This window comes from Fictibacillus sp. BK138, from assembly GCF_004216955.1.
Lineage (GTDB): Bacteria > Bacillota > Bacilli > Bacillales > Fictibacillaceae > Fictibacillus.
The window spans coordinates 1,106,705-1,337,390 of sequence record NZ_SGXL01000001.1 but is presented as its reverse complement, the minus strand read 5'-3'; the positions used below and the strand labels follow the sequence as shown (position 1 = coordinate 1,337,390).

215 protein-coding genes, 2 tRNA genes, 1 other RNA gene, 1 pseudogene, 1 riboswitch and 6 other annotated features (1 of these 226 only partly in view) are annotated in these 230,686 nt (G+C 39.5%); of the genes and pseudogenes, 23 read left to right on the top strand and 196 right to left on the bottom strand.

Annotated features, from left to right (window positions below):
* The 26 genes from EV282_RS06485 to EV282_RS06360 all read right to left on the bottom strand — a co-directional run.
* Nucleotides 1-951, bottom strand: partial view of a bifunctional cystathionine gamma-lyase/homocysteine desulfhydrase gene (locus tag EV282_RS06485; protein ID WP_130294760.1) — the 5' portion only. Its footprint begins 186 nt before the window's first position; only the first 951 of its 1,137 coding nucleotides appear in the window; it begins with the start codon at nt 949-951; the stop codon falls past the left edge of the window.
* Nucleotide 952: 1 nt separating this feature from the next.
* On the bottom strand, nt 953-1,876 hold the full coding sequence (locus tag EV282_RS06480) for a PLP-dependent cysteine synthase family protein (RefSeq protein ID WP_130294758.1): 924 nt from the start codon (nt 1,874-1,876) through the stop codon (nt 953-955).
* A 12-nt stretch (nt 1,877-1,888) separates the two neighbouring features.
* The gene (locus EV282_RS06475) at nt 1,889-2,356 is read right to left on the bottom strand and encodes an S-ribosylhomocysteine lyase (protein WP_130294756.1); all 468 of its coding nucleotides are present in this window, start codon (nt 2,354-2,356) and stop codon (nt 1,889-1,891) included.
* Complete coding sequence (mtnN, locus tag EV282_RS06470; RefSeq protein ID WP_130294754.1) at nt 2,356-3,057, bottom strand: 5'-methylthioadenosine/S-adenosylhomocysteine nucleosidase; 702 nt, start codon at nt 3,055-3,057, stop codon at nt 2,356-2,358. Before mtnN ends, EV282_RS06475 begins: the two co-directional genes overlap by 1 nt.
* A gap of 16 nt (nt 3,058-3,073) precedes the next feature.
* On the bottom strand, nt 3,074-3,712 hold the full coding sequence (locus EV282_RS06465) for a class I SAM-dependent DNA methyltransferase (protein WP_130294752.1): 639 nt from the start codon (nt 3,710-3,712) through the stop codon (nt 3,074-3,076).
* A 262-nt stretch (nt 3,713-3,974) separates the two neighbouring features.
* Nucleotides 3,975-4,607, bottom strand: a complete 633-nt coding sequence (modB, locus tag EV282_RS06460) for a molybdate ABC transporter permease subunit (RefSeq protein ID WP_130294750.1) — start codon at nt 4,605-4,607, stop codon at nt 3,975-3,977.
* Nucleotides 4,604-5,356 carry a molybdate ABC transporter substrate-binding protein gene (gene modA / locus EV282_RS06455; RefSeq protein WP_165389382.1) on the bottom strand — a complete coding sequence of 251 codons (753 nt, stop codon included), beginning with the start codon at nt 5,354-5,356 and terminating at the stop codon, nt 4,604-4,606. Before modA ends, modB begins: the two co-directional genes overlap by 4 nt.
* Before the next feature lie 99 nt (nt 5,357-5,455).
* Entirely contained in the window at nt 5,456-6,064 is a 609-nt protein-coding gene (locus EV282_RS06450; RefSeq protein ID WP_165389381.1) for a YrrS family protein, read from the bottom strand.
* An 82-nt stretch (nt 6,065-6,146) separates the two neighbouring features.
* On the bottom strand, nt 6,147-7,904 hold the full coding sequence (locus tag EV282_RS06445; protein WP_130294745.1) for a peptidoglycan D,D-transpeptidase FtsI family protein: 1,758 nt from the start codon (nt 7,902-7,904) through the stop codon (nt 6,147-6,149).
* Between the two features lie 97 nt (nt 7,905-8,001).
* Nucleotides 8,002-8,478 carry a transcription elongation factor GreA gene (gene greA / locus EV282_RS06440; protein WP_130294743.1) on the bottom strand — a complete coding sequence of 159 codons (477 nt, stop codon included), beginning with the start codon at nt 8,476-8,478 and terminating at the stop codon, nt 8,002-8,004.
* A gap of 148 nt (nt 8,479-8,626) precedes the next feature.
* A complete protein-coding gene (gene udk, locus EV282_RS06435; protein WP_130294741.1) occupies nt 8,627-9,268 on the bottom strand; it encodes a uridine kinase in 642 nt (213 codons plus the stop codon).
* Nucleotides 9,269-9,297: 29 nt separating this feature from the next.
* Nucleotides 9,298-9,942 carry an O-methyltransferase gene (locus EV282_RS06430; protein ID WP_242611839.1) on the bottom strand — a complete coding sequence of 215 codons (645 nt, stop codon included), beginning with the start codon at nt 9,940-9,942 and terminating at the stop codon, nt 9,298-9,300.
* A 133-nt stretch (nt 9,943-10,075) separates the two neighbouring features.
* A complete protein-coding gene (gene mltG, locus EV282_RS06425) occupies nt 10,076-11,203 on the bottom strand; it encodes an endolytic transglycosylase MltG (RefSeq protein WP_165389380.1) in 1,128 nt (375 codons plus the stop codon).
* 357 nt (nt 11,204-11,560) lie between these two features.
* A complete protein-coding gene (locus tag EV282_RS06420) occupies nt 11,561-11,860 on the bottom strand; it encodes a DUF1292 domain-containing protein (RefSeq protein ID WP_130294737.1) in 300 nt (99 codons plus the stop codon).
* A gap of 12 nt (nt 11,861-11,872) precedes the next feature.
* The gene (ruvX, locus tag EV282_RS06415) at nt 11,873-12,301 is read right to left on the bottom strand and encodes a Holliday junction resolvase RuvX (RefSeq protein WP_130294735.1); all 429 of its coding nucleotides are present in this window, start codon (nt 12,299-12,301) and stop codon (nt 11,873-11,875) included.
* Nucleotides 12,301-12,576: an IreB family regulatory phosphoprotein gene (locus tag EV282_RS06410; protein WP_130294733.1), complete on the bottom strand. Its 276-nt coding sequence runs from the start codon at nt 12,574-12,576 to the stop codon at nt 12,301-12,303. Before EV282_RS06410 ends, ruvX begins: the two co-directional genes overlap by 1 nt.
* Nucleotides 12,577-12,654: 78 nt before the next feature.
* Nucleotides 12,655-15,291, bottom strand: a complete 2,637-nt coding sequence (gene alaS, locus EV282_RS06405) for an alanine--tRNA ligase (RefSeq protein WP_130294731.1) — start codon at nt 15,289-15,291, stop codon at nt 12,655-12,657.
* Nucleotides 15,292-15,646: 355 nt separating this feature from the next.
* Nucleotides 15,647-15,861: a binding site (T-box leader), on the bottom strand.
* A 26-nt stretch (nt 15,862-15,887) separates the two neighbouring features.
* The gene (locus EV282_RS06400) at nt 15,888-16,970 is read right to left on the bottom strand and encodes an AI-2E family transporter (RefSeq protein ID WP_130294729.1); all 1,083 of its coding nucleotides are present in this window, start codon (nt 16,968-16,970) and stop codon (nt 15,888-15,890) included.
* Nucleotides 16,971-17,022: 52 nt separating this feature from the next.
* Complete coding sequence (locus EV282_RS06395; RefSeq protein WP_066291262.1) at nt 17,023-17,202, bottom strand: YrzQ family protein; 180 nt, start codon at nt 17,200-17,202, stop codon at nt 17,023-17,025.
* 33 nt (nt 17,203-17,235) lie between these two features.
* On the bottom strand, nt 17,236-17,433 hold the full coding sequence (locus EV282_RS06390; RefSeq protein WP_130294728.1) for a hypothetical protein: 198 nt from the start codon (nt 17,431-17,433) through the stop codon (nt 17,236-17,238).
* 150 nt (nt 17,434-17,583) lie between these two features.
* Nucleotides 17,584-19,914 carry an SF1B family DNA helicase RecD2 gene (gene recD2 / locus EV282_RS06385; RefSeq protein WP_130294726.1) on the bottom strand — a complete coding sequence of 777 codons (2,331 nt, stop codon included), beginning with the start codon at nt 19,912-19,914 and terminating at the stop codon, nt 17,584-17,586.
* A gap of 13 nt (nt 19,915-19,927) precedes the next feature.
* Nucleotides 19,928-20,587, bottom strand: coding sequence for a tetratricopeptide repeat protein (locus tag EV282_RS06380; protein ID WP_130294724.1), 660 nt, complete (start codon nt 20,585-20,587; stop codon nt 19,928-19,930).
* Between the two features lie 277 nt (nt 20,588-20,864).
* Entirely contained in the window at nt 20,865-21,992 is a 1,128-nt protein-coding gene (gene mnmA / locus EV282_RS06375; RefSeq protein WP_130294722.1) for a tRNA 2-thiouridine(34) synthase MnmA, read from the bottom strand.
* 40 nt (nt 21,993-22,032) lie between these two features.
* Entirely contained in the window at nt 22,033-23,172 is a 1,140-nt protein-coding gene (locus EV282_RS06370; RefSeq protein ID WP_130294720.1) for a cysteine desulfurase family protein, read from the bottom strand.
* A 14-nt stretch (nt 23,173-23,186) separates the two neighbouring features.
* Nucleotides 23,187-23,606, bottom strand: coding sequence for a cysteine metabolism transcriptional regulator CymR (cymR, locus tag EV282_RS06365; RefSeq protein ID WP_130294718.1), 420 nt, complete (start codon nt 23,604-23,606; stop codon nt 23,187-23,189).
* Nucleotides 23,539-24,249, bottom strand: a complete 711-nt coding sequence (locus tag EV282_RS06360; RefSeq protein WP_130294717.1) for a YczE/YyaS/YitT family protein — start codon at nt 24,247-24,249, stop codon at nt 23,539-23,541. Before EV282_RS06360 ends, cymR begins: the two co-directional genes overlap by 68 nt.
* A 155-nt stretch (nt 24,250-24,404) precedes the next feature.
* On the opposite strand from EV282_RS06360, the gene EV282_RS06355 reads away from it, so the two are divergent.
* A complete protein-coding gene (locus EV282_RS06355) occupies nt 24,405-25,739 on the top strand; it encodes an AAA family ATPase (RefSeq protein ID WP_130294715.1) in 1,335 nt (444 codons plus the stop codon).
* Nucleotides 25,740-25,867: 128 nt separating this feature from the next.
* Nucleotides 25,868-26,674 carry an RsfA family transcriptional regulator gene (locus EV282_RS20555; protein ID WP_130294713.1) on the top strand — a complete coding sequence of 269 codons (807 nt, stop codon included), beginning with the start codon at nt 25,868-25,870 and terminating at the stop codon, nt 26,672-26,674.
* Nucleotides 26,675-26,818: 144 nt separating this feature from the next.
* Here the strand turns inward: EV282_RS20555 and EV282_RS06345 are convergent, their stop codons facing one another.
* The 11 genes and pseudogenes from EV282_RS06345 to EV282_RS06300 all read right to left on the bottom strand — a co-directional run bounded on the left by EV282_RS06345 (nt 26,819) and on the right by EV282_RS06300 (nt 40,338).
* Entirely contained in the window at nt 26,819-27,586 is a 768-nt protein-coding gene (locus tag EV282_RS06345) for a tRNA threonylcarbamoyladenosine dehydratase (RefSeq protein WP_130294711.1), read from the bottom strand.
* A 118-nt stretch (nt 27,587-27,704) separates the two neighbouring features.
* A non-coding RNA gene (gene ssrS, locus EV282_RS06340) (6S RNA) lies at nt 27,705-27,885 on the bottom strand.
* 90 nt (nt 27,886-27,975) lie between these two features.
* Nucleotides 27,976-29,754, bottom strand: coding sequence for an aspartate--tRNA ligase (gene aspS, locus EV282_RS06335; protein ID WP_130294709.1), 1,779 nt, complete (start codon nt 29,752-29,754; stop codon nt 27,976-27,978).
* Between the two features lie 14 nt (nt 29,755-29,768).
* A complete protein-coding gene (gene hisS, locus EV282_RS06330; RefSeq protein ID WP_130294707.1) occupies nt 29,769-31,037 on the bottom strand; it encodes a histidine--tRNA ligase in 1,269 nt (422 codons plus the stop codon).
* A 387-nt stretch (nt 31,038-31,424) separates the two neighbouring features.
* Nucleotides 31,425-31,655, bottom strand: a binding site (T-box leader).
* 45 nt (nt 31,656-31,700) lie between these two features.
* Nucleotides 31,701-31,874 (bottom strand): hypothetical protein, encoded by a 174-nt coding sequence (locus EV282_RS20170; RefSeq protein ID WP_165389379.1) that lies wholly within the window; start codon nt 31,872-31,874, stop codon nt 31,701-31,703.
* 69 nt (nt 31,875-31,943) lie between these two features.
* Nucleotides 31,944-32,387 carry a D-aminoacyl-tRNA deacylase gene (dtd, locus tag EV282_RS06325; RefSeq protein ID WP_130294706.1) on the bottom strand — a complete coding sequence of 148 codons (444 nt, stop codon included), beginning with the start codon at nt 32,385-32,387 and terminating at the stop codon, nt 31,944-31,946.
* Nucleotides 32,388-32,410: 23 nt separating this feature from the next.
* A complete protein-coding gene (locus EV282_RS06320; protein ID WP_130294704.1) occupies nt 32,411-34,594 on the bottom strand; it encodes a RelA/SpoT family protein in 2,184 nt (727 codons plus the stop codon).
* A 154-nt stretch (nt 34,595-34,748) separates the two neighbouring features.
* Nucleotides 34,749-35,261, bottom strand: a complete 513-nt coding sequence (locus tag EV282_RS06315) for an adenine phosphoribosyltransferase (RefSeq protein WP_130294702.1) — start codon at nt 35,259-35,261, stop codon at nt 34,749-34,751.
* A 20-nt stretch (nt 35,262-35,281) separates the two neighbouring features.
* The gene (gene recJ, locus EV282_RS06310; RefSeq protein ID WP_130294700.1) at nt 35,282-37,633 is read right to left on the bottom strand and encodes a single-stranded-DNA-specific exonuclease RecJ; all 2,352 of its coding nucleotides are present in this window, start codon (nt 37,631-37,633) and stop codon (nt 35,282-35,284) included.
* Between the two features lie 71 nt (nt 37,634-37,704).
* Nucleotides 37,705-39,919: pseudogene (gene secDF / locus EV282_RS06305) on the bottom strand (protein translocase subunit SecDF).
* Between the two features lie 164 nt (nt 39,920-40,083).
* A complete protein-coding gene (locus EV282_RS06300) occupies nt 40,084-40,338 on the bottom strand; it encodes a post-transcriptional regulator (protein WP_242611838.1) in 255 nt (84 codons plus the stop codon).
* Between the two features lie 97 nt (nt 40,339-40,435).
* On the opposite strand from EV282_RS06300, the gene spoVB reads away from it, so the two are divergent.
* A complete protein-coding gene (spoVB, locus tag EV282_RS06295; protein ID WP_130294697.1) occupies nt 40,436-41,986 on the top strand; it encodes a stage V sporulation protein B in 1,551 nt (516 codons plus the stop codon).
* Between the two features lie 91 nt (nt 41,987-42,077).
* Here the strand turns inward: spoVB and EV282_RS06290 are convergent, their stop codons facing one another.
* Nucleotides 42,078-42,737, bottom strand: a complete 660-nt coding sequence (locus EV282_RS06290; RefSeq protein ID WP_130294695.1) for a DUF421 domain-containing protein — start codon at nt 42,735-42,737, stop codon at nt 42,078-42,080.
* 182 nt (nt 42,738-42,919) lie between these two features.
* On the opposite strand from EV282_RS06290, the gene EV282_RS06285 reads away from it, so the two are divergent.
* On the top strand, nt 42,920-43,309 hold the full coding sequence (locus tag EV282_RS06285; protein ID WP_347400181.1) for a TIGR04086 family membrane protein: 390 nt from the start codon (nt 42,920-42,922) through the stop codon (nt 43,307-43,309).
* A gap of 31 nt (nt 43,310-43,340) precedes the next feature.
* Here EV282_RS06285 and yajC read toward each other — a convergent pair whose 3' ends face one another.
* The 12 genes from yajC to nadB all read right to left on the bottom strand — a co-directional run bounded on the left by yajC (nt 43,341) and on the right by nadB (nt 54,816).
* The gene (yajC, locus tag EV282_RS06280) at nt 43,341-43,610 is read right to left on the bottom strand and encodes a preprotein translocase subunit YajC (protein WP_077359181.1); all 270 of its coding nucleotides are present in this window, start codon (nt 43,608-43,610) and stop codon (nt 43,341-43,343) included.
* Between the two features lie 24 nt (nt 43,611-43,634).
* Nucleotides 43,635-44,777: a tRNA guanosine(34) transglycosylase Tgt gene (gene tgt / locus EV282_RS06275; RefSeq protein ID WP_130294693.1), complete on the bottom strand. Its 1,143-nt coding sequence runs from the start codon at nt 44,775-44,777 to the stop codon at nt 43,635-43,637.
* A 17-nt stretch (nt 44,778-44,794) separates the two neighbouring features.
* Complete coding sequence (gene queA / locus EV282_RS06270; protein ID WP_130294692.1) at nt 44,795-45,823, bottom strand: tRNA preQ1(34) S-adenosylmethionine ribosyltransferase-isomerase QueA; 1,029 nt, start codon at nt 45,821-45,823, stop codon at nt 44,795-44,797.
* An 18-nt stretch (nt 45,824-45,841) separates the two neighbouring features.
* The gene (locus EV282_RS06265; protein WP_077359184.1) at nt 45,842-46,033 is read right to left on the bottom strand and encodes a DUF2905 domain-containing protein; all 192 of its coding nucleotides are present in this window, start codon (nt 46,031-46,033) and stop codon (nt 45,842-45,844) included.
* The gene (ruvB, locus tag EV282_RS06260) at nt 46,030-47,031 is read right to left on the bottom strand and encodes a Holliday junction branch migration DNA helicase RuvB (RefSeq protein ID WP_130294690.1); all 1,002 of its coding nucleotides are present in this window, start codon (nt 47,029-47,031) and stop codon (nt 46,030-46,032) included. Before ruvB ends, EV282_RS06265 begins: the two co-directional genes overlap by 4 nt.
* A gap of 14 nt (nt 47,032-47,045) precedes the next feature.
* A complete protein-coding gene (ruvA, locus tag EV282_RS06255; protein ID WP_130294689.1) occupies nt 47,046-47,639 on the bottom strand; it encodes a Holliday junction branch migration protein RuvA in 594 nt (197 codons plus the stop codon).
* Nucleotides 47,640-47,934: 295 nt separating this feature from the next.
* The gene (locus EV282_RS06250; protein WP_130294688.1) at nt 47,935-48,522 is read right to left on the bottom strand and encodes a YhcN/YlaJ family sporulation lipoprotein; all 588 of its coding nucleotides are present in this window, start codon (nt 48,520-48,522) and stop codon (nt 47,935-47,937) included.
* A 72-nt stretch (nt 48,523-48,594) separates the two neighbouring features.
* Nucleotides 48,595-49,527 carry a phosphotransferase gene (locus EV282_RS06245; protein ID WP_242611903.1) on the bottom strand — a complete coding sequence of 311 codons (933 nt, stop codon included), beginning with the start codon at nt 49,525-49,527 and terminating at the stop codon, nt 48,595-48,597.
* 46 nt (nt 49,528-49,573) lie between these two features.
* Entirely contained in the window at nt 49,574-51,202 is a 1,629-nt protein-coding gene (locus EV282_RS06240; RefSeq protein ID WP_165389377.1) for a LysM peptidoglycan-binding domain-containing protein, read from the bottom strand.
* Between the two features lie 140 nt (nt 51,203-51,342).
* The gene (nadA, locus tag EV282_RS06235) at nt 51,343-52,443 is read right to left on the bottom strand and encodes a quinolinate synthase NadA (protein ID WP_130294683.1); all 1,101 of its coding nucleotides are present in this window, start codon (nt 52,441-52,443) and stop codon (nt 51,343-51,345) included.
* Nucleotides 52,440-53,279 carry a carboxylating nicotinate-nucleotide diphosphorylase gene (gene nadC, locus EV282_RS06230; protein ID WP_130294682.1) on the bottom strand — a complete coding sequence of 280 codons (840 nt, stop codon included), beginning with the start codon at nt 53,277-53,279 and terminating at the stop codon, nt 52,440-52,442. Before nadC ends, nadA begins: the two co-directional genes overlap by 4 nt.
* On the bottom strand, nt 53,233-54,816 hold the full coding sequence (gene nadB, locus EV282_RS06225; RefSeq protein WP_130294680.1) for an L-aspartate oxidase: 1,584 nt from the start codon (nt 54,814-54,816) through the stop codon (nt 53,233-53,235). Before nadB ends, nadC begins: the two co-directional genes overlap by 47 nt.
* Before the next feature lie 95 nt (nt 54,817-54,911).
* On the opposite strand from nadB, the gene EV282_RS06220 reads away from it, so the two are divergent.
* Together EV282_RS06220 and EV282_RS06215 are read left to right on the top strand one after the other, a co-directional pair.
* Complete coding sequence (locus EV282_RS06220) at nt 54,912-56,057, top strand: IscS subfamily cysteine desulfurase (protein ID WP_130294679.1); 1,146 nt, start codon at nt 54,912-54,914, stop codon at nt 56,055-56,057.
* Nucleotides 56,048-56,584 (top strand): transcription repressor NadR, encoded by a 537-nt coding sequence (locus EV282_RS06215; RefSeq protein WP_207224316.1) that lies wholly within the window; start codon nt 56,048-56,050, stop codon nt 56,582-56,584. Before EV282_RS06220 ends, EV282_RS06215 begins: the two co-directional genes overlap by 10 nt.
* 49 nt (nt 56,585-56,633) lie before the next feature.
* On the opposite strand, the gene EV282_RS06210 is transcribed toward EV282_RS06215, so the two are convergent.
* The 29 genes from EV282_RS06210 to hemA all read right to left on the bottom strand — a co-directional run bounded on the left by EV282_RS06210 (nt 56,634) and on the right by hemA (nt 87,573).
* Nucleotides 56,634-57,080: an ACT domain-containing protein gene (locus EV282_RS06210; RefSeq protein WP_066291335.1), complete on the bottom strand. Its 447-nt coding sequence runs from the start codon at nt 57,078-57,080 to the stop codon at nt 56,634-56,636.
* A gap of 180 nt (nt 57,081-57,260) precedes the next feature.
* Nucleotides 57,261-58,547 (bottom strand): GTPase ObgE, encoded by a 1,287-nt coding sequence (gene obgE / locus EV282_RS06205; RefSeq protein WP_130294676.1) that lies wholly within the window; start codon nt 58,545-58,547, stop codon nt 57,261-57,263.
* Between the two features lie 18 nt (nt 58,548-58,565).
* Nucleotides 58,566-59,105, bottom strand: coding sequence for a Spo0B domain-containing protein (locus tag EV282_RS06200; protein ID WP_130294674.1), 540 nt, complete (start codon nt 59,103-59,105; stop codon nt 58,566-58,568).
* 159 nt (nt 59,106-59,264) lie between these two features.
* Nucleotides 59,265-59,555, bottom strand: a complete 291-nt coding sequence (gene rpmA, locus EV282_RS06195) for a 50S ribosomal protein L27 (RefSeq protein WP_066291343.1) — start codon at nt 59,553-59,555, stop codon at nt 59,265-59,267.
* On the bottom strand, nt 59,548-59,901 hold the full coding sequence (locus EV282_RS06190) for a ribosomal-processing cysteine protease Prp (protein ID WP_130294672.1): 354 nt from the start codon (nt 59,899-59,901) through the stop codon (nt 59,548-59,550). Before EV282_RS06190 ends, rpmA begins: the two co-directional genes overlap by 8 nt.
* A gap of 5 nt (nt 59,902-59,906) precedes the next feature.
* Complete coding sequence (gene rplU / locus EV282_RS06185; RefSeq protein ID WP_066291353.1) at nt 59,907-60,215, bottom strand: 50S ribosomal protein L21; 309 nt, start codon at nt 60,213-60,215, stop codon at nt 59,907-59,909.
* 14 nt (nt 60,216-60,229) lie between these two features.
* Nucleotides 60,230-60,302 (bottom strand) — a sequence feature (ribosomal protein L21 leader region).
* A 46-nt stretch (nt 60,303-60,348) separates the two neighbouring features.
* A complete protein-coding gene (locus tag EV282_RS06180; protein ID WP_130294671.1) occupies nt 60,349-61,815 on the bottom strand; it encodes an Rne/Rng family ribonuclease in 1,467 nt (488 codons plus the stop codon).
* Between the two features lie 41 nt (nt 61,816-61,856).
* On the bottom strand, nt 61,857-62,708 hold the full coding sequence (locus EV282_RS06175; protein ID WP_130294669.1) for a site-2 protease family protein: 852 nt from the start codon (nt 62,706-62,708) through the stop codon (nt 61,857-61,859).
* Nucleotides 62,701-63,426 (bottom strand): M23 family metallopeptidase, encoded by a 726-nt coding sequence (locus tag EV282_RS06170; RefSeq protein WP_165389376.1) that lies wholly within the window; start codon nt 63,424-63,426, stop codon nt 62,701-62,703. The genes EV282_RS06175 and EV282_RS06170 overlap by 8 nt, the downstream gene beginning before the upstream one ends.
* Nucleotides 63,427-63,547: 121 nt before the next feature.
* A complete protein-coding gene (gene minD, locus EV282_RS06165; RefSeq protein ID WP_077359202.1) occupies nt 63,548-64,342 on the bottom strand; it encodes a septum site-determining protein MinD in 795 nt (264 codons plus the stop codon).
* A gap of 15 nt (nt 64,343-64,357) precedes the next feature.
* A complete protein-coding gene (minC, locus tag EV282_RS06160; protein WP_130294666.1) occupies nt 64,358-65,035 on the bottom strand; it encodes a septum site-determining protein MinC in 678 nt (225 codons plus the stop codon).
* A gap of 63 nt (nt 65,036-65,098) precedes the next feature.
* Entirely contained in the window at nt 65,099-65,617 is a 519-nt protein-coding gene (gene mreD / locus EV282_RS06155) for a rod shape-determining protein MreD (RefSeq protein WP_165389375.1), read from the bottom strand.
* Entirely contained in the window at nt 65,617-66,489 is an 873-nt protein-coding gene (mreC, locus tag EV282_RS06150) for a rod shape-determining protein MreC (RefSeq protein WP_130294663.1), read from the bottom strand. Before mreC ends, mreD begins: the two co-directional genes overlap by 1 nt.
* 15 nt (nt 66,490-66,504) lie before the next feature.
* Nucleotides 66,505-67,542 carry a rod shape-determining protein gene (locus EV282_RS06145; protein ID WP_066291366.1) on the bottom strand — a complete coding sequence of 346 codons (1,038 nt, stop codon included), beginning with the start codon at nt 67,540-67,542 and terminating at the stop codon, nt 66,505-66,507.
* 72 nt (nt 67,543-67,614) lie between these two features.
* Nucleotides 67,615-68,286, bottom strand: a complete 672-nt coding sequence (gene radC / locus EV282_RS06140; RefSeq protein WP_130296914.1) for a RadC family protein — start codon at nt 68,284-68,286, stop codon at nt 67,615-67,617.
* 44 nt (nt 68,287-68,330) lie between these two features.
* Nucleotides 68,331-68,912 (bottom strand): Maf family protein, encoded by a 582-nt coding sequence (locus EV282_RS06135; RefSeq protein ID WP_130294662.1) that lies wholly within the window; start codon nt 68,910-68,912, stop codon nt 68,331-68,333.
* Between the two features lie 263 nt (nt 68,913-69,175).
* The gene (locus tag EV282_RS06130; RefSeq protein WP_130294660.1) at nt 69,176-70,174 is read right to left on the bottom strand and encodes an SPOR domain-containing protein; all 999 of its coding nucleotides are present in this window, start codon (nt 70,172-70,174) and stop codon (nt 69,176-69,178) included.
* 401 nt (nt 70,175-70,575) lie between these two features.
* On the bottom strand, nt 70,576-72,297 hold the full coding sequence (locus EV282_RS06125; RefSeq protein ID WP_165389374.1) for a sensor domain-containing diguanylate cyclase: 1,722 nt from the start codon (nt 72,295-72,297) through the stop codon (nt 70,576-70,578).
* Between the two features lie 102 nt (nt 72,298-72,399).
* Nucleotides 72,400-73,695: a bifunctional folylpolyglutamate synthase/dihydrofolate synthase gene (locus EV282_RS06120; protein WP_130294658.1), complete on the bottom strand. Its 1,296-nt coding sequence runs from the start codon at nt 73,693-73,695 to the stop codon at nt 72,400-72,402.
* 78 nt (nt 73,696-73,773) lie between these two features.
* The gene (locus tag EV282_RS06115) at nt 73,774-76,422 is read right to left on the bottom strand and encodes a valine--tRNA ligase (protein WP_130294656.1); all 2,649 of its coding nucleotides are present in this window, start codon (nt 76,420-76,422) and stop codon (nt 73,774-73,776) included.
* 261 nt (nt 76,423-76,683) lie between these two features.
* Nucleotides 76,684-76,912: a binding site (T-box leader), on the bottom strand.
* Nucleotides 76,913-77,513: 601 nt separating this feature from the next.
* Nucleotides 77,514-78,578: a spore coat protein YsxE gene (gene ysxE / locus EV282_RS06110; protein WP_130294654.1), complete on the bottom strand. Its 1,065-nt coding sequence runs from the start codon at nt 78,576-78,578 to the stop codon at nt 77,514-77,516.
* Nucleotides 78,575-79,486 (bottom strand): hypothetical protein, encoded by a 912-nt coding sequence (locus tag EV282_RS06105; protein ID WP_130294652.1) that lies wholly within the window; start codon nt 79,484-79,486, stop codon nt 78,575-78,577. Before EV282_RS06105 ends, ysxE begins: the two co-directional genes overlap by 4 nt.
* A gap of 15 nt (nt 79,487-79,501) precedes the next feature.
* Complete coding sequence (locus tag EV282_RS06100; protein WP_130294650.1) at nt 79,502-80,986, bottom strand: LysM peptidoglycan-binding domain-containing protein; 1,485 nt, start codon at nt 80,984-80,986, stop codon at nt 79,502-79,504.
* Between the two features lie 370 nt (nt 80,987-81,356).
* Nucleotides 81,357-82,643: a glutamate-1-semialdehyde 2,1-aminomutase gene (gene hemL, locus EV282_RS06095; protein ID WP_130294648.1), complete on the bottom strand. Its 1,287-nt coding sequence runs from the start codon at nt 82,641-82,643 to the stop codon at nt 81,357-81,359.
* Between the two features lie 18 nt (nt 82,644-82,661).
* On the bottom strand, nt 82,662-83,636 hold the full coding sequence (hemB, locus tag EV282_RS06090; RefSeq protein WP_130294647.1) for a porphobilinogen synthase: 975 nt from the start codon (nt 83,634-83,636) through the stop codon (nt 82,662-82,664).
* A gap of 1 nt (nt 83,637) precedes the next feature.
* Nucleotides 83,638-84,399 (bottom strand): uroporphyrinogen-III synthase, encoded by a 762-nt coding sequence (locus EV282_RS06085; protein WP_130294645.1) that lies wholly within the window; start codon nt 84,397-84,399, stop codon nt 83,638-83,640.
* Nucleotides 84,399-85,328 (bottom strand): hydroxymethylbilane synthase, encoded by a 930-nt coding sequence (gene hemC, locus EV282_RS06080; RefSeq protein ID WP_130294643.1) that lies wholly within the window; start codon nt 85,326-85,328, stop codon nt 84,399-84,401. Before hemC ends, EV282_RS06085 begins: the two co-directional genes overlap by 1 nt.
* 20 nt (nt 85,329-85,348) lie before the next feature.
* A complete protein-coding gene (locus EV282_RS06075; protein WP_130294641.1) occupies nt 85,349-86,167 on the bottom strand; it encodes a cytochrome C assembly family protein in 819 nt (272 codons plus the stop codon).
* A 38-nt stretch (nt 86,168-86,205) separates the two neighbouring features.
* Complete coding sequence (gene hemA, locus EV282_RS06070; protein ID WP_130294639.1) at nt 86,206-87,573, bottom strand: glutamyl-tRNA reductase; 1,368 nt, start codon at nt 87,571-87,573, stop codon at nt 86,206-86,208.
* Between the two features lie 231 nt (nt 87,574-87,804).
* Between hemA and EV282_RS06065 the strand changes: the two genes are divergently transcribed.
* A complete protein-coding gene (locus EV282_RS06065; protein WP_130294638.1) occupies nt 87,805-88,281 on the top strand; it encodes a LiaI-LiaF-like domain-containing protein in 477 nt (158 codons plus the stop codon).
* 255 nt (nt 88,282-88,536) lie between these two features.
* Here the strand turns inward: EV282_RS06065 and yihA are convergent, their stop codons facing one another.
* The 32 genes from yihA to EV282_RS05900 form a co-directional block, all read right to left on the bottom strand.
* Nucleotides 88,537-89,124: a ribosome biogenesis GTP-binding protein YihA/YsxC gene (gene yihA / locus EV282_RS06060; RefSeq protein WP_130294636.1), complete on the bottom strand. Its 588-nt coding sequence runs from the start codon at nt 89,122-89,124 to the stop codon at nt 88,537-88,539.
* Nucleotides 89,121-91,439 (bottom strand): endopeptidase La, encoded by a 2,319-nt coding sequence (lon, locus tag EV282_RS06055; protein WP_130294635.1) that lies wholly within the window; start codon nt 91,437-91,439, stop codon nt 89,121-89,123. Before lon ends, yihA begins: the two co-directional genes overlap by 4 nt.
* Nucleotides 91,440-91,580: 141 nt before the next feature.
* A complete protein-coding gene (gene lonB / locus EV282_RS06050) occupies nt 91,581-93,248 on the bottom strand; it encodes an ATP-dependent protease LonB (RefSeq protein ID WP_130294632.1) in 1,668 nt (555 codons plus the stop codon).
* 191 nt (nt 93,249-93,439) lie between these two features.
* Nucleotides 93,440-94,714 carry an ATP-dependent protease ATP-binding subunit ClpX gene (gene clpX, locus EV282_RS06045; protein WP_066291429.1) on the bottom strand — a complete coding sequence of 425 codons (1,275 nt, stop codon included), beginning with the start codon at nt 94,712-94,714 and terminating at the stop codon, nt 93,440-93,442.
* A gap of 322 nt (nt 94,715-95,036) precedes the next feature.
* Nucleotides 95,037-96,329, bottom strand: coding sequence for a trigger factor (tig, locus tag EV282_RS06040; RefSeq protein ID WP_130294630.1), 1,293 nt, complete (start codon nt 96,327-96,329; stop codon nt 95,037-95,039).
* Between the two features lie 107 nt (nt 96,330-96,436).
* Complete coding sequence (locus EV282_RS06035) at nt 96,437-97,453, bottom strand: tetratricopeptide repeat protein (protein WP_130294628.1); 1,017 nt, start codon at nt 97,451-97,453, stop codon at nt 96,437-96,439.
* Nucleotides 97,454-97,791: 338 nt separating this feature from the next.
* The gene (gene ilvA, locus EV282_RS06030) at nt 97,792-98,742 is read right to left on the bottom strand and encodes a threonine ammonia-lyase (RefSeq protein WP_130294626.1); all 951 of its coding nucleotides are present in this window, start codon (nt 98,740-98,742) and stop codon (nt 97,792-97,794) included.
* A gap of 42 nt (nt 98,743-98,784) precedes the next feature.
* A complete protein-coding gene (leuD, locus tag EV282_RS06025) occupies nt 98,785-99,378 on the bottom strand; it encodes a 3-isopropylmalate dehydratase small subunit (protein WP_130294624.1) in 594 nt (197 codons plus the stop codon).
* Nucleotides 99,365-100,801, bottom strand: a complete 1,437-nt coding sequence (gene leuC / locus EV282_RS06020) for a 3-isopropylmalate dehydratase large subunit (RefSeq protein ID WP_130294622.1) — start codon at nt 100,799-100,801, stop codon at nt 99,365-99,367. The genes leuD and leuC overlap by 14 nt, the downstream gene beginning before the upstream one ends.
* Nucleotides 100,802-100,819: 18 nt before the next feature.
* A complete protein-coding gene (gene leuB, locus EV282_RS06015; RefSeq protein WP_130294621.1) occupies nt 100,820-101,914 on the bottom strand; it encodes a 3-isopropylmalate dehydrogenase in 1,095 nt (364 codons plus the stop codon).
* Nucleotides 101,915-101,932: 18 nt separating this feature from the next.
* A complete protein-coding gene (locus tag EV282_RS06010; protein ID WP_130294619.1) occupies nt 101,933-103,474 on the bottom strand; it encodes a 2-isopropylmalate synthase in 1,542 nt (513 codons plus the stop codon).
* Nucleotides 103,461-104,486, bottom strand: a complete 1,026-nt coding sequence (gene ilvC / locus EV282_RS06005; RefSeq protein WP_130294617.1) for a ketol-acid reductoisomerase — start codon at nt 104,484-104,486, stop codon at nt 103,461-103,463. Before ilvC ends, EV282_RS06010 begins: the two co-directional genes overlap by 14 nt.
* A 15-nt stretch (nt 104,487-104,501) precedes the next feature.
* Nucleotides 104,502-105,020 (bottom strand): acetolactate synthase small subunit, encoded by a 519-nt coding sequence (gene ilvN, locus EV282_RS06000; protein ID WP_130294615.1) that lies wholly within the window; start codon nt 105,018-105,020, stop codon nt 104,502-104,504.
* Nucleotides 105,017-106,735 carry an acetolactate synthase large subunit gene (gene ilvB / locus EV282_RS05995; protein ID WP_130294613.1) on the bottom strand — a complete coding sequence of 573 codons (1,719 nt, stop codon included), beginning with the start codon at nt 106,733-106,735 and terminating at the stop codon, nt 105,017-105,019. The genes ilvN and ilvB overlap by 4 nt, the downstream gene beginning before the upstream one ends.
* A 538-nt stretch (nt 106,736-107,273) precedes the next feature.
* Nucleotides 107,274-108,941, bottom strand: coding sequence for a dihydroxy-acid dehydratase (ilvD, locus tag EV282_RS05990; protein WP_130294612.1), 1,668 nt, complete (start codon nt 108,939-108,941; stop codon nt 107,274-107,276).
* 24 nt (nt 108,942-108,965) lie between these two features.
* On the bottom strand, nt 108,966-109,868 hold the full coding sequence (gene ilvE, locus EV282_RS05985) for a branched-chain-amino-acid transaminase (protein ID WP_130294610.1): 903 nt from the start codon (nt 109,866-109,868) through the stop codon (nt 108,966-108,968).
* Between the two features lie 326 nt (nt 109,869-110,194).
* Nucleotides 110,195-110,271 (bottom strand) — tRNA-Arg (locus tag EV282_RS05980).
* Nucleotides 110,272-110,460: 189 nt separating this feature from the next.
* Nucleotides 110,461-110,534 (bottom strand) — tRNA-Gly (locus tag EV282_RS05975).
* Nucleotides 110,535-110,629: 95 nt separating this feature from the next.
* Nucleotides 110,630-111,148, bottom strand: a complete 519-nt coding sequence (locus EV282_RS05970; RefSeq protein ID WP_130294608.1) for a YfcE family phosphodiesterase — start codon at nt 111,146-111,148, stop codon at nt 110,630-110,632.
* The gene (locus tag EV282_RS05965) at nt 111,133-111,741 is read right to left on the bottom strand and encodes an XTP/dITP diphosphatase (protein ID WP_130294606.1); all 609 of its coding nucleotides are present in this window, start codon (nt 111,739-111,741) and stop codon (nt 111,133-111,135) included. Before EV282_RS05965 ends, EV282_RS05970 begins: the two co-directional genes overlap by 16 nt.
* A gap of 98 nt (nt 111,742-111,839) precedes the next feature.
* A complete protein-coding gene (locus EV282_RS05960) occupies nt 111,840-112,886 on the bottom strand; it encodes a GerMN domain-containing protein (protein ID WP_130294604.1) in 1,047 nt (348 codons plus the stop codon).
* Nucleotides 112,887-112,914: 28 nt separating this feature from the next.
* Nucleotides 112,915-113,067: a hypothetical protein gene (locus EV282_RS05955; RefSeq protein ID WP_165389373.1), complete on the bottom strand. Its 153-nt coding sequence runs from the start codon at nt 113,065-113,067 to the stop codon at nt 112,915-112,917.
* 174 nt (nt 113,068-113,241) lie between these two features.
* On the bottom strand, nt 113,242-114,036 hold the full coding sequence (gene racE, locus EV282_RS05950) for a glutamate racemase (protein WP_130294600.1): 795 nt from the start codon (nt 114,034-114,036) through the stop codon (nt 113,242-113,244).
* A gap of 422 nt (nt 114,037-114,458) precedes the next feature.
* Nucleotides 114,459-116,174 (bottom strand): phosphoenolpyruvate--protein phosphotransferase, encoded by a 1,716-nt coding sequence (gene ptsP / locus EV282_RS05945; protein ID WP_130294598.1) that lies wholly within the window; start codon nt 116,172-116,174, stop codon nt 114,459-114,461.
* A complete protein-coding gene (locus tag EV282_RS05940; protein ID WP_066294869.1) occupies nt 116,174-116,440 on the bottom strand; it encodes a phosphocarrier protein HPr in 267 nt (88 codons plus the stop codon). Before EV282_RS05940 ends, ptsP begins: the two co-directional genes overlap by 1 nt.
* A gap of 13 nt (nt 116,441-116,453) precedes the next feature.
* Nucleotides 116,454-118,526, bottom strand: a complete 2,073-nt coding sequence (ptsG, locus tag EV282_RS05935) for a glucose-specific PTS transporter subunit IIBC (RefSeq protein ID WP_130294596.1) — start codon at nt 118,524-118,526, stop codon at nt 116,454-116,456.
* 437 nt (nt 118,527-118,963) lie between these two features.
* The gene (gene glcT / locus EV282_RS05925; RefSeq protein WP_130294592.1) at nt 118,964-119,809 is read right to left on the bottom strand and encodes a glucose PTS transporter transcription antiterminator GlcT; all 846 of its coding nucleotides are present in this window, start codon (nt 119,807-119,809) and stop codon (nt 118,964-118,966) included.
* Between the two features lie 180 nt (nt 119,810-119,989).
* Complete coding sequence (locus EV282_RS05920) at nt 119,990-120,214, bottom strand: helix-turn-helix domain-containing protein (RefSeq protein WP_066243534.1); 225 nt, start codon at nt 120,212-120,214, stop codon at nt 119,990-119,992.
* A 156-nt stretch (nt 120,215-120,370) separates the two neighbouring features.
* Nucleotides 120,371-120,838, bottom strand: a complete 468-nt coding sequence (locus tag EV282_RS05915) for an acyl-CoA thioesterase (RefSeq protein WP_130294591.1) — start codon at nt 120,836-120,838, stop codon at nt 120,371-120,373.
* Between the two features lie 117 nt (nt 120,839-120,955).
* Nucleotides 120,956-121,711, bottom strand: a complete 756-nt coding sequence (gene sdhB / locus EV282_RS05910) for a succinate dehydrogenase iron-sulfur subunit (RefSeq protein WP_066291494.1) — start codon at nt 121,709-121,711, stop codon at nt 120,956-120,958.
* A gap of 2 nt (nt 121,712-121,713) precedes the next feature.
* Entirely contained in the window at nt 121,714-123,474 is a 1,761-nt protein-coding gene (gene sdhA / locus EV282_RS05905) for a succinate dehydrogenase flavoprotein subunit (protein WP_077359244.1), read from the bottom strand.
* 15 nt (nt 123,475-123,489) lie between these two features.
* Nucleotides 123,490-124,098: a succinate dehydrogenase cytochrome b558 subunit gene (locus tag EV282_RS05900; RefSeq protein ID WP_130294589.1), complete on the bottom strand. Its 609-nt coding sequence runs from the start codon at nt 124,096-124,098 to the stop codon at nt 123,490-123,492.
* A 305-nt stretch (nt 124,099-124,403) separates the two neighbouring features.
* Here EV282_RS05900 and EV282_RS05895 point away from each other — a divergent pair, with 305 nt between their 5' ends.
* Complete coding sequence (locus tag EV282_RS05895; RefSeq protein WP_130294587.1) at nt 124,404-124,850, top strand: YslB family protein; 447 nt, start codon at nt 124,404-124,406, stop codon at nt 124,848-124,850.
* Between the two features lie 39 nt (nt 124,851-124,889).
* On the opposite strand, the gene EV282_RS05890 is transcribed toward EV282_RS05895, so the two are convergent.
* From EV282_RS05890 to zapA, 18 genes are all read right to left on the bottom strand, one after another.
* Entirely contained in the window at nt 124,890-126,128 is a 1,239-nt protein-coding gene (locus EV282_RS05890) for an aspartate kinase (RefSeq protein ID WP_130294585.1), read from the bottom strand.
* A gap of 114 nt (nt 126,129-126,242) precedes the next feature.
* Nucleotides 126,243-126,431: riboswitch (Lysine riboswitch) on the bottom strand.
* A gap of 65 nt (nt 126,432-126,496) precedes the next feature.
* The gene (uvrC, locus tag EV282_RS05885) at nt 126,497-128,248 is read right to left on the bottom strand and encodes an excinuclease ABC subunit UvrC (protein WP_425590201.1); all 1,752 of its coding nucleotides are present in this window, start codon (nt 128,246-128,248) and stop codon (nt 126,497-126,499) included.
* A 423-nt stretch (nt 128,249-128,671) separates the two neighbouring features.
* On the bottom strand, nt 128,672-129,412 hold the full coding sequence (locus tag EV282_RS05880; protein ID WP_130294581.1) for a glycosyltransferase family 2 protein: 741 nt from the start codon (nt 129,410-129,412) through the stop codon (nt 128,672-128,674).
* Between the two features lie 3 nt (nt 129,413-129,415).
* A complete protein-coding gene (locus EV282_RS05875) occupies nt 129,416-130,873 on the bottom strand; it encodes an alkaline phosphatase family protein (protein WP_130294579.1) in 1,458 nt (485 codons plus the stop codon).
* The gene (locus tag EV282_RS05870) at nt 130,870-131,808 is read right to left on the bottom strand and encodes a lysylphosphatidylglycerol synthase transmembrane domain-containing protein (protein ID WP_165389372.1); all 939 of its coding nucleotides are present in this window, start codon (nt 131,806-131,808) and stop codon (nt 130,870-130,872) included. Before EV282_RS05870 ends, EV282_RS05875 begins: the two co-directional genes overlap by 4 nt.
* Nucleotides 131,795-132,739, bottom strand: coding sequence for an NAD-dependent epimerase/dehydratase family protein (locus EV282_RS05865; RefSeq protein WP_130294575.1), 945 nt, complete (start codon nt 132,737-132,739; stop codon nt 131,795-131,797). Before EV282_RS05865 ends, EV282_RS05870 begins: the two co-directional genes overlap by 14 nt.
* Before the next feature lie 130 nt (nt 132,740-132,869).
* Nucleotides 132,870-133,181, bottom strand: coding sequence for a thioredoxin (gene trxA / locus EV282_RS05860; RefSeq protein WP_077359253.1), 312 nt, complete (start codon nt 133,179-133,181; stop codon nt 132,870-132,872).
* 113 nt (nt 133,182-133,294) lie between these two features.
* Nucleotides 133,295-133,885, bottom strand: a complete 591-nt coding sequence (locus tag EV282_RS05855; protein ID WP_130294574.1) for a histidine phosphatase family protein — start codon at nt 133,883-133,885, stop codon at nt 133,295-133,297.
* Between the two features lie 271 nt (nt 133,886-134,156).
* Nucleotides 134,157-135,128 carry an electron transfer flavoprotein subunit alpha/FixB family protein gene (locus EV282_RS05850; RefSeq protein WP_130294572.1) on the bottom strand — a complete coding sequence of 324 codons (972 nt, stop codon included), beginning with the start codon at nt 135,126-135,128 and terminating at the stop codon, nt 134,157-134,159.
* A 12-nt stretch (nt 135,129-135,140) separates the two neighbouring features.
* Nucleotides 135,141-135,911 (bottom strand): electron transfer flavoprotein subunit beta/FixA family protein, encoded by a 771-nt coding sequence (locus EV282_RS05845; protein WP_130294571.1) that lies wholly within the window; start codon nt 135,909-135,911, stop codon nt 135,141-135,143.
* Nucleotides 135,912-135,926: 15 nt separating this feature from the next.
* Entirely contained in the window at nt 135,927-136,700 is a 774-nt protein-coding gene (locus EV282_RS05840) for an enoyl-CoA hydratase (RefSeq protein WP_130294569.1), read from the bottom strand.
* A 14-nt stretch (nt 136,701-136,714) separates the two neighbouring features.
* Nucleotides 136,715-137,323 carry a TetR/AcrR family transcriptional regulator gene (locus EV282_RS05835; protein ID WP_130294567.1) on the bottom strand — a complete coding sequence of 203 codons (609 nt, stop codon included), beginning with the start codon at nt 137,321-137,323 and terminating at the stop codon, nt 136,715-136,717.
* A 318-nt stretch (nt 137,324-137,641) separates the two neighbouring features.
* Nucleotides 137,642-139,333 carry a long-chain-fatty-acid--CoA ligase gene (locus EV282_RS05830; RefSeq protein ID WP_130294565.1) on the bottom strand — a complete coding sequence of 564 codons (1,692 nt, stop codon included), beginning with the start codon at nt 139,331-139,333 and terminating at the stop codon, nt 137,642-137,644.
* 260 nt (nt 139,334-139,593) lie between these two features.
* The gene (locus EV282_RS05825) at nt 139,594-139,998 is read right to left on the bottom strand and encodes a DUF350 domain-containing protein (protein WP_130294563.1); all 405 of its coding nucleotides are present in this window, start codon (nt 139,996-139,998) and stop codon (nt 139,594-139,596) included.
* Between the two features lie 117 nt (nt 139,999-140,115).
* Nucleotides 140,116-142,473: an endonuclease MutS2 gene (locus EV282_RS05820; RefSeq protein ID WP_130294561.1), complete on the bottom strand. Its 2,358-nt coding sequence runs from the start codon at nt 142,471-142,473 to the stop codon at nt 140,116-140,118.
* 32 nt (nt 142,474-142,505) lie between these two features.
* Entirely contained in the window at nt 142,506-144,224 is a 1,719-nt protein-coding gene (gene polX, locus EV282_RS05815; RefSeq protein ID WP_130296913.1) for a DNA polymerase/3'-5' exonuclease PolX, read from the bottom strand.
* Nucleotides 144,225-144,517: 293 nt separating this feature from the next.
* Nucleotides 144,518-145,054 (bottom strand): CvpA family protein, encoded by a 537-nt coding sequence (locus EV282_RS05805; RefSeq protein WP_130294557.1) that lies wholly within the window; start codon nt 145,052-145,054, stop codon nt 144,518-144,520.
* Nucleotide 145,055: 1 nt separating this feature from the next.
* Nucleotides 145,056-145,319, bottom strand: a complete 264-nt coding sequence (gene zapA, locus EV282_RS05800; protein WP_066291524.1) for a cell division protein ZapA — start codon at nt 145,317-145,319, stop codon at nt 145,056-145,058.
* Nucleotides 145,320-145,473: 154 nt separating this feature from the next.
* Here zapA and rnhC point away from each other — a divergent pair, with 154 nt between their 5' ends.
* Nucleotides 145,474-146,418, top strand: a complete 945-nt coding sequence (gene rnhC / locus EV282_RS05795; protein WP_130294555.1) for a ribonuclease HIII — start codon at nt 145,474-145,476, stop codon at nt 146,416-146,418.
* A gap of 210 nt (nt 146,419-146,628) precedes the next feature.
* On the opposite strand, the gene pheT is transcribed toward rnhC, so the two are convergent.
* The 3 genes from pheT to EV282_RS05780 all read right to left on the bottom strand — a co-directional run bounded on the left by pheT (nt 146,629) and on the right by EV282_RS05780 (nt 151,214).
* Nucleotides 146,629-149,052 (bottom strand): phenylalanine--tRNA ligase subunit beta, encoded by a 2,424-nt coding sequence (pheT, locus tag EV282_RS05790; protein WP_130294553.1) that lies wholly within the window; start codon nt 149,050-149,052, stop codon nt 146,629-146,631.
* A gap of 18 nt (nt 149,053-149,070) precedes the next feature.
* A complete protein-coding gene (gene pheS, locus EV282_RS05785) occupies nt 149,071-150,105 on the bottom strand; it encodes a phenylalanine--tRNA ligase subunit alpha (RefSeq protein ID WP_130294551.1) in 1,035 nt (344 codons plus the stop codon).
* A gap of 39 nt (nt 150,106-150,144) precedes the next feature.
* Nucleotides 150,145-150,367 (bottom strand) — a binding site (T-box leader).
* 82 nt (nt 150,368-150,449) lie between these two features.
* The gene (locus EV282_RS05780) at nt 150,450-151,214 is read right to left on the bottom strand and encodes a TrmH family RNA methyltransferase (protein ID WP_130294549.1); all 765 of its coding nucleotides are present in this window, start codon (nt 151,212-151,214) and stop codon (nt 150,450-150,452) included.
* Between the two features lie 103 nt (nt 151,215-151,317).
* On the opposite strand from EV282_RS05780, the gene sspI reads away from it, so the two are divergent.
* Complete coding sequence (sspI, locus tag EV282_RS05775; RefSeq protein ID WP_066291537.1) at nt 151,318-151,524, top strand: small acid-soluble spore protein SspI; 207 nt, start codon at nt 151,318-151,320, stop codon at nt 151,522-151,524.
* A 51-nt stretch (nt 151,525-151,575) separates the two neighbouring features.
* On the opposite strand, the gene EV282_RS05770 is transcribed toward sspI, so the two are convergent.
* Nucleotides 151,576-152,070, bottom strand: a complete 495-nt coding sequence (locus tag EV282_RS05770; RefSeq protein ID WP_130294547.1) for a dUTP diphosphatase — start codon at nt 152,068-152,070, stop codon at nt 151,576-151,578.
* A gap of 171 nt (nt 152,071-152,241) precedes the next feature.
* Nucleotides 152,242-152,844 (bottom strand): TVP38/TMEM64 family protein, encoded by a 603-nt coding sequence (locus EV282_RS05765; protein ID WP_226535370.1) that lies wholly within the window; start codon nt 152,842-152,844, stop codon nt 152,242-152,244.
* Between the two features lie 143 nt (nt 152,845-152,987).
* Between EV282_RS05765 and EV282_RS05760 the strand changes: the two genes are divergently transcribed.
* Nucleotides 152,988-154,328: a cytochrome ubiquinol oxidase subunit I gene (locus EV282_RS05760; protein WP_130294545.1), complete on the top strand. Its 1,341-nt coding sequence runs from the start codon at nt 152,988-152,990 to the stop codon at nt 154,326-154,328.
* Between the two features lie 17 nt (nt 154,329-154,345).
* On the top strand, nt 154,346-155,371 hold the full coding sequence (locus EV282_RS05755) for a cytochrome d ubiquinol oxidase subunit II (RefSeq protein ID WP_130294543.1): 1,026 nt from the start codon (nt 154,346-154,348) through the stop codon (nt 155,369-155,371).
* Nucleotides 155,372-155,374: 3 nt separating this feature from the next.
* Here EV282_RS05755 and EV282_RS05750 read toward each other — a convergent pair whose 3' ends face one another.
* The 9 genes from EV282_RS05750 to EV282_RS05710 all read right to left on the bottom strand — a co-directional run bounded on the left by EV282_RS05750 (nt 155,375) and on the right by EV282_RS05710 (nt 162,999).
* The gene (locus tag EV282_RS05750; RefSeq protein ID WP_413466120.1) at nt 155,375-155,626 is read right to left on the bottom strand and encodes a DUF1294 domain-containing protein; all 252 of its coding nucleotides are present in this window, start codon (nt 155,624-155,626) and stop codon (nt 155,375-155,377) included.
* 77 nt (nt 155,627-155,703) lie between these two features.
* Nucleotides 155,704-156,063 (bottom strand): 50S ribosomal protein L20, encoded by a 360-nt coding sequence (rplT, locus tag EV282_RS05745; RefSeq protein WP_066291543.1) that lies wholly within the window; start codon nt 156,061-156,063, stop codon nt 155,704-155,706.
* 39 nt (nt 156,064-156,102) lie between these two features.
* Entirely contained in the window at nt 156,103-156,306 is a 204-nt protein-coding gene (gene rpmI, locus EV282_RS05740; protein WP_130294541.1) for a 50S ribosomal protein L35, read from the bottom strand.
* Nucleotides 156,307-156,329: 23 nt separating this feature from the next.
* Nucleotides 156,330-156,833, bottom strand: a complete 504-nt coding sequence (infC, locus tag EV282_RS05735; protein ID WP_130294539.1) for a translation initiation factor IF-3 — start codon at nt 156,831-156,833, stop codon at nt 156,330-156,332.
* Nucleotides 156,834-157,287: 454 nt separating this feature from the next.
* A complete protein-coding gene (gene thrS / locus EV282_RS05730) occupies nt 157,288-159,198 on the bottom strand; it encodes a threonine--tRNA ligase (protein ID WP_130294538.1) in 1,911 nt (636 codons plus the stop codon).
* A gap of 223 nt (nt 159,199-159,421) precedes the next feature.
* Nucleotides 159,422-159,650, bottom strand: a binding site (T-box leader).
* A gap of 64 nt (nt 159,651-159,714) precedes the next feature.
* Nucleotides 159,715-160,584 carry a sporulation protein YtxC gene (gene ytxC / locus EV282_RS05725; RefSeq protein WP_165389371.1) on the bottom strand — a complete coding sequence of 290 codons (870 nt, stop codon included), beginning with the start codon at nt 160,582-160,584 and terminating at the stop codon, nt 159,715-159,717.
* A gap of 101 nt (nt 160,585-160,685) precedes the next feature.
* Entirely contained in the window at nt 160,686-161,342 is a 657-nt protein-coding gene (locus EV282_RS05720) for an amino acid ABC transporter permease (protein ID WP_130294535.1), read from the bottom strand.
* A gap of 17 nt (nt 161,343-161,359) precedes the next feature.
* Nucleotides 161,360-162,148 (bottom strand): basic amino acid ABC transporter substrate-binding protein, encoded by a 789-nt coding sequence (locus tag EV282_RS05715; protein WP_130294533.1) that lies wholly within the window; start codon nt 162,146-162,148, stop codon nt 161,360-161,362.
* Nucleotides 162,149-162,273: 125 nt separating this feature from the next.
* Nucleotides 162,274-162,999: a Crp/Fnr family transcriptional regulator gene (locus tag EV282_RS05710; protein WP_130294531.1), complete on the bottom strand. Its 726-nt coding sequence runs from the start codon at nt 162,997-162,999 to the stop codon at nt 162,274-162,276.
* A gap of 465 nt (nt 163,000-163,464) precedes the next feature.
* On the opposite strand from EV282_RS05710, the gene EV282_RS05705 reads away from it, so the two are divergent.
* Nucleotides 163,465-163,974, top strand: a complete 510-nt coding sequence (locus EV282_RS05705) for a nucleotidyltransferase family protein (RefSeq protein WP_130294529.1) — start codon at nt 163,465-163,467, stop codon at nt 163,972-163,974.
* Between the two features lie 20 nt (nt 163,975-163,994).
* On the opposite strand, the gene EV282_RS05700 is transcribed toward EV282_RS05705, so the two are convergent.
* From EV282_RS05700 to EV282_RS05600, 21 genes are all read right to left on the bottom strand, one after another.
* Nucleotides 163,995-165,626, bottom strand: a complete 1,632-nt coding sequence (locus tag EV282_RS05700) for a b(o/a)3-type cytochrome-c oxidase subunit 1 (protein WP_130294527.1) — start codon at nt 165,624-165,626, stop codon at nt 163,995-163,997.
* Complete coding sequence (locus EV282_RS05695; RefSeq protein WP_130294525.1) at nt 165,623-166,093, bottom strand: cytochrome c oxidase subunit II; 471 nt, start codon at nt 166,091-166,093, stop codon at nt 165,623-165,625. The genes EV282_RS05700 and EV282_RS05695 overlap by 4 nt, the downstream gene beginning before the upstream one ends.
* A gap of 13 nt (nt 166,094-166,106) precedes the next feature.
* On the bottom strand, nt 166,107-166,253 hold the full coding sequence (locus EV282_RS05690) for a cytochrome c oxidase subunit 2A (RefSeq protein ID WP_226535381.1): 147 nt from the start codon (nt 166,251-166,253) through the stop codon (nt 166,107-166,109).
* Between the two features lie 468 nt (nt 166,254-166,721).
* Nucleotides 166,722-167,828 carry a cyclic dehypoxanthinyl futalosine synthase gene (mqnC, locus tag EV282_RS05685; RefSeq protein ID WP_130294521.1) on the bottom strand — a complete coding sequence of 369 codons (1,107 nt, stop codon included), beginning with the start codon at nt 167,826-167,828 and terminating at the stop codon, nt 166,722-166,724.
* Between the two features lie 134 nt (nt 167,829-167,962).
* Nucleotides 167,963-168,907, bottom strand: coding sequence for a primosomal protein DnaI (gene dnaI / locus EV282_RS05680; protein WP_130294519.1), 945 nt, complete (start codon nt 168,905-168,907; stop codon nt 167,963-167,965).
* 12 nt (nt 168,908-168,919) lie between these two features.
* Complete coding sequence (locus EV282_RS05675; RefSeq protein ID WP_130294518.1) at nt 168,920-170,302, bottom strand: replication initiation and membrane attachment family protein; 1,383 nt, start codon at nt 170,300-170,302, stop codon at nt 168,920-168,922.
* A gap of 123 nt (nt 170,303-170,425) precedes the next feature.
* Nucleotides 170,426-170,887 carry a transcriptional regulator NrdR gene (gene nrdR, locus EV282_RS05670; RefSeq protein ID WP_130294516.1) on the bottom strand — a complete coding sequence of 154 codons (462 nt, stop codon included), beginning with the start codon at nt 170,885-170,887 and terminating at the stop codon, nt 170,426-170,428.
* 72 nt (nt 170,888-170,959) lie between these two features.
* Nucleotides 170,960-171,355, bottom strand: coding sequence for a cytosolic protein (locus EV282_RS05665; protein ID WP_130294514.1), 396 nt, complete (start codon nt 171,353-171,355; stop codon nt 170,960-170,962).
* Nucleotides 171,356-171,618: 263 nt separating this feature from the next.
* A complete protein-coding gene (gene speD / locus EV282_RS05660) occupies nt 171,619-172,002 on the bottom strand; it encodes an adenosylmethionine decarboxylase (protein WP_066291566.1) in 384 nt (127 codons plus the stop codon).
* A 288-nt stretch (nt 172,003-172,290) separates the two neighbouring features.
* Nucleotides 172,291-173,334 carry a glyceraldehyde-3-phosphate dehydrogenase gene (locus EV282_RS05655; protein WP_130294512.1) on the bottom strand — a complete coding sequence of 348 codons (1,044 nt, stop codon included), beginning with the start codon at nt 173,332-173,334 and terminating at the stop codon, nt 172,291-172,293.
* Nucleotides 173,335-173,674: 340 nt separating this feature from the next.
* Entirely contained in the window at nt 173,675-174,280 is a 606-nt protein-coding gene (coaE, locus tag EV282_RS05650) for a dephospho-CoA kinase (protein WP_130294510.1), read from the bottom strand.
* Between the two features lie 15 nt (nt 174,281-174,295).
* A complete protein-coding gene (gene ytaF / locus EV282_RS05645) occupies nt 174,296-174,928 on the bottom strand; it encodes a sporulation membrane protein YtaF (protein WP_130294508.1) in 633 nt (210 codons plus the stop codon).
* A 60-nt stretch (nt 174,929-174,988) separates the two neighbouring features.
* Nucleotides 174,989-175,810, bottom strand: a complete 822-nt coding sequence (mutM, locus tag EV282_RS05640; RefSeq protein WP_130294506.1) for a DNA-formamidopyrimidine glycosylase — start codon at nt 175,808-175,810, stop codon at nt 174,989-174,991.
* 65 nt (nt 175,811-175,875) lie between these two features.
* Nucleotides 175,876-178,512 carry a DNA polymerase I gene (polA, locus tag EV282_RS05635; RefSeq protein WP_130294504.1) on the bottom strand — a complete coding sequence of 879 codons (2,637 nt, stop codon included), beginning with the start codon at nt 178,510-178,512 and terminating at the stop codon, nt 175,876-175,878.
* Nucleotides 178,513-178,756: 244 nt separating this feature from the next.
* Nucleotides 178,757-180,490 (bottom strand): two-component system histidine kinase PnpS, encoded by a 1,734-nt coding sequence (gene pnpS / locus EV282_RS05630; RefSeq protein WP_130294502.1) that lies wholly within the window; start codon nt 180,488-180,490, stop codon nt 178,757-178,759.
* Nucleotides 180,490-181,203, bottom strand: a complete 714-nt coding sequence (locus EV282_RS05625) for a response regulator transcription factor (RefSeq protein ID WP_130294500.1) — start codon at nt 181,201-181,203, stop codon at nt 180,490-180,492. Before EV282_RS05625 ends, pnpS begins: the two co-directional genes overlap by 1 nt.
* A gap of 458 nt (nt 181,204-181,661) precedes the next feature.
* Nucleotides 181,662-182,138, bottom strand: a complete 477-nt coding sequence (locus EV282_RS05620; protein ID WP_130294498.1) for a MaoC family dehydratase — start codon at nt 182,136-182,138, stop codon at nt 181,662-181,664.
* Between the two features lie 80 nt (nt 182,139-182,218).
* Nucleotides 182,219-183,157, bottom strand: coding sequence for a malate dehydrogenase (gene mdh / locus EV282_RS05615; protein ID WP_077359293.1), 939 nt, complete (start codon nt 183,155-183,157; stop codon nt 182,219-182,221).
* Nucleotides 183,158-183,235: 78 nt separating this feature from the next.
* Nucleotides 183,236-184,504, bottom strand: coding sequence for an NADP-dependent isocitrate dehydrogenase (gene icd / locus EV282_RS05610; protein ID WP_130294496.1), 1,269 nt, complete (start codon nt 184,502-184,504; stop codon nt 183,236-183,238).
* Between the two features lie 113 nt (nt 184,505-184,617).
* Complete coding sequence (gene citZ, locus EV282_RS05605) at nt 184,618-185,733, bottom strand: citrate synthase (protein WP_130294494.1); 1,116 nt, start codon at nt 185,731-185,733, stop codon at nt 184,618-184,620.
* A gap of 206 nt (nt 185,734-185,939) precedes the next feature.
* Nucleotides 185,940-186,398: a DUF441 domain-containing protein gene (locus tag EV282_RS05600; protein WP_130294492.1), complete on the bottom strand. Its 459-nt coding sequence runs from the start codon at nt 186,396-186,398 to the stop codon at nt 185,940-185,942.
* A gap of 59 nt (nt 186,399-186,457) precedes the next feature.
* On the opposite strand from EV282_RS05600, the gene ytvI reads away from it, so the two are divergent.
* Entirely contained in the window at nt 186,458-187,561 is a 1,104-nt protein-coding gene (gene ytvI / locus EV282_RS05595; protein ID WP_130294490.1) for a sporulation integral membrane protein YtvI, read from the top strand.
* Nucleotides 187,562-187,613: 52 nt separating this feature from the next.
* On the opposite strand, the gene EV282_RS05590 is transcribed toward ytvI, so the two are convergent.
* The 8 genes from EV282_RS05590 to dnaE form a co-directional block, all read right to left on the bottom strand.
* The gene (locus EV282_RS05590; RefSeq protein ID WP_130294488.1) at nt 187,614-188,009 is read right to left on the bottom strand and encodes an FxsA family protein; all 396 of its coding nucleotides are present in this window, start codon (nt 188,007-188,009) and stop codon (nt 187,614-187,616) included.
* Between the two features lie 405 nt (nt 188,010-188,414).
* Nucleotides 188,415-190,169 carry a pyruvate kinase gene (pyk, locus tag EV282_RS05585; RefSeq protein ID WP_130296910.1) on the bottom strand — a complete coding sequence of 585 codons (1,755 nt, stop codon included), beginning with the start codon at nt 190,167-190,169 and terminating at the stop codon, nt 188,415-188,417.
* A gap of 89 nt (nt 190,170-190,258) precedes the next feature.
* On the bottom strand, nt 190,259-191,218 hold the full coding sequence (pfkA, locus tag EV282_RS05580; RefSeq protein WP_130294486.1) for a 6-phosphofructokinase: 960 nt from the start codon (nt 191,216-191,218) through the stop codon (nt 190,259-190,261).
* A 118-nt stretch (nt 191,219-191,336) separates the two neighbouring features.
* A complete protein-coding gene (gene accA, locus EV282_RS05575) occupies nt 191,337-192,314 on the bottom strand; it encodes an acetyl-CoA carboxylase carboxyl transferase subunit alpha (protein WP_130294485.1) in 978 nt (325 codons plus the stop codon).
* 2 nt (nt 192,315-192,316) lie between these two features.
* Nucleotides 192,317-193,171 carry an acetyl-CoA carboxylase, carboxyltransferase subunit beta gene (gene accD / locus EV282_RS05570; RefSeq protein WP_130294483.1) on the bottom strand — a complete coding sequence of 285 codons (855 nt, stop codon included), beginning with the start codon at nt 193,169-193,171 and terminating at the stop codon, nt 192,317-192,319.
* Between the two features lie 16 nt (nt 193,172-193,187).
* Nucleotides 193,188-193,835, bottom strand: a complete 648-nt coding sequence (locus tag EV282_RS05565) for a FadR/GntR family transcriptional regulator (protein WP_130294482.1) — start codon at nt 193,833-193,835, stop codon at nt 193,188-193,190.
* A 20-nt stretch (nt 193,836-193,855) separates the two neighbouring features.
* Nucleotides 193,856-195,097, bottom strand: coding sequence for an NAD(P)-dependent malic enzyme (locus tag EV282_RS05560; protein WP_130294480.1), 1,242 nt, complete (start codon nt 195,095-195,097; stop codon nt 193,856-193,858).
* A gap of 114 nt (nt 195,098-195,211) precedes the next feature.
* Nucleotides 195,212-198,595 carry a DNA polymerase III subunit alpha gene (dnaE, locus tag EV282_RS05555; RefSeq protein ID WP_130294479.1) on the bottom strand — a complete coding sequence of 1,128 codons (3,384 nt, stop codon included), beginning with the start codon at nt 198,593-198,595 and terminating at the stop codon, nt 195,212-195,214.
* 161 nt (nt 198,596-198,756) lie between these two features.
* On the opposite strand from dnaE, the gene EV282_RS05550 reads away from it, so the two are divergent.
* From EV282_RS05550 to EV282_RS05540, 3 genes are all read left to right on the top strand, one after another.
* On the top strand, nt 198,757-199,089 hold the full coding sequence (locus EV282_RS05550; RefSeq protein ID WP_130294477.1) for a YtrH family sporulation protein: 333 nt from the start codon (nt 198,757-198,759) through the stop codon (nt 199,087-199,089).
* Nucleotides 199,089-199,598 carry a sporulation membrane protein YtrI gene (ytrI, locus tag EV282_RS05545; RefSeq protein ID WP_130294476.1) on the top strand — a complete coding sequence of 170 codons (510 nt, stop codon included), beginning with the start codon at nt 199,089-199,091 and terminating at the stop codon, nt 199,596-199,598. The genes EV282_RS05550 and ytrI overlap by 1 nt, the downstream gene beginning before the upstream one ends.
* A gap of 121 nt (nt 199,599-199,719) precedes the next feature.
* Entirely contained in the window at nt 199,720-199,902 is a 183-nt protein-coding gene (locus EV282_RS05540; RefSeq protein ID WP_130294474.1) for a hypothetical protein, read from the top strand.
* Nucleotides 199,903-199,965: 63 nt separating this feature from the next.
* Here the strand turns inward: EV282_RS05540 and EV282_RS05535 are convergent, their stop codons facing one another.
* Entirely contained in the window at nt 199,966-200,913 is a 948-nt protein-coding gene (locus tag EV282_RS05535; RefSeq protein ID WP_130294473.1) for a DHH family phosphoesterase, read from the bottom strand.
* An 86-nt stretch (nt 200,914-200,999) separates the two neighbouring features.
* Here EV282_RS05535 and EV282_RS05530 point away from each other — a divergent pair, with 86 nt between their 5' ends.
* Entirely contained in the window at nt 201,000-201,299 is a 300-nt protein-coding gene (locus tag EV282_RS05530; protein WP_066291637.1) for a YtpI family protein, read from the top strand.
* Between the two features lie 611 nt (nt 201,300-201,910).
* On the opposite strand, the gene EV282_RS05525 is transcribed toward EV282_RS05530, so the two are convergent.
* The 7 genes from EV282_RS05525 to EV282_RS05500 all read right to left on the bottom strand — a co-directional run bounded on the left by EV282_RS05525 (nt 201,911) and on the right by EV282_RS05500 (nt 208,691).
* On the bottom strand, nt 201,911-203,227 hold the full coding sequence (locus tag EV282_RS05525; protein ID WP_130296909.1) for a DRTGG domain-containing protein: 1,317 nt from the start codon (nt 203,225-203,227) through the stop codon (nt 201,911-201,913).
* Between the two features lie 82 nt (nt 203,228-203,309).
* Nucleotides 203,310-203,549 (bottom strand): hypothetical protein, encoded by a 240-nt coding sequence (locus EV282_RS05520; RefSeq protein WP_130294472.1) that lies wholly within the window; start codon nt 203,547-203,549, stop codon nt 203,310-203,312.
* A gap of 54 nt (nt 203,550-203,603) precedes the next feature.
* Nucleotides 203,604-204,284, bottom strand: a complete 681-nt coding sequence (locus EV282_RS05515) for a metal-dependent hydrolase (protein WP_130294470.1) — start codon at nt 204,282-204,284, stop codon at nt 203,604-203,606.
* Nucleotides 204,285-204,425: 141 nt separating this feature from the next.
* Entirely contained in the window at nt 204,426-205,550 is a 1,125-nt protein-coding gene (gene ald, locus EV282_RS05510) for an alanine dehydrogenase (protein ID WP_130294468.1), read from the bottom strand.
* A 327-nt stretch (nt 205,551-205,877) separates the two neighbouring features.
* On the bottom strand, nt 205,878-206,039 hold the full coding sequence (locus EV282_RS20165; protein ID WP_165389370.1) for a hypothetical protein: 162 nt from the start codon (nt 206,037-206,039) through the stop codon (nt 205,878-205,880).
* 67 nt (nt 206,040-206,106) lie between these two features.
* A complete protein-coding gene (gene argH / locus EV282_RS05505; RefSeq protein WP_130294467.1) occupies nt 206,107-207,492 on the bottom strand; it encodes an argininosuccinate lyase in 1,386 nt (461 codons plus the stop codon).
* Nucleotides 207,489-208,691, bottom strand: a complete 1,203-nt coding sequence (locus tag EV282_RS05500; protein WP_077359314.1) for an argininosuccinate synthase — start codon at nt 208,689-208,691, stop codon at nt 207,489-207,491. The genes argH and EV282_RS05500 overlap by 4 nt, the downstream gene beginning before the upstream one ends.
* Before the next feature lie 215 nt (nt 208,692-208,906).
* Between EV282_RS05500 and EV282_RS05495 the strand changes: the two genes are divergently transcribed.
* Nucleotides 208,907-209,221 carry a hypothetical protein gene (locus EV282_RS05495; RefSeq protein WP_130294465.1) on the top strand — a complete coding sequence of 105 codons (315 nt, stop codon included), beginning with the start codon at nt 208,907-208,909 and terminating at the stop codon, nt 209,219-209,221.
* 33 nt (nt 209,222-209,254) lie between these two features.
* Here EV282_RS05495 and EV282_RS05490 read toward each other — a convergent pair whose 3' ends face one another.
* The 8 genes from EV282_RS05490 to EV282_RS05455 form a co-directional block, all read right to left on the bottom strand.
* On the bottom strand, nt 209,255-209,761 hold the full coding sequence (locus EV282_RS05490; protein WP_130294464.1) for a MogA/MoaB family molybdenum cofactor biosynthesis protein: 507 nt from the start codon (nt 209,759-209,761) through the stop codon (nt 209,255-209,257).
* 11 nt (nt 209,762-209,772) lie between these two features.
* Nucleotides 209,773-210,609 carry an EcsC family protein gene (locus EV282_RS05485; protein WP_130294462.1) on the bottom strand — a complete coding sequence of 279 codons (837 nt, stop codon included), beginning with the start codon at nt 210,607-210,609 and terminating at the stop codon, nt 209,773-209,775.
* Between the two features lie 78 nt (nt 210,610-210,687).
* On the bottom strand, nt 210,688-211,356 hold the full coding sequence (locus EV282_RS05480; RefSeq protein ID WP_130294461.1) for a GNAT family N-acetyltransferase: 669 nt from the start codon (nt 211,354-211,356) through the stop codon (nt 210,688-210,690).
* Nucleotides 211,357-211,738: 382 nt separating this feature from the next.
* Nucleotides 211,739-212,926 carry an acetate kinase gene (locus tag EV282_RS05475; RefSeq protein WP_130294460.1) on the bottom strand — a complete coding sequence of 396 codons (1,188 nt, stop codon included), beginning with the start codon at nt 212,924-212,926 and terminating at the stop codon, nt 211,739-211,741.
* A gap of 205 nt (nt 212,927-213,131) precedes the next feature.
* Complete coding sequence (locus tag EV282_RS05470; RefSeq protein ID WP_130294458.1) at nt 213,132-214,130, bottom strand: class I SAM-dependent methyltransferase; 999 nt, start codon at nt 214,128-214,130, stop codon at nt 213,132-213,134.
* A 556-nt stretch (nt 214,131-214,686) separates the two neighbouring features.
* The gene (tpx, locus tag EV282_RS05465) at nt 214,687-215,187 is read right to left on the bottom strand and encodes a thiol peroxidase (protein WP_130294456.1); all 501 of its coding nucleotides are present in this window, start codon (nt 215,185-215,187) and stop codon (nt 214,687-214,689) included.
* 85 nt (nt 215,188-215,272) lie between these two features.
* Nucleotides 215,273-215,728: a GerW family sporulation protein gene (ytfJ, locus tag EV282_RS05460; RefSeq protein ID WP_130294454.1), complete on the bottom strand. Its 456-nt coding sequence runs from the start codon at nt 215,726-215,728 to the stop codon at nt 215,273-215,275.
* 2 nt (nt 215,729-215,730) lie between these two features.
* Nucleotides 215,731-216,402, bottom strand: a complete 672-nt coding sequence (locus tag EV282_RS05455; protein WP_165389369.1) for a DUF2953 domain-containing protein — start codon at nt 216,400-216,402, stop codon at nt 215,731-215,733.
* 144 nt (nt 216,403-216,546) lie between these two features.
* Here EV282_RS05455 and EV282_RS05450 point away from each other — a divergent pair, with 144 nt between their 5' ends.
* Nucleotides 216,547-217,344: an NAD kinase gene (locus EV282_RS05450; RefSeq protein ID WP_130294450.1), complete on the top strand. Its 798-nt coding sequence runs from the start codon at nt 216,547-216,549 to the stop codon at nt 217,342-217,344.
* A gap of 266 nt (nt 217,345-217,610) precedes the next feature.
* Here the strand turns inward: EV282_RS05450 and EV282_RS05445 are convergent, their stop codons facing one another.
* The 6 genes from EV282_RS05445 to ezrA all read right to left on the bottom strand — a co-directional run bounded on the left by EV282_RS05445 (nt 217,611) and on the right by ezrA (nt 225,566).
* Nucleotides 217,611-219,218 carry an amidohydrolase gene (locus EV282_RS05445; protein WP_130294448.1) on the bottom strand — a complete coding sequence of 536 codons (1,608 nt, stop codon included), beginning with the start codon at nt 219,216-219,218 and terminating at the stop codon, nt 217,611-217,613.
* An 85-nt stretch (nt 219,219-219,303) separates the two neighbouring features.
* Nucleotides 219,304-220,878 carry an acyl-CoA synthetase MbcS gene (gene mbcS / locus EV282_RS05440; RefSeq protein ID WP_130294446.1) on the bottom strand — a complete coding sequence of 525 codons (1,575 nt, stop codon included), beginning with the start codon at nt 220,876-220,878 and terminating at the stop codon, nt 219,304-219,306.
* A 142-nt stretch (nt 220,879-221,020) separates the two neighbouring features.
* Nucleotides 221,021-221,209: an alpha/beta-type small acid-soluble spore protein gene (locus EV282_RS05435; RefSeq protein WP_130294444.1), complete on the bottom strand. Its 189-nt coding sequence runs from the start codon at nt 221,207-221,209 to the stop codon at nt 221,021-221,023.
* Nucleotides 221,210-221,343: 134 nt separating this feature from the next.
* Complete coding sequence (thiI, locus tag EV282_RS05430) at nt 221,344-222,555, bottom strand: tRNA uracil 4-sulfurtransferase ThiI (protein ID WP_130294442.1); 1,212 nt, start codon at nt 222,553-222,555, stop codon at nt 221,344-221,346.
* Nucleotides 222,556-222,560: 5 nt separating this feature from the next.
* The gene (locus tag EV282_RS05425) at nt 222,561-223,703 is read right to left on the bottom strand and encodes a cysteine desulfurase family protein (protein WP_130294440.1); all 1,143 of its coding nucleotides are present in this window, start codon (nt 223,701-223,703) and stop codon (nt 222,561-222,563) included.
* A 171-nt stretch (nt 223,704-223,874) separates the two neighbouring features.
* A complete protein-coding gene (gene ezrA, locus EV282_RS05420) occupies nt 223,875-225,566 on the bottom strand; it encodes a septation ring formation regulator EzrA (protein WP_130294438.1) in 1,692 nt (563 codons plus the stop codon).
* A 213-nt stretch (nt 225,567-225,779) separates the two neighbouring features.
* On the opposite strand from ezrA, the gene hisJ reads away from it, so the two are divergent.
* Nucleotides 225,780-226,613, top strand: coding sequence for a histidinol-phosphatase HisJ (gene hisJ / locus EV282_RS05415; RefSeq protein ID WP_242611837.1), 834 nt, complete (start codon nt 225,780-225,782; stop codon nt 226,611-226,613).
* On the opposite strand, the gene refZ is transcribed toward hisJ, so the two are convergent.
* The gene (gene refZ, locus EV282_RS05410; RefSeq protein ID WP_130294434.1) at nt 226,578-227,264 is read right to left on the bottom strand and encodes a forespore capture DNA-binding protein RefZ; all 687 of its coding nucleotides are present in this window, start codon (nt 227,262-227,264) and stop codon (nt 226,578-226,580) included. The genes hisJ and refZ overlap by 36 nt on opposite strands.
* A gap of 151 nt (nt 227,265-227,415) precedes the next feature.
* Between refZ and EV282_RS05405 the strand changes: the two genes are divergently transcribed.
* Complete coding sequence (locus tag EV282_RS05405) at nt 227,416-227,901, top strand: GAF domain-containing protein (protein ID WP_130294432.1); 486 nt, start codon at nt 227,416-227,418, stop codon at nt 227,899-227,901.
* 240 nt (nt 227,902-228,141) lie between these two features.
* Here the strand turns inward: EV282_RS05405 and megL are convergent, their stop codons facing one another.
* Nucleotides 228,142-229,320, bottom strand: coding sequence for a methionine gamma-lyase (gene megL / locus EV282_RS05400; protein ID WP_130294430.1), 1,179 nt, complete (start codon nt 229,318-229,320; stop codon nt 228,142-228,144).
* 346 nt (nt 229,321-229,666) lie between these two features.
* Between megL and rpsD the strand changes: the two genes are divergently transcribed.
* Nucleotides 229,667-230,269 carry a 30S ribosomal protein S4 gene (gene rpsD, locus EV282_RS05395; protein ID WP_130294428.1) on the top strand — a complete coding sequence of 201 codons (603 nt, stop codon included), beginning with the start codon at nt 229,667-229,669 and terminating at the stop codon, nt 230,267-230,269.
* Nucleotides 230,270-230,686 lie beyond the last annotated feature (417 nt).

The window sequence follows — 230,686 nt, the reverse complement described above, 5'->3', positions numbered from 1 at the left end:
GAAATACTTCACTTTTTTCAGGAGTGCGTCTGCATTTTTTTCGCTACCGACATCAAACGATACCATACCGCCAAAGCCGCCAGATTGTTTTTTTGCGATATCATGCTGAGGATGGTCTTCAAGACCTGGGTAGTATATTTTTTCAACGGAAGGGTGCTCTTTTAAGAACTCAACAATTTTCTTCGTGTTGCTTTCATGAGCTTCCATTCTTAGACCTAATGTTTTGATTCCTCTGATTAATAGCCAAGAATCTTGAGGTCCTAAAACCCCTCCAGTAGAGTTCTGCACAAAATGCAAGTCTTCGCCCAGCTTATCATCGTTTACAACGACAAGTCCTGCGACAACGTCACTATGGCCACCGATATACTTTGTAGCCGAATGCAATACGATGTCTGCACCAAGTTCGATTGGATTTTGCCAGTAAGGTGTATTAAACGTATTGTCTACCATAAAGAGAAGGTTTTTAGATTTAGCCCATTTAGCTGCTGCTTCAATGTCTGTAACTTTTAATAATGGGTTTGTTGGCGTTTCAACATAAAGAGCTTTTGTATTCGGTTTTAGAGCGGATTCGATCTGATTGATATCTGTTGTATCTACAAAAGTTGATTCGATTCCAAGACGGTTTAAAACTTTTGACATGACACGGTAAGTTCCACCGTATACATCATCTGTTAAAATCACGTGGTCTCCTGAATCAAAAAGCATCATGACTGCCGTAATAGCTGCCATACCTGACCCAAAAGCAAATCCGCGCTTTCCGCCCTCAAGATCTTTAATTAATTCTTCAAGTGCATGGCGTGTAGGGTTTCCTGTTCTGGAATATTCGAATCCTTTATGAACGCCAACATCATCTTGCTTATATGTGCTTACCTGATAGATCGGATAGACAACCGCTCCTGTATTTTTATCAGAAGGAATGCCTCCGTGGATTAATTGTGTTTTTCTTTTCATATCAGATGCCTCCTTCATAAATTTTCTTGCTTAAATATCTCTCAGAACTGTCTGCAAAAATGGTTACGATGATATCACCGTTTTTGGCTGACTGTGCTTCTACTAAAGATGCATGCAGAGCAGCACCTGAAGAGCTGCCGACTAACAGTCCTTCTTTTTTTGCAAGCTCCGCAACGCGTCTAAAAGCATCTTCATCTGTTACCGTGTGTATGCTGTTAAAATAAGAAGAATCCATATATTCGGGAAGAAACTCCATACCGATTCCTTCCGTTTTATGAGGACCGGATTCTCCTCCATTTAAAATAGACCCCTCTGGTTCAACTATAACCGTTTTAACAGCAGGATTTTTCTCTTTCAAATAGCGGGCCGTTCCCATAAACGTACCGCCTGTGCCTGCTCCAGCAACAAAAACATCCACTTTTCCCTCAAGGTCCCTCCAAATTTCTGGACCAAGCGTCTTGTAGTACGTGTTAGGATTATCTGGATTTGAGAATTGAGCAGGCGAAAAAGAGTTCGGCACCTCATTTAAGAGTTCCTTTGTTTTCTTTATGGCACCTTTTATTCCTTCAGAAGTTGGAGTATGAACAATTTTTGCACCAAGAGCTTTCATGAGCTCCTGTTTTTCAATACTGAACTTTTCAGGGATAACAAAACAAACATTGATGCCTTTGTTGATCGCAGCAAGCGCAAGGCCGATCCCTGTGTTGCCTGCAGTTGGTTCTATAACGGTTCCACCAGGTTTAAGCTTTCCGGAAGAGAGGGCACTTTCTAAAAGTTCCATTCCTAATCTGTCCTTTACACTGCCACCTGGATTCATGAACTCTAGTTTTGCAAAAAGGCGTACTCCCTCTGGAAGAGAAAACTGCGTAATCTCCATGAGAGGAGTATTGCCGATCAAATCATGCACATTTTTATAATAGTTCATTCTTTCAGCCCTCTATTCAGCGAAAACAACGTGCCACTCATCTTTTTTAGAAAGCATCTTGCGTGCGATCTCTTTAGCGCCTTCAAGGCTGTGATTTGCTGCCCATCCGCACTGTACTTCATTACATGCAGGTACTTCAGTGGCTTCTAATACATCGTTAAGTGTTTTTTCTAAAACTTCCAGTATCTCATCATAGTTATCATGGTTGATAACAGATAGATAGAAACCAGTTTGACAACCCATCGGGCTGATATCTACAACAGTAGAATGGTGATTGCGGATATTTTCTGCCATCAAGTGCTCGATTGAGTGAAGACCTTCCATTGGCATGTGATCTTTGTTAGGCTGGCAGAAGCGGATGTCGTATTTATGAATTACGTCACCGTTGGCTCCAGTAGTCGTACCTGCTAAACGGATATATGGTGCAACAACTTTTGTATGATCAAGATTAAAGCTTTCAACATTCATTTTTTTTGTCATTATGATTTCAGCTCCTCTACGATTTTTTGAACAAGTTCTGCGGAATTCTTAGATGCTGTTTTCAAAAACTGGTCATAAGATACACGGGCATCTTTCCCGGCAATGTCTGACAATGAACGGATAATAACAAAAGGAACATTAAACTGATAGCATGTTTGTGCAATTGCTGCCGCTTCCATCTCAGCTGCATACAATGCTGGAAATTTCTTGCGTATGTCTTCTACCCTCTCATGATCACTCATAAACGAATCACCGGATGCGATTAAACCTTTTGCGACTTGAATGTTTTCAACACGAGCACCCGCTTTAACAGCTGCTTCGATTAATGTTTGGTCAGGCTTATAATTCGCAGGCATTTGAGGCACTTGCCCATATTCGTATCCGAAAATAGTTGCATCTACATCATGATGTCGTACTTCAGTGGATATTACAACATCGCCTACATTCAGATCAGTATGAAAACCTCCTGCAGATCCCGTATTCAATATTACATCAGGTTCATACATCTGAATCATGAGAGTAGTACCAATCGCTGCGTTTACTTTTCCTATTCCTGATTTCAAAAGAACGACTTCCTGACCGTTTAAATATCCTTGATAGAATTCACAGCCTGCAAGCTTATTTTCCTGAAGGTCTGATAGTTGCTCTCTTAACAGAACAACCTCTTCTTCCATTGCACCAATAATTCCAATTCTCTTCATGTTAAATCTCCAATATCTATTTTTTTACCGCTTCCATAAGCCAGACATACTCATTTAGCTTTTCAAATGTGATATCAAAATCGTGTTTTTTGAAAATTTCATCGAGTACATCCAGAGTTGTATAATATTCCGTCTGCAAGTCTTTTAAAAGATTAAAATATCCTTGTTCTTTGACTCTTTCATGGCGTTCTTTTTTTTCTGTTTCATGAAGGAATGCGGTATCTGCAAAAACAATTTTACCATCTTTTTTAAGCAGCTGGCTATAGTGTCCGATAGCCTCGTCTTTTTCATCATCTGTAAGGTGATGAAACGCATACGTGCTGACAATCGTATCGATCTCTCTGTCTAATTTGGGAAAAGATAAAAAGTCTCCATCATGCAGCACTAGTTCTGGATTTCGTTTTAAAGCTTTTTCTCGCATTCCTTTAGAAGGTTCGATTCCAATAACCGTTTTACCTTTTGAAAGCAGCTTTTCACTTAAATTTCCTGTTCCCACGCCGAATTCTAAAACTGCATGACCTGATTTATTTACCACAGTTTCAAGAATATAGTCATAGTTATGAAAAACTTCCTTGTATTCTTGTGTCTCCCCAGCCACAGTTTCATCATAAGAAGAAGACCATTCATCAAAAAGTTCAATAAACTCTCGTCCCATTTTTGTCACTCCAAATTATAAAATATATTATTCCTATCAATATACTATGAATTAAATGTTTACAGGTTCCAAAATAACACAATTTCTTGTGTTTTTCAAATGGATGAACCTGTTAACCATTCAAAGATTTGTTGCTTAGGGTTCATTTATTCTTCTCTTTATTGACAAGGTGATTGGAGTACAAGGTTCGAGACTCCTGCGGATCCCAGAAAATCCGTAAATAAATCAAATAAAAAACTCTGAAAAACATTCAGAGTCATGGTCAAATTGATTTTTTTGCAAAAATTGAACTAATCGCCAACATAACAAATGAAAACAGTGTGAGGAACAACGATAAAACCAGAGCGGTTTGTTCATCTCCTAAAAGAACATGGTCATATATAGCAAGCGGTGCTGTTTGGGTGACACCTGGTATATTCCCCGCAATCATAAGAGTTGCACCGAACTCTCCGATCGCTCTTAAAAAAGAAAGCATTATAGCAGCTATCACTCCATGTTTCGCTAACGGAATGCTTACCCTATAAAAGATATTCCAACTCGATCCATCCAGCCGTGCAGCATCAATGATGTTGTCATCCAAATTTTCAAATGAAGCTTTTGCTGTACGAAAAAACAGTGGGAAAGCGACGATTGCCGCCGCTAGAACAGCAGCTTTCCAAGTGAACACCCATTGTATGCCTAAGCTGCCTAAACCATCTTTTCCTAACAGCAGCAATAATATATATCCAACAACGGAAGGAGGCAGAATTAATGGAAGGCTAAAGATTGTTTCAATGATTATTTTTCCTCTAAAAGACAAACGAGCAAACAAATAGGATAGTGGCAAGCCTGCTGCCACTACAAAAGCCGTAGCAATAAACGCAGTTTCTAAAGATAGTACTAATGGATGAATCAATGTTTAACACTCTCTCTAAAATTATATTTCTTTAAAATTTTCTGCCCTTCTTTTGAACTAGTGTAATTTAAGAATGTCTTAGCAGCTTTCTTTTCGGTAAACGAATATACAGGATAATGAATGGCTGGATACCAGTCAATCGGTATATTTTTAATAATGTTAATCCTTTTATTTTCAAGTGCATCGGTTCGATACATGATGGCATATTCTACAGCTCCTGTTTCAACCAATCCCTTTAGATGTACTGCATTTTGGCTGTATATAACATTATATTGTTTATGTTTTACATTTTGCAGTGCTTTTTCGGCATAAAACCCTGCAGGCACCAAATCAGGGTCACCGATTCCGAGTTTGGCATTCGAAGGTATATCTTCTATCGAGTCAACCGGTGTTCTGACCTTCGTTCCTGAGACAAAGACCAGCTCGTTTGATGCAATAATTCCTTCTTTTTTTATATCAATTTTTTTATCGTCAGACATAAACCTCTGAAGGGATTGTGCTGAAAACATTAAATCAGCTGGTGCGCCGTTTTTTATTTGATTGATTAAAACCCCTGATGCACCAAAGTTCGCTTTAATCTCAATATCCTCATGTGTTTTTTCAAACCGTTCTTTCCACTCGGTCACAGGTTCTTTCAGACTAGAGGCAGCAGATATGTAAAGGACTTTCTTTTGCTGGCTAGTTTCGCTGCAAGATGTCAGTAAGACTGCAATGAATAGGATTCCAATGATATAGTTTGTTTTTTTCATAATTACTCCTAGCTGTTTCATACCCTTATTGAAGCATTAACCATAAAAAATGAAAAGAAAAAAGACAACCAGCCTATGAGCAGATTGTCTAGTTCGTCCTTATTGTACTTGTGTAACACTTATCGGCTGCCATCCTTTTTCAGTAATCCACTGCAGAACGACGTCGTACTTAATCTTTTCAGTTTTGGATTGTACGGTACCTTTAGATAAATCAGGACCACCGCCATTACCGAGCCAGAAGATTGTCATTTGATCTTCTGGAATGTTTGTCGCGTACGAAAGTGCCTGAATCATCTCTTTCCAGTCTTGAGACTGGTCGTCGTATGATTTCTGATGAGGCTCTGCTTGGGAAGTTCCGATTGGTTCCCAAGGGCCTTCAGGACCTCCGCCTTCAGGACTTTCAGATTGTGTTTCATCGTCTGTATTTGTTTCCGTATCATCTGACTCATTCTCGGATTCGGCAGATGAAGAATCTTCATTTGTGTCTTCCTTATCTGATTCCATTTCTATAGAAGAATCGTCTTTCGTTACATTATTGCTCTCAGTTTGTTCATTTTCTGATGTTGATGCCGTATCGTTTTCATCTCCAGAGAAAAGATTGAACGCAACCACAACAATTAGCAAAAATACCAGGCCGATTGCTATGTTTAAAAAACGATTTTGTTTTCGCTTTTCTAATCTCGTTTCATAACGTTGATTTCGTTTCATGTTATCCTCCCCAGTAAATAAGCTCATTTTATTTTACCACGAGCATAGTGTTTGAGGACACTTTTTCATTCTTATTATCCCATTATTGCTCTTGACGGTCTGATATCTCCATAACTGCTTTTGCGATATCGGCATAAACAGGAATTGTTCTGTTTAGTGAATCGTGTTTCATATCAACTACTACTAATGCGAATTTGGGGTTGTCCGCGGGAAAATAACCTGCGAACCATTTATTATAAACATTCGATCCTTCTCCTTTTTGAGCTGTACCTGTCTTGCCCGCTACCTGAAAAGGAAGTGATCGCAAAGAATGTCCTGTCCCATTTTCATCCTTTACAGTGTTAACCAGTAAGGATTGCAGCCTCATCATCGTATATGGAGATAATGATTTATTTTTGCCAGTATGATTCTTAAATTCTACCAATTCGGTTCCATTGGCAAAATTCACTGATTTAGCAGCTTTTACTTCTGACCAAATGCCGCCCCTTGCAATGGTTGCCATCATATTGGCGGCTGCCAGCGGAGTAATTTTTACATCGAGCTGTCCGATCGCGGTCTGTGAGATGGCGAGGCGTGATTGATAGTCCTGAATCTTTTTATGAGGATTTCTTATTTGTCCTCGTTCTTCTTGATAGAAATGTGAAAATTTATCATAATGATATACTTGTCCTCTCCATCCGTTTAACTCGAGAAGACCTAGTTTGGAAGCATATTCTTCTATAAAATGATTATCCTCTGCTGCCATTTCATTTGCGAGGTCTCCAAACGTCTTATTGCAGCTTTGAGAGAAACTCTCCTCAAAATTAAGCATTCCTAATTTTCTCTCATCTTCTTTTCCATAAATATTTAGATTACAGTCGTAAAGTTTATCATTCTGTATCTTGTTTTTCTCAATGGCAGCAGCAGCTGTTACAATCTTAAAGGTCGAACCAGGAATTTGAAGGGTGGTCATCTTGTTTTCATGTTCATAGATCGTCTTACTATTAAATACAGGACGGCTAGCCATTGCAAGAAGTTCATTTGATTCTACGTCAAGCAGGACTGCGCCTCCCGCTTCTACCTGGTGATAGCTTAAATATTTCTCCACAGCTTCCTGCATTTTTTTATCAATAGTAGTCATAACATGCAAAGGATACAGCGGATTCGCCTGGGCACGATATTTTACATCCAGCCCGAATAAAGGGTTTCCTTGTCTGTCCACATGATAAATAAACTGTGTTTTCCCTTCAGATATTAAAAAAGGGTCAAACGTATATTGCATTCCATTTTTTCCGGTTTTCGTTGATGTGCTTACAGTTCCCTTTTCCAATTTGTCTTTATACTTTTGCTTTATTAACTCCGGGTCTTCTCCAACTGCCCCGATTATATGATTTGCAAATGGCAGAGGTTTTCTTTTGGTCACAAGCTGTGCATACAGACCTGGGATTTCCAATTCATTGATTTGATTCATCTGCTGGAGCGTCAGCTCTTTAGACAATAAAAGTGCAGCAGGTTTTTCCAACCTATTGATCATTTTTTCTATTTTTTTTGATGGAAGCTGAAGGATCTCTGAAATGGATTCTAAGGGCCAATCCCTGGCATAGAGACTCGGAAACACAACAATTTGAGGTTTTACATCTGTAGAAAGCAGCTCACCGTTGCGGTCTAGAAAATAACCTCTCCCGTCATTAATTGTAAAACGGTGAGTTCGCTGGTTTACACTCTCTTCGATTAAATTAACGTTGTTTTTTGAAAAAGATTTCGTTGAAATAAGCTGTATATCTGCTAACCGGTACATCAGACCGAATATAAATAATAATATGATAACCCCTACAGTTATTGTTCTTTTCCGAGATAACAATGCGGTCACCTCCCTAACCACATTTTCGCCTCATCGCAATATTCTTAAACAAAAAAGACTTGCCACGAGGGGCAAGCCTTCTTTCTGATGATCTTGATTATTTTACTTCTAAAATGACTACGTTAATTTCTCCGCCTGGTGTTTGTACAGAAACCTTGTCTCCTGGTTTCTTGCCTAATAAACTTTTAGCCATCGGAGAATCATTGGAAATTTTACCTTCGAATGGATCTGCTTCGGCACTTCCGACGATCACATATGTTTCTTCATCTCCATCAGGAAGCTCCTGGAATTTAACCGTTTTCCCAATGGAAACGTTATCAGATTGGTCTTTATTGTCTTCAATGATCACTGAATCACGAATCATCTTTTCTAATTGAACGATACGCGCCTCTACAAAAGCCTGCTCGTCCTTTGCAGCATCATACTCAGAGTTCTCTGAAAGATCTCCGAAGCTTCTTGCTACTTTAATTCTTTCAACTACTTCTTTTCTGCGTTCTGTTTTTAAAAATTCTAATTCGTTTTCTAACTTTTGCTTACCCTCTAGGGTCATATAGTGTTTTTTCTCGTCTGCCATGTTTATTCACTCCTTCAATAATCAGTACCCTTGTTACGTTATATGATAATTCCGGCAGGGTATGTATAAAAAATAGGACAATAGTTGAATGCCATGCCGTTTTAAAGAAAAGATTACCCAATTATACCGAAAAAATGAGGAGAGTTCCTCATTTTTTCAATAATGCTTTGTCTTCTAAAATAGTCTTAATTTTAGTTACCATTAAATCAATAGCAACACGGTTTTGACCGCCTTCTGGGATAATAATATCCGCGTACCTTTTTGTAGGTTCGATAAACTGATTATGCATAGGACGCACCACTGAAGTATATTGATCGATTACAGATTCTAAAGTTCTGCCGCGGTCACGTATATCACGAACCATTCTTCTGATGATTCTCACATCAGCATCTGTGTCGACAAATAACTTAATATCCATTAAATCACGTAAACGTTCATCTTCGAGTATAAGAATACCTTCCAATATAATGACATCTTTAGCATCAACTGGGATAATTTTATCACTTCTTGTATGCGCTGTATAGTCGTACACAGGTTTTTCAACGGATTCATATGCTTGAAGTGATATGATATGCTGGATCAACAGATCATTATCGAAAGCTAATGGATGATCATAGTTTGTTTTTAAACGTTCTTCCATTGATTTTTCAGATTGATCTTTATAATAAGCGTCCTGCTCAATAATAAGAATCGACTGATTTGCAAACTGCCTGTAAATCTCTTTGGCTACCGTCGTTTTACCCGATCCAGATCCGCCTGCAACCCCAATTACGATAGGTTTTTGTGCCATTTCTATTACTCCTCCAAACTGCTGAACCTTTAGGTTTTTCGAATGCTCACCATCATACCATCTCCTACCGGCAAGATTGAAGAATAATAATCTGGATGCTGCATGATATATTGATTAAAGCTTCTAATTTTTTTAACAAGAGAACGCAGCCTTCTGCTCTCTAAGCCGCTTTCATCTGCGACATACCCTCTGAAGAGTACATTATCAGTAATGATCATACCATCATGTGACAGCATTGCTGAATAATGATCAAAGAAGTTTTGATACTGCCCTTTAGCTGCATCAATAAAAATAAAGTCGTATGGGGCATATTGTTCTACTTGACTCTGTAATTCATTCGCATCGCCGAGCAATAGTGTTATTCTATCGTTGAGTCGTAATGCAGTAACGTTTTCTTTTGCTATATTGTACCGTTCTTCATCTCTTTCAATACTTACAATTTCGGTTGTCTCATTAGCAAGAGCCATTCTTACTGCAGAGTAACCGATGGCTGTACCCACTTCCAGAATTCGTTTAGGGCTTTTTAATCTGACATATGTCAAAAGGGTCTCCATACCCGATAATTCCATGATCGGTACATCATGCTGCTTAGCATACTGCTCCATTTTTAAAATATGTTCAGAGCGTGCAGGGATTAACTTTTCAATATATTGGTTTACTTCATTTGAGACCAAAGTAACACGCCTCCTTCACACTAACCGGTATATTGTAACATAATCTTTTTATGAAGGCGAGAGTCCAGGATATTTCAACCTATTATGAACATTTTAAAAAAAGGATACTATAAGTTAGTATCCTCACAAAATATTATTGTTGCTCTTGCCATACTTTCCATTCATCTCTGTATTTCTTGTATACGGCATTATGTTCTTGCAATGTTTTCGTATAGATTACTTCTCCGTTCGGCCTTGCATAGAAGAATAGTTCTTCCATCTTTACCGGTTTCAATGCAGCTTCAATCGATTTTTCCCCAGGAGATGCGATAGGACCGATCGGGATTCCTTTGTAGCGATACGTATTATATGGAGAATCAACTTCTAGATGCTCATATAAAACTTGTACATCAAAATCTTTTCTAGCATATTTAACCGTTGGGTCTGAATCCAATTTCATGTTTTGTTCTAGTCTATTATGAAAAACACCAGAGATTTTTTTTCGATCGTCTTCACGTTGAGACTCTTCTTCAATAAGAGAGGCTAACGTAATCATCTCGAACAATGAATATCCGCTCTTTTTTATGTCATTCTCAAATTTGGCAATAACAGTCGAGGACTGCTCTACCATTTTATCCACAATCTCTTTCAGCTCAGGCTTCTTTTTATCAAATTCATATGTCGCCGGAAATAAAAATCCTTCCAATGGATAATAAAGACCCTCTTTGTAAATATCATCTGGTATGTTCTTATATTTTTCTTGAAGTTCTTTTAGAAATGCCTTATCTGTCATCACTTTTAATATTTCTTCTTTTTCATAACCAGTTCTCGCGCTTATCTCTCCAGCAATTTGAGGAACATTAAACCCTTCTGGAATGGTTAAAGTGAGTTCAGGTTTTTTAAATAATTTTCCCTCTTTAAGAGCAGCGATAATTTCAGTAAGGTTCATGGATGGAGACAATTGATAAACTCCTGCTTGAAAATCTCCTTCTCCCTTAACACGCGTATAAATTTTAAAGAATTGACCGCTATTAATGATCCCTTTATCTTCAAGCTCTTTTCCAATATTTGCCGTTGAGGAACCGATCGGAATCTCAACAGTGAATTTTTCTTGATTAGCTGAATCAAATGCCCCGATATTCTTATTATAATAAAAATATAGAATGCCAGCAGCAAGAACAATCACTGCTAAAAACAAAGCAATTATCGTTAATATGATGGATTTTGTGCGTTTCTTTTTCTTATTTTCTATGTAATTCCCAGACGACTGGAGTTGTATCATCCTTTTTCCCCCTTCCATCTGTTTAATTATACTTTTGCTAGCAGAAATTGTCGAGATTAGCAGTAATAACAAAAATAGGATAACTCGTAATGGAGACATTCTTTCGAAACAGCACTTAAGAGAGGTTTGTGGCTCAGTGAAAGCGGTTTTCGAAAGTGCTGCGAGTCCCAATCAAAAAGTTTTTGGTGTGAATCCTCAAAAAAGGGGATTGAATCCAAAAGTTTTGTACCCCAATCCAAAAGTTACAACCTTATATCCACGAGTTTACATTCTTAGACATTTTTCGACATCACTGTTTTACATGTGAAAACAAAAAATTAGGGCTGCCAAAAGTAACTTTTAGCAGCCCCATTAAAATTATTCTGTTTCGTACTCATCATCTTGGAAAGTATTTAACATTTCCTCGATCATATCCCACTCTTCATCTGTTTCAAGAGGGAACAAAGCAAGATCATCATCTGCATCTCCCTTTTCTTCATAACGGAAAGGGAATACTTCTACTTCATCCGTATCGTCATCTTCTGAATCTGCTACAGGTATTGTAACCATGTATGATTTCCCAGTCTGATCAACATCGAATTTGAATAAAACTTCAAATAGGTTTTCGTCACCGTTCTCATCTGGAATAATAATGCGTTCGCGTTCTTCTTTTGCCATAATAGGCTCACCTCAATTTTTATTTTTTTGGCTGTCCATATACCCTTGCAGAATAATTACAGCAGCGAGTTTATCAATAACCTGCTTGCGTTTTTTTCTGCTTACATCGGCGGATATAAGTGTACGTTCAGCTGCCATTGTAGTCAGCCTCTCATCCCATAGGATAACCGAAAGACCAGTAAGACTTTCAAGTTCTTTCGCAAAGTTTTGACAAGCCTCACCGCTAGGACCGATCGACCCGTTCATATTCTTTGGCAGGCCGACAACAACCTCGCCGATTTCATATTGGGAAATCAGCTCTTTAATTCTGTTTAAATCTTCTTCAGGATGGTTAGGACGCCGTCTAATTGTTTCTACGCCTTGTGCTGTCCAGCCTAGTAAATCTGATACGGCAACACCAATCGTTTTAGTACCGACGTCCAATCCGAGTATTCTTGTCATTAACGGCTTCCTTCTTTTTGATTTGAAAGGTATGATTTTACGAGCTCTTCGATAAGCTCGTCCCGCTCAAGTTTACGAATCATACTTCTCGCATCATTATGGCGCGGAATATATGCCGGGTCACCTGAGAGCAAATAACCAACAATCTGGTTGATCGGATTGTAGCCTTTATCCTGCAGGGCGTCATAAACAGAAAACAGGACAGTTTCAACATTCGTCTTATAAGCATCATCCTCGTTGAAATTAAACTTCATCGTCTTGTCCATTGAACTCACTTGCGAACACCTCTTTCTGAAGATCTCCCTTAAGGGACAAATTAGTTATTTTCTCTATTGTACATGATAGATGAACGCTTAGGAAACCGTTTTAATCATTTCAACTGCAGAATCTATGCCTTCTTCTAACTTTTCAGGGTCTTTCCCGCCTGCTTGAGCCATGTCCGGACGTCCTCCGCCGCCTCCGCCGCAGCGAACTGCAACTTCTTTAACAAGGTTGCCTGCATGGTATCCTTTTGACACTAAATCCTTTGTAACCCCAGCAACAATATTTACTTTTCCTTGGCTTTCAGCACCTAAAATAACAATCCCGCTCTGAAGTTTGTTCTTTAAGTCGTCAACGATCGAACGCAGCCCGTTCATATCAGAAGCATTTACCTTTTTAGCGATAACAGATACTCCATTAATCGTTTGTACTTCGTCCACAAGGCTTCCTGCTTCCAGGTTTCCGAGTTTTGAAGCTAATGATTCTTTTTCTTTTTGCAGCTCACGAATTTGATCGTTCATAGCATCAATACGCTGAGGAACATCCTTTAGGTTTGTTTTTAACTTTGCAGCCGTATCTTTTAACAGCTGAACTTGACCATTCATCAAGCGATAAGCTGCTTCACCAGTAACCGCTTCAATACGTCTTGTACCAGCACCAATTCCAGATTCTGATACGATTTTAAACAATCCGATCTCAGCTGTATTGTTCACATGACACCCACCACACAATTCCAGGCTGTAATCTCCAACTTTAACTACACGAACTGTCTCACCATATTTTTCGCCAAAAAGAGCCATAGCTCCCATAGCTTTTGCTTCAGCAATATTTTTTACCATTTTTTCAACAGGGATGTTCGACCAAACTTTTTCATTTACGATCTCTTCAATTTTCTCAAGCTCTTCAGGAGAGATGCTTCCAAAATGCGTAAAATCAAACCGCAGTCTGCCTTCTTGAACAAGTGAACCTGCCTGATTAACATGTGTGCCTAATACATCTTTTAATGCCTGATGAAGCAAATGTGTAGCAGTATGGTTTTTTACAACTTTTGCACGCGTTTCTCTGTCAACTAACACCGAGACTTGCATGTTGTTTTCTAGAACACCTTTTTCAACGACTACTGTATGCAGATTTTGCCCATTTGGAGCTTTTTGCACATCTTTAACTCGCAGTTGAAGGTTATTTCCTGTAATTGTACCTTGGTCAGCAATCTGACCTCCGCTCTCAGCATAGAATGGCGTTTCATCAAGAATAATCTGTGCCTCTTCACCTTCTGAAACCATGGAAACACGCTCTCCGTTTTGCAGTACTTCCAGGATTCTTGCTTCTCCGCTCAAGGACTCATAACCTGAGAACTCACTTTTCACTGTAATGTCTGATAGAACACCGCCTTGAACCTGCATGCTATCGACTTCTTGTCTCGCAGCACGTGCACGTTCACGCTGAGCTTTCATTTCAGATTCAAAGCCTTCCTGGTCAACTTCCATTCCATTTTCTGCTGCATACTCTTGTGTTAGTTCAAATGGGAAACCGAATGTATCATAAAGTTTAAATGCGTCTTTACCAGAAATAATCTTATTGTTTTCTGATTTTTCTTTTGTGATGACATCTTCCAGGATAGCTAATCCTTCGTTAATGGTTTCATGGAATCTTTCTTCTTCAGTCTTTACAACTTTTTGGATAAAAGGTACTTTTTCTTTCACTTCTGGATAGAAATCTACCATGATATCAGCTACAGTCGGCACTAATTCATACATGAAAGGCTTATTGATGTTCATCTTTTTAGCAAATCGGATCGCTCTTCTAATCAAGCGTCTTAAGATGTAGCCTCTCCCCTCATTTGAAGGAAGTGCGTTATCGCCAATCGCAAAGCTTACCGTACGGATATGGTCTGCAATAACTTTAAAAGCAGTATCACTTTCAGGACTATGTCCATAAGACGTATTTGAAAGTTTCTCCGTTTCTTTTATGATTGGAAGAAAAAGATCAGTTTCAAAATTTGTCTTCGTATCTTGAATGACAGATACCATTCTTTCAAGCCCCATGCCTGTATCGATATTCTTCTTTGGCAATGGAGTGTACGTGCCATCTGGATTATGGTTAAACTGAGAAAATACTAGATTCCATACTTCAAGGTATCTTTCATTCTCACCGCCAGGATACAATTCTGGATCTGCCGGATCGCTTCCGTAAGACTCTCCACGATCATAGAAAATCTCAGTATTTGGTCCGCTTGGGCCTTCCCCAATATCCCAGAAGTTACCCTCTAAACGAATGATTCTTTCTTCAGGAAGTCCTACTTGCTTCGTCCAAATATCAAAAGCTTCATCATCTTCGGGGTGGATCGTAACAGAAAGTTTTTCTGGATCAAATCCGATCCATTCTTCACTCGTTAAAAACTCCCAAGCCCAGAGAATTGCTTCCACTTTAAAATAATCACCAATCGAGAAGTTGCCTAACATTTCAAAGAAAGTGTGGTGTCTTGCAGTAATCCCAACATTCTCAATATCATTCGTACGGATAGATTTTTGTGCATTCGTAATACGAGGATTCTCTGGAATCACACGGCCGTCAAAATACTTTTTAAGCGTAGCTACCCCACTGTTGATCCAAAGTAAAGTTGGGTCTTCGTGCGGCACAAGCGAAGCACTAGGCTCTACACGATGGCCTTTCTCTTGGAAAAAATCGAGGAACATTTGTCTGACTTGAGCTGAAGTCAAAGTTTTCATTGTTTTCATTCTCCTTTTAAATAATTTTGTTAAAAATAAGGCTGTTCTTATAGCTTTTTTGTCCTTGGAAGTGGTTGATCTCCGTTTCAGGTGCTCGCTTTCCGCGGGGCGGGCGGTGAGCCTCCTTGACACGATGTGTCATTAGGAGTCTCACCTGTCCGCTTCAGGGAAGTATCCTTGCTCCTGCGTCTACAAGTCAATGCTACAGATGTGATCTTCCTCGTCGCATGCCTAACAAGAAGCATCTCAGGTGGTAGGCACGCACCTTACACTCCAATCAACTTATCAATGAAGATTATCCAAAAATAATTACCTCTTATAAAAAAAGCTAAAATAAAAAACTCCCATCCCAAAAAACAGGGACGAGAGTTTAAATTCACGCGGTACCACCCTGGTTACATGTAATGACATGTCACCTTGATTACAGCCTTAACGCGGCTTAACGGCAGATTTTCCTTCTGCACTCCAGAGTAGCTTTCCGTTTCCTTCTTTCTGAAACACCTTTCAGCCGGTGGATGTTTCTCTCTATAGAAAGGACTAAAACGTACTTATCTCTTTCAACGATTTTTGTTCTTCTAGCGTTAGTATACGTTTATTTATTCTGACTTGTCAATCGGTTGTCGTAATCGATGTTCCCGAATGTGTATGACGATAACTTTTATTACGCTAAATACAGGAACTGCCAAAATCATACCAGGTACTCCAGCGAGTTCACTTCCTAAAAGGAGTGAGAAGATGATAAAGACTGGGTGGATGTGCAAGTTTCTGCCGACAATAAATGGTCCGAGAATATTCCCTTCAATAAATTGAAGAACAAGCATGATACCAATGGTGATCCAGACCATCTTCCAAGAGATTGTCAGTGCAATCAAAATAACAGGAATAGCACCTAAGATGGGGCCAAAATAAGGAATGATGTCTGTAATAGCAATGACGATCCCTAGAAGAATCGGATAGGGCATTCCAACAATCCAGAGTGCTACCATAGCTGCAGCTCCAAGGATAGCTCCAACAAAAAGCTGTCCTCTAATATATCCCCCGAGCGATTTATCTACATCTTCGATAAGATGTTTGCCTTCATGTCGGAACCTGCGTGGTGTAATATACCAGGCAGCTTTTTTAATCTTTTCAAAATCGTTCAGAAAATAAAAAACCAAAAAAGGTACTACGATAATGACGAAAAAATAATCGACAATTTTTCTTAGAGAAAAAATGGCGTTCGTTAAAATGTTCTGTGCACTAACCTCCATTTTAACAATATATTGTTCGATTTTGGAATGAACGGAATAAGGAAGAGCTGAAGTTCCTTTGTCGACCTTAGACAAGAGCTCTTTATAATCTTTTGCAAGAGCTGGGACATTCTCTAGGAGCTGTTTCAATTGAACGACAAAATAAGGAAACCCCTTAGCTATGGTATAGCCTAACCCTCCAAAAAACAGAAGGTATATCGTTAAAATTGCTACAAACCGAGGAACGCCTTTCTCATGCACATATTCTACAAGAGGGTGAAGCAGGTATGTAATGAGAGCGGCTAGGAAGAAAGGTAAAAACACCCCTTTGAGCGCCTTTAATAATGGTTGATACAAAGGATTTAACTTCATGAGAAGGAATAAACATAAAAACAGCAATAACAGAAGTGCAAGCCGGTAGATCCACTTCATTCGATTTTCCTTTGTCATTCTTCCTCACCCTTTTTTTAAAAAACCCCGTCTTAATAGACGGGGAATACATTTAATAAATGGCTTTTGCGATTCTTTTTCGGATTTTTTTTGCGCGTCTCGATGTCCAAAGGTCACCGATATCCGAAAAATTCATATTCATTCTGGACATTCTAGACATCCTTCTGTTTCTCATCGCATATGTCGCCGCTCCAATACCAAGTGCGAAAAGAGAACTCATGGTCCTATTCATGCTTTATCACCTCGACATCAGAGTAATAAAAACTTATGAAGTACTCTCTCTATAAGTCAGGTCATGATCCTCAAATAAATCGTCGAGTGAAGTTAATGAGCCGTCTTCTTCCACTTGATGAAGGGACAGTCTTCCTCTAACAATGGAAAGCTCAATAAAACAGTTCCAGCAATAATACTGGTTCACTCCGATTTTCCCAATATCTTTTCGGCTGCAGTTCGGACATTCCACTTGCTCTCTCTCCTTTAAATATACTTTTACAAGGGTGTCCTGAAACTTTCCAAAATATACGCCAGAAGTGGAGTTTGAAGTATCAACCTGCTTATAGATATGAAAAAAGAAATGTCCGACAAGATGCTTTTTATCATCCTCCGAACATTTCTAGTTTGTTTCGTTAAAGAGCGTATCATTCATAAAATCTTTTTCCAGTAAGGTTTCTTGCAGCCGAAGTTTAAGACCAGAATATCTTTCTGATTCATCAGAGCGCTGTACTGCCCAAGAGAACGCTTCTTGTTCTCCACATAAGATCAGATATTCCTTGCTTCTCGTGATTGCTGTATAAATGAGGTTGCGTTTAAGCATTCTATAATAGCTTTTCACAATAGGAAGAATGACAATCGGATACTCACTGCCTTGAGACTTATGGATGGAGCAGCAAAAAGCGTGTGTAAAATGGTTAAACTCACTTCTTTTATATGTAACTTCAATCTCATCAAAGCTAATGACAATCTGATCTTCTTTGTCTGTGTTCTCCCTTGCATATATAACCGCTACGATCTCTCCTATATCTCCGTTAAAAACGTTATCTTCAGGCTGATTGACAAGCTGAAGTACTTTATCCCCTTTTCTGTAAAAAACATCTGCAACTTGTAGCTGACGTTGTTTTTGTTTTTCGGGATTAAACAGACGCTGTAGTTCCGTATTCAACCGGTCGATGCCTACTGGGCCTTTATACATTGGGGCTAGCACTTGAATATCTCTTGATGTATAGCCTTTTTTGATGGCATTTTCACATACTTGGAGGATAGCTTGAAAGACCTGCTCTCCAGAACAAGCAAAAAAACGCCTGTCTTTTTGAGGAATCATCAAGTCTTGAGGCAGATTCCCTTTTTTCATCTCATGTGCTAAACGAATAATGGAAGAACCTTCAGATTGTCTGTAGATATCAATCAATCGGGTTTGCGGAATATGCTCTGATTCAAGCAGATCTTTTAACACTTGACCTGGACCTACGGAAGGAAGCTGATCCTCATCTCCCACGAAAATTAATTGAATATGCTCTGGAAGCGCCTTTGAAAGTGAATATGCAAGCCAAATATCGACCATCGACATTTCATCGACGATTAAAAGCTTTCCTTCGACCGGCTGATCTTCGTTTTTTTCGAAGTGACCTGCGCCTCTCCATCCCAATAGACGGTGAATGGTATGAGCGGGAATACCAGTAGATTCCGTCATGCGCTTTGCAGCACGTCCTGTAGGCGCAACAAGCAAAACAGGAAATGGTTCCTTCTTTCCGCGATAATCATCGATGTTCAGACCTACCCCATGTATCTCACTATAAAGTTCTACGATTCCTTTAATAACGGTTGTTTTACCAGTACCTGGACCGCCTGTGAGCACCATTACCGGAGATGTTAACGCTTTTTTAATCGCTTCCTTTTGACTGTTAGCGTATTTGATATTAAGACGTTTTTCTAATTTTTCAAGTTCAGTTTCAATCTGCTCAACAGGAATATCATAATCCGTTTTTTGACTCTGCAAAAGATGATTAATTTTTTGAGCGAATCCTCGTTCAGCAAAATAGAGAGACGGCAAATACACTACATTTTCTTTTAATATCAACTTTTTTTCAGCTTCCATACCTTGAATTTCCCTGAAAATACTCATCTCGTCTACAGTATCTTTTCCATCAGCCAAAAGTTTTCTGACTCCTGATAGAAGTTCCTCGACCGGCAGATATGAATGTCCCAGATCAGTCCCTTGATCTCTTAAAAGAAATTGGCATGCAGCCTGAATACGTTCAGGATGGTTCACTTGCATGCCATTGCCTTTTGCTATTTCATCTGCCCTGTGAAACCCAATACCTGGTATATCCTCAATAAGCAGATACGGTTCATTCTTTACAACAGAGACCGCTTTATCCTGGTACGTTTGAAAGATTTTCATAGCTAACTGAGGACCGATCCCATATGGCTGTACGGCCATCATAACCTGATCCAATCCTCTGTTCTGCAACAGTGCTTCATGTAAATTTTGTGCCTGTTCTTCTGTTAATTTTGGAATTTGGCTTATGTATTCTGGAGATTCTAAGAGCTTCGTGATCGCATCATCACCCATAACCTCTACGATATGTTCAGCCGTTTTCTTGCCTATGCCCTTAAACAAGTCACTTGAAAGATATTGAACCATCGCTTCTCTCGATTGAGGCATCTCTTTTTTAAAATATTCAACTTCATACTGTTTCCCATATTTGGGGTGATCTTTAAATCTGCCATAGAACAGATAGAGTTCATCCTCCCTTAATGGCGGGAGGACGCCGGTAATCATGACTTCTTTTTCATCATAATTTTCGTTTGTCTCTTTGATTCTCACCCGTGCTACCGTATAAAGACTTTCAGATTGATGATATACGGTGGAAATCAATGTTCCTTTAATATAACGGGTTGTTTGAGACGTTCCATCCTCTAAGTTAAAGGAAGGCTGCTGTGCCATAAAGCATCCCCTTTTATTGTTTTGTATTCTTACTTTCGATATTCCTTTTCCCATTCCCAGCCAAATAATGATTTGGCTGAACTTTTAAAGCTTTTTCAAATGCAGCAAGAGCTTCCTCATTACGATCAAAAAAACTCAAAGAAACACCAAAGTTATACCAGGCATCTGCATGCTTTTCATCCTTTTTTGTTACTTTTTCGAATGAGTTCAAAGCAGATTTAACATCCCCTATTCTTCCCTGACAAAGTCCAAACTGGAAAAGTGCCTCATTGTCATCTTCGTTCAATTCAGTCGCTCTCATCAAGTATGGAAACGCTAATTTGTTTTCACCGAGTGATACGAACGACATGCCTGTCATAAAATATGTGTCCGAGTCCTGAAGTCCGCCTTTTATTGCTTCTTGGAAGAGCTTTGCTGCTTTTGTAAACTGTTCAAGATGATAGCATGCAATTCCAGCTCCATATAGAGCAGCCGAAGCATTCTGATCGAGTGATAAGGCCTTGTCAAAAAATTGTATCGCTTTTTCATGTTCATGTACCGCGGATAGCAGATTTCCAAAATTAATATAGTGAACCGGGTTTTGAGGATCGGCTTCGATCATTGCTTCGAGGCTTTTTGCCGCTTCTTCAAATTTTCCTTTTTTTAAGTATTCAAGTCCTTTTGAAGGCTCCATTTCTATACCCCCATCCTTATTTCCTACCAAAGTATATCAAACCAGGCCGAAAATCGCACAGAGTTTCTGGCGTATTTATCATAAATCTCGGATGGCGATCATAAATCTCGGATGGCGATCATAAATCTCGGATGGCGATCATAAATCTCGGATGGCGATCATAAATCTCGGATGGCGATCATCCAGCGAGCATAAATGCCGCTTGATGATCTATTTATAGCAAAAAAAGCTGGCGTTCGGTTTATTCCAACCGATTTTGCCAGCTTTTAAGCATTTTTTATAGATATTTGATCGCTTCACTATTTTTATAGACGGTATCAATCGTTGCTCCGCCTAAGCAAACATCGCCATCATAAAATACAACAGCTTGTCCCGGAGTGATCGCTCTTTGTGGTTCATCAAAGACAACGTTAAGTGTTTCGTCTTCCATCACATGAACCGTTACCCCCATGTCAGGCTGGCGGTATCTAAACTTTGCTGTACATTTGAATTCAGAAGATACAGGTTTATCCGAAACAAAACTCGGTTTTACTGCTTTCAAGCTGTCTGAGTAAAGTTTATCGTTATGGAATCCTTGTTCAACATACAGTACGTTTTCTTTCAAATTCTTCCCGACAACAAACCAAGGATCTCCGCTACCGCCGATTCCTAAACCATGACGCTGACCGATCGTATGATACATTAATCCGTCATGCTTACCTTTTACTTCCCCGTCCAGTGTTTGCATCTCGCCAGGCTTTGCAGGCAAGTACTGGCTTAAGAACTCTTTAAAGTCTTTTTCACCAATAAAACAGATGCCGGTGGAATCCTTTTTCTTTGCTGTTGCAAGTCCTGCATCTTCAGCAATCGTGCGGATTTCAGGCTTCTTTAACTCGCCGATCGGGAACAGAACTCTTTTAAGCTGTTCTTGTGAAAGCTGGTTAAGAAAATAGGTTTGATCCTTATTTTCATCAACACCGCGAAGCATTTTAACTTCGCCATCTATTTCAGCCACTCGTGCATAATGGCCTGTAGCAACGTAATCTGCACCTAAATTCATGGCATGCTCCAAGAATGCTTTAAATTTGATCTCCTTGTTGCACATCACATCAGGATTAGGTGTTCTTCCTGCTTTATATTCTTCCAAAAAGTACGTGAATACTTTATCCCAGTATTCTTTTTCAAAATTCACAGCGTAATATGGAATGCCGATCTGGTTGCAGACCGCTATCACATCGTTGTAATCTTCTGTAGCTGTGCAGACGCCATTCTCATCGGTATCATCCCAGTTTTTCATAAAGATTCCGATAACGTCATAGCCTTGCTCTTTTAGTAAAAGTGCGGCAACTGAAGAATCCACACCGCCACTCATTCCAATAACTACTCGTGTATCTTGAGGTGCCTTTTTGTTTGATTCAGTTTGCATGCTGTCCACCTCATTTCTTTCATATGACAAACATTGTAACTTATTTTGCTAAACGTTTCACGATTTTTGCTGTCTCACGGGCAGCATATTCAATATCTTCCAATTCATTGCCTAACCCAAAGCTAAAACGAACGGATGATTTTGTACGTTCATCTTCTCCAAACATGGCAGCCAGTACGTGCGAAGGCTCGTGTGAACCAGCTGTACAAGCCGAGCCGCTTGAAGCCGCTATACCTGCGATATCAAGGTTAACTAAAAGCACTTCAGTTTTCACGCCAGGAAAACTGACATTTAAGATATGCGGCAAAAAGTGTTCATTGCTGCCGTTCTCTACATAATGAATGTTCTCTTCAGTCCATATTTTTTTCATCGTATCTCTATAAATCATATATTGATCGAAGCGTTCATCCCGCTCTATCATTGATAACGCTGCGGCTTTATTCAATGCCGCGATCCCAGCTACATTCTCTGTACCGGCACGGCGTTTACGCTCTTGCTCACCGCCGAAGCCTTGAGGAAGAAATGGTACCGATTCTTTTACATAAAGAAAGCCTGTCCCTTTTGGACTGTTGATCTTATGTCCGGACGCACTCATTAAATCAATGTTAAGTTCTTTAACATCCAATGGTATCAGACCATATGCCTGAACCGCGTCTGTATGAAAGATAATATTATTTTCTTCTAATAAGCTGCCGATCTCTTTAATGTCTTGGGTTGTTCCTGTTTCATTGTTGCAATACATGATAGAAACAAGAATCGTTTCTTCTTTCAGAGATGCTTTTAGATCATCAAGGGAAATTCGTCCGTTCTTATCGACTGATAGATAAGTAACCTCAAAGCCTCTCCTTTCAAGTTCATGAAAGGTATGCAGAACAGCATGATGCTCCACTTTTGTAGTAATAACATGTTTTCCTTTTTCCATTAAAGCTGAAGCTGTTCCCAGTATTGCAAGGTTATCACTTTCTGTTCCCCCGCTAGTAAATATAATTTCGTTTCTGGTAGCATTAATAGAAGAGGCTATTGCAATACGGGCATCATCAAGAACTTTGCGTGCACGTCTGCCAAATTGATGTATGCTAGAAGGATTTCCAAAATGCTCCGTTAAATATGGGATCATCTCTTCAATCACTTCAGGATGAACAGGTGATGTTGCAGCGTGATCCAAATAAACGTTTTTCATCATCAGATTCCTTCCTAAATATAAAACATATAGGCGTCCTGTGCGCCTTCGTCTTCATAGTTCGCTAAATCTTCTAATGTTGTAGAATCGAGCACATCTTTTACAGCGTCACGAATCTTTATCCAAAGATTACGTTTTGCCGGTTCTTCATCATCCATTACTTCTACCGGTGAAATGGGTCCTTCCAGTACACGAATAATGTCTCCAGCAGTTATAGTAGAAGCTTCTTTAGCTAAAATATAACCTCCATACGCACCTCTTATACTTTTTACCAAACCTGCGTTTCTTAGCGGCGCGATCAGCTGCTCAAGATAATGTTCTGATAAGCTGTGCTCTTTAGCAATCAATTTTAAAGCAATAGGACCTTCACCTGATCTCTTTGCTAATGCCATCATGATGGTTAATCCGTATCTGCCCTTTGTTGATATTTTCATATTGTTCACTCCGTTCTAAAACAAACTTTACTGCTTTTTGACATAAAGGCAATGTTCTGCCTACGATTGCACCAATCGTGACACAAAATAGAATTGTCCCATAAGAAATAGGACCATGCAGAACCCAGCCGAAAAATAGCACAAACAACTCCATAAATAATCGGATTCTCGAAACTTTCATTCCTGATTTTTCTGTTAAAGCAAGCATCAGACTATCTCGCGGTCCTGCACCTCGATTAGAAGCGATATACAGACCGATCCCAAACCCTAGGATTAGTATTCCGATTAAGAGATACCACAATTTACCTGCTATGGTTATCGGGTTATGAAAAAAAGGAAGCCATAGATAAAAATCGATAAACAGTCCGACAAATATCATATTTAAAAATGCTCCTGTTTGAGGAAACTTCTTTGTCAGTATCGCAGTTGCTAGTATAACGAAAAAGCCCATGATGATCGACCAAGTTCCAATTGTTAATCCAAACTGTGAAAACAGACCAATGTGAAGAACATCCCACGGGGCACTGCCCAGTTCAGCTTTAATCATGAGTGCAATTCCAAAGGCCATTATAAATAAGCCCACAAAAAAAACAGACCATTCAAACAAAAATTTGCCCGGTCTTGATTGCTTTTGGTCTTTCATTCTGCAAAATCCTTCCTGGCTGAAGCTTTTTAAGCAACCGAAAATGAAAATCTAAAGCTTATTATAGCACGAAATAGTTTCACCTTGCATGAAGGACTGATGTATAGTATGTTCATATGACATTTAAGAACAAGTGTACGGAAGGATGAACATATATGGACTTGTTTTCCTATAAAGATGAAAATTCTCATTCATTAAAACGACCGCTTGCCAATAGAATGCGCCCGCGGAAGATCAATGAGTTTATTGGTCAGGAGCACATAGCAGGAGAAGGCAAACTCTTAAGAAGAGCGATTGAAGCAGACCAGCTGACTCCGATGATATTTTTTGGTCCTCCTGGAACAGGTAAGACTACTTTAGCCAGAATCATTGCAAATTCAACATCTGCATGGTTCGAACAATTGAATGCTGTAACTTCTGGAGTGGCTGACTTAAAAGTTGTAATGAACGCAGCAAAAGAACGGCTTTTATTGGAAGATAAGAAAACAGTACTCTTTATAGACGAGATTCATCGGTTTAACAAGAATCAGCAAGATGCCCTACTTCCGTATGTAGAGGATGGGACAGTGATTTTAATAGGCGCAACAACGGAAAGCCCGATGTTTGAAATCAATCCAGCACTTTTGTCGAGATCAAGACTATTCCGTTTTGAACCATTAACAGACCATCATATCGCTAAAATTATCGAACAAGCATTGAAAGATGATGAAAGAGGATATGGAAAGCACCCCGTTAAGATGAAAAAAGAAGCATTGGATCACATCGTTTCTATAGCAAACGGTGATGCCCGTACTGCACTCAATGCTGTGGAACTCGCAGTGCTTACCACTAAACCGGATAAGAACGGCGATATCAACATCACACTCGAAATTGCAGAAGAATCCATCCAGCAAAGAGTACTACAATATGATAAAAAAGGAGACAATCATTATGATACTGTCTCTGCATTTATTAAAAGCATACGCGGCTCCGATCCCGACGCTGCCCTCTACTGGCTTGCCAAAATGATTTATGCAGGCGAAGATCCACGTTTTATTGCACGTCGTCTCATGGTTCATGCAGCAGAGGATATTGGCCTGGCTGATCCTAACGCTTTACTTGTTGCACAGGCTGCCAGTTATGCAGCTGACTTTATAGGAATGCCAGAAGCAAGAATACCACTTGCAGAAGCAACGCTCTATTTGGCAACCGCTCCAAAGAGCAATAAAGTTATATTAGGTATTGATAAAGCATTGGAAGCGGTAAAAAAAGAAAAAACAGGTCTTGTACCTATCCATCTTCGTGATGCTCATTATAAAGGAGCCAAAGAATTGAACCATGGTGCAGATTATAAATACCCTCATAACTTTGAGGATGGCTATGTACCACAAAATTATTTACCGCAGCACATGCTTGGGAAATCATTTTATGAACCGACAGAACGAGGCTATGAAAAAAACATAAAAAAGAGATTGGACTATTTTAATGACCGAAAGAAAAAAGGTGAGTAAATCTATCATTCTTTTAACTGTCTTATCAAACTAGCAAAATTTTTGTTCGTAAGTGTATAGGAATTTCTCTCTTTGGTAAACATGAAAATATTAAACGATATTTTTGAAAAGCTAAGGAGAGGATTTACGTGTCAAAAATCAGACAGGACGCTTGGTCAGAAGAAGACGATCTGCTCTTGGCCGAAACGGTTTTGCGCCATGTCCGTGAAGGTAGTACACAGCTTCATGCCTTTGAAGAGGTTGGAGATAAATTAGAACGGACGAGTGCTGCAGTTGGTTTCAGATGGAATGCAATCGTCAGAAAGAAATATGAACAAGCTTTAAAGATTGCGAAAAAGCAAAGAAAAGAACGACAGCGCGCTCTAGCTAAGTCACAGCAGCAGCCACAGTCCAAATCTGTAACGAAACCTGCTATTCAGCCGGTTAAAACACCGCAGATGCATGATGATGAAACCTATCATCCTGAGGAATTCTTTAAAACTCCTTATACGTATGATAGAGGAGCAGCTTCACCTTCAAATGCATATGAAACACAGCCTGCTGCAAAGCCTGCCTCACCAGCAGTAAACCATATACCGGCTGCAGCTGCCAACTCTACTTATCAAGCGCCGCAACCTAGTAAACAAGAAGAATTAACATTGGATGAAGTAATAGACTTCCTGAGTGGCTTAAAAAGAAACGGAATATCGAGTGGAAAGCTTGTACAGGAAAACATGGAGCTCCGTTTGCAGATGAACGAATTGCTTCAGCAGAACAAGGTAATGAAAGAACAGCTCGCTGTCCTTGAGAAAGAACATCAGACAGTTCAAGAAGATTATCAAGCTCTTATTCAGATTATGGACCGAGCAAGAAAGATGGTTCTGTTTCAGGATGAAGAAACAAATCAAAGCTTCCGAATGGATAAAAACGGGAACTTGGAGAAAATGGCAAAATAAAAAAGCAAAGGCTAAACTCAGATGCTGTTTGAGTTTAGCCTTTTTTTATTTGAACGATTCTAGATTATTAAAATCCATAGAAAGCAAAAAAGCTGCTCTGCAAAAGTACATTCAGACATGTACTTTACAGTCAGCTTTCCAATTTTATCGAATTCTTTCAACTGTAATGTTATTCTTCTCAATAATTTTATTGATTACATATCCAGCCATGTACAATCCTGAAACGGATGGAACAAATGCGTTGGATGATGGAGGCATTTTCGCTTTACGTATCCCTGGTGCGTTCTCAGGAACGATCTCTTTTCTGATCTCCTCGCGAATTTGAATGGGTTTTTCATCTGAGAATACAACTGGAATACCTTTTGTAATTCCTTCTTTTCTTAAGCGCTGGCGTATAACCTTGGCGATCGGATCATAGCTTGTCTTAGAAATATCCGCGATCTGAAGTTTCGTTGGATCCAGCTTATTTGCTACACCCATGCTTGAGATAATTGGAATCTTACGTTTAAGACATTCTTTCATAAGATGAATTTTATAGGAAATCGTATCAGATGCGTCAACTACAAAATCTAATCCGTATTCAAAGATTTGTTCATACGTTTCTTCTGTATAGAACATCTTTAAGGCGATAACTTCGCACTCTGGATTAATCAAAGCGATTCTTTCTTTCATTAAATCTACTTTTGGCTGTCCTACTGTAGTAACTAGAGCATGTATTTGGCGATTGACATTGGTGATGTCTACATCGTCTTTATCTATAAGGATTAAACGTCCTACACCTGAACGGGCAAGAGCTTCTGCTGAAAAAGAGCCCACTCCGCCGATTCCGAGTACTGCTACAGTTGTGTTTTTTAGAACGTCAATTCCATCTTTTCCTATTGCAAGTTCATTTCTTGAAAATTGATAAAGCATAACGTTTGAAATCTCCTTTCAAAGTGCACATGAATAAAGAAAATGCATCTTTATCAGCATATCCACTTTTTAAAACAAAATCAATATGCTTACTAGGTTTAATTTAGACACACAAAAAATGAGCCCCAAAAATGCCGTCTTCCCTTAGTTTTGAACCTGCTCTCGCAGGTGGGTGCCCTGTTTCGCATTTTGTCCGTCCCCTATCTTTCAGGGCGTGGACGCTGTGAGAAAACACAAGCTCCCTCGTAAATAATGTTGGCTCAAAACTTTCGGGTTGTTAACGGTCATCATAGGACCCATCGTTTAAATAAATACTATCATAGGAAATCGTAACTTACAAGACAAAATGTGTCTTTGTAAAAAACAATTCTTATTTTTCTAAATTTTCGTTAATTTGACTCTTGCTTTAATTTTAAACCTAAATGAAGCTCATCCAATTGCTTTTCATTAACAGGTGATGGAGCATTAGTCAGAAGACATGATGCGGATGCTGTTTTAGGGAAAGCAATCGTGTCTCTTAAGTTAGTTCTTCCAGCAAGCAGCATCACCATTCGGTCTAACCCAAGTGCTATACCGCCATGTGGAGGAGTACCGTATTCAAAAGCATCAAGAAGGAAACCAAATTCTTCGCGAGCCCCTTCCTCACTAAATCCTAATGTTTTAAACATTTTTTCTTGCACATCACGTTCATAAATACGCTGTGATCCTCCGCCTAGCTCATAACCGTTAAGAACGAGGTCATATGCTTGTGCTCTAACTTCTGATGGATTTGAATCCATTAAGTGAAGATCTTCTGTCTTTGGCATTGTAAAAGGATGGTGCAATGCCACATAGCGCTCTGCATCCTCATCATACTCTACGAGCGGGAAGTCAACGACCCATAAGAAGTTGAATTTTGACTGATCGATTAATCCTAGGTCTTTTCCTAATTTTTGACGAAGAGCTCCGAGGCTATCTGCTACAACAGAGGACTTATCCGCTACAAACAGAAGCAGATCTCCTTCTTCAGCATTTAAGGTATTTGTAAGATTAGCCGCATCTTCTTCGTTAAAAAACTTGGAGATCGGACCTTTCAAACCTTCTGCTTCTACTTTCATCCATGCAAGACCTTTAGCTCCGTAACGAGCAGTAAACTCAGTAAGACCATCAATGTCTTTTCTAGAATAATCAGCCGCTTTTCCTTTTACATTAATCGCTTTAACTTCTCCACCGTTTTCAACAGCAGCAGCAAATACTTTAAAACCAGACTGTTTTACAACATCAGAAACATTGATGAGTTCAAGTCCAAAACGAGTATCAGGCTTATCTGAACCATAACGGTCCATCGCTTCTTTATAAGTCATTCTAGGGAAAGGTTTTGGAATATCCGCACCCTTCACTTTTTTAACTAATCCTGTCATCATTTCTTCCATCATGGAAAGAAGAGCTTCCTGCCCCATGAATGATGTTTCAATATCGACTTGAGTAAATTCAGGCTGACGGTCTGCACGCAGATCCTCATCTCTAAAACAGCGTACGATCTGATAATATTTTTCAAACCCTGAAACCATTAAAAGCTGCTTAAACAACTGAGGTGATTGCGGTAAAGCATAAAATTCTCCGGGATGCACGCGGCTCGGCACAAGATAGTCACGTGCTCCTTCAGGCGTGCTTTTCGTAAGCATCGGAGTTTCCATTTCCATGAATTCTTCTGTTTCTAAAAAGTTACGGATATAACGGGTAACTTCGTGTCTCATTTTCAAAGTTTCCTGCATTACTGGACGACGAAGGTCCAAATAGCGGTATTTCAAACGGATATCTTCGTTTATTTCAATATCTTCACTAATGGAAAAAGGAGGCGTCTTCGCACTGTTTAGGATTTTAATTTCTTCTCCAGAAATTTCGATCTTACCTGTATTCATTGCAGGGTTAATGGTACTTTGATCTCTTTCAAGAACCGTCCCTGTAACGGTAAGCACATATTCACTTCTTACTTTCTCAGCTGTCTCCAGAGCTTCAGCTGAAACTTCAGGTGAAAATACGATTTGCACGATTCCTGATCGGTCACGCAGGTCGATAAAGATCAGTCCTCCGAGATCACGTCTTTTTTGGACCCAGCCCGTTATTGTTACTTTTTCACCTATATATTGTTCAGTAATTTTTCCGCATTGATGTGTGCGATATTCCATAAGATGTATCCTCCTTAATTTCCTTGCTTTACAAATGTACTCAATTCTTCTATACGAACCTCTTTTTGTTCGCCAGATTCCATATTCTTCACGTTAATAATCCCTTTAGAGAGTTCTTCTTCCCCTAAAATGGCAACAAATCTTGCTTTTAAGCGATCTGCCGCTTTAAACTGCGCTTTCATTTTTTTATCTAAATAATCTTTATCACTTTTTATTCCAGCATTCCGAAGGTCATTCAAGATAGAGACTGACTTTTTCTTTGCTTCGTCTCCTAGTGCAACAACGTAACAATCAAGATCTTCTTCCGTATTCAATGTGATCCCTTCTGCCTCAAGTGCTAAGAGAAGACGTTCAAGACTCATCGCAAAACCGATGCTTGGCGTTGCAGGACCGCCTAAATCTTCAACAAGACCATTGTATCTTCCGCCGCCGCTTAAAGTTGTAATGGCACCAAACCCCTCAGCATCACTCATAATTTCAAATGCTGTGTGGTTATAGTAATCTAGCCCTCTCACTAGTGTAGGATCGATTACATATTGAATGTTCATGTCATCTAATGATGTTTTTACTTGATCAAAGTAGTCTTTCGATTCTTCATTTAAATACTCTAAAATAGAAGGTGCTGTCTTCATAAGATCGTGATCGCGGTCTTTTTTACAGTCAAGAATACGAAGCGGGTTCTTTGTTAAACGATTTTGGCAATCAGAACAAAACTCTTCAATTCTTGGTTCGAAGTGAGCAATTAACGCATCTTTATGAGCCTTTCTGCTATCTGCATCACCAAGTGTATTTAACACTAATCGAAGTTTCTTCAATCCGAGTTCTTGATAAACCGTCATAGCGAGTGAAATAACCTCTGCGTCAATCGCTGGGTCGGCTGACCCCATGGCCTCAATTCCAAATTGAACGAATTGACGGTAGCGTCCAGCCTGTGGTCTTTCATAACGGAACATCGGCTGGATGTAGTAAAGCTTTACAGGCTGCCCTGGAAGTCCGAACATTTTATTTTCAACGTAAGAACGTGTGACTGGTGCTGTTCCTTCTGGACGAAGAGTTAAGCTTCTGTCTCCTCTGTCCGTGAAGGTATACATTTCTTTTTGCACGATATCTGTTGAATCCCCTACTCCTCTTTGAAACAGATCAGTGTGCTCAAAAACAGGTGTGCGGATTTCTTTATAATTAAACCTTGCAGAAACTTCTTTTGCTTTTTCTTCTATTATCTGCCACTTTTCTACTTCTCCTGGGAGAATATCTTTCGTTCCCCTTGGAATATTAATACTCATTTCGTTTCATCCTCCCGAATGTTAATTAAAATTAATTAAAAATAAAAGGCTGTTTTCGCAAACTTTGTTGCTTTTGGAAGTGGTTGACTTCCGTTCCAGGATGCTCGCTTTCCGCGGGGCGGGCGGTGAGCCTCCTTGCGCTTTGCGCCATTAGGAGTCTCACCTGTCCCACTTCGTGACGTATCCTTGCTCCTGCGTCTAAAAGTAAATGCTAAGATGTGAGCTTCCTCGTCGCATGCCTAACGGGAAGCATCTCAGGTGGTAGGCACGCACCTTGCACTCCAGTCAACTTGTCAATGAAGATATAAAAAATATCCAAAAAAAAACAATCTTTTAGATAAGAACCAAATAAAAAAAACTCCCATCCCTCATGAAATCAACGATTTCATAAGGGACGGGAGTTCCCGCGGTGCCACCCTGCTTCGAAGCCAAAAAAAGCTTCCTCTTTATGCAAGTAACGATTGCCCACGTGTAACTCTACTGAGGTTTAAACTAACCGTTCGAATTAAAACCTATGAAGTGTCTTTCACTTTATCATCAGGGAGAAATGCTTTCAGCCGTGGCATTTCCTCTCTAACCCTGTGGGGTAAAGGTACTTTTCTTCGTCATCAGTTTTATCATTTTGGAATTGTAGATTATCATACTTTTCAAAGGGGCTTCATGTCAATAGTTTTCTCGTTTTATTTTTTTCTTCAGCTGACTGACCTGATAAAGATCCAACCCGAATTCTTCAGCGAGCTCCATGTTGTTTGCCGATTTTTCTAAAGAAATAAAATCATGAAAACTAACCTGTTTCCATTGTGATACACCTTCAATGCCCTTGCGATTCTGTCTCATAAAAAAACTCCTCCGCCTTTTTTGGTTAGTCTGTCCATCAAGGCGAAGGTTTCATTCATTTTCTTTTACTTAAACTCTTGAATCCATAATTAAAGTCACAGGTCCATCATTTGTGAATTCAACATCCATCATTGCACCAAAAACACCAGTTTGGACATGAATCCCTAATGTCTTCATCTTCTCATTGAAATAATCATAAATTTGTTTAGCATGATCCGGCTTAGCAGCGTCCATAAAATTCGGTCGTCTGCCCTTTTTAGTATCCCCATATAACGTAAATTGTGAAATTGAAAGGATACTTCCCTCTGTATCTTTTAACGAAAAATTCATCTTGCCGTTTTCATCTTCAAAGATACGTAAATTAATAATTTTTTCTGCTAAATAATCAGCGTCTCTTTCTGTATCTTCATGTGTGACACCTACCAAAAGCATCAAACCTCTGTCTATTTGTCCTTTTACTTCAGAATCTACAGAAACAGCTGCATTTTTGGCTCGTTGAAGCACTATTTTCATATCGAAGTCACTTCCTATAGCTACTATTGCATAATACGTCTTACAGCATAAATGTCTGGGATCCGCTTGATGCGTTCAACCACTTTTTGCAGATGACTTACATTGTGAATGGAAATAGACATGCTGATCGTGGCCATCTTATTTCGATCTGACTTCCCGCTTACAGCCGTAATGTTTGTCTTTGTTTCCGCAACGGCATGAAGGACTTCATTAAGCAGACCGCGTCTGTCAAATCCGTTAATCTCAATATCAACATTATAATTCTTCGGCTGTTCAAGGTTGCCTTCCCATTCAACCGGAAGCAATCGCACTTGAGCATCTTCATTGTGGACGTTGACACAGTCTTCTCGATGGACAGAAACTCCACGTCCTTTTGTGATATATCCGACAATTTCATCACCAGGTACAGGATTACAGCATTTAGATAAACGAATCAACATGTTATCGATGCCTTTAACCACGATGCCTGAGTCTGTTCTTCGTTTTACTTCAGGCTTATCTCCCGAATCTCTGATTGCATCCAGCAGTTCTGAATTATCAGGATCCTGCTCTTTTTTACGACGGACTTTATCGGTTAAGCGAGTTGCGATCTGTGCTGCAGTAATGCCATTATAGCCAACTGCCGCATACATATCTTCCTCGCCTGCAAAGTTATATTTTTGAGCGACATATTGCAGGTTTTCAGTTGTGAAAATTTCCTTTAAATCGTAACCGCGGTTCTTGATTTCTTTTTCAACAAGCTCTTTCCCTTTTGCAACGTTCTCTTCTCTTTTCTCACGTTTAAACCATTGGCGGATCTTATTCTTTGCATGAGAACTCTGGGTAATCTTAAGCCAATCCTGGCTGGGACCATAGGAGTGTTTACTCGTAAGAATCTCAATAATATCCCCAGTTTTCAAGCGGTAATCGAGTGTAACCATCTTGCCGTTGACTTTGGCACCAATACACCTGTTGCCGATTTCAGTATGAATGCGGTAAGCAAAATCAATCGGTACAGACCCAGATGGCAGTTCGTAAACATCCCCTTTAGGGGTGAAAACAAAGACCATGTCTGAGAAAAGGTCCACTTTTAACGATTCCATAAACTCTTCCGCATCAACAACATCGTTCTGCCATTCTAATATTTCACGGAACCAAGTCAGTTTATTTTCAAAAGAGCTGACAGGAGCTTTTGTTGCTCCCTCTTTATAAGCCCAGTGTGCCGCAATCCCGTATTCTGCTACACGGTGCATATCAGAAGTCCGGATCTGGACTTCCAATGGATCGCCTTTAGGGCCGATTACGGTAGTGTGCAGTGACTGATACATATTTGCTTTAGGCATAGCTATATAGTCTTTGAAACGGCCAGGCATCGGCTTATAGCATGTATGAATAATACCAAGAGCCGCATAGCAATCTTTAATATTCTGAACGATAATCCGAACAGCGAGAAGATCATAGATCTCATTAAACTGTTTACCTTGCTTTGCCATCTTCCGATAAATGCTGTAAATATGCTTCGGTCTTCCAGAGATATCAACAGTGATCTGGACTTCTTTCAGCTTGGATTTCATCTCGTCCATAACTTGCTGAACATATTCTTCACGCTCAGCACGTTTCTGCTGCATCAAATTTACAATCCTATAATATTGCTGAGGATTAAGGTATCTCAAAGAAACATCTTCTAGCTCCCACTTAATCGTCGAAATACCTAGACGATGAGCGAGCGGAGCGAAGATTTCCAAAGTTTCGTTCGCTTTTTGTATCTGTTTTTCTTTTGGCATATGTTTTAGCGTACGCATGTTATGAAGTCGGTCAGCGAGTTTGATTAAAATGCAGCGTATATCCTGTGCCATCGCAACAAACATTTTTCTATGGTTCTCTGCTTGCTGCTCTTCTTTAGACTTAAACTTAATCTTCTTAAGTTTTGTAACACCATCAACCAGCATTGCCACTTCTTCATTAAATTGATTAGAAATGTCCTTTAATGTGATGGACGTGTCCTCAACAACATCATGAAGAAACCCTGCTGCTACTGTTACAGGGTCCATTTGCAGGTTTACCAGAATACCCGCTACTTCAACAGGATGATGGATATATGGCTCACCGGATTTACGGAACTGTCCTTCATGCGCACTTTTTGCGTATTCATAAGCCTTTGTTATAAAAGCGATATCGTCTTTTGACAGATAGCTTTCCGCTTTTTGCAACACTTGCTCAATCGTCATGGAATCACCTTACGTTGTCATTGTATATTGCTTCTATTATCGTTAAATTGAACCCTCATGTAAAGCAAAAAACGAAATTTGTCGAATGAATGGGCAGTTTTTGTGACAGGAATGTAAAAAAGAGCACAGTATCAGTGCTCTTTCTCTTTAAATCTTAGTATTGGGTTAATGTGAAAATATCATAACCATTAAGCTTGCTGCGGCCATCTAAATATGTCAACTCAATCATAAATGCAATTCCTGCAACAATTCCGCCAAGCTCCTCAACAAGCTTGATCGTCGCTTCGATCGTTCCGCCAGTTGCCAGCAAGTCGTCTGTAATTAAAACTTTTTGTCCTGGCTTGATAGCGTCTTTATGCATAGTAAGTACATCCTTGCCATACTCAAGACCATAATCGACTTTGATCACTTCCCGCGGAAGTTTGCCTTCTTTACGGACTGGAACGAATCCTAATCCAAGCGTGTATGCAACAGGACATCCTACAATAAAACCTCGTGCTTCAGGTCCGACAATTACGTCAACATCTTTTTCTTTTGCATACTCTGCAATATCGTCCATCGCTTTTTTATATACAGCCCCATCTGACATAAGAGAGGTAATATCTTTGAAGCGAATACCTTCGATCGGAAAATCATTTACTACTGAAATATACGGCTTATAATCCATGAATCTTTGCCTCCTGAAAATTACAAACTCGCTTTTGGCCGAGCTTGCTCTGCAAACCAGCTTTTTAATGAATGATAGGAAGAATAAACGAGCTGATTTTCGATATCTGCCTGTTCAAACTTTTTCTGATACGTTTCAGAGCTATCAAGTTCTTTTTTACCTGGTTCACTATTTATTGTAATTACACCATCGTCTATTGTAACAAAATCCAGCTCAAAAAACACCTGTGACATAAAATCAATTGTTTCTTTAGACCAGCCTTTCCATCTCGCCAGCTCTGTACCATCCTTCTTAACATCGAACTTTTTTCTTTTAGCCAAGAAACCGTAATACCATTTAAAATGCTCTCTTGTCGGCAATGTTGTAAAAAAGTGGTCTGTGTTTTGATGAAAAACAGCATAGATTCTAGCTGGTCCACCTTTTGTTTCCAGTATTTCAGCAAACTTTGCAAGTGAGACAGGAACATCTAGGAAGACAATATACTTATTAATAAAAAAGTCATTTGGAAGTCCTACTAACTCTACTCCATTTATTGTTTGCGGAGCCAAGCTGTCCAATCCAAGATCTGTTAATGTGTTATCGTTAAATGTGATATAGTGTGTTTTTGTTTTTGGCAGATCTTTCAGCCTTTTTCCTGCATCCTTTAAACCCCGATAATCAAACAGCTGAAAATGTGAAACTGAAAGGTCCTCCAGCAGCATCTGAGGTTTTCTATATCCGTTCCATTCGTTCAGCTGTATTTGGCCAACAAGTGAAAGCATAGAATAAGGCGTCATCTCATCAAGTAAATGGCCTTTTTGAAATCCGATACAATCCAGGACAGACATCTCTCCATTTCCGACTTGTAATTTCAGATGGTTAGACTGACTTCCTATTTTTTTCATCTCCCGGATCGGGACTTGTTCGATGAGCACCCTTGGTGAAGGGTTTCCGATACCAAAAGGAGCAAGTGAACTAAGCATCTCCACCGTGTCTAAAGAAATCTCATCCAAAGAAGCTGTTAGATCGATCATCGTCACTGGCAAGAAATCTTCTGGCTTAAGAATTTCTTTCGCCTGCTTTACTAACCGACCTCTGAGAATCCCAACATCATCTAGAGCAAGAGTCATTCCTGCTGCCATGGGATGCCCTCCGAAGTGAGGAAGAATGTCGCGGGATTCAGATAGATTTTCAAACATATCAAAGCCTTGTATGCTTCGTGCTGATCCTTTCGCCGTTCCTTTTTCAGGGTCTAGACACAACACGATGGTAGGACGATAGAATTTCTCAACAAGTCTTGATGCAACGATTCCGATTACACCTGGATTCCAGCCTTCTTTCGCAAGAACAAGCACCTCATTCTCTTCAGGTGGAAAACTCTCTTCTACCATCGCAATTGCTTCTTTCGTTATTTCATTTACGATCGCCTGGCGTTCTTTATTAACAGAATCAATTTCTTCGGCAAGCATGGCTGATTGGTCACGATCATCTGAAGTAAACAATTCAACTACAGGCATCGCTGAGCCGAGTCTTCCTGCAGCATTTACTCGAGGACCTACAGCAAATCCAACATCTTCTGCTGTTAAATCTTTTTCATAAAGCCCTGCAACTTTTAAAAGCTCCTGCAAGCCTATCTTATCTGTTTTGGATAAAGCTTCAATTCCAAGCTTAGCTATGATTCTATTTTCATCTACCAAAGGAACAAGATCTGCAATAGTTCCAATACATGCATAATCTAACAAGTGCATCGGTGGATTTCCATGTAAAGCATGAGCTACTTTAAACGCAACGCCGACACCAGCAAGACCAGAAAAAGGATAGGTACATCCGGGCTTTTTAGGGTTTATGATGCTATAGGCGTCTGGGAGTACAGGCGGAGCCTCGTGATGATCGGTAATAATGAAATCTAGCCCGATCTCTTTTGCGACTGCTGCTTCATGAACAGCCGATATTCCTGTATCTACTGTAACAACAAGTGTATATCCTTCATCCTTTGCTTTTCTTAATGCAGGCTCATTAGGGCCATAGCCTTCTGTAAACCGATTTGGAATATAATAATCGAAGTCTGCACCTAATTCTTTCAGTGCATAATACATAACCGTTGTACTGCTCACACCGTCTGCATCATAGTCACCAAAAATAAGGATTTTTTCATTTGATTCAACCGCTTTATGTATCCGATCAACACTCTCTTTCATGCCATCTAATAAAAATGGGTCATGAAATTGATTTGTATCTATCTTTAAAAAAGCTTGAGCTTTCTCAATAGAATCTATTCCACGTATCGCTAATAGATTTGCAATCAAAAGCGGAATATCCAGTTCTTGCGACAACCATTTTGCCTTTTCTTCCGAAGTTTCTTGAATCTTCCACCTCGTTCTAGGCTCTAGCATAAAAATCACCTCTTAACCTATTCATTATACAAAACAGGATAAGAGGTGACAATTTATGAATAATATTTAGTTTAGATTTCTGGTTCTGCTTCTACAGGACGTGACTTTTTACTCTTCATCTGCCTTGACTTAAGTACGTACCAAAGCTGTGATGCGATAAAGATTGAAGAATAAGCACCAAACGCTAATCCGATCAAAAGTGCAATTGAGAAGTTACGGATTGAGTCAGCACCGAATATTAACAACGCTACCGCTGCAATGATAACAGTAAGAACAGTATTTATTGAACGGGTAAGTGTTTCTCGAATACTTCTGTTAACGATTTCAGCTAGTTTTTCTTGTGTTTTAACTTTTTCCAATTTCATGTTCTCACGTATTCGGTCAAACGTTACGATCGTATCATTAATGGAATAACCAACGATTGTTAATACAGCTGCAATAAACGGCAGATCTACCTCAAGGCGGAGGATGCTGAATACCGCGATTATCATGAATGCATCATGAAGCAATGCAATTACAGCTGAAATTGCCATCGACCACTCAAATCTGAAGGCAACATAAATGATGATACCAACTGATGCAATCAACACAGCGATTAGCGCATTTTGAGCAAGTTCACGGCCGACTGTCGGCGTAACAGTACTCACACTTGGTGGTTCTCCGTATTTGTCTTCAAAATGTGTATTCAGCTTTGCAATTTCTTCTTTTGATAGTACACCTTTAAAAGCGACATTGGCTTGATCGTTCTTACCTGCAAGTACTACGGATTCAGGTTCAAGCCCTAATGATTTAAACTCTTCCTCTACTCTTTCGTTTGTAAGTGTCTCATTTGCTTGAATGTTTACACGTGATCCGCTTTCAAAATCAATACCAAGTTTTAGACCAATTGTTAACAATAAGATGATTCCTGCAGCTGTCAGGAGAGCAGAGATAATAAAGTAAAGGTTTCTGTTTTTTACGAAGTCATAATTAAAGCTCACGGATGTCACTCTCCTTTACACCGAACAAACCTGGCTTTTTATCCATTATTCGGGACTGTACCCATAAACCTAGGAATAGTCTTGTTCCAAACACGGCAGTGATAAAACTCGCCAGAACAGATATGATTAATACTAAAGCAAACCCTTTTACTGAACTTGTCCCATAGGCAAATAGTACTGCTGCAGCAAGTATTGTTGTGATATTAGCATCAAATATGGTCGTGAACGAACGGCGGTTACCAGCTTTAAAGGCACTCAAAACTGATTTTCCGCTTTTTAACTCTTCCTTGATTCGCTCATAAGTGATGATGTTTGCATCAACTGCCATCCCTACACCTAAGATGAGAGCAGCGATACCAGGCAACGTTAATACCCCATTCATCAAATAGAATATCGCTAAGATTAAATAGATATAAATGGATAAGGTTAATACTGCAATAATTCCCGGTACACGATAGAAAATCAACATGAACAAGAAGATCGCAGCAATACCGATAAAGCCTGCAAGGATAGTTTCATCCAAGGCTTTTTCACCAAATTTAGCACCCACTGAAGTGGAATAAATCTCATCAAGTTTAACAGGAAGTGCCCCTGCATTTAAAATCTTTGCCAGACTCTGTGCTTCTTCAACTGAGAATTGTCCTGTTATTGTTACATCTTCTTGAGTCAATACTTCATTAACATAAGGAGCAGAAATATATTTTGGCTCTTTTCCAGCCATCTCTTTTTTAACTTCTTCTTTAAATGAGTCCCCTTTTTCATAATCCAGCCAGATAACTAAACGGTTTTCTCCCTGTGCCTGGCGCTTTAGGATCTCTTCAGTTACTTTAGCAAATTTACCAGCATCTTTAAGTTTTAAAGACACGATTGGTTTATTGCTGTTGGGTTCGAATGTTTGCTTTGCACCGTTCCCCTTCAGGTCGGAACCATCAAGGAGTACTTTGTCATCTACATCACGGAATGTTAGTTCAGCTTGTGTGGAAAGTAGTTCACGTGCTTTGTTCTGATCTGATACCCCAGCTAGCTGTACACGGATACGGTTATCTCCTTCGATTTGGATCTCAGGTTCTGATACTCCAAGAACATTGATACGGCTGTTCAATGCTTCGACAGTACTCTTTAGCGTATCTTCTGTAATCTTTTGACCTTTTTTGACTGGTTTTACTTCATACAACACTTCAAACCCGCCTTGAAGGTCAAGTCCAAGCTTTGTACCTTTTACAATCTTTTCTGTTGTTAGCCCTATAAGTGCGGCAAACATAAGAAGCACCACAAAAAAGATAACAATCTTACCTCGTTTTACCACTTCAAGAAACCTCCTTCATGCTGCATCAAAAAACAACACTATGTATAAGTACGAATACTAATCCTTCCCATTATAGCGATTGTTGTTTTTTTCTGTCAATTTGTCCTAGAAATATTCATAAATAAAACACAAAAAAAATAAAAGTGAGGCTGAAAACATCACTTTTATTTCTTAACGTCCGCTGTATAGGACTGGATCGTAAGCCAAGTCATAAAATCATTAAGTGAAAGAGACAGAATGTAATCTACTAATGTATGCAGACGAGGATCTTCTTTCTTTTTCTTTAACCTCGCCAAAACACAATTCCAAATCTCTTCCTCAGTAACACTTTCATACCCCATGTAATGAAATTCTTCTTTTTTACTTTGAACTGCAGGCTGAACTTCATCTTTCCATTCTGTAAAATGTATGTTTTCCACATTCACACTCCCTTTCAAAATGAAACAAGCTGTCATGACGGTTCACTCATCATGCATATAGTTAATTATGAGATTGTCCCAGAAAGGACAGGTTAACATGACTAAACAAACACTCGTACAAGGAACTTTATTGCTTATTTTAGCGGGGCTGATCACACGAATTCTTGGCTTCGTGAATCGCATTGTTATGGCCAGGGTAATGGGACATGAAGGTGTCGGACTATACATGATGGCAGTTCCGACTTTTTTGCTTGCTGTAACTCTAACCCGGCTAGGACTTCCTGTCGCTATATCAAAACTTGTCGCAGAGGCTGATGCAACAGGGGATCGAACAAAGGTTAAGAAAATTTTAATCGTATCTTTAGCGATTACGGGAGTTTTAAGCCTCATCATAACGATAGGTTTGTTTATTGCTGCTCCATTGTTGGCTAAGCATTTTTTTACTGATGATCGCACGTTATGGCCTTTACTTGCAATTGCACCTGTAGTTCCTGTTGTTGCCGTTTCATCCGTTTTACGGGGTTATTTTCAAGGCCTTCAAAATATGCGGCCATCCGCATATTCACAAGTCATTGAACAAGTTGTTAGGATCGCCCTGGTTGCACTCCTTACAGGATTGTTCCTTCCATACGGTGTACATTTCGCTGCAGCCGGAGCCATGATATCTGTCATCATCGGAGAATTGGCATCTTTACTATACATGTTTTCCATGTTCAAAGTTAAAAAGAAGATGCGCATCCGAAAAGGTTTTTTCAAACAATTGAAACAAGGTCATCAAACACTTAGGGATTTGTTGAATATCGCACTTCCTACGACAGGAAGTCAACTGATCGGATCGGTGTCATACTTTTTTGAACCGATCGTTGTTGCTAACAGTTTAGCGATTGCAGGTGTTACAACTGCTGTTGCAACTGCGCAATACGGGGAACTAGCAGGCTATGTAATCCCTTTGTTATTTTTGCCAACGTTCATTACCTATTCGCTTTCCGTTTCTCTAGTCCCTGCTATAAGTGAAGCGAACGCACAAAAAAAATACCATCTCATTGAGCATAGACTTAATCAGGCATTAAAACTGTCAATGCTTTCTGGTGGTATAGCCGTAGTTATCTTATATGTTTTCGCGGTGCCGATCATGGATTTAATGTACAATTCACCAGCATCAGCTTCCTATGTAAAAATCATGACACCATTTTTCTTTTTTCTTTATTTTCAAGGTCCTCTACAAGCTGTTCTTCAGGCACTCGATCTTGCAAGATCCGCTATGATCAACAGCCTGATTGGTGCTTTAGTAAAGCTTGCAGCAATCTTTGCACTTGCTACTCGTCCTGAATTCGGCATTATGGGTGCCGCGCTTGCTATAGTCATCAGCATTGTAGTCGTAACATTGCTTCACTTTGCCACCGTTATTAAAGCCATCAGCTATACGATTGTGATTAAGGATTTTGCATATTCTCTGTTTTCAATCTTTATTACAGGTGCTGGTGCAGTCTATCTATACCGCTTCATGATGCCGAAGTTCCCTCCTGTTCAAGGCCTCGTAATATGCATAACAGCTACTTGCGGAATTTATTTATTCACGCTCATCTTCTTCAGGCTTTTAGGAAAAGATGATCTAAAGCATATACCTATTATTAAAAGATGGATTTAAAACAGCCAATAAAGGCTGTTTTATTTTTTGATTGTTCCCTTCAGGTCATCTCATATACCATCTTCATTGACAAGTTGATGGGAGTGTACAGTTATTTTTTTTCATTCTTTTCGTCCACGTATAAGGATCCATCCTCATTTAACGTACAAAAAGAAATGCTTTTTACATCTTTAAATCCAACTTTTTTTAATTCCTGCCTTAGCCAAAACGCAGTTTTATCTACTTTTTCTAAATTGTCTTCTAAAACTTTTCCGTCCAGCACAAGAGGAAGGATCATTTGCAGAGGACTTCTTTCAGTGTCCTCGTTCTTTTTGATAACTGACAACTTACCAGTTGTTTCTAATACGCCAAATTCGACCTCATTCAGGCTTCTAATATTATTTTCCCTTAACTGTGTTAGCAGGTCATCAAAATTATATCTCTGTTTTCGCATTTCTTGTTCGTCTACTTTTCCTTTTTTAATGATGACTGAAGGCTTACCGTCAACAAGCTCTCTCATCTTTCGGCTTTTTAAGGAGATGATTGCCAAGATAAGCTGTATACCGAGCAAGACAAAGATAGAAACAAGGGAATTTACCATTGGAATTTTTGGGTCTTCAATTGAAATAACGGCTAACTCAGCGATCATGATGGATACGACAAAGTCGATCACTGATAACTTACCGATTTCCCTTTTACCCATCATACGAAAAACCACAACAATTAAAAAATATATAAAAAGCGTTCTGAAGATAATCGTATATAACTCCATAAATTCCCCTCCTTCCATGTTATTTCTTTGTTAGTGTGGCACAGATATCAAAAATCATGATACGAAGGTTTTGCCAAGTATTGAAATTATGGAAAGTAGAGGGAAAATCGATTGCTTGTACTTCTAATTCTATTTAAAGATGAATAAGGTATAAAGAAAGCTTGTGGATAAGGAGGATCAAGATGGGGATGAAACATATGTTTTCTTCAATGGGACGCGGTTTGGCAGCAATTCTTCTTATGATTATGGTTTGCAGTTTAGTTCTTTCACTTTTATTGCGATTTACCGGCCTGACAGAGTCGTCATTAAAATGGGTAACAATTGGATTATCTTTTTTATCTTTATTTATCGGAGGATTTATTTCAGGGAAAAAAGGACAAAGCAAAGGCTGGCTGCTCGGTGGTGGAACAAGTCTTCTGTTTTCATTTCTTGTTTTTCTCATACAGTATTTAGGGTATCAAAGTACATTTAACTCATCGCAATATATGTACCATGCTCTGTTCTTTGTATTAGCGATGATCGGAGGAATAATGGGTGTTAATTTGAGCAGTCATAAACAATCATATAAATAAGACCCGTCGATCGACGGGTCTTATTTTTTCTTTATAATGCAGCTTCTTCTTTCACTTCACGGATAGCATTACGATCAAATGTTAATTTAGCACCATCATTTGAACGAATAACTGCGATCGTATCATCAATACTCTCTAATGTTCCGTGTAAACCGCCAATTGTTACAACTTTGTCGCCTTTTTTCAGGTTAGACTGCATATCTCTAACAGCTTTTTGTCTCTTTTGCTGTGGACGGATTAGCAGGAAATAAAAAATTGCAAACATAAAAATAATCGGCAATAAACTCTTAATTGCATCCATTCTTTCTTCACCCCTTTCTATTAGTTAAAAATTACGGGCATTCGGTTTGTTAAAGCCATACATTTCAAAAAATTCGTTTCTAAAGTCAAGAAGTCTGTCTTCCATAATTGCTTGTCTGACTTGCTTCATTAAGTTTACCAAAAAATAAAGATTATGGTAACTTGTTAATCTAAAACCGAAAGTTTCGTTCGCTTTTACTAGGTGACGGATATAAGCTCTGGAATAAGTACGGCATACGTGACAGTCACAATTTTCATCGATCGGACGGAAATCACGGGCATATTTGGCATTTCGTACGACAAGCCTTCCTTCACTTGTCATACATGTTCCATTTCTCGCAATACGTGTCGGCAATACACAATCAAACATGTCTATTCCTCGAATAGCTCCATCGATTAATGAGTCTGGAGAGCCCACACCCATGAGGTAACGCGGTTTGTTCTCTGGCAAATGCGGCGTTGTGAAATCCAGAACACGATTCATCACTTCTTTTGGTTCTCCAACAGACAAACCTCCGACCGCATATCCAGGAAAATCTAAAGAAACGAGGTCACGAGCGCTTTGCTTTCGAAGTTCTTCATATTCCCCGCCTTGAACGATGCCGAATAATGCTTGATCTTGTGGTCGAGCATGCCCTTTTAAACAACGTTCAGCCCATCTGCTTGTACGTTCTACCGAAGACTTCATATATTCATATTCAGCCGGATAAGGAGGACATTCATCGAAAGCCATCATTATATCAGACCCTAAAGCATTTTGAATTTCCATAGCACCTTCAGGACTCAGGAAAAGCTTCTCACCGCTAAGATGGTTTCTAAAATGAACGCCTTCTTCTTTTATTTCTCTTAGATCACTTAAAGAAAAGACTTGAAAGCCTCCAGAATCAGTAAGGATCGGACGGTCCCAGTTCATAAATTTATGCAGTCCGCCAGCTTCTTTAACGATATCATGACCTGGTCTCAGCCATAAATGATACGTGTTGCTCAAGATGATTTCAGCACCCAGTTCTTTCAGCTCTTCAGGACTCATCGTTTTAACAGTAGCTAACGTGCCTACAGGCATAAAGATCGGAGTTTCAAATGAACCGTGCGGTGTATGTACTTTACCAAGCCTTGCACCGGACTGTTTACATGTTTTTATTAATTCATAAGTTACAGCTGGTTTCATTATAAAGATTATCCCCCTTAAAGTATAAGCATCGCATCACCGAAACTGAAAAAACGATACTTTTCTTCAACGGCTTCTTTGTATGCTTCCATAACAAACTCTTTAGTTGCAAATGCACTTACCAGCATAATTAAAGTCGATTTGGGTAAGTGAAAATTCGTAATCAATCCATCAATAGCTTTAAATTCATACCCTGGATAAATAAATATATCTGTCCATCCAGAATCTTCTTCAAACTTTCCATCAAATTTATTTGCAACAGTCTCTAACGTACGTGTGCTTGTAGTCCCAACCGTAATAATTCTTCCGCCTGATTCACGTACATGATTTAACAGCTCAGCTGTTCCTTTTGTAATTTGGTAAAACTCTGCATGCATGTCGTGTTCAAGAATATCCTCGACACTTACAGGTCTGAACGTTCCAAGACCTACATGCAGCGTAATAAAAGTTACGTGAACACCAGACGCTTTGATTTCTTCTATCATTTCTTCAGTAAAATGCAAACCTGCGGTAGGAGCTGCTGCTGATCCTTGATGAACTGCATACACGGTTTGATAACGATCTTTTTCTTCAAGCTGTTCCTTAATATAAGGAGGGAGCGGCATCTGGCCGAGATCATCTAATAGTTCATAAAAGATTCCCGAATAGATAAATTTAAGATGTCTTCCCCCATGATCGCTCTCACCTACACAAACCGCCTTCAGCTTTCCATCACCAAACGTGATTTCGGTTCCCGTTTTCACTCTTTTTGCTGGCTTAACAAGCGTTTCCCAAGTATCCTGACCTTCTTCTTTTAAGAGCAGAATCTCTACTTTAGCTCCAGTATCCGTCTTTTGGCCAAATAATCTGGCAGGAAGGACTCGTGTATCATTTAATACGAGGCAGTCTCCCTTTTTTAAATGGCTCTTCAAATCGTAAAAATGTTCATGTTCTATACGTCTGTTTTCTTTATCAAGCACCATCAGCCTTGATGAAGTTCTGTTCTCTAGTGGTGTTTGAGCAATCAGTTCCTCTGGCAGATGAAAATCAAAATCATTTACTTTCATTGATATAATTCCTGCTTTCTATTTAAATCGTCCAATAATCATAAAGATAAGGGAAAGTACAACGCTGATGATAATAGAGGTCATTATAGGAAAATAGACTGTCGTGTTTCCTTTTTTCCACACCATGTCTCCTGGGAGTTTCCCAATGAACGTACCTATTAATCCTATAATAATCAGAACAATCCCTGCAATAATAAAAAGCCGGTTCATTCAGTGGACGCCTCCAGTCCAAAATATTGATAGGCCTGTTCAGTTACCATTCTCCCTCTAGGAGTCCGCTGCAAGAAACCAATCTGCAGAAGATATGGTTCATATACATCTTCAATCGTCATGGATTCTTCACCGATCGTTGCAGATATGGTTTCAAGACCTACAGGACCACCTTTGTATGTATGAATGATCCCTAGTAATAATTTATGGTCAATATGATCTAAACCTAAACGGTCAACCTGAAGCAGCTCCAGTGCTTTTTGGCAAATCGGCAGTGAAATCATATCTTTGCCCTCGACTTGGACAAAATCCCGTACTCTTCTTAAAAGTCTATTTGCGATCCTTGGTGTTCCTCTTGATCTTCTAGCGATTTCTTCAGCCGAAAGATCATCCACTTTAATTCCAAACACATCGCCGGTACGTCTCACGATTTCAGAAAGTTCATCTGGCTTATAGTACTCCAGTCTTGCCATCACTCCAAAACGGTCTCTAAGCGGCGCAGACAAAGATCCAGCTCTTGTTGTAGCACCGATAAGTGTAAATGGCGGCAGATCCAAACGCACAGATCTGGCGACTTCACCTTTGCCAATAACAATGTCTAAACAAAAGTCTTCCATCGCAGAATACAATATCTCTTCTATTGCACGTGATAGCCTGTGAATTTCATCAATAAAGAGCACATCGCCCGGTTCAAGAGATGTCAGTATGGCAGCAAGGTCTCCAGGCCGTTCGATTGCAGGACCGCTTGTCGTACGAAGGTTAACTTCCATCTCATTCGCGATAATTGAAGCAAGCGTCGTCTTTCCAAGACCAGGAGGACCATAAAGAAGCACATGGTCCAACGGCTCATTTCTTAGTCTTGCAGCTTTAATAAATACCTTAAGGTTATCCTTAACTGATGATTGACCGATGTATTCATCCAAGGCCTCGGGACGCAGACTTAGTTCCATGACCGCTTCATCCTTGCGTTCTTCTGAAGAAACTATTCTCTCTTCCATCCATCCTCACGTCCTTATGCATTCATTAACTTTTTTAAAGCTGCTTTTACATACTCATTCGCAGACATTTTTTCTTTCTTTAACTCAGGTAAAACTTTTTGTATTTCTTTTCTTCCATATCCTAGAACCGTTAGAGCTTCTATCGCCTCATCGAGTTCGTCACCTGTAGTCTCAACTTCTGCAAAAAGACCTTCCGTTATATCGGCATCAGCGAAAATTGACACTTTCCCTTTCAAATCTAATATCATTTGGCGGGCCGTCTTTTTGCCAACACCCGGAAACTTAGTTAAAAACTTTTCATCTTCATGTTCAATCGCATTTACAACTTGTTCCGGCTGTCCGAATGCAACAATTGCTAAAGCGCCTTTTGGACCAATTCCAGAAACATTTAAAAGTTTTAAAAACAGATCCCGTTCTTTTCTATTAATAAATCCATATAAAGCCAGTACATCTTCTCTGACATAATGATACGTGTAAACACTTCTTTGTTCGTTCATTTTATATATGAATGGGTTCGGACAAATTATTTTATACCCGATACCATTATTATTGATAACAATGTATTCCGCCGTTATGTAATCTACATTTCCTGTAATGCTTTCTATCAATTTTTTCTCCCCTTAACTCATTACCCGAGCGTATGTTTCTATTTCTTATTGTAACATAGCGCACCCCTTAATTCCTTACAAAAAGAGAATTTGAACAGGCGCATATTATCACTTCAGAGAGATTCACCGCTCTAATAATGAATTGGCAAGTTGCAGAAACGGGAAAAATTAAATTTCTAATGCTTCCGCTGCGGTATGCACTAAAAAATCAAACACCACTTATCCTCATCGAACAGCATTTTCATTTCTTTTCAAAAGATAAAAAAAAGAGAACAGCGAACTGTTCTCTTACAATCTAACGATTATTCTCGAAAGGACGTTTTATCGCATTCCCAAGGTTGCTGCCTGCATTTACAATGTCTTTCATGATTCCACGGACATCGGTATCTACTTCCGTGTAGGCACGGCCATCACGCAGATCATTATCGACAGTTTCAATACGGTCAACAATCTTTTGATCTGAAACAACTTTTACATCACGATCTTGTGCCATCTTAGCTGTGGTTTCCCTGACTTTTTTCGTCAGTTCTTCCTTTTTGTTCTCCTTCGTGTCTACTCCTACAATGACGTTGTTATCCTCAAGAATAACGTGAGCATCGTCTACACCACGAATGTCATTTACCTTATTGGCGATACGTTCAGCAAGTGCACCATCATAATCCTCGTGATAGGTTGAGGTATGATCTTTTGTATCTCGATCTGCCATATCGGAAATGAATCCACTGCCTCGGTCAAGGTCACCGCGATTATCACCCTCATTTGAATAATATCCAATTGGGCGAACATCGTTGTCATTCCTGTCCTGAGATTCATTTACACCGTTACAGCCCACAAGTCCTCCAGCGAGTATTGTAAAGGCGAGCGTTTTCGCTATTGTTTTCAATGGAAAAACCTCCTTTCACCTATTAGGGTGGCAAGAGGAGGCTTGAAATAATCTGTTAAATGTAGGATGAAATCAATATATCTTATTTAAGATTCTATCCACGAATTTTTTTCTGTGCGAAAAATCACGTAGCGTAAACTTTTCTACACCTTCAATCATCTCTTGGTCTCCAGATTTCAGTGCACGGTTCCACTCTCTATATAAATCAGTTGGGAAGACCAAGCAAATAACGAACCACTTTTTATTAAACCATTTCAAATAATCCTGATTGCCCATTTCTTCCATTTTCGAATAAGACCAATACCAAAAAGGAAGTATCCGATTGGCATATTGAAGCCAGTCATAAGCTTGCGGCACAGCTGCAAAAAGGTCAAAATCAATAAGATATGCTTCCTTAGACTTTTCTCTATTCAGTACAAAATTGTGAGGCGCAACATCACCATGTGTGATTTCTCTTCTTTTATGTGCTTTTTGTTCAAGGGATTCAACAGCAGAGTGATCAAAATGATCCAAGCACCATTTCCCCCACATAAGAATCTCTGGTATCAAAGGCTGCATCTCTTTACTCCATCTGGCTTTTTTGGCATGATATTTGAATGCATCATATCTTTCACTCCATTTCTTATAGAGTGAATAAGATGAAAGACTGTTATATACATCAGACGGCAGATTTTTTGAAAAGCTGTGAAATCTACTTATAGCATCCATTCCGGCAATAACGTCTTTCTGATTGCCGAAATGAAGACCATCTCCTTTGTAAAATGGCATGATAGCCCAAAAGTATTCCCCAAATTGGATATAACGTTTATTGTTCGGAAACACGGTATACGTCCCCATAATTCTCGGTTTCTGACCTTTATACATTTTCGAGACCTTCAATTGTTTCCTGCATGTTTCTTCACGCCGAAATCCTTTTAAAACATACTTTCCTTCTAATGTTTTTATCCAAATTACATTATCACGAAAAAAGCCAAAATCAACAATGTCGAAACCGACCTCTTTCATCTTTTTTAAAAAAAGACGATCTCCATGGAAACCGTCTCTATTACCCCTATTCATTTTCGTCCAAGTCCTCTGCATCACCTTGTTCAGATTCACGAGATTGAGCTTGAGAATAAGGATTTGGCATATTACCCATACCTTGGCCTTGTGGCATCATTTGGCCGAACTGTGGCATCCCACCGTTTTGAGGAATTCCCATCTGACCTATTTGAGGCATTCCTGGCATCATACCCATCTGACCCATTTGCGGCATTCCTGGCATCGTGCCCATCTGACCCATCTGTGGCATTCCTGGCATCATGCCCATCTGGCCCATCTGTGGCATTCCTGGCATCGTGCCCATCTGACCCATCTGCGGCATTGCTTGCATCGTGCCCATCTGACCCATCTGTGGCATCCCTGGCATCATGCCCATCTGGCCCATCTGCGGCATTCCTGGCATCGTGCCCATCTGACCCATTTGCGGCATTGCTTGCATCGTGCCCATCTGACCCATCTGTGGCATTCCTGGCATCATGCCCATCTGATCCATTTGTGACATCCCTGGCATCATAGCCATTGGCTGCATTCCCATTTGTGACATATCACCGGTTGGCATACCCATTGGCTGCATGCCCATCGGCATACCTTGCTGAGATTGCGGTCCACCTGGGGAATATTCACCAGCTGGCATTAAATCCATATCAGAGTCTGGAAATTCACCAAAAGGCATTCCGCCCTGTTGCATTCCTGTACCTTGCTGCCCGCTCTGAGGGTATCCGCCGCCATATAGCTGCGGCATTCCACTGAACCCTTGCGGAGGCATCATCCCATAGCCTTGCGGAATAGGTGAATAGGTTTGCGGTTTAGGGAACATCGGCGGCATTGAACCATACATATTTTGCATCATTCCTGAAGATTCTTCCATTAAAAATGGATGTTTATTCGGTTGATAGCTGTCTTTCCCGGAAGGATATAAACCATGTTTGCCTGAAACATTCGGTTGATTTGCTATGTTTGGCTGATTTGCTATGTTTGGTTGATTTGCAATATTCGGTTGATTCGCTATGTTGGGTTGATTTGCTATGTTCGGCTGATTAGCCATATTAGGCAAGTTTGCTGCATTAGGATAACCCATCGGAACATAATGACCAAGGTTTGAGGATTCCATCATTCCTGCAAAATCTTTGTCATGCAAAGGCGCCATTGGTGCTTTCATTGGAGCAGTATAGGTATCCTTTTTCATTGGAACATCTTTGTGTTCCATCTTTGGTGATGGTTTCATCGGTGCTGGCTTCATTTCCTTTTTCGCAGGTGCTGGTTTCATCGGCGCCGGCTTCATTGGTGCCGGCTTCATTTCTTTCTTTAGTGGTGCAGGTTTCATCGGCGCTGGCTTCATTGGTGCAGGTTTCATTTCTTTCTTCGGTGGTGCAGGTTTCATTGGTGCCGGCTTTGGTTTTTCCTGAATAGGTGCAACTGGTGCTTCTTGAACAGGAGCCATAGGTTTAGGCTGTTCCTTTATGGGTGCTTCTTTCTTAACTCCCGGCATTTTTATAGGGATCTTAATCTTTTCCCCCCGCTCGATTACATCCGTTCTTGAAAAACCAGGATTTGCTTTTCTTAGTTCATTCACAGGAACATCATATTTTTCAGCTATTTTGTCAAGTGTGTCCCCTTTTTGCACAATGTGAATTCTCACGCTGCAAAACTCCCTCCTGCCAAATTTCCTTACAGTATATGAACATTTGGGCATATTGCTACATCTTATTGAAGTGTCATTAATTATTCCTTTATCACTTTATGCCTGTTAAAAGGAGGATATGACAGGAGGTGAATTCATTACATCATGCGGTTTAAAGCGATTATTGCATATTTTTTTGTTTCCTCATCTACAGAGATAATATTTTGAGGTTTTCCTTCAATGATGTTTTCCAATGACCATAGCAGATGAGCCAAATCAATACGATTCATCGTTAAACACGGACAAAGATTTGGATTTAGCGATACTATTTCCTTATCAGTAAACTGTGCTGCCAGACGATTAACGAGATTCATCTCAGTTCCCACCGCCCATTTTGTTCCAGGGTTTGCATTTTTAATCGTTTCAATAATGTAATGAGTGGAACCATTATAGTCACTTGCCCTTACAACTTCGTGAGTACATTCTGGATGTACAATGATTTGAAAATCTGAATGATTTTGTCTGAATTCTTGGATTTGTTTGACTGTAAACTTTTCATGAACAGAACAATGCCCTTTCCATAAAATCACCTTGATATCTTCCAGATCAGAACCTTCATAGATTAATTTGTTTTGGATGGGATCCCAAACAGCCATGTCTTGAAGTTTAATACCAAGATCAAATGCTGTATTTCGTCCTAAGTGCTGATCTGGTAAGAAGAGAAGTCTTTCTTTTTGTTGAAATGCCCATCTAACCATAGATTTAGCATTTGAAGAAGTAACTGTAGCCCCTCCATTTTTACCGCAAAACGCTTTGATATCAGCTGTTGAATTGACATAAGTTAAGGGAAGAATGGTATCGCCAAATAATTTAGTTAGTTCTATCCATGCTCTTTCTGTTTGATGTATATCAGCCATATCAGCCATTGAACACCCTGCTTTCAAATCAGGAAGGATGACTGTTTGATTGGGATGGCTTAACATATCCGCCGTTTCTGCCATAAAATGAACACCGCAAAAAACAATATAATCAGCTTTACTATTTTGTGCAGAAATTCTGGCCAGTTGCAGTGAATCACCTGTAACATCAGCAAATTGAACCACTTCATCTTTTTGATAGTGATGGGCTGGCAAAAATAATTTATCTCTCAACTGATCCTTTATTTCTTTAATCCTCATCTCCATTTCGGAAGTAGTCATTTTAGAGTAATGATCTGGTATGGCTGCAGCAGTCTTAATAAATGTTTCTAAAATACTCATGCTTTTACGGCTCCTTTAACGTTTAAGCTAATATCAAGCGCTTTGTTTGAGTGTGTGAGAAAACCTAAAGATATATATTGAACGCCTGTTCTGGAGTATGCATCTATCGCATCAAGTTCAATGCCACCAGAAGCTTCTGTTACAATTCCTTGTGGTACATGTTTTAGTCTTTGAATAATTTCTTCAGGTGTACAATTATCAAACATGATGATGTCAGCACCTGCTGATACAGCTTCAATCACCTGCTCTTCTGTTTCTGTTTCCACTTCAATTTTTATTGTGTGGCCTAATTTTTCACGAGCTGTCTCTAATGCTTCTTGGATAGATGAAAATCCTGCAAGATGATTATCCTTAAACATAACCGTGTCATACAATCCAAATCGATGATTATAGCCACCGCCACAGCGCACAGCATATTTTTCAAGCATTCTTAATCCTGGTGTTGTCTTTCGTGTATCACATATGCGTGTTCTTCCATTCGCAAGGGAAACAGCTTGTGCCGTGACAGTTGCAATTCCAGAAAGCCTCTGCAATAGATTTAATAATACTCTCTCACCAGTCAAGATACTTTTTCTTCTGCCCTTGATTCCTGCCAAAATCATTCCGGGTTCGATATAATCACCATCTTTTATATAGAGATTTGTCTGAATACTTGGATCAATTAATTCATATCCAAGAGTCAGAACTTCATATCCAGCAAATATTCCACTCTCTTTTGCTATTATGGAAGCTGTAATCTCTGTTTCATCATGAAAAAGATCTGCTGATAAGTCGCCAGTCCCAATGTCTTCAATTAAGAATTCCTGCAGTTGCTTCTTTAGTAGTAAATGATTCATCACGCAGTACACTCCTTATTATCTTTTTTTGTTCCCACTCTTTTAGTGCGAAGGGAAAGTCTTTTCGATAATGACTCCCTCTGCTTTCCTTTCGTTTTAGACAGCTGGTTACCGTTAACCAAGCCATTGTCTGCATATTTAATCTTTTGATTGCCGCTATAGGCTGTTCAAGAAGAGCAGGATTGAAATTCTCTAACTGCAATTTATATTCAGCTTTTTTCAGACCCTCTTCCTCTCTGCAAATCCCAGCATATTTATCCATTATTTCTTGGATATCGGTTATTTCAAGAAGAGCATCATTTGAAGAGCTGCCTGCAGAATAGGATTCTTGCATGAATGAAAAGGAGAATGGAGGTATCCTTTCATGCTTTACAGAAAGAATATATTGAGCTGTTTGTTTAGCAAATACTGCACCTTCCAGCAAAGAATTGCTCGCAAGTCTGTTCGCTCCATGAACACCTGTGTTTGCACATTCACCAACAGCATACAAACCTCCTAGAGATGTTCTACCAAATAGGTCAGTCTTAATTCCTCCCATCGTAAAATGGGCACCTGGAGTTACAGGGATGAAACCAGCGTCTAGAGATATTCCAGCATTTTCACACAATGCAGTTACTCCCGGAAACTTTTTTTTGAAATTAGAGATCCCTTTTATATCTAAAAATACAGAAGTTCTTTGATAATGAATCTTCTCAAATATTCTTCTGGAAACAATGTCTCTTGGTGCAAGGTCTTTCAATGGGTGTACCTCTTCCATAATAGGAGATCCGTTTGAGTCTACTAGAACTCCACCCTCACCTCTTACAGCTTCAGTAATCAAACCGCTTATTTTTTCACTTTTTAATAATGTAGGATGGAATTGAACAAATTCTAAGTCTGCAAGTTCAGCCCCAGCACGGTAAGCCATACATACTGCACTTCCGTCAGATCCATATGCATTTGATGTTGCAGAAAAGATTCCTGCATAGCCACCTCCGGCTAAAATGGTATGAGTGGATTTGTATAAAGTGATCCTGCCATCATCATCCTTACAATAAACGCCATAACAATTACCGTTTGCAGCCAGCAAATCAACAGCATATTGACCCGTTTCGACTCTCACTTTGCCACTAACACGACCAATTAAGGTCTCCATGATCTTCTTTCCTGTCTGATCACCGCCAGCGTGTACAATTCGATTGCGAAGGTGGCCGCCTTCTTTTCCTAACAAAAATTGTCCCTTACAGTTACGGTCAAACGGAACTCCCCAAGAGGAAAGAGAATCAATAACCTTATTTCCTTCTTTCACAAGAAACTCGGTCATTTCCGGATCGTTATGAAACTGTCCGGCTTGAAGGGTATCCATATAATGTTCTTGCCATTTATCATTCAGGTCAATAACAGCTGAGATTCCGCCTTGTGCTAAATATGAATTTGAATGCTCAATCTCAGACTTTGTGATAACTATCACATTCTTGCTCATACTTAAGTATTCAGCAGCTATTAAACCGGCAATGCCACCTCCGATAATTATTACTTCTGCTTCAACTATGTCCAATCATAAACACCTCGACTTTACATGTGTCTTGACACCTATATTTACATAGAATTAAACTTGTTACAAGAATTTTATTATTTAATGAGGTGAACGCCTTGGTATATCTGGATTATGCAGCTACAACACCTATGTCAGAAAATGCTATTGAAGCATTTATCCATACTTCAAGAAATTACTTTGAAAATACAGAGAGTCTGCACGATGGCGGGATGCACGCGAAAGAGCTATTAGAACATGCTCGAAAAGCTCTTGCAAAAGCGATTGGGAAAGAGTCAAACGGAATTTATTTTACGGGGGGAGGATCCGATGGGAACTTTTTAGCTATCACATCTTTAGCGTTTGGTGCAAAACAAAAAGGAAGACATATCATTACATCTAATGTTGAGCATCCATCTGTTGAGTACGCTCTAGAGTTTTTAAAAGAACAAGGGTTTGTGGTTACTCGGGTTCCTGTAGATCCATCAGGAACGATAAGCATTGATCGTATAAAGAAAAATGTAAGACCTGATACTATATTAGCTACTATACAGCATGTAAATAGTGAAACAGGGATTAAACAAGATCTGAAGTCTATAAGTTATTTTCTTAAAAGAAACAATATCTTGTTTCACAGTGACTGTGTTCAATCTTTTTCAAAAGTAGACAACTTTAATTTCATAAACATAGATTCATTTACTGTTTCAGCACACAAAATTCATGGTCCTAAAGGAACAGGAGCTGTATATATATCACCGTCTATCCACATATCACCACTTCTTGCAGGGGTCACACATGAACGCGGATTTAGGCCTGGAACAGTTGATCTCCCGTCTATCGTTTCTTTTGTGACGGCTGCTGAAGAATCTTTAAACAACCAATCCTCTCATTATGATCATGTAGCAAAAATGCGAAAACTGTTTATTTCACTTATACTAAATAACAAGGATGTTATTTTAGAAGGAAGTAAGGATGGTTCACCATTTATTATTCCATTAAGAGTTAGAGGAATAGAGGGACAAATTGTTATGCAGGAACTCAGCAGAAGAAAGATTGCTGTTTCCACAGGATCTGCCTGCAAGAATGGACAACAATCCCCTTCTAAAACCTTACTTGCTCTTGGACGGACTGATAGTGAGGCACATGGTCTCGTACGAGTTTCGTTGAGTCACCTCACTACTGCAAAAGATATTCACACAATCTACAAAGCGCTAAATGAGATAACGGATCAATTTTTATCAATTAGAGAGGTTGCATTAAAATGAATAAGACAGAAAAATTAAAAGGCGATGATAGAAGAACACAGCTTGTAAGCTGGCTAAAGGAATCTTCAGAACCATTAAGCGGTTCATCACTCGCAGCAAAGACAAATGTCAGCAGACAAGTAATTGTACAAGATATGTCGCTTTTAAAGGCAAGCGGTGAACCCATTATGGCAACTGCTCAAGGTTATATTTATATAAAACCCGATAAAGGAAATTCATTCTCTTGCGTTGTCGCATCTGTTCATTCACCTGAAGAAACAATCGAAGAATTATATACAATTGTAGATCATGGCGTAACGGTTGAAGATGTAACTGTTGATCATCCTGTTTATGGTGATATTAAAGCATCGCTTAAACTTTCAAATCGTAATGATGTAGAGGATTTAATGAAGCGACTAAAGGAAACCAATGCTCCTCTTCTAAGTGAGCTTACAGAAGGGATACACATGCACACCCTATCTGCCGATTCTAAAGAGAAATTAGATAAAGCATGCTCTTCATTGCGCAAAAAGGGTTACTTATTATAAGCGAAAACGAACAAAAACCAGCAGGTTACTATCCGCTGGTTTCTTACAATTAAGCTCCTGTTCCTACTACCTCAACTCTTTCAACCGTTTCCATTCGATTTAATGTTGCTAGTAAGTCTTTAATATCTCCTTGCAGCATATTCGTTTCAATCGTGAGTGTAATATGCGCCCGTCCTTGGAGAGGAATTGTTTGATTGATGGTCAAAACATTGCACCCTTGTGAAGCAACAACCGTAAGAAGACTTGAGAGAGCACCGGATCTGTCTTCAAGATGGAGGGACAGGGTAATAATCTTTTCCTTCACCATCGTGTGGAACGGAAAAATCCCATCACGATATTTATAAAAGGCACTGCGGCTCAAACCTACTTTTTCAGCAGCTTCAGCAACAGTTTTTACTTTACCGCGATCTAACAAAGATTTAGCTTCTAAAGCTTTTTGCATAGATTCTGATAAGACATCTTCTCTTACCATATAGTACTGTTTATCATTTTTCATAAGAATTTCCTCCGGTGTAAATCTTACACTCATTATAATAAATACAAAAGTAAATGTCTATTCCACATGGACATTTAAACAGAAACGCACGCCACGCGGAAAGAAAGCATCCTGGATCAGAACTCAACCCTTCTAGAGAACAACCTAAAAGAAAACAGCCCTGTATAAGGGCTGCTCAATTTAATCAATAAATTCAAATTCATATTTAAGGATTCGTACAACATCACCATGTTCTGCACCACGATCGCGGAGTGCTTGGTCGACACCGAGCGTACGCATTTGACGTGCAAAACGCTTAGTTGCTTCTTCTCTTGAAAAATCTGTCATCTTAAACAATTTCTCAATCTTCGGTCCATTGATAACAAATGTACCAGCAGGATCTCGAGTAATATAGAAACCTGCATCTTCTTTTTCGTGCTTATAGAGAACACGCTGCTGTTCAACCCCATCATCATGGATAAGAGGGAATTCAGGTGTAACTTCAAGAATATCTGCAGTTGTAAATAATACTTCACGAATTCCCTGGCGAGTAATAGCTGAAACAGGGAAAACTTTGACGGAATCTCCTGCTTTTTCCTTAAACGCTTCTAGGTTTTCTTCCGCTCCAGGAATGTCCATCTTATTGGCAATCACAATCTGAGGACGTTCCATCAATCTCATATTGTATTGATTAAGCTCTTCATTGATCTTCACAAAATCCTCATATGGGTCTCGACCTTCCATTCCGGACATATCCACAACGTGAAGAATGACACGTGTTCTTTCAATATGACGCAGGAATTGATGTCCTAGCCCTACACCTTCATGAGCTCCTTCAATTAATCCAGGCAGATCAGCCATAACAAAACTTCTGCCGTCCTCAACTGGTACAACTCCTAAATTTGGTGTGATTGTTGTAAAATGATAAGCCGCAATTTTAGGTTTTGCTGCAGAAACGATAGATAAGAAAGTTGATTTCCCTACGCTCGGGAACCCAACAAGTCCAACGTCAGCTAAAACTTTTAATTCTAATGTTACTTCACGCTCTTCTCCCGGTTCTCCATTTTCGGCAATTTCAGGTGCTGGGTTTGCAGGAGTCGCAAAACGCGTGTTGCCTCGGCCGCCTCGGCCTCCTTTTGCGACAATTGCTTGCTGCTTGTGATGTACCAAGTCAGCAATTGTTTCTCCAGTATTCGCATCGGTTACAACTGTTCCCGGAGGAACCTTTACGATCATATCGTTAGCTTTCTTTCCATGCATGCCTTTAGACATTCCATGTTCGCCACGTGGTGCTTTAAAATGGCGATTATAACGAAAATCCATCAGAGTACGAAGTCCTTCTTCCACTTCAAAGATAACGTTTGCACCTTTTCCCCCATCACCACCGGCAGGGCCTCCGTCCGGGACATATTTTTCGCGGCGGAATGCAACCATCCCGTTACCGCCGTCACCAGCTTTTAAATAAATTTTGACCTGATCGACAAACATTTAATTCTCCTCCTTTCATTAGGAAGTTAACTGAAATTCAAAATAACACTTATTCTCCTGAATATAGCTTTCGATGAGTGCCATGCTTTTATGTGTTGAAAAAATATTGTTCATTTTTTCGAGTGTATTCTCCTGATCGGAGAGATTACCCACAAATGTATAACTAACACGAAGATCTTCAGGTTCAAATGTAACAGTAAGTGAGTATTCCTCATATCCCGAAATCGAATTGTTCAACACATCGCATAACTCATCCGTTGTATGTAACAATTCATCTTCGAACAAACTAAAATCTCCGCTTTCACCTTTAACTTTTCCATACAATTTCACCGGATGCTTCAGCCAATTATAGGTTAGTAAGTACTCTGATAAATTCGGGGTCTTCAGGTTAGAGATTCTGGATTCTTCCCGGGATAATTCAATAACTTCATTCATTATCTCTTTCGCCCGCTCAGTGCGGTCAAGAGACAGATTTGCTTTTATAAGCTGAAGCTGGTTTAGCCAGTCATGCCTGGCATGGCGCAAAAGATCGACAGTCGTCCATTTTTTTGACTTCATCGCACTTTCCAGCCTTTCCTTTTAATATGGCTATACCTTACACCAACAAATTTAGCGCAGTACTCAAACTCTTGTAAATGGTAAAGAAAAACTTGGCTTACTTTGCTATAGTGCAAAGAAAAAACCCTAACCAATCTGGTTAGAGTTTTTATCTCCCTCTTACGCTTCTTGCGCGATTGGGTAAACACTTACCTTTTTGCGGTCACGGCCATAACGCTCGAAACGAACGATTCCGTCAACCTTAGCAAATAGAGTGTCATCTCCGCCTTTACCAACGTTTGTACCAGGATAGATCTTAGTACCGCGTTGACGGTAAAGAATTGAACCACCAGAAACGAATTGTCCATCAGCACGCTTAGCGCCTAAACGCTTAGACTGTGAATCACGACCATTCTTTGTGCTACCTACCCCTTTTTTAGAGGCAAAGTATTGAAGGTTTAATTTAAGCATTCGTTGCACCTCCTTCATGTTCAGTCAATTTTATATACTCACCGTATCCTTCTTCAATCGAAGCAAGAGATACAATCATGCCTTCCAAAAGCAATTGCGTTTTTTGATAGGTCGAATCATCTAGATTATTCGGTACTTTGCACTTTAGAAAACCACCATCTTCATGAGTGGTCACTTCAGGCTCAAAGCCGCAAAGTTTTTCAATAGCATTAATTGTACCGAACGACACAGCTGTTGCGGCTGCACAAACCAAATCTTGGCCATGTGGAGCAAAATCAGCGTGTCCATCCATCGTAAACGAAAGTATGTTTTGATCACTGTTTCTGAAAATAGAAACTGAAATCATGAGAATTACCCGTTAATCTTGTCAATCACAACTTTTGTGTATGGTTGACGGTGTCCTTGCTTACGGCGATAGTTCTTCTTCGCCTTAAACTTGTAGACAACGACTTTCTCGCCACGGCCATGTTTTTCAACTTTTGCCGTAACTGTAGCACCTTCAACTAAAGGAGCTCCTACTTTCAAGCTGTCTCCACCGACCATCAATACATCTTCGAAAGTTACTGTTTCACCAGCTTCAACATCTAGTTTCTCAACATAGATTGCTTGACCTTCTTCAACTCGAACTTGTTTACCACCAGTTTGAATAATTGCGTACATCAACGTGCACCTCCTCTTATACTCAGACTCGCCATCCTAGGTGTATATAAAATACTTAAAACCTAGTCTGTGCGGTTGGAGCGGGTGCTCCAAACACTAACGAAAAAAGTTTACCATGTTTGGGACTGCTGTGTCAATGTGAAAATCGCTTTTTTAAATCATTCACAGTGCCTGTCTGCCTAACAATAATTTCACGATTTATTGACCCTGGAGTGATAAATAACGAACTTCCATACCTTTTCTCAATATAAGAGAGCTTGTCCGGTTGATTTTGAAGCCATTCAGCAAAATATGACGGAACTTCTAGCCAAATTGCTTCATCATCTTGATACTCATATTCCATAGCTATTCTTTCAAGCTCATAATAAAAAGTTTCCGGCCGCAGCTGGTGACTGTCCATAATTTCACTTCTTGGTTTTTCGGTAAGCGTTTCTAATAACGATGGCCGCTCCTTTTTTCTGGTAAGTTCAAAAAGTCCCATTTTTGTAAAGCCGTACAAATTTATTGTTGACGAATCTTCTTTGATTTCTTCTTTTAACACTGAAGAGATCATATCTTTGTCTGAATTTGATTGCATTGTAATAAAGTCAATCACAATCATTCCAGCTAAATTGCGCAACCGCAGCTGCTTCATAATTTCTCTGGCAGCTAAAGCATTTGTCTCTGCTACAGTTTTTGATCGGTCTTTTTTTCCGGTGAATTTCCCAGTGTTCACATCAATAACTGTTAAAGCTTCCGTAGCATTAATAAACAGTGAAGCGCCATTTTTCAGCCAAACATGAGGCAGTAAACTTTTTTGAATTTCTACATCAATACCATACTTTTTAAAAATCGGTTCTTTTTCGGTATAAAGCTTAACTTGAAAAGGCGTAGAATAAGTAGATACGTACTCTTTAATGCGGGAATAAGTATCATGATCATCTACAACGATTTCTTCCACATTTGAATTAAGCCATCTTTCTAAGAAAGTATAATAAAATGGCGGACGGATAATTAAACTTGGCGCTTTTATCCCCTCAGCCATTTTAACGGCTTCTGAAAATTGTTTCTTTAAGCTTTTTAATTCCAGGTTCATTTCTTTTTCAGGAAAGGTATCGCAGCCAGTACGTATAACCATTCCTTCTGTTTCATTTGTTTGTTCTGATCCCCACTTTAATAGGACCGCTCGATCAGATTCTTTTATTTTTTTTGAAACTCCGATATGCGGAGTATACGGGAAATATACGAGGAGGTGTCCTGTAAAAGATAAGAGGGCAGTAAGTTTTGCTCCTTTATTGCCGCTTTCTTCTTTTGCAATCTGAACGAGGACAGATTCTCCTTCTTTAATCAGGCTGGAAATGGATATTTTCTTCTTTTCTTCATTAGATAACATCTGGAATGCAGGCAGGTCATCTCTATGCAGAAATCCGTTTTTTTCCGTTCCGATATCTACAAAGACAGCCTGCATGCCTGGAAGCACTTTTTGGACTCTTCCTTTATAGATACTCCCTGTTGAAGGCTTTTCATCTGGTCTCTGATACCCGCATTCTATAAGTTTTCCGTTTTGAAGCAGCGCCGTTCTTTTTTCAAGACCAGCCGCATTGATTACTACCTGTTGCATATTTATTACCCATCTCCCTGTCCATGGTTCGTTTCTCTATTTTAACGAAAAACCTGGCCAATTGCACATTCAGGAGAATGTTTATGAAAATACGCTTCTAATAGATCTTTTTCTTCTACTGTTATCGGGTTGTGATCTTTGACAACTATGGAGTGTGAAATTCCTTTAATTAAGCGGCTAGCGACTTTGGATATTGGCATTGTTGGGGGAACGATTAGTGTACGAGTTTGTTTTGAGGGATTCTGCTGCAATTTGCTTAATAAAAACCGTATAAACACATAATGGCTTCTTTTCCACTCTAAGTAATGAGCGACTAATAAAAAGGCACAAATCACCCAAAGGTTTAAATGGTTTGGCTGCAGATAAAGCTGCCAAGCTCCCCCAGCAATTAAAAGGGATGCTGACCAGAGGAGGAATTGCCTCTGTGCAAACTTAAATGGCATCCACCTTGTAAATAGCGCAAAAGCGATCTTCCCCCCATCTAATGGCCAGATAGGCAATAAGTTAAATGTGAATAAAGTAAGATTCAAAAGCAGGAACCAAGTAAAATCGTCTGAAGATAAAATGCCCATACTGTTCAGAAGTAAAGCCAATCCTGTCATCCATACATGCTGCAGCGGCCCGAGTACAGCTACCCAAACCTCTTCATGAAAGGGCCGTGTGCCGTGTTCTTCTACAACGGCAGCACCACCAAAAGGAAGCAGATCAATTCTGGATATTCTCCATTTAAAAAGATGGGCACCGGCAAAATGACCCATCTCATGTATCAGTACAACGAAAAACCATACGATTATCTCCCTAAAATGCCCTGTAAAAACAGCTCCGAAAATAACAATCCAAAATGCTGGATTAACCTTTATTTTTCGGATAAATTGTCCCATCAAGTTAATCAATATCAATCACCTTACTTGGATCAATGAAGCTTTTGTCTTTTTTTATTGCGAAATAAAACTTTCCTGTTTTGCCACCCTCATTTTCTGATACTTTCCCTAGCCGTGTTCCGCTCTCCACATAGTTATAAAGTTTAATGGATTTATCGATTTCCTTCAGATCACCATACCAGGATTCTTGTTCATCAGAGTGCTGGATAATAACGGTATATCCGAGATCCTCTTTTTTGCCAGCAAATACGATGTACCCGTCTTTAGCAGTCTCTACAGACTCTTCTTTGCTTCCTGTCTCTATCCATATTCCTTTGCCATTTGAACTGAATGATTCATATACTTTTCCATCAGCGGGAACAGCGTAAACCTCACTTGCTTGTTCTGGTTCACTTTTGATCAATTTATCTTTTGGAAGCAGTGCAAGCGGTTTTCCAAATTGATTTTCATACCAGTCTTTTGCTGCAGCAAAATGGAATTCGTCTTCATACACATGCTTTATGAAATTTTTAGCTTTAGCCGTCTGTTCTCCATTATTTTTAAAGATAATACCTACGATTAAGAATAAAATTATAGAAAACATCACTTGCATGAGTAAGGCATGACGGTTAAATAGAGGGTGATTTTTCTCGGGCTCTTCTCTGTTTATAGACACATTCTTTTCTTTGGATGTTCCATTTTTGGATAGATTCCCATACTTTTTTCGGATTTCATCTGCTCTATTTTTCATAACCGTTCCTCCATTTTTCTCATATATGTCCATCTTATGACTTGTCCGCTGAAGTTATGAGTAATGAGTGATTAAAATGAATTCCTGACCAAACAAAAAAGCACTGGCCTAAGCCAATGCTTTATTTCATTCCTAATAGAGTTTTAATCTTGCCAAAGAATCCTTTTTCTTCTTCTAAAGACAGAAGAGGCACTGATTCTCCTAATATCCTTCTAGCAATATTCCTATAGGCGATTGATGCTTTGGAATCCGGCTGCATTGCTACCGGTTCGCCTTTATTTGCAGCCTTAATCACGTTTTCGTCATCAATAACTACTCCTAAAAGCTCAATAGAAAGTACGGATACGATCTCGTCAACATCGAGCATATCACCGCTCTTTGCCAGGTGATTACGCAGTCTGTTTACGATGAGTTTTGGCGCTTCCACTTCTTCTTGTTCTAGCAAACCGATAATACGGTCAGCATCACGAACAGATGAAATTTCTGGATTTGTTACAACAATGGATTTATCTGCACCTGCTACAGCATTTTTAAAACCTTGTTCAATGCCTGCTGGACAATCAATAATAACATAATCATAATCTTGTTTTAATTCCTGTACAATTTTCTTAACTTGTTCAGGCTGAATAGAAGACTTATCTTTTGTTTGTGCTGCAGGCAGCAGATACAAACATTCAAAGCGTTTATCTTTAATCAAGGCTTGATTAAGTTTACAGCGTTCTTCTGCAACATCTACCAGATCATAAATAATCCTGTTCTCAAGTCCCATTAAAACATCAAGGTTACGCAATCCAATATCGGTATCAACGAGACATACTTTTTTCCCAGAAAGAGCTAGAGCAGTCCCTATATTGGCAGAAGTCGTCGTTTTCCCGACTCCACCTTTCCCAGACGTAATGACAATCGCTTCTCCCATGCTTCATTCCCCTTTCTATACCAAGCTGTTCAACGTCGGTCTAAGTCGGTGAACAGCACTGATCCGATCAATCCGAATCTGTTGTTCTTCTTTGGATATGTAAGCAAACTCCATCTCATTCCCCAAATCTGGATAAGAGTCTGGTGCTCTATTAATATGATGTGCAATCCTTAGCTGAGAAGGTTTCATAACAGAAGCAGCGATGATCGCTTCTTCATTCCCTTTGCTTCCGCTATGAGCGATTCCTTTCAAGGCACCGAGAATATAAATGTTACCAGTAGCGATAACAGTTCCACCCGGGTTCACATCGCCTACCAAGAGCAGGTCGCCCTGAATATCTAAAACCTGTCCAGATCTAACAATCTTTGAAACAGTAACAACCTGTGCATCTTTTCTTAATTCCTCAGCTTCTGTCTTGGTGATAACGTCTGATTCAATATGTTCTAAGATCAGATTCTCTTTTTGTTTTAAAACTTCCCGCAATTTCTCTTCTTGTTCAGCAGTAACATATCTCTTTCCTGCCTTTACCTTAACAGAAATAACTGGACCATTAAGCAGCTGTCCACTGTTTGCAGTTAATTTATCATAGAGTTCCTCAATAATTTTTTCGAAGGAACATGTATCATCCAACAACAAAATGAGGCCGTCTTTTGTACCTTTAATTGTTACGTTGTGCTGCAGTTTTTGTACCATTGGCATTGTTCACCTCAACGTACTAACATTCGACAGCTAGGTCTAAATTCCTCTTTGCTGCTGTTAGTTTTCTTTTAGGGTATCCTTCAGCAGGTTTAGCTGCTTTACATATGGATAATAAATGAGTATCGCAAAGAAACCGTTTAAGATGAGGGTAGGCAACAATCTTTTATAAAGGAACATATCTATCATTTGATTGCTGATCCCGATAAGACTGTTCAAGCCATAGACAAAAAACTCCAGGATAGAAACACCTACAATGGAAAGAAGCAGTGTAACAATAAGATTTCCGAAAAGATATCTTGAAAAGACAGATGTGATATAGGCAGTGGCAGCCATCGAAAATAAGTACACACCGATAATATCCGTATAAAGCAGATCAGTAAGAAGTCCAAACCCTAATCCATAGACCAGTCCATATGTTGAATTTAAATACATAGCAATAAATAAAATCATTACCATTGAAAAGCGAGGTATAAATTGCCATTCCATGTTGTTCTCCTGAGGCAATAGAGCTTGCATCAATGAACTCTCGCTAATAAATGCTAAATAGATAAGAAAAGGAAGAAGGATTTTTTTCATCATTCTTCCTCCTTTTCTTTTAAACTTTCATCTACTGCTGGCATCTCTCTTTCGAGAACCATCACATGATCTAAATCATACAAGTCGGCAGAGGGCTTCAAATAAGCAGTTTGAGTCAAACCGACTTCATCTGGTTCAATATCAATTACTTCCCCAATCAAAAGATTAGGAGGAAAAACATCCCCAAGTCCTGAAGTAATAACTTTTTGACCCTTTTTAATCTTTGCATCTACCGGAATTTTTTTAAACAGCAAAGCCTGACGTTTTGGATCGTATCCTTCTATCGTACCAAAAATATTTCTTTCACCTTGAACAATAGCAGAAAAACGATTTGTCCGATCGTTATCGCTTATAAGCTGAACAGTGGATTGGAACAAAGAAACATTCGTCACTTTACCTATAAAACCTTGGGGTGAAATAACGGCCATCTTTGGCTTTATTCCGTCTTTTTCACCTTTATTGATATAGATAAATTGATTCCATTGATCAGGAGATCTGCCGATTACTGTTGCTTCCCGCACCTTGAAGTCTGTTAGATCTTCTTCTTTATCAAGCTGCGCTTTTAACGTTTCGTTTGTTTTCTTAACTTCCTCGTACTGTACATACAATTTCGCGTACTCATCTAACCTTGCTTTTAACATTTGATTCTCTTTGTAAAGCTGTTTCATTTCAGCTAAATTCTCAAAGAAACCCGCTATTGTATTAGCGGGTTTATAGAAAATCGTTTGTGTTAGTCCTGCAGAGTCTTTTAAAAACTGCTCAGGTAAGGTTAGGCTTTCCCTTTTTTTCATCGAAAAACCAATCAAAGCTACTAGAATAATAATACTGACTAGCAGAATGATAAGCCGTTTATTCGAAAAAAAATGTGGCATGAAAAATACACCTACTTACTTGGATTTAGATCTAGAAGTAATACCAGCTTTGGATTTGAAAAGGTGCAGATTTTCAAGCGCACGGCCAGTTCCTACTGCTACACAATCCAATGCGTTTTCCGCCACGATAACAGGCATTTTTGTCTCTTCGCTTATCACTTTATCCAAGTTTCTCAATAAAGCTCCTCCACCAGTAAGGACGATACCGCGATCCATAATGTCAGCAGCAAGCTCTGGTGGTGTTTTTTCAAGAGTTACTTTTACAGCATCCATAATGCTATTTACCGTATCACGCAACGCGCTGGAAACTTCTTCCGCCGTAATCGTAATCGTTTTCGGAAGACCTGTCAATAAATCTCGTCCACGGATATCCATGTCTTCGATACCTTCAGGTGTTCCTGCAGATCCGATTTCAAGTTTAAGAGTTTCTGCAGTTCTTTCACCAATCATTAAGTTATACGTTTTTTTAATGTAAGCGATGATTGCATCATCCATCTCATCACCAGCGATGCGAATCGACTGACTCGTTACGATTCCCCCAAGGGAGATAATAGCAACTTCTGTTGTACCTCCGCCGATATCAACAACCATGCTTCCAGTTGGTTCCCATACAGGAAGATCAGCTCCGATAGCTGCCGCAAACGGCTCTTCAATCGTATAAGCTTCACGAGCACCAGCTTGTTTTGTAGCATCTTCAACAGCACGTTTTTCAACCGCTGTAATACCAGATGGTACACAAACCATTACATAAGGTTTGCGTGCAAATACAGAACGGTTCTTTTGTGCTTGCTGAATAAAATACTTCATCATTGTAGCAGTAGTTTCAAAGTCCGCAATAACACCGTCCTTCATTGGTCTTACAGCAACAATATTCCCCGGTGTACGGCCGATCATATTTTTAGCAGCATTACCTACCGCCTCAATTGAACCTGTGTCAGTACGCAAAGCAACAACGGAAGGTTCACGCACAACAACACCCTTGCCCTTCACGTAAACAAGTGTGTTTGCAGTTCCTAAATCAATTCCTAAATCTCTTGAAAATCCACCAAACATTTATGTAAACTCCTTTCATCAAGCAAAACTCATACGTTTGATTATACGCTATAAAAGAATCAAAAGACAATGTTAAACATATCCTTTTTCTTTTAAACTTACGTATTTTTGATCACCTATAATAATGTGATCCAACACTTCAATTCCCAGCATTTTTCCACACTCTACTAACCTTTTAGTAACTTCTATATCTTCACGGCTCGGAGCAGGATCGCCACTCGGATGGTTGTGAAAACAAATAATAGAAGCACAGGATCGCTTCAAGCCTTCTTTGAACACTTCACGCGGATGTACGATTGAAGTGTTTAGGCTGCCGATAAAGACTGTTTTTTTGTTCAGAACTTGATTCTTAGTATTCAAGTATAAACAGACAAAGTGTTCTTGGTGCAAAAAGCGCAGTTCATCCATTAAGTACCTTGCCCCATCTTCTGGGGACCGGATCGTGTATCTCTCTTCAAATTGAAGACGGCTGATCCTTTTTCCTATTTCAATAGCGGCGATTAGTTCTACTGCTTTGGCAGGTCCAATGCCGTTTATTTCTTTCAGTTCGCCAATCGAAGCATCTTTCAGATGTCTTAATCCTTCAAAATGCTGAATAATATGGTGCGATAGCTGTATGGCTGACATCTGTTTTGTTCCCGTACGTAAAAGAATAGCTAATAATTCATAGTTGGACAAAGTATCAGGACCGTCTTGCAGCAGCCTTTCCCTTGGTCTTTCCTGTAATGGATAATCTTTAATCATAAGCGGTTTTGTTGCCACTTACGTTCCTCCCTCGTTTATTCAGCCTATATGACTGACCCGGTGAAAGAAAATCCGAAATCATTAAGTGTTCTTACCACTCTCGATACCGGCAAACCTACAACACTAAAATAATCGCCATGAATCTTTTCTACGAGTAAAGAACCTGAACCTTGGATCCCATAGCTTCCTGCTTTGTCAAAAGGTTCACCGGTCTTGATGTACCACTGAATCGTTTCTTCGCTTAGTGGATAAAACGTCACACTTGTCTTTACTGAAAATAAACGTTTCTTTTCTTGATCCATAATACAAACACCTGTGTAAACATCATGCGTCTGACCTGACAGCATTCTTAGCGTTTCAGCAGCTTCTTGTTCATTTCGCGGCTTCCCAAGCCGGTTGTTGCCATAAGCAACAATTGTATCCGCACCTAAAATAACATCATTTGGTTTATATGTAAGTACTTCTGATGCTTTTTGTTCTGCAAGTGATTCTACTAATTGACTTGGACTAAGAGTTGGATCCATTTTTTCTTCAAGTGTACTAGGATAAGTTTCAAATGGAAGAAGCGTTAATGACAGAAGTTCATATCTCCGAGGTGAAGAAGAGGCTAAAATGAGGTGTTTCATGTAATCACCTTTCAATTCGTTCGTTGATGTTAAATTTGTACAGTTTTACAATAACAAACTTGTAAAAAATAGACAAACAGCGCCAAAAACTTACTTCTATTAGTTTTTCGGTATTTTTGGCTTTTTTATGTGGGCAAATGGTAATATTCTTAGACGATTTTTGACAAATTTCTCGAAAGTGCTAAAAAAGCAGACAAGGCAGTTGTATTTATAGCAGAAAAAAAGCAGAGAAAGGGGAGTATCTCTGCTTTTTTAAAACATTTCTATTTTAAAGTCTGAAGCAACTGTTTATATGATTGAAGACTATCCATGACCTTTTGCTGAAATGCCCAGTTAAGCTCGCCTTTCTTTGTATCTTTCAATGCTAGAAAAGCACCTTCAAGCTGTTTTTCAAAATCTGAAGCAGCTTTAGCTGTTTCTTCCTTCCAGTTTTTCTTTTGGTTCTGTCCGTACTGTTTCCATTTATTAAAATCACTTAAAGTTTGATCTAGTCCAGATTCTTTTGTGCCAGGCATCTGAGAGAGAGTTAATACGTTCTGCAGAAGAATCTTTCCATTAGTGAAATATGTCTCGTCTAAGTTGCTTGGTGTTTTTAAATTATCAAATGAGAATGACAGTTTTTTCACGATTGGTTTCTCCATCTTATTTTGATAGGTTTCACCATAGCTTTCTAATTGATGTTTTTCATTTGCTATCCCTACAATGACGGCAGATTTCTCATCACCAGCTGGGATGATCACTGCAGAAAAACCTTTATCTTCAATGGATTTCACAACGTCGTCCGCTCTTTCTTTTGTTGAAAATACACCAGCCTGCAGGGCTGAGAATTCTAAGTTGATAGGAGGCAATGTGACCAGTTTTTTTCCTGAAGGAGACTCTTCTTTTTGAACGTGAGCTGTTTCAGGTTTAAGATTTCCTGCTTCTGTTATATCTGTTGAAAATACCATCAAAACCATAATGCCTAAAACAGTTCCAGTCACTACTGCAGCCATGACTGCTGCTAAGATCTGTTTTGGTATGGATTTACCTTTTTGTGGTAGGTAAAAGCCTGTCCTTTTTTGAGAAAATAAATTCATTTTCTTTCTTTTAAAAGCTATATCATTTTTCCTTAACGGTTCTGCAAGCACCATGTATTTATCTTTGTCTAATACTTCAATAGCCGCTGCTATCTCATTACTTGAATGATCTTGTTCTTTGCGGGATTTACTTTCACTATATCGCTTTTCTTTTCCATTTATTAATATTGAAATCTCCTGTTTCAAGCCCATCCGCTCCTCTCTAGCATCTACTAAATCATATGCAAAATGAAATTTAATAGAACTGAAAAAGCAGATTCTAATTCAAAAAAAGGCTGTTTTCGTAAAGTAGGTTGTTTTTGAATGAGGTTAATTTCCGTTGCAGGGCTCGCTTTCCGCAGGGTGTGCGGTGAGCCCATTCGTCGCCTTGCGACTTTGAATGGTCTCACCTGTCCCACTCATCCTGCAGGACAAGGAAGGCTCCGGCAGCTTAACATCGCACGAAGAAAATGTGAAGTTCATTTTCGAGGAGTCTCGCCCTTACACTTCAATTAACTTTTCAATGAAGGACGGATAAAAAACCTTTCTATAGCAACAATCTTAAAAATAATAAAAGACCCCAGATGACTTCCTGAGATCTTTCACAGTTATCCAATATAAGCTGCCACCTTGTTGCGGCCTTGCTGTTTTGCACCAGTATACATGGCTCGATCTGCATTTCTTATCAATGTTAAAGGATCTTCACCTTGATGAGGAGCGGTAGCTACCCCAATACTCGCAGTTATGTATATCTTATGTTTACACTGATCGGTTAAATCGTTATGGATTTCGAATCCATTGTCCGAAATTACAGAACGAAGCTGTTCAGCTATTTCTAAACATTCGTTACCGCCAGATTCCGGCAGAAGAATAATAAATTCTTCCCCGCCATATCGCGCTACTGTTCCTCGTTCACCAATAAAATCCTCGAGCCTTCGAGCAAGCATGATGAGTACATCATTGCCGCTTTGATGACCGTACGAATCATTAACTGCTTTAAAATGATCGATATCTAGCAAAATAACAGAGAATTGTTTTCTGAAATATTCGTAATTGTTATACATATTAGCCAGCAAATCCTCAAAGTATCTATAATTATAGAGACCTGTTAATGGACACTGCTCACTTTTTAGTTTTGTAGATTCATAGTTTCTTGCGTTATCAATGGCAACCGCTAAATAGTTTGCTAAAATCTCTAAAATAATCAAGTGATGTTTTTGATAGGCATGTTTTTTCTTAGAAGCAAAAGTAATAATGCCAACGATTCTTTGATTTCGAATCATAGGTACGGCTACTACAGATTCTGCTTTGCTCTGAAAGAATGTTTCAGATATTTCTCTCCAGGCATTGATCTTACAGTACCTTATACTTTTACCGGTAGACCAGACTTTTCCGCTGATCGCTTCATGCTTTTTAATAGGGACTGAAGCTAATATACCTTCTTCACTTTCATACTTTCTTATAATTTTTAAATGTTCACCAGCATCTGCGTCATAAATAAAGGCAAAATCAACAGACATGAATGCAATAAGTTTTTCTATAAAAACATCTAAAATATGATTTACTTTTAAATGTTCCGAAAGCTGCTGACCAATCTCGCTCGCTTTTTGCAAAGAAACATTGATCTGTTCACTCGAATGATAGAGTTTAATAATGAATGAAAGTGATATAAAAGGAAGCCCTACATAAAAAATAGCAGGCTGTCCCAATTGGGAGTATAGAACGTAAAGCATCAGTCCAACTGGTATAGCTAGAACTTCTGAAACAAGATCCCATAATGCATCCCGTTCAATAAAACGACTGGATTGCTCATAAAGCACCGTAATAATGAAATATAATCCGACATGATTGAGTATTAATCCTGTCAAAACATATCCAAAAACAGGTATTAGATTAATCGATTGATTTAAGTTGAACGCCCCTGTTTCCCCGCCAAGAAAGTAAAAAACACTCGCTTCACAAATGATAATCCATGAAAACATAAGCGTATTGGCCATATATCTGTAATACTCTTTTATAATATGAGCTTTAAGTGAAATAAACATGGCAATTACAGAAATAAGTGTCATTGTTAAAGCAACTGTTAGACCAAAATATAAAAAGACAGCTAGATTTATACCAGACATAAAAGATATATTTGTATTAAGAACCTTAATAGGAAACATAGAAACAATAATCGCTAAAACTGCAATAATGCCCAAGTCGATCAAATTTAAATCCGGCTGGTTATTGGTCATTTGAACGGCAGTCCACCAAGCTAAAGGGAATAAAATCAGCCATGCAGCTATTACATATTTGCGTTTTCTCATATTATTCATCTGAGATTCCATGGCTGTCCCCTCCCTTTTAATGTTCAATATACACATCTATTTTACTAGTACATTTCTCTTATCTTTTTATTTTATCAAAAGTTCAAAAAATTACAATAAATGTTATTCCAAATTTTGAAAACTTTTTCTGATCTCTGAAATAAAGTAAAGAGATCCCGTAATAATAAGGACATCCTCACTGTTAAGTTTTTTCTTTATCTCTTCTAAAGCTTCATTCCAATTAGAGTTTGAACATGACCTTTGAAACGGACTTTCAGCCTGCAACTGTTCTGCAGACGCTGCTCTCGGAAAGTTAAATGTCGTGAAATAAGCCTCATATATAATGTTATCAAGCTCTTTCATCATGTTTTTATAAGCTTTATCATGCAGTGCCGCGAATAATAAATAGATCTTTCTGTCCTTATAATGGTTTTCTATTGTTTGTCTGAGTGCTTGTATTCCTTGATGGTTGTGAGCACCGTCTATAATTATATCGGGTGAAGAAGAAACTTTTTCAAACCTTCCCGCCCAATTTGCTCGAAATAATCCGGTTTTTATTTTTCCCGCATCAATTCTGTAGTAACCCTTTTCTGTTAAATATTCGACAGCAGCCAGCGCAAGGCCGGCATTTTTCACTTGATGAATTCCTTTCATTGATATTTCCGCTGAGAAATTTGATTTCTCAAGCCCTGTGTATACAAACTCCTCTCCCCAGTCAGAACTTTTCATGTGATGAATCGAAAAATCTCTGCCAAGGAAAAAAGATTCAGAATTCATTGTATCAGCCTTTTTCTCTATCACTTTTAAAGCTTCGATCTGTTCAACGGATGTAATGACCGGAACTCCTTTTTTAATGATCCCTGCTTTTTGAAATGCAATTTCCTCCATGGTATCCCCTAAGATCCCCATATGATCATATCCAATATTTGAAATCAGACTCAATATCGGAGTAATCACATTTGTAGAATCATATAAACCGCCTAATCCTGTTTCATAAATAACGATATCAGGCTGCTTATCTGCAAAATACAGCATTGATATAACTGTAATCACTTCAAACTCTGTCGGACTTCCCAGTGAGGTTTCAGATAGTTCTTCTACGAATGGTTTAACCAATTTTGCGTATTCCAACAGCTCTTGATTTTTAATAGGTACTTTATTTATGGAAACTCTCTCGTTAAAGGTGATGAGGTATGGTGAAGTAAAGGTGCCCACATTGTAGCCAGCTTCATTAAAAATGCTCCGCAAATACTCTACAGTAGATCCTTTTCCGTTTGTTCCGGCAATATGTACACATTTAATTTTTTCCTCTGGATTTCCTGTTCTTTGCAGCAGCCATTCCACTCTCTTTAATCCTGGCTTTATGCCAAATTTCAACAAACCATGTATCCATGTTAATGCATCATTATAAGTATTCAAATTTAAGCCCGCCTTTCATAACGTAAAAAGAAGGCGAATCCTGCATAAAAAGGATCCGCCTCATAATCGTCAATGCTGTTAGCTTTGAAGCTCTTTAATACGTGCCTGAACGTTATCATATTTCTCCTGATAATCACTCTCTTTTGCACGCTCTTCAGCAATAACCTTTTCAGGTGCTTTTTTCATAAAGCCTTCGTTGCTTAATTTTTTCTGTACACGCTCTACTTCTTTCGCATATTTTTCTGCTTCTTTTTCGAGACGCTTGATCTCTTCTTCAATATCCAGCAATCCTTCAAGAGGAAGATACATTTCAAGCCCTGTTAAAACGGTACTCATACTTTTTTCTGGTGCAGAGATTTCATCAGAGATCAAAAGCTCGCTAGGGTTGCAAAAACGTACTAGGTAGCTGCGATTTGTATCCAGAGCTTTTAAGATCTCTTTATTTTTCGGCTTAATCTGAAGTTCGATCGGCTTGCTCGGCGCAACGTTCATTTCTGAGCGGATATTACGAACAGAACGGATCACTTCAGTAACAAGCGCAAATTCTTTTGCTGCTTCCGGGAAATGAAGGTCATCTCGCTTTACCGGCCAAGAAGCTACAGTGATTGATTCACCTTCATGAGGCAGATGCTGCCAGATCTCTTCTGTAATAAACGGCATGAACGGGTGAAGCAAGCGAAGTGTCTGATCAAGCACATAAGCCAAAACTGAACGAGTAGTTTTCTTAGCTTCTTCATCTTCTCCATACAGAGGAAGTTTCGCCATCTCGATATACCAGTCACAAAAATCATCCCAGATGAAGTTATAAAGAAGACGTCCAACTTCCCCAAACTCATAAGCATCAATGAGTCTTGTAATGTCTTCTGACGTTTCATTCAATCGAGTTAAGATCCATTGGTCAGCAAGTGACTTTTTGCCCGATAAATCAATTTCATCATATTGCATGCCATCCATATTCATGAGAGCAAAACGGGACGCGTTCCAAATTTTATTAGCAAAGTTCCATGTAGACTCAACTTTTTCCCAATAGAATCGAAGGTCGTTTCCTGGGGAACTTCCGGTTGTTAAGAAGAAGCGTAACGCATCTGCACCATACTTCTCGATAACATCCATCGGATCAACACCGTTTCCGAGAGACTTACTCATCTTGCGCCCTTCTGAATCACGAACAAGTCCATGGATTAAAACATCATTAAATGGCCTTTGATCAGTGAACTCAAGTGATTGGAAGATCATTCTTGATACCCAGAATGAAATAATATCGTATCCTGTAACAAGTACATTGCCAGGGAAGTAGCGTTTAAGATCAGCCGATTCTTCATCCGGCCAGCCCATTGTTGAAAATGGCCAAAGAGCTGAAGAGAACCATGTATCAAGTACATCTGTATCCTGTTCCCAATTTTCAGGGTCACTAGGTTCTGTTTTTCCAACGTAGATTTCACCTGTTTCTTTATGGAACCATGCTGGAATACGGTGTCCCCACCACAGCTGACGGGAAATACACCAGTCACGGATGTTTTCGATCCAGCGCATATACGTGTTTTCAAAACGATCTGGTACGAAATTAACTTTATTCTCGCTATTTTGAAGCTTGATCGCTTCTTCTGCTAAAGGCTGCATCTTTACGAACCATTGAGTAGACAAGTACGGTTCTACAACTGCACCGCTTCTCTCAGAGTGTCCAACTGAATGCAAATGCTCTTCAATTTTGAATAGAACCCCTTGATCCTGGAGGTCTTTTACAATCTGCTTTCGACACTCAAAACGGTCAAGACCTTGATATTTCCCGGCGTTTTCGTTCATCTTTCCGCCTTCGTCCATTACCAAGATACGTTCTAGGTTATGCCTGTTTCCGATCTCAAAGTCGTTCGGGTCATGTGCAGGTGTAATTTTTACTGCACCTGAACCAAACTCCATATCTACATAATCATCGCCTACGATTTCAATCTCACGTCCTACGATTGGCAAGATTGCTTTCTTGCCGATCAGATGCTGATAGCGCTCATCTTTCGGATGTACTGCAATAGCTGTATCTCCGAGCATGGTTTCAGGACGAGTCGTAGCTACTTCAATATGTCCAGTACCATCTGCAAGAGGATATTTCATATGATAGAAAGCACCTTGAACGTCCTGATGAATTACTTCTATATCAGAAAGTGCTGTTTTTGTTTGTGGATCCCAGTTGATGATGTATTCGCCACGATAGATCAAACCTTTTTCATAGAGCGTTACAAATACTTCTTTTACCGCTTCTGAAAGGCCTTCGTCTAATGTAAAACGTTCACGGGAGTAATCTAATCCAAGACCAAGTTTTGCCCATTGCTGACGGATAAATTCAGCATATTCCTCTTTCCATTCCCATGACTTCTCAAGGAACTTTTCACGGCCAAGATCATAGCGGGAAATTCCTTCTTCACGAAGCTTTCCTTCAACCTTAGCTTGAGTTGCAATACCGGCGTGATCCATACCAGGCAGCCATAAAACATCATAGCCTTGCATGCGTTTTGTGCGTGTAAGAATGTCTTGCAATGCCGTATCCCAAGCATGACCAAGGTGAAGTTTTCCTGTAACATTCGGCGGCGGAATTACAATTGTGTATGGTTCTTTCTCTTTGTCGCCTTTCGCTTCAAAAAATTTACCTTTCAGCCAGAATTCATAACGGTTTTCTTCTGTTGCCTTCGGATCGTACTTTGTCGGCATCGTCAGTTCTTTCTGTTCGTTCGTCATCATTTCTCCTCCTTTTATTTCTAAAGGTTTCCTTAAAAGATTTTTGTTTTTAGCGTTTTTGTTTTTCTCTTCATTGACAGGTTGATTGGAGTGCAAGGTGTGAGACTCCTGCGGGATCAGCGGGACAGGTGAGACTCCTAATGGTGCGAAGTGCCAAGGAGGCTCACCGCACGCCCCGCGGAAAGCGAGCAACCTGGAGCGGAAATCAACCACATTCAAGAGCAACAAAATTTGCGAAAAAACAAAAAAAGCCCTATCGTCTTAAAGGACGAAAGGACTGTTCCGCGGTACCACCTTAATTTACGGCAAGTTTAAATAAACATGCTGTACTCTTAATCGATAACGGATTTTACCGTCTTCTTCTACTTTATTGTTCAAAGAAGATGCTCAAGGGCGACTTCCAACGAACTGGCCTTAAGGATTCTTTCAGCAGATGAATCCTCTCTCTAAAAGGTGTTGCATTTGTACTATTCCCTGTTTACGCACAATATAGAATCTGATTATATTTTATACAAGAGTGCTATTTTTAGTCAATAGGATAACCTTAACTTGTAAAAGTTATTCTATGCACAAATTTTTTTTTGGTGAAGCCCGTCTTTCACGTCTGTATAGGTGCTGCATAAGTTATTAAAAAGGGGCGAATGGGGGGCTTCTTCTTGGCTCGGAGATATTTTAGGAAAGCCCGCTTTCCTGGCTGGCTTCTAACCGTAAAGAACGCAATTGGACAATTAACTGTGCCGCTTATTATCTTTCAGTTGATCCGGACGTTATTGTTTCCTTCCGCTGTAGATTTTTTCATAATCTTAATTCTGTTAGTGTTGCATTTTGGGATTGGTAATGAATTTTTTTAATTGCATAACTTGTTTTACAAGGTAGGGTATACGGTATATTGTAACTGTCAAAAGGTGTCGACTCGTGGTTATATTTCTTATTACGTGGGAATAATTCGATTTCCCCTGTAATATTTTCATTTTACGTGGGATTTTTATCGATTAACCTGGAATTGTTAACTTTAATACCCATTAACGTATCATTCAAAAAATTCGGCTAACAAAAAAGCTTAAACAAACAAGAAGATCACATATAAGGTGCTATATGTGATCTTCTTCATTATTTATATGAATCTTATTTGGTACAGTTTCTTCAAAAGCAGGCGGAGGAGCTATCATAATAGCATCACAAAAATCACGTATCTTTTTCATCGCTCTTATTCTGCTTTCAAGCCTGTGCACCAACTCGATTTGAGAATATTGTGTTCTTTTGCTGCAGTACAGATCTACTGCATTAAATACCGGTTCTGGATATGATAAATAACTAATTAATAATCCTCGTTCTTCATTTAAAAGCGGTACATGCTTCTCGTATAAATCTAATAATAACTTTCCTTCTTCAATCGTCCAGTCTCTCTGATGTGCAGCTCTCCTAAAATATACAGCTAAATCTCTTACTGGTGTGTCAAGTACCGCTTTTTCAAAGTTCAGCAGATGGCCGTCCCCGGTCGGATTGAATATCAGATGATTACGGGAAACTTTGCCATGGCACAGGACACTTCTATATCGCTTTTCACGCTGACAAGTATCATACCAATCTTTCAATCTTCTTTTCGCTTCTTCAGTCATTCTCATTATGTTATGAAAATGACTTAAATACGTTAATTCAAAAGGAGACATATACGTTTTCTGTTCAGCTTCTTCCGTAAATCTTTCCATTTCAAACTGTCTGTTTTCCCATCTGTTCATTAAATACTGATAAGAGTGCTCAACGACTTCGTTGGAAAAGTCCTGTTCTTTGAGTGTCAGAGCATGCACTTTACCAAGATGGTCAAGCAGCACCTCATCCTTTGCTCTTTCATTCCTCTCATCAGATGCGAACCATGGCATGAGGTAATAGGTTTTTGGTCCCAGCTGAACCGTATAGTCACCAAATTTGGTTGGATACAAGGGTACTACCTGATGGAACCCAATCTCTGAAAGCCTTTGAATAACATGTGTGAACCAGCTTCGTTCTTCCTCGTTCATCTCTGCTTCTTTAAGTGCAAAAGTTCCTCTTTTCGTTATGACCTTCTTAACTTTCCCGTGGCGTTCAAGCTTTTCAGGAAAAAGATCATAATGAAAAAGGACGGGCCCGTAATTTAGTGTCTCCTTTTCCGTTGTCATAGGGCCACCTTCCTTCTGTTTTCATCAAACCATTCCGTAACTGTTTTTAGAAAAGTCCGGTTTGCATCCCAAATGGCTTCGTACCTATTCATTCCTTCAACCATCTTTTCTAAACTGGTGTTGTCTAATTGCTTCAGACAATCATTCAATTCCCATGGTGTTGTAATTTCGGCTAACAAGAGCAGCCCGTGATCACCACTTAACGGGAATGTGCGATCAATCTCTGTCAGAAGCATTTTTAATGACAAGGGTGAATTGTGTTCCAGCCATTCGAATAAGAAATTACGTATCGGCAGGTAGCTTTGTACCGGTTTGGAATCACCACCTTGGTAAAATAAAAAGTGAAAGATTCGTTTTCCATTGGCTATACATATTTCTTTTTCAAAAATTGGAACATCGGTGTTTTGAACTTTTTTATTAAGCGCTTCTGCGAATAGAACCCTCTTTTTTGCTTCTGCTAAACTTGTATTTAAAATTTGGAAAGTTCCATCTGTATATTTTTGAGCTAATTCCAAGCAATCGTAATAATTAAATGCAGGCTGTTCAATAGATAGATCTTTTTTATAGTTTCCTTGTACAGAAGCCGTTAACAGCTGACCAATAAACTGTCCCCACCGTTCTACTTCTTCACAGCCAAAAAGTATCTCTGCATAGTCATGAAGGGTAATCCAGTGCTTGCCGTCAAAAACCGCGGCTTCTTTGTCTCTTGTTCGAATCATTCTGTCAGGAACGGCGCCAGAGCCTCTTGAAGACTCATCGCGCCATCTGACATGCCACTTTAACATTTCTTCATCTTTCCAATACCTAATTCGTTTCTCTCCAAAATCTGTCATGATAATATGAGGCTCCTGCTTCCATCTCACCCCATATAATTCATATTCATTTTCTAAGAGGTTAATGAGCCCCATGGCAGCACCTCATTTTTAGCGTGAACTTACAGGAATATATATAATTTGTCCTTCAGATACTTCACCCTGCTGTAATTGATTCATGCGCATCAATGTATTTAGGGAGATATCATATCTTTCGCATATGTGTTCTAAAGAATCTCCGCGCTGAAGAATATACATTCTCATTTTTGAGAAACGGTCTTCTTTTCCAGACAGCATCTTCGTTAAATACAAGGCATTTTCATCCTTAGGTTCCTCTTCCCGTTCAACATGCTGTTCTTCTTGTTCTTCTTGTTCTTCTTGTTCTTCATAGCTGCTAGCTTCTGCTTCATAATCATAGGAGTGATCTTGTTCTTCTGTATGCTGATAGTTTTGTTCATCGTATTCTTGTTCATGTTCATCATGATACGCTTGTTCCCCGTACTCTGCTGCATCATATGGACGGTCACCGTAATTTTGTGCCTCGTACTCCTGATAATTGTTTTCTTGCGCCGGGTAAGATTGCTGCTGATACGGATTGTATTCATATGGTCTTTCTGGCTGTTGATAGGATTGGTTCTGATAAGGGATCTGCTGATAATTATAAGCATCTTGAGCCTGATAATTCTGCTCTCCATACGGCTGATCATAACTTACGTATTCTTCTTCATCTGTGTGGCTCTCATTAAATTTGAGCTCTTCTTGAGTTTCTTCATATTCCGGCAGGTAGTGTTCTTCAGTTTCTGGTTCTTCTGTTTCTTCCTCATTGTGCGAATTCCTCATATCCTCATTAGAGAAAGCAATCGACTTTAATGAATCAAATGTTGCATCCATCGTTGTATCATCGATTTCTTCAAAATGCGGTTTGAATTCGAAAGATGTCTTCTTCTCAGATCTAACTTCTGAAGCTTCCTCTCTAAAACTTGCCTGAAGTTCATTTTGTTGTGGCTGAGAAGGTACTCCTCCACTCTGGCGTGCTTCAAACTGAAACGGAGTAAAGATCTCGGACTTTTCTCCATTCTGATCAGAACGTTCCTCAACAGCTGACCGTACTGTTTCTTTAGGCAGTTCAAATGCTTGACTTTCCTGGCGCTGTTTTTCATCTTTTATTCCATAAATACAGATAGATGCTGAAAGTTCAAAGCAAGTCGAGTTAGGAAGTTCATATTCAAAAGACTCTACTTCCACTTTTACCTGATTTGAATCTTCAACACGATAGGACGGGATCGTAATGTCAACAGGGAAGCGATGGACCAATTCTGCAACCCCATCATCCGCAACGTTCAGCTGAGTAAGAGAACGATAAGAGACGCCTTCAGATAAAGGATTTCCTTCTAAATTTGATCCATCGTTTTCATCCTGTTTTTCTGCACGGTATTTTCCGTTTAAAATAAGGGCTCCTTTGATATAAACCTGTCCGGCTTCCTCACTGATGTTTATTTCAGGATTAAGTGACATAGACAAAACTTCAGCTACTTCCTGTCCTTTCTTAAGCCAAACAGACTCCTCAATGGAGAAACGCAGCTTCGATTGACTCATGCCCTTCTCCTCCTTTCAATTGCATATAGTTATACAATATAGGTGTATGAGAGAACAGGACGAAATATGATTCAGAGTTCAATCGGCAAAAATAAAAAATAGCGTCCGTTTTGTTAAACGGACGCTATTAGCTGCTCTTACTTTAAGGCTCTCATCACTCTCATCTTAAAGATTGTTGCTGTAGAATATTTTTATCTTCAATGACAATTTGACTGGAGTGTAAGGTGGGAGACTCCAGCGGGACGAGTGGGACAGGTGAGACTCCTATTGGCGCAAAGCAGCAGGAGGCTCACCGCCCGCCCCGCGGAAAGCGACCATCCTGGAACGGAAGTCAACAACTTCCAATAGCTACAAAACTTGCGAAAACAGACTACTTTAATAACGAAAAAGCTTTTCTGAATGCATTGACTGTCTTGATAATATCTTCTTCAGTATGTGCAGTTGATAAGAATAATCCTTCAAATTGCGAAGGAGGAAGAGAAACCCCTTCATGCAGCATCGTGCGGAAACAAGAATTAAAATGATCCAAGTTTGATAACTTAGCGGTTTCGTAATTGATTACATCTTGATTAGTAAAGAAGAAACCAATCATGCTTCCTGCCCGGTTGATCGTATGATCGATCCCGTAATGTTCTGCTGCCTCAGATATTCCTGAAGCCAGCTGATCACCAAGCTTTTTAAAATAATCATAGCTTTCTTTTGTTAGCTGAGAAAGAGTTGCATATCCTGCAGCCATGGCTAGTGGATTTCCAGACAATGTTCCGGCCTGATAAATAGGTCCGCTCGGTGCAATCTGCTGCATGATTTCACGCTTACCGCCGTAGGCACCTACAGGCAACCCTCCGCCTATTACTTTTCCTAAACATGTCAGGTCTGGTGTTACGCCAAAATAACCTTGTGCACATTCATAATCCACACGGAATCCTGTCATAACCTCATCAAAGATTAATAGAGATCCATGTTGCTCCGTCATTTTGCGGATACCCTCAAGGAATCCCTTTTGAGGAGGAACGACTCCCATGTTTCCAGCTACAGGCTCGACGATTACGCAAGCAATGTCCTCTCCGAATTGATCGAATGCAACCTGCAGACTTTCAAGATCGTTATACGGAACCGTGATCGTATTTTGGGCAATCCCTTCAGGTACACCTGGAGAGTCAGGCAGTCCAAGTGTAGCGACACCTGAACCAGCTTTAATCAGCAATGAGTCGCCATGACCATGGTAGCAGCCCTCGAACTTTACTATCTTGCTTCTTCCTGTATATCCCCGAGCAAGACGAAGTGCGCTCATCGTTGCCTCTGTGCCGGAGTTGACCATTCGAACCACTTCTATAGAGGGAACACGGTCAATAACAAGTTTCGCCAGTTCTGTCTCCATCTCGTTAGGAGCTCCAAAGCTAGTTCCTCGTTCAGCAGTCTCTTTAAGAGCTTTTACTACTGCTTCATCTGCATGGCCTAAAATTAATGGACCCCATGAAAGAACATAATCAATATATTCATTTCCATCGATATCATAAATTTTAGACCCTTTGCCCCGTTCCATAAATACAGGGTCCATATTTACTGATTTAAAAGCACGTACCGGACTGTTTACGCCGCCAGGCATATATTCCTTTGCTTCTTTGAACGCCGCAATTGATTTTTCAAAGTTTCTCATACTGACACCCTCTCTTTTTTATCGGTTATCCTTCAGCCATCTTGCCGCATCTTTAGCAAAATATGTGATGATGAGATCAGCTCCAGCTCTTTTCATAGAAATTAATTTTTCTAGGACGATACTTTTTTCATCTACCCATCCATTTATGGCCGCTGCTTTAATCATCGAGTATTCCCCGCTCACGTTATAAGCAACAAGCGGAAGTGGATATCTATCCTTTAATTCACGAAGAATGTCCAAATACGAAAGAGCTGGTTTTACCATCAAGAAGTCTGCACCTTCAGCAATGTCAGACTCTGCCTCACGAAGAGCTTCCAGACGGTTTGCCGGATCCATCTGATAGGTTTTTCTGTCACCAAACTGCGGTGTGCTGTGTGCAGCATCACGAAATGGACCGTAAAATGATGAAGCATACTTTACTGCATAAGACATAATCGGAATTTCCGAAAAACCGGCTTCGTCCAATCCTTGTCTGATCGCTGCTACAAAACCGTCCATCATATTAGAAGGGGCTATAATATCAGCTCCTGCTTCAGCTTGAGAAACTGCAGTTTTTGCCAATAGTTTAAGTGTTTCGTCGTTAAGTACATAACCGTTCTCAATAACACCGCAATGACCATGATCTGTAAACTGACAAAGACAAGTATCGGCGATTACTGTTAGAGAGGGGGCGATCTCTTTAATCTGACGAATGGCTTTTTGTACGATTCCGTTATGGTCATAAGCAGAACTACCGCATTCATCCTTCTCACCAGGTACACCGAAAACAATAATGGATTGAATACCCAGGTTTTCTACTTCTTTAATTTCTTCTTCTAATAAATCGAGTGAAAGATGATAAACGCCTGGCATAGAAGGGACTTCTTTCTTAACATTCTCACCTTCGACAAAAAATAATGGATAAATAAAATCAGATACATGCAAATGTGTTTCACGTACTAGTGAACGCATTGAAGCAGTTCTTCTTAAACGGCGATGACGCTGGAAATTCATATTAGCTTCCTCCTTGGAAATAATTTGCAGCAAGTTTCACCATGTCCTCAGCTGTATATCTTTCAGGCATTAAAACATGTTGGAACCCTTTCTCGAGAGCTGCTTGTTTTGTGGTCGGCCCAATACAAAAAGCAGGGGTTTTCAAAATCCTGCTTTTTTGTTTCTTTTCAAAATACGCAGTCATAAATGAGACTGCAGAAGGACTTAAGAAAAAGAAGCAATCTGCTTTTAGGACAATATCCCAGTCAAGGTCCTCAGCGGGTTTTGTTTCGTATACAACTAGTTCTTCCACTTCTGCTTTATCTTTTAATTGTCCTTTAATGTAAGAAGGAGCAAGACTTCCTTTTGGAAAAAGCACCTTTTCTCCAACATTTATTTCTTTTTTTAGAAGTTCAACAAGCGCTTCAGCATCATAACGGTTTGGAACAAGGATGGACTTGATTCCCCGCTCCTTCATCGCTTGCGCAGTTTTTTCTCCAACTGCAGCAAATTTGTGACGGTCAAACGATAATTCATTCTCTTTGATGAAGCTAAAAAAATGATCAACACCATTCTTGCTGGTGAAAATAATCCACTTAAAGCGGGAAATGGGATGGATCGAAAACTCAACTAACTCTTTATCCGTTCCTGTTATTGTCACAACCGGAAAAGGGAGCGGTATGCCCCCTTCTTCTTTAATTAGTGTTAGTAATGAATCTGCTTGCTCTTTAGGCCGGGTAACAAGTACAGTTTTACCTGCTAATGGACCTTCTTGTGTTTTCATTAGATGTCCAGTTCCTCTTTCACATCATCAAGAATCTTTTTTGCACCGCTTTCTTTTAATTCCTGAGCGAGTGCAACCCCTACTTGATGAGGATCTTTTCCTGTTTTCATTTCTTTTAATACTTTTTTCCCTGATGGGTCTGCGACTAGCCCTGTTAACGTTACCTCATCGTTGGTTAAAGTTGCGTATGCAGCGATAGGTACTTGGCAGCCGCCTTCTAAAGTATCTAAGAAGGCACGCTCCGCAAGAACAGTCTGAAACGTATACGAATCATTTAAAGTAGCTAACAACTCTTTTACTTCATCGTCATCGCTTCTGCATTCAATCGCCAGCGACCCTTGTCCTACTGCAGGCAAACAAAGATCTGTATCCAAAAACTCGGTTACAACATCCTTTGACCAGCCCATTCTCTCTAATCCAGCAGCAGCAAGAATAATAGCATCAAACTCTCCGGATTTCAGCTTTTCCAATCGAGTATCAATATTTCCCCGAATGGATTTAATAGATAAATCAGGACGGGTATGTAAAAGCTGTGCCGCTCTTCTTAACGAACTTGTCCCAACAACTGCTCCCTCTGGCAAATCACGTAAAGAGGAGTATTTTTCAGAAATAAGAGCATCTCGCGGATCTACACGTTTAGGCGTACAAGCGATCTCCAGACCTTCTGGAAGCGCAGCTGGCATATCCTTCATACTATGGACTGCGATATCAATCTCTTTATCTAACATAGCCTGCTCAATTTCTTTAACAAAAAGGCCTTTTCCGCCTACTTTAGATAGGGTTACGTTTAAGATGACATCACCTTTTGTTACAATCTCTTTCACTTCAAACTCAAAAGGAAGGCCGGCCTTCTTTAACTGGTCGATTACCCAGTTCGTCTGAGTTAGTGCGAGTTTACTTCTCCTTGAACCTACTATTATTTTTCTCATTTTATAAAACTCCTATCTCTTTACTTATACCAAAGATGAAACTCAGTAAATGTAGATGCTAAAAAGTAATTAATAAGGACTACCAGAAATGCTGCTGTGTTCCAGAGAGCTAGGGTCTTACCTTGAACACCTCTGGCTACTTTTTGATATAAATAAGTGCTGTAAACCAAAAGTACAATAAAAGATGAGATAACTTTCACATCGAGAAGTGTAAAGTCATTTATCTTCCAGAATGCCCATATCACACCTAATATTAAACTAAGCAGCAGCAGCGGGACACCCACTGTATTTAAACGGAACGAAAGCTTTTCGAGATAAGAAAGACTCCCGAAACGCTGCAGCCGTTTACTCCATTTTTTCTTTTTAAGCATGCTGTGCTGAATTAAATACATAAAAGAAAAAATAAAAGATAAAGAGAAAGCTCCATATGATATAAAAGCCATCGTGATATGAATGATTAATAGTTCTGAAATGAGCTGTTTTTCAATAACAGCGCTTGCTTGTCCAGTTGGTGCAAATAAATGGATAGAAACAAGCAAGAATCCAAGTATGTTCGTAAAAAACACAAGGAAGTCCACTCTGAAAAACTTACTCATTACAACAGAAAATGTAACAAGTATCCAAGCATAAAAAAACAGGCCTTCTGACGGTGTTAAGATTGGAAACCGCTGATCTTCCAGCATCCGTAACACAAAGAAGACCGTTTGCAGCACCCAGACAATAGAAAGCAACCAGAAAGCAAACTGGTTCGCTTTCCGGTTGTTTTGAAGAAAATCTATAAAATAGCCCGTGATGCTTAATGCATATAAGACAATTGTAAGATCATATATCCAATTCATTTTTGCTCACACTCCATGAGCCCGAGGGAAACAATAAATTATGTTCTTGCCGTAAAAGGATTGACAGCCTCATCAGCTAATGATGCTTTGTCTTCCCGGTTTGCAGCAAAACCTGTTTCCAACTGCTTTTGTTTATCCAAATAATCTTCCAATGCGAAAATCTCAGTAAATAACTGCAGCTGTTCTTCTGCATCAGCTTGTCCAGCTATTTCTTTAGCTCTTGTAACAGGATCACGCAAAAGCTGGTTTACTATACTCTTTGTATGTTTGCTTAGAATCTTTTTCTCTCGATCTGTTAAATCGGGCATTTTACGTTCAATACTCTGCATCGTTTCAGCTTGAATGTTCAATGCTTTTTCACGAAGAGCAGAAATTAAAGGTACTACACCAAGCATTGAGATCCAGGATTGAAAATCAACGATTTCTGATTCAATCAGAATCTCGATCTTTTCCGCTTCTTTTTTGCGCTCTGCTAGGTTTGATTCAACGATACCTTCTAAATCATCAATATCGTATAAGAAAACGCTGTCCAAATCATGCAATGCAGGATCTAAATCTCTCGGAACCGCAATGTCCACCATGAACAACGGAAGCCCTTTTCGTTTCTTGATTGCTGGCGCAGCCATTTCTTTTGTGATAACAAAATCACTTGCTCCTGTGGATGAGATCACAATATCCGCTTTTACAAGGAGTTTCTCTAAATCGTTAAAAGGGTGAGCGACACCATGGAACTTTTCTGCTACTTCTTTTGCTTTTTCGAATGTGCGGTTAATCACCAACACTTCATTACCGCCGCTGGCATGAAGGTGCTTGGCTGTTAACTCGCCCATTTTCCCTGCCCCAACGATCAGTATCGTCTTATTCTGCAGTCCGCCAAAAATTTTCTTTGCAAGTTCTACAGCTGCGTAGCTGACTGAAACCGCATTTTCGCCAATATCAGTTTCGGAATGGCACTTTTTCGCAAAGGTAATGGCTTGTTTCATTAATTTATTAAAGATGGTTCCTGTAGCCTGCAGCTTTTGTGATTCAAGAAAACTGTCTTTTACTTGACCGAGAATTTGAGTCTCTCCGATAACCATTGAATCCAAACCAGCTGATACACGGAATAAATGCTCTACAGCTGCTTCTCCGTCTCTTATACTTAAAAAAGGAGAAAGTTCCTCTTTTTCAATATTAAACCAATCTGCTAAAAACGATTTAATATAATATCTTCCTGTATGAAGCTGATCAGTAACCGCATAGATTTCAGTACGGTTACATGTAGAAACGATTACACATTCAAGTATACTTTTTTGTTTGCGGAGTAAAGAGATCGCATCTTGTATTTCAGCGGGCTGAAACGCAACTTTTTCCCTAATTTCCACGGGAGCCGTTTTGTAATTAAGTCCTACCACTAAGATATGCATGCGCTCACCTCCTTTTTATGTATATTCTCTGTGTTCATTATACCATGGACAAAAATACAAATTGCCGGTATATTGTGAACAGAATTTAAACGTTTATGCTATGATAGGGTTATTAATTTCAAGGTATGTAACTGTCTTAGGATTTCCTGAATTTCTAATACTTAGCACCATTATTTAAAATAACAAATTTCGACCAAATTAGCAAAGGTTATACGCAATATTGGAGGACTTATGAAACAACAGAGCAAATTCAGCGGGTTTATTTTGATCGGTATCGGTTTATTCTTTTTTGCAATGCAGATGAACATTGAAATGATTCAGCCTTACCTAACATGGCCAACATTGATCCTCATTATAGGGCTGGCACTCCTTATGCAAGCAGGGTCAGGAAAAGATTCAGCAAATCTGTTTTCAGGTGTTTTCCTTACAGGACTCGGCATCCATTTTCATGCTGTTTCAAGAATTCCTTCCTGGCCGGAACCGCTGCAATTGATAACATTGCTTACGGGGATCGCATTCTTAATTCAATATAAAAAGGCGAAAGACGGTCTCATTCCTGGACTATTGTTAACTAGTTTGTCACTTTGGCTTATCTTTTTTAGCAATAATACCCCTTCAGTAGAGAATATATTTGCAAAAGGAGAAAATTTCTGGCCGATCATCCTTATGGTTCTAGGAGCCTATTTCATATTTTTCAAGAAAAAATAAAAGCAGTGTTCAATTTTGAACACTGCTTTTTTTCTTGGGCTCTTTTCTAAAAGATTGTTGTTTTCAAACCTGATTTTTTCTTCTATGACAGTTGATTGGAGTGTAAGGTGCGAGACTCCTGCGGGACAGGCGGGCAGGTGAGACACTTAAGAGTGAAACGTATAAATGTGGCTCACCGCCTGCCCCGCGGAAAGCGAGCACCTGGAACGGAAATCAACCACTTCCAATACCAACAAAGTTTACGAAAACAGCCTTTTATTTTGTTAAATAAGAATTCAGAACTCCCCAAGCTTCGTCTTTCCCGTGTCCTGTTTCAGAAGAGAAAAGAACGATCTTGTCGGTAGGATCCATGTTTAAAGTTTCTTTTACTACCTTTTTGTGCTTATCCCATTTTCCTTTTGGAATCTTATCACTTTTTGTAGCCACAACGATAACGGGCAGTTCGTGATATTTTAGCCAATCATACATCAAACAATCATCCTTTGAAGGAGGATGTCTGAGATCAACAAGCTGAACAACGGCTTTCAGCTGATCCCTCTCAACAAGATATTGTTCGATCATCTTGCCCCAGGCTTCTCTTTCTGTCTTAGAAACTTTAGCAAATCCGTAGCCTGGCACATCTACAAAATAAAAACTTTCATTTAATATATAAAAATTAAGAGTTTGCGTTTTTCCCGGTTTTGAAGAAGTACGCGCCAAATTTTTACGGTGGATCATTTTATTGATAAAGGAAGATTTCCCTACGTTTGAACGGCCTGCCAATGCAATTTCCGGAAGATTGCCTTCCGGATATTGCTTAGGACCTACCGCTGATATGACTATCTCTGCTGTATTTACTTTCACTTTTCATCACCTGCTAATGCTACTTTTAAGACTTCATCCAAGTGAGAGACAAGAATAAATGAAAGACCTTCTTTTACAGTCTCCGGAATCTCTTCAATATCCTTTTCATTCTCTTTTGGAAGAATGATCGTCTTGATTCCCGCTCGGTGTGCGCTTAAAGATTTTTCTTTCAAACCGCCAATAGGCAGAACACGCCCTCTTAGCGTAATCTCGCCTGTCATGCCAACATCACGTCTTACCGCTCTCTTTGTAAGGGCAGAAACGAGGGCAGTGGCGATTGTAATCCCTGCAGAAGGACCATCTTTTGGAGTAGCACCTTCTGGGACATGAATATGAATATCTGTTTTTTCGTAAAAGTCTGGAGCAATCCCCAATTCTTCTACTTTCGTGCGTACATAGCTCAATGCTGCTTGTGCAGACTCTTTCATTACATCGCCTAGCTTACCTGTTAAAATAAGCTTGCCTTTCCCCGGAGACAGAGCTACTTCAATAGACAGTGTATCCCCGCCTGCTGTCGTATAAGCTAGCCCTGTAGCTGCTCCAATCTGATCCTCCAGTTCGGCCTGACCATATCGGAAACGAGGTTTTCCAAGGTAATCTTCTATTGTTTTTGCGGACAAGATGACCTTTTTCTTTTCAGACGACACAATCTGTTTAGCAGCCTTTCTGCATAGACCAGCAATCTGACGTTCTAGATTACGCACTCCCGCTTCACGTGTGTAGTTACGTACGAGCTTTAAAATACAATCATCCTTGAATTGAATCTGGCTCTTTTTAAGACCATGTTCTTTTAACTGTTTAGGAATTAGATGATTTTTGGAGATATGAAGCTTTTCAACTTCTGTATATCCGGCAATCGAAATGACTTCCATTCTGTCTAAGAGCGGGCCAGGAATTGTAGAAAGTGAGTTTGCAGTCGTCACAAACATAACTTTTGAAAGATCAAAAGGCTCTTCGATGTAGTGATCGCTGAACGTGCTGTTCTGCTCTGGGTCCAGAACTTCAAGCATTGCTGAAGAAGGGTCACCTCTAAAATCACTCGACATCTTATCGATCTCATCAAGCAAAAACACAGGATTTACTGTTCCAGCTTTCTTCATACCTTGAATCAATCTGCCAGGCATAGCTCCTACGTACGTTCTGCGGTGTCCTCTGATCTCAGCTTCATCCCTCACTCCGCCTAAGGAGATTCTAACAAAGTTGCGGCCGATGGCACGGGCAATTGAACGCGCTAATGAAGTTTTACCAACCCCTGGAGGACCTACAAGGCACAGAATTGGGCCCTTTAATGAATTCGTCAATTTTTGGACAGCTAAATACTCTAAAACACGATCCTTCACTTTTTCCAGTCCATAATGATCTTCGTTCAGAACTGTTTCTGCATGTGGAATATCCAGATTATCTACAGTTTCTTGTTTCCATGGTAAGTTAACAAGCCACTCTATATAAGTACGAATGACCGAACTTTCAGCAGAAGAATTAGGCATTTTTTCATACCGGTCTAATTCTTTCTTAGCAATCTCCATAACATTTTCAGGCATATCAGACGCTTCGATCCGTTCTTTTAATGAACTGACCTCTCCTACCTTGCCTTCTTTGTCGCCAAGCTCTTTTTGAATGGCCTTCATCTGCTCACGCAAATAATACTCTTTTTGCGTTTTTTCCATCGCCTTTTTAACTCTCTGGCCAATTTTCTTTTCAAGTCCCAGCACTTCTTTTTCGTTGTTTAAAAGCGCCAGTAAATGTTCCAGTCTTTCCTTAACATTAAAGATTTCCAGAATCTTTTGCTTTTCTTTTATCTTTAAGGAAAGGTGAGAAGAAATAACATCAGCAAGTCTGCCAGGTTCGGTTATATCTTGAACAGACGCCAGCGTTTCAGGAGTTACTTTTTTAGAAAGGTTTATGTATTGTTCAAACTGCGCCAAAACCGCTCGCATCAACGCTTCCGTTTCAGCTTCCTTCTCTTCGACATCATCTGTTAGCTCTATTTCCACTTCAACATGTGTCTTTTCATCCATAAAAGAAGTAATTTTTCCACGCTGAATACCTTCTACCAATACTCTTATCGTGCCATTAGGCAGTTTAAGCATCTGATTGACTTTTGATAAAGTCCCGACATTGTAAATTTCCTCTTCAGCTGGATCTTCGATAGAAACTTCCTTTTGAGTTGAAAGAAAAATCATCTGGTCATCGAGCATCACTTTTTCAAGTGCTTGAATCGACTTTTCTCTTCCAACATCCAAGTGAAGCACCATTGTCGGATAGACCAACAATCCGCGTAGAGGGAGGAGCGGAAGAACTCTTTTTTCCCCCATTAAAAACACCTCCGAAAACTACTGTGTAATCATTATTTATATGCATAGTCTTTGTACAATTCTACCGATAATGCTTAACTTTGTCTAATGTTTGCTATCCAGAAAACTTTTATTAAACAAAAAAGAAACCCCTTCTTCTCCTTAAACTGAAGAAGGAGGGGAATTTAAAGCGGCTGAAGCTGGAATTGATTCTTCAGAGCTATCATCTAAAAACACATATTGAAATACTTCTGAGAGTTTTTTTACCGGAATGATTTCTACATCTTCAATGCTCTCGAATATCTTTTGGTTGTTCTCAAAAGGTATGAGCACACGTTTCGCTCCAGCGTCCTTGGCAGCTAATATCTTTGCCATTACTCCGCCAACTGGTTTTACTTTACCATGAATACTGATCTCACCTGTCATGGCTACTTCATGATCTACACGTACTTTATGGATTGCAGAATAGATGGAAGAAGCAATCGCAATACCTGCTGATGGACCATCTACTGGACCGCCTCCAGGGAAATTTACATGAATGTCGTACATAGAGGCATCAACACCCATAAATCGAAGCACGGTAATAACGTTCTCCACAGATCCTTTAGCCATACTTTTTCTGCGAATGGATTTTGACTGATTGCCGATGCTCTCTTCTTCAGCAATTCCTGTAATCGTAATCGATCCTTGCTTCTTGGCTGGAAGCACTGTTGTTTCTATTTCTAGAAGCGCACCACTTGTCGGACCGTATACCGCCAGTCCGTTTACTAAACCAATTTTCGGTTTACTGCCGATCTTTCTCTCAGGTCTTGGCGCCATTCTGCTTGAGTGAGTAACCCATTCAACATCGCCTTTCGTAATGCACTTTCGTTCTTCGGTAATGGCTAATCCCGCAGCAATTTGAATCATATTTACTGCCTCACGTCCGTTTTTAGCGTATTGAGCCATATATTTTAGTGATTCCTCATCGATACCAAGCTGGATTTTGTCTGCAGCACGTTTGGCGATCTGCTCGATTTCAGCGGGCTGGAGCTCTCTGAAAAAGACTTCAAGACATCTTGAACGGATTGCAGGCGGAATTTCATCAGGCATACGAGTAGTTGCACCGATCATTCTAAAATCAGCGGGAAGTCCGTTTTGAAAAATATCATGGATATGGTGCGGTATGTTTGCATTTTCTTCTGAATAATAGGCACTTTCAAGAAATACTTTGCGATCTTCTAATACTTTCAATAGTTTGTTCATCTGAATAGGATGCAGTTCACCTATCTCGTCTATAAACAAAACACCGCCATGTGCATTTGTAACAGCACCTTGTTTAGGCTGCGGTATCCCGGCTTGCCCCATTGCACCTGCACCTTGATAAATAGGGTCATGAACGGAACCAATAAGAGGATCGGCAATTCCACGTTCATCAAAACGCGCTGTCGTTGCGTCTAATTCAACAAATACTGCTGTTGAACGAAATGGAGATGTTTTATTTCTTTTCGCTTCTTCAAGAACCAATCTTGCTGCTGCAGTCTTACCAACCCCAGGTGGTCCATATACGATCACGTGCTGTGGATTAGGACCGCATAATGCGGCTTTTAATGCTTTAATTCCATCTTCTTGCCCGATAATATCTTCGAATTTGCCTGGGCGCACCCGCTCAGACAATGGTTCAGAAAGTGTGATTGATCTAAGCCTTCTTAGTTGTTCCATCTCTTTTCTTGATTCTTTATCTACGCTAACTTTTTGAGACCGCTGGTTTCGCAGCAAATTCCAAAAATACAGACCTATTATAATCCCAAAGAATAATTGAATGATTAACGCTATCCCTGTCCAGTTCATCGTTTTTCCTCCCGATACTTATGTAGTGATAACCATAGTATCTCCGAGGATATAAGGACCTAAACGGTAATATTGTTAAAACAAATTTTGTTTATATGGAAGTTATGGATGGGAAACATTTTGGCAGTTGTGAATGAAAAAAAAACTGGCTCATCAGCTGTTAGTGATAACAGCCAATGAGCCAGCCTCTATTAAGCGCTCTCTTTAGGAGTTTCTTTTGATTGTTCGATAACAGTACCATCTTCAAGTTCTAATGTTGGTGGAACTTTATCAGAAATTGTTTCTTTTGTAACGATACATTTGACAACATCTTCACGAGAAGGAAGCTCGAACATTACATCAAGCATAACACCTTCAATGATCGAACGGAGTCCGCGCGCACCTGTTTTGCGTTCAATCGCTTGGGCAGAAATTTCACGAAGTGCTTCATCTGTAAACTCAAGCTCTACTCCATCGATATCTAAAAGTTTTTGATATTGTTTTACCAATGCATTTTTAGGTTTTGTCAGGATTTCGATCAACGCATCCTCATCCAATGGATTCAAGTTAGAGATTACAGGCAAACGGCCGATAAACTCTGGAATTAATCCAAAACGAAGTAAATCTTCAGGAAGTACTTTAGATAAGTATTCACCTGCTTTTAAATCTGCTTGTTTTGAATCTGAACTGAACCCAATAACTTTTTTACCTAAACGGCGTTTAATAATTTGCTCGATTCCATCGAATGCTCCGCCACAGATGAATAGAATATTCGTAGTATCGATTTGAATGAATTCTTGATGCGGGTGTTTTCTTCCGCCTTGAGGAGGAACACTCGCAACAGTACCTTCTAAAATTTTAAGAAGAGCTTGCTGCACACCTTCACCGGAAACATCACGTGTAATCGATGGATTTTCTGATTTACGTGCAATCTTATCGATCTCATCAATATAAATGATTCCTTTTTCCGCTTTTTCAACATCATAATCGGCAGACTGAATTAATTTAAGAAGGATGTTTTCTACGTCCTCACCTACATAACCAGCTTCTGTTAAAGATGTAGCATCAGCAATTGCAAAAGGTACATTCAAAATTCTCGCCAAAGTCTGTGCAAGGAGCGTCTTACCGCTTCCTGTCGGTCCGATCATAGCGATATTACTTTTTGCCAGTTCAACTTCATCAGATTTTTGAGAAGAATTGATTCTCTTATAATGATTGTAAACGGCTACAGAAAGCGATTTCTTCGCTTGGTCCTGACCGATTACATACTCATCAAGAATCTTTCGGATTTCTACTGGTTTTGGAACTTCTTTTAGTTCTACATCCTCTTCTGTACCTAATTCTTCTTCTACAATTTCAGTACAGAGTTCGATACATTCATCACAAATATATACACCTGGTCCAGCAACCAGTTTTCTAACTTGATCTTGTGTTTTACCACAGAAAGAACACTTCAATTGCCCTTTTTCATCATTAAATTTGAACAATGATATCACCCCTAAAACGATAATATGGATGAAACGCTTGACCTTTCTTGCAACTTCTATAGTACAGGTCTGTATTTATTTCTACTGCTTAAGCATTCCGTTGATTATAATGGATTGTATCACACTTCCATAATAAAACGGAAATAAAAACCCTTATTCAATATGTATGGTATGGCTCTATATAAGTATGAACAATCCTGCGTGTTTTAAAACCTATTTTTCAAATAGCAGGAGAAATTACCTAAATAATGTTATGTATTGCAAAACAAGGCACGATAGTAAGGATCGCGCCTTGTTTTATTTCTTGCATTTAATTTTATTATTAAGCTGTTTTGCTGTTTTCAACAAGGAAGTCGATTGCTTTGCGTACTTTCAAGTCAGCTGCAACAGCATCGTTTCCACCTTGCATAGCAAGCATTTGCTTGATTTGTTCAACTTCCATCTTGTACATTTCAGCCATCTTGTTAAGCTCTGCATCGATTTCTTCTTCAGAAACTTCAATGTTTTCTGCTTCAACGATCGCTTCTAGTACTAGATTTGTACGAACACGCTTCTGAGCATCTTCTTTCATCTGCTCACGAAGTGCTTCTTCACTTGTTCCAGAGAACTGGTAGTAAAGATCAAGGTTCATTCCTTGCATTTGAAGACGTTGACCAAACTCTTGAACCATACGGTCTAACTCAGTGTTAACCATAGCTTCTGGAATTTCAATCTCAGCATTTTCAGAAGCTTTTTCAATCACAGTTTCACGTGTTTGGTTTTCAGCTTCTTGTTTTTTGCTTTCTTCAAGCTTCGTACGAAGTTCTTTTTTCAAGTCTTCAAGTGTTTCAGCATCGCCTTCAGCTTCTTTTGCGAACTCATCGTTAAGTTCTGGAAGCTGTTTTGACTTGATGTCATGAATTTTCACTTTGAAAACTGCTGGCTTACCAGCTAATTCTTCAGCATGGTATTCTTCAGGGAAAGTAACGTTAACGTCCTTTTCTGCTCCAGCTTTTTCACCAACTAGTTGATCTTCAAAGCCTGGAATAAATGACCCTGATCCGATTTCTAATGAATAGTTTTCAGCTTTTCCGCCTTCGAAAGCTTCTCCGTCAACAAATCCTTCGAAATCAAGGTTTACAGTGTCGCCATTCTCAATAGCGCCATCTTCCTTAACAACTAATTCAGCTTGTTGTTCTTGTAAACGAGTAAGTTCGTTTTGAACATCTTCATCAGTTACTTCAGTTTCAGTCTTTTCAACTTCAAGCCCTTTGTATTCGCCAAGTTTAACTTCTGGCTTAACGATTACTTTAGCAGTGAATACAAGGTTGCTACCTTGTTCCATTTTTTCGATATCAACTTCCGGGCGATCAACAGGCTCGATTCCTGCTTCTTCTACAGCATCGCCATAAGCTTTTGGCAATAAAATGTCTAAAGCATCTTGGTAAAGAGACTCTACACCAAAACGTTGTTCAAAAAGTTTGCGTGGCATTTTCCCTTTACGGAAACCTGGCACGTTTACTTGTTTAACCACTTTTTTAAACGCTTGGTCTAGCGCTGTATCTACTTCAGAAGCCTCAACTTCAACAGTTAAGACACCTTGATTGCCTTCTAACTTTTCCCATTTAGCACTCATTAATATATTCCCTCCAACATCGGTATTTCCATAAATATCATATAGATTACAACCATTCCATTATAGCATAGACATACTGTATTTCAACAAGTTACATCACTTTCTCATCAAGTCTGCAAATAAAATCTTTCCAGTTCGACCAGAAGCTTTACGGCATTCTGTATTTCTGGGTCTTCTTTTTCAGTGTCTTCTTCTATTCCGCATAAGACAGAAGCTGCTATTACAGATGCTTCGAACCACAAAAGTTTATTTTCCGGCTGAGGAACGAATGGATAAAGCGCTAGCGTGTAGTCCTTCCATACTGCCAATGCTATATCTAGTAAAGATGGGTTCTCTGATTCTAATTCATCTTGAATTAAAGCTTTTACTTCCTTATAAAAGGGATGTTCATTCCAATCCTTTAATTCCTGAATGCTAACATCCTCAACCTGCCCATACTTTTCAAGCTTGACGATTTTATTTATTTCATTCTCTTTTAGATATTGGAGAATTAAACTCTTTACAGCAGGGTGTTTAGATTCATCAAGCAAAAAGGATTCAAATAATGGCACAGTTAACTCGGGTCCTAGTTTTTTTAGCTGTTGAACCGCCATCCATTGTGAGTCCGCTCTTTCACTTTGCAGCATATCCTTTAAGGCACTTAGATTGGGGTTTTCCTTGGAAACTGTTTCATCAGGGTTGATCTTTACTTCTGGAACATCCTCTTGTTCGATGACTTTTCTGCTGAATTGAAGAAGCTGATAGAAGGTTTCTGCTTTATCAGCCGGAATTTTTTGTTCTTCTAATACAGCTTCAATAACCGAAACGACCGTTATGTATTCTGATAATTGAACAAGTATGCTTAAATAAATTTGAAGAACATCATAATATTCACCAATTCCCTCTTTAAGCATCCTATCACAGCGTGCTTTTGCTTCCTGCAACCTCCCTAACTCTACCAAACTTAAGACAAGTCCGAGATTTCCTTGTGAATGCATGGGATCAGTATGCAACAGCTGTTCAAAACAAGAAAGGGATTCATCATATTGTTTATTTTTCAAAGAATCCATGCCTTTTTCTAAAAGCCGTCCTGTTAAATTTGGAAACCGAATGATATTGTTTTTGTTTTCCTTGTCGTTTGTCATCACAAATCTCCGCTTCCGTATAGATTTGACTAAAGAATATCAGTTTCGACTACGGAACTCAAGATAGTGATGATTATTCCTATTTGCTCAGCCTCAAGAGACGAATGATTCTTTCTGAGAAATACATATAATAGGGCTTTCACATTAAAAGAGCCTATCATCACATAAAAAACGCAAACTATCACATAAAAAATCTTAATAATCACATAAAAGTCCCTGTTCATCAAATAAATTTACTTTTATTGGAAATTAAAGTTTTCTTGAGAAAGACGCTTAACATCATTGTTCACAAAAAAAGCTCTTAAAGGAGCAGGTTCTCCTTTAAGAGTTTCTTAATATCAGCTGATCCGTTTCATGTTAAGTTTGTCAGCCAATTCTTTGTATTGTGACCATTTTTGAGGATCGACATTACCTCCGCTTATAATCACACCTACTTTTTGGTCTAGAGCGAGTTTATTGTGGAAAAGTACGGCTGCAAGACTTGCCGCTCCAGCACCTTCAACGACTACTTTCTCACGCTCCAGCATGAACATCATCGCAAATGCAATCTGTTCTTCTGTTACGGTAACCATCTCGTCTACATATTTTGTAATCAAAGGAACTGTGAGTTCTCCTGGTTTTTTCACCGCAATTCCATCTGCTATTGAAGGGCGAGACAATGTTTTGACATGCGCACCTGTAAATGATTGATAAACAGCACTCGCATGTGCAGATTGAACCCCAATAACCTTGACGTCTGGTCTTAGCCTTTTGACCGCTAGACTTATTCCAGCAAGAAGACCGCCTCCTCCAACAGGAACGATGATCGACTTCAATTCAGGTTTCTGCTGCAGCATTTCAAGAGCCACTGTACTTTGTCCTGCAATGACATCATAATCGTCAAATGCATGAACAAACTTAGATCCGTTCATTTGTTCCTCTTTTTTTGCAGCTTCAAAAGCAGCTTGGTAGTTTTCACCCTGCAATACGATATCTGCTCCATAGGACTTAACTGCTTCTATTTTAGATAGAGGAGCATTCTCCGGCATAAAGATCTTTGACTTAATGCCTCGTTTAGAACATGAGAGAGCCAAACCTTGGGCATGATTTCCTGCAGAAGCAGCTATTACACCTCGAGCAGCTTCAAAGTCATTCAACGTCGAAACTTTATAATAAGCACCTCTTAATTTAAAGGACCCTGTTTTTTGAAGGTTCTCCAACTTCATATAGACCTTGCCGCCCGTCCACTTATTTAGAGTAGCCGATTGTTTTAAAGGGGTACGGTGTGCAATTTTCGAGACTTCTTCCATCGCATGAAATAACTTTTCATTCGTGACTGTTAAATCCCCATGTCAATTCACAATCCTTTCATTTTCATAATTTTTTATTTTCTCTTCATATTGAAGTGTTACTGAAATTTCATCCCAGCCATTAATGAGCATCTTTTTCCAATACGGATCAAATTCAAAATCAAACCGGTCACCCAGTTCATTCACAACTTGCTGGTCTTCCAAACTGACGGTCAATTGATGGATAACAGAGTCCGAACGATCGTTATTTAATTGCTGAATCTCATTCTCAGAAAGCCTGATTGGCAAGATGCCATTTTTTACACAGTTATTAAAAAAGATATCTGCAAAACTCTCCGCAATAATAATCTGAAAACCATAATCTTTAAGCGCCCAAGGGGCATGTTCTCTGGATGAACCGCATCCAAAGTTCTTGCCTGTAATCAAAATAGAAGAACCTTTTGTTTCTTCTTTATTAAGTTCAAAATCCGGATTTTCTTGACCTTGAGAATGATATCTCCAATCAAAGAACAAAAATTCTCCATATCCGGCTTTATCGATTTTTTTTAAAAATTGCTTCGGGATAATCTGATCCGTATCCACGTGGTCCCTTTTAAGAGAAGCGGCTTTTCCCGTATGTGTTTTAAATCCCGACATAACGGTTCACCTCCGGATCTTTCGTTTGCAGTATCGAACGGACATCCGTGAATCTACCTTTAATTGCAGCGGCTGCAGCCATAATAGGACTAACGAGATGTGTTCTTGCTCCTTTTCCTTGTCTCCCTGCAAAGTTTCGGTTCGAAGTGGAAGCGCATCTTTCTCCTTCAGGAACAATGTCATCATTCATCCCTAAGCACATGGAGCATCCAGAGTCCCGCCATTCAAAACCAGCATTCTGGAAAATCTGATGAATCCCAAGACTCTCTGCTTCTCGTTTTACCGATTGTGATCCAGGAACAACGATCGCTCTCACATCAGGATGAACCTCTTTACCTTCAACAACAGCTGAAGCTTCTATTAGATCACTTAATCTTGAGTTCGTGCATGACCCGATAAAAACATGTTGCACTTCTACATCTTCTAACCTCTCATGGCCATCAAAACCCATATAAGAGAGTGCGCTTTCTAACGATTGCTTTTCTTCTATTGATAATGCAGATTCTGGTGCGGGAATGTGTCCGCTTATCGGCAGGCACATGGATGGAGTAGTTCCCCATGTGATCATAGGCTCAATGTCAGAAGCATTAATTTCAATTACATGATCAAATACTGCATCATAATCTGAAACAAGCTGTTTCCATTCCTCGCATTTTTCGATAAACTCACTTTCTTTTGGTGCATAAGTTTTTCTCTGAACATAGCTGAACGTTTTTTCGTCCGGCGCAATAACAGAAGCTTTTGCACCTGCTTCAATAGACATATTACAAAGAGTCATTCTCTCTTCCATTGTAAAATCACGAACAGTACTCCCTGAAAATTCAATGATATAGCCTGTTCCTGCATTTGTACCGTAATTGGCGATAAACCATAAAATCACGTCTTTTGCTGTAACTCCATAACCTAGCTCTCCTTCAATCTTCACGTTCATCTGCTTTGGCTTGTTCTGCCATAGCGTTTGTGTTGCCAAAACGTGTTCTACTTCACTCGTGCCAATTCCAAATGCGAGTGCTCCAAATGCGCCATGTGTCGAGGTATGACTGTCGCCGCAAACGATCGTTTTACCTGGAAGGGTAAGCCCCAGTTCTGGTCCGATTACATGTACGATTCCTTGCTGCAGAGAATCTAAGCCCTCCAATTTAATTCCAAATTCCTCACAGTTTTTTTCGAGCGTTTCAACTTGAAGGCGAGAGGTATCATCTTTAATGTTGAACCGGTCTACGGTCGGGATATTGTGATCCATAGTGGCGAAACATAGATCTGGCCGTCTTACCTTTCTGTTCTTTTCTCTTAAACCAGCAAACGCCTGTGGAGAAGTTACTTCATGAAGCAGATGAAGATCAATATATAAGAGGTCGGGTTTATTCACTTCTTTTGCTACAACATGACTTTCCCACAATTTATCTATAATAGTTTTACCCAATGGCTGGCGCCTCCCTTCTTACACATACACTTCAAGCAGTGTCGCACTTGTTGAATCTTCAATCATCCTGAAATGAATCTGATTAACCATCTCTTTCGTAGATACTAGATTGCCTGTTCCCTCATAAATATCCTGCGTTCGGTAACCTGCTTGCAACGTTTCAAAAACTGCCAGTTCAACAGCAGCAGCTTCTTTTTCGAGCTTGAACGAATGGCGAAGCATCATGGCTGTACTTAAAATCATTCCAATAGGATTCGCTTTCCCGCTGCCTGCAATATCAGGTGCTGAACCATGAATCGGTTCATAGAGACCTGGTCCATCTTGACTGACTGAAGCAGAAGGCATCATACCAAGAGACCCTGGGATAACAGATGCTTCATCAGATAAAATGTCACCAAACATGTTTTCTGTTACGACAACATCAAAACTTGAAGGACTGCTGATCATCCGCATAGCAGCGGAGTCCACTAATAAATGCTCCGTTTCAACATCGCTGTATTTCTTTGCTGTTTCTTCAACAATTTCTCTCCACAGCTTACTAGTCTCCAAAACATTCGCCTTATCTACTGAGGTAACTTTTTTCCTTCTCACTCTCGCCAATTCATACGCTTTTTCAATAATTCTTGTAATTTCTTCTCTCGTATAAGACAGCGTATCAACAGCAAGCTTTTCATCTCGTGTTTTTGGTTCTGAAAAGTAGATTCCGCCCGTTAATTCTCTTACAAATACAAAATCAGCACCTTTGACTCTGTTTGATTTAAGGGGAGATAGATTTTCAAGACCAGGAAACACTGTAACAGGTCTTAGATTGGCAAACACATTCAATTCTTTTCTTAATGCCAAAAGTCCTTGTTCAGGTCTTACAGTTTGACCGTCCCATTTAGGTCCTCCGACTGCTCCTAACAGCACAGCATCACTGTTTTTACAAGTTTCTAAAGTATCGTCTGGCAGAGGTTTGCCTTTCTCGTCAATGGCTGCACCCCCAAACAATTTTTCTGTTGTTTGAAATTCGTGACCGAACCTTGCAGCAACACCTTCTAATACTTGCAGAGCTCCCTTCATCACTTCAGGACCGATTCCGTCTCCAGGCAAAACTGTTATCTTCTTTTTCATCTAACATCCCTCCCTAAATTAAATGCTCATTCTTTCATAGTTTGTTTTATCTGAATGAAGCTGAAGTTTATTGAATGCATGAACATAAGCTTTAGCTGAAGCTTCAAGAACATCCTGCGCAGTTCCGCTTCCGTTGACTTCGTTTCCATCACAGACGATCTGTACAAACACTTGTGCAAGTGCATCCCTTCCGGCTCCTACAGATTGAATTCGATAATCATTCAGTTTCAATGATGACGGAAGCATTTTTCCGAGAGTGTTATAAATAGCTTCTACGCTTCCAGAACCTGTTGCGGCATCCTGAATGACCTTTCCATCAGGAGTCACGAGTCTTAATGTCGCAGTAGGAATTTGGTTTGTGCCATAGTTAACCTGTATATCTTTTAATTGATAAAGTGGAACTTCCGGCTGAATTCTATGATCAATCAAGAGTGCAAAAATATCTTCTTCTGTCATTTCTTTTTTTCGGTCAGCAAGTAATTTAAAATCTTCAAACAAAATTTTTATTTTGCTTTCTTCTGGCTGAAAGCCTAATTTAGCTAAATAATCTTTAAATGCATGACGACCGGAATGCTTGCCGAGCACTAGCTGGTTAGAAGGTACTCCGACAAGTTCAGGTGTAATGATTTCATAGGTCGACTTTTCTTTTAGCACGCCATCTTGATGAATACCCGATTCGTGAGCAAAAGCATTCTTGCCCACCACAGCTTTATTCGGTGGAACGGCAATACCTGTAAGACGGCTTACAAGCTGACTTGTACGGCTGATCTCGTTTAACTTCAGATTCGTTTTTGCCTGATAAAAGTCTTCTCGGATAGCTAGAGCTACCGCAATCTCTTCTAAAGATGCATTTCCAGCTCTTTCTCCGATTCCGTTGATCGTGCATTCGATCTGGTTTGCTCCGTTCTCAATAGCAGAAAGTGAATTTGCTACTGCCATTCCGAGGTCATCATGACAATGAGCAGATAAAACAGCATTTTGTATGTTCGGAACATTCTTTAATAGATAGCGGAATATCTTCCCGTATTCTTCTGGATTCGTAAATCCTACTGTGTCAGGGATATTGATAATGCTTGCCCCTGCATCGATAACTTTTTCAACAATCCGTGCGAGGAAAACAAGGTCTGACCTGCACGCATCCTCTGCAGACCATTGAACAACCGGGAATTTTTTCTTTGAATACTTAACCGCTTCAACGGCAGCTTCTACGACTTGATCAGGTGTTTTTTTCAATTTGTAAGTCATATGAATTGGGGAGGTTGCGATAAATACATGCAGCCTCGGTTCAGCAGACTCTTTTAGCGCTTCCCATGCGTAGTCGATATCTGATTGATTCGATCTTGCCAAACCTGTCACAGAGGAATCCTTGATGATCGATGCCACCTTTTTCACAGCATCTAAATCACCTTTGGAGGCTGCAGGAAAGCCAGCCTCCATAACATCAACACCTAATCGTTCTAGCCTTTTTGCGATCTCTATTTTTTCTTCTGTATTTAAATTTACACCTGCTGTTTGTTCTCCATCACGCAGTGTTGTATCAAAAATTTCAATTGTTCGCACTGACGACAGCCTCCTTCTTTTGTTTTGCTTTAACAAACGGCATCATCGCACGTAATTCCCTCCCCACTTTTTCGATTGGATGATTTTTTTCCTGATAATTCACTACATGGAATACTGGGCGATTCGCTTGGTTTTCCAAGATCCAATTTTTTGCAAACTCACCAGATTGAACATCTTTTAATACTTCCTTCATCGACTCTTTTACTCTGCCATCAATAACACGAGGACCTGATTGGAAATCTCCCCATTGTGCGGTGTCAGAGATCGAATGCCTCATTCCTTCTAATCCGCCTTCATACATAAGGTCAACGATGAGCTTTAACTCATGCAGACATTCGAAGTAAGCAACCTCTGGCTGATATCCCGCTTCTGTAAGTGTTTCAAAGCCCGCTTTAACAAGTGAGGATAATCCTCCGCAAAGGACAGCCTGTTCTCCAAATAAATCGGTTTCGGTTTCTTCCTGAAAGCTTGTTTCAAGTACACCAGCGCGAGCGGAACCAATGCCTTTTGCGTAAGAAAGTGCAGTTTCTCGAGCGGTTCCTGTAGCATCTTGATAAACCGCGAACAATGCAGGTACACCTTCACCCGCTTCAAAAGTCCTGCGTACTAGATGACCCGGACCTTTAGGAGCAACCAAGAACACATCCACATCTTCAGGTGGTACGACTTGGTGATAATGCACATTGAATCCATGTGCGAACACAAGAGCATTTCCCGGAGATAGCTCTGGCAGAATTTCATTTTTGAAAACCTCAGGCTGTCTTTCATCCGGGAGCAGTACCATAACAACGTCGGCGAGACGTGCTGCCTCGCGAACAGGATATACTTCAAACCCATCTTTAACCGCTTCATCAAAGGATCTTCCTTCTCGGACACCAACGACAACATCATAGCCACTGTCTTTTAAGTTCAATGCGTGTGCATGCCCTTGCGATCCATAACCAACTACTGCTACCTTCTTATTTTTTAATACATCATTTGATAGTTCGTTTTCGTAATATACTTTAGCCATTTTTAATAGTCTCCTTTACATAATAGAATAGGGATGAAGCTCTAAAATTTTCTTTTGTGTTCCTCTTGGGATAGCTGTTATGCCAGTTCTTGATATCTCTTTGATTCCATAAGGGCGTAACAGTTCTATCAGTGCATCTACTTTTTCACTATCACCGGTTACTTCCAGCGTAACGTTCTCTAATGAAACATCGAGAACTGTAGCCCTGAATGGTTCGATCAGCATTTTTATTTCACTTCGTGTATCCGGAGTGGTTAATACTTTAATAAGTGCCAGCTCTCTTGAAACAAGTGCCATATTCGTGAGATCACGGACTTTTAAGATATTGATCTGTTTATGAAGCTGTTTAACCAGTTGTTCAGCTTTTCTGTCATCTTCCACCCAAACTGTCAATGTCACTTTTGAAACGGCAGGGTCCTCCGTATGTCCAACGGTAATGTTTTCAATGTTAAATTGCCTTTTTGTCAGCAAACCGGTTAAACGATTCAGAACGCCGCTCTCGTTTAACACTGTTGCAGAAATAATACGTCTCATCCTCTCACTCCAATCATTTCATGAAGTCCTTTGCCTGGAGCAATCATTGGATACACATTTTCATCTGCCGATACTGCGCAATCTAATACGAAAGGTTTTTTCGAAGCAAGCGCGGCCGCTAATGCCTCCCTTACTTCAGCTTCGTTTTCAGCTCGCTTGCCTTCGATCCCATAGGCTGCGGCAAGTTTTACAAAATCAGGCTGAATATCAAGAAGAGAGTGTGAGTATCTTTTTTCGTAAAAGATCTCTTGCCATTGCCGGACCATACCAAGTGATTTGTTGTTAACAATCACAACGATTACAGGAAGTTCCCAATCCTGCAGAACACCCAGTTCCTGCAGGGTCATCTGAAATCCTCCGTCTCCTACAACAGCGATTACTGAAAGATCCGGTCTTCCTACCTTAGCTCCTATAGCAGCTGGAAAGCCAAAGCCCATCGTTCCTAATCCACCTGATGTAATCCATCTGTTTGAAGTTGAAAACGTATAATATTGCGCGGCCCACATTTGATGCTGTCCAACATCAGTCGAAACGACTGCAGCACCTTTTGTCACTTCGTGTAAAATTTCCATTAATTTTTGCGGTTTTAATTCTTTATCATTAGATTTATAGGTGAGTGGAAGTTCGCTTCGGTATTTGGAAAGCTGTATCACCCATTCACTTGACTTGCCTTTTTCACCGCATGTCTGATTTAAAGCCTTCAAAGTTTCTTTTGCACACCCTACAATAGGTATCTCTGTCGGTACATTTTTTCCGATCTCCGCGGGATCGATATCAATATGGGCAACGACTGCTTTTTTAGCAAAATGCTCTAGATTTCCGGTTAAGCGATCATCAAATCTGGCACCAACCCCTATTAAAAGATCACAATCATAAAGCGCCATATTTGCTGCATATGTGCCATGCATTCCTGCCATTCCGTAGCATAAAGGATGATCTGCAGGGAACCCTCCAAGTCCTAGCAACGTTTGAGCAACAGGAATCTGATAATATTCCGCAAAAGCTAAAAGCTCCTCCTCCGCTTTAGCTGCAAGTACACCTGCTCCTGTAAGCAGAACAGGCTTTTTTGCCATCTGCAGAGCTTCATTCAGCCTTTTCACTTGGAGGATGTTAGGCTTAAGAGTCGGCTGATATCCAGGAAGATGGATGTCTGCAGCCTCTTTTAATGGTGCATGATTAACTGCGATGTCTTTTGGTATATCAATTAACACAGGTCCTTTTCTGCCAGTGTTCGCAATATGAAAAGCTTCTTTCATGATCCGCGGCAGATCTTCCGCCTTCTGCACTTGATAGTTGTGCTTGGTGATCGGCATCGTAATCCCTACGATATCCGCTTCTTGAAAAGCATCAGTGCCAATGACTTTTGTAGCTACTTGCCCTGTAAAAATAACAAGAGGGATGGAATCAATCATCGCATCAGCAATTCCTGTTACAAGGTTGGTAGCACCTGGCCCTGAAGTCGCAAGCACCACACCCGGTTTCCCAGTTACTCTCGCATACCCTTGAGCCGCGTGGATCGCACCTTGTTCGTGCCTTGTCAGTACATGCTTCATTTCTGCTTTGTAAAGAGCATCATAGATCGGAAGCACCGCACCTCCTGGATACCCAAAAACAACGTCTACGTTTTCATTCAGCAGACCTTGAATAAATAGTTCAGCGCCAGAGACTAATGAAGATTCAACCGTTTTTTGTTCAGCCACCCAACTGGCCTTCATTTTCATTCCTCCTTCATCTTTTGAACCCATTTATTTGTAAAAAGCTTTTTTCGAAAACTTCTTAGCAAGTTGATTGGAGCGTAAGGTGTGAGACTCCTACGGGATCAGCGGGACAGGTGAGACCCCGCCAGTGCGAAGCGATAGGGAGGCTCACCGCCCGCCCCGTGGAAAGCGAGCACCTGAAGCGGAAATCAACTACTTCTTGAAACAACAATGATTATCGAAAAAAGCCTAATAAAAAAACTTCTCCACCCAAATGGACAGGAAAATCCTATCCAAAGGGGTGAAAAAGTTTCATTTTCACGGTACCACCCTTTTTCACGATATCTTCATTAAGACACCGCCTCGTGACGAACAAGCCGTCATTTGATAACAAGCGGTTTAAAAATGGAAATAACCGCTTGGCCCTTCCTACTCAAGTTACTTTCAAAAGGACACTCAGGAGGGATGTCCTGGTATTTGGAATAACCGGCTCACAGCAACCCGGCTCTCTGTGTATTCCGCATCTACCATTGTTCTCCGTCATCGTTTTATGGTTTTAAATTTTCAAGATTCCGCCAGTATTAGCTGAAGTAACTAAAGCAGCGTATCGGGCTAAGTAACCTTTTTTGATCTTTGGTTCAGGCTTAACCCAGTTTTCTTTTCTTGCGTTCAACTCATCTTCTGTCAGCATTACATGAATGGATCTATTCACTAAATCAATTAGTATCGGATCTCCACTTTCAATAAATGCAATCGGACCTCCTTGAGCAGCTTCCGGTGAGATGTGACCAATTGAAATCCCCCTGGATGCTCCTGAAAAGCGGCCATCTGTTATGAGAGCAACTTTTGTGCTTAATCCCATTCCTGCAATAGCAGATGTAGGAGAAAGCATCTCAGGCATGCCCGGTCCACCCTTAGGGCCTTCATAGCGGATAACCACTACATGCCCTTCTCGTACTTCACCATTGTTGATTCCTTGAATCGCTTCATCCTGAGATTCATAAACGATAGCTTCTCCCTGAAATGTCTTGATTGAAGGGTCAACCGCACCTACTTTGATCACACAGCCATCTGGTGCAATGTTTCCATAAAGGATCGATAATCCGCCAACTGGTGAATAAGCATTATCTTTTCGGCGAATAACATCATCATCTACAATCTCAGCTTGAGTAACCCTCTCTTGAAGAGTTTGACCGGAAATCGTAATACGGTCGTTATGGATCGCACCTTCCATTTGGCAAAGTTCATTGATGATCGCACTTACGCCTCCAGCCCGGTGAACGTCCTGCATGGAATAATCTGAAGCAGGAGAAATCTTAGACAAGTAGGGAATCCTTTCTGCGATTTCATTGATCCGTGTCAGATCGTAATCAATTTCAGCTTCATTTGCTATCGCCAGCATATGGAGAACTGTGTTAGTCGAGCCTCCCATTGCCATGTCGAGTGCAAAAGCATCATCGATCGCTTCTTTCGTAATAATATCTCTAGGACGGATATTTTCTTTTACTAGATTCATAAGAGAATTAGCAGCATCGCGAATCAGCTCTCTCCGCTCATCTGATGTTGCTACGATCGTGCCGTTACCCGGCAATGTAATCCCCAACATTTCCATAATTGAATTCATACTGTTAGCTGTAAACATCCCTGAACAAGACCCGCATGTTGGACAAGCACTTGTTTCCAGCTCCAGCAGCTCTTCTCGGGTCATTTTTCCGGCTAAATGAGAGCCAACACCTTCAAATACCGAGGCAAGCGAAAGTGATTTTCCTGCCATCGATTTTCCCGCTTCCATCGGACCACCGGAAACAAATACTGCCGGTACATTGGTACGAACTGCAGCCATCAGCATTCCTGGTGTAATCTTGTCGCAATTCGGAATATAAAAGACCCCATCAAACCAATGAGCATTGATTACAGTTTCTGCTGCATCTGCAATGACTTCTCTGCTTGGAAGCGAGTACCGCATTCCAATATGACCCATCGCGATCCCGTCATCAACACCGATCGTATTGAATTCGAAAGGTATTCCGCCCGCTTCTCTAATGGCTGCTTTAACCCATTCGCCCACTTTATTTAAATGCATGTGCCCCGGAATAATATCAACATAGGAATTACAAACACCGATAAATGGTTTATCCATATCTTCTGGTGCAACACCCGCTGCGTGGAGAAGACTTCTGTGCGGGGCTCTATCGATTCCTTGTTTGATCATATTACTGCGCATGTTTGAAACACTCCTATACAACTTTTATCCTGCTTGCACGGTCTGTCCTGAATAAACCTTCACACCCTCTTCAACTACCTTTTTCCTGAAGGCGTCTAGTAATTTATTTGTATGTTCACCTGGTGCTCCGTTTCCGATCACTCTTCCGTCAACTTTTACAACTGCAATAACTTCTGCAGCGGTTCCGGTAAGGAAAACTTCATCAGCTACGTACACATCATGTCTCGTAAACGGTTCTTCCACCATTTTGTATCCGAGTTCATTAGCTATTTCAACAATTGCGTTTCTCGTAATTCCTTCTAAAGCTCCTAAATAACCAGGAGGCGTTTTGATCGTGTTTCCTTTAACGATGAATACATTATCGGCAGAACCTTCTGCTACATATCCTTGATCATTCAGCATAAGGGCTTCACTAACACCTGCAAGGCTCGCTTCAATTTTCACTAAAATATTATTTAAGTAATTCAATGATTTCACTTTTGGACTTAAAACATCAGGTCTATTTCTTCTGCTAGCAACAGTGATGATTTCAAGACCTGTTTCATAAAGTTTTTTTGGAAAGAGAGCAAGCTGCTCTGTAATAACAATGACTCCAGGTTTTCCGCATGTAAACGGATCTAATCCCAAATTTCCTTTACCTCGTGAAACAACTAATCGGATATAAGCATCACGATATTTGTTTTTCTGGAGCGTTTCTACAATGATGTTTGTTAACTCTTCTTTAGTGTGTGGAATGGTTAGCATAATGGATTGAGCTGATTCGTATAAGCGTTGAAGATGTTCTTCTAATCGATAAACGTTGCCATTATAGACTCGAATGCCTTCGAACACCCCATCTCCATATAAAAAACCATGATCATAGACTGAAACCTTAGCATCGTCTTTTAATACGTACTCACCATTTACATAAACCCATTGCTCCTGCATCGTGATCCTCCTTTTCTTCGGGAATTGAATTATTAGAATTTTTTAAAAACAATTAATAATTGTTGACAATATTACGCCCATATCTAAGCAGGGTCAACCATGAATTTTCTTAAAAATATTTAATTCTGACTTTTCTGATTTCTTGTAGGCGCTTTCATTCCCATGGTTGAGGCAAACAAATAGTTTGTACCCCTATTTGTAAACATTTTTAAAGCGCTTTCAACATTTAGCATCAAAAACAAAAAAACTACATAAAAAAACACGCTCCGCATCCTTTAATAGAGGAAACGAAACGTGTTTGATTATGTAATAAAAAATAGTTATTATGGCGTCCCAGGAGAGATTCGAACTCCCGACCGTACGCTTAGAAGGCGTATGCTCTATCCAGCTGAGCTACTGGGACATATGTATTGGAGCCCATTCCGCATAGCAATGCGCTTTCCGCAATTACCATGCGCTGCGGGCACACAGTGATTTGTTCCACCTGTCGACCGTGGATACAAATATGTTTTTTATAACATGCATTTTAAATGTAAGATCTGTAAACTTCAGATGTAACTCTTTTGTGCCATTTGAACGTGAGAAAAACAAATGGAGCGGGTGATGAGAATCGAACTCACGACCAGAGCTTGGAAGGCTCTTGTTTTACCACTAAACTACACCCGCAGACATATTAGATCTTGTCGCGACGACATAACTTAATATACATGATATCCACAAAAGAGTCAACCTATTTCTTTAATTTTTTTCACGGTTTCTCTTTATTTCCCTTTAAACTCTTTTGATAGATGATCGATTCGCTTTCCTTCCAGTGAATAAAAAATTACTGAAATATCGGTATCATCGACTTCTAATATAGCATACGTTTTTTCAAAAGTTCCTCTAGGCAGTCTTATACTTCCCGGGTTAATAAAGATCATGCCTTCTCGTTCGTAAGCCTCAGCAATATGTGAATGACCGAAGCAGGCAATACCTGCACCTGTTTCTTCTGCTCTATAAGCAAGAGAAAGATGAGACATTTTCACATCATATAAATGTCCATGAGTAATATACAAACACTGGGTTCCGAGCATCTCAATCGCTTCATTCGGGAAATCCTTGCCAAGAAAATCCATATTCCCTCTTACAGTAACATATCCAGACAGCTCTTTTGCATTTGTTTCAAGTTCAGAATCTCCACAATGAATCATTAGATCAATTTCATTCTCATGCCGTTTTTTTATCGTAATCAATTCTTCTTTTAATCCATGACTGTCACTAACAATCAAGGCTTTTGCCATAGCATGTCCTCCTTGCTGATAAAATCTTTTAATTTTTGCAATGCGACAGCTCTGTGGCTGATATTATTTTTTTCTTCTTTTGACAACTCTGCCATGGAACAATCTAATCGAGGAAGGTAGAAGATCGGATCATACCCAAATCCTTCATTACCTCGTCTTTCTGACAAGATTTCACCTTCGCATGTACCTCTTACAACAAATGTTTTTTTGTCGGGTCTCGCAAAGGCTAATGCACAAACAAAACGTGCTGTCCGATTTGGCTCAGCTATTTCCTTAAGTTCATTTAAAACTTTATCCATGTTTGCCTCATCACTTTTCTCGCTTCCCGCATATCTTGCAGAATAAACTCCTGGTCTTCCTTCAAGCGCATCTACTTCCAAACCAGAATCGTCAGCGATAACCGGAATATTCATAATGGAACATATGGCTTCTGCCTTTATAATTGCATTTTCTTCAAAAGTAACCCCTGTCTCTTCCACATCAGGACTATTTTTTATATCAAGCAGCGATATGACTTCAATACCAAAATCTTTGAACATGGCTTGAAACTCTTTAACTTTACCTATGTTTTTTGTAGCAATTAAAATTTTCATATATAGTCCTCCGCTATATCGTCATATAAAGAAACTTTGGTAAACACAAAAAAGAGACGATTTTCTCGTCTCTTTACTTTATCATATCAATTGCTGATTTAAAATTCACCTGTATTAACTTCTTTCGGACGGGAAACAGGGGCGGTGAGCTCTTTTCCTTTCTCCGTAAAGATCTTTGACTTTCCATCTACTTTTATGGCGACTTTCTTAACCTCTGAAAGCTCCGTTAAAGAAAGAACAATTGAGTTTAATACTTCATCTGCAATCATACTTTCTTCTTTGTTATCTAATACAGCACCGTTGAAATTTAAAGTTACAACTCCATCTTTTACAACAGGAGTACTTAATAGTTTTACATCCGTTCTAAAATCAGTCAACAAGTTGCTTTCAGCTGAAGGACCATCAATTAGATGTTCAATCGTAGCTGTGACCTTGTCAGTTCCTTCTTTTGCTACACGGCGTGTTACAGGCACATAGTATGTTTGATCTTGTGTCTGGGCTAAAAAGTAAAGTGTTACAAGTTCACTGTTTGTAATATCTGCTACGCCGCCATTCTCGAGATTAATTCCATCTACCCTGCTTACACCTTCTCCAACCGGTGTGTTATTAACTGGCATTGAGTTTTGATTCTTGCCTTCGATTTGTATCTTTACTTTTTTAATATTATCAAACTGTGTAAGTGTAAATGTAATAGCTTGAAGAATCTTCATTTCATCTTTTGCATTATACTCTGTAAATTCTTTTGAAAAGTTTGCAGTCGCTGTACCCTTCTTTATATTTACCGATAGAACTTCCGTATCTGCAGGCAATACTGCTTGAAAGCCATTCGGAATCATATTGCTTACCGGACCATCTTTTACAAGATATTGCAGAACCTGCTTGGCCGTTTCATCATTTTTCGGCAAAGCAAGGACTTGAGGTACGACCATACCGTTGCTGTCGAATAAAAACAGCTGTCTTTTTTGAGTGCTCTCAGTCTTGGCTGTTTTTTCTTTTTTATCAAGCGATTTCCCTTCCTTAACGTAGTTCACTTTTGGGGGATCAAGCTCAGTCCCTGCTTTCTCTCCCCCTATTCCGCAACCTGATACCAGTAATGACACTGACAATAAAAGCAGCGGAGCCCCTGACTTCATTATTTTGCGCATACTTTCCCTCCTCAAGTGGTTTGTACTATTATGTATACGAGCTATCTTCTTCTGATAGACCACTTGTACAAAAATAAAAGGCTATTTTCGCAATCATGTTGTTTTGAAAGTAGTTGATTTCCGCTCCAGGATGCTCGCTTTCCACGGGGCATGCGGTGAGCCTCCTGCCGCTTTGCGTCATTAGGAGTCTCCACCTGACCGCTCGTCCCGTAGGAGTCTCGCACCTTGCGCTCCAATCAACTATTCAGTGATGAACATTAAAGACATCTAAAAAACAATTGCCTTTTAGAACGCAGCCTAAATAAAAAAGATAATTAAAAAGAGCAGAGTCACAAAAGTGTGACTCTGCTCTTTATTAAAGCTTGATACATTCTACCTTATCTATTTTTGTGTTAAGCCAATGATTGGCTATTTTTAAAAACTGGCTGCTTTCTGCCGTCGCCAAGAATCTGTGCACCGGTTTGTTTTCTCCGGTATTCAAAATTCCGCTATGATCGAGGATAACGGAAACCTCCCGAGCAGTTTCTGCGCCTGAACATAAGATTTTGATATGTTCGCCCATTACACGCTGAATGACTGGCCGTAATAAGGGATAATGGGTACAGCCTAAAATGAGGGTATCTATTGAAACATCCTTAAGAGGATATAATGTTTCTGAAACAGCATTCAGTGTTTCTTCTCCGGAAAGCTTACCTTGTTCAACAAGAGGAACGAATAAGGGACAAGCCAAACTCTCAACGATTACATCACTACGGATCTGCTGAAGAGCCTGCTTGTACGCTCCACTATTTATGGTTCCTATTGTGCCTATCACACCTACATGGTTATTCTTAGTTGCTTTTAATGCAGAACGAGCCCCAGGGTGTATTACCCCAATTACAGGTATATCAAGTTTCTTTTTCGCTTCATCTAAAACGGCAGCTGTAGCCGTATTGCATGCGATTACAAGCAACTTGATCCCCTGTCCTATAAGAAAGTCAATCATTTCCCATGTATATGTTCTTACCTCTTCAAAAGGTCTAGGTCCATAAGGACATCGCTTTGTATCACCCAAATAAATAATTTCTTCTTTTGGGAGCTGTTTCATCAGCTCTCTGACAACGGTTAACCCGCCCACTCCAGAATCTATTACGCCTATAGGTCTATTCAAAACATACATCGCCTCATCTCTATACACATTACTGAAAACAAAAGGCGTTTATCATTGTTTTCTATTCTGCTAATATTTTTATGAAAATGCAATAAAAATCGTTCGAATATACGTAAAAAGACTATGGAAACTTTCCATAGTCCTTTTTTATTTTAGGTTCATTTCATTCTCTTCATTGACAAGTTGATTGGAGCGCAAGGTGCGTGCCTGCCACCTGAGAAGCTTCTCGCGAGGCATGAGACGAGGAAGCCTAAATCGGTAGCATTTACTTGTAGACGCAGGAGCAAGGATACTTCCATGAAGTGGGACAGTTGAGACTCCTATGGGCGCAAAGCGCCGAGGAGGCTCACCGCCCGCCCCGCGGAAAGCGAGTACATGGAGCGGAAATCAACTACTTTCGAGAACACTAGCGTATGAACAGTTTATTTAAAGTTTTTCTCTACAAAATCTACAACATCTTTCATTGTATCCATTTGCAGAATTTCATCGATGTGTGCACTGATCTTTTCTTTTGAAAGCCCTCTGATCTGGCTTCTTGCCGGCAGAACGGAAGTGGCACTCATAGAGAATTCATCTAAACCTAATCCTAAAAGAATAGGAATAGCAATTGGATCTCCTGCCATCTCACCGCACATACCCGTCCATTTACCTTCTTTATGAGCCGCATCGATAACCATTTTTACAAGTCTTAAAATCGCAGGACTGTATGGCTGGTATAAATAAGATACTTGTTCATTCATTCGGTCCGCAGCCATCGTGTATTGAATCAGGTCATTTGTTCCGATACTGAAGAAATCCACTTCTTTAGCAAACGTGTCTGCCATTACAGCTGTTGAAGGAATTTCAACCATGATTCCTACTTCGATGTCCTCTGATACTTCTGTTCCTTCTTTAACAAGCTTTTCTTTTTCTTCTAAAAGAATGCTTTTTGCAGAGCGGAATTCTTCAAGAGTAGCGATCATCGGGAACATGATCTTTAAATTACCATGAGTGCTTGCGCGAAGCAGTGCTCTCAGCTGTGTGCGGAAAATATCTTGTTCTTCCAGACAAAGACGGATTGCACGGAATCCTAAGAATGGATTCAATTCTTTTGGAAGATTTAAGTATGGAAGTTCTTTATCACCGCCGATGTCCAAAGTACGAATGACAACAGGCTTCCCTTCCATTTTTTCGAGAACTTCTTTATACGCCTTAAATTGCTCTTCTTCAGTCGGTAGCTGATCACGGCCCATATACAAGAATTCTGTACGGTACAATCCAACACCTTCAGCACCGTTTTCAAGAACTCCTTTTACATCTGAAGGAGTACCAATATTCGCAGCGAGTTCTACTTGAACGTTATCAGAAGAAAAGGTTTTTTCATTAACAAGCTTCGCCCATTCTTCTTTTTGTTGTTGATAGTTCTGCTGTTTTTCTTGATAGGCTGCGATTTCATCTTGTGTAGGATCAACAATTACTTGTCCATCCAAACCGTCGATGATAATCATAACACCATTCTCCACTTTTTCAGTAATGGTCTTCGTTCCGACAACTGCAGGAATTTCCATTGAACGGGACATGATGGCCGAGTGTGAAGTTCTTCCGCCGATGTCGGTTGCAAAACCTTTTACAAATTTACGGTTCAATTGTGCTGTGTCTGATGGTGTTAAGTCTTCTGCAAGAATAACAACTTCCTCAGAAATGCTCGCTGGTGTTGCAAATTGAACATCTAAAAGATGAGCTAATACTCGCTTAGATACATCACGAATATCTGCAGCACGCTCTTTCATATATTCGTTGTCCATTTGTTCAAACATGTCGATAAACATGGAGGAAACATCATTCATAGCTGATTCAGCGTTTACTTTTTCACTTTCAATCTTCTGTTTTACAGCATCAACCAGTTCAGGGTCACTAAGGACAAGAAGATGGGCAGCAAAAATCGCTGCCTTGTCTTCACCCAGTTCTTCATTGGCTTTATCTTTAATAACTGTCAATTCTTGTTTAGATTTTTCAAGAGCTGACTGGAATCGTTCGATTTCCTGAGACGAATCTTCAATTGATTTTTTTTCAATCGTTAATTCTGGATTTTGAAGTACAAAAGCTTTAGCAATTGCAATTCCGGCTGATGCTGCAATACCTGAAATTTTTTCAGACATTACTCACCAAGCCCTTCCTTTTTCATTACATCTTCCAGTGCTGCGATTGCTTCGTCTGCATCTGAACCTTCAGCTTTGATCGTAATCTCAGCTCCAGATTGAATACCTAAGCTCATAACACCCATGATTGACTTTAAGTTAACGCTCTTTCCGTTATAATCTAGAGTAATATCAGAGCTGAATTGACCTGCCTGGTTTACTAATGTTGTTGCTGGACGAGCGTGGATTCCTGATTCACTAGTTACTTTAAATGTTTTTTCTGCCATTTTAATTACCCCTTTATTTTTTGAATGTAATTATGTTTTCTTCTTCGATTGCTACCGTTCCTGTTTTTTCGACTGAAACAGTTTCACCCGATAAGTTAGTAAACACGATCGGTGTAATAATAGATGGTGCATTTTCTTTTACAAAGTTCAAATCAACTTGGAGAAGCTTTTGACCAGCTGATACCTTGTCCCCTTCAGAAACAAAGCTTTCGAAACCTTCACCCTTTAATTTTACAGTGTCAATTCCAAAATGGATCAAAATTTCTTTTCCGTTATCTGATTCAATCCCAATCGCATGCTTAGTCGGGAAGATATTAATTATCTTACCATTTACCGGTGATACAACCAAACCTTCTGCTGGTTCGATCGCAAAACCGTCACCCATCATTTTTCCTGAGAAAACTTGATCTGGAACTTCGGTAATCGGAATTATTTTCCCTTTAATCGGTGAAACAAAACGTTCATCATTCGAAATCGAAGACGTTGGGTTTACAGTTCCTTGCTCTGTAGTATCAGCTGGTTCTCCTTGTTCAGGAGTTGCTTCACTGTTTTTTGGCTTAGCAACTGTCTTCCCGGTCATAATATCTCGTATTTCACTCTTGATTGTATCTGAACGAGTTCCGAAAATAGCCTGAATGCTGTTCCCCATTTCAAGAACTCCTGAAGCACCTAGCTTTTTCAAACGATCTTTATCAACTTCCTTAGGATCGCGTACAGAAACACGAAGACGTGTGATACATGCGTCTAAATCAGCTATGTTAGATTCTCCGCCTAAGCCTTCTAAAATATTCGCAGCTAATGAATCTTTATTAGACGGTCCAACGTTCGTTTCTACTTCATCATCAACGATTTCGCGACCAGGTGTTTTTAGATTCCATTTTTGAATCGCAAAACGGAAACCAAAGTAATAAATTACTGAGAAGACTAAACCTACCGGAATGACAAGCCACCAGTCTGTACGGTTTGGAAGAACTCCGAATAGTAAATAATCAATTACTCCACCAGAGAAAGTCATACCAATTTTAACATTCAATATGTGCATTACCATGAATGAAAGTCCTGCAAAAATAGCATGGATTCCAAAAAGAACTGGTGCTACAAATAAGAATGTAAATTCAATTGGTTCTGTAATTCCTGTTAAGAAGGAAGTTAAAGCAGCAGAACCCATGATACCTGCAACTACTTTCTTTTGCTCAGGTCGAGCTGCATGATACATAGCAAGTGCTGCAGCTGGAAGTCCAAACATCATGAATGGGAACTTACCTGTCATAAAAGTACCAGCTGTCAGTTCTACATTATCTTTCAATTGAGCAAAGAAGATGGCTTGGTCACCACGTACAAGACCTTCAGCTGCTGATTTGTAAGATCCAAACTCAAACCAGAATGGAGAGTAAAAAATATGATGAAGACCAAAAGGAATCAATGATCTTTCGATTACACCAAAGATAAAGGCTGCAACTGTAAGATTAGAATTAATCATACTTTCAGAGAAAGTGTTAAGACCATGCTGTACAGGCGGCCAAATAAATGTCATTAAAATACCAAGAACTAATGCTGATACTGCTGTAATAATTGGAACAAAACGTTTACCTGCAAAGAAACCTAAGTATTGAGGAAGTTCTATGTTGTAAAAACGTTTGTAGAGATACGATGCAAGAATACCGACAATAATACCCCCGAAAACCCCAGTCTGAAGAGTCGGGATTCCAAGAACGCTGGCAAATGACGGATCTTTTCCGATCATATCAGGTGTAACACCTTCAATGACACTCATCGTAACATTCATAATTAAGTAACCGATAATAGCAGCAAGACCTGCTACTCCTTCACCGCCTGCAAGACCAACGGCAACACCTACTGCAAACAATAATGACAAGTTCGCAAATACGATGTCTCCGGATTTCTCCATTACCTCCGCAACAAGCTGAAACCATGCTGCATCTAATGCTGGTATTCGTTCAATCAATGCAGGGTTTTTAAAAGCATTACCAAACGCAAGCAACAGACCAGCTGCTGGCAAGATCGCTACTGGCAGCATTAAAGCTTTACCTACACGCTGAAGTACACCAAAAAGCTTTTTCCACATAGGAAGTCCTCCTTTTTTTATTTGGCTCTCTTCAAAAGATTTTTGTACATTAATCTTTTTTGAAAACTCTTCATTGACAAGTCGATTGGAGCGCAAGGTGCGAGACTCCTGGGGGATCAGCGGGACAGGTGAGACTCCTAACGGCGCAAAGCGCAGAGGAGGCTCACCGCACGCCCCCCGGAAAGCGAGCATCCTGGAGCGGAAATCAACACTGCACAACAAAGCTTACGAAAACAGCCTTTTAATTTTGATAACCCTTCCATTTACTTCCGCTAAAAACAAAAAAGACATAAATAAAGAACATGAGCAAATTTACCTAATCAGATATAATATATCCTAATTAAGCATTCGCTACACTTTGTTCTTTACTTATGCCTGATCGAATCAGTAACACGTAAAAACGCTGTATATCTATTTAATTACTCGTTACATTTTGTCTAATTGTCATATCGCGAAAGCCTTTGCAAATGCATGGTTAAGTACACTGCCTCTGCATGTGGCACGGGTTTGTTCAAGGAATTTTGCATAACCTTGATCAACTTCCAAGCCAAATTGTAGCACACCGGATATTCTTCTTTCAACACTTTTGCTAACTTTTCTTGCTCTTCCATAATGTCACCCATTGAGATACGCTCAATTGCATGTCTTAAGTGCCTTACCAGACGAAGATAATTGATGCTCTTCGTATCAATTTCAAGGTCCAGTGAATGCTGTATCATCTGCATGAGTGTATTTATAAGCTCTGAATGTTTTTTTATATCTTTAACACTTTTATTTGTAATAGCACTATGAATATGAAGAGCAACAAAGCCAATCTCACCTTCAGGAAGATGGATTTCAAGGGATTTGTTGATGACCTCTATCACTTCTTCCGCAACCGTATATTCTTTAGGATATAACGTCTGAGTCTCAGTAAGAAATGGATTTTTTATATCCATCCCTTGCTGCAGCCGTTTAATGGCAAATGCGATATGATCTGTTAAAGCAACATGTATATGCTCGTTCAAATCATTCTCAAAACGCGATCCGATATGAACGATAACATCATTTATCAATTCAACAGTTTCTTCATCTATATAGGTCAGAAGTGTCTTATATTGCTCTTGTTCATTTTCATTTCTTAGGACAAACAATTTGTCAACTTGCTCTGAGAGGACGAGATCTCCTTGTTTTTTTCCAAAGCCGATTCCTTTTCCAATGACAATCTGTTCTTTCCCAGAGGATTCAGTCACGATCACGACATTATTATTAAGTACTTTTTTAACTTGCAGGCTATTATGCATGATATTCACCTTTTTCATTATCTGGCCAGAAACCATAGACATCTTAGTCATCATATCTGAAAAAGAGATAAAAAATCAATTGCAACTTTTCCCTGAATAGTAACTTTGCTTACAACTATCATGCCATTATGTTTAGATACGCAAACTGAAAACGGCTTTCACGCGAAAGCCGCTTCCTGACTAAATCTCGAGTTCTCCAAGCCTCAATAACTCTACAACGGCTTGAGAGCGTCCTTTAACCCCAAGCTTTTGCATGGTATTCGAAATATGGTTTCGAACTGTTTTCTCACTAATAAATAATTGTTCCGCAATTTCTTTTGTGGTCTTATCTTGGACTAATAGTTCGAAAACTTCTCTCTCTCTTTTTGTAAGTAGAGGCTTCGGTCGGTAGTGTTTATCTTTCAATGAATTCACCCCTCCTTGCTAGGGTTTAGGAACCGCCAACGAATATTGGAAGTATTTAGTCAACATATACTATGTCATAACACATGTGTAAGTGACTTGGTTAAGTTAAAAAGTCCCCATAATATTCCATAATAAAATAAAAAAAAAGCCCATTTTTTATATATGGGCTTTTTGTGAAAAGTTTTCTAATTGTTTTTTTAATGTTTCACTCCACTTTAAAGGGCGTCCGCTCTCCCTGGAAATCTGAACAATCGCTCCTCTTCCTGTGAAAACCGGCTTATTCTCTTCATTAATTCCCAGGTAATGCAGATCGATAGATGATGATCCTGCTTCATTAATCTTTACATATACCTTTAACTTCTCATCATACATGATTTGAGCAAGGTAATCACATTGCAGATCTGCGACAACAGGAATTTCCTCGGAATCACGTGCTCCCCAAGATCTCATCAAGCCTAGTTCTTTAAAGAGGGCAATTCTGGCTTCTTCCATATAAATAAAGATATTCGTGTTATTTACATGTCCAAAACCATCGATTTCGCCAAAGCGAACATTCAATTCGTGAAAAAAATGAAACCCTTTTTCCCATTCTTCCATATTTGAAATATAATCTTGTCTTGCCATCAACTTACCACCTTTTATCGAAATCTTTGCAAAAGCTGTCCGCTAGAGTTTCAGTTCCAGGTACTTTTTGATTGTGAAAAAAGCTTCTCCCGATCGAGAGAAGCTTTCAGCTATCGATTATCTGTCACTTCCAAAGAAGTTCTTAAACGCTTGGAAAGTAGTGTCACGATTAAGAGCTGCGATAGATGTTGTTAGAGGAATTCCTTTTGGACAAGACTGTACACAGTTTTGAGAGTTACCGCATTCTGCAAGTCCTCCATCATCCATAATGGCATTTAGACGCTCTTCTTTATTCATTTCACCAGTTGGATGTGCGTTAAACAGACGAACTTGAGAAAGTGGAGCTGGTCCAATAAAATCTGAATTGCTGTTAACATTTGGACAAGCCTCTAGGCAAACACCACAAGTCATACACTTGGAAAGTTCATATGCCCATTGACGCTTAGTTTCAGGCATTCTCGGTCCTGGTCCAAGGTCGTACGTACCATCGATCGGAATCCAAGCTTTAACACGCTTAAGCGCATCAAACATTCTGCTTCTATCGATCGCCAGGTCACGAACAACTGGAAAAGTCTTCATTGGTTCAAGTCTGATCGGCTGTTCTAACTGATCAACAAGAGCCGTACAAGATTGACGGGGCTTTCCGTTGATAACCATTGAACACGCACCACAAACTTCTTCTAGACATCCCATCTCCCAAGTTACAGGAGTCGTAGCTTCACCTTTTGCATTCACAGGATTTCTACGAATTTCCATAAGAGCTGATATAACGTTCATATTTGGACGATGCGGAATCTCAAACTCTTCTAGATATGGGGCAGTCTCTGGGTTATCTTGTCTTGAGATGATGAATTTCACCATTTTTGTGCTCATGTTTACACCCCTGCCTTCTTCTTAGAATAGTCACGTTTACGCGGCTGGATAAGCGAAACATCTACATCTTCGTACTCAAAATCAGGTCCGTTTGTCGCAGGATTAAATTTCGCTTTTGTTGTCTTTAACCATTGTTCATCATTACGTTCTGGGAAATCAGGTTTGTAATGCGCACCACGGCTTTCATCACGGTTTAATGCTCCGAGAGTAATAACACGTGCAAGCTGAAGCATGTGCCATAACTGGCGAGTGAACGATGCTCCCTGATTGCTCCACTTAGAAGTATCATTAATATTGATGTTCTTATAGCGCTGCATTAATTCCTGAATCTTTTCATCTGTTTGTTTTAATTTATCATTGTATCTAACAACTGTTACATTATCAGTCATCCATTCTCCTAATTCTTTATGGATCACATATGCATTTTCAGTTCCATCCATAGAAAGGATGTTGTTATATACTTCTTGATCTTTCTTAACTTGGTTTTCAAATACAGAAGAAGAAACATCTTCAACTGTCTTTTCCAACCCTCTGATGTATTTAACTGCAGACGGACCAGCCATCATTCCGCCAAAGATAGCAGATAATAGAGAGTTAGCTCCTAATCGGTTTGCACCATGGTATTGGTATTCACACTCACCTGCAGCGAAAAGACCTGGAATGTTTGTCATCTGATCATAATCTACCCACATTCCGCCCATTGAATAGTGAACCGCAGGGAAGATCTTCATTGGAACTTTACGAGGATCATCTCCCATGAACTTTTCATAGATTTCAATGATTCCACCAAGTTTAATATCAAGTTCTTTCGGATCTTTGTGTGAAAGATCAAGATATACCATGTTCTCTCCATTAATACCGAGCTTTAAATCTACACAAACGTGGAAGATCTCACGTGTTGCAATATCACGCGGAACAAGGTTTCCATAAGCAGGGTATTTTTCTTCAAGGAAATACCAAGGCTTTCCATCTTTATACGTCCAAACACGGCCGCCTTCACCACGTGCCGATTCACTCATTAATCGAAGCTTATCGTCACCAGGGATAGCAGTTGGATGAATTTGAATAAATTCACCATTTGCATAATGAACACCTTGCTGATAAAGAGCAGAAGCTGCTCCACCCGTATTGATTACGGAGTTCGTAGATTTACCGAAGATGATACCAGGTCCGCCTGTTGCCATGATAACAGCATCTGCTGCAAAGCTGACAATTTCCATAGTCTTTAAGTTTTGGGCAGTAACACCGCGGCATTGACCTTCATCATCAATGATGGCAGAAAGGAATTCCCAGCCTTCGTACTTTGTAACAAGTCCTGCAACTTCATGACGACGAACCTGCTCATCAAGTGCATATAACAATTGCTGTCCTGTAGTTGCCCCAGCGAACGCTGTACGGTGATGCTGAGTTCCTCCAAAACGGCGGAAATCAAGCAAACCTTCAGGTGTTCTGTTGAACATAACACCCATACGGTCCATTAAATGGATAATTCCAGGAGCAGCATCACACATAGCTTTTACAGGAGGCTGATTTGCTAAGAAATCACCGCCATAAACTGAATCATCAAAGTGTTCCCAAGGTGAATCCCCTTCACCCTTTGTATTTACAGCACCGTTTATACCGCCTTGAGCACAAACAGAATGCGAACGTTTTACTGGAACTACTGAAAAGAGGTCGACATTCACACCAGCTTCAGCTGCTTTAATTGTAGCCATTAACCCGGCGAGACCTCCGCCAACAACGATAATTTTTTGATTACTCATTTTGTCTCACCCCTTTTAAATGAATGCAAAAATAGTACGTACGCTAACGATAGCAAGTGCTACGAACACACCCATGGTTACGTAAGTTGAAATCTTCTGTGAACGAGGCGAAACAGTAAGGCCCCAGCTGACAAAGAACGACCATAGTCCGTTAGCAAAATGAAATACTGCAGATAATACTCCGATTAAGTAGAACGCGATCATAAATGGAGAGCTTAAAATATCAGCCATCATTGAGAAGTTTACTTCCGCTCCAAGCGCAGCTTGAACGCGTGTTTCCCAAACATGCCATGCAATAAAAATTAAAGTGATAACACCTGTTACACGCTGAACAAGGAACATCATATTCCGGAAATATCCATAGCGGCTAACGTTATTCTTAGCCTGGAATGTAATATAAAGACCATAAACCGCATGAAATAAAATTGGTAAGTAAATAACGAACGTTTCTAGGAAAATACGAAACGGCAGATTTTCCATAAAATGTGCTGCGGCATTAAATGCTTCAGCATCCTTTGTTGCAAAATGGTTTACAACTAAATGCTGAATTAGGAAAATCCCAATAGGAATAACTCCTAAAAGTGAATGAATCCTTCTGTTTACAAAATCCTTACTGCCAGCCATTTTCTTGCCCCCTTCAAATTTAGCCTCTCTCTGGCTGCTAATCTTTTGTTCCTCTCCACATGTAAGCGTTTTAAGTTTCCTCTTTTTAATGAGGAAAAAGTGTTAAACAATTAGTTTAATCAACTAGCAACATGTCCATTTTACTCCCATCGTTTGACACCGTCAAGAAAACGCTAACAACTTAATTGTGATATTTTATTGATACATCAGTGTTTTTTCTTTGTTACTTTTTCGACAAATACTGAGTTGCTATAGAGTTTGCTCCTCTTACCCGTTATAATAAAAATAGAAAGAAGGGATGCAGAATGTTTAAACAAAAAACAAAGGACGAGACTACCCCTGCTGAAAAGCCTTCTGTTTCAGCTTTTGGGTACGAGATCCTTCGCAGCGATTTATTACCTGAACTTCTTGGTAAACAAGAAAGAAATATTTTATATTGGGCTGGCAGACATCTTGCCAGAAAATACCCTTTACATACAATAGAAGAAGTTAGTGCTTTTTTCAATGAGGCTGGCTGGGGTAATCTCGAAATGATCGAAGCATCAAAAACAGAAATGGTGTTTTCACTTCATTCATTACTGATCGAACAGCGAATCGAGAATTTCCAGCACCACACTTTTAGCTTAGAAGCTGGATTTCTAGCAGAACAAATTCAGCTGCAAAAAAAATGTACGACTGAAGCGCTTGAGTCAATGAAACGCAATAAAGTTTCCATTACGGTCCAGTGGGACAAAAAAGATACGATCGAATAAACAAAAGCCGGCTGATGCCGGCTTTTTCAGTTGTAAACATTATTGGTTCTGAACAGGTACTCGTGCATCCAGTTCAAATGTGTCATGAAGAGTTTCGATTGATTTAATCATATCTTCCTGTTTCACTACAGTAGAAACCTTAATTTCAGATGTACTAACCATTTTAATCATTACATCCTGGTCAGATAGGGCTTTGAACATCATGGCTGCTACACCAGGATTGGAAATCATTCCTGAACCAACGATGGATACTTTAGCAAGATTGCCTTCATAGCTGATCGATTCAAAGCCCAATTTATCCTGGTTTTCAGCAAGTACTTCTTGAGTGTCTGACAATATACTGGAGTCAATAGAAAAAGAAATATTGGTCTTTTCTTCATTCATCACGTTTTGAATAATAATATCTACATTTATCCCATTGCTTGCCAAGATCGTGAATAAATCCGACAATGCGTTTATTTCATTCGGCATGTTGGTTACCGTAATCTTTGTTATGTTACCTTCAAAAGCTAAACCTCTCACCATTAAATTTTGTTCCATCGTTGCTTCCTCCTCTACTAGCGTTCCTCGTTCATCACTCATACTTGATCTGACTTCTAAAACAATCGAATAGTTTTTTGCAAATTCTACAGCTCTTGGGTGCAGTACACCGGCCCCAAGATTAGCCATTTCAAGCATCTCATCATAAGAAATAGATGGTATTTTTCTTGCTGATTTAACTGCACGGGGATCAGTCGTGTAAACACCTGTAACATCTGTATAAATATCACAGCGATCGGCTTTCAGTGCGGCTGCCAGCGCTACAGCTGTCGTATCTGATCCGCCTCTTCCAAGTGTTGCGATATCATTCGTTTCAGGAATCAAGCCTTGAAATCCTGCAACCACCACAATATTTCCGTCTTTTAACAATCTGTTGATCCGTTCAGAATCAATGTCTAGTATTCTAGCATTTGAATGATTATTTTCTGTTTGAATACCTGCTTGCCAGCCTGTCAGAGAAAGAGCTTTATAACCTTCCTGATGCAAAGCCATCGTTAATAAAGCTATCGTGACTTGTTCACCCGTTGTGAGGAGCATATCCATTTCACGTTTTGAAGGGTTTTTGCTGATTTCTCCAGCCAATCTGACAAGTTCATCTGTTGTTTTGCCCATTGCCGATACGACAACAACGACTTCATTGCCATTGTTTACTTCGTTAATAATTCTTTTTGCAGCATTTTGGATCCGTTCAACCGATCCTACACTTGTACCGCCAAATTTTTGTACAATTCTCCCCATCTTCTCCAAATCCTTTCCTGTTGTAATTTTCTATCTCTTTATGAAACAAAAAAGCAACAATAAGGAAAAACCCTATTGTTGCTATATCCGAAGCAAGCCAAGTTTGTTTCCCCCTAGTGAGATAGTCCTCCACACAAGTCCTGGGGGGAATTGTGTGACAGCTCTGTATTTATTCAATACAGGTCCAGCATAAAAGGCTAGAAGTCCTTTTACACTTCGGCAAGAATCCCCTTTCTTCCACCCTCACAAGAGCTTCTTCTCTTCAGATGGGATACTATTGGTTCCTGCTCCTCTACCATCACTTCATTAGAAGCATGGCATATTTATAAAGTTGGTCTCATTTTAACAAAGTTACTAAATGACTGCAACTAGTCTTTTGACAAAAATGCTTTGTTTATTTCTTCTGCGACTGCTCTTGGAACTCCCGCTTCCTGGATCTCTTCTACGGTTGCCTCTTTCATTTTTTTCATTGAACCGAAATGACGGAGCAGCATCTTCTTTCTTTTTTCTCCTATCCCGGCAATTCCATCTAAAATGGACTCGAACATACTTTTTGACCGAACCTTGCGATGAAATGAAATCGCAAAACGGTGGACTTCATCCTGCACTCTTTGCAGCAAGTAAAATTCTTGACTGTTTCTCGGAAGATGGATCATCTCAGGAGGATCACCAAGCCACAATTGAGAAGTACGGTGTTTCTCATCCTTTGACAGCCCCGCAACAGGAATGAAAAGATTAAGTTCGTTTTCAAGTACATCCTGAGCAGCTGAAATCTGTCCTTTTCCTCCATCAATCAGGATTAAGCTTGGCATTTCACCTTCTTCTCTCAGCAATCTGGAATACCTTCTGCGAACTACTTCCTTCATAGAAGCATAGTCATCAGGGCCCTCTACAGATTTAATCTTATATTTTCGGTAATCCTTCTTATAAGGCTTACCGTCAACAAACACAACCATAGCTGAAACCGGATCTGTACCATGAATGTTAGAGTTATCGAAAGCTTCAATTCTGTATGGAGGGGTAATCCCCATTCTTTCACCTAAGTTTTCGACTGCTTTTATTGTTCGTGCTTCATCCTGTTCGATTAATGCAAACTTTTCGTTTAGTGCAAGAGTTGCATTTTTTGTGGCCAATTCCACAAGTTCCTTCTTTTGCCCTTTTTGAGGCTGAAGAACTTTAACATTTAGAAGCTCTTGAATCATATTAGCATCCACTTGTTTAGGCAAAAGTATTTCCTTTGGAAGCAGATGGTTTTTCTGAAGATAAAACTGGCCAATAAAGGTAAGCAGGTCTTCATGTGCCTCCCCGTAAAAAGGAAACACGGATATGTCTCTAGCAATCACCTTTCCTTGCCGAATAAAAAACACCTGAACGCACATCCAGCCTTTATCGAAATGATAACCGAACACATCTCTGTCGACTAAATCCGAAGTCATCATCTTTTGTTTTTCCATTACGGCTTCAATATGCTGGATCTGATCACGCAGCTCTTTCGCACGCTCAAAGTTTAATGCTTCAGATGCTTCAAGCATTTTTTCTGACAACTGAGACTTCACATCCTGATAACCGCCATTCAGAAACTTTATGATACCATCAACCATTTGTTTGTTCTGTTCAGCTGAAACTTCATAAACACATGGACCCAGGCATTGTCCAATATGATAATAAAGACAAACTCTTTTCGGCATCGTGTCACATTTTCTTAGCGGAAAAATACGATCCAGGAGTTTTTTCGTTTCTTGTGCAGCATATGCGTTAACAAAGGGGCCAAAATATTTTCCGCCGTCTTTCTTTATCTTTCTTGTATATAAAAGACGAGGTTGTTTTTCAGAAGTAACCTTTAAATATGGATAGCTTTTATCATCTTTTAACATGACGTTGTAACGCGGATCATGTTTTTTGATTAAATTCATCTCGAGAACTAGAGCTTCCATTTCAGTCGAAGTAACAATATATTCAAAGTCTCTGATCTCACTGACTAAACGCTGGGTTTTTCCGTCATGCGAACCAGAAAAATATGATTTCACTCTATTTTTTAATACTTTTGCTTTCCCCACATAGATTACTTTTCCAAATTCATTCTTCATTAAATAGCAGCCAGGCTGATCTGGGAGAAGCATCAATTTTTGTTTAATTGAGGTCAATATTTATCCACCCCTCTGGTGTAACTGTTATTTAATCATAATATCATAGAAAATGATTTTTTTAGTTCATTACCGCTCATCCCTTTTTTCTGATCTTGCTTTTGGATCAATTTTTCATTCACTTCATTGACAAGTTGATTGGAGTGGAAGATGCGAGACTCCTCGAAAATGGAAAATCACATTTTCTTCGTGCGATGTAATGCGGTCGTTGCCTTCCTTGTCCTGCAGGATGAGTGGGACAGGTGAGACTCCTGATAGCGCAGAGCGCTAGGAGACTTACCGCACACCCTGCGGAAAGCGAGTATCTGGAGCGGAAATTAACTACTTACATATCATTAAAGTTTTCGAAAGAAGCCTTTAAAAAAGACCTGCATCAGTAGGCAGGTCTTGAAATGGTAATCATTCATTTGTATCGTAAGAAGGATACTCTCTAATCTTTGTTACGGGTCTTCTCATTTCATTCCATATACCAGGTATCACATTTCCTAAATATTTCTTGAAAGTGATAAATGAAGTACCTGTCGTTCTCACTTTGTAGGTGATTGGAACTTCAATCATCCGAAATCCTTTTCGAACGAGGTTAAGTGTTAGTACCTGTGCATAATTGTAATCATGGATAATTTCAAAGTCTCTCATCGTTTCTCTGTTAAAAGCTCTCATGCCTGATTGGCCGTCACGAATCCATCTTTTTAATAAAAGGCATTGTAGCCATGTAAAAAAGTAATTACCTAGACGGCGATGCAATTTCATTCCTGAAATAGTCCCTAAAAACCGGGAGCCCATTGAATAATCTGCCCGGTCATCAAGCAGCGGCTGTATAAGTTCAGGGATTTCATCAGCTGGATATTCGTTATCAGCATCAATCATTACAGCAATATCTGCTCCATGTAGATAACACGATTCTAAGCCTGTTCGTACCGCTGCTCCAAGACCTTTATTTTCAGTATGAGAAATATAATAATCTGCTCCTGCTTCCAAAGAAACTTCTTTTGTTCGATCCGTACATCCATCATCAATTACCATGACTTCAACATCAACAGCTGAATGAAAATCACGGGGGATTTTACGTATAACTTCTCCGATCGAATTTTCTTCATTATAGGCAGGTAAAAAAACAATGACTTTCGTTACTTTTTTCATGTATTACATTTCCCTGCTTTCTTTGATTGCCTGCTTTAAAACTGGACCTCTGCTGTTTGCCGGAAAAGGTGCACCAAGAAGATGAGCGATAGTCGGTGCCAGAGATACCAAGCTGTGCTTTTCTTCCACTGTCATACCTTTACGAATATGAGGGCCATGCATAATGAATGGAACGAAGCGTTCGCCTTCATCCAAGTGCCCATGTCCGCCTATTCCGTCAGCTTGTCCGTGATCTGCACATATGATCAGTGTTGTATTCTCCATATGACCTTCTTTATCAAGATAATCAACAAAATCTTCAATGAGCTTGTCTGCTTCGTTAATCTTTTGAAGGTACTCATCATAGAAAACACCTCTGCTGTGTCCGGTCTGATCCGTTGCGATCATCTGGACAATAAAGAGATCAGGATTTTCTGATTCCATGATATTCCTAGCTCTCTGCATGATCGAAGGATCTGCCACATCATTTTTCATTACTGCAGTTACCGTTTCTACATCGCTTCCCATCGCATCAACCAAATGTGCGATGCCGAGGAGCTTCCCTTTTTTCCCGACTTTTCGCAGAGAATCAAAGATGCTTTCTACTTTGATGCCAAGACGCCATACCATGTTTGATGTAATCCCATGCTCCCTAGGATAAGTCCCTGTAAACATGGAAGAAAAACATACAACGGTTCTTGCAGGATAAACAGTTTCCATCTGTCGATATTCTGTACCTTCTGCTTTTAACTTATTTAGAAATGGTGTATGAGCTATTTCAAAACGATCTTTTCTCATTCCATCTACTACGATTACAATCACTTTATCTGATTTAGCTTGAATCGATTCTTTCTCAGTGAACTCCTCATATTCCGCAGGCTTCCAATCAAATAAATAACGGTGCAAAATCCAAGCAAGCAAGCCGAAACCAGCTGTCACATAAAGAACTGGGGTGTATTCCGCAAAACCTAATCCGCCATCCTTTGCCGTTTCAAATAGGTAATGCCATACTGTTAAAATCATGAGTACCTTTGGCAACTGTTCTTGGGCGTTCCCACTTGTAGAATCACTATTCTTTAATACAAGTTTCCAAAACCGAGTGAAGTTCAGCCATGTAGTGCCAATTCTCAAATGATAATAAAGAGTCCCCCAAAAGAACACGGTAAAAAAGAAGTAAACACCAGCAGCCAGCAGCCACAGCGATATGGGCGGAGCTTGCAATAATAGCAATGCTGCTATCAAAGGAATAAATAAATAATTTCTTAAAAAGAGCGGAAAATCATATAAAAAATTCAGAATAAATAATGGCAATGTTCCTGCCAGACTTAAGAAAAAGGAAAACCAAAAAGAGCTTTCACTCCATTGTCCGATAAAGAACAACAAAAAAACGCCCGTTGTAAAAATCGGAGTAAAAGGTTTTCCTTCGTTTAACAGATTCCAGCAGCGTGCAGCAACTTTTTCAAATTTTGACGCTTTCTTCATGTTTGATTAACCTCTTTCTTTTGTTTCAGCGAAAGCCAGAGCTCTCTAAAAGATATCGGTGCCCTGACGACTGTAAAAGCTCCAGTTAGAAAAGAGAAAATAAATTTAAACAGATGGCTTATAATCGCAGTCTGTAAAGCAACAGCAGGTGTAATGCCAACTGCAATCAGCGCTGATGACATCGTCGCTTCATATGTTCCTGCCCCTCCAGGTGTAAAATGAAATACCTGACCAGCGATCGTAATAGAATTCACCCAGATGCTTTCCCATACATCAGCCGATTCAGAAAAAGATATAAGAGTCCCATAAACCACAGCAGCTTCAAGGATCCAGCTGAGCGAGATGATCAATAATATACCAACTGACCGGGCCGATAAAAGTATAGAAAGCAGATTTTTAGATAAACGGTCAAGGAAGGGTACCTTCTTACGTGAAAGATATAGTATTAGAAGACCTGCAAAGATGGTTGTTATAAATAAGTAAAAATCGTGTTGAGCCAGTGAAATACCAATAAACGACCCGAACCCAATAGCGGCTGCTCCCAGTACGATTAAATCAAACATTCTCATAACGATAACCGACTCCACGATCTGTGGTTTTCCGATCTCCGACTTAATACTGCTTAAATAACCGATTCTCATAAGATCTCCAGCTTTTACAGGTAAGAGATGATTTACAAGCAAGCTATAAAACAGACCATAAAGGTAATGCCGAAAGTTTATATTTTTTGTTAAATACATCTGCCAGCCTAGTGCTCTAAGAAAAAATGCGGACAGATATCCCAAGAACATAAGTAGCAATAACATAGGAGTTCGTATGAGATTCGTTGTTCCCTCAAGAAAAAGATCCCAACTATAATAGTTCACCGTAAGCCAGACAAAGAGAATCATGAGAATGACAAAAGCAGCTATCTTTACCGTTTTAAAACCTTTCATAGCTTTTAGCCCATTCAATGGTTCGTTCAATACCCTCTGAAATTGAAATGGAAGGATTAAAATCCAGCTCTTTCTCAGCCTTGTTAATGTCGGCCCACGTTGATTGCACATCTCCTAAACGATGTGGAAGTTCAATAGTTTCGAGCTGCGGAAAAAACAAGCGGTATGTTTCAATGAGCTGTTCTATTGTAACTGGCTGTCCGCTTCCAAGATTAAAGACTTGGCTTTCTTTTGGGCGTTTCATAACGGATAGGATCCCGGTTATTATGTCATCAATAAATGTGTAATCTCGAGATGTTCCTTTAGAGAAAACAGAAATCGGCTCACCTTTTAATAATTTTTTCACGAACAGCGGAATCGCCATATCTGGTCTTCCCCACGGGCCGTATACGGTAAAAAAGCGAAGAATACTTAAATCAAAGCCGTACAGATGACGATAAGCATGGCAGAATGATTCAGCCGACCATTTGGAAGCTGCATACGGAGAAACAACTTGACCGTTCGCATCACTTTCCTTTAGTGGACGGTGCCCTTGGTTTCCATAAACTGATGAAGAAGAAGCAAAAATAACATGTTGAACATTGGTCCGTCCCGATGCATTCAAAATGTTCACTGTTGCCTTTATATCCAAGTCTATGTATTCATGAGGATTTTGTATCGATTTAGGTACTCCAGGAATTGCCGCTAAATGAATAACCGTATCAAACTTCTTATTTTCAAAGAGCTGCATAACTTTTTTTTCGTTAAGCAGATCTAGTTCAATAAATTCAAATCCAGCACCAGCCATCTTTAGCTGATCCAATTTTCTTTCACGGCTGTAATACCCATGAAAAGAATCAATTGCTGTAATCGTAAAGTTTTTGTACAAGTTTAGGGAACGAAGCAAATGGCTCCCAATAAAGCCTGCCCCACCTGTTACCAGTATGTTCACTCTGGTTCATCCTCCCCTAAAACTTTTTAATGATAATGATTTTCATTACCGATAGTATTATATCGATAATCAAATTAGGCGTCAACAGCTTACATAGAAAAAAGCCCGGAATACCGGGCTTTAACGATGCTTACTTATGCTTGTTTAAAAGTTCAACTAATGCTTCTTTTGGCTGGAAGCCTACAACTTGATCAACGACTTGGCCGTCTTTGAATACTAGAAGTGTAGGAATACTCATTACGCCATACTTTCCAGCTGTTTCTTGGTTTTCATCAACGTCAAGTTTAACAACTTTAACTTCTTCAAGCTCTTGATCTAGTTCTTCAAGGACTGGAGCGATCATTTTACAAGGTCCGCACCAAGGTGCCCAGAAATCAGCAAGTACTAAACCTTCATTCGTTTCTGTATTAAATGTTTGATCTGATGCATTAACAATAGCCATTTATTTGGCCCTCCTTTTAAATACAAAGTGTAAACAAAGTATATCCCACAAATTACACAGTTGCTAATAGTTTGCTCAACCTTATGGTACCCAAGTTTTAATCATGACAAACGTTAGTTGGTTTTTGCTACTTCTAAATGCTTTTGACAATTAAACAATTCACAAGACCATTTCTGATCCTGACGTTTAAAGATAGAAAGAGATGTGTTGTTCAATCCATACCACTTATCCGTTTTATCCTGTAAAAGGGATTTATAAATCCTAACTAAGAGTGCACCATGAGTCACGATGAGAACTTTTTGGCCTTCATGCTTCTGAACAATTTCTTGTAAGACTTCTTGCCAGCGTAGATCTGCTAACTCATTTGATTCTCTTCCAAGCTCAAGCTTAACCCAATCTTCTCCCCAGCGTTCAAGTCGTTCAGCCTCAGTTGTTCCTTCTGTATCACCGAATGAGATCTCGCGCAGTCTATCATCCGGTACAATGTCCAGTCCTGTTAATTCCTGAATCGCTTCTGCCGTTTTAAAAGCTCTTGATAACGGGCTCGCATAGATCGCATCCCATTTTTCTGCACGAAGACGCTCCGCAAGAGCTCTAGCCTGCTTTATTCCTTGTTCGTTCAATGGAATATCCATACAACCCTGTGCTCTTCTCTCGATGTTCCAATCCGTTTCACCATGGCGAATAAAAGCTATAGTCGTCACAAAAACTCCCCCTTTTTATGTAAATGAAAATTCACGGTACGTGTTCTTATTTTTATTACACGTTCGCTCAGTTTTATCGAGTTTCGCTCAAAAACGTCGTTGTACGTTCAAGATCTGCTAGCTACGCTCAAACTACCTTTCGTTTCGCTCAAAATTTCCCTTTTTCGCTCAAAGTCTCTCTTCGAGCATACTGGATCGGAAATCAACCACTTCCAATATCAACAATGCTCCGTAAAAAAACGTCCAGCGAACTGGACGTTTGATTGTTCATTTATACTAACACTTTTTTGAACTCTTCTGTTAACAAAGGAACTACTTCAAAAAGATCGCCAACAATTCCATAGTCTGCAACTGAGAAGATGCTTGCCTCCGGGTCTTTGTTGATAGCAACGATGACTTTTGAATTGGACATCCCTGCCAAGTGCTGAATGGCACCAGAGATTCCACACGCGATATACAAATCAGGCGTTACAACTTTACCTGTTTGGCCAATCTGAAGCGAGTAATCGCAATAATCTGCATCACAAGCTCCGCGGGAAGCACCAACAGCTGCACCTAGTACGTCTGCAAGTTCTTGAAGAGGCTTGAATCCATCTTCAGATTTCACTCCGCGTCCACCAGCAACGATAATCTTCGCTTCTGATAAGTCAACACCAGTAGAAGTTTTGCGTACGACTTCTTTCACGATCGTTCTAAGATCCTTAATTTCAACGGATACAGATTTCACTTCTCCAGAGCGTGATTCATCTTTCTCTAATGGCGCAATATTGTTTGGACGAATAGTAACAAAGATTAGACCATCATTGATTAATTTCTTTTCGAACGCTTTTCCGGAATATACAGGACGTGTAAACACTGTATTTTCACCGGCTTGTTCTAATCCAGTTACGTCTGAGATCAGACCAGATTCTAAACGTGCTGCAAGCCTTGGTGATAAATCTTTTCCGAGTGATGTATGTCCGAAAACAATTGCTTCCGGTGTTTCTTCATCGATGATCTGTTTCAATGCTTGATAGTAGCCGTCTGTTGTATAGTTTGCTAGCTTTTCATTTTCTGCGACTAAAACACGATCAGCTCCGTAATGAACTAATTCATTTGCAAGAGAATGTACAGAGTCGCCGCACAATACAGCAAACACTTCTCCTCCGCCTGAAATTTCTTTTGCTGCTGCTATTGCTTCGAATGATACGTTACGCAATGCACCGTCACGAGATTCTGCAAGTACTAAAACTTTTTTTGCCATGATGTCTCCCCCTTATATAACCTTTGCTTCGTTTCTAAGCAGCGATACAAGCTCTTTTACTTGATCTGCTGTGTCACCAGATAAGATTTTTCCAGCTTCCTTTTTTGGAGGAAGATAAATTTCTACTGTTTTTGTTTTAGCTTCAACATCGTCTTCATCGATATCAAGATCATCAAGTTCTAGCGTTTCAAGCGGCTTTTTCTTTGCCTTCATAATTCCTGGAAGCGATGGATAGCGCGGCTCATTCAAGCCCTGCTGTGCTGTCACTAGCAACGGAAGGGAAGTTTCAATCTTTTCAAGATCTCCTTCTACGTCGCGCTCAATATTTACAGTTGTACCGTTAATTTCAATTTTAGTTATCGTAGTAACATGAGGAATATCAAGCAATTCTGCTAAGCGTGGACCCACTTGACCAGTTCCGTTATCGATCGCTACATTTCCGCCTAAAATGATGTCATATTCTTTATCCTTAAAATATGCCGCTAAAACAGAAGAAGTGGTAAATTGGTCCTGGCTGTCTAAGTCTTCGTTTGAAATAAGCACTGCTTGATCTGCACCCATAGCCAAAGCTGTACGAAGCTCTTTCTCTGAGTCTTCATCGCCTACAGTTACAACCGTAACCGTTCCGCCATGTGCATCTTTTAATGTGATCGCTTCTTCAATTGCATACTCATCATAAGGATTGATGATGAATTCAGCACTGTCTTCGGAAATTTTATTATTTGAAACAGAGATCTTTTCTTCAGTATCAAAAGTACGTTTTAAAATAACAAAAATATTCATTATTACCCCTCCTAATTATCGGTCCTGAAATACAGGCTTTCTTTTTTCTATGAATGCTTGGATCCCCTCTTGGCCATCATGGCTCTTAAAAGCTTTTCCAAACAGTTCCTGTTCTTTTTCTGATCCCTTTTCATAGAGACCATGCTTAGCATAATTCAGTAATTCCAATGTGTATTTGATGGATACAGCACTCTTTTCTGAAAAACTCTCCGCCATTTTGTAAGCCTTTTCAAAAAGGTCTTCAGCAGGGAAGGAATCATTCGCTAATCCAAAAGATACAGCTTCTTTTCCGGATATCGGCTTACTAGACAAGAGCATCTCACATGCTTTCGGAACACCTACTAATTGAGGCAGCCTTTGCGTTCCTGCAAATCCAGGAATAAGACCTAGCGTCAGTTCAGGAAGACCAAGCTTTGCATCTTCTGCAACAAGTCTTATATGACAGCTCATTGCCAGTTCCAGACCGCCGCCCAGTGCTGCTCCGTGAATTGCAGCAATAACCGGTTTTGAAAATTGCTCAATGCGGTTAAAAACGTCCTGGCCTTTCTTGCCAAGCATCGCAAATCCTTTTTCATCAGGAACTTCCGTGAATTCTTTAATATCTGCTCCTGCTGAGAAAAAACGCCCTTCTCCAAGAATAACGACTGATTTTATCGCGTTATCATTTTCTATCTGATCCAATGCACCGTCAATTTCTTCGATCACACCGGTTGAAAGAGCATTTGCAGGGGCTCGATTTAGCTTTATAACGGCTATTTTACCTTGCTTTTCAACTTGCAGATAATTCACTATATCAATCCTCCTCAAGAAAGGTTTTCTGGCTGTGCAGATCTGACTGCAAGACCATTTACGAGCATTTGATGAACGGGACCAGAAAGAGCGGGAAGATCATATCTATGATCATTCATTACCCAGTTCGTAGCCGTTTCATCGATTGTTCCGAAAATCATCTGTCGAGCAAGCCTGTAATCCATATCTCGTACAAACACACCTTCATTCATGCCATCCGTAAGTATAGAATCTATTAGATTTAGATACCTTTTCAATACTTCTCCTATTTTGGCCCGAAGCTGTCTGTTTGTTTGGCGCAGCTCTAATTGCGTAACGATCGATAATTCGTAATCTGCCGTTAATTGCTTAAAGTGCATCTCGACAAGTGTTCTAAGTTTTTCAATAGCCGAGTCATTGCTTTTGAGCTCATTTTCTGTTTTTTCGATAAAGGTCCCCATTTTCTCATTAAAAACAGAAACAAGCAGATCTTCTTTGTTCTTAAAGTAAAGATAGATGGTGCCATCAGCGACACCTGCTTCTTTCGCTATCTTTGAGACTTGGGATTGATGATAGCCGTGTTCTGCAATGACATTAACAGCAGCATCAATTATTTTTTCATACTTTGGACCTTTTCGCTTCATAACTATCGCCTCATTTGTGTATAACACAACCATTTAAAAAATGAATGATTGTTCATTCATAATTGTAAAACAAATCTTTCTTTTCTGTCAATTTCATTATGTCATTTTTTTATCTATGTTGACAAGCAGGAAGTTTTTATAAGCCTGTTTTCAACAAACCTTGTAGCTTTTGAGAGTTGTTGATTTCGGCTCCATCACCTTGTCAACATAGTGTTTCAAGAAAATCCCATAAGAAAGAATACTTTTCCTTATGCTTGAATTCCGTAGGAGGTTCGGATCCAAAACAAAAACCGCACAATGGCGGTTTTTAATAGTGTATTAATTGTTTTGTTTTGATTTTTCTCGTTCCTCTTCAAGAAGGACTCTTCTTAGAATTTTTCCTACCATGGTTTTAGGCAGTTCATCTCTAAATTCATAGAGTCTTGGTACTTTAAATGATGCCAGATGTTCTCGGCAATATTTGTTCAGTTCTTCTTCTGTACACTCCGCGCCTTCTTTCAGCACAACAAAAGCTTTTACGGTTTCTCCCCGATATTCATCAGGTACACCAACGACCACTGCTTCTTTAACACTATCATGCTCGTATAATACCTCTTCGACTTCACGAGGATAAATGTTAAAGCCACCAGCAATGATCAGGTCTTTCTTTCGGTCAACAATGTAAAAGTAACCTCTTTCATCCATATAGCCCATATCACCAGTTATAAGCCAGTCATCTCTAAAAACAGAAGCTGTTTCTTCAGGCTGATTCCAGTACCCTTTCATGACTTGGGGACCTCTTACTGCCAGTTCGCCAACCTCACCTGGCTCTGCCCATTCACCAGTTTCGGCAGATATAATAGCTGCTTCCGTATTCGGCCAAGGCAGGCCGATACTTCCCCTTACTTGCTCTCCATAGATTAAATTTGCATGAGTTACTGGTGAAGCTTCAGTGAGACCATATCCTTCAACTAATGAACCCGAAATAACCGCTTGAAATTTTTCTTGAACCTCAAGAGGCAAAGCTGCTGAACCACTTATACAAGCCTGGATAGAAGAGAGGTCATATTTCTTTAAGTCAGGATGGTTCAGAAGTGCAATATACATGGTCGGAGCACCAGGAAATAGCGTTGGTCGCTCTTTATGAATCGTTTTTAAAACTTGTGCCGGATCGAATCGTGGAAGGATAATCATCTGGGCCTTCGTTATGATTCCTAAATTCATCACACATGTCATCCCATACACATGGAAGAACGGCAGAGCCCCAAGGATCTTCTCTTTTCCATCACGATTCTTATACATCCACGCGTTACACTGCAAAGCGTTGACGACCAGGTTTTGGTGTGTAAGCATCACACCTTTCGCTGGTCCTGTCGTACCGCCCGTATATTGCAATAATGCCAGATCATCATCAGGAGAGATGTTGACCTCCGGCTTGATAGGTTTTGAGCGCTTAAGCAGTTCTGTGAAAGAATGAACTTCATGATTATAAGAAATGTTTACAATAACCGTTGGATTTTGCCTTTTTTGCACAAACGGGTAAATCAGGTTTTTGGGAAATGGCAAATAATCCTTGATACCTGTTATTATAACGTGCTCAACATTCGTATCATTCCTTACAGCAGATATTCTTCCAAAGAGCAGATCCAAACTGACGATTACCTTTGCTCCGCTGTCAGAAAGCTGATGGCGCAGCTCTCTTTCCGTATAAAGCGGGTTCGTCTGGACAACTATTCCACCTAAGAACAATGTACCGTAATAAGCAATTACTGCCTGCGGACAGTTTGGCAGCATGATCGCTACACGGTCCCCTTTTTTCACTCCTAATGCTGAAAGTGAATGGGCAAACCGCAAAGAGCTCTCATACAGTTCGCCGAACGTTAATGTCTTGCCTAAAAAATGAACAGCAGTATTGTCTTTTTTCTGTTCTGCTGCTTCTTCTAAATACGCGAATAAAGGTTTGCTGTCGTAATCAAGATGTCCCGGAATTTCACTTGGGTAACTGTTAAGCCACCTTCTTTCCACTTGCATCTCCTCCTTTAATTCACGCCTTCCTTCAAAAATTTCTATATCTTTATTCCTATTATATTGAAAACGTATACAATTTTATATACTTTTTTAAAAATTATAAATAATCGGTAAAATTTATCCAAAAAAAATCCAGACCCCCTATAGAAAGGTCTGGATTTTAATCATGTAAAAAATAATAAATAAACAAAACCTGCCGCAATAAATACGCCGCTTAGAACAAAAAGTACTTTAAATAACGTTTCCATATTTTATCCCTTCAATTATTCAATGCCTTCACCAATAACAAATGACAGACCGACCGAGATAACCATTGAAATAAAACCTACAGCTCTGTTGTCATTTTCAATTTCTTTATCAATCTGAAATTTAGGCGTTAAAAATTCATAAATAAAATAACCGATCAAAAGCAAAATGAATCCAAATATTCCCCACATGACCATCATCAGCAATGAGTCGTTCTGAGCAATCGAATATCTAAAAATATTGGCGATCCCAAAAATCTTACCGCCTGTTGCCATTGCAACTGAAAGATTTCCTTTTTTAATTTCTACCCAGTTCTTATAGCGGGTCACAAGTTCGAATACAGCTAAGAACAAGACGAGACAAAGAACTACAACGCTATAGTTTGCAGCTGTTTTTAAAAAAGCGTTCTGCATAAAATCCATCGGCAATTCCCCTTTGTAGATGGCTTGATAATTGATCTATCCTTATAGTAAAGGCTGGTCCGCAAACTTTGTTGCCCTGAAAGTAGTTGATTTCCGTTACAGGATGATGGCTTTGGATTACTTTAAAACGGCTACTGTTACTCCGCCTCCGCCTTCACCAGCGGCACCCATTCTTGTAGATTTAACATTGCGATGTGATTTTAATAGCTCTTGTACGCCTTTACGAAGCGCTCCAGTTCCTTTTCCATGAATGATATACACTTGGTTAAAACCTGCCATCATGGCTTCGTCTAAATACCTGTCAACCTCAAGCATCGCGTCTTCATACCTCTTACCTCTTAAGTCCAGTTCTGGACGTGAAGAATCATTGGAACCTGTTACTTTTACAAATGAGCGCGGTTCAGGTTTTGGTTTGGATTCTTTAATCCATTCCAGATCACGTTCTGACACATTCATTTTTAAGATACCTATTTGCACTTGATACTCGCTGCTGCTGACTTTTTCAACGATGTGACCTTTTTGACCAACACTCAACACTCTTACTTCATCACCAGGTATATATTCTTTCTTAGTGGACGCAGCTTTTGGTTTCTTGTTTTTTGATTTTGATTTCGGAACGGCTTCTTCCAATCTCTTTTTTGCCTCAATCAATTTATGCTCTTTGATCTGCCCGCCTGATTTTTGAAGTTCACGAATCTCAACAATGATCTCTTCAGCTGTTTCACGGGCTTTTTCAACAGCTCGTTCTGCTTCTTCTTTTGCCTTATGATACAGCCGCTCTTTCTCATTTTGATAAAGCTCTAACTCGCGTTCAAGATCAGCTTTGATCGCTTCAGCTTCTTTTCTTTTACGTTCAGCTTCCTGCATTTCTTTTTCTGCTTGTTTCCGGTTATCTTCAAGTGATCGTATCATATTGTCAATTTTATTTTCGTCTTCGCTGATCTGGGATCTAGCTGAATCGATTATATCTTGACGCAACCCGAGTCTTTTCGAAATTTCGAAAGCATTACTTCGTCCAGGAACGCCTACTAAAAGCCTGTATGTTGGACGCAGTGTCTGTACGTCAAACTCTACTGAGGCATTCATGACGCCTTCACGGTTGTAAGCATAGGCTTTCAATTCACTGTAATGTGTTGTTGCTACAACACGAGCTCCTCTTGCAAATACAAAATCCAGAATAGAAATCGCAAGTGCTGCACCTTCTTGCGGATCGGTTCCTGCACCGAGTTCGTCGAATAGGACAAGAGATTCATAATCCAGCTTGTTTAAGATATCAACAATATTAACCATATGGGATGAAAATGTACTCAATGATTGTTCGATCGACTGCTCATCACCGATATCTGCAAAAATAGTTTTAAAGACAGCCATCTCAGATTCTTCTTGTGCTGGAATCTGCAATCCGCATTGGGCCATTAATGTAAGAAGACCAATCGTTTTTAAAGTAACGGTCTTCCCTCCTGTATTTGGACCCGTGATAACAAGAGATTGATACTCTCCTCCAAGCTTCACACTCGTTGGAACTACTGTCTCCTGATCCAGCAGCGGATGTCTTCCGTTATAAAGAGCAATGAATCCTTTATCATTCATAATCGGTCTCGTACATTTAAGTTCATTTGCAAAACGCGCTTTGGCTAAAATAAAATCTACTTCTGCCAAAACATCCACGTTCAAGAGGATATCATCAGCTGTTTCAGCAACTTGTGCTGTGAGTTCTCTTAATATCTTCTCTATTTCACGTGTTTCTTTTGCTTTTGCTTCTTTCACCTGATTATTGATGGTTACTACTGATTGCGGTTCAATGAAAAGGGTAGCACCGCTGGCAGACTGGTCATGAACCATTCCGCCAAAGTTTCCTCTATACTCTTGTTTAACAGGAATAACAAATCTATCATTACGAATCGTTATGATAGAATCAGACAGCATCTTTTGATAGCTTGAAGATCTAACGATTGATTCAAGCTTTTCTCTGACTCTAGCTTCGAAAGTACGGAGCTGCTGGCGTATTGTTCTTAGTTCTGCGCTCGCACTATCCATCATATTTCCGTGGTCATCTATGCAATTTTTAATAGACTGTTCAACTTCCTGCAATGGGATGATCTGTTCAGCAGCAGATTTCAAGATGCGAAGTTCGATGCCATCTTCCACTAACCCCTCTATAAAACGTTTAAATCTTCTGCCGCCATATAGAGTTGACGCGATATCCATCAAGTCTTCCTCGTTTAAAAGACTCCCTATTTTTGAACGTTTTACGTTTGAACGAATATCAAATATCCCGCCGAAAGGAACCTGCCCTCTTAGACGCAGTACCTTTACCCCTTCATCTGTTGCTTCTTGTGCAGCGTTCACTTCTTCCAGTTCTGTTAAAGGGACAAGAGCTTCGATCTTATTTACTCCTAATGAACAGCTTGCATGCTTCTTTAATCTTTCAATTACTTTTTTTAATTCTAAGACTCGCAACATTTTTTCTTGCATGTTAAACTTCCTCCTGATCCGAGGATATAGAGCTATTTTTTACGGTTTAAATAGGTTTCAAATTCTTTCAAAGTCATCGTATTAATCACAGAACTTTTTTTAATAAAACCTTTTCGCGCTACCGCAGCCCCTATCTCCATATGTTTCATCGTTTCTTTGTAATGCGCATCCGTATTAATCGCAATCTTCACACCGAGGTCCTGCGCTTTTCTTAACCAGTCTGGCGATAGATCCAGTCTGTTTGGGTTAGCATTCAATTCTATTGCGGTATCTGTTTCATAGGCGAGCTGAAGCAGCATATCCACATCAACATCGTACCCTGTTCTTCGGCCGATCAGGCGCCCCGTCGGATGAGCGATTAAATCTACCTTTTTATGATCGAGAGCCGTTTTTAAACGTTTCATAATCTTTTTCTGATCCTGTGAAAAAGCTGAATGGATACTCGCAATAACAAAATCCATCTCATCTAGAAGATCATCATCATAGTCTAGTGTACCATCTGGCAATATATCCATTTCAATGCCGGCAAATATTTTGAAGTCCTTATATTTTTCGTTCAGTTTATCGATCTCTTTCCGCTGCATGCGGATTCTCTCGGGAGTAAGTCCGTTGGCTACTCGAAGATATTGTGAATGGTCCGTTATAGCCATGAACTCATACCCAAGGCTCCTCGCCTCTTCAGCCATCTCCTCTATCGAGAATGCGCCGTCACTCCAAGTGGAATGCAGATGCAGGTCTCCCTTAATATCCGATAATTGAACAAACTCATAATCTTCTGCCAGAAGTTCAATTTCTTCACCAGTTTCTCTCGCTTCAGGCGGTATCCAATTCAACCCGAAGTATTCGTAAAATTCTTCTTCAGTTTCAAACGTTCGAACTTCACCAGTCTCTGTATTTTCAACACCATATTCGCTAATCTTTTCTCCTCTGGTTTTAGCCAACTGCCTCATTTTGACGTTGTGTTCCATTGAACCTGTAAAATGATGCAGTGTCGTTGCGAATTGCTCGGGTTCAACGATTCTAAAGTCTACTGAAACAGCCATCTTCTCTCCTAATACGAGGGAAACCTTCGTATCACCGCTTGCAATGACATCCGTAACTCCTTGCAAGTTTAATAGCTGTTCCTTCACTTTTCCTGGATTTTTTGAAGAGATAATGAAATCAAGATCTTTAATCGTTTCCCTGTATCTTCTTAGACTGCCTGCTCTTGAGAATTTTTCAATATGCCTCATCTCTTCCAACTGAGACTCAATACTTTCAGCTATTGGAAGCATATAAGCGATCGGCAGCCTTTCAGGTCTCTTTCCGATATCGTCTAATGATGAAAGGATCTTCTCTTCTGTCTTTGCTCCAAATCCGGCAAGTTCTCTTACTTTCCCGGCAGTACACGCTTCTTTTAGCATTTCAATATTTGTTACGCCCAGTTCTGAGTAAAGTTTCGCAATCTTTTTTCCGCCCAAGTTTGGAACTTGTAATAATGTAATAAGTTCAGAAGGTACTTTTTCCTGAAGTTCAATAAGTAGTTCAGATTCACCTTTATCCATCATTTCGATAATAACTGCAGCCGTTCCTTTACCAATGCCTTTTATTTTCGAAACATCTTCTATTTGATCCATCGTTCGCTCATCACCTTCAAGAGCATTCGCTGCTTTTCGGTAAGCGGAAACTTTAAAAGAATTTTCTCCTAGAATCTCGAGATAAAGAGCAATCTGTTCTAAAGCACGTACAATTTCTTTTTTATTAGCCATAATGTACTCCTTTTCTATCATTCTCGATTTATTTAATAGACTCTTTTATAAGGATTGTTGCTTTTTGGATGTTTTCTTCTTTTCTTCCTATGCAAGTTGATAGGAGCGCAAGGTGCGAGACTCCTACGGGACGAGCGGTCAGGTGGAGACTCCTAATGGCGCAAAGCGGCAGGAGGCTCACCGCACGCCCCGTGGAAAGCGAGCAACCTGGAGCGGAAATCAACTACTATCGAAGAGCAACAATGTATACGAAAACAGCCATTTAATAAAAAAACTTCTCCAAGGAGGGAGAAGTTTTACGCCATATGTTTCATCCACATTTCCTTAACTGACTCAGAAAATACGGGGGTGTTTTTGACCATTCCCTGTGCGATCCATGAATTATCATAATGCGCCTGAAATGATTCGATAGGCACTAATGTTGCGATATACAGTAAAATAAATACGATCAGATAAACTTCTACAAAACCCAGAAGTCCGCCAAGCCATCTGTTTGCAGTATGCAGAATCGGCAAATGTGCCAGAAAATCCAGCATAGAGCCTAAAATTTGAAGAATGATTTTTGTTGCAAAGAACAAAATAGCAAAAGCGATCGCATTGTAATAGGCCTGCTCAAGGGAGATGCTATTAAGCAATAAAGAGGCAGAACCATCATTAGAAGATGGATAAGGAATCCATAGCTCAAGCTTTGGAGCGAGATCATCATAATACAGATAAGCAACGATGTAAGCTGCGATAAAGCCTACTAAGTGTACGAGTTGCATAATAAACCCGCGTTTTAATCCGATCAAAAAACCACCTAATAATAAGATAAACAGAATTAAATCCAGCATGTTAACTTTCCTCTTTTCCAATTCTTTGTTGCAATTTTTTCAGCTCTTCTTTAATCTTTAAATATTCACTCATTGTATTTACCGCTGTTAGTACAGCGAGTTGTTTCGAATCAAGAAACCGATTATGAGATTGAATTTCTCTCATTTTCAAATCTACTTTATCAGCTACTAAATGAATGTGGCTGGAAGGTTCGGTCCCTGCAATTACATAACGTTGTCCATAGATCTCGACCGTCGTACGGTTTTTATTTTTGTCTTCCGCCACGAAAAAACCTCCTTGTCATAAAAAGGATCGATCATTAGATGAATACTCTAATCTACATCTTATCAAATATCTTACATAGTTGAAAATATTTCTGTTCATTTCTAGAGAAATTTTGATATATTTGGAAATTTTATAAATTTAGGGGGCATTTATTATGGCTCATGTTGTAAAAAAAATGACGAATACCGAAATCTTAGCCATGAAAAAAGATTTGGCACATGCCGTTCTGGAGAAAACTCCGCCTGGTGCTGTCTTTTCTGCAAAACTTCCAGATTGTACAGTAACAGCTTACAATTCGGGGAAAGTACTGTTCCAAGGTAAAGGAGCAGAAGAAGCTTCTCAAAAATTTTCAGGTCAAGTCTCACCATCTAAAGTAAAAAGCAAAACAACTAAACCGCCTCATCGTTATGCACCGCCTCAAAATGCTGCAGAATTATCGATGATAGGCAGCGATGAGGTTGGCACAGGTGATTATTTCGGACCGATGACAGTTGCAGCAGCATATGTATCACGAGACCAGCTTGAACTGGTAAGGGAACTTGGTGTCAAGGATTCCAAGCATTTAAACGATAAACAGATCGTTCAGATTGCGAAAGAACTTATTCACACTGTACCCTACTCCCTCCTTGTACTTAATAATGAAAAATATAATGAGCTTCAGCAAAAAGGGATGACTCAAGGGAAAATAAAAGCGATCTTGCATAATCGCGCTCTTCAAAATGTAAAAGCTAAAATAGAAGGCGAAGAGATCGATGGGATATTAGTGGATCAGTTTTGCGAACCGGGCGTTTATTTTAATTACTTAACGAAAGAGAAAAACCTTTTAAAAGAGGGTATCTTTTTTGCTACAAAAGGTGAATCAATCCATATCGCAGTGGCTGCTGCCTCAATATTAGCTAGATACAGTTTTTTAAAGGAGATGGATAAACTCGGAGCACGCTTTAACACTGTTATCCCAAAAGGCGCCGGACCTCACGTTGATGTGAAAGCGGCTGAACTAGCAGAAAAGTTCGGAGAATCCTTTTTTGATACAGCAACAAAAAAACATTTTGCAAACACTCAAAAGGCGTTGAATCTATTGAAGAAAAAGCGATCTTAGTTATGGTTTGAGCGAAGAACGGTATAGTATGAGCGTAACTGAAAGATTTTGAGCGTAGCTAAGCAATTTTGAGCGCTGCTCGAAGATTCTGAGCGTAACCGGGTATCTTTTGAGCGAACGTGTAATAAATAAAAAAACACGTACCGTAAATTGAATACTAGATCAAATAAAAACTGGCTTGCATGAAAGCAAGCCAGTTTCTTTTTACGTTTATTTTCTTAACTGCGCTCCAAAGTGTTCTTCTAAACTTTTTAAAACGCGATTGTGTGCAGTTACAACTTCTTCGTCAGTTAGTGTACGTTCGGGATCAAAATATTTTAAGGAGAAAGCAAGTGATTTCTTTCCTTCTTCCATCTTCTCTCCTTGATACAGATCAAAAAGATTCACTTCTTTTAGCAATTCACCGCCAGCAGCTTGAATTACTGTGAACAGATCGCCTGCAGGCAAGTCTTGATCAACGACCAAAGCGATGTCGCGAGTGATTGAAGGGTAACGCGGCAACGTCTGGTAGACCATTTGCTCTGTTTCTGCATCGATCAGACTCGTTGCGTTCAGCTCGAATACGTAAGTGTCTTTTAGATCAAGTTCTTTTTGCAGTGCTGGATGAAGCTGACCAACAAGCCCAACAGGAATACCGTCTAGTTTTACTACTGCAGTTCTTCCAGGATGCATGTTTTCAATTTCACCAGACTCATACGTAATACGTTCAGAAAGATTCAATTCACTCATTAGTCCTTCTAAGATTCCTTTTAACACATAGAAGTCTACTGCTTTTCTTTCACCTTGCCACAAGTGTTCGTTGAATACACCTGTTACAGCACCTGAAACAAACACGTATTCTTCTGGAAGATCGTTTAATACTTCTTGGCGATTAATGAAAACTGAGCCCATTTCATATACAGCCAGATCCTCCATAGAGCGATTCTGGTTATATTGAAGCACTTCCAGAAGCTGCGGCAATAAACTCATACGCAAAGTGCTTCGCTCTTCACTCATCGGGTGAGCAACTGAGATCGGGTAGACAGCATCCTCCGTATATGAGAAATGCGTAGACTTTTCCGGTGTTGTCAAAGCATAAGTTACTGCCTGATAAAGGCCAGCACCTTCTAAATATTTGCGGATCTCACGGCGCTTAGCCTGGCTTACTGTTAAGCCACCAGGACGAGCTTCCGATAAAAGGTAAGTCGTAGGGATACGATCGTAACCATAAATACGGCCGACTTCTTCAATTAAATCAGCCTCGATTGTAATATCAGGTCTTCTAGTTGGAACAACAACATCAAATATGCCATCCAACTCTTTGTACGAAAAGCCGAGACGATCAAGAATAGCAGAAGTTTGTTCAGATGAGATAGTCGTTCCAAGCAGATTGTTCATTCTGGAAACATCCATTTTTACAGAATACGTGTTCACTTCGCGTTTTCCGGCTTCTACGATTCCTTCTGCTACTTTACCGCCAGCTAGTTCAGCCATTAACCCTGCTGCTCGTTTCGCTGCAGCATATACACGATTGCGGTCGATTCCTTTTTCATATCTTGAACTTGCTTCACTTCGTAAGCCCAGATCTTTTGAAGCTGCTCTCACACGGCTTGAAGCAAAGTATGCAGCTTCCAGTAACACGTTCGTTGTATCATTTTGCACTTCACTCGTTGCTCCACCCATAACACCTGCAACTGCAATTGGCTCCTTACCATTTGTAATCACTAAGTGAGTGTCTTTCAACGAGCGGTCCTGATCATCAAGTGTCTGAATCTTTTCACCTTCTGCAGCTCGGCGAACAACAATCTCCTTTGAGCCTAGACGGTTATAGTCAAATGCGTGAAGCGGCTGACCATACTCAAGAAGAACGTAGTTTGTAATATCAACAATATTATTGATCGGACGGATTCCTGACGCCATTAAACGATTCTGCATCCATAATGGAGATGGTCCGATTTTAACATCACGAATGATCATCGCCCCATAATAAGGATTATCTTCTAATGATTCAATGCTGACAGAGATAAAATCTTCAGCTTTTTCTTCAGAAGTCGCGATCGTTGTATCTGGAAGTTTAACATCTTGTTCTAAAATAGCGGCTACTTCATAAGCAACTCCTAAAACGTTAAGGCAATCTGCGCGGTTTGGTGTAAGACCAAGCTCCAGCACATGATCATTCAAGTTTAAATATTCCAATGCATCGCTTCCTGGCTCTGCATCAGACGGCATCACAAAGATTCCTGAAGAATATTCTTTCGGAACAAGCTTTGTGTCAACTCCTAGCTCCTGCAGTGAACAGATCATACCAAGGGATTCCTCACCGCGAAGCTTTGCTTTTTTAATTTTGAAGTTTCCAGGCAAAACTGCTCCAGGAACTGCAACTGCTACCTTTTGTCCTTCTGCAACATTCGGTGCGCCGCAAACGATCTGAGAAACTTCCCCTTGCCCGATATCAACTTTACAGACTCTCAGCTTATCAGCGTTTGGATGTTGAATACACTCTTGTACATACCCGACAACAACACCGCTGATTCCTTTATTCAAGGATTCAACCATTTCAACTTCGATACCGCTCTTCGTTATTTTATCCGCTAGCTCAGACGGACTGATTTCTACATTTACATACTCTTTTAGCCAGTTATAAGAAATTAGCATCAAATTTCCCCTCCCTAATTATGCATTTTTGAATTGTTTTAAGAACCGGATATCATTCGCATAAAAATGGCGGATATCATCTATGCCGTATTTAAGCATTGCGATTCGCTCAGGCCCCATACCAAATGCAAAGCCTGTGTACTTCTTAGAATCAAAACCAGCCATATCTAGAACGTTCGGATGAACCATTCCTGCTCCTAAAATTTCAATCCAGCCTGTCTGTTTACAGATTGAACATCCTTTCCCGCTGCATTTAAAACAAGAAATGTCCATTTCAACAGACGGTTCTGTAAACGGGAAGAAGCTAGGTCGCAAACGAATTTTGCGGTCTTCACCAAACATCTTTTTAGCGAACGTTTCCAGAACACCTTTTAAGTCACTTAAACGCACGTTCTGGTCAACCACAAGTCCTTCAATCTGCATGAACTGATGAGAATGTGTTGCGTCATCATTATCTCTTCGGTAAACCTTTCCTGGAGAGATGATTTTCACAGGACCTTGACCTTCATGCTTTTCCATCGTACGAGCTTGAACCGGTGAAGTCTGTGTTCTAAGTAAGATGTCTTCCGTTATAAAGAAAGAATCTTGCATGTCTCGAGCCGGATGTCCTTTAGGAAGATTGAGAGCTTCGAAATTATAATAATCGGTCTCAACTTCTGGTCCTTCTGCAATCGTAAAGCCCATACTTAGGAACAAGTCCTCAATTTCGGTTACAACTGCTGTCAGCGGATGTGCATTCCCTTGTTTTACAGGTCTTCCAGGTAAAGAAACGTCAATTGTTTCCTTAGCCAGCTTCTCAGTAATCGCAGCATTTTCTAATTCTGTCTGCTTCTTATCTAGTTCAAGCTGAATACTGTCACGCACTTCATTCGCATACGCACCAATAACAGGTCTTTCTTCTGCCGACAATTTACCCATTCCCTTTAAAACTTCAGTAATGGGTCCTTTTTTTCCTAGGTATGCTACCTTAACAGCTTGAAGATCTTTCAAATCATGACTTTGATTGATTTTTTCGATCGCTTCGACTTTTAATGCTTCTAAACGGTCTTTCAAGTACAACCCCTCCTTAAAAATATAAAAACTCCTCATCCAATAAGGGACGAGGAGTTCGCGGTACCACCCAATTTAACAATGAAAATACACTGTTCACTTCATTTTAATAACGGCTCTTCACCGGCCAGCCCTACTCCATAATGTTCAGGTGGCAACTCAGGAGTGAATTCAATAATACCTACCAAAGAAATGCTTACAGTCCAGGACATTTCCTCCCTTTTTGGCGGAATGATTATCTACTCTTCTCCATCAGTGTTTTTTTATCTATTCATCTTCGTCTTTTTACATTATATATGAACAAAATCAAGAATTGCAATGAATCTCAGTATAAAAACAAGAAAACATCATCGTTTTCGCTGAAGTTCATAAAGAAGAATACCCGTCGCGACAGAAACGTTAAGGGATTCTGCTTGACCAAAGATTGGAATCTTCACATTAAACGAGGATTCTTCTTGAAATTTTGTTTGTACACCTGATCCTTCATTTCCCATAATCAATGCGAACCCTTCCATTTCAGGCAGTTCTCTCATATCAACTGCCTCTTTCAGGGATGTTGAAACCACAGGAATATCTTCAGCTTTACATTCCGTTATGATTTCTTTTAGATCTGCTTTTATGATCGGCAGATGAAATAGCGATCCTTGAGTAGAACGGACTGTCTTCCCATTATAAAGATCTGCCGTACCTTCTCCTAAGAAAACCCCATCAAGTCCTGCACTGTCTGCCGTACGAATAATCGTTCCTAAGTTCCCTGGATCTTGAACACCATCAATCAGTAAATAGCGACCATTTCTTTTGATTCTTTCTTCGGGCTGTTCCGTCATCTCACACACAGCAATAATACCTTGAGGCTTTTCTGTTTCAGAAAGCTGTTTCATTAATTTTGCCGGGACAGACCACAACGTGAATTTCTCTTTGAGCCATTCCTCTTTAACCATAAAGTTCTCTTCAATAATAACATGCTGAAGCTTTGCACCAGAAGAAATTGCTTCTTCAATAAGATGAGGTCCTTCCAGCAGGAAAGTACCTGTTTTTTCTCTTTCTTTTCTTGTATGCAATTTTTTCCATTGCTTTAACGAAGCGTTGGAGTCAGATTCGATGTGTTTCATAATAAGTACTCCTTTAAATCATAAAAATTTATTAAATTTTTCATAAAACAAGTTCAGAACGTGCACAATAAAAAAAGAAAAATATTAACAGAGGTGCTTATCCATGAATCTTGATTTGAGAAAAGCTGTATTGCATAACGTTACTGGCAACAATAAAGAACAATTACAAGATACAATCGTAGATGCCATCGAGAGCGGCGAAGAAAAAATGCTTCCTGGTCTTGGTGTCCTATTCGAAGTAATCTGGAAAAATTCAGACGAACAAAAGAAGGAAGAAATTTTAACGACTTTATCAAACGGCTTAAAATAGAACCCGGTCTTTCCGGGTTTTTTTTATTTGTTAAATAATGAAACTTCTTATTTAATACCCCGAATCCTGACGATCATGATTTACAGCGTTCTTTTTTAGGTAAGCTTCTTCAATTTCTCGAAACGAAAATCCAAGCTTAACTCCTAATCCCAAAAATTCATTCAAAAATAAATAAAACTCTTGCTTCGAAAAACTTTTTGCCCCTTGCTGATAAAGAGAAAGAAACAGTTGGTTTAACTCCATCTTGTCCATCTTTTCTATAAGTTCAACCTCACTAGGCAAATCTATTTCTGTACTATCTAGTTCTAATCCTATCGATAAAACAAAATGCAGTCCGTCTACATATTCTTCTAAGATTACATCTTTTTCAGATGCTGGACGTTTACTCCAATATTTAAAGCATCTTGTTTCGTTCGCAAGTTCTCCGAGCTCAACAAGAAATGCTAATCTTCTCTGATTTGATAACGAAATATTTTCAAGGTTATGTTCTTTTACAATTCGAGTATTTAATTCATTCTGCATGGAAAAAAGTTTTTCAATTTTCACGTTCGTCCCCTGCCTTTCATTCCTAAGCTATTATAACGTTATCTTGTCATACATTCGAGGATGAATTTTCGGGGACAGTTGAATGCGCCATATCGGATCTCGCGGAATTAACATAAAAATTTCAGGAATCATTTATGAAATTTCAGAAATGATTATTTAAAAACGCATACCTTATGCAGGCATGCGCTGTTTTTCTCTATTTTCTGCTTCTTCCTCAAAAAACTCACTCCATTTTATGACCCATTCTTTCCTTCTCAACAAATAGAACAAGACTGAAAGTACTACAAGCAGTAAGACTGAAGTTATAAGAGACAGGGAGAGCATGATAGATCCGAATGATGAGTAAAAAATGGCTATTGGTATGTTTGAGATGATGCTTGCTTTAGTATATTCTTTAAAATTTGACGAAATTTCAATCAAACAAAGACTTAACAGATGAAAATGCATAAAAGGGATCATCTTTAGTATAGCAATCTGACCTACTGAAAAAGGCATTCTTTTCCCGATCCATTTTCTTTGAAGTCTTTTGATTTTCTTCATAAGCTTCGGCATACTTTTCATCCCAAAATAGAAGAGTACACTCGACAGTGTAATGCCGATGACCGAATACAAAGTGCCTGCTACTGCACCGAACAATATCCCTCCTGTAAGACAGATCAAGCCGACTGGCAGGAAAAAAAATTGTCTGAACGCTTGCAAAAGTATAAAGAGCAAAGGGGCAAAAATTCCGCTGAACTTAAGGACTTCCATGTAGACACTAGTATCCTCTAACACGCTGCATCTCCCCTTTAAGTCAACATATGACAGCAGACGAGCACTATATGACAATTTTATAGCGTGAATAAACCTATATGCTTTATGACACCTTAAACATAGAATATTTGTTTACATAGTTTTATTTTTTAGGAGGATTCGGCATGGACACAGTCGTACTAGCGAGAGCGTTTTTTGGCACATCACTCGGTTTTCATATCATTTTTGCTACCCTAGGTGTTGGTCTTCCCTTAATGATAGTTATTGCAGAAATCATTCACCAAGTAAAAGGAGATAATGATTATGCCATAATGGCAAAGCGATGGACTAAGGCTTTTGCTGTATTATTAGGTGTTGCCATTCCCTCTGGAACTATCGTAGGTGTCCAGCTTTCTTTACTTTGGCCTGGATTCATGGAAATCGTAGGTAAAGTAATCTCCCTTCCTTTTCAGATTGAAATTTTCGCTTTTTTCTTAGAAGCTCTTTTCATGTCAATCTATGTATATGCTGCCGACAGACTCCCAAGATACTTCCGTCTGATCTCTGTTTTTTTTGTTGCCTTTGGAGCTGTTGCTTCAGCTATTCTCATTACAGCGGTAAATACATGGATGAATACGCCTGACGGCTTTAAGATAAAGCCAGATGGTACGATCTATGATGTTCACCCATGGGACGCATTCTTTAACCCAAGTTTTGTATCTTCTGCCTTCCATGTAGCGATTACTGCTTATATGACAGGGGCTTTTGCTGTAGCATCAGTAGCAGCATTCAAACTATTAAAAAAACGTTCAGACCGGGAACGAGCTTATCACCTTAAAGGATTGTTCATGTCTCTTGTAGTCGCGTTTACGATGAGTTTCGTATCTGCTCTGTCAGGGCATCACTCAGCCCAGATTCTTCATCAGCATTCTCCAGAGAAACTGGCAGCTGCAGAAGGGTTATTTGAAACCCAGCGCTATGCACCGCTGGCGATAGGCGGCTACACCGACCCGAAGACAGAAGAAGTAAAATACGGCATTGAAATTCCCTGGGCATTGAGCTGGCTTGCAGCAGGCAAGTTTGATACTGAAGTAAAAGGATTGTATGAATTCCCGCGTGAAACATGGCCGCCTTTTTACGTGCATACTTTGTTTAACTTAATGGTTGGTATCGGAACACTTTTATTGGGACTTGCAGGAATCGCATTGTTGTATTGGTGGTTCTTTATTAAAAACAGGGGCAGACCTTTTCCGAAGTGGCTGCTTTGGTCTCTCGTTTTATCCGGTCCGCTTTCCATGCTTTGTATTGAATTTGGCTGGGTATTCAGCTGCAGCGGAAGACAGCCATGGACGATCTATAGAGTCCAGACAACTGCAGAAGCAGCCACGAGGAATGAAAATCTCGGAATGCTTTTCCTATTGTTTTTACTTTTGTATGCTCTGCTGAGTGTTCTGACCGTTTTAATATTGACTGCTTATTTCAAACGCAATCCAGTGTCTAAAGATATGGATAAACTATACGGATAGGAAGGAGAGGATTGGGTATGAGTGAAGAGGTACTTGCGATACTCATCATGTGGAGCTTTATCTTTGTTTACAGTATTTTTGGCTCGATTGATTTTGGCGCAGGTTTTTGGGCCATGGTCTACAACAATCACAAAACGATGGCCGGGAAGATCGCAAATCGTTTTCTTTCGCCTACATGGGAGATAACAAATACTTTCCTGGTCCTTTTGGTTGTAGCGTTCGTTGGATTCTTTCCAAAAGGTGCCTATACACTTGGAACAGTAATGCTTGTCCCCGTATCGCTGATTCTTTTTTTCTTAGCTATCCGGAGTGCTTTTATGGTATTTTCCTATTCTGTTCAAGGCTATCGGAAGACAATGTTCTTTATTTCAGGAATTTCCGGACTATTAATCCCATCTCTGCTAATCGCCGTACTTCCTATTTCACAAGGAGGATTTATTAGTGTTGATGGAGAGACTCAAAGCCTTTTATTAGGGAAGCTTTTTTCAAGCCCAACCTTATATTTGTACGTGTTATTCGGACTGACTTCTGAGCTCTATCTATCTTCTCTTTTTTTAGCTGACTATTCGCGTGTTTCCAATAGAGAGGATGCATACCGGCTATACCGCGGAAATGCTATACTTCTCGGACCGCTAACACTGTTATCCGCTCTATTTACCCTTATATTTATGGCACCCGAAGCTGGCTGGCTTGTTGATAACCTTATGGGTCAAAAAATATGGTTCATTTTATCCTTAATCTCTTTCTGCATAGCCTATGCTTCTCTTTGGTGGCCAAAACAAAACCGCCCAGGGATTGGACGGCCAAGGTTTACACTGCTAGCAACAGTGTTGCAATATGGACTGGCAAGCGTCGGATATGGATTGGCACATTTGCCATATATCGTCTACCCTGATCTAACCATCTATGAGGCTTTCACTACAACAGAAACATTCTACTCATTAATGATTATGTATATAGTAGGTCTCGCTATACTAACACCAGGTTTCTATGTTTTCTGGCGGTTATTCTTAAAAGACAAACGATATTTGCAGCAGGATTAAAATCTACAAAAACCATCCTGCGATAACTGTAATAAAAATACTTAAGATCGGCAAGCCGTTACGGAATGACGGATGCTTCGTTTTATGGCGGAACTTCTTCATCGCAAGCCACATGCCAGGAGCTCCTCCGGCGATGGCGAGCATCCATAATCTAGATTCAGGCGTACGCCAATTACCTTCTTGTGCAGAAAATTTGTCTTTTTTCATGACCAAGTAAGCAACTGTATTCATTATGATCAAATATAAGATAAACACCTTTTCCCTTTTCCTTTCAGAATGTAAAAAAGATCATCTCCATCAATTGAGGAAATGATCTTTTCTTTTAGTCAAATTTAAGCTTTTAGGCTGTCTTTTGCTTTTGAAGCCAATTCTGCGAAAGCTTTTTCGTCAGTAATTGCGATTTCAGAAAGCATCTTACGGTTGATGTCGATACCCGCAAGTTTAAGACCGTGCATTAAACGGCTGTAAGAAAGACCGTTTGTACGAGCAGCAGCGTTGATACGAGTGATCCAAAGCTTACGGAAGTCACGCTTCTTTTGACGACGGTCACGGTAAGCGTACATTAAAGATTTGAATACTTGTTGTTGTGCTACTTTAAATAATTTATGTTTGGATCCGAAATAGCCTTTAGCTAGCTTAAGAACTTTTTTACGACGACGACGTGTTACATAGCCACCTTTTACTCTTGGCATATTAAAAACCTCCTATTTTTAAATCAACTTATCGTATGATTAACGTTTTTTGTAAGTTAACAATGTGCGGATACGCTTGTAGTCACCACTGTGAACAAGCTTTGCTTTGCGAAGCTTACGCTTAGCTTTTGTAGACTTGTTTGCAAACAAGTGACTAGTATAAGCGCGTGCACGCTTTAATTTACCTGTTCCAGTTTTTCTAAAGCGCTTTGCAGCACCTTTATGAGTTTTCATTTTAGGCATAATGGTTTCCTCCCTGGTAAAAATTATTTTTCGGCTTTAGGTGCTAGGATAAGAAACATGCTTCTTCCTTCCATTTTCGGGTGAGTTTCCACCGTAGAAAGATCTTCACATTCTTTCGCTAATTTCTCCAATACCGTTTTTCCGATTTGAGAATGAGTGATTGCACGTCCACGGAAACGAATACTTGCCTTTACTTTGTCACCTTTTTCAAGGAACTTACGGGCATTTCTAAGCTTCGTATTAAAGTCGTTTTCCTCAATTGTTGGACTTAGACGAATTTCTTTAGTCGTAATGACTTTTTGATTTTTTCGTGCTTCACGATCTTTACGCTGTTGCTCGTATTTAAACTTACCGTAGTCCATAATACGACATACTGGCGGTTTAGCAGTTGCAGCAACGAGTACAAGGTCAAGATTTGCGTTTGCCGCAAGGTCTAGAGCTTCCTGTCTTGTTTTAATGCCAAGCTGGCTTCCATCAGGACCGATTAAGCGAACCTCACGAGCACGAATGCCTTCATTGACAGACATGTCCTTACTAATAGTAAGTCACCTCCAAATTTTTTCAGTGAGTGTTAATAACACCCGACTTGTTATTTCTGCAAATAAAAAAAGCGTCGGCGCATAAATCACCCACACGTAAACCGGCTATGTACTAATGACATGCCTGAATTCCATCTACCCATCAACAGCCAATAGCGGCGTCGAACCAGGTGAGAAGCGGGTGCTTCTGCTTTTTAGCGTCAAACTTATTTTATTAACCTTACATACTATAACATATTGGCGTGAAATGTGTCAAACAACGAATGTAATAAGCAACGAAATTAATTTTACTTCGTTTTGAAAAGTAATGCAAGAGTTTTTTTCAGAAAGTTAAGCGAGCAGGATTTTCTCTCTTTTATATTGTCCTCTTCACTCAATAATCTGTACAAGGAGTTTATAAGGAAAAAGCAGCCGAATTCATGCCGGCTGCTCTTGATCATGTTTATCTCTTTTCATTAATTTGAGCCAAAATCTTATCTCTGAAATCTTCATAAGAAACAGTTTCAGATTTTTGCTCACCATATTTACGTACGTTTACTGCATTGTCTTCGATCTCTTTATCACCTAGTACGAGCATGTAAGGGATCTTTTTCATTTGAGCTTCACGAATCTTATAACCCATCTTCTCATTCCTTGTGTCGATTTCAACACGTACAGCATGTTCTTTTAAGTCTTCTTGAAGCTTATATGCATACTCATTATGAACATCGGATACAGGAATCAACTTTACTTGTACTGGTGCAAGCCAAGTTGGGAACGCACCTGCAAAGTGTTCGACCAAAATTCCTAAGAAACGGTCGATCGAACCGTAGATCGCACGGTGAATAACGACAGGACGAACCTTTTGGTTATTTTCATCCACATAAGTTAGGTCGAACTTTTCAGGCATCTGGAAATCCAGCTGAATTGTTGCACATTGGTGACTTCTCTTAAGTGCATCTTTAATGTGGAAGTCGATTTTCGGACCATAGAATGCGCCGTCACCTTCGTTAAGGTGGTAGTTCATACCCAGATCTTCTAATACATTCTTCAATGCGCCTTCAGCTTGTTCCCATAAACGGTCATCACCCATAGAATCTTCAGGACGAGTAGATAGCTCTACTGAGTATTCAAATCCAAATGTACTGTAAATTTTATCAACAAGCTTAAATACGTTCTTAATTTCACTTTCGATCTGTTGCGGCGTTACAAAGATATGTGCATCATCTTGGCAGAAAGTACGTACACGGATCATACCGTTTAATGCACCGCTGTATTCGTGACGGTGAACCTGACCGAATTCAGCCATACGCACTGGCAGATCTCTGTAAGAATGAAGCTTATTTTTAAAGATAAGCATGTGGCCAGGGCAGTTCATCGGTTTCATCGCGAACTTAGTATCATCTACTTCAGAGAAATACATGTTTTCATGATAGTGATCCCAGTGTCCTGATTGCTCCCAAAGACGCTGGTTCATCATAAATGGTGTACGCACTTCATCATAATCAACTTGACGCTGAAGTTCACGGGAGAAATTCTCAAGCTCTGTACGAATTGTTTGACCGTTCGGAAGATAGAACGGCATTCCAGGTGCTTCTTCTGAGAACATGAACAGTTCTAATTCTTTCCCTAGTTTACGATGATCACGCTTTTGTGCTTCTTCAATGAAGTGCAGATACTCATCCAGATCTTTTTGGCTCAAGAATGCAGCTCCATAAATACGCTGAAGCATTTGGTTGTCGCTATCTCCTCGCCAATACGCTCCAGAGATGCTCATTAGTTTATATGCCTTGATCTTTCCAGTTGAAGGAACATGCGGTCCGCGGCAAAGGTCAAAGAACTCACCTTGCTCATAGATTGTAATCTTTTCTCCCTCAGGAAGATCGCGAATCAGTTCAAGCTTCAAATGGTCATTTAATTTTTCATAAATTTCAAGTGCTTCTTCCCGTGTTACTTCTTTTCGGACGATTTGAAGATTTTCGTTTACGATCTTCTTCATTTCTTTTTCGATTGCCGGAAGGTCTTCTGGAGTTAAATTGTGTGACATATCCACATCGTAGTAAAAACCGTTATCGATGACTGGACCGATTCCAAGTTTCACATCTGGATATAAACGCTTAAGAGCTTGAGCAAGCAAGTGAGCGTTCGAGTGTCTAGTCATCTCAAGACCTTCTTGCGAGTCTTGCATGATGATCTCGATCGATGCATCTTCTTCAATCGGGCGTGAAAAGTCGAACAATTGTCCATTTACTTTCCCTGCTACCGCTTTTTTCTTTAAGCTAGGGCTGATGCTTTCAGCAACTTGTTCAGAAGTTACTCCTTTTGGAAATTCCTTGACCGATCCGTCTGGGAATTTGATTGAAATAGACGACATAAAAAACATCTCCTTTTTTATTGTAAGCTGTTTCGTAAACCTTGTTGTCTTGGATGTAGTTGATTTCAGTTCCAAGATGCTCGCTTTCCGCGGGGCGTGCGGTGAGCCCGCAGGAGTCTCGCACCTTGCACTCCAATCAACTTGTCAATGAAGTAAAATGACTATTAGCAACAATCATTTTTAGAAAAAGCTTTATTGTAAAACAAAAAACACCCGTCCCTATAGAAGGGACGAGTGATAATCTCGTGGTTCCACCCTTGTTCCGTAATAGATAAATAAATTACGGCACTCGGACAGGATAACGGACTGCTGCCGTCAGCGATTACTAAATATTATTTCACCGCTGAAGTTCCAAGGTGGTAAAGCAATTTTTCGTGTTAGGAAGCTTTCAGCCGTGACTTCCCTCTCTAAAAACCGTAAAAGCTGCTTCATGTCCTTATCAATACTGATTAAATGATAAAATTATAAACTTATTATATGCAGATGTTTTTCAAAAAGCAAGAGGACAATGACAGTTTATGACTTTTTTTTATATGGATATGGGTTATCTTTTAAAGACATTTTCTCTATTGGCGATATGGTAACCTTCTCTTGAAAAATATTTTTCACCGTCTGCAGAAGCGGGTGATCCAAATCATAAGCAAAAATCTTGGCAGATGAAGGTGCCAATCCGATTAAAGGTCCAAGGAGGCGTTCATCCAAGTTCACGGCATTTGTTAATTTCAATGCTTTATCGTGTAAGTTCATAAGTTCAGTTTTTGATAGCTGACTTTGCATTTCATCAAATATAACTACATTTTCATGATCAAAAAGGATTAAAATATCATTTTTCAGAATAGATCTTTGTTTTGATAAGCATGTACGCAAATGATCAATGAAGGATTGATACTCAAGTTCTAGTTTGTATTCATCAATCGCACTTTCAACAACTTTAAGCAATGTTGCTAAATACTCTTTAAGACGAAACTTTAAAAAAGCTTCAAACTCTAAGAAGTTTCTTTTTTCCGACAAGATAGACTGCCACTGCTCTCGTATGATTCCACTCAAACTTGGAAGGTTCTTAACTTCTGGTATTCCTTCTATCTCTCCCAAAATTATACTCTTTGATATGGAAAATATTTCTTTTTGTTCAGCAGAGTCACTATAAAAAAAAGCATGTTCGATCATTTCCTTTAAACAAATATCTTCTACCTTGTTCCTTGTAAATTCCGTTAACACATCCAAAATGAATTCTTTATGTTCATGTATGTGCAGTTCAAGAATTTTTGAAGAAGCATCAGATAATTTGGCAAAGGAAGGGTTAATTTTATATTTGGCTGCCGCTCGGATTATTTTTTTTAGAACAGCGATTCCGTCAGACGGGTGTGAAAAAGCGATCGTGATCAAGCAAGTCCCCCCCATATAAAATCTCAATAATACAATATATGGGACTAGGGTCTAAAAAATGTTAGTTAAACAAGGAAAAAACAACCCGGAAACCGAGTTGTTTAATCATAAACAAATCTTCGTTCAATTTTAGAGAGAATATAAGCCATCCCCAGAGTGAGAATTAAGTACATGAAAGCTGCCGTCATATAGGGTTCCCAAGGACGATAATACTGACCCATCATCGCTCGTGCATAATACATTAATTCTGGTGTGGCAATGATTGAAACAAGCGAAGAGTCTTTTATCAATACAATAAATTCATTTCCCAGAGGGGGTATCATTCTTCTAGAAGCTTGAGGAAGAATAACATGTTTCATAGCTTGTACATGATTCATCCCTAAAGATCTTGCTGCTTCCATCTGGCCTTTATCGATTGATTGAATGCCAGCTCGGAAAATTTCTGCTATATAAGCCGCTGCATTTAACGATAATGCTAATACACTCGAAACAAAAACATTAGGCGGTTTCATGATAAGCGGCATCATCGCTGAATGAATCAACAAGATTTGTACAAGCAAGGGCGTTCCCCGAAAAAAACTTATATACCAATTACAAGGAAGGTTAATAAGCGGATTTTTCACCATTTTCCCAAGCCCAATAAACAAACCCAATATCGTTCCGAACAGTATGCCAAGCAAAGATAGCTGAATCGTTATCCAAGTACCTTTTAAAAACAGCGGCATGTATTCGCTTATGATTTGAAAAGAAAATTCCATGTAGACCTCCAGAAAGTTTATTGTTTCAATGTATCTACATTTGGTTCTTCACCAAACCATTTTTTATAGATTTCAGCGTACTTTCCATCTTCAATTACTTTTTTCAAAGCTTTATTGATCTCTTCTTGATGCTCACCGTCTTTTGGAAAAATAATGCCGTAGAACTCACTTTCAAAATTCTCTTGATCAGTAATTGTAACTAGCTTTTTATCAGGGTTGTTTTTTGCATACTCCTGAACAACGGCATTGTCTGCGACAACCGCTTCAACTTCTCCGTTTAATAAGGCCTGAATAGCCAAAGTGTTATTCTCAAACTTCTTAATGTTTTCGCTCTTTCCAAACATTTTTTCTAAAGCTTCCTGACCAGTTGTCCCGTTTTGAACACTTACTTTTTTCCCTTCTAAATCTTTAGCGCTCTTTATCGAAGTACCATCTTTTGCAAGAATCATATTGATTGATTCGAAATACGGTGATGAGAAGTCATAGGTTTTCTTACGATCATCATTAATGGTAATTGCAGATATTCCTGCATCCACTTCTTCATTTTTCAGAGCAATAAAAAGCGGCTCCCAGCCTGTGTTCTTCATCTCATAATCAAAGCCCGCTTCTTTCATAACAGCATCTAATAAATCAACATCAAATCCAACAATCTTCTCTCCTTCAAGAGATTCAAAAGGAGCATATGCTGCATCAGTTCCTACCGTTAGTTTTTCTCCATCAGATCCAGAGCCCGTGCTTCCGCAAGCTGCTAAAAATACTGCAGATAACCCGATTACACCCAATTTCAATTTCTGTTTCAAGTCCATTACTTTGTTTCCCCCTTTATTCTAAATATTCTTATATTATACACAAAATTTTTAATTTAAGGAAAATTCAAATAATAATTCCAAAAGAAAAAGATCCCAATGATTTGAGATCTAAATTAAAACCATTATATTCTGCATATTTCTAAAGGACAGTCCTCACAACTGCATGCATTTTTCAAATAGGCCAAATCTGTAATCTTAATATTCCCACCAGCTTCAAAAGTCACAACCCCGTCTTTTTTTAGCTGACTTAACATTCGATTAACCGTTTCACGTGATGTTCCTATAAGTTCTGCCAAATCTGTATTCGTAAAATGCTGTGATAAAGTAATACCTGAAGGAGTCATTTTTCCATAAGAATTTGCCAGTCTGATTAAGGTTGAACACAATGCTCCTTTTTTTCCGTAAAGCATCAGATCTCTAAATTTTGAACGGGTAATAGCATGCATGTTACTCATCCACTTCATGAATTCAACAGCCACTTCACCATGCTGCCAAATGATCGTTTCCAGATCCTGCTGCTGAATAACACCTATATCACAATCTCTGGTCGCTTTAGCACTATAGTTATAGCGGGAATCCGGAGAAACTCCCAGTTCACCGATCAAATCACCTTCTTGAAAGATATAAAGAATCAGTTCCTTTCCTTCTTCAGTTACTTTTGTAATTTTAATCTGGCCTTCTCTTAAATAAAACAATTTGTCTGCCGTGTCATTGTCTAAAAATAAGAATTGATCTGCTTCCACTTTCCTGGGATACATAATACTTTCTAAATATTGAAAAGTGTTATTTGAAAAAACATCTGTATTTTGATAAGAACAATAATTTTGTTGCTGTGTGCAGGCACCCATAATTGAAACCTCCCCGCTTCTCATATTTCCATTATAATCCACAAACGAAAAATTAATTGTGATTTTAATCACACCAACTGTGAACAATGTGTGATTTTTGATACATCTTAACTTGAAAATTTGTTTTATTCTTTTTTCAAAGATGTTTATCGTATTGTTGCTCTCCGATAGTAGTTGATTTCCGCTTCAGGTTGCTCGCTTTCCATGGGGCGTGCGGTGAGCCTCCTGCCGCTCTGCGCCATTAGGAGTCTCCACCTGACCGCTTCAAGGAAGTATCCTTGCTCCTGCGTCTAAAAGTAAATGCTACCGAAGTGAGCTTCCTCGTCGCATGCCTAGCGAGAAGCTTTCCAGGTGGTAGGCACGCACCTTACCCTTCAATCAACTTGCCAGTGAAGAAAATGAACAAAATTACGTAAAAGCATCAGTCTTGTAGTAAAGAACCATTTGTAAAAAGGAGGGATTAAAGTGACTGCAGCAGTCATATTAACTGAATTCAACGAGTCAAAACCTTTATCCAAAAATGATAAATCAGCTGTTGTCAGCTTAATTAGCGAACTAAAGCCCTATTTCAAAGAAATCATAGTTGTAAGTGATCAGCCTTCTGTTTACTTGCCTTACGTAAAAGATACCGCTCGTATTCTGACACCTTATTATAAAGTGAGGGATCCACTTTCTTCTATACATGCTGCTCTATCTCTAGCTATCTCTGATGATGTCTGGATTCTACATGAGGCTTTTTCTTTTCCCGGCATTACCACTTTTAATGAAATATTGTTGTTGAAAGAATCCAGTGGTTCACAATGTGCAGTGTACGAAAAGAAGAATCCGAGTCTTTTATACAGTATAGTGGATAAAAGTGTTCTTTCTGTTTTATATGAAGCCATTCATAAGAAAAGTAATCGCTTAACCCATCTTTTTAATCAAACATACTGTACTTATTTTCCATTACAAAAAAACAAAAGCTTGCAAACTTGAAGAAGTTTGCAAGCTTTTTCCTACCAAAATTTATAACCAGTTGATCCTGGTGGTCCATGCTCTATCATATGCCAAAAAGGAATCGTGTAAGCTATTAAGATCAACGCAGCACAAATGCCTACCCAGAGCTTCCAATTCTCTAAAATTACCGGTGTAGCTGCGGCTTCCTCCTCCACCTCTCCTACAGGAAAATCCATTTCTCCCTTTGGTGCTTTAAAAGCCAAATAGCCGATGATATACATCAAGAGCAAGATCGCTATAAAAAGAATCGTTCCTCCGATTGCCATGGCTGCTTGATAAGGAACCCAATCCATTGCTTGAGGATGGTCCGAATAAGTCGTATAGGCTGTTCTGCGAGGTGCTCCAAATAAACCTACTAGATGCATTGCCCCAGACATAAACGCCATACCTACCGTCCACATGATAGTCTGAATGATTCCAAGCTTATTCATTTGCGGTGTTAAAGTTCTGCCACTCAGATAAGGGACAAGCCAGTAGGCGATTCCGAAAAAGGTAAGTGCAACTGTTGAAGCAACTGTAAGGTGAAAATGTCCGGTTACCCATAACGTATTATGAATGACCTGGTTTAATTGATGACTCGCGTTAATAATTCCACCTGCTCCTGCAGGAACAAAAATCAGCATTCCCATCATTGGAGCAAAAAAACGTACATCTTTCCAAGGTAAAACTTTAAACCATCCAAAAAGACCTTTTGCCCCTTTTTTTCTTCCTGCTGTTTCAAATACGGCAAACATAGAAAATGCAGTCATTAACGAAGGGACGATCACCATAAACGTAAGGACTACCTGGAAAAACTTCCATGAATGCGAGATCCCCGGCTCTAAAAGCTGATGGTGAAAGCCTACTGGAATACTGAATAAAAGAAAGAGTACAAAAGAAAGTCTTGCTAATGCATCACTAAATATCTTTCCTCCAATAATTTTAGGAATGACTACATACCAGCACATATAAGCTGGAAGAAGCCAGAAATACACGAGCGGGTGCCCAAAATACCAAAAGAGCGTTCGGCTGATTAATATATCAATTTTATCTACCCAGCCGATCGACCAAGGAATGAACTGAAGGATTACTGTAGCTGCAACGCCTAACGTTGCGATGAACCATAAAGCCATCGTCATAACAGCCATGTAGCTAAAAAGGGGAGACAGCTTGTTTTTGGTTCTTCTCTTCCAAATATAATACTGATTCCACATCGAGAAAGCGCAAAGCCAGCTACCAACGACAACATGAACGAGTGCCACATAAAACCATGGTGATGCCTGCAGGGGGGCATAGAACGTATAAAGTACAGTGGCTTTGTTCAGCAAAATAAATATGGTTGCTAATATGGTTCCGAAAGTCATCATGGCAAATCCAAGCCACGCCGTTCTTCTCGGAACATCATAAAGAGCTCCCATCGTTTTGCTTATTCCGGCATATAAAAAACCAACAATAAAAAAAGTTGTAAAAATAAGTGCTAATAAAACACCATGAGCAGTTAATAGTTGATAATATCCGATATGAAGAGGAAGCTCGATCGTTCCACTTCTAACCAGTGTTTGTAATAGACCTGCTATGGCACCAATAAATAATGCAATAAAACTTACACTTAAAAAACCTAGACTTAACTTCGCATCTCTTTTATCGATCATGACGTCACCTCCAATGTTACCGCCATTACTTGATGACCCACTCCACAATATTCATTACATAAGATAAGGTATTTGCCTGGCTTATCAAATGTATGTGAAATTTTGCTTACATACCCTGGGGTTATCATCATGTTTACATTTGTTGCCGGGATTTGAAAACCGTGAACAACATCAGTACTTGTCACTTTAAAATGAACGGTAGAACCTTTCGGAACAGTCATTTTAGAAGGTGTAAACGTAAAAGCTTGAGCTAGCATGATCGCTTCATACTCATTATCACCTATCTTCGTCAGAGCAGGTTTATCGAATGGTGCTGTTAAGGCTGCTTTTTGGGGATCGATTGTTTCCATGTGACTGGGAGGCTGATTGCCCATAGCATAAGCTGAGACACCTACAATTAATAAAAAAATCGTTAAACACACTGCCCCTGACCAAAGCCAGATTTTTTCGTATTTATGAATATGCATCTTTTAAAACCTCCTATCTAGATAGATACAGCAAGTAAACTGCTGCCCATGACAAAACGACAAACAAACCAACACCCATAACTGAAAGAAGGGTTCCTAGCAATTCTTTTTCCTTTTTCACCTTTACTTTTTCATTAGTCTTTCTTTGCAGCTGCGGCATCTTCATTCCTCCTTAGGTTTCACACTTAAAGAATAAGCTCAATAAAAAAATACCGCTGTGACAAATGTCATAACGGTATTTAATCTGTTGTTTAGGAACCTTTTCTTAGGTTCTTTTCTAAAAGATGCTACAGAGAGGATTTGAATTAATTCATTGAATAGTTGATTGCAGTGGAAGCTGCGTGCCTACCACATGAGAAGCTTCTCGCTAGGCATGCGACGAGGAAACTCACATCGGTAGCATTTACATGTAGACGCAGGAGCAAGAGTACTTCCTTAAAGCGGTAAGGTGAGACACTTAAAAGTGAAACGTACGAATGCGGCCTCACCGCCTGCCCCGCGGAAAGCGAGCAACCTGGATCGGAAATCAACAACTTCCAAAAACAATAAAGTTTTCAAAAAAAAATCTTTTTATAAAATAAAAAACACCTGACTCTTGTTTTCACAAACAGTGTCAGGTGTTCCTGAATTAGTTTTGCATAACAAAATCTTTTTCTGCATTTTCTTCATCTTGAAAAGTACGAAGAATTTCATATTTCGTATTTCTCTGAGCAGGAATTTTTCCTGCTTCACGAATAAGTCGCAGCGTTAAGTTTGTATTTACTTTATGTGTAGTACCGGCAGCTGAAACAACGTTCTCCTCCATCATCGTGCTCCCAAAATCGTTGCAACCGTAATGAAGAGATTTTTTACCGACTTCTGGTCCCATCGTAACCCATGAGGATTGGAAGTTTGGAATGTTATCCAAGAAGATCCGAGAAATGGCCACGTTCTTCAGATATTCTCTAGGCGTCGTTTTCTCCGCTTTCATATTTGTGTTATCCGGCTGGAAAGTCCATGAAATAAAAGCTAGGAAACAATTTGTTTCATCTTGAGCATCCCGGACTCTCTGTAAATGAAGTGCTCTTTCTTCAAAAGTTTCCCCAAACCCGATAACCATCGTAGCAGTTGAATGCAGACCTACTTTTTTAGCTGTTTTCATACAATCGATCCACTCGGTCCATGAACCTTTTAGTCTGCTTATCTTTTTACGTGTACGATCATCAAGAATTTCTGCTCCTCCGCCAGGAAGTGAGTCAAGACCCGCTTCTTTTAGTTCACGAAGTACTTCTTCCAATGATAATCCTGATACCTCTACCATCTTCCAAACTTCAGCTGGTGAGAAAGAATGCATGGTAATATCAAAACGCTTTTTAATCTCTTTCAACAAATCCGTATAATAGCTAAATGGAAGGTTAGGGTTCGTTCCGCCTTGCATTAAAATTTCTGTACCGCCCACATCAACTGTTTCCTGGATTTTTTGAAAAATCACTTCATCATCCAGCACATATCCTTCTTCACTCCCAGGAGGGCGATAAAAGGCACAAAATCTGCAATATGTATCACAAAAATTAGTGTAGTTAACGTTGCGTCCGATCACAAAAGTAGTGACAGGCTCTGGGTGCCACCTTTTCATGATGATGTCAGCAACTTCTCCCATTCGCTCCACTTCATCACTTTCATATAATTTAACGGCATCTTCTACGGATAATCGTTCTCCATCTAATGCTTTTTGTAAAATTGATTCAATACTCATCGGCAACCTCCGAATCGAATTTCTTATGTACTTATCCTATCATATTTTTATAGAAGACACAGCTCTGTACGAGAAAGAAAAAGAAAAACAGCATAAAAAAGACCACTGCCCACTTAAAGGACAGTAGTCAAGATTTAAAATTCTTCTCTGAAATTTTTATTGCCGCCCATGAAAACAGGAGAACTGAGGTGTTTAATACGCTCCATGATCCTTAAAGCTTTAACCTCATCAAGTCCACCCTTTTGCGAGTATGATAAATGCTGCTGCAGCATGTCATAATCACAATTTGAAGTATAAAGAGTCGGAAGCTTCTCCATCATTCTATACTGAAGGATGACCCCGATAATCTCATCACGAACCCAGTTCGTCATATTTTCTGCCCCGATATCATCAAGCATTAATACTGGAACAGTTTTTAAGAGTTCCATTTTTGTATCAAAACTTCCATCAGAGAGAGACTGCTTCATCTCTCGTAAAAATTCCGGTGTATGGACCATTAGAGAATGAATCCCTTTTTCAGCAAGTCCATTCGCGATTGCTCCAAGAAGATAGGTTTTCCCTACACCAAACTTTCCATAGAAATAGATTCCTTTTACCGGCTGGCTGGTACCCGCCATCTGTACGAACTCATACGCTTTAGAAATCGCATTTCGCCTCGTATCATCTATGCTATGTTTATAAAGACGGTCGAATGTAGCACCCAGTATGTCTTTCGGTATAAAATAACTCTTTATGAGCGATGCCATCGATTTTTTGTGGTCATCATGTATCTTTAGTTCACAAGGCTTGTATCGCAATTCCACAGTCTGTCTCACTCTTGTAAGTTCAGATCTATAACCTTGCATCAAGTTAGGGCATTTATCTAGACCAGGACAATTACTGCATGCCTGCTGTTCATTTTTAAAAGTATAAAAACTAGATAATAATTTATCTGCATGGGTATCTGAAATATCAGGGTTTTCCCTTAAAAAACGCATCACTTTTGGATCTGTAAGGACTTGTTGTTTCATTAATTCATATTTTTCCTGAAATTTATCAAATCCCGGCATTTGCTTCACAGATTCCTTTATTGATTCCACGTTAATCCCCCCTTATTTCGAATTATTTAACAAACTTTCCAGCCATTTTCGATTTTCATCTTCGTTAGTGTTATTGCTCTTATCCTCTTCTAACGGATTTGTTTCTGGCTTCAGCCAATCTGGTACAGACACATTTGGCTTTTGATTTCCATTATAATACTTGGATTTTGATGTTTTCTTTTCTTGCCATTCTTTTGATTTTCTTTTTTCATCCCGCGCAAGCGCCATTGCTTCTGGGACCGTCTGTACTTTTTTCCGCGCCCAATGTGATGATATTCGTTCTATTAGACCTTTTGCAAGTTTCATGTCATTACCAGACAAAACATAATCTAATAAAACATTCGTTACACCCGGTGTTAAATTTTGATCTAGCATACAATAGGCAACAAGCTTCAAATCTACTTCAGAAGGTGTTGTTCCGCTATAATCTTCTAATAGATGAAACGGGGATACTTCTTCAAAGTATTTAATAAGTTCTTCTTCTTTTGATTTTGGATCCATCCCTTGAAGTGCTTTAAGGTGAACAGGCTGTGTTCTTAATGCTAGCACAGGCAGACCTTCTTCATGTTCAAACCGATACCATTTTTGAATCTCTCTTCGCAGATTTTCAACATTAATATCTCCTGTTGAATAATAAACGTTTTGGATCTGTCTGCTCATGTCCATTGGTTCGAGCTGATAGATATAGGCAAGTTTATAGATTGATTCTTTTAGTTTTGGAGTTAGAACTTCTTTTGGAACAACAAATGTAGAGATTTGGTTAACCATCGCATCAAAGTCAAAGCCAGACTCCCCCAAGGTAACTTTACTTTGCACTCCCTTTTCTACAAATGAAACATTTTCGGAAACAACATTCTCATTGATTTCAGAATAACTCTTTGAAGTCATTTCTGAAGGATGCAAAGAAGTGAAAACATCACTAAACGAAGCTGTTACATCAGTAAAGCCAGATGAATCTGCTTGCGGAATTAAAAATGATTCTCTTATTTCATTAAACTTTGTTTGTCCAAGGCGGTTAAATAAATAGATGCTAAGAAAACCATCTGTAAAAAAAGCTTTTGGAGAAAGCGGCATCTGCAGTTCATATATATATTCCCTCGCGCTCTCACCATCTTTTTTCAGTGTTTTTAACAATCCGATGGCTTCGAGCTTTTTTCTTCCTGATAAAATATCTTTTAAAGAAAACTGCGTTAGGTTCATGAGGTGCTGATGCTTTTTTGATTTGTGGTTCATTTTTGCTTCGCACCATAAAGTTAAATATAAGCTGTGCGCAAATGCTCCTATTAAAGGCTGATAGAGCAAAGTCAGTACGTTTTGATCAACTTCATTCAATAAGCCTTTGCTTTGGACGGAATAAGTATCAACGGGCACTACTTCCTGAAAATGTACCGTCATCGTTTTCACCCTTTATATACATTAAATTCTCTTCACTAAGAAAGTTGGCTGACGTTTTGTTAATCCGTCAGCCAAAGTTGCACTATTACGATAAAAGAGCGTTATAGCTGTTCAACTGAAGCTTTAACGCTCGTCTTTGTTAATCAGTTCCTTTAATTCTTGTATAAATACATTTATATCTTTAAACTGACGATAAACAGAAGCAAACCTTACATAGGCTACCTCGTCGGTTTTTGAAAGATGTTCCATTACCTGTTCTCCAACTGCAGTACTGGAAACCTCGGACGTTCCGCTGTTTCGCAGTTCTTTTTCGATATTATCCACTATATTTTCAAGTGTTTCTAAGGGGACAGGTCTCTTTTCACAAGCTTTAATAAGCCCTCTAAGAATCTTTTCGCGGCTGAATTCTTCTCTTTCTCCGCCTTTTTTAACAATGATAAGCGGTGTTTGTTCTACCGTTTCAAATGTAGTAAATCTATAGCTGCAATCTTCACATTCCCGTCTTCTGCGAATTGACCGGCCGCTATGTACAGGTCTGGAATCAAGCACTTTTGTTCCATTATGCTGGCAAGAAGGACACCTCATTGTAATCATCCCCAAAAAATTTTCTATTCTATATCTATCTTAAAGAAAAGGGAGGTTTGTGACAAGCTATTCCTATAAATTTTCAGCCATAGATGTCCCCAAAAATGGAAGTCTTTGTTTTAAAATTTCATATATGCTTGTGATTAAACGCTGATTGTTACCAAAATTAAAAGGCAGAGCCGACTCTGTTGAAACATTTAGATCTACAGCAGTATGGTTGTGTCTTACGGTCACTACACTGACCACAACAAAGGCATTTTTGGGCTGCCTTACCTCAAATGTTGCTTCTCCCCTCTCCTCAGAAAACCCAAGCTCGGTAAAGTTCGTGTCTTCATCTAAAATTTTTTTTATAACATTCATTACTTCAGCCTTGTTAGCTTTAAAGTAATGGGTTCGAAGTCTTTCGTCCACATGCTGTTCACTCGTTTCCGCGTGATTTTCCATTAGATTTTGAAGCTTTCTAAACATAATAAACCTCCAAAACGACATAATTTGTAACGTATTATTCCCTATATTGTATAAAATAAAGGCTTAATTCTAAAACATTGTTACTTTTGGTTTTTTTCTTTATTCCTAATGGCGCAAAGCGCCAGGGAGGCTCATCGCACGCCCCGCGGAAAGCGAGCACCTGAAATGGAAATCAACCACTTTCAAGAACAACAATGAATTCTAAAAAGCCAAAATAAAAAAGAGGTGTGAAATTTCACACCTCGCTTACATTTTGTTTTTAATTATTGAGCTGTAACTTTTGATTTGGCAACGGCAATCGGACCCATTCCGCGTGGAACTTCCAGATTTTCACGTTTTTTAGCGCCTAATGCTTCTGAAATGTAATCAGCAGCTACGTTGGGATCAATTCGATCTCCACACGTATAAACATCAATACTTGCATAACCATGCTCAGGAAAACTGTGAATAGTTAGATGAGATTCAGAAATAATGACTACCCCACTTACACCGTGCGGAGCAAATTTATGAAAAGCAACCTCACGAATTTCTGCACCTGCTTTCAATGCAGCGTCTACGAATGTCTCTTCAATAAACTTCATGTCATTTAATTTTTCAGAATCACAACCCCATAACTCAGCAATTACGTGTCTTCCCATTGTATCCATTAGCATAGTCCCCCTTTTAAAAATAATCATGCCTTCAAGCATGCGGTATCGAACATCTACCACGGGGGCAAGTTAGTCCAGAGAGGTCCTAACCCTTTAAGTAGCATTCAATGCCTTAATTTGCTTTATTTGAAGTTCACGAAACATAGTATACTTCTTTTAAAATTGATTTGCAATAATTCTGGGTAAATTTTTTTTCATAGTTTTTTTCAACAAAAAAGCATATTCGTACTAAACGTAAAGAAGCCGGGAAATTTCCCGACTTCTTATTATAATCTTTCTTTTTCTTTAAGAAACAGAAGCGTTTTTCTCTACAGGTACTTTGCTGTTAAGTGCAACCGCTACATGTTTTGCCAAATCAACCACTCGGCAAGAATAGCCCCACTCATTATCATACCAAGCTAATACTTTAACTTTATTACCATCCATCACCATAGTAGATAGACCATCAACGATAGAAGAGTTTTCATTTCCGTTATAATCGATGGAAACTAAAGGAAGATCACTATATCCTAATACGCCCTTCATTGATCCCTCTGCCGCAGACTGGAATGCATGATTCACTTGGTCTTTTGATACAGGAGTTTTCAATTCTACTACCACATCAACTAAAGAGACATTTGGTGTTGGAACTCTAAGTGCCATTCCATTTAGTTTACCTTCAAGATGCGGAAGAACTTTAGCAATAGCTTTAGCTGCTCCTGTTGAGGTCGGAATAATGGAAGTTCCGCATGCACGGGCACGTCTTAGATCCTTGTGTGGATTATCAATATTTTTTTGATCATTTGTATAAGCATGTACTGTTGTCATCATACCAGATTGAACACCGAACTGATCGTCAAGCACTTTTATAACAGGTGCAAGACAGTTAGTAGTACATGAAGCGTTTGAAATAATGTGGTGTTCTGACGAAATGTAATCGCTGTCATTTACGCCCATAACAATGGTAATATCTTCATTCTTTCCTGGAGCAGTGATAATTACTTTTTTAGCTCCGGCTTCGATATGAAGTCCCGCAGTTTCCTGAGATACAAATTTCCCTGTTGCTTCAATTACAATATCAATTCCGAGATTACCCCAAGGCAACTCACGAGGGTCACGGGAATTTACTAATACTACTTTTTTTCCATTAACAAAAAGGGCATCTTCTGCAGCTACAACATCTCCTGGAAAAGTCCCATGTATGGAATCGTATTTAACCATATGAGCAAGTGTTTCTGCTGGATAGCTGGCATTAACAGCTACAACCTCGAAATCATCATTCTCCATCATTTTGCGGAAGACCATTCTTCCGATTCTCCCCAAGCCATTAATTGCAATTTTTGCTTTCATGAAGCTGCTCCTTCCAATGTGTTATACTCTTTAAGGTTTCTATCTGCAATTAGTATATCATAATGAACCTCAAAAAGAACATACTTTTATTGAAATTAGGCAAAAAAGAGGCAATTAATTAATAAAATGTTGCTTCTATTAGAATTTGTGGTTTTCCATTTTAGAAATTTACATTTTTATTCGGCATCGACGAACCTCGCCTACCTTATAAGATTGTTCTCTTGACACATTTATTGCGTCATTGAAAAGTGGATTGGAGTGCAGTGCGTGCCTACTTCCTGAACATCAAGAGATCTAAGTTTGCGATCCCTTTAGAAGAGAGCCAAATAAAAAAACAGACCTAATTAATAGAGTCTGCTTTTTCAACTTCTTGAAGAAGTCTAAATAGTTTTTGTTTCAATTCTTCTTTCGTATCATTATTTTCAATCACAATATCTGCTAATTCTTTTTTCTCATCAATCGGCATCTGAGATTTAATCCTTGATAAGGCTTGTTCTTCAGAATATCCATCCCGCTCCATTAAACGCCTTAGCTGTATGTCTGGATGAGTATAGATCAACCATGTTTTATCAACCATGTGGGTAAGTTTACTCTCAAATAATAATGGGATATCCATGATCACTAAAGGATTTCCGCTGCTTAAATACAGCTCTGCTTGTTTTTTCATTTCTGAACGCACAGCAGGATGCACGATTTGGTTTAGCTTTTGCCGCTTTTCAGAGTTATTAAATATAATTTCTCCTAATTTTGCTCTGTTTAGTGTCTTATCAGAAAGAAGAACTTCCTCTCCAAAAAACGCGACTATTTTTTCGTAAGCATCTTTTCCAGGCTTTACTACTTCTCTTGCAATAATATCAGCATCAATGACAGGTATACCTTGTTCGCTTAATATATGACTAGCTGTAGATTTCCCGGTTGCGATTCCGCCTGTTAATCCAATAATCAATGGTTTTCCTCCCTGTTACATTCTTAATAAACCCATTACAATCAGTAAAATACCTGGCAATACTGATAATCGTTTCATCCAATTCGTTTTATTAAAAAAATATAACCCCAATGCCATACCGCCCCATAAGAACAGAGCACTCATAACTGCAATTGACGCTGTGGTCAAAAGTGGGGAAAGGTCAATTAAGGCAGCACCTATTCCTGCACCAAAAGCATCGAGGGACAAAGCAATCCCCAGCAGAACTGCTTCCCAGCCAGTAATGGAACCTGATTTATCTATATCAGCCATGACTGGCTTTTTTAGAATATGGATAACGATTCCTAATGATTTTATTTCGAACAGCACTAAATTTTTTGGTTCAGTCTCAATGTTTTCTTTCTCTGGTAAAAAAACCTGCCATAGAGAGTAGATGCCGATTCCGAGTAAAATTAAGCCGCCTAACACTTCACCTGTTTTTGGAGTGATAAATTGTTCTAACGTGAATCCAAGAAACATTGAAAATAAAAAGGTAACAGCTGAACAAATTGCGATGATTAATATAGAGCGAAAAGGAATTTTAATGGATTTCATTCCATACGTTAATCCGGCTCCAAAACTGTCCAGGCTGACGGCCAGTGCCAGTAATACAAATGAGTAAGCCACCATGTCCCTGTACTCCTTTCAGTTAACGGTAAAAGCAGTATATGAAAGGAGTATAAAATTGGTTTATTTTTGACAGTTCTTACAAACGTGAGTGCCTCTTCCTGCTACAACCATTCGCTCGATCTCATTTCCGCAGATACGACAAGGCTCACTCTTTCTTCCATACACGAACAATTTCAGCTGAAAACCTCCAGCTTCACCCATCGAATTCGTATAGGAACGGATCGTACTTCCACCATGTTTTACGGCTTCAGCTAAAATATCAGTAATGGCATTCTTTAATTTTTTTAACTTGTGTACAGATATTTCATTAGCTGGTGTTTCAGGATGAATTTTCGCTTGAAATAATACTTCATCCACATAGATATTCCCGAGACCTGCAATGAATGTTTGATCAAGGAGTACTGCTTTAATGCTACGTTTTGTCTTGGAAAATAATTTTTTCATAAGTCCCGCGGTAAGAGAATCTGACAGCGGCTCGACACCTAAGGAGCTCAGGGGAAGATGGTTTTCCTCTGTTCCTTTAGGATATAGATGCATTGTACCGAATTTACGGACATCTCTATACCTGAGCTCTGTTCCATCTGTAAAAGAAAAGATAACATGTGTATGCTTGTCAGCAGGTTCTTCTCTTTGAAACAGCCCATATTTGCCTTCCATCCTCAGATGAGAAACAAGAGAATCCTCATTTAGATGAAAAATTAGAAATTTCCCTCTTCTGTAAACCTCTTCAAAACTCTGGCCTTTAAGCCTTAAAACGAATTCTTCCGTTTCAGGGTGCTTGATGATATTATTCCAAAAGATTTTAACTTCCTTGATGACTTTCCCGGGTAAAAATTGATTAAGTGTATTTTTCACATTTTCTACTTCAGGTAATTCAGGCACACGCTTCACCACACTTTACTATGAAAAACAGCACCCCATAGAAAATCGGGGATGCTGTTTTTTATTTATTTCGCTTCATACCACGAGTTGCCCCAACTTACATCAACTTTTAGAGGCACATCAAGTTGAACAGCCTGTTCCATAACATCACAGACTATTTTCTTCAACTTTTCAATCTCCTGTTCTGGAGCTTCAAAGATTAATTCATCATGAACAGTTAAAAGCATTTTTGCTTCAAGTTTTTCGTCAATGAGACGTTTGTCCATATCTACCATTGCTTTTTTTATAATATCGGCTGCCGTGCCTTGAATAGGAGTATTCATTGCAGTCCGCTCAGCGAAACTTCGCAAATTGAAATTTCTGCTGTTGATCTCAGGCAGGTAACGACGTCGATGAAGCAACGTAGAAACGTACCCATTTTGTTTAGCCTCAGCAATACTATCCTTCATATATTGCTGCACACCTGGGAAGCTCTCCAGATAGGACTTAATAAATTCACCAGCTTCTTTTCTAGTTATTCCTAAACTTTGAGATAACCCATAATCACTGATTCCATAAACGATACCAAAGTTAACAGCTTTCGCATGCCTTCGCATCTCAGATGTCACTTCATCCTTGTTAACATTAAAAACATCCATGGCTGTTTTGGTGTGAACATCCATCTCGCTTCGGAAAGCTTCCATCAGGTTTTCATCCTGAGAAATATGAGCTAGTACACGAAGTTCGATCTGAGAGTAATCCGCAGCTAATATTTTCCATCCTGAATGTGATGGAACGAAAGCATGTCTGATTTTTCTCCCTGCTTCCAGACGAATAGGTATGTTCTGCAGGTTCGGATCGATCGAACTAAGGCGTCCTGTCTGAGCCAGGACTTGATTAAAACGAGTATGAATTCTACCTGTATCTTCATGAACAACTTTTAACAAACCCTCTATATAGGTTGATCTAAGTTTACCTAATTGGCGGTAAATGAGTATTTTATTGATAATCTCATGCTTACCTTCTAATTTTTCTAGAACATCAACGGAGGTAGAATAACCTGTTTTTGTTTTTTTTATTGCAGGCAGATTTAATTTTTCAAAAAGAATCTCACCAAGCTGTTTTGGTGAATTAATATTGAACGAAACCCCTGCAAGTTCATGTATATCTTTTTCAAGCGTAGAAAGCTGTGCTTCTAAGTCAGTACCCATTTCTCTAAGCGTATCTGCCTTTAGCTTCACACCGATCTCTTCCATTTTTGCAAGTACTAAAGATAACGGCATCTCTAAATCATAAAATAAGTTGCTTTGTTCATTTTCTTTTAATTTATCTGCTAATACATCCGTTAAAGTGAAGATAGCATGTGCTTTTCGGCTAAGGTGTTCTGCCAGAATATCTTCTTCAGGCAACTTTTTCTTAGCCCCTTTTCCATATACCTTCTCATTTGAGTCAACATTCAGCTTTCCATACTGCTTAGCAACATCTGCCACTTCGTCTAATGACTCTGACGGGTTCAGAAGATAAGAAGCTAGCTGAATATCAAAATCGATGCCATTTAATTGGATCCCTTGTCCTTTTAAAGCAACATGAGCTCTTTTAGCATCAAACATTCTCTTCTTTTGATGTTCATCTTCAAGCCATTCTTTGAATTCGTTCGAACCTGCAGCAAGACTTGATGAAATATAATACGTCCCGTTCTCATTGCTTATCGCATATCCTTGAATGTCTGCCTTATGGTAATCCTCAGTCAGCGTTTCTACAATCAACGCGGATGGATTCTTCAGCATATCAGCATCAATCGAAGAAACCGTTTGAAAGTTTAATTCTTCTTTTTCAATCTCTGGAAGAAGTTCTTCATCCCCGCCAAACCGTTCTAGCAGAGATTGAAAACCGAGTTCTTTAAACAACGGAAACACGGAGGAGTTTTCATACCCTTCGTAGTTTGTATCCTCCAATCCAAGCTCGATCGGTGCTTCTTTTGTAATCGTTGCAAGCTCTTTACTCATTAATGCCTGATCTTTATTTTCTGTTAATCGTTCTTTTAATTTGGCTCCTGAAACCTTATCGATTGACTCCAACACTTTTTCTACAGAACCATATTCTTTAATGAGTTTGATGGCCGTTTTTTCTCCTACACCAGGAACACCCGGAATATTATCGGAAGGGTCACCCATAAGGCCTTTCATATCAATAATTTGATCAGGGGTAATGCCATATCGTTCGTTTACTTGTTCAACTGTATAAGCTTCTACTTCAGTTATACCTTTTCTCGTCAGAACAACTTCCACATCAGGCGTTACGAGCTGAAGTAAATCTTTATCCCCTGTAAATACTTTTACATCCCAGTTGCCATCTGCAGCATGTGAAGCGAGTGTTCCGATGATATCATCCGCTTCATAATTCTCAAGTTCATATCTCTTAATCTTAAAAGCATCCAGCAGCTGTCTGATAAATGGAAACTGCTCAGAAAGTTCAGGCGGTGTTTTTTGACGGCCGCCTTTATATTCACCGAACGTTTTATGGCGAAAAGTCGTTTTTCCCGCATCAAAAGCCACCAGCATATGCGAGGGCTTTTCATCTTCTAAAATCTTAAGAAGCATTTGTGTAAAGCCATAAACTGCATTCGTATAAACACCTTTATCATTGTTTAACAGCGGCAAAGCAAAAAAAGCTCTATATGCAATACTATTCCCATCTACTAAAACTAATTTATTTTTTCCCAAGTCCGTTACCTCCTGAGGACATTTCTCTACTTTCTATTGTATCATGACGGCTAACAGAAACAAAAAAGAAGGGACGGTATAGAAGGATTGGATATTTCAGGCGAGGTCCATTGCTTTTCAGAACTAAAAAAAAGGCGAGAATCCATGGGAGGACTCTCGCTAAGGGGGTACTGAAAAAGGATACTTTTATAGTACGGTTTAACTATTAATTAAAGAAAACAACGGTGTAAAGGAATTGTAAATCTTATAACTCTAGTTTTTTGGGAAAGCGTAAAATAAATCGAGAACCTTCTCCTACTTTGCTTTCTACTTTAATTGTACCGTGGTGCGCTTCTACTAGATGCTTTACGATAGCAAGCCCTAGACCAGTACCGCCAGAATTCCTGCTCCTTGCTTTATCAACCCGATAGAACCGTTCAAATATTCGGGGGATCTCACTTTCTTTAATACCTATTCCTGTATCATTCACAGTCAGCTTCACATGTTCTTTCTTTTCTTCTACATGTACAAAGATCGATCCATCTGCTGGTGTATAGTTGAGACTGTTAGATACGAGATTAATGATAATTTGTTTCAGACGCGGTGCATCCCCGTCCATCATCGGATTACCAGAAACGGATAAGGAAAGTGTTATATTTTTCTTTTCAGCTTTTGGCAGTAATATCTCGATTGTTTCTTTAACTAGATCTTCGAGGTTAACTTTCTGCAAATCAAGGTGGAATCCTTGTTCACTTTTTGAAAGATCCAGTAAGTCTTGTATCAAAGCTTGAAGCCGGTCACTTTCATTCAGGATAATCGTTAAGAACTTATTGCGATATTCTTCATTTTCTCCTGCTCCATCTAAAAGCGTTTCCGCAAAACCTTTTAAAGATGTGATCGGAGTTTTCAATTCATGAGATACGTTCGCAACAAAATCTTTTCTGACCTGCTCGAGCTTCTTCAATTCCGTTATATCGTGGAACACGAGTACGATCCCTCTAAGCTTACCTTTCACATCTAAAACGGGAGCACTATAAACATCAAAGTGCTTACGCTCAATATGAATTGGAATAACTACATTCTTTTTGACATTCTTTTCAGTTAAATATGTTTCTTTAACGATATCTTTAATTTCTGCGTGCGGGAAAACTTCATAAAACAAATGACCTGTCCAATAGTCAGCATGCTCTTTAAATAATTCTTTGAATGCTTTATTCACCAGATTAATGTATCCATTTGAATCAATCAAAATCAATCCGCTGCCCATATTTTCAATCAACGTTATAAGTCTGTCGTGCTGAGACTCTTGAGACTTCGTCATTTTTTCAAGATTACGCGCCAGAACATTAAGTGAATAGTTCAGTTCACCAATATCTTCACCGTAATATTCGTAAGTTCTAGCTTTAAAGTTTCCTTTGGCGAGTTCTTTTGCAGTTTGTGTCGCTTCTTCAACAGGGCGGACTATTTTATGAATAACCTTTAAGGATACATATAGGATAATGACAAAACATATGAGAAAGCCTATAGACATCATAATCCAAATGGATCTTTCAGCGTCTTCTGCGGCACCTTCTGGAACGGCTAACTGTATATAGCCCGTATTTTCTTTTTGTTTCCGCTCAAGCGTATAATAAATTTTTCCGCTCTCGTTTTTTTGAACCAGTTCATTATCAGAAGATTGCTTTTTAGGGTAATAAGACGACATGTTTCTAGGACTATTTCCATCCGAAGTATATTTAACGTTCCAGTTCGAATCCAGAACATAAATTTCTCCATTTAAATCCTTCGCCGCATATTGTAATAGACTTTTAATAGTTGAAGGCTCTTCTTCGGTATTTAGTACTTGTTCAATTAACCCTAACTCTCCCGCGTAAAACTGCATTCTTTTTTCTTTAACACTGTGATGAACAATATTGCCCATAATGAGTGCGAGAAGTATAAAAACCAGTAAAATACCGAGTAAAAAAAACGTGAGTACCCGGTTTTTAAATTCGTTCATTATTGAGGCTCCTCTAGTTTATAGCCTAGTCCTCTAATCGTTTTAATATAGATTGGTTTTCTAGTATTCGTTTCAATTTTATCCCGAAGATGGCTGATATGAACATCAACAATCCTAGTATCTCCTACAAAATCATAGTTCCAGACCGCTGACAAAAGCTGTTCCCTCGAAAGAACGCGTCCTTTATGTCTCGCAAGATAAACCAGCAATTCAAATTCCTTTGGCGTTAATTCCAGCGCTTTCTCTTTGAAATAAGCTTCATAATTTTCAGGGTAAATATCTACTTCTCCAATTTGAAGATGTTCCACTTTATCTTTTTTATTTTTTTCCGTGTCTGTTCCCGCTGCACCTGTCCGACGGAGAATCGCCTTTACCCTTGCCACTACTTCTCTTGGACTGAAAGGTTTTGTCATATAATCATCGGCACCTAATTCAAGACCCAGCACTTTATCAAATTCATCATCTTTAGCCGTTAGCATAAGAATTGGAATGTTTAATTTTCTTGAACGCAGCTCTTTGCATACTTCCAGCCCATCCATTTCTGGAAGCATTAGATCTAAAATGATCAGGTCAGGAATTTCACTTTCTGCTCTTTCTAGTCCGTTTTTGCCATCCATTGCTGTTACTACTTGAAATCCTGCTTGTTCTAGATTGAACTGCAACAATGTTGAAATTGAAATTTCATCTTCTACAACGAGTAACTTTTGGCTCATTCAAATTCCCACCTTTATAACGACTTTTACAAATTTATCATACTATGTTTTTGTTAGTGTGTACAAAAAACGCTAAATTTTCATACTTGCTTAACATTTTCTTTACATATTTTTTACATTCACCATTCTGTTTTCTTAATCTTTGTTGCTTTATAAGGCATTGTCATCGCTGACTAGTTGATTGGAGCGTAAGGTGTGAGATTCCTGCGTGCCAACCACTTGAATAAACTTCTAGCAAGCATGCGACGAGAAACACACTTCTTCAGGATTTGCTTGTAAACGCAGGAGCACTTATACATCCTTGGATGTGAGACCCCGCCACCGCAAAGCGGTAGGGAAGCTCACCGCCTGCCCCGCGGAAAGGGAGCACCTGGAGCGGAAATCAACCGCTCTAATTAGCAACAAAGCACTACGAAACAACCTTCACAAAAAATAAAACCCTTTCATCAGAAAGGGTTTTAAAAGTTTTCCATCGTATTGGATGTTATGGATTTTGGCGGATATGGAGGGCACACTTGAAGTTCTGCGTTCAAAACTTCAATCCCTTCTTCATTTTTTGCAGATGCTTTAATCGTAACTAAATGATTATCCCTGTCTACTTCTGTGATCTCAAACAAGAATGTTAGTTTTGAATAATGATAAACCGGTTTTACAAATTGAAAGTGTGATTGTGTAATCGAGCTTCCTGGGCCAGGCAAATATTTCGATACCGCTGAAGTTACCATTCCCATCAACATAATTTGAGGTACTACTGGCTTTTTAAATGGTGTAAGTGTTGCGTAATCATGCTGTATGAAGAGAGGATTGTTATCGTTTGTTAGTCCTAGATACAGCAAAAGGTCTTTATCTTCAATTGTTTCTTGCATCTCGAGTTTCTCGCCGGCCTGAATTTCATTAATTTTTCTGCCAAGCTTCCTCTTTTTTCCGATCAGCACTTTAGTTCCCCCTTAAATGTTAACGCTTTCATTATAAATAGGAGAAAAGATTCGGGACAAACTCCCGAATCTCCTTTTTGTTATGCCAGAACTTTCATTACAGCTTTTACAGATTCTGCTGATTGATCAAGTGCAGATTTCTCTTCAGCTGTAAGCTCCAACTCAATGATTTCTTCTAAGCCATTGCCGCCTAAGATTGTAGGTACTCCTAGACAGATTCCATTGTAGCCATACTCACCTTCTAGATAGGCGATCGAAGGCAGTACCCTGCGCTGATCCTTCACGATGGCTTCTACCATTTCAACTAATGAAGCAGCTGGTGCATAATAAGCAGATCCGTTACCTAATAAGTTAACGATCTCACCGCCACCTTTACGTGTGCGCTCAACAATTGCATCCAGACGTTCTTTTGAGATTAATTTTTCTAAGGGAATTCCACCCGCATAAGAGTAGCGGACTAAAGGAACCATGTCATCACCATGTCCGCCAAGAACGAAACCAGTTACGTCTTTTACAGATAGGTTTAATTCCATAGCAACAAATGTGCGGAAACGAGCTGTATCAAGAATTCCAGATTGACCGATTACGCGCTGTTTAGGGAAACCAGACTCTTTTAAAACTGTATATGTCATGGCATCAACTGGATTTGTTAATACGATGATCGTACAGTCAGGAGAATGTTTAACGATTTCCTTTGTAACACTCTTCATGATTCCAGCATTCGTATTGACAAGATCATCTCGGCTCATACCAGGTTTACGGGCGATACCAGCAGTGATGACTACAACATCAGAACCCGCAGTATCAGCGTAATCGCTAGTACCCGTAATGGCAGCGTCAAAACCTTGAACAGGACTTGCTTCCATCATGTCAAGCGCTTTCCCTTTTGTAGGGTTTTCCATTTGAGGAATATCGACTAATACAACATCGCCGATCTCTTTTTGCCCTAAAATGAAAGCAGTTGTTGCTCCGGTAAATCCTCCACCAATAACTGAAATCTTTTTACGCTTGTTTGCCATGTCTTTCCCTCCAGAAACAGTATAGAAAACGTTTACTAAACTAATTTTAGCAAAGCCCCTAATCAAAGGGGCCGTTGCTTACATATTTTTGATTAGTTCGTCTGCAAACTCAGAACATTTAACTTCTGTAGCACCGTCCATCAAACGTGCAAAGTCATATGTTACTACTTTACTTGCAATTGTATTTTCCATTGATGAAAGAACAAGTTTAGCTGCTTCTCCCCAACCTAAGTGTTCTAACATAAGTACACCTGAAAGGATAACAGATGAAGGGTTTACTTTATCAAGACCAGCATATTTCGGTGCAGTACCGTGAGTTGCTTCAAAAATAGCATGTCCTGTTTCGTAGTTGATGTTTGCTCCTGGCGCAATACCGATTCCGCCAACTTGTGCAGCAAGTGCATCAGAAATGTAGTCACCGTTCAAGTTCATTGTTGCAACTACATCAAATTCAGCTGGACGAGTAAGAATCTGCTGCAAGAAGATATCAGCGATAGAATCTTTAACGATAATCTTTCCAGCAGCTTCAGCGTCAGCTTGAGCTTTATTTGCAGCGTCTTTTCCGCTCTCTTCAACAATACGGTCATATTGAGCCCAAGTGAACACTTTATCTCCGAATTCAGCTTCTGCAAGCTCATAACCCCAATTTTTGAAAGCTCCTTCAGTGTATTTCATGATGTTTCCTTTGTGAACAAGTGTCACGCTCTTACGGCCTTCGTTGATCGCATATTGGATCGCAGCACGCACTAGACGCTGTGTACCTTCTGAAGATACAGGCTTAATACCAATTCCTGATGTTTCCGGGAAGCGGATTTTGTTAACACCCATTTCATCTTGAAGGAATTGAATAAGCTTTTTCACTTCGTCAGAACCGCTCGCATATTCGATACCTGCGTAAATATCTTCAGTATTTTCACGGAAGATAACCATATTAGTATCTTCAGGACGTTTTACCGGTGAAGGTACACCTTTGAAATATTGAACAGGACGCAAGCAAGTGAACAAATCTAACTCTTGTCTTAGTGCAACGTTAAGAGATCTGATTCCTCCGCCGACAGGTGTAGTAAGAGGTCCTTTAATCGCAATTATGTAATCGCGAATAACATCTAAAGTTTCTGATGGAAGCCATTCTCCTGTTTGGTTAAATGCCTTTTCTCCAGCAAGAACTTCTTTCCAAACAATCTTTTTCTCACCGTTATATGCTTTTTCAACAGCAGCTTCTAATACTCTTGAAGCAGCAGCCCAGATATCTGGTCCAGTTCCGTCACCTTCGATGAAAGGGATAATTGGCTGGTTTGGTACATTCAACACTCCGTTGTCAACTGTAATACGTTCTCCGTTAGACATTCTAAATTCCTCCTATTTCTGCAAATACATTTACCATACTAGTCTACTAAAAAACATAGTGAAAAGAGAAGAAGAATCCCTTCTCTTTTTCAAATGATTGTTTTTATTTTCTTTTATCTTTGCTCTAATGGAACAAACTGCTGCATATCAGGTCCGATATACTCAGCACGCGGACGGATCAGACGGTTATTATCATACTGCTCCAAGATGTGTGCGATCCAGCCAGAAACACGGCTGATAGCAAAGATTGGCGTAAATAAGTCATGATCAATACCCAGGCTGTGATAAACACTTGCAGAGTAAAAATCTACGTTTGGAAGCAGGCCTTTCTTTTGCTTTAACGTTTCATCAATCTTTACGCTCATCGTATACCATTTTTCTTCGCCTGTAATTGAAGTTAACTGCTTAGACATCTCACGCAAATGTTTCGCACGAGGATCTCCATTTTTGTATACACGGTGTCCAAAGCCCATGATCTTTTGCTTATTTTCAATCGCCTTATCCAAGTATGATTCAACGTTTGATTCTTCACCGATCTCAGAAAGCATCTTCATAACCTGTTCGTTTGCTCCGCCATGTAATGGCCCTTTAAGAGCTCCGATCGCAGCTGTGATTCCAGAGTAGATATCAGAAAGTGTTGCAACACATACACGTGCAGTGAATGTAGAAGCATTTAATTCATGGTCTGCATGCAGTACCAGTGCTTTATTAAAAGCAGTTTCAGAAATTTCATCAGGTTCTTTGCCTGTTAGCATATATAAGAAATTAGCAGCATAGCTTAAATCTTTTTTAGGAGATAAAGGATCTTTTCCATCTCTAATACGTGCAAATGCCGTTACTAGTGAAGACATTTGTGCCTGAAGACGGATGGCTTTTTTGTAGTTTCCTTCCGTTGACATATCCTCTGCATCCTTATCATACATCGCAAGTGTAGACACGATTGTACGCAAAACTGTCATTGGATGCGCATTCTTCAAAGGAAGCGATTTCATTTGTTCCAACAATTCCGCAGGAAGTTCACTCGCTTCTGAAAGCTCGGATTTAAACTCATCTAGTTCAGATTGGTTAGGCAGTTTACCATTCCAAAGCAAGTATACAACTTCCTCAAAAGTTGCATAATCAGCTAAGTCATCAATGCTATATCCTCTATAGGTTAAAACATCGTCAATGATAGAGCTGACAGAAGATGTTGTTGCAACAATTCCTTCTAATCCTCTTGTAGCTGTCATGGCTATCTCTCCTTTTTTCTGTTATTCTCTCTTCTCCTTTAATTGTTTCATTTTTTTAAAAATAGAAAGAGCTTACATTTTCCTTCTCAAAAAAAGAGAGAAGAAAATGAAAGACTATTTAAAGGAAATGGGACATACACATCAATTATAAACAAAAATCTGATTTTTGTGAACGGATAACGCTTAATTCATGCCTGTTAAGGTGATTAAGCAGTAAACATTTCAACCACTTTCATAGCAATGTATGCGATTCCTGCACCAATTAAAGGACCCACAGCAACTCCTTTAAATAGTGCCACCGCGAGTATTGTACCAAACACTAGAGCCGCGGTAATATGAGGGTCATTTTGAAGCAGTACGAGTCCTCTGCTTGCGATAACTGCAACGAAAATGCCCGATAACAGTGCAATCCATGCATAGAAAGAGCGAAGTGATTCTTGCAGTTGTTTAAAACCGATATCACCAGTTGCAATTGGAATAAGCACCGCAATCGTAATAATAGTGACACCCCAGTTTATACCTTTTTGCTGTATAACCGAAAACCATTTCTCACCTAATCCTGTAAATTTTAACACTAACAAAAATAGGATAGCGATCATAAGGGATTGATTTTTTGCAGCCACTCCGATAACCAATAGACCGATTAAAAAAAGTAAAGATTCCATAATAAATTCCTTTCTATTTTAGGTGACCAGAAAGCAGGTGATTAACCTTGCAGGCCGATATGGTACAGCGGATAATCCGCTTCAGTTATATTATTATAATTGCTGCTGCTCTTGTCTTTACAAGCTATTATGTTTCAGCCATTCTCTATCCCTTTATCGCAGGTGCTTTAATCGCACTTATTATAAATCCATTAGTAGGCTTCTTATCTTATCGTTTTAAGATGAACAGGGCAATAGCTGTAATAATCTCGATAATTGCCCTTCTCGGACTTCTAGTTTTAATCCTCACCTTGCTTATTCAAGAGATGATGACTGGATTTGCTTATATTGCTCACGAACTGCCTTCCTATATTCAGGAGCTCGTCTTTTATTTTGAGAACTACTTTAAAACCCAAGTACTTCCTCTCTATCAGGATTTACTTTCAATATACAGTAAATTAGGTACAGATCAGAAGGAAACCGTGATGGATAATATCGAAAGAATAGGAACAGGCATCACTACAAACGCAACTGGAATTACACAAGCCATTATTAATAGTGTGTCATTAATGATTGTAAGTTTGCCTACATTTCTTACTGTATTTATTTTTTCCCTGCTGGCAGCATTTTTTATAAGTAAGGACTGGTATCGTTTAACTGGTTTTTTAACAGGTATCTTTCCAGAAAAACTTACGTTCACTGTTAAAACCGTATATTTCGAGCTTAGAAAAGCTCTATTTGGTTTTTTGAAAGCACAGCTTACTTTGATATCAATAACCGCCTCCATCGTTTTAATCGGCCTTCTAATTTTGAGAATTGATTATGCCGTTACGATCTCTGTTTTGATAGGTGCGATCGACCTTCTTCCTTATTTAGGAACAGGAGCTGTGTTTCTCCCATGGATCGCATATTGTTTTTTAACTGGCAACTACACACTTACGATCGGATTATCTATTCTTTATGGAGTAGTTGTTATACAAAGGCAGATCATGGAGCCTAAGCTTCTTGCACAAACGATAGGATTGGATCCGCTGGCTACTTTAGCTGCACTCTTTGCAGGATTTCAGCTATTTGGATTCGTCGGTTTGATCATAGGTCCTGTCTTCCTAGTTGTGATCCGTGCATTATATGAAGCAAAATTCTTTCATGAAATCTATCAATTTATTATGAAACCAGTAAAGTAAATATAAAAAAGAACGTCTGCATGCTGCAGCGTTCTTTTTTATTATAGATAAATTATGGTCGCCTTATAATATAAAACTGGCCAGACTTAATTTTATTATACAGTTTAGCTTTTAGCCAAATCTTCACTACTTTTCGAAACGGAGGAAACAGCAGAGAGAATCCAGCAAAGTCAGTAAGAAATCCAGGCGTTAAAAGCAATGCACCACCGACAAGAATACAAGCTCCATCCAGAACTGCATCTCCTGGCATCTGTCCACTTGCCATCTGCATTCTAATTTTGTTAATCGTCTCAGTTCCTTCCCTTTTTGCTAGAAAAGCTCCTATTATTCCAGTTAGAAAGATAATTGCTATAGTAGCTGGAATTCCAATATACTGTCCTGCAAAAATGAATAGTCCAACTTCAATGGCTGGCACAAGAATAAAAATAAGCAATAAGATTCTAAACATACATATTCACCGCTTTCACTCGACAAAGAAAAAAGCGCTTAATGCTTCTTTTTTGTCCTTAATAGAACATATTTACGTATAAAAAAAGAGAAGGTTTCGTCCCTTCTCTTTATATAAGGCTTTTTCTAAAGATTGTCTTTCAAAGGAACGTTGTTATTGCGTAGTTCCTTCATTGACAAGTTGAATGGAGCGCAAGGTGCGTGCCTACCACATGAGAAGCTTCTCGCTGGCATGCGACGAGGAAGCTCACATCTGTAGCATTGACTTGTAGACGCAGGAGCAAGGATACTTCTATGAAGCAGACAGGTGAGACTCCTAACAGCGCAAAGCGCTAGGAGGCTCACCGCACGCCCCCCGGAAAGCGAGCATCCTGGAGCGGAATTCAATCCTTAAAAAAGCTTACTTTTAGATAACATTCTTTCTGCCGTCATAAATATATCCAACAGATGCGTCGATCGTAATTTCCTGGCCATCAGTAAAAATGTCAGTCGCATTTTGAAGCCCGACGATTACAGGTATGCTCATAGAAACACCGCAAACGGCAGCATGGCTTGTAAGACCGCCTTCTTCTGTTATAACTGCAGCAGCTTTTTCAAATGCAGAGATCATATCACGATCTGTTCCAACCGTAACAAGTATTGCTCCTTCTGTCATTTTTTCCATAGCCTCTTTTGCTGTTTTTGCTACTACTACTTTACCTGATGCTGATGACTGTCCAATTCCTTGTGCCTTAGCAAGTACATCTCCGATGATATGAACCTTCATCAAGTTAGTTGAACCTGATTCACCTACAGGAACTCCTGCAGTAATGACAACTAAGCTTCCATGCTTTACAGCGTCAGCTTTAAGTGCTGAATCAATCGCAACTTGGAACATTTCATCTGTAGTTGCTGCTTTTTCACCTAAAACTGGTGTAACACCCCACACTAATGCAAGCTTGCGGCAAACATCTTCATTGCTTGTTACAGCGATGATTGGTGCTTTTGGACGATATTTTGATATCATGCGTGCAGTTTGACCTTTTTCTGTAGCTGTAATAACAGCATCAGCTTCTAAATTTAAAGCAGTAAATGAAACAGATTGTGAGATCGCATCTGTAATCGTTGTTTTACTTTCCTTGCTCTTTGAAGATAGAAGGTTCTTGTAATTTAAAGAACTTTCTGCACGGCTTGCAATCTTATGCATCGTTAATACTGCTTCAACTGGATATGTACCAGCAGCAGTCTCACCCGATAACATGATTGCATCTGTGCCGTCAAAAATAGCGTTGGCTACGTCACTTGCTTCTGCACGTGTCGGGCGCGGGTTGCGCTGCATAGAATCAAGCATCTGCGTCGCAGTAATAACCGGTTTTCCAAGTTCATTACACTTTTTAATAAGCATTTTTTGAACTAGCGGCACTTCTTCAGCTGGGATCTCAACACCTAAGTCTCCGCGCGCAACCATCAAACCATCAGATACAGCAAGAATTTCATCGATGTTATCGACACCTTCTTGGTTCTCGATCTTAGGGATGATTTGAATATGATTAGCTTGGTGTCTGTCTAAAATTTCACGGATCTCAAGAACATCTGTTGCACGGCGAACAAAAGATGCAGCAATAAAATCAACACCTTGCTGAATTCCAAATTCAATATCTTTTGCGTCTTTGTCTGTGATTCCAGGCAGCTTCACACTGACATTAGGAACGTTAACACCTTTTTTGTTCTTTAAAGTTCCAGAGTTTAAAATTTTCGTTTTCAGTTCTTTGCTTCCAATCTCAATAACTTCAAGCTCAATAAGTCCATCATCAAGTAAGATTCTTGATCCTACTTCAACATCTTCAACAAGACCTGGATAGGTTACTGAAATCTTTTTATCATTTCCGATTACTTCTTCCATAGATATGATAAGTTCGTTACCAGCAACTAGCTCTGCAACTCCGCCTTCAAGAGTTTGTGTACGAATTTCTGGACCTTTTGTGTCTAAAAGAATAGCAACCGTTTTGCCTAGTTCTTTTGACGCTTCACGAATATTTTGGATTCTTTGTCCATGCTCATCAAAATCACCGTGGGAAAAATTCAAACGGGAAACATTCATTCCGGCATTCATTAAATCTTTTAGTTTTTCAATGCTTTCACTTGCCGGACCTATTGTACAAACGATTTTTGTTTTGCGCATCATGTAAATGGCCTCCTGATTTTCTTTTTCGCAAGAAGGCATCGTACAGACTGAAGATATACATCAGCTATACGATGCTATTCTGCGGGTTATATGGATAGTTCCTGAGATAATCTGTACATATCTTTATCTATCGAATGCTTTCTAGATAAAACCTCTGTAATGTCATAATCCACAAGTTTATTATTTTCAATACCTACAGTTCGTCCAGCTTTTCCTTGTAACAGCAGTTCCACAGCTTGAGCTCCGAGACGGCTGGCTAATACACGGTCGAATGCAGTTGGTGATCCTCCGCGCTGAATATGACCCAGAACGGTAACTCTCGTTTCAAAGCCTGTTAGAGTCTCAATCTCTTTTGCAACATCGACACCGCTTCCGCAGCCTTCTGCAACGATAATAATACTGTGCTTCTTGCCGCGTTCGTGCCCTCTTTGCAGTTTCTGTACAACTTGTTCCATCTTATGTTCTTCTTCTGGAATAAGAATTGTCTCTGCTCCATCAGCAAGTCCAGCCCAAAGTGCAAGGTCACCTGCATCGCGTCCCATTACCTCAATAATATATGTGCGTTCATGGGATGTGGCAGTGTCACGAATTTTATCAATGGCATCAATAATTGTATTAAGTGCTGTATCAAAACCGATTGTGAAATCAGTTCCAGGAATGTCATTATCAATCGTTCCAGGAACCCCAATCGTAGGGTATCCTTGTTCAGATAGTTTCTTCGCTCCTTGGAATGAGCCGTCACCACCGATAACAACTAAACCTTCAATTCCGAATTTTTTTAACTGTTCAATTCCTTTTTGCTGTCCTTCTGGTGTTTTAAACTCCAGGCAGCGGGCAGAATGAAGCATCGTTCCGCCTCTATGAATAATATCACCAACAGAGCCAAGCTCTAGTTTTTTTATATTCCCTGAAATCAGTCCTGCATAACCATTGTATATCCCATAAACTTCTAAATCATGATATATACCTTTTCGGACAACCGCGCGAATCGCAGCATTCATGCCCGGAGAATCGCCGCCGCTTGTTAAAACTCCTATCCGTTTCATGAAACCTTTCACCTCTCTAGTTCTCTCGTCTTATTAAAATATCATGTTCAAATGTTGAACACAATAGACAACAATAGGCAAAAAAATGCGCCCTTCCTAAAGCGGAAGAGCACATTCCTTATTTAACAACAATGGAATCGTTTACAAACCCAAATTGTCCGATTTTTTTATATTTTTCATAACGCTGCTCGATTAACTCATCTTGAGACATTGAGAGTAACTTGTTTAAGGAAGACTCTAAAACACTGTCAATTACTTCAGCTTGGCGTTTTGGTTCTTTATGAGCTCCACCTTTTACTTCTTCAATAATTTCATCAATAATTCCTAGTTCCTTTAAATCAGGAGCAGTTATTTTCATAGATTCAGCTGCTTTTTTTGCTTGTGATGCATCTTTCCAGAGAATTGCAGCAGCACCTTCTGGTGAGATAACAGAATACGTAGAATTCTCAAGCATGTGAACATAGTTACCCACACCAAGAGCCAATGCACCACCGCTTCCACCTTCACCGATTACAATACAAATAACAGGAACTGTTAATCCTGCCATTTCTACTAGATTACGGGCGATCGCTTCACTCTGTCCTCTTTCTTCTGCCGCCTTACCAGGGTAAGCACCCTTAGTATCAATGAAACATATGATTGGGCGATTGAACTTTTCTGCCTGTTTCATTAGTCTTAAAGCTTTTCGATATCCTTCTGGATGAGGCATACCAAAGTTTCTGCGGAGATTTTCCTTTGTATCTTTCCCTCTTTGGTGCCCGATAACAGTAACTGGAAGATCCTTATAAAAAGCTACTCCGCCAACGATTGCTTCATCATCACCAAATAGACGGTCTCCATGAAGTTCAATAAAGTCCGTGAATAAATAGCTGATATAATCAAGGGTAGTAGGACGTTCAGCATGTCTGGCAATTTGAACACGATCCCATGGTTTCATCTCGGAATATGTGCTGTTTTCCAATCTAGAAAGCTTTTCTTCAAGTCTTTGAATTTCATCTGTAAGATCAATATCTTTTTCTTCCATAAAAGACTTTAATTCTGCTATTTTCTTTTCGAGTTCGTGAATCGGTCTTTCAAATTCTAGCTCTGCCGCCATGCTTAACGCCTCCCTTCAGAGTGAATTTTTAATAATGTACCCAGCTTTTTCTTCATATCACTGCGGTGAATCACACCATCTAGCTGACCATGCTTCAATAAGAATTCTGCTGTTTGAAAATCATCCGGTAGTTCCTGTCTTATTGTCTGTTCGATGATTCTTCTGCCTGCAAACCCAATAAGGGCTTTTGGTTCGGCAAAATTATAATCTCCTACTGAAGCGAAGCTCGCTGAAACACCGCCAGTAGTGGGATGAGTCATAACAGAAATAAATAGAAGTCCCTTATCACTGAGTTTCTTTAAAGCCACGCTTGTCTTTGCCATCTGCATCAGACTAAGAACGCCTTCTTGCATACGCGCGCCGCCGGAAGCAGTAAAGATGATAAACGGATATTCATTCTCGATCGCTTTTTCGATAGCACGTGTAATCTTCTCACCTACTACAGAACCCATGCTTCCCATTCTGAAACGGGAATCCATTACAGCTATCGTTACATCCATACCGCTTATTTTTCCTTCTCCAGTAACTACAGCCTCATTGATTTTTGTTTTCTTACGGTCACTCTCAAGTTTTTCGAGATAATCAGGAAATTCCAATGGATTTTTTGAAATCATATTTGCGTCATATTCTGTAAAAGTACCTTCATCTATCAGACTCGCTATTCTTTCCTGCGAAGACATCGAATAATGGTACTGACACGCCTGGCATACAAGCAGGTTCTTCTTTAATTCTTTTGTAACCATAATATGCTTGCATTCCGGGCATTTACTCATAATCCCTTCTGGCACGTCTTGTTTGACTTTACCAGTAGGTATTGTGGCATATTTTTTCTTTTTTACGAACAATCCTTTAATCATGAATGAATAACACCACCTATTCGATTGCGTTTAGGGCATCGTTTTGTTTAGATAACAGTTCTGTTAACTTTAGTGCATTCTTATCTGCAAGAAGAGCAAGAACTTCCTTGCATAATTTTGGAGACCAATATGAATCTGTTTCCTGTAATGATGACCCATAACCCGTAAGTTCTACATATAAACGATAGAGAAGATGATTGCCGCATGACTGAATTACACTTTTTTCGAATGCTTTACAAAGATTATTAATTTCATGAGGGTTTTGTTCCATCTTCTGAGTTAATTGCTCGAGTTTACTTAACTCTAGAGAAGTGATTCTTATTGTTGCAAGTTCCATGCAGTCTTTAATGACTATATTTCGAGTTTCTTGCAGGTCGTGCCTGGCCTTTTTATCGTTAAGAATAAAGGACGCTAGTACTTCTACCAGTCTATGTCCTGTTGCCTCACGTATAAAAGTACCCTCGCCTCTTCTTGTTTCGATTAAGCCAAGCAGCTCAAGAGCCCTTAAAGCTTCACGGACGGAAGACCTTCCTGCGTTTAAGCGATCACTGAGCTCTCTTTCTGATGGAAGCTTGTCTCCTGCTTGAAGACGGTCCTCCACAATAATGGCCTGGATTTTCTTTAAAATTTCAATATATACTTTTTCGGTAGGCTGGACAGACATTCCTCTCTCCTTTACCAGTTTCATTCATCTTTTCCGATAATGGCAAGCCTCTTTGTCTTTTCTGCGATGTCTGCTGGATTCACACGAATTCTTGCTACACCTGTTTCCATAGCCGCAGTTGCTACAGCAGCTGCAACCGCAGGAGCAACTCTTGGATCAAAAGGAGCCGGAATAACATATTCTGCGCTTAATTCCATCGGATTAACAAGACTTGCAATGGCATGAACTGCTGCGATTTTCATCTCTTCGTTTATGTGGGTAGCTCGTACATCTAAAGCTCCACGGAAAATACCAGGGAAAGCTAGTACATTATTAACTTGGTTCGGGAAATCTGAGCGACCTGTCCCAATAACCATCGCGCCCGCTTCACGTGCTTCGTGAGGCATAATTTCCGGGTTAGGATTGGCCATTGCAAAGATGATTGGCTCTGTGTTCATAGATTCGACCATGGATTTTGTTAATGCACCCTCAACAGACACACCCACAAATACATCAGTACCACTGATCACATCAGCAAGGGTGCCTTCTTGTTTGGTACGATTAGTAAATGATGCTACTTCTGTTTTAACAGAGTTCATACCAAATGGACGGCCCTCATAAATGGCGCCTTTCGTGTCACACATGATGATGTCTTTAACACCAAAACGATCCAATAATTTAATAATCGCAATCCCAGCTGCACCTGCACCGTTTACCACTACTTTAATTTTGGACATTTCACGGCCAGTTAATTTCAGTGCGTTAACAAGACCTGCCAAAGTAACAATAGCTGTACCGTGCTGATCATCATGAAAGATTGGGATATTTGTTTCTTTTTTCAATCGTTCTTCAACGACGAAACAATTAGGTGCTGCAATATCTTCTAAATTCACACCGCCGAATGTCGGTTCAAGCAGCTTAACGGTTTCAACAATCTTGTCCACGTCCGTTGTGCTTAAACAGATTGGAAAAGCATCAACACCTGCGAAACTTTTAAACAATACTGCTTTTCCTTCCATAACAGGAAGAGCTGCTTCAGGCCCAATATTCCCCAGGCCTAATACTGCTGTTCCGTCTGAGACAACAGCTACAGTATTCCCTTTCATGGTATAATCATAGACTTTTGATTTGTCATCATAAATATCCTTACAAGGTTCTGCAACACCAGGAGAATAGGCAAGGCTTAAATCCTTTGCGTTACGGACCGGCACCTTTGATTTTGATTCCAGTTTTCCTTGATGTGTTCTGTGCATGTGTAGAGCTTCTTCTCGTAAAGTAGACATCGTTTCATCTCCTAATGTTTTTATATTTAAAGTTGATGAGTCAAATTAGGAGGTGGTCAGACCACTGTTATTGACTCATCCATTATATCAAATGTTAACAAGCTGTAAAGTTTTTTAATTTCTTTTAAATACTACGTTACCTTCACCAGCAACGGATTGGAGCTCCATGAGCAATTCCTCTGAAGCATTAATCTTTTGTGAGATCTGGACTTTTTGTTTTGTTTCTTCATAGATCAAAACAACGGGAATGCTCCCTTTTGATTGATCCACTATTTGCTTGATCGCGTTCAAATAATCAGGTGAGTGATGCTGTTTATCAATTTTGATAAACACCGCAGCTTGCTCTCTTGGTTTCAATTCATGCAGCGGCTTACACTTATTTATCAATACTTGCAAAGCATCATTTCGCTTTTCAACACTTCCTTCCAAAAACAACTGCTCACCTTTTTGCAGAAGCCCGTGAAATGATTCGTAAACTTTAGGAAATACGACCGCTTCGATCTCTCCGCTTTCGTCACTTATCGAAAGGAAGGCCATAAGTTCTCCTTTTTTCGTTTTTATGACACGGACTTTATCAATTAAAACACCAAGACGTACAGAAGGATTTTTATCCTTAATGCCAGTGATGTCAGTTGCAGCCCAGCTTTTCAGTACAGTGCGGTATCTTTCTAAAGGATGTGATGAGAAGTAAAAACCTAATGATTCCTTCTCAAACTTCAGCTTCTCACTATCCTGAAAGGGCTGAACTTGAACATAAGAAGGTTTAGGCAGATTAATATCATCATCAAAAAGATACATCTGGTTTTTTCTTGATATCTCCTGAAATTCTTCTCCATATTCAATAGCTGTTTCAAGCGAAGCAAGCAATACAGCTCTGTCTTCCCCTAAATCATCCATCGCTCCAGCAAAGATTAGAGACTCTAATGTTCTTTTGTTCACAACTTTTTGAGGACACCGTGCACATATATCAAAAAGGTCTTGAAATGGCTCTTTTTTATTTTCGTGCATTAAGGTCTGAACGGCATTTATTCCAACGTTTTTAATAGCCAATAGACCAAAGCGGATACCTGATTCTTCTGGTATGAAAATTGCTGTACTCTTTTTAAGAGAGGGAGGTAGAACCTTAACTCCTTTTTGTGTTGATTCCTTAATATACTGATTTACTTTATCATGATTGCCAATAACGCTCGAAAGTAATGCTGCCATAAACTGAATAGGGTAATTGGCTTTTAAAAAGGCCAGTTGGTATGCAATAACACTATAAGCTACCGCATGACTTCTTGGAAATCCATAATCAGCAAACCTTACGATCAGATCATATAAAGCATCTGCAGACTTTTCATCATATCCCTGTTTTAAGCAGCCTGCAACAAAATGTTCGCGTTCTTTCATCAATATTTCACGCTTTTTCTTTCCTACTGCTCTTCTTAGCAGATCTGCTTCACCTAACGTAAAGCCAGCTGCTTTTGTAGCGATCTGCATGATCTGTTCCTGATATACGATAACTCCATACGTGTTCTTTAAGATAGGTTCCAGGTCAGGATGCATATACTCCACTGTTTTCATACCGTTTTTGCCAGCGATGTAGTCCGGGATATTCTGCATGGGTCCTGGTCTGTATAAGGCATTTACAGCAACGATGTCTTCAAATTCAGTAGGCCTAAGCTGCTGCAGAACTTTTCGCATACCGTCTGATTCTAATTGGAAAACTCCTGTCGTATCTCCTTGTGAAAGTAGTTCAAAAGTTTTTCGATCAGTAAAAGGTATTTCATTCAGATCGATCTTGATTTGTTCATTCTTTTCTATAGAAAGTAAAATATTTTCGATTAATGACAGGTTTCGCAGGCCAAGAAAATCCATCTTCAATAATCCAGCAGCTTCAAGCCATTCCATACTGTACTGAGTTAACGGTATCCCATCATGTCCTTTTTGCAGCGGAACGGTTTGTACGAGCGGGTTTCGGGAGAGTACCACCCCTGCAGCATGGGTTGAGGCATGCCTTGGGAGACCTTCAAGCTTCATCGCAATTTCTATTAGCTTCTTCACACTTTGATCTGATTGAAATGCCTGCTGCAAACCATGCGATTCTTTTAGTGCGTCTTCTAAAGAGATCCCTGGTCTTGAAGGGATATTTTTTGCAGTTTGATCGATTATGCCAGGAGGCAAGTCCATCACTCTTCCTGCGTCTCTCACGGCAGCTCGTGCAGCAAGTGTACCGAACGTAATAATTTGAGCTACATATTCTGTACCGTACTTTTCCGCTACATACCTCAACACCTCATCGCGTCGATTGTCCGGAAAATCTATGTCAATATCAGGCATCGTAATCCGCTCAGGGTTTAGGAACCGTTCAAAAATGAGATTGTGTTGAATCGGATCCACATTGGTAATCTCAAGTACATAAGCAACTAAGGATCCCGCTGCTGAACCTCTTCCAGGTCCAGTTATCATCTTTACATCATGAGCGTATTTCATAAAATCCCAAACGATCAGGAAATAATCTTCAAAATTCATGTTCTTAATGATATTAAGTTCATAATGGAGACGTTTTTCGATTTCAGGAGTCACCGTATCAAATCTATTTTTTACACCTTTTAAGCATAATTCTCTCAAATATTCAAAACTGTCTCTATCACCAGGAACAGGATATTTCGGAAGTGCGATCTCTCCTAAAGTGAGTTCAAGGCTGCACATGTCCGCTAGTCTTTGAGTTTCTTCTAATACTTCAGAAGAATGAGAGAACAATCTATCCATTTCATTGTGAGATTTAAAGTAATATTCTTCTGTAGGCAGTTTATACCTTTCAGGATTATTTATCTTTTCTCCATTTTTGATGCAAACAAGAACATCATGTGCCTTGGCATCTTCTTCGTGTAAATAATAGGTTTCATGCGCACAAAGGAGCGGAAGATTAAATTCTCTTGCCACGGACTGAAGCTGAAGATTCAACGTTTTCTCAAAGCCCGTACCATGATCCTCCAGACCAAGGTAGAAACGACCTGGAAATGTATCTTGATAAAAACGAATACACCTTTGCATAAGGACCGTGTTATGTCTTTCAGATGAGAGATGCTGTTGAATCTCGCCTTCTGCACCTGACGATAAAGCGATCAGACCTCTTGAATGAGTTGAAAGTTCTTCATGAGAAATGGGTGTAATCTCTCCACCTTGCTTGGTTTGCATCAGTGTTGAAAGCCTTAATAAGTTTTGATACCCTTCATTGTTTTGTGCATATAAAAGGATTTTACTCGAATGTTTTGTAAGTGCATCACTTTCTGAATCAGATTCACTAATTTCCGCTTCTAAGCCTAAAATTGGCTTTATACCCGCTTTCTTGCACACTGTATAAAATTTAAGGGCTCCATACATATTGGCTTTGTCTGTTAATCCCAACGCAGGATAACCTAGTTCAGCAGCTCGTCCTACAAGTGCTTCTATACGGCAAGAACTTTCGAGAAGAGAATACTCGCTATGTATATGCAGAGGAACAAATCCCATATCTTCACTTCCTTTTTTGCACCTATTTCCAACTCCATTATAGTATAGAAGTTAGAGTGTGTTAATGAAACACGCTATGTATGTTTGTAGAACTCTTTATCTGTAAAACGAGCATACTCTTCTTCTATTGTCCATACATTGGATAAGAGAGGAGGGTTCTCATGGTACGCGATTTTTTTTCAAATATAATTCTTGATTTTGCGATTGCATTTGGTGTGCTACTAGGAGGAGCGCTGATAGGCGGTCTCGCAGCATTTCTTGTTGGAAAAGCCCCTATTCTCGAAATGATAGAACTGGCTAAGAAGCTTAAAATCTGGGCGATTGTTGCAGCAATCGGAGGTACATTTGATACCATATCAAACTTTGAAAGAAGCTTTGAAAATGGAGCTACTTTTGAGATTTTCAAACAGCTCACATATATTTTTGTTGCAATCGCTGGTGCCAATACTGCCATTATATTAATTCAATGGCTTAGCCAGGAGCAAATAGACTAATGAGGATTCCACCGCTTTATCACCGAAAAGGCTATCAGCGCTTTTTTGCAGGTGTGGCAATCGGCTTTATTATCGGCTGGGCGTTTTTCCTTTTTCAGGGCGGGTTAGCTCATGAAAGGCTGATCCATAAGATCGCAAAACTTCAGGCAGATATAATAGATTATAAGAAAAAAAATGAAATTCTTACTTCAGATGATGAAAAGGCAAATGAGGAATTGGCAAAGAAATTCAAACTGCATGAAATAAATGTGCGTTTTTCCAATACTTCATCTGATAAATTATCTAACCTTACTAAGCTGCATTTAACGAAGGCAGTTGAGGATGATCTAGAGCATCTGATAGGTGAGGACACCGAGACAATCGCAAAAAGTCATGCTTTACTCGTACAAGCCATTGAAAATAAACCTTTTGAACTTGATGATGAACAAAAATATGAAGTAAAGATCGATCACTTATACCTCTATACAGGTATACTTAGAATTTATATATCTGCGCGTGCTGTTGAATGAATATGCATAAATTATGGTCTAAATATTACATTTTTATGAATCTTTAGGCAGCGAAATAGCATTCACCCCATTTTTTGTATACAATATTATTAAAAGAGTGAACAATGGGGGGGAAACGTCAATGATTATTAATCGAAAAGAACTTGCACGTGAAAAGGTTAAAGAATTGCAGAATGGTTTCTCTGCATTCGCAGAAACGAAAGAAGTAGCAGAATTAATTAAAAGAGAGCTTGCTAAGTTAAACTTGAAAGTTCACGAAGATGTTACTGATGTTGGCTCTTGGTTTATCCCGGAAAAAAATTAATGAACAGTAAGACTTGATAACAAGTCTTCAAAAGTGTAAAAAGGCCCCCCGATGAGGCCTTTTTTATTTGGTGTTATATTCTATACAAGCTTTCCTTAATTCTGAAAGCACAGACTCAGTTTCTTCTTTAGTATACACAGTAGCACCTGATGCTCTTGGGTGTCCTCCTCCATTAAACTTAGCTGCAATCTTATTTACAACCGGCCCTTTCGAACGAAGTCTGACCCTGATTTGATCAGGCTCATCCACAAAGAAAACCCATGCCAACAGACCTTCTACATGTGAGAATGAATTAACTAAAAGTGAAGCTTCACTTGCACTTGCACTATATTTCTTTAATGTTTCTTCTGTGAGATGAATAAAACCGACACATTCATCTACAATTGAAAAATGCTGTAGAACATAACCATTTAACCTTACCAGCTTCTCTGAAATTTTATAAAGATTCTCATGAATCTCAGAAGGTGCGAAACCCGTTTCAATCAGCATCGCTGCATATCGATGAGTCTTTTCTGTTGTATTCGAAAACAAGAAGCGTCCTGTATCACCAATAATCCCAGCATACAGAAGTCTTGCAGCATTACTGTTTAGCTTCAGTCCTTTATCTGCCCCAAAAAGATAAAAATCCATTATCATTTCACTTGTAGAACTAGCCCCTGTATCTACCCAGACTAGATCTCCATATGGATCTTCATTTGGATGATGATCAATTTTTATAACCGTTTCACCTAAAGTGTAACGCGTATCGCTTACTCTTGGAGAATTCGCCGTATCGCATATGATGACTAAAGATCCGCGGTACATATCGTCATCCACGGTATCCATTCTATTTAAAAAGATAAGATTATCATCCTCTTCCCCTACTGCGTAAACTTCCTTCTCAGGAAAGCTTGTCTTAATTATGGATGCAAGTCCCCCTTGAGAGCCAAGAGCATCGGGGTCTGGCCTTACATGTCTGTGAATAATAATTCGTTCATATTGTTTAATTTTATTTAAAATTTCCTCTTTCATAATGAACTCCTTTTACACCTAAGTTGTGGCAATTCTTGTTTTAAACGTTTACAATATAGTGGAGTAAATACTTGGGGGAATTTTTAATGCCGATTTTTATTATCCTTATTATACTTTCTTTTGCTCTTTATGTGTTTTATAAAGTTCGTGAAGTACGTGCAAAAGAGCCTTTTTATAAACAATGGACCGGAACAAAAGCAAAGATGGCACTCGGTGCATTTTTAGCTTCTTTTGGTTTAAACGAATTAACAGCTGTAGAAGGCCGTGTTCAGCTATGGGTTGCTCTTATTTTCCTTGCATACGGAATTGTACTCTTGCTGATGAACTGGAAAATGTACAAGCATTTTTTAACACTTGCACGTCAAGAAGCAAAAGAAACGAACTGAAGAAAGTATGAAAAAGTCCCTCCGAAGGGACTTTTTTCTTTGGCTGTTATCGAAAGCTTAGTTGCTGGTGGAAGTGGTTGATCTCCGTTTCAGATGCTCGCTTTCCGGGGGGTGCGGTGAGCCACCTCGACGCTTTGCGTCCTTAGGTGTCTCACCTGTCACACTGATCCCCCAGGAGTCTCGCTTCTTACACTCCAATCAACTTGTCAGTGATGTCTTTTAAGCAACAGTTTTAAAAAACGTTCTTTTCTAAAAGATTATTGCTGCTGAGAGATTTTGACATAAATTGCTTCAATGAAAAGTTAGTTGGAGTGGAGGGGCGAGACTCCTCGAAAATGAACTTCACATTTTCTTCGTGCGATGTTAAGCTACCGGAGCCTTCCTTGTCCTGCAGGATGAGTGGGACAGGTGAGACCATTCAATGTCGCAAAGCGACGAATGGGCTCACCGCACACCCTGCGGAAAGCGAGTCCTGTAACGGAAATTAACCTCTTACAAAAGCAGCGAATTTTACGATAAACAGCCTTTAGTTTCTATAAGAATGCTGCTTGATGATTTGTTTTGTTGACAAGGGAGCATAATGTGCCGGAATCCTAGAACGCAATTCAACACTAAGAACGGTGATCGATTAATTGAGCCATCATCATGGCCTTTCCTGCAATCTTACCATCATGATAGATCTCAACATCTACTTTTCCAAATTTTCTGCTCACTTCCAGCACTCTTGGAACAAATTGTATTTCGCTGTCTATCTGAACTGGCTTAATGTAATAGAAGGTTACGTTCTCAACGACTACATCACCTTTTTTAATTCTTCTTAAAGCCTTGCGAGCTGTTTCTGTAACTAGTGTCATTAATACCCCGTAGGAAACAGTTCCTAAATGATTCGTCATTTGCGGAGTGATTTTACAAGTGAAAGTTACATCATTTTCATACTTATGTTCTTTTAATTCTGTTGTGATTAAATCATCGAACGTCGCACCCACTTGAGGCTGTTTCTGCATCATCTGCATAGCCTTTAAGACATCTTGCCGGGTTAAAATACCGATCAGTTTATGTGAAGAACCTGTAACCGGCAGCAACTCAATGCCTTCCCAAATCATCATGTGTGCGCATGCTGCAACAGATGTTTTTTCTGTTACTGTTAATGGTGATCGTGTCATCACTTTTTCAATATTCGTGTCCTCAGATACACCAATAATGTCTTTCGAGGTAACTACACCCGTTACACGATTCGATTGATCCACTACGGGGTAACGGCTATGCATGGTTTCACGATTAAGCTCATGCCAGCGCTCAACCTTATCTTGCTGAAAAAGGTAATGTGTTTCATCAATTGGTATTAGAATATCTGAAGCTAGTACGATATCTTTTTTAATTAACCGGTCATGAATTGCCTTATTGATCATTGTTGCAACTGTAAACGTATCATAACTCGTAGAGATAACCGGAAGTTCAAGTTCGTCAGCAAGTCTTTTCACTTCTTCTTCCGTATCAAATCCACCGGTGATCAGAATCGCGCTGCCAGCCTTCAATCCTAACTCATGAGCATTGACACGGTTTCCGACAATCAATAAACTTCCAGCATCAACATAGCGCATCATCGCTTCAAGTTTCATTGCACCGATTACAAATTTGTGCAATGTTTTATGAAGTCCAGCTCTGCCTCCAAGTACTTGTCCTTCAACAATATTAACAACCTCGGCAAATGTTAATTTTTCAATATTGCTTTTGGCTTGCCTTTCAATACGAATGGTCCCTACACGTTCAATCGTACTGACTATCCCCTGGTTTTCCGCCTCTTTAATCGCTCGATAAGCCGTTCCTTCACTGACGGTAAGATCTTTTGCGATTTGTCGAACGGAGATTTTCGACCCAACATCAAGCTCTATAATATGCTGCAATATTTGTTCATGCTTTGTTAGCATTGCATTCACCGTTCCTTTTACCTGTATCTATCTGTTTCAGTTATTTGACTAATACAGATTATACAGGCAATGGAACAGAAACTCAACTTCCCATATGCACCCTTTTTCGGGACTTTTGATTTGCGAAAGCCTGTCTCTTCACTGTTCTTTTCCTAGCTTCACTTTTATTAAACAGTAAACTTAGCACCAATATTCCAGCAAATCCTGTCCAGACAATCGAAAAAAAGGTTTGCAGCGTAAGCCCCTCAAATGATAATGCAGGTAATCCAACGTAAGCCAAGACGACTAACATAAGCAACTTTGCGATTTTTTCCTGATTCATAAAACAACCTCCCTTACTAACATTCGTATGCATAGAAAGGGAGGTTAGAATCATTTATATATTTAAGCTTTCACCGCTCTGCAGTACTCTTCCTCCAGATCCAAGCTTGGACACAAAAGAGCTTTCTGGATCTTGTTCGATAGGCGGGAAGGTATTGTAATGAATAGGAACGGTTACTGGAGCTCCGACCCATTTAGCTGCGATTAATGCATCTTCTGGTCCCATCGTAAAGTTATCTCCGATCGGCAGGAAAGCTGCATCAGGTTTCTCCAGTTCACCGATCAATTTCATATCAGAAAAGAGTGCTGTGTCTCCTGCATGATAAACTGTTTTATGGTCATAGGAGAATAAAATTCCTGCAGGCATCCCAGTGTAGACTACAGTTCCGTTCTCTTCCTCATAACTGGAGCCATGAAACGCTTGTGTGAATTTCACTTTTCCCCATGCAAATTTACGACTGCCTCCGATATGCATCGGATGTGTTTCGACACCTTTTGAAGCTATATAGTTTGCCAGTTCAAAGGGTGCTACAACAAGGCTGTTATTCTTCTTGGCAATTTCTACAGTGTCGCCAACATGATCATTATGACCATGTGTTAAAAGGATAACATCTGCTTTAACATCTTCAACGCTGATTTTACATTGACCATTTCCATTAATAAAAGGGTCGATCCATACGGAGTGCTCTCCCGCTTGAATTTCAAGTACTGAATGCCCATGATACGTCACTTTCATAATAAATACTCCCTCCTTCAAGTAATAGGATTCGTTATTGCACCCTACTTTCCTTTTCATACCCTATTTTAATACATAAAAAAAGTCCGATTCCAGCGAGAAGGGATAATCGGCTGAACTCGAACTAATATTTCTTACGTGTTATTGTTTTTGAGCCAGAATTGAACCTGCGTCTTTGTAGTCTAACTGATGAGCTTCTGCAACGGCTTTATAGGTTACAAAACCATCGAGTGTATTTATACCTTTTAGTAAAGCTTCATTATCCAGACACGCTCTTACATATCCTTTGTTCGCAATCTGCAGGGCATATGGAACGGTTACGTTAGTCAGTCCAATTGTGGATGTGCGTGGAACAGCTCCAGGCATATTCGCCACCGCATAATGCAGCACACCATGTTTTTCATAGGTAGGGTTATCATGAGTAGTAATCCGATCGACTGTTTCAAAAATCCCACCTTGGTCAATAGCTACATCAACGATAACTGCCCCAGGCTGCATCCCTTTAATCATTTCTTCTGTTACCAGTTTAGGTGCCCTTGCCCCAGGAATCAGAACTGCACCAATCACTAAAGCCGATTCTTGAACAGCAAGCGCTATGTTTAGAGGATTAGAAATTAGAGTATTAATCTCGACACCAAAAATATCATCGAGCTGTCGAAGACGTTCAGGGTTTAAATCGATAATCGTAACATCAGCCCCAAGGCCCATAGCAATCTTGGCTGCATTCGTTCCCACAACTCCGCCGCCAATAACGGTCACTTTTCCGCGTCTTACACCAGGAATTCCGCTTAGCAGAATACCAAGTCCGCCTTTAGGCTTCTCTAAAAACTGCGCGCCGATCTGTGCGGCCATTCTTCCAGCAACTTCACTCATCGGTGTTAATAGAGGCAGTGTTCCATTAGGAAGCTGAACCGTTTCATATGCAATCCCGATTACTTTGTTCTCCGTTAAAGCTTTTGTCAGTTCAGGTTCAGGAGCCAGATGTAAATAAGTGAATAAAATCAGACCTTCACGAAAAAAGCAGTATTCTTCTGGCAACGGTTCTTTCACTTTCATAACCATTTCCATTGACCATGCTTGGGTCGGAGTCTCAACAATCACTCCGCCTGCACCTTCATATTCTTCATCTGAAAAACCAGATCCAATGCCAGCGCCTCTTTGAATAAAAACTTCATGGCCAGACGCCACCAGGTTTAGTACACCAGCAGGAGTCATTGCTACTCTGTTTTCATTATTTTTAATTTCAGTCGGTACACCAATCTTCACCTGCATTCCCTCCCTGAAAGTTATTGGAAAATTTTTCTTCATATCTATAGTTACCATACCACCAAAAAACTAAAATAAAAAGACGGATTTATTTCTATATGTAAGACAGATTTTAATGTTCCCTAATCTATATAGAAAGATTCATTACAACGTTAGTAAAGGAAGAGAATGTGTGTCGAAGAATGCCGAAAATAACGTATATTTTAATTAACGTGCGATTTTTGGAAATAACGTGTGATTAATAAAATTAACGTGTGATTACGTCGCCTTTAATATATAATAAGTATAAAAAAGGATAACTCTCTGCGAGTTATCCTTTCTTAATTACTATTGAAGACTTTCCTCGTCATCTAATTTTGTGCGCTGCTGGCCTTGATCAACTTTATCAACTACTCCGCTTTGGTAAGCTTCAGTAATCTGCTGATGAACCGTCATTTCGCCCTCTAGATCGTATTCCAGCTGCTGATTCGGATGCTTCTCATTGTTCATCTAACTTTCCTCCTTCGTAATCGAAACCTTGTTATTAGTTTCTGTCTTCAGAAGAAAGTTATCTCGGCTAATTACTGGAAATATATACAGCTGATTTTGCTGCTTCAAGCTGCTGGCGTACAGCTTGGAATCCTGTGCCGCCTTCAGAATTTCTTTTTTCAACTGCAGTCTTTGGAGAAAGTGCCACATACAAATCTTCTTCTACGATCGGACACCATTCTTTATATTCCTCGAGACTAATATCTAGCAAATAGCATCCCTTTTTAATGCAATTAAGAACCATCTGACCAACTAATTCATGCGCTTCTCTAAAAGGGATTCCGTTCTTGGCAAGATAATCTGCAAGTTCAGTTGCATTAGAAAAATCTTGGTGAACGGCTTTGTTCATTCGGTCTTCATTAATTTTTATTTCGTTCATCATGCCAGTCATGATGCTCAAACAGCCTTTAACTGTTTTTACAGCGTCAAAGACAGGCTCTTTGTCTTCTTGCATGTCTTTGTTATATGCAAGAGGAAGACCTTTCATCAATGTAAGCAATGAAAGAAGAGAACCGTATACTCTGCCGCTTTTTCCGCGAATCAGCTCAGCCATATCCGGATTCTTTTTTTGCGGCATCATGCTGCTGCCAGTGGTAAAGCTGTCACTGATCTCAATAAATCCAAATTCTTCAGATGACCAAAGGATCAGTTCTTCACAAAAACGTGATAGATGCATCATGATCATAGAAGCATTGCTGCAAAATTCAATAGCAAAATCTCGATCACTGACTGCGTCTAAGCTGTTCAAATATTTTTTAGAAAATCCCAGTTCGTTCATTGTAATATTTCGATCTATCGGAAATGTTGTTCCAGCGAGCGCCCCTGCACCAAGCGGCATAATGTCAGTTCTTTTTAAACTGTCCTGCAGTCTTTCTTTATCTCGCTCTAACATCCAAAAATAAGCTAATACATGATGTGCAAAAGAAACTGGCTGTGCACGCTGAAGGTGCGTGTAACCTGGAATAATGGTTTCAACATGTTCTTCAGCCAGATTCAGCAGGGAGTTTTGAAGTCCATTAATATGATCTATAATCACCAAGGTTTCTTCTTTTACAAAAAGATGAAAATCAGTCGCCACTTGGTCATTTCGGCTTCTTGCCGTATGGAGCTTCCCGCCATCCGGACCGATTTGATCAGTAAGCAGCTTCTCAAGATTCAAATGAATGTCTTCATACTTTACTGAATACTCAAGTTTTCCTTCCTGTTCTTGCACTTGAAGATCTTGAAGACCATTTTTTATATTCTCATATGCACTCTCATCGATGATTCCGCTCTGAAATAACATTTTGGCATGAGCAAGGCTGCCTTTGATGTCGTGTGTAGCTAGTTGTTTATCAAAAGAAATGGAAGCCCCAAATTCATCTACCCATTCTTCCGGCTGTTTCGAAAAACGGCCTCCCCATAATTTTTTCACACTTTCACCTCATTTTTTTGAACCATGCTGCTAACTTTTGTAGGCAGGCCCCATAATGAGATAAATCCTTTTGCAGCACCATGATCAAACATGTCGTCTGATGTATAAGTAGCCAGCTTTTCATCGTAAAGTGAGTATGGTGATTTTCTTCCTTCCACAATTGCATGGCCTTTGAAGAACTTAACTCGCACAGTTCCTGTTACATGAGTTTGCGTTTCATCTAAAAAGGCTTTTAAAGATGCATTTAATGGAGAGAACCAGAGACCTTCATAGATTAGTTCAGTCATTTTCTTTTCAATGATTGGCTTGAAATGAGCTACTTCTTTAACAAGTGTCAAATCTTCAAGCTCTTTATGTGCTTTAATTAACGTCGTCGCTGCAGGGCATTCATACACTTCACGTGATTTAATCCCTACTAATCGGTTTTCAACATGGTCAATACGGCCAACACCATGTGCACCGCCCCATTCATTAAGCTGATCTATAAGTTTTTCAAGTGAAACATTCTTACCGTTTAGTGAAACTGGAACACCTTTTTCAAATCCAATTTCAACGATTTGAGGCTCATCTGGTGTATTTTCCAGTGCTGCTGTCATCTCATATGCTTCTTCTGGAGGAGCTGCCCATGGATCTTCTAAAATTCCGCACTCATTGCTTCTTCCCCATAAGTTCTGATCAATTGAAAAAGGATTTTCTTTTTTAATAGGAACTGGAATATCATGCTGTTTCGCGTATTGAATCTCTTCTTCACGTGACCAGCTCCATTCACGAACGGGCGCTAGCACTTCAAGATCTGGGGCTAGTGCTGCAACAGAAACTTCAAATCGAACCTGATCGTTCCCTTTTCCTGTACAACCATGAGCAACTGCAGTAGCTCCGTATTTTTTAGCTGTTTCAACTAATTTTTTTGCGATTAAAGGTCTGCTTAATGCAGAGATCAACGGATATTTCCCTTCATACAATGCATGAGATTGCAGGGCAACTAATGCATATTCTTCCGCGTATTCTTTTTGAACATCTAATACGATAGATTCTGAAGCTCCAATGGATAAAGCTTTTGATTGAATAAACGGAAGGTCCTTGCCTTCGCCAACATCCAAGCATAATGCAATTACCTCATAGCCCTTTTCTGCCAGCCATGGAATCGCCACCGATGTATCTAATCCCCCAGAGTACGCTAAAACTACCTTTTTTCCCATATGATATCTCTCCTCCTGAAAACCGAATAATGTATATTTTATTTATTTTTATACATAATTGTTTATAAAAATACCATTTATAATAATAAATACTATAACAAAAAGAGAGAAGAAAATGCAAGGTTATTCTTAAAAATGTATAAAAATAATAGAAATATTTATTGTGGCTTCAGAGCAGCGCCTTTTGTACAATGGAAGTAAGAGGTGATGATCGGATGCATAACAATTTCGTTTGGGAAGATAAGCTTGGCATTTCAGTTCCTGATTTGCATAAATCGTGGGAAGAATATGAAAGGGCAGAACAAGCAGCCATCCTGCTGCAATGGGAAAAGATTAGAGGCACGATTCCAGACCGAATAAGAGAAATTGAAACACAGATCAATAAACTTCAAGACCGATTATCTATTGAAGAAAACTTTGAACTATCCTGTGAATTAAACGAAAAAATTGCAAGCCAAGCTTCCATCATTAATGAGCTCTGGCTTTGGTACAGATTAAACCAGCAGGTAACATCGAAAGTCCATGGATAAATACAAAAAAAGAGGGTGCTTATGCATCCTCTTTTATTTATGAAGCTGTTGTACGATATGCGTTAGTTCCGGCAGAATTAACTTTTCCATTCCGAGCTTTACTGCACCTGATGAACCTGGCAATGCGAAAATGGCCGTTTTTCCATTCACACCGGCAATAGCACGGCTAAGCATAGCTCCTGACCCAATATCCTCTGTATAACTTAACATTCGAAAAAGTTCACCGAACCCGGTGAGTTCTTTTTCAAAAATAGTCGATAAGGATTCTATTGTTACATCTCTTGGAGCAATTCCTGTTCCTCCATTAAATATGACGACATCGATATTTTCATCTTTAATCGCAGTTTGAGCAGCTTCATGAATCAGGTTCTTGTCATCCTTTACAATTCTATACTCACGAATGTCATGATGCTGTTCGATTAAGAATGACCGGATGAGCATGCCACTTTTGTCTGTATCTTCATTTCTTGTATCACTCACAGTTACTATCATGCATCTAACTTTTTCCGGTGCAAGCGCCTTATGTTCTTGTATACTCATAAAATGAACACCTATCCGTAATATTTTTCATTCAGATATCTTTTTTGATAAAACTTATGCGCGATTTCAGTTATCTTTCTGGATTGCTGATAGTTCATAACAGCTCCTACAGCCATGCCGAAAATCGGCAGACCTTGAGTCAGCTTCTTTCTGAGAAGCAGGATCGCCATCATCTTTACGATTTGCTGTATGGGATGAGACATCCACGATATATCCGCTATTACATCTTTTCCTGAATAAAAGATAGGATCTTCTTCTTCACGAAGCTCTTCCATAAGTTCATCCCATTTTTCTTGCTGATATCGTTTTGGCATCGTAGCTGCATGATACACTTTTAATGAGCGCATCATTTCCGATGGTCTTTGAATATCATAGCCATAGTGCATGGCAATAGACTGAACGGACCGGATACCAAGAGCAACCATCGCTGGAAAGTCTGTTCCTAGGAAAAGCAACCCTCCCGTTCCGGCGAGTCCACCTTGGGAAAAAGACAAAATCCGGTTGCGTGCAATTTGCTGATCTGCCATATAAGATAATTGATCGATCGAACATTTTTTCAAATCTTCAATTTCAAAAATATCATCTCGAAAGACCCTAGCTTCTGAAAGGAGTCTTTGTTTCATATCCAGCTGAAATTGAGAGTTTTGTATTAGAGCATGGATATGAAAAAGAACAGAATCTACATACTCACCAATCGTTTCCTGCATCTCTTCTGATAAAAGGTCCATCTGTCTTGTTGCCCATTTTTCATATGTACGTCCAAAATCTATTGGTTCGTAAGTAAAATAAAGATCTTCCCAGCTTTTGATTTCTTGCCAGATTTGTTCTTCGCGTTCTGTTAATGGCATGCCGCTCCTCCTTTAACCTTTTTACATAGTTTATAATAACAGCGGGATTAAGTAAAAAATCAGCATTAAAGTTATTTATCAGCCAAACTTAAAAGGGTTCTTCCATTCCATCAGCAGACCATAATGATGGGACTCTTCATCTTCTAAATATCCAGGTACTAATACTAGAGGTGTTCTTCCGCACCGTAACAGAAAGGATATAACCTGGTCATGTATTTCACCGTTCACTACTTTTTCAATATATTGCTCTGGGGTCAGTGCATCTGCACACTTATGATAGCCCCGCATTCTCCCCCCGCCTAATAATCGGTCAAGATTCAATTGTATGACCGTCTCATACATGGATTGCATAAGAAATTTGCCGAGATCAAGCTTTCTAAAAGAGGGACGTATGCAAATATCCACTATATAAAGAGTTTTCCCATTTTTGTTATGTGTTTTAATATAGCCTTTATCCGTAATCTCTTCCCAAGTATGTTTTGGAGATTCAAGATCAAAGTCTACTAGCAGCCCGGTAATAGATCCCGCAAGAATTCCGTCAATCTCCACACATAATGCTCCGTCAGGAAAGAGCGTGATGTGATTATTAAGCTGTTCTTCGTTCCACCAAAGGTCGGAAGGAAATGGAGGCGGAAAACTTTCCTTTTGTATTTGGATGAGTTCGTTAAAATCTGGTTTCACATAATTTCGGACAATTGCTTTTACCTTCTTTTCTTGCCTATATAAGTATTGTTCCTTTTTGTACATGAATAGATCTCTCTCCCTTTCCAGTTCGAGCAAATTCAGATAAAGGTACCTATAAGGATTTACACTATCTTGGTGTGTTTTCCTTCAATAAAAATAAAAAAGGCAGTTTTCGTATAAATTGTTGTTTTGTGAAAGTTGTTGATTTCCGTTCCAGATGCTCGCTTTCCGGGGGGCGTGCGGTGAGCCTCCTCTGCGCTTCGCGCCGTTAGGAGTCTCACCTGTCCCGCTGATCCCCCAGGAGTCTCGCATCTTGCACTCCAATCAACTAGCAAAGAAGTTTAATCAACAAAAATATTTAAAAGGAACACTTTTTTAGTTAAAAAATGAACAAAAAAACAACCTTTCTTCATGGCTGCAGCCATGAAAAAAGGTTGTTTTTTAATTACATCGCGAATCGCATAGTGTCTCTAGCGATCATAACTTCTTCGTTTGTAGGAATGACAATTACTTTTACAGGTGAATGCGGATAGCTGATAAATGCTTCTTTCCCACGAACCTGGTTTAAAGCAGGATCCCAATAAACACCCATAAATTCCAATCCACGCAGTACACGTTCACGTACTGCTGTACTGTTTTCACCGATTCCTGCTGTAAAGATGATCGCATCGATCCCTGCCATTCTCGCAGCATAAGAACCGATGTATTTGTGGATACGGCTAGCAAATACTTCTAGTGCAAGCTCAGCACGTTCATTTCCTTGCTCTGCTTCACTCTCGATATCACGAAGGTCAGATGAGAAACCTGAAACGCCAAGCATTCCACTTTTATTGTTTAGAACATTCAATACTTCTTCAGCACTTTGCCCTGTCTTTTGCATGATATAAGGAATTAATGATGGGTCAATGTTTCCGGAACGTGTTCCCATAGTTACACCAGCTAAAGGAGTGAATCCCATAGATGTATCGATTGATTTCCCGCCTTCAATTGCAGCAATACTTGCTCCGTTGCCAAGGTGGCAAGAAAGAAGGCGAAGCTGTTCAACCGGACGTCCAAGAAGTTCAGCGGCTCTTTCAGAAACATATTTATGGCTTGTACCATGGAAACCATATTTACGAATTCCATATTGCTCATAGTACTCATATGGCAAACTGTACAGAAATGATTTTTCAGGCATTGATTGATGGAAGGCTGTATCGAACACAGCAACAGCTGGTACGCTCGGCAACACATTTTTGAATGCCTTAATTCCTACAACGTTTGCAGGGTTATGAAGTGGAGCAAGATAAGAAATCTCTTCAATTTCTTTTAGTACTTCATCTGTAATTAATACGGAATCATTAAACTTTTCTCCTCCGTGTACAACACGGTGGCCAATTCCTTCAATTTCATCGAGAGAAGAAATAATGTTATGTTTGATCAATTTATCTAAAAGCATAGAAACAGCTTCAGAGTGGTCTTGAATATCTTTTACTTCTTTTATCTTTTCACCATTTACTTCAATTGTAAAAATAGAATCGTTCAAACCGATACGTTCAACAAGTCCTTTAGTTAAAACTTCTTCTTCTGGCATTTGCAGAAGTTGAAACTTTAAGGACGAGCTTCCGGCATTAATCGCAATAATTTTAGCCAAAATAGCCATCTCCTTCATATTCAATGAAAAAGAAGAGCGCTTTGGTGCACACTTCTACCTCATTAATACTATAATCCTTCCTTATTTAAACATTGACCATATTTATAATCAAGGCTGTAAAACGCTTACACCTTATATTCATGCAATTCAGATTTGAATGCGTTTGCAACCACACAAAAAAAACAGCATAGGTTATCCCACGCTGTTATTTTTCACGTTCCCATTCAGTTTTAAACCACTCATTTATTTGTTCCATCACATTAGCAAGTCCTGCTTTATTCGAGAAGGAGGGAAGCTGTGCCAGCATTGCTTGTTTAGGTTTTATAGCTCCTTCACCATTTTTTTGAAGAATAAGGATACTCTTCGCATGGACAGTGGATTTAAAAAGAGATTTAGGCAGCTGAAGCAATCCTAAAATGACTACATTTTCTTTAATCCAAGCCTTTAACAAACCTGATTGTTCGCTTTCAAGAAGATTGTTGGGAACAATAAAGATTCCTAGTCCAGTTTCCTTTAGATGATGCACGGATTGCTCAATGATAAGATGGTGTGCGAATGTGTGGCCGTTTTTTTCACTGACTTTAAACACTTTAGCACTTTCGTCATCTGGGTAGTATCCTACCGGAAGATCAGCTACGACTACGTCTACGGGATCCGCATAAAGAGGTTTAATCACATCTTGATGAAAGAGTTCTACTTTATGTTTTTGAATGTTTGCATTTACCCAAGCTAAACGCAATAGTGTTTCATCTACTTCCACGCCAAACGCTTCACATTGCTTTTCGTTAAGCTGGTTTAATACAGCCGTCAAAAGGTTACCAGAGCCTATTACAGGATCAAGCAATGTAAGATGTTCAGTTTTTTTCATAAACTTTTGAACAAGATAGCCCGTAAATAAAGCAACAGCATCAGGAGTCATCGCATGATGCGGCTGTACTGCTTCTTTCATGCCTTTTAGCACAGCAAGTTGAAATGCCTTCCGCAATTCTTCCTTGCCATATTCAGCAAGATTAACCTTTTTATATTCTTCTGTTAATGCATTTATAAGCTCTTTTGGATATTCTTTAGGAATCTCTTGAAAGAATAGATTTTCTCCTGTTTCAACGAGAGCGTCTAAATAAGGGAGATCAAGCCCATCCTTGATTCTCGTTGCTGTATTATCCATTACTATAAACATCTTTTCTACATCTTTAAAAGTACTCATAACCGCGTCCTCCTATGTTTGCACAGGAAACATTTTAACAAATGAAGTGCATGATACACAATCTAAAGGTTTAAAGCGTGTTTTTGTAAACTTTGTTTGTTTTTGAAAGTAGTTAATTTTCCGTTGCAGGACTCGCTTTCCGCAGGGTGTGCGTTAAGCACATTCGTCGCCTTGCGACACTGAACGGTCTCACCTGTCCCACTCAGCCTGCTGGAGTCTCGTCCTTTCACTCCAATTAACTTTTCATTGAAGCACTTTGTGATACCTTCTCAGTAGCAACAATCTCTAAGAAAGGCTGTTTTCTTAAGATTGTTGCTTTTGTTTTTTCTAATCTCATCATTTGCAAGTTGATAGGAGCGCAAGGTTGTCGACTCCTACGGAACGAGCGGTCAGGTGGAGACTCCTAATGGCGTAAAGCGGCAGGAGGCTCACCGTTCGCCCCGTGGAAAGCGAGCAACCTGGAGCGGATATCAACTACTTTCAAGAACAACGATTATAAAAAAACGATTATAAAAAATCTCCGGTACAGACGTTGCACCGGAGATGACTGACTTGTTTATTTTGCAGCTTTAGCAGCTTCAATCGCTGCTTCATAATTTGGATGACTCGTTACTTCATCTACATATTCAACATATGTAATCTTGTCCGAGCTGTCGATAACGAACACAGATCGAGCAAGAAGACGAAGCTCTTCAATTGCAACACCATAAGCTTTACCAAATGAAAGATCACGGTGATCAGATAATGTTTGAACATTTTCAATACCTGCTGCAGCACACCATCTTTTTTGTGCAAATGGCAAATCTACAGAGATTGTTAATACTTTAACATTCCCAAGCTTTGATGCTTCTTCGTTAAAACGGCGAACTTCTGCGTCGCATACACCTGTATCAACTGAAGGTACAGCTGCAATTAGTCTTACACTTCCTTTTGAATCTGCCAAAGTAACTTCTGACATATCATTTGCAAGAACTTTAAAATCTGGAGCTTGATCCCCTGCTTTTAACTGGTTTCCTAATAAAGTGACTGGTTTATCTTTAAATGTTACGCTCATGATCGATAACTCCTCCTTTAAATTTATGTACTTCCTTATTCATCTTAAAACATCACAGAAGAAAAAGCTAACAAGATGTTAGCTTTGATTAAAACTCATTTGTTTGTGTGTTTACAGAACCTTTTGGCTTATTCTTATTCATTAAATGCTGCAGCTTGTCAATAACACCCGGAGCTAAGTCTAAAATTCTTTCATATAGATGCGTACTGTTGTCTAGGTGAATGGTTTTTATTCCTGTATTGCTTACAACAAGGAATGCGATTGGAGTGATTGAAACTCCTCCTCCGCTTCCTCCTCCAAAAGGCATTTCTTTTGCACCGTTCGATGAACCTTGCTGAGAGCCTTGAGAAGATTGTTTAGATTCTTGCTGATTTCCGAATTCACTTCCTCCAGCTGCAAATCCAAATCCAACTTTTGAAACGGTAAGGATCACACTGCCGTCAGGAGTTTCAACAGGGTCTCCGATGATCGTATTTACATCAATCATTTCTTTGAGATTTTCCATAGCGGTTTTCATTAAACCCTGGATTGGATGTTCACTCATTTTTACACTCCTCCAGTCATATATTCAGAATTTACCTGAGATGAACGCCTTGAACTTCGCCAAGACTTCAATATTTTTAACATAACGACAATAGCATGCCCTATTTTAAAAGAAACCATACAGGATAGCCTTGTTTCACTGTGCATTCCCTGAAAAACGGGAACTACAGAAATTGTTGGGTTTCCTTTTAAACGAAAAAAGGTATTGATCAGCTGCAAGACGACCCCTTTAATTCCCCATACTGTTCCAGCTGCAACTGCGGATGACGAAGCCTCACCAAGACCGATAGCGCTATGCCACTCAAGCTGTGAAATGTTTATCTTCTTTAAGAATTGTGCAAGGATGAGGTACAGGTTCTGGACATGTTTTAAAGTTTTCTGAAACGATTCATATTGATATTTTATTTTTTTAAATGTAATTTTCTTTTTCTTCTCTTTCTTCTGCCCCATACTGGTTTGCTTTTCTTCTCTTATCTTTACTGAATGGTCTTCTGCATCAATTTGTACAATCGGTATATGTAAATTGTATTTGATAACTCGATACATACGCAGCGTGATCCGTATATCACTGTTATCGTTGCGATGAACAAGATGAAGCGCTACATTCAGCGTTGAGAACATCAAGATGATAAAGATGAATAAAAAAATGCCTAAAATGATTAAGATCCATTCCATAAAAGCTCTTCCCTTCTGTTTTTTCATTATAGGCAAGTGACATTTAATCTAAACGTAATAGAATGTCTGATACAATATAATAGGAATCAATATTTTTAAGACCGAACACAATATGTGGAGAATCATTTAAAGGAGGAATGGAAGATGCCAGAAAGAAATAAGATTTTCTTTTTCTATAAAAAAGAAGAGTCTATTCTCGAAAAAGCTGAAGGGTTAAAAGCTTTAGCCGAAAGAGAAGGGTTTGAAGTTGTGGAAGATGAAAGAGAAGCCAATATTATTGCGAGTATAGGCGGTGACGGTTCGTTTTTGCAGGCAGTACGAAAAACGGGGTTTAGAGAAGATTGTTTATACGTTGGAGTAAGTACACTTGATTCGGAATTTTATTGTGACTTTCATATCGACGATCAAGCAGGCATGATAGAAGCAATGAAAAACGAACAGATCGAAGTTCGTAAGTATCCGGCACTTTCCGTTACGATAGATGGACAAGGTTCTTTTTACTGCCTGAATGAATGTTCACTTCGTTCCTCTATCATTAGAACACTTGAGATCGATGTTTTTATTGATGATCTTTATTTTGAGACTTTCCGCGGCGACGGTTTGATCATATCCACCCCAACTGGAAGTACAGCTTATAATAAATCAGTAAACGGTGCTGTAGTGGATCCAATGCTGGCATGCTATCAGATCAGTGAGCTTGCTTCTTTAAATAATAATCAGTATCGTACGCTCGGCTCTTCCTTTATTTTGAGTGATAACCGAAAAATGTCCTTAAAGATTAAACATGATAACTCCCATTATCCGATTATCGGAATGGATAACGAAGCGATGAGTATTAAACATTGTGAGAGCCTAAGCTTTGAACTTACAGAGAAAAGAATTAAAACGGTAAAACTAAAAGACAATTCATTCTGGCATAAAGTGAAAAGAAGCTTCTTATAGAGCTCCAAACGAATTTGTTTTAGCTTAAATACCATATAAAAGCAGGTTTCCTTTTAGGAACCTGCTTTTTATATCGATATAGTTAGCTTATTCAAGGCCAAAATTGAACTTATGAGCCTTTAAATTTTTTTATGAACCTTCATAACTTTTTATGGTCCTTCAACAATATTTTATGGGCCTTCAAATAAATTTATAGGCTTTTCGACAAGGTTGGCAAACTATTCTTAGTTAAAAACTACAAACTGCATGGGCATGCAGGCTGTTTCTTATTCAGATGGTACTTTTTTTGAAGAATGGCTGAATGCGATTTCACCATCTACCATTGTGTAAACTACTTCTGCATTCAATAAATCATCGATAGGCACTGTAAAGAGATCACGGTCATATACCGTAAAATCTGCCGCATATCCTTCTTTAATGTATCCTCTATAATGTTCTTGACTTATAGCTTCAGCACTACCATATGTGTATAAACCAATCGCCTCATGTCTTGTAAGCTTTTGCTCTGGAACATACCCTTCATGGTCTTCACCAGGTTTTCTTCTTGTAATAGCTGCATAGATGCCTAGCAGTGGATCTACGGGTTCTATTGGAGCATCTGATCCTCCCGCACAAATAATACCTTCATCCAATAAGGTTCTAAAAGCATAAGCATATGGAATTCTATCGGTACCGAGACGCTCAATCAGCCACGGGAAATCGGATGCAACAAAACTAGGCTGAACATCTAAAATAACGGACATCTTCTTCATCTCTTCAATTAAATAATCTGATACTAAACCTGCATGAATTAAACGGTCTCTGCCCCCAGAAGGCGGACATTTCTTAATGGCTTCAATCGTTTTCTGAAGTGCCATATCACCGATGGTGTGAACCGCAATATTCATCTCTTCTTTCCGTGCTTTTTGTATCAGGTTTAATAGTTCATCGTCTTCATGAATATAGACACCAGAGGTTTCGGGAGCATCATTATAAGGATGAGAAAGCCATGCTGTTCGTCCTCCAAAAGCTCCATCCCCGAAAATCTTCATGGCTCCATATTCTACAAATGGCAGCTGATAACCAGGTTTAACCTTCTTAAAATCATCAAGTGCCTCATGATGAACAAGTAAATGGGCTTTAAACCTTACATCATCTTCTTCAAAAACTTTTTTGAAAGCTTTTAATGGCCGCTCAACATATCCATAATAACTGAGATCTTCCGTATGCCCACCGGTTAACCCTAATGAGAGAAGATATTCAACAGATGTTTTTAAAGCTTTGTTCAAATAGTCCTGCGAAACTTCAGGTACAGCTTTTTTTACTAGTTCAGCTGCACTATCATGCAATAAACCAGTAGGTTCCCCGTCAGCATCCCTTTTAATAATACCACCCGCCGGATCAGGTGTTTCGTTCGTAATGCCAGCTAATTCAAGAGCTTTTGAATTCGCCAAAAATGCATGACGGCACACTCTTGATAATAAGACCGGTCGTCCATCTGCAATAGCATCTAATTCGAGCTTGTGAAAAATTTTTCGGTCGATAAAATTGTTCTCGTTCCATCCCTCTCCAAGGAGCCACTCATCTTTATCCAAGGTTTGGGCTTTTTCTTTAAGCGCTTTTTCCATTTCTTCTGCAGAAGTCATTTCTGAGAGGTCTAACCTTATAAGCTTTTCACCATGGCCGATGAGATGGAGATGACTGTCCACAAATCCGGGAAACATCACATTGCCTGCTAAATCGACAGTTTTAGAAATTTCGCTGCCATACAAATCATGCAGCTCATTCTTTGTTCCTGTTTTTACAATTTTCCCTGCTTCTACATATACTGCCTCACATTGATCATTTTCACTGACCATTGTATATATGGTTCCGTTGTGAAACAAAGTACCCACTATACTACCACCTTTGTGCATTTGCTTTTTAGTATTATAACGGTTTTCAAAATAAAAAGCAGACAATAGCCTGCTTTTTTCAAGTTTATCTCGTTTTCGATGCTTCTAACTGACGAAGCTCGATACGCCGAATCTTTCCTGAAGTCGTTTTCGGAAGATCGCTCACATACTCAATCAAGCGTGGATATTTATAAGGTGCTGTAAGCTGTTTAACATGCTCCTGCAATTCTGGTGTTAAAGCTTCTTTGCTCGCCGATTCATCTCTTAAGACTACAAATGCTTTTACAATATGTCCTCTAATTTCATCAGGACTTGCCACAACCGCACACTCTTTAACCGCTGGGTGTTTTACAAGGGCGTCTTCAACTTCAAATGGACCAATCGTATAGCCTGATGAAATAATGATGTCATCTCCTCTTCCTTCAAACCAGAAGTACCCATCATCATCTTTCTTCGCTTTATCCCCTGTAACGTAATAATCTCCTCTAAATGCCATTAATGTTCGATCTTGATCTTTATAATACTCTTTAAAAAGTGCTGGACAGTTTTTGTGGACGGCGATGTCACCAACTTCACCAGCCTTTACTGGATTACCATTCTCATCAATGATTTCAACATCATTTCCAGGTGTTGGCTTACCCATCGATCCTGGTTTAATTTCCATGCCTTCCATGGTACCAACTAGCAAAGTATTTTCCGTTTGGCCATAACCGTCACGGACTTTAATATGGAAATACTTTTCAAATGTATCGATTACCTCTCGATTTAGTGGTTCTCCTGCGGAAACGGCACTTCTTAACTGAGGTAAACGATACTGATCGAGGTTGTCCACTTTTGCCATTAATCGATATTCTGTCGGGGTGCAGCATAAAACAGAAACCTGTTCGTTCTCTAGTAGCGTTAAATATTTTTGAGGATCAAATTTCCCTTGATAGACAAATCCTGCAGCACCTGTACCCAGAGTCGAAAGAAATGGACTCCAAATCCATTTTTGCCAGCCAGGTCCTGCCGTAGCCCAGACCTTATCGGATTCAGAAATATTTAACCAGCTTTTAGCTGCAGTACGGATATGTGCATATGCCCATCCATGTGTATGTACAACACCTTTAGGCTGTCCTGTTGTCCCTGATGTATAGGATAAAAAAGCCATATCATCCTTAGAAGTTTCAGGCGCTTTGTAGGAAACGCTTACATTTTCTGTTATCGCATTTAAACTTAACCAATTTTCCGTGTCACCGTTAGCGCTTATTTTGTATGTAAGGGTTGGAAGAGTGTCTTTTATTTCGTTTACCTGTTCTGTGTACTGATGGTCTGCAATTATTGCTTTTGCTTCACTATGCTGAACACGGTAGCTCAAGTCTTTAGCTCTAAGCATTTCCGAACATGGGATAACGGTGATGCCTGCTTTTAAACACGCAATATAAACAGCGTATGTCTCAATTAACCGCGGCATAATAACAAGAACGCGATCACCCTTGGCTAAACCCAATTCCTCAAGTGAATTAGCAATTTGGTTTGATCGTTCAATTAATTTTTTATAGGTTATGGTCTGTCTTTCATTGTCTTCGTTCATCCAGATTAGAGCAAATTTTTCGGGGTTCTCTGTGTATTTTTCAATTTCCTCTGTTAAATTGTAGATACTTGGAGCTGCCAAATTCATTTTAACATCCACCCTTTCGATATCATCATGTTGACTACAATTAACATTATAATATATTTTAGAAAATTTTTAAAATTTCGTCAGCAAATAATAACAAATTAAAAAGGAGCGGGGACAACCCGCTCCGTTAGCCATTTATTATTTATTTTTTGTATCCACCTAGAGCTTGAGCTACTAGACGCTTAGTGATTTCTCCACCTACAGATCCGTTAGCACGAGAAGTTGAATCTGGTCCAAGGTTTACACCGAATTCAGAAGCGATTTCATATTTCATTTGGTCAACAGCTTGTTGTGCACCTGGCACTACTAATTGGTTGCTTTGGTTTGCCATTTTGTTTCACCTCCTTTGTACTAATAATGTGTGACGAAATGGCCGTTTCAATTCTTGGAAATTGTTGTGAGTATTGCCATTTCATAAGGTTTTGTCAATAATAAAAGCCTGCACCAAAAATGTGCAGGCTTTTATTAGAACAAATCTTCAAATGTATTTTCAGTTGTCTTGCCTTCTTCAAGAATGATGGTTTCCACATTCTGAACGGCTTCTTCAACGAGTTCTTCAAGGTTTTCGATATTTTGTTCAAACCGTATGGCCTTTTCACGCTTTGGCTTTGTTTTTGGAGCAGATGGCAAAAAGATTGTGCAACAGTCTTCGTATGGACGAATCGAGATATCATAAGTTCCGATCTTATGGGAGATATTCATGATTTCCTGCTTATCCATCGTGATAACAGGACGCAGAATCGGCATGTTTGTTACTTCGTTTATCGCGTACATGCTGTGCATCGTCTGGCTGGCTACCTGTCCCAAATTTTCTCCGTTCGCAATCGCCATTGCATGGTTATTTTCAGCGAGCTTTTCCGTAATTCTCAACATTACACGTCTCATGATGGTCATGCTGTAGCTAGCAGGAATTTTGTCTTTAATCGTTTGCTGAATCGTTGTAAACGGAACGATATGAAGTTTGATCTTCCCTCCGCTATAGCGTGTCAGTTCCTGTGTAAGATCAACAACTTTTTGTTTAGCGCGTTCACTTGTAAACGGTGGGCTGTGAAAATGAACTCCTTCAATGCGGACTCCGCGTTTCATTGTTAGATATCCTGCAACAGGACTGTCAATTCCGCCAGAAAGCATGAGCATTGCTTTTCCTCCAACACCTATCGGCAGACCGCCAGCACCCTCAAAAGTCTGGCAGCTGATGTACGTCCCTGTATCTTTAACTTCTACTTTCACATTTACATCAGGATTATGAACATCAACTGTAAGGCCATCTGTATGCTCTAAAAGATAACCGCCTACTTCACGGTTAAGCTGCATGGAGTTTACAGGAAAGGATTTTAATGAACGCTTTCCTGTTACTTTAAAAGTCCCTTTTTGAATCATCGCTTCTTTAAGTGCAAGTAAAGCTGCTTTTTGGATTTCTGCTAAATCATTTTCTGCTCTAAGTGCAAGGCTGATCGAGTGAATACCAAAGATGTCCTGAAGTGCTTTTACAACAGGCTCATGTGGCTCGCCATTCAATTCAACAACAATTTGGTCAAATAATTTAGCCATTTTAAGTTTGTCATATTGACGTAGCTTTCTTTTTACAGTGACAAATAATTGGGATTCGAAATGTCTTCTGTTCTTCCCTTTTAGAGATAATTCTCCATAACGTACTACTAAATGATCATAAAGCATTTATATTACCTCATTACCTTTTTAAAATTTAAAATTTCTTCTTCCAATACTTTTAAAGTGTTTTTTGCCTCTTCTAATGTGTTGTCGTACGATGTGCTGATACGAATCGCAGTCGAGGCGCGTCGTTCGTCAAGACCCATTTCCAATAGGATCCTGCTTGCTCCTCCTTGTTTCGAAGAACATGCCGACCTTGTCGAAACAAATATATTCCTTTTATCAAGTGCGTGAATCAGCACCTCTGGTTTAATGCCTTCTACAGAAAAATTAACAATATGAGGAGCTGAATGTTTCTCTGGTGTATTGAGCTCTACCCCTTCTATATTTTTCAAACCTTCTGTAAATACTTGCTTTACTTCCAGCATCTTTTCTTTTTTAATGCGCATCTCATCCAGAGTCAACCGTAAAGCCTTTGCCATGGATGCAATTCCAGCCACATTCTCTGTTCCTGCACGCTTTCGATATTCTTGTTCACCGCCTGTAAAAAGGGCAGATAGAGTTACACCATTTTTGATATAGAGCAAACCCGTGCCCTTCAAGCCGTGTATTTTATGAGCAGAAATGGTGCAAAGGTCTATTCCCCATTCTTTTAACTGCAGAGGAACTTTCCCGATTCCTTGTACATTATCGACATGGAAAAAGATCTTTTTATGTTCTTTTAAAATCTTACCGATTTCTTCAATAGGCTGAATCGTTCCGGTCTCATTATTTACATGAAGCATCGAAACGAGAACTGTCTCTGGGCGTAATGCTTCCTTTAGATCTTCTATTGAAACCACACCTGCCTCATCTACTGGCAAATAAGTTACTTCAAAGCCCTGTGTTTCTAAGTATTGAAATGACTCATAAGATGATGCATGTTCTACCGCTGTAGTAATTAGATGTTTTCCGCGGTTCTGATGCTGAAAAGCTATTCCTTTTATAGCAATATTGTTACCCTCGGTTCCACCTGAGGTGAAAACAATTTCAGATGGCTGCACATCTAATAAAGCTGAAATCGATTTTCTTGCAGCTGTAAGCAGATTCTCCGCTTCTCCCCCTTTAGAATGGAGTGAAGATGGATTAGCAAAATATTTTTCAGAAACCGTTAAAAAGGTATCAAGCACTTCTTTATAGGGCTTCGTCGTGGCACTATTATCGAGATAAATCATCGTTGAATCCTCCAATTAAAACATACCGTCCCCAAATGCACATTACAATATCATATCATAATTCAAACACCGTGGCATCTATGCAAATCCTACTAAATAGTCTTTGCAATAGGGTAAAATTCACTCTTTTACAACAGTAAAAAAACTGCAGGAAATAGATCCTGACAGTTCTTATACATGTGATTTCATATTGATTTCCATTTCTTTTAGTATTCCTGGCTGCACACTTTCGATCGCCGAAGCAGCAATCTGAAGTGCGTCATCATACTGATAGTTTCGGAACGCAATTTCAGCTTCAATCAATCTTATGGAAACCGTTTGATATGAACTTCTAAATCTGTTTCCATATTGAATAAGTTTTTCTGCCAGGAATGCATTCTCGATCATTTGAGACGTTTCTTCATATCCTTCGTTCACAGCATCATGAGCCTTATTTAGTACATAGGATACATCAGACATTTCCAAAGGCTTTTCATCCAGCTTTTTTGAAACTTCTATGATGTATTCTTCTGCTTTACCAATCGTAATTAGATAATGTTCCGGAAGACCAGGAAGATTGCTTTTTTGAACCATTCGTCTTGCTTCAAGAAGCTTTCTTCTTAATTCTTTAAGACTCTGCTTTGTCTCTAATTCATCTTTTCTCAGATTATGAAGCATCTCTTCATACACCTTTTGAGAACGCTGCAGTTCTTCCATTTGTTTCTGCATTTCTTCCATCATTTCGCGAATAACAGAAAAGGACTCTTTTTTCTCATCGATTGATTCTTGAATAATAATGAATCGGCTTTGCAGCTTGTGGAAAAGCTTTTCAATTTTCTTTTGCATATCCGCTTCATTCTGTTCAATTAAATAAGTGGAAGAAACAACTTCTGTTTCCACTTTAAGATTTTCAATCCGTTCCTGCAGATTCTGAATGTTAGATGTAAAGATTTCTCTCTCTTTCATAACAAACTGTTTGGAATGAACTTCATTTTCAAGCATTTCATAAAGCTGATCCATTTTCTGAATAAGCTCGTCCATATCTTTTTGAGCTGACTCTAGTTCCAATTCAAACACTTTATTTAATGCTGTTTCATTTAATTCTTTTAAAGAGGAGATCTCTTTTTCAATTCCAATGTGATGCAGTACATACCCTTGCTGTTCCATCTCAACAAAGCCTGCACTAAGCTCTTTTAAAGATACTGGTATGTCAGATTGCAAGATAACAAGTAGCTCAGGAACACCTTGCATCTTGGTCTTGCACTCAGATATGCGGTTTAAACTTTCAACAAGTTTTTGTCTCGCTTCGAGATGGCTGCCTTGAACCGTAAGTGCTTCAAAATTCTCAAACAGTGATTTAATTTCATCTAATTCTTTATCAAAAAGCGTCGCTGTTTGTCCAAGAGCGCGAATATGTGTTAAATAATACTTTTTTGTCTCCTGAAGCTTTTCTTTCGCTTCTACGATTTCTTCCCTATTAAGTTCTTCACTCGTCACCAATTCATTGATTTCAGAAGTTATTTCTTTCATTCTGGTATCCATGCCTTCTAGTGCGTTATTTACACTACTCAAAATGGTGCGTGCTTTTTTAAAACGATATTTGTCCGTATACTCTTCTGCATCAAACAGGTCTTCTTCTAAATTTGGAAGGTGGGTCGTAACCATCTCATCCCATTCCTGACGCCACATTTCAAACTTTTCTTCCGTTTCCCCGATCATCGCCATTCCCTTAACTTTTGATATTTCTTCTGTTAATGGACGGTTCATAATTTGCATTTTCCATGCTTCCAAGCGGTCGATTTCTTTATATATTCTTCGGCGCGACATGGTACCGTAAAGGATTAATGCTAGGAATGTAACTATGGCAATGACTATGTATATCATTAGAGGCACCCCTTCTACTGTTCTATTTCTTTAATTCCCTGTATTATGTATTAATAATTTCATTTTTTATTTAATAGGTTTATTTGTGTATAAAATTGCAGTTTAATGCTTTTATGATAACATGTAAACACACATTTGACGCAAAAAAATTGCATAATTTGATAAATTTTTTCCAAATTAATGAAGATTTTGTCGAAAGGAGGAGGAAAAAGGTTGTATTATGATGGACACGTCCATACTCCGTTTTGTCCGCATGGGTCTGATAACTCATTCGAAAAGTATATTGAAAGAGCTATATCTCTAGGTATAAAAGGGATCTCGTTTACCGAACATGCCCCGTTACCTAAAAATTTTGCTGATCCTGCTCCTGCTAAAGACAGTGCCATGCTGTATTCAGATCTGACTCATTATTTTCAAAAGCTGCAGGAAGTAAAAAAGACTTACCAAAAATTCATTACGATTAAATCAGGTTTGGAAATTGACTATATTGAGGGATATGAACTGGAAACAGAACAATTGCTTCGTGAAGTCTGGCCAGAACTGGACGATGCCATACTTTCTGTTCACTTTCTGCAGATCGAGGGAAAACATTTTTGCATGGATTATGACGAGAAGGTTTTTGAAGAGATGATCAGGAAATCGGGCAGTTTAGCATCTGTTTATAAACAGTATTTTTCTGCGGTTGAAAAGTCGGTTAAACACTCATTTGGAAACTTTCAGCCGCTTAGAATCGGTCATATAACCCTAGCTAAAAAGTTTCAGAAGCTGTTCCCAGCAGATTTCGGTATCGAAGAAGATATAAATAATATTCTGCTTGAAATCTCTGAACGCGGAATGTCTCTAGACTATAATGGTGCCGGTGTTGTTAAACCTTTTTGTGGTGAACCGTATCCCCCAAGCTGGATTATAAAAGAAGCACAAAAAAGAAAAATCCCTCTCGTATACGGGTCAGACGCCCATAGCGCTAAGGGACTCGGTCAAGGATTTCAACAGCTAGACCCATATGCAACATTAACTTCCCCACTTCTCTTGGATAGAGCCAAATAATGGCGCTTGGACAGCAGACAACAGTGGATTTTTTCTTTCGGTCTGACAGACGCACTTATCAAACCAATTAATCATCCACTTTTTGTATGGTTTAATGAACGTCTCCGTTTCAGCTGAAATCTGATAGACTTCAGATAAATACAAAGGATGTAAAAATGGCAGCATCATCATATCTTTGAATTGAATCGTCAAAAAATCTATCGGCTGTTTCCGGAACTCCTTTTTCTTCATACCTTTTTCAAACATCGTTTGCAAAAAATATTTTTCTTTTAAAAGGTAGGTCGACATTAGCTCTCGAACAAGAGTTGAATCAAGCGTCATCTCTCGATAGACGAATCGAGCAAGTGGCAGGTTCTTTTGCTGGTAAACCAATAGCGTCTCAACAAGTTCAATAAAACTGCCTTTAACGGATGAAGAGCTCGAGGTATGATAAACGATCTCGATTCTTCTGATATATCCTTCAAAAAATGAAGTGATCAGTTCTTCAAGCAACCCCTTTTTACCGCCAAAGTGATATGAGATAAGCGCAAGGTTCACATCTGCTTTTTTTGCGATCTGCCTTACAGTCGTACCTTTAAACCCTTGGCTTGTAAAAAGATAAATGGCTGCTTCAGCAATTTTAAGCTTCGTTTCTGCTCGATCTCTCTTCATTTTTTTCACCTTCCTTCCTTAATGTATAAAATTCTTGGGCGGAAGACATAAACCTTTAATAATCGCTCGACAAATAAGGGCTCAAGGGTGTATAGTTCAACATAATTTGATAGGATAGAATAAACAATTTATCAGGTTTGGAGGAATCTTGATGTTTTCCGTTCAACAATATAGTACAGACCGAAATAAAGCTTATGATCTTTTATGCAAACAGCTATCAGCACTTCTTGAAGGCGAAACGAATGCAACAGCAAATCTTGCTAATGCTTCTGCTTTATTGAATCAATTCTTAGATCGAGTAAACTGGGTTGGGTTCTACACATTTGAAGAAGAGTCTAACCAGCTTGTCTTAGGACCTTTTCAAGGACTTCCGGCTTGTGTAAGAATCCCTTTAGGAAAAGGTGTTTGTGGTACTTCTGCTCAGAATCAAGAAACGCTTGTCGTTAAAGATGTACATGAATTTCCTGGACACATCGCATGCGATGCAGCGTCTCAATCCGAAATCGTCGTTCCACTTGTGAAAAATGGGAAACTTTTAGGGGTTTTAGATATCGACAGCCCTGAAAAAGAAAGATTCGATGAAGTGGATCGAGAGAATCTAGAGAAATTCTCAGCTATTCTGCTTCAATACATTTAACCAAATAAGAAGGGGCTGACTTGAATGGCATTTAAATGCCTTATTCTTGTCAGCCCCTTCTTGATTAAATTAACTTCTTTTACGGTACATGTTTCTTTATCCATTACACTTTTGCCGATAAAATGAGGCTTTCCGCCTGAAAACTCTTCATTTCCACCGAAAGATTGTTAACTTTCGCCGATAGACGGCATGAATCCGCCGATTAATAATCATTTTCGCCCCATCATTAATCTTTTCAAATCAGATTCTATTCAATGCCTGTTCCAGGTCACTCCAGATATCTTCCCAAGCTTCCAATCCAACGGATAAGCGAAGAAGCTGATCAGTAATCCCCATTTGCTTTCTGTTTTCCTTAGGAACCACCGCATGTGTCATGGTTGCCGGGTGCTGAATCAACGTTTCAGCGTCACCAAGACTAACCGCAATTTTTATCATTTGTAATGAATTCATAAACGATTGGGCGGCTGCTTTGTCTCCTTTAATCTGAAAGCTGATCAGTCCTCCTGCATTTTTCATCTGTTTATTCGCCAGTTCGTATTGAGGGAACTCAAGGTCACCAGGGAAAAGTATCTTTTCAACTGCTGGATGTTCTTTAAGCAATTCTGCAAGCTTTTTTGCATTTTCACAATGCCGGTCCATTCGAACAGGCAATGTTTTTATACCGCGCAGCAGCAGCCATGCATCAAATGGAGACATGATACCTCCAATATCTTTTTGCGTTGTCATGGCAAGATGACTCATAAGCTCATTGCTTCCTACTGCCAGACCGCCTATAACATCACCATGGCCGCATAAATATTTGGTTGCGCTATGAATGACAACATCACAGCCTAATTCAAGCGGTCGCTGCAAGTATGGCGAAGAAAATGTATTATCTACTACAACAGGTATACTGTATTCTTTTGCGACTCTTGCTACCATCTCAATATCCACAAGCTTCATTGTCGGATTGATTGGTGACTCTATATAAATGACAGTTGTATGATCCGTAATAGCCGATCGCAGTGAATCTTCATCATTCATGGAGTGAAAATCATGTGTAATGTGATATTTTTCTTCCATTAACTGCAACAGACCGAACGTACAGCCATATACACCTTCTGAACAAAGAATATGATCCCCCGTCTTAGTAAGACCAAGTAAAATAGCTGATACTGCTGCCATTCCCGATCCAAAAGCCAGGCCCTTCTCACCTTTTTCCATGGAAGCAATGCGTTCTTCAAGCATCGCAACAGTTGGATTGCTTAACCGTGAATAGATGTATCCTTCTTGCTCACCAGCAAAACGGCTCGCCCCAGTTTCAGCAGTATCAAACACAAATGTAGAGGTCTGAAATATTGGAGGAGACAAACTCCCATTGTGCTGCAAAGCATTGTATCCTTTGTGAATTACTTCTGTTTCAAAGCGTTTTGTATCCATTTCAACTTCTCCTTTTAGGGACGATTTAAAAATGTAAGCGCTTTCCTAATAATTATCATATATGATTGAGTACTTTTTTACAAATTGTCCTCTTATATTTTGTGTTTATAACGTGCTTGGTTGACACAAGGGTCAAAAAAAGTATATACTGTTCTTTGTGTAAAATAAGTAGCACTGTGCCCATCAACAGTTATTATTTTGTACCTTGATTCTTGATATCGAGGAACACCGTGTAGCTTCATGGCTGCTGAAGTGAAAGTGTTTTTCATACAAAATAAGCTCTTGAAAAGGTCATAGTCACTGTATTGTTTTAACACAAAACAAACAAGTGAAGGAGGAGTCATTAATGGCTCGTTATACAGGTTCAACATGGAAAGTTTCCCGTCGTCTTGGAATTTCTCTAAGCGGAACAGGAAAAGAATTATCTAAGCGTCCTTACGCTCCAGGACAACATGGTCCTACTCAACGTAAGAAAATCTCTGAATATGGTTTACAACTACAAGAGAAGCAAAAGCTTCGTTTCATGTACGGTGTAAATGAGCGTCAATTCCGCCGCATTTTCAATGATGCTGGTAAAATGCCTGGTATCCATGGTGAAAACTTCATGGCTCTATTAGAAGCTCGTTTAGATAACGTTGTTTACCGTCTTGGTCTTGCTCGCACTCGCCGTGCAGCTCGTCAGTTAGTAAACCACGGTCACATCACAGTTAACGGAAAGCGTGTTGATATCGCTTCTTACCGTCTATCTGCTGGAGATGTAATCGGTGTTCGTGAAAAGTCACGCAACCTTTCTGCTGTTAAAGAAGCAATCGAAGTAAACAACTTCGTACCTGACTTCTTAACTTTTGACGAAAACAAATTGGAAGGTTCTTTCACTCGCTTACCAGAGCGTTCTGAACTTCCAGCTGAGATCACAGAACAACTTATCGTTGAATACTATTCTCGTTAAGAGTTTAAAAACCCTGACACCTTTATTGGTTTCAGGGTTTTTCTTTTTTCGAGGTCTTTTCGTTGTTGCTCTTCGATAGTAGTTGATTTCCGCTTCAGGTTGCTCGCTTTCCATGGGGCGTGCGGTGAGCCTCCTGCCGCTTTGCGCCATTAGGAGTCTTCACCTGACCGCTCGTCCCATAGGAGTCTCGCACCTTACGCTCCAATCAACTTGCATAAGAAGAAAAAAACAGCAAAAAGCAGTTTTTAGAAGAGCCTGTTTTCGGACATCTAAAGGTAATTGGAAGTTGTCGATTTCCGCTCCAAGCTGCTCGCTTTCTGCGGGGCGTGCGGTGAGCCTCCCTTTCGCTTTGCGCTGCCGGGGTCTCACCTGTCCCGTTGATCCCGCCGGAGTCTCACACCTTGCACTCCAATCAAC

Coding starts and splice junctions, on each gene's coding strand:
- leuD (WP_130294624.1), bottom strand. CDS start 99,378: ATGTCGGGATTTAAAACACATACGGGAAAAGCCGCTTCTCTTAAAAGG.
- sdhA (WP_077359244.1), bottom strand. CDS start 123,474: ATGAGTAATCAAAAAATTATCGTTGTTGGCGGAGGTCTCGCCGGGTTA.
- EV282_RS05470 (WP_130294458.1), bottom strand. CDS start 214,130: ATGAGTACTTTTAAAGATGTAGAAAAGATGTTTATAGTAATGGATAAT.
- mltG (WP_165389380.1), bottom strand. CDS start 11,203: ATGATACAACTCCAGTCGTCTGGGAATTACATAGAAAATAAGAAAAAG.
- rpmI (WP_130294541.1), bottom strand. CDS start 156,306: ATGCCTAAAATGAAAACTCATAAAGGTGCTGCAAAGCGCTTTAGAAAA.
- EV282_RS20170 (WP_165389379.1), bottom strand. CDS start 31,874: ATGAGACAGAATCGCAAGGGCATTGAAGGTGTATCACAATGGAAACAG.
- infC (WP_130294539.1), bottom strand. CDS start 156,833: ATGTCTGTCAATGAAGGCATTCGTGCTCGTGAGGTTCGCTTAATCGGT.
- EV282_RS05960 (WP_130294604.1), bottom strand. CDS start 112,886: ATGCGCAAAATAATGAAGTCAGGGGCTCCGCTGCTTTTATTGTCAGTG.
- EV282_RS05720 (WP_130294535.1), bottom strand. CDS start 161,342: ATGGAATTTTCTTTTCAAATCATAAGCGAATACATGCCGCTGTTTTTA.
- EV282_RS06360 (WP_130294717.1), bottom strand. CDS start 24,249: ATGAAAGACCAAAAGCAATCAAGACCGGGCAAATTTTTGTTTGAATGG.
- lon (WP_130294635.1), bottom strand. CDS start 91,439: ATGGGGGAAAAAAGAGTTCTTCCGCTCCTCCCTCTACGCGGATTGTTG.
- modA (WP_165389382.1), bottom strand. CDS start 5,356: ATGAAAAAAACAAACTATATCATTGGAATCCTATTCATTGCAGTCTTA.
- EV282_RS05450 (WP_130294450.1), top strand. CDS start 216,547: ATGCCAGAAAGAAATAAGATTTTCTTTTTCTATAAAAAAGAAGAGTCT.
- ruvB (WP_130294690.1), bottom strand. CDS start 47,031: ATGGAAGAGAGAATAGTTTCTTCAGAAGAACGCAAGGATGAAGCGGTC.
- EV282_RS06290 (WP_130294695.1), bottom strand. CDS start 42,737: ATGGAGTTATATACGATTATCTTCAGAACGCTTTTTATATATTTTTTA.
- EV282_RS06145 (WP_066291366.1), bottom strand. CDS start 67,542: ATGTTTGGTGGATTTTCAAGAGATTTAGGAATTGATTTAGGAACTGCA.
- EV282_RS05900 (WP_130294589.1), bottom strand. CDS start 124,098: ATGGCTGGCAGTAAGGATTTTGTAAACAGAAGGATTCATTCACTTTTA.
- mnmA (WP_130294722.1), bottom strand. CDS start 21,992: ATGCAAACTGAATCAAACAAAAAGGCACCTCAAGATACACGAGTAGTT.
- EV282_RS05880 (WP_130294581.1), bottom strand. CDS start 129,412: ATGAAAAAAGTAACGAAAGTCATTGTTTTTTTACCTGCCTATAATGAA.
- pnpS (WP_130294502.1), bottom strand. CDS start 180,490: ATGAACGAATTTAAAAACCGGGTACTCACGTTTTTTTTACTCGGTATT.
- EV282_RS06190 (WP_130294672.1), bottom strand. CDS start 59,901: ATGATTTCAGTTTCTATTTTCAGAAACAGTGATCAAAACATACTTTCG.
- EV282_RS05890 (WP_130294585.1), bottom strand. CDS start 126,128: ATGGGGAGAATTGTACAAAAATTTGGCGGTACAAGTGTAGGATCGGTT.
- EV282_RS05675 (WP_130294518.1), bottom strand. CDS start 170,302: ATGACGGTACATTTTCAGGAAGTAGTGCCCGTTGATACTTATTCCGTC.
- EV282_RS05500 (WP_077359314.1), bottom strand. CDS start 208,691: ATGGGAAAAAAGGTAGTTTTAGCGTACTCTGGGGGATTAGATACATCG.
- EV282_RS05455 (WP_165389369.1), bottom strand. CDS start 216,402: ATGGAATGGATCTTAATCATTTTAGGCATTTTTTTATTCATCTTTATC.
- mdh (WP_077359293.1), bottom strand. CDS start 183,157: ATGGCAAACAAGCGTAAAAAGATTTCAGTTATTGGTGGAGGATTTACC.
- greA (WP_130294743.1), bottom strand. CDS start 8,478: ATGGCAGACGAGAAAAAACACTATATGACCCTAGAGGGTAAGCAAAAG.
- queA (WP_130294692.1), bottom strand. CDS start 45,823: ATGAAAGTAAATGATTTTGATTTTCATCTGCCAGAGGAACTGATTGCT.
- EV282_RS05825 (WP_130294563.1), bottom strand. CDS start 139,998: ATGGATTTTATGCAGAACGCTTTTTTAAAAACAGCTGCAAACTATAGC.
- spoVB (WP_130294697.1), top strand. CDS start 40,436: ATGACTAAACAAACACTCGTACAAGGAACTTTATTGCTTATTTTAGCG.
- EV282_RS05940 (WP_066294869.1), bottom strand. CDS start 116,440: ATGGCAGAAAAAACATTTAAAGTAACTAGTGAATCAGGAATCCACGCT.
- EV282_RS05805 (WP_130294557.1), bottom strand. CDS start 145,054: ATGCTGGATTTAATTCTGTTTATCTTATTATTAGGTGGTTTTTTGATC.
- EV282_RS06035 (WP_130294628.1), bottom strand. CDS start 97,453: ATGACAAACGACAAGGAAAACAAAAACAATATCATTCGGTTTCCAAAT.
- EV282_RS06180 (WP_130294671.1), bottom strand. CDS start 61,815: ATGCAACAGGTAGTAATCAATGCGGCTGGTCTTGAAAAAAGAACGGCG.
- EV282_RS05530 (WP_066291637.1), top strand. CDS start 201,000: ATGCCGATTTTTATTATCCTTATTATACTTTCTTTTGCTCTTTATGTG.
- EV282_RS06380 (WP_130294724.1), bottom strand. CDS start 20,587: ATGGAGCCTTCAAAAGGACTTGAATACTTAAAAAAAGGAAAATTTGAA.
- cymR (WP_130294718.1), bottom strand. CDS start 23,606: ATGAAAATATCAACAAAGGGCAGATACGGATTAACCATCATGATGGCA.
- EV282_RS06075 (WP_130294641.1), bottom strand. CDS start 86,167: ATGAATTGGATATATGATCTTACAATTGTCTTATATGCATTAAGCATC.
- pfkA (WP_130294486.1), bottom strand. CDS start 191,218: ATGAAACGGATAGGAGTTTTAACAAGCGGCGGCGATTCTCCGGGCATG.
- EV282_RS05480 (WP_130294461.1), bottom strand. CDS start 211,356: ATGTACAAAAAGGAACAATACTTATATAGGCAAGAAAAGAAGGTAAAA.
- EV282_RS06115 (WP_130294656.1), bottom strand. CDS start 76,422: ATGACGAACGAACAGAAAGAACTGACGATGCCGACAAAGTACGATCCG.
- nrdR (WP_130294516.1), bottom strand. CDS start 170,887: ATGAGGTGTCCTTCTTGCCAGCATAATGGAACAAAAGTGCTTGATTCC.
- EV282_RS05760 (WP_130294545.1), top strand. CDS start 152,988: ATGGACACAGTCGTACTAGCGAGAGCGTTTTTTGGCACATCACTCGGT.
- EV282_RS05875 (WP_130294579.1), bottom strand. CDS start 130,873: ATGAAGAAAGCGTCAAAATTTGAAAAAGTTGCTGCACGCTGCTGGAAT.
- accD (WP_130294483.1), bottom strand. CDS start 193,171: ATGATTAAAGGATTGTTCGTAAAAAAGAAAAAATATGCCACAATACCT.
- hemC (WP_130294643.1), bottom strand. CDS start 85,328: ATGAGAAAAATAATAGTAGGTTCAAGGAGAAGTAAACTCGCACTAACT.
- EV282_RS05710 (WP_130294531.1), bottom strand. CDS start 162,999: ATGGGTGCCTGCACACAGCAACAAAATTATTGTTCTTATCAAAATACA.
- EV282_RS05665 (WP_130294514.1), bottom strand. CDS start 171,355: ATGTTTAGAAAGCTTCAAAATCTAATGGAAAATCACGCGGAAACGAGT.
- minD (WP_077359202.1), bottom strand. CDS start 64,342: ATGGGAGAAGCGATTGTCATTACGTCTGGGAAAGGTGGAGTCGGGAAA.
- EV282_RS05655 (WP_130294512.1), bottom strand. CDS start 173,334: ATGAAAGCAAAAATTGCAATTAATGGCTTGGGGAGAATCGGAAGAATG.
- EV282_RS05955 (WP_165389373.1), bottom strand. CDS start 113,067: ATGACGCAAAGCGGCAGGAGGCTCACCGCATGCCCCGTGGAAAGCGAG.
- mreD (WP_165389375.1), bottom strand. CDS start 65,617: ATGAAAAAAATCCTTCTTCCTTTTCTTATCTATTTAGCATTTATTAGC.
- lonB (WP_130294632.1), bottom strand. CDS start 93,248: ATGAACTGGACAGGGATAGCGTTAATCATTCAATTATTCTTTGGGATT.
- EV282_RS06465 (WP_130294752.1), bottom strand. CDS start 3,712: ATGGGACGAGAGTTTATTGAACTTTTTGATGAATGGTCTTCTTCTTAT.
- EV282_RS05625 (WP_130294500.1), bottom strand. CDS start 181,203: ATGAGCCAAAAGTTACTCGTTGTAGAAGATGAAATTTCAATTTCAACA.
- aspS (WP_130294709.1), bottom strand. CDS start 29,754: ATGGAATATCGCACACATCAATGCGGAAAAATTACTGAACAATATATA.
- EV282_RS05895 (WP_130294587.1), top strand. CDS start 124,404: ATGTTTAAACAAAAAACAAAGGACGAGACTACCCCTGCTGAAAAGCCT.
- hisS (WP_130294707.1), bottom strand. CDS start 31,037: ATGAGTATTAATATTCCAAGGGGAACGAAAGATATTCTCCCAGGAGAA.
- ysxE (WP_130294654.1), bottom strand. CDS start 78,578: ATGACAACGGAAAAGGAGACACTAAATTACGGGCCCGTCCTTTTTCAT.
- ytrI (WP_130294476.1), top strand. CDS start 199,089: ATGAGGATTCCACCGCTTTATCACCGAAAAGGCTATCAGCGCTTTTTT.
- EV282_RS05515 (WP_130294470.1), bottom strand. CDS start 204,284: ATGAAAGTGACGTATCATGGGCATTCAGTACTTGAAATTCAAGCGGGA.
- icd (WP_130294496.1), bottom strand. CDS start 184,504: ATGTCTAACGGAGAACGTATTACAGTTGACAACGGAGTGTTGAATGTA.
- rplT (WP_066291543.1), bottom strand. CDS start 156,063: ATGCCAAGAGTAAAAGGTGGCTATGTAACACGTCGTCGTCGTAAAAAA.
- ilvC (WP_130294617.1), bottom strand. CDS start 104,486: ATGGCTAAAGTATATTACGAAAACGAACTATCAAATGATGTATTAAAA.
- EV282_RS05560 (WP_130294480.1), bottom strand. CDS start 195,097: ATGTCTACTTTACGAGAAGAAGCTCTACACATGCACAGAACACATCAA.
- EV282_RS06170 (WP_165389376.1), bottom strand. CDS start 63,426: ATGAAAAATAGAGCAGATGAAATCCGAAAAAAGTATGGGAATCTATCC.
- ilvA (WP_130294626.1), bottom strand. CDS start 98,742: ATGGAAGAAGTCTCGAAAATTGCACACCGTACCCCTTTAAAACAATCG.
- ytvI (WP_130294490.1), top strand. CDS start 186,458: ATGGTACAGCGGATAATCCGCTTCAGTTATATTATTATAATTGCTGCT.
- EV282_RS06480 (WP_130294758.1), bottom strand. CDS start 1,876: ATGAACTATTATAAAAATGTGCATGATTTGATCGGCAATACTCCTCTC.
- ptsG (WP_130294596.1), bottom strand. CDS start 118,526: ATGTGGAAAAAGCTTTTTGGTGTACTTCAGCGTGTAGGTAAAGCTTTA.
- citZ (WP_130294494.1), bottom strand. CDS start 185,733: ATGACAGCTACAAGAGGATTAGAAGGAATTGTTGCAACAACATCTTCT.
- radC (WP_130296914.1), bottom strand. CDS start 68,286: ATGATTAAAGATTATCCATTACAGGAAAGACCAAGGGAAAGGCTGCTG.
- yajC (WP_077359181.1), bottom strand. CDS start 43,610: ATGGATGCAATTAAGAGTTTATTGCCGATTATTTTTATGTTTGCAATT.
- refZ (WP_130294434.1), bottom strand. CDS start 227,264: ATGAAGAGAGATCGAGCAGAAACGAAGCTTAAAATTGCTGAAGCAGCC.
- tgt (WP_130294693.1), bottom strand. CDS start 44,777: ATGAAACCAGCTGTAACTTATGAATTAATAAAAACATGTAAACAGTCC.
- EV282_RS05435 (WP_130294444.1), bottom strand. CDS start 221,209: ATGGCAAACCAAAGCAACCAATTAGTAGTGCCAGGTGCACAACAAGCT.
- EV282_RS05970 (WP_130294608.1), bottom strand. CDS start 111,148: ATGGCAAAAGCCTTGATTGTTAGTGACAGTCATGGATTAAAAGAAGAA.
- EV282_RS05755 (WP_130294543.1), top strand. CDS start 154,346: ATGAGTGAAGAGGTACTTGCGATACTCATCATGTGGAGCTTTATCTTT.
- nadC (WP_130294682.1), bottom strand. CDS start 53,279: ATGAATCATTTACTACTAAAGAAGCAACTGCAGGAATTCTTAATTGAA.
- EV282_RS05820 (WP_130294561.1), bottom strand. CDS start 142,473: ATGCAAGAAAAAATGTTGCGAGTCTTAGAATTAAAAAAAGTAATTGAA.
- EV282_RS20165 (WP_165389370.1), bottom strand. CDS start 206,039: ATGAACAATGAGAAGCATCCGAATCAGCAGCTGGAATACGATCTAGAG.
- nadA (WP_130294683.1), bottom strand. CDS start 52,443: ATGAGTATTTTAGAAACATTTATTAAGACTGCTGCAGCCATACCAGAT.
- EV282_RS05540 (WP_130294474.1), top strand. CDS start 199,720: ATGATTATTAATCGAAAAGAACTTGCACGTGAAAAGGTTAAAGAATTG.
- hemL (WP_130294648.1), bottom strand. CDS start 82,643: ATGAGAAACTTTGAAAAATCAATTGCGGCGTTCAAAGAAGCAAAGGAA.
- EV282_RS06210 (WP_066291335.1), bottom strand. CDS start 57,080: ATGAAAAATGATAAACAGTACTATATGGTAAGAGAAGATGTCTTATCA.
- EV282_RS06345 (WP_130294711.1), bottom strand. CDS start 27,586: ATGCTTTATCAATTTTCAAGAAATGAACTTGCAATAGGAAAAGATGGA.
- EV282_RS06475 (WP_130294756.1), bottom strand. CDS start 2,356: ATGACAAAAAAAATGAATGTTGAAAGCTTTAATCTTGATCATACAAAA.
- EV282_RS06320 (WP_130294704.1), bottom strand. CDS start 34,594: ATGACGATTGAGCAAGTGTTGCAAAAAGCGGAAAGCTATCTGTCAAAA.
- leuB (WP_130294621.1), bottom strand. CDS start 101,914: ATGAAAAAGAAGATAACAGTTTTGCCTGGAGACGGAATCGGTCCTGAA.
- EV282_RS06450 (WP_165389381.1), bottom strand. CDS start 6,064: ATGAAACGAAATCAACGTTATGAAACGAGATTAGAAAAGCGAAAACAA.
- EV282_RS06065 (WP_130294638.1), top strand. CDS start 87,805: ATGAAACAACAGAGCAAATTCAGCGGGTTTATTTTGATCGGTATCGGT.
- thrS (WP_130294538.1), bottom strand. CDS start 159,198: ATGTCGTCTATTTCAATCAAATTCCCAGACGGATCGGTCAAGGAATTT.
- hemA (WP_130294639.1), bottom strand. CDS start 87,573: ATGCATATCTTAGTGGTAGGACTTAATTACAAAACGGCTCCCGTGGAA.
- EV282_RS06370 (WP_130294720.1), bottom strand. CDS start 23,172: ATGAAAAACGTTTATTTGGATCACGCTGCAACATCACCTGTTCATCCT.
- thiI (WP_130294442.1), bottom strand. CDS start 222,555: ATGCTTTATGATCATTTAGTAGTACGTTATGGAGAATTATCTCTAAAA.
- EV282_RS05565 (WP_130294482.1), bottom strand. CDS start 193,835: ATGTCTGTCCAGCCTACCGAAAAAGTATATATTGAAATTTTAAAGAAA.
- recJ (WP_130294700.1), bottom strand. CDS start 37,633: ATGCTAGAGCCTAGAACGAGGTGGAAGATTCAAGAAACTTCGGAAGAA.
- accA (WP_130294485.1), bottom strand. CDS start 192,314: ATGGCGGCAGAGCTAGAATTTGAAAGACCGATTCACGAACTCGAAAAG.
- ytfJ (WP_130294454.1), bottom strand. CDS start 215,728: ATGAGTGAACATCCAATCCAGGGTTTAATGAAAACCGCTATGGAAAAT.
- EV282_RS06135 (WP_130294662.1), bottom strand. CDS start 68,912: ATGAAACACCTCATTTTAGCCTCTTCTTCACCTCGGAGATATGAACTT.
- EV282_RS05850 (WP_130294572.1), bottom strand. CDS start 135,128: ATGGCAAAAAAAGTTTTAGTACTTGCAGAATCTCGTGACGGTGCATTG.
- rnhC (WP_130294555.1), top strand. CDS start 145,474: ATGGCTCATGTTGTAAAAAAAATGACGAATACCGAAATCTTAGCCATG.
- EV282_RS06315 (WP_130294702.1), bottom strand. CDS start 35,261: ATGGATTATAAGCCGTATATTTCAGTAGTAAATGATTTTCCGATCGAA.
- glcT (WP_130294592.1), bottom strand. CDS start 119,809: ATGCATAATAGCCTGCAAGTTAAAAAAGTACTTAATAATAATGTCGTG.
- EV282_RS05700 (WP_130294527.1), bottom strand. CDS start 165,626: ATGATCGATAAAAGAGATGCGAAGTTAAGTCTAGGTTTTTTAAGTGTA.
- hemB (WP_130294647.1), bottom strand. CDS start 83,636: ATGAATTTCCAGCGTCATCGCCGTTTAAGAAGAACTGCTTCAATGCGT.
- EV282_RS05525 (WP_130296909.1), bottom strand. CDS start 203,227: ATGCTAACAAAGCATGAACAAATATTGCAGCATATTATAGAGCTTGAT.
- EV282_RS05695 (WP_130294525.1), bottom strand. CDS start 166,093: ATGCATATTCATAAATACGAAAAAATCTGGCTTTGGTCAGGGGCAGTG.
- ilvN (WP_130294615.1), bottom strand. CDS start 105,020: ATGAGACGTATTATTTCTGCAACAGTGTTAAACGAGAGCGGCGTTCTG.
- tig (WP_130294630.1), bottom strand. CDS start 96,329: ATGAGTGCTAAATGGGAAAAGTTAGAAGGCAATCAAGGTGTCTTAACT.
- EV282_RS05915 (WP_130294591.1), bottom strand. CDS start 120,838: ATGGCAAGACAAGATTATATTTCAAATATGGAAGAATGGGAAAAAGGG.
- ruvX (WP_130294735.1), bottom strand. CDS start 12,301: ATGACAAGAATACTCGGATTGGACGTCGGTACTAAAACGATTGGTGTT.
- ezrA (WP_130294438.1), bottom strand. CDS start 225,566: ATGATATACATAGTCATTGCCATAGTTACATTCCTAGCATTAATCCTT.
- ytaF (WP_130294508.1), bottom strand. CDS start 174,928: ATGGTGGCTTACTCATTTGTATTACTGGCACTGGCCGTCAGCCTGGAC.
- EV282_RS05965 (WP_130294606.1), bottom strand. CDS start 111,741: ATGAAAATTTTAATTGCTACAAAAAACATAGGTAAAGTTAAAGAGTTT.
- EV282_RS06265 (WP_077359184.1), bottom strand. CDS start 46,033: ATGAACCGGCTTTTTATTATTGCAGGGATTGTTCTGATTATTATAGGA.
- dtd (WP_130294706.1), bottom strand. CDS start 32,387: ATGAAAATAGTGCTTCAACGAGCCAAAAATGCAGCTGTTTCTGTAGAT.
- EV282_RS05870 (WP_165389372.1), bottom strand. CDS start 131,808: ATGAAAGGTTTTAAAACGGTAAAGATAGCTGCTTTTGTCATTCTCATG.
- pyk (WP_130296910.1), bottom strand. CDS start 190,169: ATGCGCAAAACAAAAATCGTTTGTACAATAGGTCCGGCAAGTGAAAGC.
- sspI (WP_066291537.1), top strand. CDS start 151,318: ATGAATCTTGATTTGAGAAAAGCTGTATTGCATAACGTTACTGGCAAC.
- trxA (WP_077359253.1), bottom strand. CDS start 133,181: ATGGCTATTGTTAATGCATCAGATCAAACATTTAATACAGAAACGAAT.
- EV282_RS05485 (WP_130294462.1), bottom strand. CDS start 210,609: ATGCCATTAACAGAACGCGAAGAACAAATCTGGCAAGAAATCAAAAGC.
- mqnC (WP_130294521.1), bottom strand. CDS start 167,828: ATGAGTATTGAATCAATTTTACAAAAAGCATTAGATGGAGAACGATTA.
- EV282_RS06420 (WP_130294737.1), bottom strand. CDS start 11,860: ATGGCAAAAGAAGAACGCGAACGCATTATTATTCCAGATGAGAACGGT.
- EV282_RS06395 (WP_066291262.1), bottom strand. CDS start 17,202: ATGAATAGGACCATGAGTTCTCTTTTCGCACTTGGTATTGGAGCGGCG.
- speD (WP_066291566.1), bottom strand. CDS start 172,002: ATGGATACAATGGGAAGACACGTAATTGCTGAGTTATGGGGTTGTGAT.
- EV282_RS06200 (WP_130294674.1), bottom strand. CDS start 59,105: ATGAAGTCAAAAAAATGGACGACTGTCGATCTTTTGCGCCATGCCAGG.
- ptsP (WP_130294598.1), bottom strand. CDS start 116,174: ATGTCTGAAAAAATTTCAGGTATTGCAGCATCAGCCGGAATTGCAATT.
- EV282_RS05535 (WP_130294473.1), bottom strand. CDS start 200,913: ATGAAAGAGGAAATTTTAAATAAAATTAAACAATATGAACGAATTATT.
- EV282_RS06105 (WP_130294652.1), bottom strand. CDS start 79,486: ATGGGGCTCATTAACCTCTTAGAAAATGAATATGAATTATATGGGGTG.
- pheT (WP_130294553.1), bottom strand. CDS start 149,052: ATGCTAATTTCTTATAACTGGCTAAAAGAGTATGTAAATGTAGAAATC.
- EV282_RS05715 (WP_130294533.1), bottom strand. CDS start 162,148: ATGGACTTGAAACAGAAATTGAAATTGGGTGTAATCGGGTTATCTGCA.
- EV282_RS05590 (WP_130294488.1), bottom strand. CDS start 188,009: ATGTTTAGAATCTTATTGCTTATTTTTATTCTTGTGCCAGCCATTGAA.
- dnaE (WP_130294479.1), bottom strand. CDS start 198,595: ATGGGATTTGTTCCTCTGCATATACATAGCGAGTATTCTCTTCTCGAA.
- recD2 (WP_130294726.1), bottom strand. CDS start 19,914: ATGGCACAGCAGCCTTCCTTTAACTTAGAGGATGGAACGTCTCAAACA.
- minC (WP_130294666.1), bottom strand. CDS start 65,035: ATGGTACAAAAACTGCAGCACAACGTAACAATTAAAGGTACAAAAGAC.
- mreC (WP_130294663.1), bottom strand. CDS start 66,489: ATGCCACATTTTTTTTCGAATAAACGGCTTATCATTCTGCTAGTCAGT.
- EV282_RS05835 (WP_130294567.1), bottom strand. CDS start 137,323: ATGAAGCGAAAAGGTCCAAAGTATGAAAAAATAATTGATGCTGCTGTT.
- EV282_RS05550 (WP_130294477.1), top strand. CDS start 198,757: ATGGTACGCGATTTTTTTTCAAATATAATTCTTGATTTTGCGATTGCA.
- EV282_RS05600 (WP_130294492.1), bottom strand. CDS start 186,398: ATGGAATCTTTACTTTTTTTAATCGGTCTATTGGTTATCGGAGTGGCT.
- mbcS (WP_130294446.1), bottom strand. CDS start 220,878: ATGAATTTGGCAGCTCCAAGTATCTACAATTTAACAGAGGAAATTGAA.
- rpsD (WP_130294428.1), top strand. CDS start 229,667: ATGGCTCGTTATACAGGTTCAACATGGAAAGTTTCCCGTCGTCTTGGA.
- EV282_RS05490 (WP_130294464.1), bottom strand. CDS start 209,761: ATGAGTATACAAGAACATAAGGCGCTTGCACCGGAAAAAGTTAGATGC.
- EV282_RS06245 (WP_242611903.1), bottom strand. CDS start 49,527: ATGAAAGAGGTCGGTTTCGACATTGTTGATTTTGGCTTTTTTCGTGAT.
- udk (WP_130294741.1), bottom strand. CDS start 9,268: ATGGCACAAAAACCTATCGTAATTGGGGTTGCAGGCGGATCTGGATCG.
- EV282_RS06100 (WP_130294650.1), bottom strand. CDS start 80,986: ATGAGTCAATCGAAGCTGCGTTTCTCCATTGAGGAGTCTGTTTGGCTT.
- EV282_RS06125 (WP_165389374.1), bottom strand. CDS start 72,297: ATGGAATCTCAGATGAATAATATGAGAAAACGCAAATATGTAATAGCT.
- obgE (WP_130294676.1), bottom strand. CDS start 58,547: ATGTTTGTCGATCAGGTCAAAATTTATTTAAAAGCTGGTGACGGCGGT.
- megL (WP_130294430.1), bottom strand. CDS start 229,320: ATGGATACAAAACGCTTTGAAACAGAAGTAATTCACAAAGGATACAAT.
- rplU (WP_066291353.1), bottom strand. CDS start 60,215: ATGTACGCAATTATTCAAACTGGTGGTAAACAAGTTCGAGTTGAAGAA.
- EV282_RS05520 (WP_130294472.1), bottom strand. CDS start 203,549: ATGAATCAGGAAAAAATCGCAAAGTTGCTTATGTTAGTCGTCTTGGCT.
- EV282_RS05830 (WP_130294565.1), bottom strand. CDS start 139,333: ATGCAAGTGGAAAGAAGGTGGCTTAACAGTTACCCAAGTGAAATTCCG.
- EV282_RS06355 (WP_130294715.1), top strand. CDS start 24,405: ATGGACTTGTTTTCCTATAAAGATGAAAATTCTCATTCATTAAAACGA.
- rpmA (WP_066291343.1), bottom strand. CDS start 59,555: ATGCTTAAATTAAACCTTCAATACTTTGCCTCTAAAAAAGGGGTAGGT.
- ilvB (WP_130294613.1), bottom strand. CDS start 106,735: ATGAAGGCCAGTTGGGTGGCTGAACAAAAAACGGTTGAATCTTCATTA.
- ilvD (WP_130294612.1), bottom strand. CDS start 108,941: ATGCGCAGTAATATGATCAAACAAGGAATCGATAGAGCCCCGCACAGA.
- EV282_RS05405 (WP_130294432.1), top strand. CDS start 227,416: ATGTTTTCCGTTCAACAATATAGTACAGACCGAAATAAAGCTTATGAT.
- alaS (WP_130294731.1), bottom strand. CDS start 15,291: ATGAAAACTTTGACTTCAGCTCAAGTCAGACAAATGTTCCTCGATTTT.
- EV282_RS05845 (WP_130294571.1), bottom strand. CDS start 135,911: ATGAATATTTTTGTTATTTTAAAACGTACTTTTGATACTGAAGAAAAG.
- uvrC (WP_425590201.1), bottom strand. CDS start 128,248: ATGCTTCTCCCAGATCAGCCTGGCTGCTATTTAATGAAGAATGAATTT.
- EV282_RS05690 (WP_226535381.1), bottom strand. CDS start 166,253: ATGCCGCAGCTGCAAAGAAAGACTAATGAAAAAGTAAAGGTGAAAAAG.
- EV282_RS06285 (WP_347400181.1), top strand. CDS start 42,920: ATGGGGATGAAACATATGTTTTCTTCAATGGGACGCGGTTTGGCAGCA.
- EV282_RS06400 (WP_130294729.1), bottom strand. CDS start 16,970: ATGACAAAGGAAAATCGAATGAAGTGGATCTACCGGCTTGCACTTCTG.
- EV282_RS05780 (WP_130294549.1), bottom strand. CDS start 151,214: ATGAAACACATCGAATCTGACTCCAACGCTTCGTTAAAGCAATGGAAA.
- EV282_RS06085 (WP_130294645.1), bottom strand. CDS start 84,399: ATGAAAACACAAGAAGGTCCATTAGCAGGTAAAACTGTACTTGTTACC.
- ilvE (WP_130294610.1), bottom strand. CDS start 109,868: ATGCAGGAGCAATGGGTTTATGTAAATGGTGAGTACGTATTAAAAGAC.
- mtnN (WP_130294754.1), bottom strand. CDS start 3,057: ATGAAGAGAATTGGAATTATTGGTGCAATGGAAGAAGAGGTTGTTCTG.
- EV282_RS05495 (WP_130294465.1), top strand. CDS start 208,907: ATGCATAACAATTTCGTTTGGGAAGATAAGCTTGGCATTTCAGTTCCT.
- sdhB (WP_066291494.1), bottom strand. CDS start 121,711: ATGAGCACAAAAATGGTGAAATTCATCATCTCAAGACAAGATAACCCA.
- EV282_RS05425 (WP_130294440.1), bottom strand. CDS start 223,703: ATGATTTATCTCGATAATAGTGCCACGACGAAGCCCTATAAAGAAGTG.